The organism is Acinetobacter venetianus RAG-1 = CIP 110063 (assembly GCF_000368585.1).
Taxonomy (GTDB): Bacteria; Pseudomonadota; Gammaproteobacteria; order Pseudomonadales; family Moraxellaceae; genus Acinetobacter; species Acinetobacter venetianus.
Genome location: NZ_KB849557.1, coordinates 150,500 through 341,966, shown reverse-complemented (window position 1 = coordinate 341,966; position 191,467 = coordinate 150,500). Strand labels below are relative to the sequence as shown.

181 protein-coding genes, 3 tRNA genes, 1 rRNA gene, 1 riboswitch and 3 other annotated features are annotated in these 191,467 nt (G+C 39.4%); of the genes, 107 read left to right on the top strand and 78 right to left on the bottom strand.

What is annotated here, in order from left to right; translation table 11 throughout:
* Positions 1 to 304, top strand: a sequence feature (23S ribosomal RNA rRNA prediction is too short).
* Between the two features lie 4 nt (positions 305 to 308).
* Positions 309 to 670 (top strand) — a sequence feature (23S ribosomal RNA rRNA prediction is too short).
* Positions 671 to 679: 9 nt separating this feature from the next.
* Positions 680 to 1,551, top strand: a sequence feature (23S ribosomal RNA rRNA prediction is too short).
* Positions 1,552 to 1,721: 170 nt separating this feature from the next.
* The 5 genes from rrf (at position 1,722) to F959_RS03095 (ending at position 5,205) form a co-directional block, all read left to right on the top strand.
* Positions 1,722 to 1,836, top strand: a 5S ribosomal RNA gene (gene rrf, locus F959_RS03115).
* Between the two features lie 124 nt (positions 1,837 to 1,960).
* Entirely contained in the window at positions 1,961 to 2,461 is a 501-nt protein-coding gene (locus F959_RS03110; RefSeq protein ID WP_004877474.1) for a hypothetical protein, read from the top strand.
* A gap of 176 nt (positions 2,462 to 2,637) precedes the next feature.
* Complete coding sequence (locus tag F959_RS03105) at positions 2,638 to 3,033, top strand: putative signal transducing protein (protein WP_004877471.1); 396 nt, start codon at positions 2,638 to 2,640, stop codon at positions 3,031 to 3,033.
* Positions 3,034 to 3,327: 294 nt separating this feature from the next.
* Complete coding sequence (locus F959_RS03100; RefSeq protein ID WP_004877469.1) at positions 3,328 to 3,894, top strand: DUF4256 domain-containing protein; 567 nt, start codon at positions 3,328 to 3,330, stop codon at positions 3,892 to 3,894.
* A 147-nt stretch (positions 3,895 to 4,041) separates the two neighbouring features.
* Positions 4,042 to 5,205, top strand: coding sequence for an acyl-CoA dehydrogenase family protein (locus F959_RS03095; protein ID WP_004877467.1), 1,164 nt, complete (start codon positions 4,042 to 4,044; stop codon positions 5,203 to 5,205).
* Between the two features lie 58 nt (positions 5,206 to 5,263).
* On the opposite strand, the gene F959_RS03090 is transcribed toward F959_RS03095, so the two are convergent.
* From F959_RS03090 to F959_RS03075, 4 genes are all read right to left on the bottom strand, one after another.
* Complete coding sequence (locus F959_RS03090) at positions 5,264 to 6,001, bottom strand: hypothetical protein (RefSeq protein WP_004877465.1); 738 nt, start codon at positions 5,999 to 6,001, stop codon at positions 5,264 to 5,266.
* Positions 6,002 to 6,018: 17 nt separating this feature from the next.
* Positions 6,019 to 6,636: a DUF6915 family protein gene (locus F959_RS03085; protein ID WP_004877463.1), complete on the bottom strand. Its 618-nt coding sequence runs from the start codon at positions 6,634 to 6,636 to the stop codon at positions 6,019 to 6,021.
* Between the two features lie 115 nt (positions 6,637 to 6,751).
* Positions 6,752 to 7,261 carry a GNAT family N-acetyltransferase gene (locus tag F959_RS03080; protein ID WP_004877462.1) on the bottom strand — a complete coding sequence of 170 codons (510 nt, stop codon included), beginning with the start codon at positions 7,259 to 7,261 and terminating at the stop codon, positions 6,752 to 6,754.
* Positions 7,258 to 7,857, bottom strand: coding sequence for a TetR/AcrR family transcriptional regulator (locus F959_RS03075; protein WP_017196745.1), 600 nt, complete (start codon positions 7,855 to 7,857; stop codon positions 7,258 to 7,260). Before F959_RS03075 ends, F959_RS03080 begins: the two co-directional genes overlap by 4 nt.
* A gap of 195 nt (positions 7,858 to 8,052) precedes the next feature.
* Between F959_RS03075 and F959_RS03070 the strand changes: the two genes are divergently transcribed.
* From F959_RS03070 to F959_RS03045, 6 genes are all read left to right on the top strand, one after another.
* Positions 8,053 to 9,858 carry an acyclic terpene utilization AtuA family protein gene (locus F959_RS03070; RefSeq protein ID WP_004877459.1) on the top strand — a complete coding sequence of 602 codons (1,806 nt, stop codon included), beginning with the start codon at positions 8,053 to 8,055 and terminating at the stop codon, positions 9,856 to 9,858.
* An 18-nt stretch (positions 9,859 to 9,876) separates the two neighbouring features.
* Positions 9,877 to 10,758, top strand: coding sequence for an SDR family oxidoreductase (locus F959_RS03065; RefSeq protein ID WP_004877456.1), 882 nt, complete (start codon positions 9,877 to 9,879; stop codon positions 10,756 to 10,758).
* Positions 10,755 to 12,368, top strand: coding sequence for an acyl-CoA carboxylase subunit beta (locus F959_RS03060; RefSeq protein WP_004877454.1), 1,614 nt, complete (start codon positions 10,755 to 10,757; stop codon positions 12,366 to 12,368). The genes F959_RS03065 and F959_RS03060 overlap by 4 nt, the downstream gene beginning before the upstream one ends.
* 98 nt (positions 12,369 to 12,466) lie before the next feature.
* Positions 12,467 to 13,624, top strand: a complete 1,158-nt coding sequence (locus F959_RS03055) for an acyl-CoA dehydrogenase family protein (protein WP_004877452.1) — start codon at positions 12,467 to 12,469, stop codon at positions 13,622 to 13,624.
* Positions 13,625 to 13,639: 15 nt separating this feature from the next.
* Complete coding sequence (locus F959_RS03050) at positions 13,640 to 14,473, top strand: enoyl-CoA hydratase/isomerase family protein (protein ID WP_004877451.1); 834 nt, start codon at positions 13,640 to 13,642, stop codon at positions 14,471 to 14,473.
* Positions 14,473 to 16,431, top strand: coding sequence for an acetyl/propionyl/methylcrotonyl-CoA carboxylase subunit alpha (locus F959_RS03045; RefSeq protein WP_004877449.1), 1,959 nt, complete (start codon positions 14,473 to 14,475; stop codon positions 16,429 to 16,431). Before F959_RS03050 ends, F959_RS03045 begins: the two co-directional genes overlap by 1 nt.
* A 29-nt stretch (positions 16,432 to 16,460) precedes the next feature.
* Here F959_RS03045 and F959_RS03040 read toward each other — a convergent pair whose 3' ends face one another.
* The 10 genes from F959_RS03040 to F959_RS02995 form a co-directional block, all read right to left on the bottom strand.
* On the bottom strand, positions 16,461 to 16,928 hold the full coding sequence (locus F959_RS03040; protein WP_004877448.1) for a hypothetical protein: 468 nt from the start codon (positions 16,926 to 16,928) through the stop codon (positions 16,461 to 16,463).
* A gap of 122 nt (positions 16,929 to 17,050) precedes the next feature.
* Positions 17,051 to 17,980 (bottom strand): lipase secretion chaperone, encoded by a 930-nt coding sequence (locus tag F959_RS03035; RefSeq protein ID WP_004877446.1) that lies wholly within the window; start codon positions 17,978 to 17,980, stop codon positions 17,051 to 17,053.
* A gap of 15 nt (positions 17,981 to 17,995) precedes the next feature.
* Positions 17,996 to 19,342, bottom strand: a complete 1,347-nt coding sequence (locus F959_RS03030; RefSeq protein WP_004877444.1) for a sphingomyelin phosphodiesterase — start codon at positions 19,340 to 19,342, stop codon at positions 17,996 to 17,998.
* Between the two features lie 409 nt (positions 19,343 to 19,751).
* The gene (locus F959_RS03025; protein ID WP_004877442.1) at positions 19,752 to 20,171 is read right to left on the bottom strand and encodes a roadblock/LC7 domain-containing protein; all 420 of its coding nucleotides are present in this window, start codon (positions 20,169 to 20,171) and stop codon (positions 19,752 to 19,754) included.
* 23 nt (positions 20,172 to 20,194) lie between these two features.
* A complete protein-coding gene (locus F959_RS03020; protein WP_004877440.1) occupies positions 20,195 to 20,737 on the bottom strand; it encodes a GTP-binding protein in 543 nt (180 codons plus the stop codon).
* A gap of 8 nt (positions 20,738 to 20,745) precedes the next feature.
* Positions 20,746 to 21,717, bottom strand: coding sequence for a hypothetical protein (locus tag F959_RS03015; RefSeq protein ID WP_004877438.1), 972 nt, complete (start codon positions 21,715 to 21,717; stop codon positions 20,746 to 20,748).
* A gap of 166 nt (positions 21,718 to 21,883) precedes the next feature.
* Positions 21,884 to 22,243, bottom strand: coding sequence for a roadblock/LC7 domain-containing protein (locus F959_RS03010; RefSeq protein ID WP_004877436.1), 360 nt, complete (start codon positions 22,241 to 22,243; stop codon positions 21,884 to 21,886).
* Positions 22,244 to 22,629: 386 nt separating this feature from the next.
* Positions 22,630 to 23,289, bottom strand: a complete 660-nt coding sequence (locus F959_RS03005) for a hypothetical protein (RefSeq protein ID WP_004877434.1) — start codon at positions 23,287 to 23,289, stop codon at positions 22,630 to 22,632.
* Between the two features lie 21 nt (positions 23,290 to 23,310).
* A complete protein-coding gene (locus tag F959_RS03000) occupies positions 23,311 to 23,736 on the bottom strand; it encodes a ClpXP protease specificity-enhancing factor (protein ID WP_004877433.1) in 426 nt (141 codons plus the stop codon).
* Between the two features lie 14 nt (positions 23,737 to 23,750).
* Positions 23,751 to 24,410 (bottom strand): glutathione S-transferase N-terminal domain-containing protein, encoded by a 660-nt coding sequence (locus tag F959_RS02995; protein ID WP_004877431.1) that lies wholly within the window; start codon positions 24,408 to 24,410, stop codon positions 23,751 to 23,753.
* Between the two features lie 125 nt (positions 24,411 to 24,535).
* Between F959_RS02995 and F959_RS02990 the strand changes: the two genes are divergently transcribed.
* Positions 24,536 to 24,937 (top strand): hypothetical protein, encoded by a 402-nt coding sequence (locus tag F959_RS02990; RefSeq protein ID WP_004877430.1) that lies wholly within the window; start codon positions 24,536 to 24,538, stop codon positions 24,935 to 24,937.
* A gap of 58 nt (positions 24,938 to 24,995) precedes the next feature.
* Here the strand turns inward: F959_RS02990 and rpsI are convergent, their stop codons facing one another.
* The gene (gene rpsI, locus F959_RS02985; protein ID WP_004877427.1) at positions 24,996 to 25,382 is read right to left on the bottom strand and encodes a 30S ribosomal protein S9; all 387 of its coding nucleotides are present in this window, start codon (positions 25,380 to 25,382) and stop codon (positions 24,996 to 24,998) included.
* A 12-nt stretch (positions 25,383 to 25,394) separates the two neighbouring features.
* Positions 25,395 to 25,823 (bottom strand): 50S ribosomal protein L13, encoded by a 429-nt coding sequence (gene rplM / locus F959_RS02980; RefSeq protein ID WP_004877426.1) that lies wholly within the window; start codon positions 25,821 to 25,823, stop codon positions 25,395 to 25,397.
* Positions 25,824 to 26,083: 260 nt separating this feature from the next.
* On the opposite strand from rplM, the gene F959_RS02975 reads away from it, so the two are divergent.
* The 36 genes from F959_RS02975 (at position 26,084) to F959_RS02800 (ending at position 58,864) form a co-directional block, all read left to right on the top strand.
* A complete protein-coding gene (locus tag F959_RS02975; RefSeq protein ID WP_004877424.1) occupies positions 26,084 to 26,734 on the top strand; it encodes a hypothetical protein in 651 nt (216 codons plus the stop codon).
* 83 nt (positions 26,735 to 26,817) lie between these two features.
* Complete coding sequence (gene pdxA / locus F959_RS02970) at positions 26,818 to 27,804, top strand: 4-hydroxythreonine-4-phosphate dehydrogenase PdxA (protein ID WP_004877423.1); 987 nt, start codon at positions 26,818 to 26,820, stop codon at positions 27,802 to 27,804.
* A 40-nt stretch (positions 27,805 to 27,844) separates the two neighbouring features.
* The gene (gene rsmA / locus F959_RS02965; RefSeq protein ID WP_004877421.1) at positions 27,845 to 28,657 is read left to right on the top strand and encodes a 16S rRNA (adenine(1518)-N(6)/adenine(1519)-N(6))-dimethyltransferase RsmA; all 813 of its coding nucleotides are present in this window, start codon (positions 27,845 to 27,847) and stop codon (positions 28,655 to 28,657) included.
* Positions 28,657 to 29,496, top strand: coding sequence for a symmetrical bis(5'-nucleosyl)-tetraphosphatase (locus F959_RS02960; RefSeq protein WP_004877420.1), 840 nt, complete (start codon positions 28,657 to 28,659; stop codon positions 29,494 to 29,496). The genes rsmA and F959_RS02960 overlap by 1 nt, the downstream gene beginning before the upstream one ends.
* A gap of 127 nt (positions 29,497 to 29,623) precedes the next feature.
* Positions 29,624 to 30,940, top strand: a complete 1,317-nt coding sequence (locus tag F959_RS02955) for a glycosyltransferase family 4 protein (RefSeq protein WP_017196673.1) — start codon at positions 29,624 to 29,626, stop codon at positions 30,938 to 30,940.
* Between the two features lie 25 nt (positions 30,941 to 30,965).
* On the top strand, positions 30,966 to 31,517 hold the full coding sequence (locus F959_RS02950; protein ID WP_004877418.1) for a phosphatase PAP2 family protein: 552 nt from the start codon (positions 30,966 to 30,968) through the stop codon (positions 31,515 to 31,517).
* Positions 31,518 to 31,613: 96 nt separating this feature from the next.
* On the top strand, positions 31,614 to 31,814 hold the full coding sequence (gene iscX, locus F959_RS02945) for a Fe-S cluster assembly protein IscX (RefSeq protein ID WP_004877416.1): 201 nt from the start codon (positions 31,614 to 31,616) through the stop codon (positions 31,812 to 31,814).
* Between the two features lie 108 nt (positions 31,815 to 31,922).
* Positions 31,923 to 32,354 (top strand): nucleoside-diphosphate kinase, encoded by a 432-nt coding sequence (ndk, locus tag F959_RS02940; RefSeq protein ID WP_003654870.1) that lies wholly within the window; start codon positions 31,923 to 31,925, stop codon positions 32,352 to 32,354.
* Between the two features lie 120 nt (positions 32,355 to 32,474).
* Positions 32,475 to 33,710 (top strand): dual-specificity RNA methyltransferase RlmN, encoded by a 1,236-nt coding sequence (gene rlmN, locus F959_RS02935; protein WP_004877414.1) that lies wholly within the window; start codon positions 32,475 to 32,477, stop codon positions 33,708 to 33,710.
* A gap of 16 nt (positions 33,711 to 33,726) precedes the next feature.
* Positions 33,727 to 34,527 (top strand): type IV pilus biogenesis/stability protein PilW, encoded by an 801-nt coding sequence (gene pilW, locus F959_RS02930; RefSeq protein WP_004877407.1) that lies wholly within the window; start codon positions 33,727 to 33,729, stop codon positions 34,525 to 34,527.
* Positions 34,518 to 35,309, top strand: a complete 792-nt coding sequence (locus F959_RS02925) for a helix-turn-helix domain-containing protein (RefSeq protein WP_004877405.1) — start codon at positions 34,518 to 34,520, stop codon at positions 35,307 to 35,309. Before pilW ends, F959_RS02925 begins: the two co-directional genes overlap by 10 nt.
* A 22-nt stretch (positions 35,310 to 35,331) precedes the next feature.
* Positions 35,332 to 36,447 carry a flavodoxin-dependent (E)-4-hydroxy-3-methylbut-2-enyl-diphosphate synthase gene (gene ispG / locus F959_RS02920; RefSeq protein ID WP_004877403.1) on the top strand — a complete coding sequence of 372 codons (1,116 nt, stop codon included), beginning with the start codon at positions 35,332 to 35,334 and terminating at the stop codon, positions 36,445 to 36,447.
* Entirely contained in the window at positions 36,444 to 37,736 is a 1,293-nt protein-coding gene (hisS, locus tag F959_RS02915; RefSeq protein WP_004877401.1) for a histidine--tRNA ligase, read from the top strand. The genes ispG and hisS overlap by 4 nt, the downstream gene beginning before the upstream one ends.
* Positions 37,737 to 37,767: 31 nt before the next feature.
* Positions 37,768 to 38,466 (top strand): YfgM family protein, encoded by a 699-nt coding sequence (locus F959_RS02910; protein ID WP_004877396.1) that lies wholly within the window; start codon positions 37,768 to 37,770, stop codon positions 38,464 to 38,466.
* Entirely contained in the window at positions 38,466 to 39,608 is a 1,143-nt protein-coding gene (bamB, locus tag F959_RS02905; protein WP_004877394.1) for an outer membrane protein assembly factor BamB, read from the top strand. The genes F959_RS02910 and bamB overlap by 1 nt, the downstream gene beginning before the upstream one ends.
* Positions 39,609 to 39,783: 175 nt before the next feature.
* Positions 39,784 to 41,193 (top strand): ribosome biogenesis GTPase Der, encoded by a 1,410-nt coding sequence (gene der, locus F959_RS02900; RefSeq protein ID WP_004877392.1) that lies wholly within the window; start codon positions 39,784 to 39,786, stop codon positions 41,191 to 41,193.
* Positions 41,194 to 41,458: 265 nt separating this feature from the next.
* Positions 41,459 to 42,073 carry a beta-ketoacyl synthase chain length factor gene (locus tag F959_RS02895; protein ID WP_004877390.1) on the top strand — a complete coding sequence of 205 codons (615 nt, stop codon included), beginning with the start codon at positions 41,459 to 41,461 and terminating at the stop codon, positions 42,071 to 42,073.
* Positions 42,058 to 42,879, top strand: a complete 822-nt coding sequence (locus F959_RS02890; protein WP_017196675.1) for a lysophospholipid acyltransferase family protein — start codon at positions 42,058 to 42,060, stop codon at positions 42,877 to 42,879. The genes F959_RS02895 and F959_RS02890 overlap by 16 nt, the downstream gene beginning before the upstream one ends.
* On the top strand, positions 42,863 to 43,123 hold the full coding sequence (locus tag F959_RS02885) for a phosphopantetheine-binding protein (RefSeq protein WP_004877386.1): 261 nt from the start codon (positions 42,863 to 42,865) through the stop codon (positions 43,121 to 43,123). The genes F959_RS02890 and F959_RS02885 overlap by 17 nt, the downstream gene beginning before the upstream one ends.
* An 11-nt stretch (positions 43,124 to 43,134) precedes the next feature.
* Entirely contained in the window at positions 43,135 to 43,383 is a 249-nt protein-coding gene (locus F959_RS02880) for an acyl carrier protein (RefSeq protein WP_004877385.1), read from the top strand.
* Positions 43,380 to 43,931 carry a COG4648 family protein gene (locus F959_RS02875; protein WP_004877384.1) on the top strand — a complete coding sequence of 184 codons (552 nt, stop codon included), beginning with the start codon at positions 43,380 to 43,382 and terminating at the stop codon, positions 43,929 to 43,931. The genes F959_RS02880 and F959_RS02875 overlap by 4 nt, the downstream gene beginning before the upstream one ends.
* Before the next feature lie 13 nt (positions 43,932 to 43,944).
* Positions 43,945 to 45,621 carry an ApeI family dehydratase gene (locus tag F959_RS02870; protein ID WP_004877382.1) on the top strand — a complete coding sequence of 559 codons (1,677 nt, stop codon included), beginning with the start codon at positions 43,945 to 43,947 and terminating at the stop codon, positions 45,619 to 45,621.
* Between the two features lie 10 nt (positions 45,622 to 45,631).
* Positions 45,632 to 46,375 carry a glycosyltransferase family 2 protein gene (locus tag F959_RS02865; RefSeq protein WP_004877381.1) on the top strand — a complete coding sequence of 248 codons (744 nt, stop codon included), beginning with the start codon at positions 45,632 to 45,634 and terminating at the stop codon, positions 46,373 to 46,375.
* The gene (locus tag F959_RS02860) at positions 46,372 to 47,307 is read left to right on the top strand and encodes an LpxL/LpxP family acyltransferase (protein ID WP_004877379.1); all 936 of its coding nucleotides are present in this window, start codon (positions 46,372 to 46,374) and stop codon (positions 47,305 to 47,307) included. The genes F959_RS02865 and F959_RS02860 overlap by 4 nt, the downstream gene beginning before the upstream one ends.
* A 25-nt stretch (positions 47,308 to 47,332) precedes the next feature.
* The gene (locus tag F959_RS02855; RefSeq protein ID WP_035311835.1) at positions 47,333 to 48,874 is read left to right on the top strand and encodes an HAL/PAL/TAL family ammonia-lyase; all 1,542 of its coding nucleotides are present in this window, start codon (positions 47,333 to 47,335) and stop codon (positions 48,872 to 48,874) included.
* A 9-nt stretch (positions 48,875 to 48,883) separates the two neighbouring features.
* Positions 48,884 to 49,312: an acyl-CoA thioesterase gene (locus F959_RS02850; RefSeq protein WP_004877375.1), complete on the top strand. Its 429-nt coding sequence runs from the start codon at positions 48,884 to 48,886 to the stop codon at positions 49,310 to 49,312.
* Positions 49,305 to 49,979, top strand: a complete 675-nt coding sequence (locus tag F959_RS02845; RefSeq protein WP_004877373.1) for a LolA family protein — start codon at positions 49,305 to 49,307, stop codon at positions 49,977 to 49,979. The genes F959_RS02850 and F959_RS02845 overlap by 8 nt, the downstream gene beginning before the upstream one ends.
* Positions 49,954 to 52,269, top strand: coding sequence for an MMPL family transporter (locus tag F959_RS02840; RefSeq protein ID WP_004877372.1), 2,316 nt, complete (start codon positions 49,954 to 49,956; stop codon positions 52,267 to 52,269). Before F959_RS02845 ends, F959_RS02840 begins: the two co-directional genes overlap by 26 nt.
* 26 nt (positions 52,270 to 52,295) lie before the next feature.
* On the top strand, positions 52,296 to 53,591 hold the full coding sequence (locus F959_RS02835; RefSeq protein WP_004877370.1) for an NAD(P)/FAD-dependent oxidoreductase: 1,296 nt from the start codon (positions 52,296 to 52,298) through the stop codon (positions 53,589 to 53,591).
* Between the two features lies 1 nt (position 53,592).
* Positions 53,593 to 54,147, top strand: coding sequence for a DUF3261 domain-containing protein (locus F959_RS02830; RefSeq protein WP_004877369.1), 555 nt, complete (start codon positions 53,593 to 53,595; stop codon positions 54,145 to 54,147).
* On the top strand, positions 54,144 to 55,346 hold the full coding sequence (locus F959_RS02825; RefSeq protein WP_004877366.1) for a beta-ketoacyl-[acyl-carrier-protein] synthase family protein: 1,203 nt from the start codon (positions 54,144 to 54,146) through the stop codon (positions 55,344 to 55,346). The genes F959_RS02830 and F959_RS02825 overlap by 4 nt, the downstream gene beginning before the upstream one ends.
* Positions 55,347 to 55,778 carry a hotdog family protein gene (locus F959_RS02820; RefSeq protein ID WP_004877365.1) on the top strand — a complete coding sequence of 144 codons (432 nt, stop codon included), beginning with the start codon at positions 55,347 to 55,349 and terminating at the stop codon, positions 55,776 to 55,778.
* A 14-nt stretch (positions 55,779 to 55,792) separates the two neighbouring features.
* Positions 55,793 to 56,518 (top strand): 3-ketoacyl-ACP reductase FabG2, encoded by a 726-nt coding sequence (locus F959_RS02815; RefSeq protein WP_004877363.1) that lies wholly within the window; start codon positions 55,793 to 55,795, stop codon positions 56,516 to 56,518.
* On the top strand, positions 56,518 to 57,741 hold the full coding sequence (locus F959_RS02810) for a beta-ketoacyl-ACP synthase (RefSeq protein ID WP_004877361.1): 1,224 nt from the start codon (positions 56,518 to 56,520) through the stop codon (positions 57,739 to 57,741). The genes F959_RS02815 and F959_RS02810 overlap by 1 nt, the downstream gene beginning before the upstream one ends.
* Positions 57,742 to 57,755: 14 nt before the next feature.
* Complete coding sequence (locus tag F959_RS02805) at positions 57,756 to 58,190, top strand: hypothetical protein (RefSeq protein WP_004877358.1); 435 nt, start codon at positions 57,756 to 57,758, stop codon at positions 58,188 to 58,190.
* A gap of 20 nt (positions 58,191 to 58,210) precedes the next feature.
* Positions 58,211 to 58,864: a 4'-phosphopantetheinyl transferase family protein gene (locus tag F959_RS02800; RefSeq protein ID WP_004877357.1), complete on the top strand. Its 654-nt coding sequence runs from the start codon at positions 58,211 to 58,213 to the stop codon at positions 58,862 to 58,864.
* A gap of 57 nt (positions 58,865 to 58,921) precedes the next feature.
* Here the strand turns inward: F959_RS02800 and F959_RS02795 are convergent, their stop codons facing one another.
* Positions 58,922 to 60,352 (bottom strand): NCS1 family nucleobase:cation symporter-1, encoded by a 1,431-nt coding sequence (locus F959_RS02795; protein WP_004877355.1) that lies wholly within the window; start codon positions 60,350 to 60,352, stop codon positions 58,922 to 58,924.
* Between the two features lie 191 nt (positions 60,353 to 60,543).
* Here F959_RS02795 and F959_RS02790 point away from each other — a divergent pair, with 191 nt between their 5' ends.
* The gene (locus tag F959_RS02790) at positions 60,544 to 61,257 is read left to right on the top strand and encodes an aspartate/glutamate racemase family protein (RefSeq protein WP_004877353.1); all 714 of its coding nucleotides are present in this window, start codon (positions 60,544 to 60,546) and stop codon (positions 61,255 to 61,257) included.
* Between the two features lie 105 nt (positions 61,258 to 61,362).
* On the opposite strand, the gene secF is transcribed toward F959_RS02790, so the two are convergent.
* From secF to F959_RS02750, 8 genes are all read right to left on the bottom strand, one after another.
* On the bottom strand, positions 61,363 to 62,331 hold the full coding sequence (gene secF / locus F959_RS02785; protein WP_004877351.1) for a protein translocase subunit SecF: 969 nt from the start codon (positions 62,329 to 62,331) through the stop codon (positions 61,363 to 61,365).
* Between the two features lie 10 nt (positions 62,332 to 62,341).
* Positions 62,342 to 64,243, bottom strand: coding sequence for a protein translocase subunit SecD (gene secD / locus F959_RS02780; RefSeq protein ID WP_004877349.1), 1,902 nt, complete (start codon positions 64,241 to 64,243; stop codon positions 62,342 to 62,344).
* 51 nt (positions 64,244 to 64,294) lie between these two features.
* Positions 64,295 to 64,624, bottom strand: a complete 330-nt coding sequence (yajC, locus tag F959_RS02775; RefSeq protein WP_004877347.1) for a preprotein translocase subunit YajC — start codon at positions 64,622 to 64,624, stop codon at positions 64,295 to 64,297.
* 99 nt (positions 64,625 to 64,723) lie between these two features.
* Positions 64,724 to 65,854, bottom strand: coding sequence for a tRNA guanosine(34) transglycosylase Tgt (gene tgt, locus F959_RS02770; protein WP_004877345.1), 1,131 nt, complete (start codon positions 65,852 to 65,854; stop codon positions 64,724 to 64,726).
* Between the two features lie 162 nt (positions 65,855 to 66,016).
* On the bottom strand, positions 66,017 to 66,586 hold the full coding sequence (locus F959_RS02765) for a LemA family protein (RefSeq protein ID WP_017196677.1): 570 nt from the start codon (positions 66,584 to 66,586) through the stop codon (positions 66,017 to 66,019).
* Between the two features lie 79 nt (positions 66,587 to 66,665).
* Positions 66,666 to 67,694 carry a hypothetical protein gene (locus F959_RS02760; protein WP_004877340.1) on the bottom strand — a complete coding sequence of 343 codons (1,029 nt, stop codon included), beginning with the start codon at positions 67,692 to 67,694 and terminating at the stop codon, positions 66,666 to 66,668.
* 299 nt (positions 67,695 to 67,993) lie between these two features.
* Positions 67,994 to 69,031: a tRNA preQ1(34) S-adenosylmethionine ribosyltransferase-isomerase QueA gene (gene queA / locus F959_RS02755; RefSeq protein ID WP_004877339.1), complete on the bottom strand. Its 1,038-nt coding sequence runs from the start codon at positions 69,029 to 69,031 to the stop codon at positions 67,994 to 67,996.
* Between the two features lie 64 nt (positions 69,032 to 69,095).
* Positions 69,096 to 69,182 (bottom strand) — tRNA-Leu (locus F959_RS02750).
* A 302-nt stretch (positions 69,183 to 69,484) separates the two neighbouring features.
* Between F959_RS02750 and F959_RS02745 the strand changes: the two genes are divergently transcribed.
* From F959_RS02745 to F959_RS02710, 8 genes are all read left to right on the top strand, one after another.
* Positions 69,485 to 70,756 carry a sensor histidine kinase gene (locus F959_RS02745; protein WP_004877337.1) on the top strand — a complete coding sequence of 424 codons (1,272 nt, stop codon included), beginning with the start codon at positions 69,485 to 69,487 and terminating at the stop codon, positions 70,754 to 70,756.
* Positions 70,757 to 70,828: 72 nt separating this feature from the next.
* Positions 70,829 to 73,579, top strand: a complete 2,751-nt coding sequence (gene glnE, locus F959_RS02740) for a bifunctional [glutamate--ammonia ligase]-adenylyl-L-tyrosine phosphorylase/[glutamate--ammonia-ligase] adenylyltransferase (RefSeq protein ID WP_004877336.1) — start codon at positions 70,829 to 70,831, stop codon at positions 73,577 to 73,579.
* A gap of 29 nt (positions 73,580 to 73,608) precedes the next feature.
* Positions 73,609 to 74,535, top strand: a complete 927-nt coding sequence (locus tag F959_RS02735) for a branched-chain amino acid transaminase (RefSeq protein WP_004877335.1) — start codon at positions 73,609 to 73,611, stop codon at positions 74,533 to 74,535.
* A gap of 141 nt (positions 74,536 to 74,676) precedes the next feature.
* Positions 74,677 to 75,837, top strand: a complete 1,161-nt coding sequence (locus F959_RS02730; protein ID WP_004877333.1) for a nucleotide sugar dehydrogenase — start codon at positions 74,677 to 74,679, stop codon at positions 75,835 to 75,837.
* Positions 75,838 to 76,036: 199 nt separating this feature from the next.
* Entirely contained in the window at positions 76,037 to 76,792 is a 756-nt protein-coding gene (locus F959_RS02725; RefSeq protein ID WP_004877331.1) for a hypothetical protein, read from the top strand.
* A gap of 35 nt (positions 76,793 to 76,827) precedes the next feature.
* Positions 76,828 to 77,823, top strand: coding sequence for a Stealth CR1 domain-containing protein (locus tag F959_RS02720; protein WP_004877330.1), 996 nt, complete (start codon positions 76,828 to 76,830; stop codon positions 77,821 to 77,823).
* Positions 77,824 to 77,838: 15 nt separating this feature from the next.
* The gene (locus tag F959_RS02715) at positions 77,839 to 78,597 is read left to right on the top strand and encodes a glycosyltransferase family 25 protein (protein ID WP_004877328.1); all 759 of its coding nucleotides are present in this window, start codon (positions 77,839 to 77,841) and stop codon (positions 78,595 to 78,597) included.
* 24 nt (positions 78,598 to 78,621) lie between these two features.
* A complete protein-coding gene (locus F959_RS02710) occupies positions 78,622 to 79,533 on the top strand; it encodes a glycosyltransferase family 32 protein (protein ID WP_004877326.1) in 912 nt (303 codons plus the stop codon).
* An 11-nt stretch (positions 79,534 to 79,544) separates the two neighbouring features.
* On the opposite strand, the gene F959_RS02705 is transcribed toward F959_RS02710, so the two are convergent.
* The 3 genes from F959_RS02705 to F959_RS02695 form a co-directional block, all read right to left on the bottom strand.
* On the bottom strand, positions 79,545 to 81,482 hold the full coding sequence (locus tag F959_RS02705; RefSeq protein ID WP_004877325.1) for an acyltransferase family protein: 1,938 nt from the start codon (positions 81,480 to 81,482) through the stop codon (positions 79,545 to 79,547).
* A 94-nt stretch (positions 81,483 to 81,576) separates the two neighbouring features.
* Complete coding sequence (locus F959_RS02700) at positions 81,577 to 82,473, bottom strand: hypothetical protein (RefSeq protein ID WP_004877322.1); 897 nt, start codon at positions 82,471 to 82,473, stop codon at positions 81,577 to 81,579.
* A gap of 111 nt (positions 82,474 to 82,584) precedes the next feature.
* Complete coding sequence (locus F959_RS02695) at positions 82,585 to 83,490, bottom strand: hypothetical protein (RefSeq protein WP_004877321.1); 906 nt, start codon at positions 83,488 to 83,490, stop codon at positions 82,585 to 82,587.
* A 386-nt stretch (positions 83,491 to 83,876) separates the two neighbouring features.
* On the opposite strand from F959_RS02695, the gene F959_RS02690 reads away from it, so the two are divergent.
* Together F959_RS02690 and F959_RS02685 are read left to right on the top strand one after the other, a co-directional pair.
* The gene (locus F959_RS02690) at positions 83,877 to 84,671 is read left to right on the top strand and encodes a glycosyltransferase family 25 protein (RefSeq protein ID WP_004877319.1); all 795 of its coding nucleotides are present in this window, start codon (positions 83,877 to 83,879) and stop codon (positions 84,669 to 84,671) included.
* A 113-nt stretch (positions 84,672 to 84,784) separates the two neighbouring features.
* The gene (locus F959_RS02685; protein WP_004877317.1) at positions 84,785 to 85,504 is read left to right on the top strand and encodes a putative nucleotide-diphospho-sugar transferase; all 720 of its coding nucleotides are present in this window, start codon (positions 84,785 to 84,787) and stop codon (positions 85,502 to 85,504) included.
* Positions 85,505 to 85,549: 45 nt separating this feature from the next.
* Here F959_RS02685 and F959_RS02680 read toward each other — a convergent pair whose 3' ends face one another.
* The 5 genes from F959_RS02680 to F959_RS02660 all read right to left on the bottom strand — a co-directional run bounded on the left by F959_RS02680 (position 85,550) and on the right by F959_RS02660 (position 90,337).
* Complete coding sequence (locus F959_RS02680; RefSeq protein ID WP_004877316.1) at positions 85,550 to 86,332, bottom strand: glycosyltransferase family 32 protein; 783 nt, start codon at positions 86,330 to 86,332, stop codon at positions 85,550 to 85,552.
* Between the two features lie 102 nt (positions 86,333 to 86,434).
* Positions 86,435 to 87,304, bottom strand: a complete 870-nt coding sequence (locus F959_RS02675) for a lysophospholipid acyltransferase family protein (protein WP_004877313.1) — start codon at positions 87,302 to 87,304, stop codon at positions 86,435 to 86,437.
* Between the two features lie 5 nt (positions 87,305 to 87,309).
* Positions 87,310 to 87,531 (bottom strand): hypothetical protein, encoded by a 222-nt coding sequence (locus F959_RS02670; RefSeq protein WP_004877311.1) that lies wholly within the window; start codon positions 87,529 to 87,531, stop codon positions 87,310 to 87,312.
* Positions 87,532 to 87,651: 120 nt separating this feature from the next.
* The gene (aspS, locus tag F959_RS02665; RefSeq protein WP_004877310.1) at positions 87,652 to 89,433 is read right to left on the bottom strand and encodes an aspartate--tRNA ligase; all 1,782 of its coding nucleotides are present in this window, start codon (positions 89,431 to 89,433) and stop codon (positions 87,652 to 87,654) included.
* Between the two features lie 139 nt (positions 89,434 to 89,572).
* On the bottom strand, positions 89,573 to 90,337 hold the full coding sequence (locus F959_RS02660) for a DUF4184 family protein (RefSeq protein WP_004877308.1): 765 nt from the start codon (positions 90,335 to 90,337) through the stop codon (positions 89,573 to 89,575).
* 137 nt (positions 90,338 to 90,474) lie between these two features.
* Between F959_RS02660 and znuD the strand changes: the two genes are divergently transcribed.
* From znuD to F959_RS02645, 3 genes are all read left to right on the top strand, one after another.
* Complete coding sequence (znuD, locus tag F959_RS02655; protein ID WP_004877307.1) at positions 90,475 to 92,526, top strand: zinc piracy TonB-dependent receptor ZnuD; 2,052 nt, start codon at positions 90,475 to 90,477, stop codon at positions 92,524 to 92,526.
* A 79-nt stretch (positions 92,527 to 92,605) separates the two neighbouring features.
* Positions 92,606 to 94,069 (top strand): phospholipase D family protein, encoded by a 1,464-nt coding sequence (locus tag F959_RS02650; protein ID WP_029424843.1) that lies wholly within the window; start codon positions 92,606 to 92,608, stop codon positions 94,067 to 94,069.
* A 101-nt stretch (positions 94,070 to 94,170) separates the two neighbouring features.
* Positions 94,171 to 95,535 (top strand): TFIIS N-terminal domain-containing protein, encoded by a 1,365-nt coding sequence (locus F959_RS02645; RefSeq protein ID WP_004877303.1) that lies wholly within the window; start codon positions 94,171 to 94,173, stop codon positions 95,533 to 95,535.
* A 63-nt stretch (positions 95,536 to 95,598) separates the two neighbouring features.
* Here F959_RS02645 and F959_RS02640 read toward each other — a convergent pair whose 3' ends face one another.
* Positions 95,599 to 96,045 (bottom strand): hypothetical protein, encoded by a 447-nt coding sequence (locus tag F959_RS02640; RefSeq protein WP_004877301.1) that lies wholly within the window; start codon positions 96,043 to 96,045, stop codon positions 95,599 to 95,601.
* A gap of 171 nt (positions 96,046 to 96,216) precedes the next feature.
* On the opposite strand from F959_RS02640, the gene F959_RS02635 reads away from it, so the two are divergent.
* A complete protein-coding gene (locus tag F959_RS02635; RefSeq protein ID WP_004877299.1) occupies positions 96,217 to 96,702 on the top strand; it encodes an RcnB family protein in 486 nt (161 codons plus the stop codon).
* A gap of 151 nt (positions 96,703 to 96,853) precedes the next feature.
* Positions 96,854 to 97,219 carry an RcnB family protein gene (locus F959_RS02630; RefSeq protein WP_004877296.1) on the top strand — a complete coding sequence of 122 codons (366 nt, stop codon included), beginning with the start codon at positions 96,854 to 96,856 and terminating at the stop codon, positions 97,217 to 97,219.
* Between the two features lie 41 nt (positions 97,220 to 97,260).
* Here F959_RS02630 and F959_RS02625 read toward each other — a convergent pair whose 3' ends face one another.
* From F959_RS02625 to F959_RS02610, 4 genes are all read right to left on the bottom strand, one after another.
* Complete coding sequence (locus F959_RS02625) at positions 97,261 to 97,758, bottom strand: phosphate-starvation-inducible protein PsiE (protein WP_004877295.1); 498 nt, start codon at positions 97,756 to 97,758, stop codon at positions 97,261 to 97,263.
* A gap of 124 nt (positions 97,759 to 97,882) precedes the next feature.
* On the bottom strand, positions 97,883 to 99,664 hold the full coding sequence (locus F959_RS02620) for an acyl-CoA dehydrogenase C-terminal domain-containing protein (RefSeq protein ID WP_004877291.1): 1,782 nt from the start codon (positions 99,662 to 99,664) through the stop codon (positions 97,883 to 97,885).
* A gap of 160 nt (positions 99,665 to 99,824) precedes the next feature.
* Positions 99,825 to 101,627, bottom strand: a complete 1,803-nt coding sequence (locus tag F959_RS02615) for an acyl-CoA dehydrogenase C-terminal domain-containing protein (RefSeq protein ID WP_004877288.1) — start codon at positions 101,625 to 101,627, stop codon at positions 99,825 to 99,827.
* Positions 101,628 to 101,915: 288 nt separating this feature from the next.
* The gene (locus F959_RS02610; protein ID WP_004877287.1) at positions 101,916 to 102,290 is read right to left on the bottom strand and encodes a hypothetical protein; all 375 of its coding nucleotides are present in this window, start codon (positions 102,288 to 102,290) and stop codon (positions 101,916 to 101,918) included.
* A 131-nt stretch (positions 102,291 to 102,421) separates the two neighbouring features.
* Between F959_RS02610 and baeS the strand changes: the two genes are divergently transcribed.
* Together baeS and F959_RS02600 are read left to right on the top strand one after the other, a co-directional pair.
* Positions 102,422 to 104,092 (top strand): sensor histidine kinase efflux regulator BaeS, encoded by a 1,671-nt coding sequence (gene baeS / locus F959_RS02605; protein WP_004877285.1) that lies wholly within the window; start codon positions 102,422 to 102,424, stop codon positions 104,090 to 104,092.
* Between the two features lie 48 nt (positions 104,093 to 104,140).
* The gene (locus F959_RS02600) at positions 104,141 to 104,827 is read left to right on the top strand and encodes a response regulator (RefSeq protein ID WP_004877282.1); all 687 of its coding nucleotides are present in this window, start codon (positions 104,141 to 104,143) and stop codon (positions 104,825 to 104,827) included.
* Positions 104,828 to 105,101: 274 nt separating this feature from the next.
* Here the strand turns inward: F959_RS02600 and F959_RS02595 are convergent, their stop codons facing one another.
* The 3 genes from F959_RS02595 to F959_RS02585 all read right to left on the bottom strand — a co-directional run bounded on the left by F959_RS02595 (position 105,102) and on the right by F959_RS02585 (position 108,449).
* Entirely contained in the window at positions 105,102 to 105,683 is a 582-nt protein-coding gene (locus F959_RS02595; protein WP_004877280.1) for a L,D-transpeptidase family protein, read from the bottom strand.
* 15 nt (positions 105,684 to 105,698) lie between these two features.
* Complete coding sequence (locus tag F959_RS02590) at positions 105,699 to 107,141, bottom strand: protein adenylyltransferase SelO (protein WP_017196695.1); 1,443 nt, start codon at positions 107,139 to 107,141, stop codon at positions 105,699 to 105,701.
* Between the two features lie 138 nt (positions 107,142 to 107,279).
* Positions 107,280 to 108,449, bottom strand: coding sequence for an acyl-CoA desaturase (locus tag F959_RS02585; RefSeq protein WP_004877277.1), 1,170 nt, complete (start codon positions 108,447 to 108,449; stop codon positions 107,280 to 107,282).
* A 211-nt stretch (positions 108,450 to 108,660) separates the two neighbouring features.
* Between F959_RS02585 and F959_RS02580 the strand changes: the two genes are divergently transcribed.
* A complete protein-coding gene (locus F959_RS02580; RefSeq protein WP_004877275.1) occupies positions 108,661 to 109,188 on the top strand; it encodes an META domain-containing protein in 528 nt (175 codons plus the stop codon).
* Between the two features lie 29 nt (positions 109,189 to 109,217).
* Here F959_RS02580 and F959_RS02575 read toward each other — a convergent pair whose 3' ends face one another.
* The 3 genes from F959_RS02575 to F959_RS02565 all read right to left on the bottom strand — a co-directional run bounded on the left by F959_RS02575 (position 109,218) and on the right by F959_RS02565 (position 112,518).
* Positions 109,218 to 109,937 carry a glycerophosphodiester phosphodiesterase gene (locus F959_RS02575; RefSeq protein WP_004877273.1) on the bottom strand — a complete coding sequence of 240 codons (720 nt, stop codon included), beginning with the start codon at positions 109,935 to 109,937 and terminating at the stop codon, positions 109,218 to 109,220.
* A 19-nt stretch (positions 109,938 to 109,956) separates the two neighbouring features.
* Positions 109,957 to 110,544 (bottom strand): cob(I)yrinic acid a,c-diamide adenosyltransferase, encoded by a 588-nt coding sequence (locus tag F959_RS02570; protein WP_004877271.1) that lies wholly within the window; start codon positions 110,542 to 110,544, stop codon positions 109,957 to 109,959.
* A 93-nt stretch (positions 110,545 to 110,637) separates the two neighbouring features.
* Positions 110,638 to 112,518: a TonB-dependent receptor plug domain-containing protein gene (locus F959_RS02565; protein WP_004877269.1), complete on the bottom strand. Its 1,881-nt coding sequence runs from the start codon at positions 112,516 to 112,518 to the stop codon at positions 110,638 to 110,640.
* 37 nt (positions 112,519 to 112,555) lie between these two features.
* A riboswitch (cobalamin riboswitch) is annotated at positions 112,556 to 112,767 on the bottom strand.
* A gap of 118 nt (positions 112,768 to 112,885) precedes the next feature.
* On the opposite strand from F959_RS02565, the gene F959_RS02560 reads away from it, so the two are divergent.
* Genes F959_RS02560 through F959_RS02550 form a run of 3 tightly spaced genes read left to right on the top strand, consistent with a single transcriptional unit; the run spans position 112,886 to position 115,277 of the window.
* Positions 112,886 to 113,542, top strand: a complete 657-nt coding sequence (locus tag F959_RS02560) for a phosphoribosylanthranilate isomerase (protein WP_004877268.1) — start codon at positions 112,886 to 112,888, stop codon at positions 113,540 to 113,542.
* Positions 113,526 to 114,755, top strand: a complete 1,230-nt coding sequence (trpB, locus tag F959_RS02555; RefSeq protein ID WP_004877265.1) for a tryptophan synthase subunit beta — start codon at positions 113,526 to 113,528, stop codon at positions 114,753 to 114,755. The genes F959_RS02560 and trpB overlap by 17 nt, the downstream gene beginning before the upstream one ends.
* A 9-nt stretch (positions 114,756 to 114,764) precedes the next feature.
* Entirely contained in the window at positions 114,765 to 115,277 is a 513-nt protein-coding gene (locus tag F959_RS02550; RefSeq protein ID WP_004877263.1) for a DUF1543 domain-containing protein, read from the top strand.
* A gap of 50 nt (positions 115,278 to 115,327) precedes the next feature.
* On the opposite strand, the gene F959_RS02545 is transcribed toward F959_RS02550, so the two are convergent.
* A complete protein-coding gene (locus F959_RS02545) occupies positions 115,328 to 117,112 on the bottom strand; it encodes a bifunctional metallophosphatase/5'-nucleotidase (RefSeq protein ID WP_004877262.1) in 1,785 nt (594 codons plus the stop codon).
* 217 nt (positions 117,113 to 117,329) lie between these two features.
* On the opposite strand from F959_RS02545, the gene F959_RS02540 reads away from it, so the two are divergent.
* Positions 117,330 to 118,325 (top strand): DUF2804 domain-containing protein, encoded by a 996-nt coding sequence (locus F959_RS02540; protein WP_004877259.1) that lies wholly within the window; start codon positions 117,330 to 117,332, stop codon positions 118,323 to 118,325.
* A 116-nt stretch (positions 118,326 to 118,441) separates the two neighbouring features.
* Here the strand turns inward: F959_RS02540 and F959_RS02535 are convergent, their stop codons facing one another.
* On the bottom strand, positions 118,442 to 119,317 hold the full coding sequence (locus F959_RS02535; RefSeq protein ID WP_004877257.1) for a metal-dependent hydrolase: 876 nt from the start codon (positions 119,315 to 119,317) through the stop codon (positions 118,442 to 118,444).
* A gap of 116 nt (positions 119,318 to 119,433) precedes the next feature.
* Between F959_RS02535 and F959_RS02530 the strand changes: the two genes are divergently transcribed.
* Positions 119,434 to 120,456, top strand: a complete 1,023-nt coding sequence (locus F959_RS02530) for an AraC family transcriptional regulator (protein ID WP_004877256.1) — start codon at positions 119,434 to 119,436, stop codon at positions 120,454 to 120,456.
* A 293-nt stretch (positions 120,457 to 120,749) separates the two neighbouring features.
* Here F959_RS02530 and F959_RS02525 read toward each other — a convergent pair whose 3' ends face one another.
* Positions 120,750 to 122,081 carry a Na+/H+ antiporter NhaC family protein gene (locus F959_RS02525; RefSeq protein ID WP_004877254.1) on the bottom strand — a complete coding sequence of 444 codons (1,332 nt, stop codon included), beginning with the start codon at positions 122,079 to 122,081 and terminating at the stop codon, positions 120,750 to 120,752.
* Between the two features lie 276 nt (positions 122,082 to 122,357).
* On the opposite strand from F959_RS02525, the gene trpA reads away from it, so the two are divergent.
* The 4 genes from trpA to F959_RS02505 are packed head-to-tail and all read left to right on the top strand — an operon-like array spanning position 122,358 to position 126,398.
* Complete coding sequence (trpA, locus tag F959_RS02520) at positions 122,358 to 123,161, top strand: tryptophan synthase subunit alpha (RefSeq protein ID WP_004877253.1); 804 nt, start codon at positions 122,358 to 122,360, stop codon at positions 123,159 to 123,161.
* On the top strand, positions 123,158 to 124,054 hold the full coding sequence (gene accD / locus F959_RS02515; protein WP_004877252.1) for an acetyl-CoA carboxylase, carboxyltransferase subunit beta: 897 nt from the start codon (positions 123,158 to 123,160) through the stop codon (positions 124,052 to 124,054). The genes trpA and accD overlap by 4 nt, the downstream gene beginning before the upstream one ends.
* On the top strand, positions 124,051 to 125,337 hold the full coding sequence (gene folC, locus F959_RS02510; RefSeq protein WP_004877251.1) for a bifunctional tetrahydrofolate synthase/dihydrofolate synthase: 1,287 nt from the start codon (positions 124,051 to 124,053) through the stop codon (positions 125,335 to 125,337). The genes accD and folC overlap by 4 nt, the downstream gene beginning before the upstream one ends.
* On the top strand, positions 125,328 to 126,398 hold the full coding sequence (locus F959_RS02505) for an SPOR domain-containing protein (RefSeq protein ID WP_004877249.1): 1,071 nt from the start codon (positions 125,328 to 125,330) through the stop codon (positions 126,396 to 126,398). Before folC ends, F959_RS02505 begins: the two co-directional genes overlap by 10 nt.
* A gap of 25 nt (positions 126,399 to 126,423) precedes the next feature.
* On the opposite strand, the gene F959_RS02500 is transcribed toward F959_RS02505, so the two are convergent.
* From F959_RS02500 to F959_RS02490, 3 genes are all read right to left on the bottom strand, one after another.
* Positions 126,424 to 127,005 carry a dual specificity protein phosphatase family protein gene (locus F959_RS02500; RefSeq protein ID WP_007482537.1) on the bottom strand — a complete coding sequence of 194 codons (582 nt, stop codon included), beginning with the start codon at positions 127,003 to 127,005 and terminating at the stop codon, positions 126,424 to 126,426.
* 1 nt (position 127,006) lies between these two features.
* Positions 127,007 to 127,816, bottom strand: coding sequence for an MBL fold metallo-hydrolase (locus F959_RS02495; protein ID WP_004877245.1), 810 nt, complete (start codon positions 127,814 to 127,816; stop codon positions 127,007 to 127,009).
* Between the two features lie 246 nt (positions 127,817 to 128,062).
* The gene (locus tag F959_RS02490) at positions 128,063 to 128,698 is read right to left on the bottom strand and encodes a peroxiredoxin (RefSeq protein ID WP_004877243.1); all 636 of its coding nucleotides are present in this window, start codon (positions 128,696 to 128,698) and stop codon (positions 128,063 to 128,065) included.
* Between the two features lie 376 nt (positions 128,699 to 129,074).
* Here F959_RS02490 and secA point away from each other — a divergent pair, with 376 nt between their 5' ends.
* Together secA and F959_RS02480 are read left to right on the top strand one after the other, a co-directional pair.
* Positions 129,075 to 131,807, top strand: coding sequence for a preprotein translocase subunit SecA (gene secA, locus F959_RS02485; protein WP_004877241.1), 2,733 nt, complete (start codon positions 129,075 to 129,077; stop codon positions 131,805 to 131,807).
* A gap of 141 nt (positions 131,808 to 131,948) precedes the next feature.
* Positions 131,949 to 132,356 carry a hypothetical protein gene (locus tag F959_RS02480; RefSeq protein WP_004877239.1) on the top strand — a complete coding sequence of 136 codons (408 nt, stop codon included), beginning with the start codon at positions 131,949 to 131,951 and terminating at the stop codon, positions 132,354 to 132,356.
* Positions 132,357 to 132,416: 60 nt separating this feature from the next.
* Here F959_RS02480 and lpxO read toward each other — a convergent pair whose 3' ends face one another.
* The 3 genes from lpxO to trhA form a co-directional block, all read right to left on the bottom strand.
* Positions 132,417 to 133,322: a lipid A hydroxylase LpxO gene (gene lpxO, locus F959_RS02475; RefSeq protein ID WP_004877237.1), complete on the bottom strand. Its 906-nt coding sequence runs from the start codon at positions 133,320 to 133,322 to the stop codon at positions 132,417 to 132,419.
* A 224-nt stretch (positions 133,323 to 133,546) separates the two neighbouring features.
* Positions 133,547 to 134,857, bottom strand: a complete 1,311-nt coding sequence (locus F959_RS02470) for an MFS transporter (RefSeq protein WP_004877235.1) — start codon at positions 134,855 to 134,857, stop codon at positions 133,547 to 133,549.
* 120 nt (positions 134,858 to 134,977) lie between these two features.
* Complete coding sequence (trhA, locus tag F959_RS02465) at positions 134,978 to 135,619, bottom strand: PAQR family membrane homeostasis protein TrhA (RefSeq protein WP_004877233.1); 642 nt, start codon at positions 135,617 to 135,619, stop codon at positions 134,978 to 134,980.
* 101 nt (positions 135,620 to 135,720) lie between these two features.
* On the opposite strand from trhA, the gene F959_RS02460 reads away from it, so the two are divergent.
* Entirely contained in the window at positions 135,721 to 136,935 is a 1,215-nt protein-coding gene (locus tag F959_RS02460) for a class I SAM-dependent methyltransferase (protein ID WP_004877232.1), read from the top strand.
* Positions 136,936 to 136,944: 9 nt separating this feature from the next.
* Positions 136,945 to 137,376 carry a GNAT family N-acetyltransferase gene (locus F959_RS02455; protein ID WP_004877230.1) on the top strand — a complete coding sequence of 144 codons (432 nt, stop codon included), beginning with the start codon at positions 136,945 to 136,947 and terminating at the stop codon, positions 137,374 to 137,376.
* An 18-nt stretch (positions 137,377 to 137,394) separates the two neighbouring features.
* On the opposite strand, the gene F959_RS02450 is transcribed toward F959_RS02455, so the two are convergent.
* From F959_RS02450 to F959_RS02425, 6 genes are all read right to left on the bottom strand, one after another.
* Positions 137,395 to 137,625, bottom strand: coding sequence for a hypothetical protein (locus F959_RS02450; protein ID WP_004877228.1), 231 nt, complete (start codon positions 137,623 to 137,625; stop codon positions 137,395 to 137,397).
* Positions 137,626 to 137,872: 247 nt separating this feature from the next.
* Positions 137,873 to 138,727, bottom strand: a complete 855-nt coding sequence (locus tag F959_RS02445; protein WP_004877226.1) for a patatin-like phospholipase family protein — start codon at positions 138,725 to 138,727, stop codon at positions 137,873 to 137,875.
* A gap of 66 nt (positions 138,728 to 138,793) precedes the next feature.
* The gene (locus F959_RS02440; protein ID WP_004877224.1) at positions 138,794 to 139,018 is read right to left on the bottom strand and encodes a hypothetical protein; all 225 of its coding nucleotides are present in this window, start codon (positions 139,016 to 139,018) and stop codon (positions 138,794 to 138,796) included.
* A gap of 166 nt (positions 139,019 to 139,184) precedes the next feature.
* Entirely contained in the window at positions 139,185 to 141,320 is a 2,136-nt protein-coding gene (locus tag F959_RS02435) for a 3-hydroxyacyl-CoA dehydrogenase NAD-binding domain-containing protein (RefSeq protein ID WP_004877222.1), read from the bottom strand.
* Positions 141,321 to 141,330: 10 nt separating this feature from the next.
* The gene (locus F959_RS02430; RefSeq protein WP_004877220.1) at positions 141,331 to 142,536 is read right to left on the bottom strand and encodes an acetyl-CoA C-acetyltransferase; all 1,206 of its coding nucleotides are present in this window, start codon (positions 142,534 to 142,536) and stop codon (positions 141,331 to 141,333) included.
* A gap of 286 nt (positions 142,537 to 142,822) precedes the next feature.
* Positions 142,823 to 143,443 (bottom strand): hypothetical protein, encoded by a 621-nt coding sequence (locus F959_RS02425; RefSeq protein WP_004877218.1) that lies wholly within the window; start codon positions 143,441 to 143,443, stop codon positions 142,823 to 142,825.
* 249 nt (positions 143,444 to 143,692) lie between these two features.
* Here F959_RS02425 and F959_RS02420 point away from each other — a divergent pair, with 249 nt between their 5' ends.
* On the top strand, positions 143,693 to 144,124 hold the full coding sequence (locus tag F959_RS02420; RefSeq protein ID WP_017196700.1) for an NUDIX hydrolase: 432 nt from the start codon (positions 143,693 to 143,695) through the stop codon (positions 144,122 to 144,124).
* A 77-nt stretch (positions 144,125 to 144,201) separates the two neighbouring features.
* On the opposite strand, the gene F959_RS02415 is transcribed toward F959_RS02420, so the two are convergent.
* The gene (locus tag F959_RS02415; protein WP_004877216.1) at positions 144,202 to 145,215 is read right to left on the bottom strand and encodes an AraC family transcriptional regulator; all 1,014 of its coding nucleotides are present in this window, start codon (positions 145,213 to 145,215) and stop codon (positions 144,202 to 144,204) included.
* A gap of 213 nt (positions 145,216 to 145,428) precedes the next feature.
* On the opposite strand from F959_RS02415, the gene F959_RS02410 reads away from it, so the two are divergent.
* The 6 genes from F959_RS02410 to F959_RS02380 all read left to right on the top strand — a co-directional run bounded on the left by F959_RS02410 (position 145,429) and on the right by F959_RS02380 (position 154,122).
* On the top strand, positions 145,429 to 146,547 hold the full coding sequence (locus tag F959_RS02410) for a CaiB/BaiF CoA transferase family protein (RefSeq protein ID WP_004877214.1): 1,119 nt from the start codon (positions 145,429 to 145,431) through the stop codon (positions 146,545 to 146,547).
* Positions 146,548 to 146,691: 144 nt separating this feature from the next.
* A complete protein-coding gene (locus tag F959_RS02405) occupies positions 146,692 to 147,912 on the top strand; it encodes a carbohydrate porin (RefSeq protein ID WP_171056570.1) in 1,221 nt (406 codons plus the stop codon).
* A gap of 137 nt (positions 147,913 to 148,049) precedes the next feature.
* A complete protein-coding gene (locus F959_RS02400) occupies positions 148,050 to 150,446 on the top strand; it encodes a glucose/quinate/shikimate family membrane-bound PQQ-dependent dehydrogenase (RefSeq protein ID WP_004877210.1) in 2,397 nt (798 codons plus the stop codon).
* A gap of 222 nt (positions 150,447 to 150,668) precedes the next feature.
* Positions 150,669 to 152,312, top strand: a complete 1,644-nt coding sequence (locus tag F959_RS02390; RefSeq protein WP_004877208.1) for a nitrite/sulfite reductase — start codon at positions 150,669 to 150,671, stop codon at positions 152,310 to 152,312.
* A complete protein-coding gene (locus tag F959_RS02385; protein WP_004877206.1) occupies positions 152,305 to 152,790 on the top strand; it encodes a DUF934 domain-containing protein in 486 nt (161 codons plus the stop codon). The genes F959_RS02390 and F959_RS02385 overlap by 8 nt, the downstream gene beginning before the upstream one ends.
* A 105-nt stretch (positions 152,791 to 152,895) precedes the next feature.
* Complete coding sequence (locus tag F959_RS02380; RefSeq protein ID WP_004877204.1) at positions 152,896 to 154,122, top strand: hypothetical protein; 1,227 nt, start codon at positions 152,896 to 152,898, stop codon at positions 154,120 to 154,122.
* Positions 154,123 to 154,184: 62 nt separating this feature from the next.
* Here F959_RS02380 and F959_RS02375 read toward each other — a convergent pair whose 3' ends face one another.
* The 3 genes from F959_RS02375 to F959_RS02365 all read right to left on the bottom strand — a co-directional run bounded on the left by F959_RS02375 (position 154,185) and on the right by F959_RS02365 (position 156,547).
* Complete coding sequence (locus F959_RS02375) at positions 154,185 to 154,625, bottom strand: VOC family protein (protein WP_004877203.1); 441 nt, start codon at positions 154,623 to 154,625, stop codon at positions 154,185 to 154,187.
* Positions 154,626 to 154,757: 132 nt separating this feature from the next.
* Positions 154,758 to 155,933 (bottom strand): thiolase family protein, encoded by a 1,176-nt coding sequence (locus tag F959_RS02370; protein WP_004877202.1) that lies wholly within the window; start codon positions 155,931 to 155,933, stop codon positions 154,758 to 154,760.
* A 101-nt stretch (positions 155,934 to 156,034) separates the two neighbouring features.
* On the bottom strand, positions 156,035 to 156,547 hold the full coding sequence (locus F959_RS02365) for a GspH/FimT family protein (protein WP_004877201.1): 513 nt from the start codon (positions 156,545 to 156,547) through the stop codon (positions 156,035 to 156,037).
* Positions 156,548 to 156,934: 387 nt separating this feature from the next.
* On the opposite strand from F959_RS02365, the gene omp38 reads away from it, so the two are divergent.
* A complete protein-coding gene (gene omp38 / locus F959_RS02360) occupies positions 156,935 to 157,984 on the top strand; it encodes an outer membrane protein Omp38 (protein WP_004877200.1) in 1,050 nt (349 codons plus the stop codon).
* 140 nt (positions 157,985 to 158,124) lie between these two features.
* On the opposite strand, the gene F959_RS16675 is transcribed toward omp38, so the two are convergent.
* The 5 genes from F959_RS16675 to F959_RS02340 form a co-directional block, all read right to left on the bottom strand.
* Positions 158,125 to 158,283 (bottom strand): hypothetical protein, encoded by a 159-nt coding sequence (locus F959_RS16675; RefSeq protein WP_004877198.1) that lies wholly within the window; start codon positions 158,281 to 158,283, stop codon positions 158,125 to 158,127.
* A gap of 4 nt (positions 158,284 to 158,287) precedes the next feature.
* Positions 158,288 to 159,493, bottom strand: a complete 1,206-nt coding sequence (locus F959_RS02355; RefSeq protein ID WP_004877197.1) for an RtcB family protein — start codon at positions 159,491 to 159,493, stop codon at positions 158,288 to 158,290.
* Positions 159,494 to 159,767: 274 nt separating this feature from the next.
* Positions 159,768 to 161,225 carry an amino acid permease gene (locus tag F959_RS02350; protein ID WP_004877196.1) on the bottom strand — a complete coding sequence of 486 codons (1,458 nt, stop codon included), beginning with the start codon at positions 161,223 to 161,225 and terminating at the stop codon, positions 159,768 to 159,770.
* Between the two features lie 76 nt (positions 161,226 to 161,301).
* Positions 161,302 to 162,318: a methyltransferase gene (locus F959_RS02345; protein WP_004877195.1), complete on the bottom strand. Its 1,017-nt coding sequence runs from the start codon at positions 162,316 to 162,318 to the stop codon at positions 161,302 to 161,304.
* 64 nt (positions 162,319 to 162,382) lie between these two features.
* Positions 162,383 to 163,741 carry a uracil-xanthine permease family protein gene (locus F959_RS02340; RefSeq protein WP_004877194.1) on the bottom strand — a complete coding sequence of 453 codons (1,359 nt, stop codon included), beginning with the start codon at positions 163,739 to 163,741 and terminating at the stop codon, positions 162,383 to 162,385.
* Between the two features lie 175 nt (positions 163,742 to 163,916).
* Here F959_RS02340 and typA point away from each other — a divergent pair, with 175 nt between their 5' ends.
* The 3 genes from typA (at position 163,917) to F959_RS02325 (ending at position 166,925) form a co-directional block, all read left to right on the top strand.
* Positions 163,917 to 165,752: a translational GTPase TypA gene (typA, locus tag F959_RS02335; RefSeq protein ID WP_004877193.1), complete on the top strand. Its 1,836-nt coding sequence runs from the start codon at positions 163,917 to 163,919 to the stop codon at positions 165,750 to 165,752.
* Between the two features lie 246 nt (positions 165,753 to 165,998).
* Positions 165,999 to 166,433 (top strand): large conductance mechanosensitive channel protein MscL, encoded by a 435-nt coding sequence (mscL, locus tag F959_RS02330; protein ID WP_004877192.1) that lies wholly within the window; start codon positions 165,999 to 166,001, stop codon positions 166,431 to 166,433.
* Between the two features lie 156 nt (positions 166,434 to 166,589).
* Positions 166,590 to 166,925: a gamma-glutamylcyclotransferase family protein gene (locus F959_RS02325; RefSeq protein ID WP_017196704.1), complete on the top strand. Its 336-nt coding sequence runs from the start codon at positions 166,590 to 166,592 to the stop codon at positions 166,923 to 166,925.
* 55 nt (positions 166,926 to 166,980) lie between these two features.
* Here the strand turns inward: F959_RS02325 and F959_RS02320 are convergent, their stop codons facing one another.
* Both F959_RS02320 and mutM read right to left on the bottom strand, forming a co-directional pair.
* Positions 166,981 to 167,271: a peptidylprolyl isomerase gene (locus tag F959_RS02320; RefSeq protein ID WP_004877189.1), complete on the bottom strand. Its 291-nt coding sequence runs from the start codon at positions 167,269 to 167,271 to the stop codon at positions 166,981 to 166,983.
* A 31-nt stretch (positions 167,272 to 167,302) separates the two neighbouring features.
* The gene (gene mutM / locus F959_RS02315; RefSeq protein WP_004877187.1) at positions 167,303 to 168,124 is read right to left on the bottom strand and encodes a bifunctional DNA-formamidopyrimidine glycosylase/DNA-(apurinic or apyrimidinic site) lyase; all 822 of its coding nucleotides are present in this window, start codon (positions 168,122 to 168,124) and stop codon (positions 167,303 to 167,305) included.
* A gap of 206 nt (positions 168,125 to 168,330) precedes the next feature.
* On the opposite strand from mutM, the gene F959_RS02310 reads away from it, so the two are divergent.
* Complete coding sequence (locus F959_RS02310) at positions 168,331 to 170,463, top strand: TonB-dependent receptor (RefSeq protein WP_004877186.1); 2,133 nt, start codon at positions 168,331 to 168,333, stop codon at positions 170,461 to 170,463.
* A gap of 32 nt (positions 170,464 to 170,495) precedes the next feature.
* On the opposite strand, the gene F959_RS02305 is transcribed toward F959_RS02310, so the two are convergent.
* From F959_RS02305 to ygfZ, 3 genes are all read right to left on the bottom strand, one after another.
* Positions 170,496 to 171,296, bottom strand: a complete 801-nt coding sequence (locus tag F959_RS02305) for a tetratricopeptide repeat protein (protein WP_004877184.1) — start codon at positions 171,294 to 171,296, stop codon at positions 170,496 to 170,498.
* Positions 171,297 to 171,523: 227 nt separating this feature from the next.
* Positions 171,524 to 172,249, bottom strand: coding sequence for a DsbC family protein (locus F959_RS02300; RefSeq protein WP_017196705.1), 726 nt, complete (start codon positions 172,247 to 172,249; stop codon positions 171,524 to 171,526).
* A 227-nt stretch (positions 172,250 to 172,476) separates the two neighbouring features.
* The gene (ygfZ, locus tag F959_RS02295) at positions 172,477 to 173,199 is read right to left on the bottom strand and encodes a CAF17-like 4Fe-4S cluster assembly/insertion protein YgfZ (RefSeq protein WP_004877181.1); all 723 of its coding nucleotides are present in this window, start codon (positions 173,197 to 173,199) and stop codon (positions 172,477 to 172,479) included.
* A gap of 187 nt (positions 173,200 to 173,386) precedes the next feature.
* Here ygfZ and F959_RS02290 point away from each other — a divergent pair, with 187 nt between their 5' ends.
* From F959_RS02290 to F959_RS02270, 5 genes are all read left to right on the top strand, one after another.
* Positions 173,387 to 173,833: an SRPBCC family protein gene (locus F959_RS02290; protein WP_004877179.1), complete on the top strand. Its 447-nt coding sequence runs from the start codon at positions 173,387 to 173,389 to the stop codon at positions 173,831 to 173,833.
* A 59-nt stretch (positions 173,834 to 173,892) separates the two neighbouring features.
* A complete protein-coding gene (locus F959_RS02285) occupies positions 173,893 to 174,231 on the top strand; it encodes a DUF2004 domain-containing protein (RefSeq protein WP_004877177.1) in 339 nt (112 codons plus the stop codon).
* Between the two features lie 23 nt (positions 174,232 to 174,254).
* A complete protein-coding gene (locus F959_RS02280; protein WP_004877175.1) occupies positions 174,255 to 174,611 on the top strand; it encodes a DUF488 domain-containing protein in 357 nt (118 codons plus the stop codon).
* A gap of 51 nt (positions 174,612 to 174,662) precedes the next feature.
* Positions 174,663 to 175,007 (top strand): zinc ribbon domain-containing protein YjdM, encoded by a 345-nt coding sequence (locus tag F959_RS02275; RefSeq protein WP_004877174.1) that lies wholly within the window; start codon positions 174,663 to 174,665, stop codon positions 175,005 to 175,007.
* Between the two features lie 155 nt (positions 175,008 to 175,162).
* The gene (locus F959_RS02270) at positions 175,163 to 175,498 is read left to right on the top strand and encodes a YegP family protein (RefSeq protein WP_004877172.1); all 336 of its coding nucleotides are present in this window, start codon (positions 175,163 to 175,165) and stop codon (positions 175,496 to 175,498) included.
* A gap of 55 nt (positions 175,499 to 175,553) precedes the next feature.
* Here F959_RS02270 and F959_RS02265 read toward each other — a convergent pair whose 3' ends face one another.
* Together F959_RS02265 and F959_RS02260 are read right to left on the bottom strand one after the other, a co-directional pair.
* Complete coding sequence (locus F959_RS02265) at positions 175,554 to 177,269, bottom strand: proline--tRNA ligase (RefSeq protein ID WP_004877170.1); 1,716 nt, start codon at positions 177,267 to 177,269, stop codon at positions 175,554 to 175,556.
* 178 nt (positions 177,270 to 177,447) lie between these two features.
* Positions 177,448 to 178,116: a hypothetical protein gene (locus tag F959_RS02260; protein WP_004877168.1), complete on the bottom strand. Its 669-nt coding sequence runs from the start codon at positions 178,114 to 178,116 to the stop codon at positions 177,448 to 177,450.
* Positions 178,117 to 178,396: 280 nt separating this feature from the next.
* Here F959_RS02260 and pilG point away from each other — a divergent pair, with 280 nt between their 5' ends.
* From pilG to F959_RS02230, 6 genes are all read left to right on the top strand, one after another.
* The gene (gene pilG, locus F959_RS02255; protein ID WP_004877165.1) at positions 178,397 to 178,780 is read left to right on the top strand and encodes a twitching motility response regulator PilG; all 384 of its coding nucleotides are present in this window, start codon (positions 178,397 to 178,399) and stop codon (positions 178,778 to 178,780) included.
* Positions 178,781 to 178,799: 19 nt separating this feature from the next.
* Complete coding sequence (locus F959_RS02250; RefSeq protein WP_004877164.1) at positions 178,800 to 179,162, top strand: response regulator; 363 nt, start codon at positions 178,800 to 178,802, stop codon at positions 179,160 to 179,162.
* Positions 179,163 to 179,201: 39 nt separating this feature from the next.
* Entirely contained in the window at positions 179,202 to 179,738 is a 537-nt protein-coding gene (locus F959_RS02245) for a chemotaxis protein CheW (protein ID WP_004877162.1), read from the top strand.
* Between the two features lie 47 nt (positions 179,739 to 179,785).
* Complete coding sequence (locus F959_RS02240) at positions 179,786 to 181,873, top strand: methyl-accepting chemotaxis protein (RefSeq protein ID WP_004877160.1); 2,088 nt, start codon at positions 179,786 to 179,788, stop codon at positions 181,871 to 181,873.
* A 152-nt stretch (positions 181,874 to 182,025) separates the two neighbouring features.
* The gene (locus tag F959_RS02235; RefSeq protein WP_004877159.1) at positions 182,026 to 187,110 is read left to right on the top strand and encodes a hybrid sensor histidine kinase/response regulator; all 5,085 of its coding nucleotides are present in this window, start codon (positions 182,026 to 182,028) and stop codon (positions 187,108 to 187,110) included.
* A gap of 13 nt (positions 187,111 to 187,123) precedes the next feature.
* Complete coding sequence (locus tag F959_RS02230) at positions 187,124 to 187,579, top strand: hypothetical protein (RefSeq protein ID WP_004877156.1); 456 nt, start codon at positions 187,124 to 187,126, stop codon at positions 187,577 to 187,579.
* A 39-nt stretch (positions 187,580 to 187,618) separates the two neighbouring features.
* Here F959_RS02230 and dapE read toward each other — a convergent pair whose 3' ends face one another.
* The 3 genes from dapE to F959_RS02215 all read right to left on the bottom strand — a co-directional run bounded on the left by dapE (position 187,619) and on the right by F959_RS02215 (position 190,005).
* Positions 187,619 to 188,758 carry a succinyl-diaminopimelate desuccinylase gene (gene dapE / locus F959_RS02225; protein ID WP_004877155.1) on the bottom strand — a complete coding sequence of 380 codons (1,140 nt, stop codon included), beginning with the start codon at positions 188,756 to 188,758 and terminating at the stop codon, positions 187,619 to 187,621.
* A gap of 124 nt (positions 188,759 to 188,882) precedes the next feature.
* Positions 188,883 to 189,026 carry an entericidin A/B family lipoprotein gene (locus tag F959_RS02220; protein ID WP_017196706.1) on the bottom strand — a complete coding sequence of 48 codons (144 nt, stop codon included), beginning with the start codon at positions 189,024 to 189,026 and terminating at the stop codon, positions 188,883 to 188,885.
* Between the two features lie 118 nt (positions 189,027 to 189,144).
* The gene (locus F959_RS02215) at positions 189,145 to 190,005 is read right to left on the bottom strand and encodes a DUF1853 family protein (protein ID WP_017196707.1); all 861 of its coding nucleotides are present in this window, start codon (positions 190,003 to 190,005) and stop codon (positions 189,145 to 189,147) included.
* A 101-nt stretch (positions 190,006 to 190,106) separates the two neighbouring features.
* On the opposite strand from F959_RS02215, the gene F959_RS02210 reads away from it, so the two are divergent.
* From F959_RS02210 to F959_RS02195, 4 genes are all read left to right on the top strand, one after another.
* Positions 190,107 to 190,484 carry a YbaN family protein gene (locus tag F959_RS02210; RefSeq protein WP_004877153.1) on the top strand — a complete coding sequence of 126 codons (378 nt, stop codon included), beginning with the start codon at positions 190,107 to 190,109 and terminating at the stop codon, positions 190,482 to 190,484.
* Between the two features lie 129 nt (positions 190,485 to 190,613).
* A complete protein-coding gene (gene elsL, locus F959_RS02205) occupies positions 190,614 to 191,135 on the top strand; it encodes a cell wall-recycling L,D-carboxypeptidase ElsL (RefSeq protein WP_004877151.1) in 522 nt (173 codons plus the stop codon).
* A gap of 151 nt (positions 191,136 to 191,286) precedes the next feature.
* A tRNA-Val gene (locus F959_RS02200) sits at positions 191,287 to 191,362 on the top strand.
* Positions 191,363 to 191,385: 23 nt separating this feature from the next.
* A tRNA-Asp gene (locus F959_RS02195) sits at positions 191,386 to 191,462 on the top strand.
* The last annotated feature ends 5 nt before the right edge of the window (positions 191,463 to 191,467 follow it).

Genomic DNA, 191,467 nt, shown 5'->3' with positions numbered 1-191,467 from the left:
GAGTCGACCCCTAAGGCGAGGCCGAGAGGCGTAGTCGATGGGAAATTGGTTAATATTCCAATACTTCTGTGTAATGCGATGAGAGGACGGAGAAGGTTAAGTCAGCCTGGCGTTGGTTGTCCAGGTGGAAGACAGTAGGCATGCATCTTAGGCAAATCCGGGGTGCTCTATGCTGAGAGTCGATAGCAAGCTGTACTTGTACAGTGAAGTGGCTGATACCATGCTTCCAGGAAAAGTCTCTAAGCTTCAGTTACACAGGAATCGTACCCGAAACCGACACAGGTGGTCAGGTCGAGTAGACCAAAGCGCTTGAGAGAACTCTGCTGAAGGAACTAGGCAAAATGGTACCGTAACTTCGGGAGAAGGTACGCTGCTGACGGTGATGGGACTTGCTCCCTGAGCGGTTGGCAGCCGCAGAAACCAGGCCGCTGCAACTGTTTATTAAAAACATAGCACTCTGCAAACACGAAAGTGGACGTATAGGGTGTGATGCCTGCCCGGTGCTGGAAGGTTAATTGATGGGGTTAGCGTAAGCGAAGCTCTTGATCGAAGCCCCAGTAAACGGCGGCCGTAACTATAACGGTCCTAAGGTAGCGAAATTCCTTGTCGGGTAAGTTCCGACCTGCACGAATGGCATAATGATGGCGGCGCTGTCTCCAGCAGAGGCTCAGTGAAATCGAAATCGCTGTGAAGATGCAGTGTACCCGCGGCTAGACGGAAAGACCCCGTGAACCTTTACTGCAGCTTGACATTGAACTTTGACCTTACTTGTGTAGGATAGGTGGGAGGCTTTGAAGTTGGAACGCTAGTTCCAATGGAGCCGTCCTTGAAATACCACCCTGGTAATGTTGAGGTTCTAACTCTGCCCCGTAATCCGGGGCGAGGACCATGTCTGGTGGGTAGTTTGACTGGGGCGGTCTCCTCCTAAAGAGTAACGGAGGAGTACGAAGGTGCGCTCAGCGTGGTCGGAAATCACGCGTAGAGTATAAAGGCAAAAGCGCGCTTAACTGCGAGACCCACAAGTCGAGCAGGTACGAAAGTAGGTCTTAGTGATCCGGTGGTTCTGTATGGAAGGGCCATCGCTCAACGGATAAAAGGTACTCTGGGGATAACAGGCTGATACCGCCCAAGAGTTCATATCGACGGCGGTGTTTGGCACCTCGATGTCGGCTCATCTCATCCTGGGGCTGAAGCAGGTCCCAAGGGTATGGCTGTTCGCCATTTAAAGAGGTACGCGAGCTGGGTTTAGAACGTCGTGAGACAGTTCGGTCCCTATCTACCGTGGGCGCTGGAAATTTGAGAGGATCTGCTCCTAGTACGAGAGGACCAGAGTGGACGAACCTCTGGTGTACCGGTTGTGACGCCAGTCGCATCGCCGGGTAGCTATGTTCGGAAGGGATAACCGCTGAAAGCATCTAAGCGGGAAGCCTACCTCAAGATAAGATTTCCCTAGGAATTTATTCCTCTAAAGAGCCGTTCGAGACTAGGACGTTGATAGGTTGGGTGTGGAAGTACGGTGACGTATGAAGCTGACCAATACTAATTGCTCGTGAGGCTTGACTATACAACACCCAAACAGTTGTTGTATTCAAGATAAATTCAATACATAACTTGATTTAGTGAAGAAACTAGTTACAATACAGACCAATTTAACTAATCCGTTAATAACTCTTTCGGTACTAAGTGGCAAAACGTAAGACCACCGAAAGCCAAAACAGTTTGCTGGCGACAATAGCAAGAGTGAACCACCTGATCCCTTCCCGAACTCAGAAGTGAAACCTCTTAGCGCTGATGGTAGTGTGGCACTTGCCATGTGAGAGTAAGTCATCGCCAGCTTTTAAATACTAAACACCCCCATTCGTATGAGTGGGGGTGTTTTTTATTGCATAGTTAAAAATATTGCACATAGTTGTAGTATATTTCGCTCATATATAAAACAAATACTATTTAAAGAGCAAATATGGTTTATAAGTTAAGTGATCAGTTAGATCATATTGGTAACCCCCAATATATTTTTGAGGCTTATAAGGAATACTTAAACACAAATCGAAATAAATTCCCAACGAGCGTATTAGATATTCTTGCTTCTGAACGTTGGTTTGGAGGGAGTGGTTCAGCAGCACCATATTATTGTGAGTTACATACTGTTGAAGTGATTGATTTTGGAAAAGAAACAGCTCATCTTATACTTACATTAATAAAAAAAGATCATCGAGATTATGGAGAAAAACCTTTTCAGCTTAGATTGATTTATCAGGGTTTGCTAGAACTCGATATTCCTTATCAAAAGGATATTTCAATTAATCCCTTTATGTGGCGTTATGATGAGTTTTTATTTTTTGATCCATGGAATAGTTATGGACATAATGAGAAAATGTTCACGCATCATATTGAATGGGTGGGGAAACATGTTTGGTCTATTACTGCGAAACAGATTGTTGCTACATGGGAAGATCTATAAAAGAGTATTAATTTTTTAAATTTAAAGAATGACTATGTCAATAAAATTGTAAAATAGACAATATAATTTTAATTCATTTATTAATCAGGGATATAGATGAATTGAATAAGTTTATACAACATATCTTTTTACTCATTGAGCTTAAAATTTAGTTATTGTTGATATTAGATATTTGTATGCATTGGGTCGTCGCTGAAACCTATTCTTTTCCTTATGAAGCTCAAATCGCAAGAACTCAGCTCGAGGCGATGGCGATTCCTGCACGTATTGAAAATGAACATACAATCAATATGGATTGGTTATATTCTAACGCACTTGGCGGTGTTCGTTTACTTGTACCTCAAGAGTATCTAAGTCTAGCTCAAAGTATTCTTGCTCAAGATTTTAGTCAAGATGTAGATCAAATTCTTGGTTCTGAACAGATAAGTTGCCCTCAATGTGGCAGTACGGAAGTAGAGCCTTATACACAAGGAAAAAAGCCGGCGTATTTAGTTTTTCTGTTGATTGGCTTTCCATTGTTTTTCTATAAGAATGGAATGAAGTGTAAGAAATGCCAGTACTTTTGGAACTAACTTATTTTAAGCATAGAGTTTTCACAATAATCTTATATGATTTGCCAATTTGAATCAAAATCAAAAGACTAGCCTTAATTGAGGTAGAGAAAAACACGCAATCGATTGATTGGGTGAGTAGCTTCACTGTGATACATATTGTTGGATAGGGACGATCTTCGTTGGTGCTGTGAACATAGAACAGTATTTTTAACGAAAATATCTTTTATTTGAGTGATATTTAATTCATGCTGCGTATGCTTGATTCAAGTAAATGTATACAAAGTGCTATAAAAAACAAAAAAGAGAGAAAAGATGAGCAAGAAAAAACAGTTAGATAGTGTACAAACAGCAGCATTGTTGGAAATATTGAAAAATCGTTTTGAACAGAATATGCAAAGACATCCGGGTTTAGTTTGGTCTGATGTTGAAAATCAATTAAAATATCAGCCAGAAAAATTATGGTCACTGGATCAAATGGAAGTTACAGGTGGAGAGCCTGATGTCGTTGTGATTGAAGCTGATTCATCTGAAATTATATTTTATGACTGTTCCATTGAAACGCCGAAAGGACGTAGAAGCCTTTGCTATGATCGTGCTGCTTTGGATGCGCGTAAGGAACATAAACCTAAAAATAATGCGATTGATGTCGTTGAGACAATGGGTGTTGAACTTTTAACTGAAGCGCAATATAGACAGTTTCAAGAAATTGAAAATTTTGACTTGAAAACTTCTAGTTGGGTAAAAACACCAGAAGATGTTCGTACCTTAGGTGGTGCAATTTTCTGTGATAGCCGTTATGGTCGTGTATTTACTTATCATAATGGTGCGCAGTCTTATTATGCGACACGAGGTTTCCGCTGTCGTTTAAAAATAAAATAAGCTCTGAAACTCCATATTAAATGATAAGAAATAAGGTCTTTTTAGGTATGATCTTTGCCAAGCGCTTGCTTGGTTTGTTGTGTTTTGCTACCTTAGTGATCACTAAATATTCTAAAACAATGATCGATACTCGCTAGGAAGCAGAAAATGCAATTAAATCCAATGTATTACAATGAACAACATCAAGCTTTTGCTGACAATGTCCGTCGTTTTGTACAAAAAGAAATGACGCCATTTGTGAATGAATGGGATGAAGCTGAAACATTTCCTAGAGAACTCTATAAGAAAGCGGCTGAAATTGGTTTGTTGGGCTTAGGTTTTGGAGAAGAATATGGTGGAATTCCTGATGCTGATCCATTTTATTCTCTATTAGCTGGTGTTGAAATGGCGAAGGCAGGATCTGGTGGCGTACATATTTCTTTGATGGTTCATACTATTGGAGCACCGCCGATTCAGCATTTTGGTAGTGAAGAATTAAAAGCCAAAGTATTGCCAGATATTATTTCAGGTGAAAAAATTTCAGCATTGGCGATTACTGAGCCTGGCGGTGGTTCAGATGTAGCAGCATTGCAAACCAAAGCCGTTCGTGATGGCGGTTATTATATTGTATCAGGTGAGAAAACCTTTATTACATCAGGTATTCGTGCGGACTATTACACGGTTGCCGTTCGAACTGATCTAACCAAAACAGGTGCAGAAGGTATTTCGATGTTACTTATCGATGCACATAGTGACGGTATTACCAAAACACCATTAAAGAAAATGGGATGGTGGGCCTCTGATACTGCGCATTTACATTTTGATCAAGTTCGAGTGCCAGTGTCCAACTTGTTAGGTCGAGAGAATGCAGGTTTTAAAGTGATTATGAATAACTTTAATATGGAGCGGTTTTTCTTGGGAGTGGTGGCTTATGGTTACGCACAAGTGTGCTATGAAGAGGCTTTAGATTGGGCTCAACAACGTAGGACTTTTGGTAAGCGTTTAGTTGATCATCAAGTCGTTCGTCATAAATTAGTAGATATGGCAACTCAATTGACAATCACACGAGCTTTGCTTGAAGAAACAGCTTGGAAAATGACGCAGCCTCAATTGCAGGGTGCTGATCTCGTTGCTCAGATTTCTATGCTTAAGAATGTTGCGACTCGTACTATGCAGTTTTGTGCGGATGCAGCCGTTCAAACACTGGGTGGTATGGGCTTTATGCGTGGAACGAAGTCTGAACGTATTTATCGTGAAGTGAAGGTCAACATGATTGGCGGTGGTGCGGAAGAAATCATGAAAGATTTGATTAGTAAGCAGTTGGGTTATTGAACCTATTCGATACATCATTGAAAGTGCGGTTAACACACCGCACTTTTTTATTTAACGTTTATTCTAGTTCAGCGAGTTCTTCTAAAGAGATCTGACGGATTTCAAAGATGGGTTGTTTCAAAAATGAATTCAGCGTTTTGATATCAATAAACTTTATGTTATCTAGTGCAATACCTTCAATACTGTCTTTTTCCGCATCGTAATGAATATCTGGAGTTTGTTCGATGAATTGTTTGAATAACAGTGGACTATCGCTTAACTCTGCAAGTGGTTTGTCCATCAAAGCTTCAAATTCATAGTCCATCGCATAAATATTGGCTTCCCACGACACATCACTAAAGTTCTCATCTTGACTTGAAATAATGCTACCAGTTTCATAACCTGTGAAATAGTCTTCTTCAGAGTTGATCCAGAGTACATAGCAAGGTTGTGTCGCATCGATTTCTAAGAGTTGATACCAGACAATACCTGAAATTTTGGCAAACTCGAAAGCATCATCTTCATTGAGTTTTGGAATTTCTCCATCATCAATATTAAATTTTTTGCCTGTTTTTTCTAATACAAAAGCTTCAAGTTTTTCATAGATTTCATCATCTACTTCGCCATTACCGATGTCATAATTACATAGTTCATCATAATATAAGCCTTCGATAACCAAAGCTTTGTATGCCTTTTCCGCTTCTGCTTTATCCGTATAAATCTGTTTAATTGACCCAGTTGAAACGCAATTGGTCAGATGCCATTCATCGTTGTAAGCAAAATCATTTTGACGAATCACGTATTGGATATTACTCATTTTTATTTCCCCTTAAGTTAAGCGATTTTCATTTTTAATTCTTGCAATTTGACTGCACTCGGTGGTGCGGCCATCCCATTATCCATCCACAGTTCAAAACGCATTGGATTGAAAAAGAAGTCTGGACTGATATCAAAATCAATCAACTTGGCTTCGCTTTTTCCCATCATTGGTAAAATAGTATTGATAAACCAACTATTGTGCGTAATCAGTAAGGACTTTAATTGACCGGTCACTGATAATGGAGAGAGTAATGTAGCTGACAGCTTTGGGTCATCAATAACATCAGCGTGGAATTTCTCTAGGCGTTTCGCTAGTCCATCTGAGGGGATATCCTGCATTGCTGCAACAAAGTCTCCGATCGTTGGAATAAAACGATGGTGGAAATCGACCAGCAAATGATCTTTTTCGCATAAGTCTTTGACTTCGATACTTTGGCCTGCACTATTTTCAAAGTGGTGTCCAAAAATCGGAATAATCACTTCTTGCACGCCCCAAAAAGTATGCAAGATACGATGGCGATTGTCAGTGCATAGCATTTTGGTGCTGTCGATTAAAGCGTGAATATCAATATAATCTTCAAGCTCGCCCCCACGACGTTTCACCGAAATATTGGCATGTTGGACTGGATTCATTTTTGCATTTTTATAATCATTGATGTTTCTGAAAAATAGCAGTTTTTTAGGCAAACGCAAATAGAATGAATGGGCTAAACGTTAAGTTATGTCGTGATTAAAATGTAAGTAGTTTTTAGAAGGCTTGATATTTTTGATCTGTCCAATCTGTATTTAAAATTGCCCAACGCTCATGGTCTTTCCATGCTTTTCCACCGACTCGAAGATATTGGCGAGAGAAGCCTTCTTTCACAAAACCTGCATTTGCGGCAAGGCGAATAGAGGACAGATTGTCTGGTTGAATATTGGCTTCTAGTCGATGTAGATTCAGTGTTTGAAATGCTTCTTTTAGAACCAGTTGAAGCCCATGTCGCATATAGCCTTGTCCTGTATAAGGATAAAAGGCTTCATAACCTAAATAGGCAGAATGAAAATAACCTCGAATAATATTTGAGATATTAAAAGTGCCTACAATGGCATTATTTTCTATTAAACAGACAAAATAACGATGTTCTTGAGTGAGATACTGTTCAAAGTCGGTTGGTGGGTAAGTCCAAGGTTGATGAAGTTGAATACTATTTTGATAGGCGAGTTTAATTTCTGCTAAATCATTTGGTTGAGGTTTGCGTAAATAGATAGCACTCATTTAATCGCCATTTCCCAAACCATTTCAGTCAACTCATCAATTTTGACTTTACCTTCTGGTCGATACCAAGTCACAGTCCAAGAAATAGAACCACCAACTAAACGACGCCAGATAAAAGCATCATGTTTAACTTTACCGAGTGCGCGTAATTTATCAATGACATCGAGCCAAACTTGCTCATATTCATTGCGCATTTTTAAAAGATAATCTTGTTTTTCTTTAGAAAGGGCAAACCATTCATGCACAAGTACCGCCATAGCTGCGCCAGTATCACCTGCAATCGAAAGTAATTCAGCTTTAATTAAATGACGTAATTGCTGTTCTGGATCATTTGAGCGTTCAGCTGCTTCTTTTAAACGGGCAAAATTATAAATAATGGTTTGTTCCATTACGGTCGCAAGAATTTCATCTTTACTTTTAAAATGATGAAATAGGCTGCCAGATTGGATACCAATAAATTCACCGAGTTGGCGTACGGTGGTTTTGTCATAACCTTGTTTATAAAACAGATAGGCAGCACCTTGCAATAAACGCCCGCGTGGAGTGTCATCAAAACAAACAATTTTGGGTATTTGCTCAATTGAAGTTGCGATCATGCCGATTTTTCTATCCCGTCTCATCTAAAGTGTATTGTAACAAAATTCATTTCATGAATTGTCTTATCTTTTTATAACAAGCATTTGCCTGTATTTGTCTCATTTTGCCAATACAGCATATCATTATGCACTTTACAAACCAAGCACTTGCTTGGTAATGTTAAGTAGTTTTTAGCAATAACAATGAGAAAGCGCATGACAAGTGTCAAACAGGATGAGCAGAGGGTAATCAAAATAGGCTGTGCATCAGGATTTTGGGGGGATACCAATACTGCTGCATTTCAACTCGTGCATTTGAGTGACATCGATTATCTAGTCTTTGATTATTTGTCAGAAATCACCATGTCGATTATGGCAAAAGCGATGATGACTGATCCAAATCATGGTTATGCACTAGACTTTGTTAGCCGCGTCATGTCGCCGCTGCTCAATAAAATTGCTGAGAAAAAAATAAAAGTAATCAGCAATGCAGGTGGGGTGAATCCACTGGCTTGTCGTGATGCGTTACAGAAAATTATTGATGAAAAAGGTTTAGATTTAAAAGTTGCTGTGGTTCTAGGTGACAATGTATTACCTAAGCACACTGAATTACTCAAGCAAAATGTGCAAGAAATGTTTAATGGAGGCGCTTTACCAGCACATGTTGCTAGTAGTAATGCGTATCTCGGTGCAGTTGCGATTCGTGATGCACTAGATTTAGGTGCTGATATTGTGATTACTGGGCGTGTGGTTGATTCGGCGGTTGTGCTTGCCCCATTATTGCATGAATACAAATGGTCACTTGATGATTATGACAAGTTGGCACAAGGTTCATTGGCAGGACATGTCATTGAATGCGGCGCTCAATGTACAGGTGGGAATTTCACCGATTGGCGTTTAGTGCAAGGCTTCGACAATATGGGCTTTCCAATTGTCGAAGTCAGTGAAGATGCTTCATTTATTGTGACGAAACCACAAGGCACAGGTGGACTGGTTTCAAATGCAACGGTGGCAGAACAAATTGTCTATGAAATTGGCAATCCGCAGGCTTATTTACTTCCTGATGTGACGGCTGATTTTAGCCAAGTGCATTTAGAACAAATTGATGAAGATCGAGTCAAGGTGACTGGTGCAACAGGTCGAGCACCAACACAACAATATAAAGTTAGTGCCACTTATGCCGATGGTTATCGTGTGTTAGTGAGTTTTTTGATTGCTGGGCGTGAAGCACCTGAAAAAGCACAGACTATCGCTGATGCCATTATCAACAAATGTGAACGCGTTTTGGCTTTACGTTCTGTGCCACCTTTTAGTGAAAAATCTATCGAAATTTTGGGTATCGAAAGTACCTATGGATCTCATTCTCGAATTCAAGAAAGCCGTGAAGTTGTGGTCAAAATTGCGGTCAAACACATGTTTAAAGAAGCCTGTATGTTCTTTGCTTCAGAAATTGCACAGGCATCAACAGGGATGGCTCCTGCATTGGCTGGGATTGTCGGTGGGCGTCCTAAAGCTTCGGCAGTGGTGAAGTTGTTCTCTTTCTTAATTGATAAAGATCAAATTAAGGTTGAAGTTGATTTTGCAGGGCAACGTCATCCAGTGCAGATTCCAACAGGTTCTGCCGATCAAGCATTTACTCAACATCCTGTGGGTGAGGTCGCAGTTTATCAGGGTGATGAAATTGAGGTGGCTTTAGTTGAAGTTGCACATGCGCGTAGTGGTGATAAAGGCAATCATAGCAACATTGGCGTAATCGCCCGCAAAGCAGAATATTTGCCGTGGATTCGTGCTGCTTTGACTGAGCAGGCTGTGGCAGATTATATGCAGCATGTACTTGATCCAGATAAGTCAAAAGTGATTCGTTATGAACTGCCTGCCATGAATGCATTAAATTTCATGTTGGAAAATGCCTTAGGTGGTGGTGGTATCGCTAGTTTACGTATTGATCCACAAGGCAAGGCATTTGCTCAGCAATTGTTAGATATGCCAGTAAAAGTACCAGCGAAATTGTTAGAAAAATAAGTAAGGAATGTAAATCAAATGGGTTATCAATCAATTTTCAGGACAGATGCATTTGCTGACAAAGTGGTGATCGTCACAGGTGGTGGATCTGGTATTGGCCGTTGTACTGCACATGAGCTGGCATCTCTGGGTGCTCAAGTTGTGATTACAGGTCGAAAAATCGAAAAGTTAGAAAAAGTCAGCCAAGAAATTATTGAAGATGGTGGCAAAGTCCATTTCATCGTCTGTGATAATCGTGATGAAGAACAAGTCAAAAACATGATTGCTGAAGTGATTGAAAAGTTTGGCAAGTTAGATGGTTTGGTGAATAACGCGGGTGGTCAGTTTCCTTCTGCATTAGAGAATATTTCTGCCAATGGATTTGATGCTGTCGTACGTAATAACTTGCATTCAACTTTTTACCTGATGTGTGAAGCTTATAACCAGTGGATGGCAAAACATGGTGGCAGTATCGTCAACATGACCGCAGATATGTGGGGTGGGATGCCGGGAATGGGGCATTCGGGTGCAGCACGTTCAGGTGTCGATAACCTAACCAAAACTGCTTCTGTAGAATGGGGGAAATCAGGTGTACGTGTCAATGCGGTTGCACCGGGATGGATTATTTCATCTGGGATGGATAACTACAGTGGTGATTTTGCCAAAGTAATCATTCCAAGTTTAGCTGGCAATGTTCCATTAAAACGCATGGGAACAGAATCAGAGATTTCATCTGCCATTTGTTATTTGCTTTCCGATGCAGCGGCTTTTGTTTCAGGTGTGACTTTACGTATTGATGGTGCTGCTTCGCAAGGGACACGCATGTATCCATTGGCAGATGCAACAAATAATGAAGCCTTTAATGGCTTCCATCGCGCATTTATACCAGACATATTTAAAACAGATGGAGAAGAAAAATGAGCATTCTCCAATCTGAAATTGCGGTGGGTAGCGAACAATATGAACAAAATCGAGAGGCTTTATTAGCACAACTTGCTGAGGTCCGTGCGGTTCAGCAAAAAAGTATTGATAAATCTTATGCGGCAAAGCCGAAATTTGATAAGAAAGGCAAAATTCTACCGCATGAACGAGTGCGCTTACTGCTTGATGCAGACTCTCCATTTGTTGAGCTTTGTAGTCTTGTCGGCTACAACATGCATGATGATAAAGATGGCTCAGAAGCGGGTGGTGGCATCATTGCAGGAATCGGATTTGTCAGTGGTGTTCGTGCTTTAGTGACTGCCAGTAATAGTGCAATCAAAGGCGGTACGATGTCGCCAATGGGCGTACAAAAAACCTTACGTTTACAAAAGATTGCCCTTGAACAAAAATTGCCGATCGTCACACTGACTGAAAGTGGTGGCGCGAACCTCAACTATGCTGCTGAAGTATTTACTTATGGTGGCATGACCTTTGCTAATCAGGCACGCATGTCTGCGGCCGGGATTCCGCAAATATCAGTTGTTCATGGTAATGCTACTGCAGGTGGCGCGTATCAACCCGGTTTATCGGACTATGTGATTGCAGTTCGCAAACAAACTGAAATGTTGTTGGCAGGTCCGCCATTGTTGTTGGCGGCAACAGGTGAAGTTGCAACGGCTGAGGAACTCGGTGGTGCAGAAATGCATACCCAAGTATCAGGTGTTGCTGAGTATTTAGCTGAAAATGATGCCGACGGTATTCGACTTGCTCGCGAGATTTTTGAGCATTTAAACTGGAAAGAGCAGACCTCAACGCTGAATCATAATTATAAAGAACCGCGTTTCGCACCTGAAGAATTGCTTGGCATCATTCCTAAAGATCCAAAACAGCCTTTCGACATGAAAGAGATCGTGGCTCGTATTATTGATGATTCAGATTTCCTTGAGTTTAAACAGGAATACGATGCTTTAACAATCTGTGGTTGGGCGAAAATGGGTGGGATACATATTGGCATTATTACCAATAATGGTCCAATTACGCCGCAAGGTGCGGTAAAGGCTGCGCAGTTCATTCACCTCTGTGAACAGACGCAACGTCCGCTGTTATTTTTGCATAACACCACTGGTTTTATGGTTGGAACGGATGCTGAGCAAAATGGAATTATCAAACATGGCTCTAAATTGATTCAGGCAGTTGCCAACGCCACCGTGCCGAAAATTTCTATTGTCATCGCTGGTTCTTATGGCGCAGGCAACTATGCCATGTGTGGGCGTAGTTTATCGCCTGATTTTATCTTTGCTTGGCCGAACTCACATGTTGCTGTGATGGGTGCGGCGCAAGCGGGCAAGGTGTTAAGGATCGTTGCTGAGGGGAAACAAAAAGCTTCAGGGATGGAACCAAATCCACAAATGTTGGATTTCCTTGAGCAAAGTACCTCGATGAAACTAGAACAACAGTCGACTGCTTTATTCAACACAGCAATGTTGCATGACGATGGGATTATCGATCCAAGAGATACCCGTAAAGTATTGATCTTTTTGCTACAAACGATTTATGAAGCACAGCAACGTGAGTTAAATCCAACACGTTTTGGTGTGTCGAGATTTTAAGAAATCTCCCCTAACCCCTCTTTTTAAAGAGGGGGACTCCTCCCTTTTGAAAAGGGAGTCTGAGAGGGATTTATGAAATTAAATTTAAGGAAAAAACAATGAAATTTACCGCAGAGCATGATGCATTACGCCGTACAGCACGTCAGTTTGTAGAAAATGAACTGAATCCATTTATTCCTGAATGGGAGGAAGCAGGGCGTTTTCCAATTCATGACGTCTTTAAAAAAATGGGCGATTTAGGTTTATTAGGTATTTGTAAGCCTGAGGAAAATGGCGGTTTAGGTCTCGATTATTCTTATAACCTTGTGGTCGCAGAAGAGTTAGGGCGTGCTGCATGTGGTGGGGTGCCATTGGCCATTGGGGTGCAAACCGATATGGCAACGCCTGCACTGGCTCGTTTTGGCAATCAGGAATTACGAGATGAGTTTTTAAATCCTGCAATTCGTGGTGAATATGTGGCATCGATTGCCGTGTCAGAAGTTCATGCTGGTTCTGATGTTGCAGCAGTAAAAACGACAGCAAAAAAAGATGGAGATGATTACATCATTAATGGCAGTAAGATGTGGATCACTAATTCACTACAAGCAGATTTCTTTTGTTTACTTGCCAATACCTCAGATGACAAACCGCATGTTAATAAATCGATGATTATTGTTCCAGCAAAAACGGCAGGGATTAGTTTTTCAGAACCGCTCAATAAATTGGGTATGCGTTCAACCACAACAGCTCAAGTCTATTTCGACAATGTTCGTGTACCGCAGCGCAATCTTGTGGGTGCTGAGGGCATGGGCTTTATGATGCAAATGATGCAGTTCCAAGAAGAACGGATGTGGGCGTGTGCCAATGCCATTGGTGGTTTGGAAAATGTGATTAAACAAACCATTGATTACACAAAAGATCGTACTACTTTTGGTCAGCCGCTCATTAACAATCAGTATGTGCATTTCCGTTTTGCTGAGTTGATGACCGAGGTCGAAGCACTCAAAGCACTCACTTATCAAGCTTGTGAGCAACACATCGCAGGCGAGAATGTCACCATGTTGGCGTCGATGGCGAAACTCAAAGCAGGACGTTTAACTCGTGAAGTTGCTGATAGTTGCTTACAGTACTGGGGTGGAAATGGTTTTATGTGGGATAACCCAGCGTCACAACTTTATCGTGATGGTCGTTTAGGCTCGATTGGTGGTGGTGCAGATGAAATCATGCTCGGAATCATCTGTAAATTGATGGATATTTTGCCGAAGAAACAGAAATAAAATAGGAGAAGAAAAATGACACTTTCAACTTCTCTTACTGATCTACAGGTTGATGACAGCATCCAACTTGAACAACACGGTAGCATTTTAACACTTTGGCTCAATCGACCTGAAAGTCGTAATGCCATGAGTGTAAATATGGTCAATGCCATTCAACAGGTATTTACCCATATTGAGAATGATACCTCGATTCGCGCTGTCATTTTACGTGGTCAAGGTGGTCATTTTTGTGCTGGTGGTGACATTAAAGATATGGCGGCATTGCGTCTCGAAGCAGCCAATGTCGGCAGTTTAAAGCCTTATGTGGATTTCAATCGTCGCTTTGGTGCCATGATTGAACAAGTTGATCAAGCTCCGCAAACGGTTGTTGCAATTTTAGAAGGGGCAGTGCTCGGCGGTGGCTTTGGTCTAGCATGTGTCTCTGATATAGCGATTAGTCGTGATAATGCTCAGTTTGGTTTGCCCGAGACTGGTTTAGGTGTTTTGCCAGCGCAAATCGCACCGTTTGTGGTGAAACGAATTGGACTGACTCAAGCACGTCGTTTGGCATTGTTAGGTTTACGCTTTAATGGTGAAACTGCACAGAAACTAGGGGTTGTGCATGATGTGGTGCATGATGAAACTGAACTTGAGCAGTTACTCAGTGAGGCCATACAACAGATCAAACGTGCTGCACCTTTAGCCTCCCGAAATACCAAAGCACTGTTACATCGTACTTTGAACGAACCTTTAGAGTCTTTACTTGATGACGCTGCACAGCAATTTGCGCAAGCAGTCGGTGGGGCAGAGGGGCAAGAAGGTACGATGGCATTTATTCAAAAACGTTTACCAACTTGGACTGAAAAATAATGAAATTTTCAAAAGTTTTAGTCGCAAATCGTGGTGAGATTGCTGTTCGTGTGATGCAAACCGCAAAAGCGATGGGTTATCAAACAGTCGCTGTGTATTCAGATGCCGATGCCAATGCTCGTCATGTTCAGGTTGCTGATGAAGCGGTTTATATTGGTGAATCTAAAGTTTCAGCATCTTATTTATCGATTGCCAATATTATTGATGCTTGTAAAAAAACAGGCGCAGATGCCGTACATCCGGGTTATGGTTTCTTATCTGAAAATACCGATTTTGCTCAGGCTTGCAGCGACAATGGCATAACTTTTATTGGGCCAAATGCTGCTGCAATTCATCTGATGGGAAGTAAACGCTTATCTAAAATTGCCATGATTGAAGCAGGTGTTCCTTGTGTTCCGGGTTATGAGGGAGATCAGCAAGAGATTGAATACTTGGCTGAGCAGGCTGAAAAAGTTGGTTTTCCTTTGATGGTTAAGGCCTCAGCGGGTGGTGGTGGTCGCGGTATGCGACTGGTTCATCAATCTGCTGATTTACTAGAGGCATTAAAAACAGCACGTTCAGAAGCAGAAAATGCCTTTGGTTCTGGTGAGCTGATTATTGAAAAAGCCGTGATTTCGCCGCGTCATGTGGAAATCCAAGTCTTTGGTGATATGCATAGCAATTATGTCTATCTATTTGAACGAGATTGTTCGATTCAACGCCGTCATCAAAAGGTTGTTGAAGAAGCACCTTGTCCAGTAATGACGCCTGAATTACGTCAAAAAATGGGTGAAGCAGCTGTTGCTGCCGCGAAAGCTTGTGATTATATCGGCGCGGGAACGGTTGAATTTTTGTTGGATCAATCTGGCGAATTTTATTTCTTGGAAATGAATACGCGTTTACAGGTTGAACATCCTGTCACTGAGATGATTACGGGATTGGATTTGGTAGAATGGCAACTCCGTGTTGCCAATGGTGAAACTTTACCACTGCAACAACATGAACTGACTTTAAATGGACATGCCATCGAAGTGCGTTTATATGCAGAAGATCCGCGTCAGGACTTTTTGCCGCAAACAGGCAAAGTATTACGTTGGCAACCTGCTGGCTCTGATGGAATGCTACCGAATGTTCGTATTGATCATGGTATGTTAGAGGCGGGCGAAATCAGTCCGTTTTATGATCCAATGGTGGCGAAGGTGATTGCCTATGGTAAAACCCGTCAAGATGCGATTCGTTTATTAGCGCGTGCAGTAGATGATTGCGTGCTACTTGGTGTAAATAGCAATAAACAATTTTTAGTGAATTTATTACGTCACCCTATTATTGTGGCAGGCGATACCAATACAGCATTTATTCAACAGCATTTTCAGGATGATGTGAGCTTGCATCAACAAGTTCCAAGCATTGAAAGTCTAGCTATTGCAGCAACATTATTTGCACGACACAAGGCTTTAAAAACGGCATGGCAAACAGGTATTGCAACGCCGTTACCATTAAAGTTGAAATGTGCAGATCAACAATTGTCACTACAAGTCGAGATGGATCAGCAGCAAGTCACCGTGCGATTATGTGATCAACACTGTACGATTCAGGTTGTAGAAATAACGGATAATCAGATCATCTATAACGTAGATGGTGTGCGCCGTAAATTGAGTTATGTACTTGATCAAAATCAACTCTATTTAGATGCGGCAAACGGTAATTTAGTGATTGAAAATATCACCTATGCCGCGCCTGAAGCTGCTGAAGTGGCGGGTGATGGTAAAATTCGTGCACCGATGGATGGAGCAATTGTGAATCTATTGGTCAATGCTGGAGACACGGTTGTTAAGGGGCAAACCTTATTGATTTTGGAAGCCATGAAAATCCAGCAACAAATCAAGTCGGATGTGGATGGGGTTGTGGATGAGTTGATCGGGCAAATTGGGCAGCAAGTGAAAAAACGACAATTGTTGTTGAATGTCTCAATTACATAAAACCGAATAATTAAAAAGCTAGGCTAGACCTAGCTTTTTAATAGCTTTTCTACTGCTTTTAAGGAGTTGCTGGAGTTACCTTTTAATTCTTGAGTTGCAAACTCTGCTAGAGCTTGCTCATGCGCTAGTAAATATTGAAGAAACACTTGAGTTTGAGTATCCGCATGTTGATTCATTCGCTCAAAAGTTTGCATAAAAGGTTTTGTACCCTGTTTAAGCAAATGCATTGCAACTTTCCAAGGAAGTTTTGCCATCGCAATACCAGAGGCCTTGGCTTGTAATCTAATATGTGGTCGGATTTTTGCTGTTTGATTATTTTGAATCAGAAATTGCTGTAATTTGTATAAGGTTTGAGTTTCTAATTGGGCCAAAACTTGCCACCTATGTTGTTGCTCCTTATCACGACAATGTTTTGCTGCATTAATAAAAATCAATTCACCTAAGATTTCTGATTCTAATGCGATATTTAAGTCATGTTGAAATTTGGGGTAATTCATTCCATTGATTTCCAAAAAGAGGTGATGGGATATCACAAGCTAATTTTTCAAATGTTAGCAGTATAGGAAAAAATGGAATATGGTGAAATAGTCGCCACCCAAGTCGCTGGATGGCGCGAAAGCTAAGGAAACATTTTCAGTCTTAAATTTTCTAATCGTGTTTCATATTGCTGTTGCCATTCAGTGCTTGAAAGCTGAGTCTTTAATGGCTCCATATCTTGCTGTAATTGTTTTAATGCTTGTTGATATTGATCAACTTTTTGCTGCTGTTGACCTTCACGTTGTTCTTTAAGTTGCATATCAACCTGTTCTTGTTTGGTTAAATAACGCTCTTGTAAAGTCTGCTTTAATCGTTCTGTTTCAGCAGGATTACTTGAGTTTTGATGGAGCAAACGTAACGCTTGTTCATATATGCCAATTTTACTTTCCTGTTGAACTGCATCTGGATATTGTTGCTGTAATTCATCAAAGGCTTTAAGACGTTGTTCCGTGCTAAGGCTCGAATTATTTACCAAGTCATTGTAAGCAAATCGGTAATCTGCATATTGACGTTCTTGTCCAAAACCAAGTTTGGCTTCGGCTTGTCCTAAGGTTTGTTCTCTTAGTTTCCAGATCTGATTAAAGCGTTCCTTAGGCGATAAGCTTGTTGAGAGAACTGTACTTTGCATTTGCTGTTCATATTGCGGCATACGCTGTAATAAATTTTCAACTAAATGCGCAAATTTTTGATCAGGATAATTGGCTAAAGCTTTGGCAAGCGCAGCATTGCAATCCTGAACTTTACAGCTTGCTTGAAAATCAGTTAAGAACTGAGTGATATTTCCTGGTTGTTGCTGCAACAGATGTAATTGTTTTGATAAAGATTCTTGAAGAAGCTCATCCTGAGTTTTATTTTGCATCGTCTCATTCATTGAATGTTGTGATGAATCTGTAGAAGCTATTGTGGATTTGGTTTGCTGGATTGCAGCGGAAGAGGCGGTGCTCTTCCAAACTACAACCCCGACCAAGACCACTAAAACAATAATTATTGTCAGTAATAGTCTTTTGTTCATACCGTTTTCCGAAGTTTAAGGACTGTAATTAAATTGTCCCATTACAGGGAAGTGGTCTGATAAATCCCAAGTCATATAAAGTGGATCAGCAGTCGTACGTAAAATACGAACATCATTGCGTGATTGGATCGGTTGACGATGTGTATTTGAAGCAACGATATAATCGAGGTATTCGACAGCTGTACCACCTGAACCTGCTGCACCAGCCAATTTATTGACACGAGGATCAAAAGTTGATGCCGTATAACCTGTGCTTGGAGCTGCGGTTGCATTGAGGTTCATCAACATATTTTGATAGTCTTGAGGCCATAACAATTTATTGACGTTGAAGTCACCACCCATCAATACAGCGTCAAAACTTGGAACATTTTGCTGATTTACAAGTTGGCGAATTTGCTGGAATTGAACTTGACGTAGCGCACGAGCTTCATCCGTATCAAACGATGCGGTATGCGTTGAAGTCACATGGTACGCCTTACCATTTTTAATGATTTCAGCATATAGCACGCCTTTGTCTGCAAAACAGTCTGTTCCAGTACAATCTGGGTAAATAAATTGTGCTGTTTTCACAATAGGATATCGGCTCACGATAACTAAACCGCTATCAAATAGGTTATAGCCTGAACCTACAGGGATATGTGTTTGATATGGATACTGTTGTGCAAGTTGATTTAACATACCCGTACGAGAAGAGGCAAATGCTTCTTGCATCATAATCACATCATAACCACTTAGATGATTTGGAAGCTCTGCTAAACGCTCACTAATTTTACTCGCAACCATTGGTAAAGCGTAAATGTTATACGTCAATACCTTTAATTCATCTGCACTCGCAGAGACTGGTTCTTGTACAGTATTTTGGTGGATCGTGTAATGGAAATCATCATAACCACCTGTGTATTCAGCCTTTACAGCAGCTTGAGCTGATAAGCCAGCATAGTTGGTATTGATACGATGTACATCACGATCAGAATACCAAGGAGAAGTTGTAGATGCTGTTTGGATGCCATGTTTAATTGAGCTGCCAGACCAAGTGCCAGTCATGGTTTGTTTTAGTGTCACTTGTGAATTACCACTTGTGACTACAGTATCAAAATTATAAGTTTTACCTGACTTTAAACCTGTATAACGGTTCATACGAAGAACACGTTTAGTCTCATAAGGTGCAATTTGAGTGGCTTCTTGAGCCCATTCATTTCCCTGTTCTAAAATGTCGGTCCCTGTATGGTTTACTTGTATTGATACAGTTTGTGGTGTGGTATTTGTGACAAAAACATAAGAATCAGCGAGCGCATCTTGCATTGCAAAACCACTCACCATTAACGCTACCCCTGCGCCTAGTTTTAAGCTCTTCAGCTTCATTTTTCTCTCTCCATAGTGCATAAAGTCTACGAACAAAGAACAATCAAAGTTATAAAATATTCATTATTGAAAAAATGATGATTGTTATTTGTTCGAAATTTATATTAGTGAAAATTTGTTTCTGATTCATGTAAATTTTTGACCACTCATCTGAACTAATTGCTTAATAATTATTGTTTTTTACTATTATTGTGATTTATTTTGCTTTTGTATCTTTTTTAAAGAAAAAAAATACTCAATAATTTTCTTAAATGAAAATTACTGGGGTGTGAGTTTATCAATCTTTTGTTTTAAATTTTATGAAAAGTAGTGTTATTACAGAAAATTGAAAAGAACTTTTATAACGAGCAAGAATGAAAAAACCGACAGCCTTGACCACTGTCGGTTCTTAATAATAAAGAAAAAAGTGTTATGTTTGATCAGCAGCGACAATTGCAGCACTTGCTTGCTTTAAGCTGTAAAGTAATTGACCGAGTAAAACATCTTTATTGCTGAGTGTTACCATTACCATTGGATGATGTGGGGCGGGGATGGATGTTAAAATTGCTTTTCCATTCTCAGCATCTAACGTAATGCTCTGGCAGCCAGTCAGCTGGATTTCATTTAAAAACGCGCTTACCATCGCCAAAATAGAGCTACTTACCGCAGCGAGTTTAGTACTATTGTATGGATTCTTCTTATAGATAGAAGTCAGCTCAAATCCATCGGTCGAGCAGAGCATAATATAATCAATCCCACGGATATTGGTGATGACCTCATTGGCTTGAGCTTTAGCCAATTGAATAAGTTCAGTTGGCGCTGTACGTTGTTGACTCGGAATGCTGAACATAATTTTTCTCTTTTATAAAGTAATTAATTTGTTGCTCTGAGATTCACTTCAAGTGCTGCAATAAGTGATTCAACCATCAGCAAAATGTGTTCTTGTTTTCTAGCATCAATAAAAAATAAAGGGTATTGGTAGTCGTTTTGGATCAACCAATCTCGATAAATTGAAATAGGTTGCCCTTTGTTCTCATCTACATGAGTGATACCAATCGAGATATTTTTTGTATAGTCTTTAAATGTATCTAAATATCCTTCGAGTTCTTCGAGAGGAACTGTACTGTTATGATCAACTAGAATAATTGCACCGAGTGCTCCTTGGCAAATTACTGGCCAAATAAAGTCGAAACGCGCTTGTCCAGGCGTGCCATACAATCCTATTTTTGCACCATCGTCTAATGTAATTTCACCATAATCAATGCCGACTGTAGTTTGCATTTTATTATGAGCCTGACTATCTGTATTGAATGCTTCGGTCGCAAGTACAGGAATTTCAGAGAGAGATTTAATTGCTTCAGTTTTACCTGCACCCATGCTTCCTGCAAATACGATTTTATATTGTTGGAGAATCATAGAATTCCTTAAAGCCCAAATCGGCGTCTGATTTTGCCGAAAAATTTATTTAAAAAGCCGTTTTGTTCAGCGGATTGTTCATCTGTTTCTGATTTTAAATAATGGCTGTCTGATGCTGAAATAATACCGCCGTTATTGGATGCAATACAGGCAGCAATAAATTGTTGAACCGTTTGAATAGGAAGTTTTAATTGAGTTGCGACTTGAGAGAGTTGAGCTCCTTGTATAAAACATGCTGCGAGTAAAAGTGTTGTTTTGCGATCAGCACTTTGAGCGGGCTGTGGCCAATATTCGATTTTAAAGCATTCATTTTCGCTAGGAGCGAGTTGCTGAAACTCCAAAGAATGCCAAAAAAGATTCCATAACCAATCTTGTAGGTCGTACTCAACCTTACGAGACACTTTGGTAAAGTCAGAGGTCGTTGCAAAGCTGTAATTGAAGCTATGATTGGTTTGAGTTTGTGTTCTCGTCGGCTCCAACCAAGCAATTTGGCTGCGTGTATCAATAATTGCTAGCGTGCCATGATCATCAAAAAGATGTAGCCGAGCATTCTCAGGATTTAACATGTCGTTAAGAAATTTCTCATTTACAACATGATGTGTCGAAACCTCTTCTTTTACTTTAGGTTGTTGTGATTGTTGATGTGACAAATAGCTAAGCAGTCGAAGATGAATCCAGTTTTTTAAAGCATCGGTTTGTTGGAATGGCAAATAAAGTGTGTTGTTTTCCTCAATGTTGCAAGCACCTTGAGCTTTAGAAACTTTTAAGCATGGTAATTTTTTTTCTTCGATAATACGTTGGATACCTTCGGTATCAAAAAAATTTTCGTTTATTAATAATAAGTCTATATTTGGATCGGCAATATTAATCCAGTTAATTCCAAATTCATTCGGTATTGTTTTTCTAAGTTCTATTTTTAATTCATCTGAAACTTTTAAACTTATACCTGAAATTGCGATATTAATGCAATGTCCATTCATAGTATCACTTTAATATTTTATAAAACATTGGACTGCACAACTTTAGTCTTAATACTAAAGACTAATAATAGACTGCTTGTATTATTTTAAATTTACTTACTGGTCAAATAAATAAAATTAAAATATATACAAGAAGTCTAATATATTAAAGATTCTGCAAAATTAATTAAGCAAAGTCTAATTCTTTCTCGAAAGTTTTAAGTTCGTGGCGAGCCATCGCTAGGTTAGATTTAGTACGGTCTAAAACGAGGTAGAGAAACAGATTGCCATTGCTTTCTAATGGACGGATTAAGTGATATGCCTTACCAAGTGTAATCAGGATATCTTCGATGTCATCGTTGAGTTTCAATGAGTTGGCAACACGGCGTTTTGCTCGAATAACCTCGGTATTACCTGCAGCTGCTAATTCTAAGTCGATTGCACCCCCACCTTGTGTTGCCAGCGCCAAACCGCTTTCTGTGTCTACTAACGCTGCTGCAACGAAACCATCAATATTTGTCAAGCTTTCTAATGAAATTTTAGCCATGATATTATCTCTACTAATACATCTTGTTTATGAATTTATATTCCCTACTTTTGTTTTAGATTATTCTTCAAAAGCAGTTAATTTCATTATAGGAAACTCTTTTATTAAATCAATCATGTTTGAAAATAATTAAAATCACAGCAGTGCTATTAATTGACAATTTTTGTCAATAAAACGTTTTAAAGTGGAAAGTGGGGATATTATTTTTAATTTTCTGTGATTTTATTCACAGTAATATTTTATTTTAAGTAGGGTTTTTGATTGTAAATAAATGTAAAATATTTTTTGTTAAAATGTTTTGAACTAATATTTAAATAAATTTAAAAATATTATAAGTGTATGATAGAAAAAGCATTTGTACTTTTCCTATCATCGTCTTTAATAAATTAATGCCCGATTAATTGACTATATGAGCAATAGAGTGACAGCAAAATGACCAATGCAACGATTGGGGAAAGCAGGTAAGACCAGCCTGGGATACTTGGTTGTTCAACGTCAAGTTCTTCTGCGTGATGAACGTTAGGCTGTGCTTGATTAACCATTTGATTGAACTCCTGCATGGTTGCTTCTAAAGAGATTTCTTCTTGTTCGATTGGTTTGGAACCGATGAGCTCAGTGAGCTGATTGGTCGACCAAACCCAATCTTCTGCTTGGCCAGAAAGATGTTCAACTTGTCCTAATAACAACTCTGCTAAGCCTGTTTGACCAAAGTTACCTGTCTGATCCAACTGATTTAATTCATTGAACTGTAAGCTCACAATCTCAGAAATACTGGATTCTTGCTCTGATGCAGTTAATTTCGATTGGTTCTTTGCAGAGGTTGTTAGATGGCGTGCAATTTCTTGAATATAAAGCGGATCAGTCGCTTTAATTTCTTGATATAGCTTTTGTGGATTTTGTTTCCAAAGACTAATTAACTGACCTAATGTCAGCGCATTGACTTCATCAACAAATGCACACTTCTCTTTGGGCGAGTGTGTGCTAAAAAGTTGCGGTTTTTGAATTTTAATTTGTTCAGAAAAATACTGAACTAAGTCAAATGCCATCTCGGACGTCCTCTTTTATTTTTAATCTAAGATTCTTAAAGACGGCTTCTTCTTGCTCGGTTCCGCCTCTTGTTTAGTTTCATCTGTTTGCGTAATTGGTTGCTCTTGAATATCTTCATATTCACTTGGATCGAAAAATAATCCTTGACCATTTTCACGTGCATAAATACCGAGAACTGCTCGAATTGGCACATAAATTTCTTTGGCTACACCACCAAAACGCGCTGAAAAAGTAATTGCATCATTACTCATGTGTAATTGATGAATTGCATGAGGAGCTAAATTTAAAACGATTTGACCATCTTTCACAAATTGTTGAGGAACTTCAGTATTCGGCTGAGTCGCGTCAACTAATAAATATGGTGTTAGTTGGTTATCGCAAATCCATTCATAAATGGCACGAGCAAGATACGGGCGTGTTGGAGAAAAAGTGATTTGCTCAGACATAATTTATAAACTTGTTAAATCGTTGAAATGAATTCATTGTAGCTGTTTTTTTCTTGAGCTGTCATTGATTTAATGAAAGAAGGTCGGCTAAAGATACGATGACAATACAAGAAAATAGGTCGACAGTGTTGTTGTGGTAACTCGATTCCCATGCTTTTTAAGCGCAAGAAGATCGGGGCTAACATACAGTCCAAAATTGAAAAGGTTTCAGACATAAAAAAGGGAAAGTGTTGAAATAGTGGAGTCAATGAAATCAGCGTATCTCTTAATTCTTTTTGCGCTTTTTGCTTTTGAGTTAAATCTAATGTATCTGCATGTCGAAGCATACTGTCTGCAAGCTTGAACCAGTCTTGTTCAAAACGCCAAATATACTGTCTTTGTTCTGCTCTTGCCATAGGAGCATCGGCATAAAGTTTATTCTGGCGATAGCGGTCATCTAAGTATTCTGCAATCACATTCGGAGAAAATAGCTTTAGATTTTGCTCAATTAACATTGGCAACTGATTGTATGGATTGAGATCAGCCAAATCCTCATCTTCATGGTCTGTGAGAATCAGATGGTATTTGATTTGTTTTTCAGCAAGCAAAAAACGAATCCAGTGCGAACGGAAATCATCGGCATGACTATACAATGTGATGCCTTGAACAGGGCTTGGGGGATTTTCTAAAGACATAAATCCGAAAAATTATGATTGACTGTTTAGAATACTAAAATTAACGTTGGAAATCACTTAAAGCTTAAGAATATGATGATTCAAATAAATCTAATATTCAATAAATTCAAAGAGAGAAAAATTAAATGAAATATTATGGCTTGATGATCTTGTCGAGTATGTTATTGCTGAGCAGTTGTGCAAGTGTGTCTAATCAAGGATCAGCAGTTGATGTTCGATCTGAAAATGATGTGCAAATCTCAATTGCGGCGGATTCTTGTGATGATCAGAGTGCTGATGCTTGTAATGAGGTGCAAGATTACGGTGGTATCAAAAGTGAGTACGTGGTCAAGGGATGTAAAGTGACGATTTATAATGATGGGCCGATCAAAATGGTAAATGAAAAGACTGATCAGCCATGTAATGCACCAATCCCAGAAGACTATCCGTTTTCGACACGCGAAACTAAGACTTATATGCAAGATGGTTGTCTTGTGACAGAGTATTCTACAGGTGATGCTGTTATGGATTGTTCTAAGAAGAAATAATCGGCAAATAAAAAAACCTCGGAAATATCCGAGGTTTTTTGTCCAATTCGTAAAGCGATTAACGTTTAGAGAATTGAGGACGTTTACGAGCTTTACGTAAACCAAGTTTCTTACGTTCAACTTCACGAGCGTCACGAGTAACGAAACCAGCTTGACGAAGAGCAGGTTTTAAAGTTTCGTCAGCAGCGATCAATGCACGAGTAATACCGTGACGGATAGCGCCAGCTTGACCACCCATACCACCACCTTTAACAGTGATGTAAAGGTCATATTTTTCAGTTGCTTCTAAAAGCTCTAAAGGCTGACGCACAACCATACGAGCAGTTTCACGACCGAAATATTGCTCTAAAGTACGATTGTTAATTACGAGTTTGCCTGTACCAGCTGATAAGAAAACACGTGCAGTTGCGGTCTTACGGCGACCTGTACCATAGTTAGTAGCCATGTGCTGTATCCCTTAGATGTCCAAAACTTGTGGCTGTTGAGCAGTATGAGGATGCTCGCTACCAGCGTACACTTTCATCTTCTTGATCATCGCATAACCAAGAGGACCTTTTGGCAACATACCTTTTACAGCACGTTGGAAGATTTCTTCTGGTTTGTGCTCAACTAATTTTTCAAAATTAGTTTCGCGAATACCACCAGGGAAACCAGTGTGGCGATAGTATTTTTTATCAAGTGATTTGTTACCAGTCACTTGAACTTGTTCAGCATTGATCACAACGATGTAGTCACCAGTGTCAACGTGAGGAGTATAAGATGTTTTGTGCTTACCGCGTAAACGACGAGCGATTTCAGTCGCAAGACGACCTAAAGTTTTGCCTGAAGCATCAACAACGTACCAGTCGTGTTGAACTTCAGCAGGCTTAGCGCTGAGAGTTTTCATTAACCACTACCTATTATAGTTGGTTTGAGCAAGGAATCGCCCAAACAAAAGGAGACCGAATTCTATATGAATTTATAAAAGGGCACAAGAACAATTCCATCAAGATGTCATATTTTGCTGCAATGTGACTGATTTTGTAAACAACAAGCGTGGATGGAAATCATGATTATTTATCTTGTGAGTGTATAGGATTTACCCTATTATTTTTATACCAAGTAATTAAAAAATAGAATTATTTATTTGTTTTTATGGGGAATTTGATGGAGTTGTCGTTTTCTACAAAAATTGTTGTAGTTGCACTATTAGTCGGTGTTTGTTCAGCACAGACAAATGCTCGACGACTTTATAAATGGGTAGATCAAACCAGTGTTACGAACTACTCTGAATTCCAGCCAAAAGAAGGTACCAGCCGAAAGCTTGAAGTTATCGAAAGTCGTGGGGATGAACATATCGACCCGATGATGGCTGTTACGAATGAAATGAAAGCGATTGAAATCCCTGTGGATCCGATGAATCTTCAAGACACATCAAGTGGCACAGCATCTCAAGCACCGAAACCAACGACGCAAACAATTGTTAAGCAAGGTGTCCTTGCTGCTCAACCTTATGTGAGTCCTGCAAGTGGTGTGGTTGCTTCATCGCCAGTTGAAAAGAAAGAGCAACCAATTGCTGTTGTTGAGAAAAAGGAAACAGTCGTAAATCCAATCGCTGAAAAAGTGAGTAGTAGTGTTGTGGTTATCGATAGACCTAGTAGTAGTGTCGTTGTCGTAGAGAAAAAAGATGAGTCTGCAACTGTTGCTCGTCCTGAGCATAAAAAGACACAGCAAAAGATTAATCCTTGGTCAAGATCACCAAATTTTGTACCTTCCAACTTAGTGCCTGAAAATTTACCGAAGTCTACAATGCCGTAGCGAAGATGTTTTTCAAAGGAATACTATAGCTACATTTAGATTTTCGCTACACTATATTGAAATCTAGATGATTGGCTGTTTCTATGCTTCCTTTATATGTGACTTCAGGTGAACCTACGGGAATTGGTCCAGATATCTGTCTGAGTTTGGCGGATCGTGTAGATGAACGCCCAGTAGTTATTCTCGCTGATATAAAAATGCTAGAGCAGCGTATTAATCAGTTGAATTTAAATGTTGAGATTGTCCCATATGGTGGGCAAGTGCAATCGAGTTTAAAAGGGCAACTATTTGTAGAACATGTACCTTTGAAAAACTCAGTTGTTCTAGGTCAATTGGATTCGGCTAATTCGGCTTATGTATTAGAACAATTACGACGTTCTGCTGATTATGCGATGACTGGAAAGAGTGTTGGGGTTGCGACAGCACCTGTGCAAAAGTCAATTATCAATGATGCTGGTATTCGCTTTAGTGGTCATACTGAATATTACCAAGAGTTTGCTGGTGTTGATCGTGTGGTGATGATGTTGGCAACTAAAACTTTACGTGTTGCATTAGTGACGACTCATTTGCCTTTACGCGATGTACCAGATGCAATTACCAAAGAGCGCCTAAAGCAAGTGATTGATATTTTAATTCATGATCTAAAAACAAAATTTAAAATAGCCGCACCTCGTATTTTAGTCTGTGGTTTGAATCCACATGCGGGTGAAGATGGCTATTTAGGGCGTGAAGAAATTGATGTGATCAATCCAGCTTTGGAAACTTATCGCGATCAAGGTATTGAAATGAGTCTGAGCTTACCCGCAGATACTCTATTTACGCCAGAAAATCTGAAAGATGCGGACGCTGTTTTAGCGATGTATCACGATCAAGGTTTACCTGTGTTAAAATCACAAGGCTTTGGTGAAGCAGTCAACATTACCTTAGGCTTACCATTTATTCGTACATCTGTCGATCACGGTACAGCACTTTCTCTTGCAGGCACTGGACAAGCAAAAGCATCGAGTTTGCATGTGGCAGTAGATTTAGCACTTGATTTAGCTCGAATCTCCCCAAATCCCTCTGCGTAAAAGAGGGGAGAGTTAAATCTGAAATTTTGAGTATAAATATATGTATCAAATTAATGCCCTAAACCCTAAAGATGAAGGGCATCAGGCTCGAAAACGTTTTGGTCAAAACTTTTTACATGACCAACGTGTGATTGCCAAAATTGTACGCTCAGTGAATCCGCGTGCCGGCGAAAATATTGTAGAAATTGGTCCAGGTTTGGCTGCGTTAACATCGCCTTTAATTGGTGAGTGTGATGCATTGACTGTTGTTGAGCTGGATCGCGATTTAGCAGCTGGTTTACCGGGGCGTGTACCTCATCCTGAACGTTTGACGATTGTTGAAGCAGATGCTTTGAAATATGACTTTACTCAACTTTTTCAAGAGGGTCGTCCGCTTCGCGTCGTTGGGAATTTGCCATATAACATTTCAACTCCGTTATTGTTTCACCTCTTGGAGTTTGGAGACAAAGTGAAAGATATGCACTTCATGTTGCAAAAAGAAGTGGTTGATCGTATTACTGCAACGCCAAACACTAAAGAATATGGCCGCTTATCAGTGATGATCCAATACTTCTGTAAGCCAACGTTCTTATTCGAAGTGCCGCCCGGTTCATTTAACCCTCCGCCGAAAGTAACATCTGCTGTGTTCCGTTTAGAACCTTATGAAACTAAGCCAATCGTTGCAAAAGATGAAAAAGCATTGGCACGGTTAGTGGGGCATGTATTTACCCAACGTCGTAAAACCTTACGTAATAGTTTAAAGGGAATGTTGGCGGAAGATGGTTTTGAAAAAGCTGGTGTCGATCCAATGGCTCGCCCTGAAACCTTGAGTTTAGCCGATTTTGTCGCATTGTCGGATCAAATGGTGGCTTAATGTCTAAACGCTATAATTATGTTATTGGCGATGTGCAAGGCTGTTTTGAAGCACTGAAAGCATTGCTAAAAGAAATCCGTTTTGATCCTGATCAAGATTTTTTGTGGTTCGCTGGTGATTTGGTTGCGCGTGGAGAGAATTCTGTAGGTGCTTTACGCTTTGTAAAAAAGTTAGCTGATCGTGGTGCTGCCTCAACCGTATTGGGTAATCATGACCTAACCTTGATTGCATGTGCGCGTGGTTTTAAAAAAGCAAAAGAGAAAGATGGTACGCAAGATATTATTGATGCTATAGATGGTGATGAACTGATTGATTGGTTACGTAAACAACCTTTAAGTTTAAGTCCAAATGCTAAAATGCTAATTACACACGCGGGTGTTCCATGTATTTGGGATGCTGAGCAAACAATTCAGTTGGCAAGCGAAGTACAGCAGATTGTTGGGCATGACGATCTAACTGTTTTGGATACTTTTCTTGCTGAAATGTACGGTGAACAACCTGATCTTTGGTCAGATCAACTGACAGGAATGGCACGATTGCGTTGTATTACCAACTATTTAACCCGTATGCGTTTAACTGATGCTAAAGGGCGTTTGGAGTTTGGTTTTAAAGATGCGCTTGATGCACCGATGCCAGTAGGTTTCCAGCCTTGGTTTGAGTTTGAAAGTCTGGCAGCACATACCCATCAATTAATTTTTGGGCATTGGGCTGCTTTACAGGGCAAGACTATTAATTCTCAAATTCAAAATGTTGATGGTGGCTGTGTTTGGGGGCAGCAATTGATGGCGTTCCGTTTGGAAGATCAACACATGTTTGCGGTGGATAATCCTTTGAGTTGATTATCTGACGATATGGTTTGAATGTCTAATTTCATGGTGAGGTTGGGCATTTTTTATTTTAAGACTGTCAAAAAACTGTCATACACTGATCATTAAAGTGTCAAAAATTATTTATAAGCTGTAAAGCATGAAAATAACGACACAAATGGATGGCGATATGCAAAGTACATACGCGACATCTTTATTAAAGCAAGATCAGTTTCCAGATAGTTTTAAATTCTACTTCAAAAGGAAACAGCTTAAAAATAAGCAAAATGAGTTTTCTGAGCTTGAAGAACTCGTACGTCCCCGTTTAAAAATTGCAATTGTGACTGAAACATGGCCGCCTGAAATAAATGGTGTTGCCTTATCAATGATGCAGCTTTGCCAAGGGTTACAACGCCTTGGACATAAAATCTTATTAGTCCGTCCAATTCAAAAAGCAGCATGTACTGAATTTCATCCTGATCAGGAATGTTTGGTCATGTCACAGCCAATCCCTAAGTATCCGAGTGTGCAGTTTGGCTGGCCGCAGTACATTAAAGTATCTAAAGCTTTTGAACGCTTTTCACCAGATGTTGTGCATATTGTGACAGAAGGGCCATTGGGTCTGACGGCACTCCAAGCGGCGAAGTCAAAGAAAATTGCAGTCTCAAGCGGATTCCATTCAGCATTCCATGATTTTAGTCGTTTCTTTGATTTGGCTTTTTTGGTAAAACCGATTCAGCGCTATTTAACATGGTTTCATAACAGTACGGATGTAACTTGTGTTCCAAGTCAATATACGGAACAAGCCTTACGTGGTTTTGGTGTGACTTGTCCTTTAGTCATTGTTGGGCGTGGGGTAGATACCAATAAGTTTTCTCCGCAACATCGCTCGCAAACGCTAAGACAACAGTGGGGTGCCGACACTGATACCCGTGTCATGCTATATGTGGGGCGATTATCTCCTGAAAAAGAAGTGGATGTATTGATTAAGAGTTTTCATGCGCTGCAAGCACAACAGGGTGAAAATGTTAAATTTGTGATTGTTGGTGAAGGGCCAGATCGAGTCCGTTTAGGAAAGTTAACAAGCTCGAAAGACGTTATTTTCACTGGTAGTTTGAGTGGGCAAGCGCTTTCTGAAGCATATGCGAGTGCAGATGTATTTACCTTTGCAAGTCAGGCTGACACTTTTGGAAATGTCGTTTTAGAAGCAATAGCGAGTGGTCTGCCTGTCGTGGCATATGATTATGTTTGTGCGCATCAATATGTAAAACAAGAAGTAACAGGATGGTTGAGTCCGCTTGGACATACATCCGATTTAATCCAATCCATTTGTCATTTACCAGCACTTCCAAAACTAAGACAAATGGGATTGCTGGCGAGCGAAACCGTACAAGAAAATAGCTGGCAGTTGCCCGTACAACAATTAGAACAAGCACTTTATCAGGTAGCAAAGGAGTCTCCCATGACCTCTACCTAAAGTATCCTCAGAAAGGAGAAAAAATATGAATCTTCAAAATGCAAAAATAAAAATACTAGATTTAGATTTAAAAGGGTGTGTATACCTTAACCATCTCTCACATTCTCAACGTATCGCCTTATTTTTTAAAACGATTAGTCGTTTGGGCGATGGGCCATTTTGGTATGTCATGTTGTTGTCCGTTTGGGCTTTACAAGGCTTGGCATATGGTCTTCAAATCTTATATCTAATTGTCGCAGGGTCGGTTGGTACGCTGATATACAAATATCTAAAACACAAAACAACACGACCAAGACCTTATCAAGTTCATCAAGTGATAGTCCTAGGTGAGCGACCTTTGGATCATTTTAGCTTTCCGTCAGGTCACACTTTGCACGCAGTTATGGTGACAATTACTTTAGGTTATATACAGCCAATTTTGCTGATATTGATGTTGCCATTTACAGTGTTGGTTGCATTATCAAGAATGGTATTAGGACTTCACTACCCAAGTGATGTGATCGTCGGTGCGACAATCGGTGCGACAGTTGCAAGTAGTATTATTCTCTTAGCACCAAGCTTTAACATTGTTTTGTGAGTAATCGGGTTGTGAATTTCTCAACAGAAAACTATTTTTTCAAGCGTATGTTTTGTTAAAGTAGCTCCAATCTCAAATATTTATTCAGGTTGTCATATGGGCTTACGTTGGACTGATACGATTGATATTGCAATTGAACTCGTAGAAGCACATCCAGATGTTGATCCACAGTGGATTCGTTTCACAGATTTACACGCATGGGTTTGTGCTTTACCTGAATTTAATGATGATCCTAATAAGTCAACTGAAGGTTTGCTAGAAGCAATCCAAATGGCATGGCTGGATGAAGTTCGATAAAAATTCATCAGAAATCGCTGAACTTTTACAGATTCAAGCTGATTATTGGCGATGACATCGGTATAATGCGGCAAATTTTTTTAGTTTACACCATAATAGGAGTCAATCATGGCGATTGAACGTACTTTATCTATCGTTAAACCTGATGCAGTTTCTAAAAACCACATCGGTGATATTTTTGCTCGTTTTGAAAAAGCTGGCTTAAAAATCGTTGCAACTAAAATGAAACACCTTTCTCAAGCTGATGCTGAAGGTTTCTATGCAGAGCACAAAGAACGTGGTTTCTTTGGTGATTTAGTTGCTTTCATGACTTCAGGTCCAGTTGTTGTATCTGTTCTTGAAGGTGAAAATGCAGTTCTTGCTCACCGCGAAATCTTAGGTGCTACTAACCCTAAAGAAGCTGCTCCAGGTACAATCCGCGCTGACTTCGCTGTAAGCATCGACGAAAATGCTGCTCACGGTTCTGACTCAGTTGCTTCAGCTGAGCGTGAAATCGCTTACTTCTTTGCTGATAACGAGATCTGCCCACGCACTCGTTAATCCAAAGCATTCGAACCAGATAAGTGGTATACTGCTTATCTGGTTTTTTGTTTTCTATAGATTGAGTTGTGTAAGTAATGCACAGCATTTCTAGCGTTGATATGGTTTAGGTAAATATTCATGAGTTCTGCAGTGGTCGTTTCATCAGAAAATTTAGATGAAAAACAACAGTCTGTTTCTACGCCTGTCGTTCATGCTGCCGACAAAAAAGTGAATCTACTAGGCATGTCACGTGCAGAGTTAGAAAAGTTTTTTGAAGATTTAGGTGAGAAGAAGTTTCGTGCTGGTCAGGTTATGAAATGGATTCACCAATTTTTTGTGACTGATTTTGCTGAGATGACCAATATCTCAGGTAAGTTAAGAGAAAAACTAGAAAAGATTTGCGAAATTAAAGCCCCTGAAGTGGTGCATCGTAATTATTCTAAAGATGGAACACGTAAATGGGTGTTTCGTGTAGGTGATGGTGAAGGCTCTTTAGTTGAAACTGTTTTGATTCCTGCTGAAGATAAAACGGGTGCAAGAAAGACACTTTGTATTTCTTCACAAGTGGGCTGCGCACTTGACTGTTCATTTTGTTCGACAGGAAAACAAGGTTTCCAACGTGATTTAACACCAGCTGAAATTATTGGTCAGTTGTGGATGGCGAACTATTCCTATATGGAAGAAGTGCCTGTTGCAGAGCGTGAACGTACTGTGACCAATGTGGTGATGATGGGTATGGGTGAGCCATTACTCAACTATGATGCTGTACTCAGTTCAATGCAATTGATGCTAGATGATTTCGCGTACGGAATGTCAAAGCGTCGTGTGACTTTATCGACCTCAGGTGTTGTACCTAAAATTGATCAATTGGCGCAAGATATTGATGTCGCTTTGGCGATTTCTTTACATGCACCAAATGATGAGTTACGTAATGAACTTGTTCCAATTAATAAGAAGTATCCACTGGAACAATTGATTGCTGCATGTCAGCGTTATTTAGCGAAAGATGGTAATGAAAGTGCTCGCCGTCACGTAACGATTGAATATGTAATGTTAGATGGCGTAAATGACCAACCAGAGCACGCACAACAATTATTAAAATTATTGAAAAACTTACCGAGTAAGATCAACTTAATTCCATTTAACCCGTTTCCACATGCGCCTTATGGTCGCTCAAGCCGTAATCGTATTATCGCATTTCAAAAAACTTTGTCTGATGCGGGATTTGTGTGTACGATTCGTCAGACACGTGGTGATGATATTGATGCTGCGTGTGGTCAATTAGTGGGACAGGTTGCTGATCGCACGCGTCGTGCTGAACAGTGGAAAAAGAAAGTGGCGCAACGGCAAGAAATTTTGCGCACACAAGGATAAAACTTGGGGAAAAGCGTTGAATACAACTCGATCAAAAACGATTATAGCAACTACTATTTTGTTCACTGTATTGGGTCTAACCGCCTGCCAATCGACAAAGACAACAAAAGATCCTGAAAAAGCTGTGCAAGTCCGAACACAACTTGCAGCAGAATATATTCGAACGCGTGACTTAGACTCGGCTAAACGATCATTAGATCAAGCCCTGAGAATAGATTCGCGAGATGCAAATGCCAATATGATGATGGGAATTTTGCTACAACAAGAAGGTAGCAAAACCAATATGGAAAAAGCAGAGTCTTATTTTAAGCGTGCAATTTCTTCTGAACCTGATAATGCCCAAGCTCGTAATAATTACGGTACATATTTGTATCAAATGGAGCGTTATAATGAGGCGATTGAGCAGTTTACGATTGCAGGTGCAACCCTAGGTTATGATCAACGTTTTCAATCGTTGGAAAATCTTGGGCGAATCTATTTAAAATTGGGCGATGTTGCGAATGCTGAAAAAGCATTCAAACAAGCGCTACAAGCAAATCGAAATGCGACAATATCAATGTTAGAGTTGTCGGAAATTTTCTATTTGCAACAAAACAATAGAGATGCATCGCAACTCTACGAACAATATGTTCGTAATGTGGGGCAGAAAAACCAAGGTGCTCGTGCGCTTTGGATAGGTTTACGCATTGCTCGAGCGAATGCGGATCAGTTAGGAATGCAAGTGTTAGTCAATCAGTTGCGTGCTTTATTTCCTGATAGTCCAGAATATCAACGTTATTTGCAATTACAGTACAGTACTGAGGCCGTATGGAAATAAATCCAAATTCACATCAGCCAACTGGCTCAAACTCACCGTCGCCTACGTTAGGAAATATTCAACGACCTGGTGAGTATTTGCGTCAAATTCGTATTGCACAAAAGAAAGAACTTGAAGAGATTGCAAACGTATTGAATATGCCAGTCAAAACATTGACGGCATTAGAGCAAGATGATTATAAATCTTTGCCAGAAGCAACCTTTATCAAAGGATATTATCGTGCATACGCAAAATGTTTAAATGCTGATGCGAGTGCGATCATTCAACGTTTCGATGAAATTTATGCGAATGATACAGGTCTTAAAGCAAGTCATGCTTTGAGTAACTCACCGATTAAAACCATGGGTAAGTTAACTGGTTCAAAAAGTGTACGTAACCGTCAGTGGTTAAAGCGTATTGTGATTTTGGCTGTCGTGCTATTGTTGGCATGGTTAGCTGTGATGGCCGTGCAAAACTGGACTTCAAGTCACAAAGATGATGCAGATGTACCAAAGATTAAGAACTCTGAAGTTGAGATTCTTCCAATGGGGAATGCAGTCGCTACTTCTGGAGATCAGCTTGTCTTGAACTTTAGCCGACCAACATCTGTGCATATTGTTGATGCTACAGGTAAAGTACTGGCAACAGGTCGTCAAGCATCAACTTTGAATTTGAGTGGTGAGTCACCGTTCCAAATTCGCTTAGATGATGCGACAGCTGTAGCATTGACTTTAAATCAGGAACAAATTTCATTGTCTCCTTATACTGTCAATGGAAAAGCAGAATTCCGTTTGTCTCGTTAATGCCAAAGAGTAGAGCTATACGATGATTGTGAACCCCATTAAACGCCGTCCAACACGTAAAATTCGTGTTGGTTCTGTGTATGTCGGTGGTGATGCGCCGATTAGTGTTCAAAGTATGACAAATACTGAGACTTGTGATGTTGATGCAACTGTTGCTCAAATCCAACGTTGCGTAGATGCTGGTGCAGACATCATGCGTGTTTCAGTTCCATCAATGGAAGCAGCTGAAGCATTTGGTGCGATTCGTAAACGCGTTTCTGTGCCTTTAGTTGCTGATATTCACTTTGATCATCGTATTGCATTGGCAGTTGCTGATTACGGTGCAGATTGTTTGCGGATTAACCCAGGTAATATTGGATCGGATCAAAAAGTTCGAGAGGTTGTTGCTGCTGCTAAACACCATGGTATTTCAATCCGTATTGGTGTGAATGCCGGCTCTTTGGAAAAAGATTTGCAAGTCAAATACGGTGAGCCAACGGGTCAAGCTTTGCTTGAATCTGCAATGCGCCATATTGATATTTTGGATCGTTTAGATTTCCATGAGTTTAAAGTCAGTGTAAAAGCATCGAATGTGTTTTTGACCATGGATGCTTATCGTTTACTTTCTCAGCAAATTGACAATCCATTGCATTTGGGTGTGACTGAGGCGGGGATTTATCGTACAGGTACAGTGAAGTCAGCAATCGCCTTGGGTGGTCTGTTGATGGAAGGTATTGGCGATACCATGCGTATTTCGCTTGCAGCTGAGCCTGAAGATGAAATTAAAATCGGTTTCGATATTTTAAAATCTTTGGGTTTGCGTTCAAATGGCATTAACTTTATTGCTTGTCCAAGTTGCTCACGTCAGGAATTCAATGTAATTCAGGTGATGCAGGCTTTAGAAGAGCGTTTAGAAGATGTGCGTACACCAATGGATGTGTCTGTCATTGGTTGTAAAGTGAATGGCCCGGGTGAAGCAAAAGAAGCGGATATCGGGGTGGTGGGTGCTGCTCCACGTTCACTTGTGTATCGTAATGGCGAGAAAAGTCATTTAATTGATACAAATCAGTTGGTTGATGAAATTGAAACAATGGTTCGTCAACGTGTTCAAGAGCTTGAAGAAGCAAAATCTAAAGAAATTATTCGTAGTTCATCATGAGTTCAATCGTCGCTATCAAAGGTTTTAATGACATCCTTCCATCGCAAACTGCGGCTTGGAGAAGTCTGGAACAACAACTTGCATCATTGATGGATGCTTACGGTTATCAACAAATCCGTTTGCCAATTGTTGAGCAAACTGGATTATTCAAGCGTGCTATTGGCGATGCAACCGATATTGTTGAAAAAGAAATGTATACCTTTTTTGACAAAGGGACACCGCCTGAATCACTGACTTTGCGTCCTGAAGGAACTGCGGGTTGTGTACGTGCGATGTTGGAACATAACTTATTACGCGGTGCAACACCGCGTGTTTGGTATGTTGGGCCAATGTTCCGCTATGAAAAGCCTCAAAAAGGTCGTTATCGTCAATTCCACCAGTTTGGTGTGGAAACCTTTGGTGTGGCAACGCCTGATATTGATGCTGAAATCATTCTGATGACCGCTCGTTTGTGGAAACGTATGGGTGTTGCAGCGAATGTTCGTCTTGAACTGAATACTCTGGGTGAAACAGAGGAGCGTGCAGAATATCGTGCTGCATTAGTCGAGTTCTTAAATCAGCACAAAGATGCATTAGATGAAGATTCTCAACGCCGTTTAACCACCAATCCTTTGCGTATTTTGGATTCTAAAAGTGAGTCTACGCAAAAGATTTTGGAAAATGCGCCGAAATTGCACGATTTCTTAAAAGAAGATTCTCTCAACCACTTCCAACAACTACAGCAGTATTTAACCGATGCAGGTGTAGAGTTCGTGATTAATCAAAAACTTGTTCGCGGGCTTGATTATTACAATAAAACGGTATTTGAATGGACCACAACCATGTTGGGTTCACAAGGTACTGTTTGTGCTGGCGGTCGATATGATGGCTTAGTTGGTCAGCTTAAAGGTAAAGCAGATCAATCAGTTCCAGCGGTTGGTTTTGCGATGGGGATGGAGCGTTTATTGCTTCTACTTGAGCAAGTTGAACAGGCAAAAGTTGTTCGTGATTGTGAAGTTTTCTTAGTGGCTGAACCTGCTTATCAATCAAAAGCTTTGGTATTAGCTGAACAAATTCGTGATCAGCTTGAAGCAGTGAATAGTTCGATTCGATTCAAAACGGGTTCACAGGGCAGTATGAAAAGCCAAATGAAAAAGGCTGATCAATCTGGTGCGGTTTTCGCTGTGATCTTGGGTGAGCGTGAGTGGGAATCTCAACAGCTATTGGTAAAAGAGCTTGCAACAGCAGAACAGTCTCAAGTGGCATTGAATGAGCTGACAGCATTTTTTATCGAAAAATTTAAACAATAAATTGCACAATATCTAGGAAAAGGACAATCACATGAGTTTAAGTGATGAAGAACAACTCGACCAGTTAAAGTCGTTTGCCAAAAAATATGGTTCTGCAATTATTAGCGGAATTCTCATTGCCCTGATTGCCTTTTTCGGATGGGAATATTGGCAAAAGAAGAATCTTACTGAAGCTCAAAGTCAAACGGCCAAAGTGCAAAAGTTAATGGACGAAGCAAAAGCTGCCTCAAGTCAGCCGAACGCTTTTGCAACATTATCTGAAGCCGCAGATAAAATTGTGAAAGAAGATCCTGATTCAGTTCAAGCGATCCAAACACAATTTATTTTGGCTAAAGTTGCGTATGATAAGCAAGATTATGCTGCTGCTGAGAAAGCATTAAAAAAAGTTGAAAACTCAAAAATTAAAGATGCTGGTCTGTTACAGATTGTCAAACTTCGTTTGGCTGATGCTCAGTTAGCACAAAAGAAATATGATGATGCTTTAAAAACTTTGACAGCGGTGACTGAGCCATCATTCAAAGCAACAGCCGATGAACTTCGTGGTGATATTTATGTTGCTAAGAAAGACAATGAATCTGCTCGTAAAGCGTATCAAAGTGCATGGGATGATCTCGTTAAACGTAAACAGGAACGTCAGCTTTTACAAATTAAACTCGAAAGTGTCGGCGTTTTAGTAGATGATCCTGAAATCGATAGCCCAATTGTAGATACCAAAGTGGATGAGTCTTAATGCAGAATAAACTAAAACTACCTTTGGCGATTGCAATTGCTTCAGCTTTATTGGTTGGATGTTCGAGCAATAAAGTAAAAGAAGCAAAACCAAATCCATTGCCAAAAATCACGCAACAACAAAATTTAAACCTCGTATTTTCTCAAAGCGTTTCCTCAACGAACGCTGCTGAAGCTTTACGCTTACAGCTAGATACGGATAACGGTGTGATTTTTGCTATTGATCCAGATGGTCAGGTTTCTGCGTATCAGGGTAAACAGCGTCTTTGGAAAAGTAAAATCACGAAACAAGAACTGACGGCTGGTGTTGAAGCTGGTGAAGGTGTTGTTGTTATCGGTAACCGTAAAGGGCAGCTTTTTGCTTTAGATCAAGCCACTGGTGAACAAAAGTGGACGACACAGCTATCAGGTGCGATTTTATCACCTTCATTGATTGAGTCAGGTCGTGTTATCACACTTGCTAATGACGGTACTGTATTTGCGCATGACGTGGTCACTGGACAGCAAGTTTGGGCATATAAGCTTCCAAATGTTCAGTTTAGCTTACGTGGACAGCCAGCACCCGTTGCGTTAGATGAACGTACAGTGTTAGTCGCTTCTGCAAATGCTTATATCTATGCTTTGGATATCATCAGCGGTGTACCTCGCTTCCAACGCCGTGTTGCAATTAGTGATGGCCGTTCTGATATTCAGCGATTGATTGATATCGTGGGTGATCCTGTTGTTGCTGGTCAGTTCTTGGTGACAACAAGCTTCCAAGGTCAAGTAACAGTAACCGATTTGGCTTCACAACGTGTGGTGTGGAGTGAAGATGCAAGCAGTACAAATCGTCCTGAAGTTGCGGATGACAAAGTATTTGTATCAACAGTTGATGGTAAGTTGAATGCCTATAACCTCACTACGGGTGAACTGGTATGGCAAAATGAAGAGTTATTAAACCGTAAGTTAAGCAATCCAGTCATGCTTGGTCAAAACCTTGTAGTAGGCGATTTGGATGGAGTGATTCACCTTATTGATCCGACAACAGGTAAGTTAGTTGGTCGTGCAAAAACTAGCGGTGAAGTGCAAACCTTGCGTGTGATTGACAATCAACTTTATGTGTCGACTCGAAAAGGTGCATTAAGCATTTGGCAGAATCGTTAATTTTACCTTCTGTTGTGGTAAAATATTCGATTAGCTATGGCTAACAAAAGAATGATCGGGGTATTTGTTTAGACAAAACCCCGAATTTTTATTGTGATCTGTGATCACCAAAATCTTCCATACTATTTCTGATACGATGTCATCTAGCGTGGCTCGTCTGAATTAAGGTTAATTTATGAAACCCGTTATTGCGCTCATTGGTCGTCCAAACGTCGGAAAATCAACGCTATTTAACCAAATCACAAAAAGTCGTGATGCTTTGGTTGCTGACTTCGCTGGTTTAACTCGTGACCGCAAATATGGTGACGCGGTTTATCAAAATAAATCTTTTATCGTTGTTGACACTGGTGGTATCGGTGAGAGCGAAGGCGGTATTGATTCGTACATGGCTGAGCAGTCAAAAACAGCGATTCATGAAGCAGATATTATCGTTTTTGTTGTCGATGCACGCGCAGGTTTATTGGCTTCAGATGAGCAAATTGCACGTGAACTTCGTACATTAGGCAAGAAAGTATATTTAGTTGCAAACAAAGTAGATGGTGTTCACGCTGAAGCTGCCTTAGTCGAGTTCTATAAACTTGGTATGGGTGAGCCAATGCAGGTTGCTGCGAGCCACGGGCGTGGTGTACAGCAGATGCTTGAAGAAGTATTGGCTGAGGTTCCAGAAGATGAAAACCCAGATGAACATAATAAAAATACAGGTTTACGCTTAGCGATTATTGGTCGTCCTAACGTAGGTAAATCAACCTTAGTCAACCGTTTACTCGGTGAAGAACGTGTGGTTGCATTTGACCAACCTGGTACAACCCGTGACTCAATTTATATTCCTTATGAGCGTGATGGTCGTCAATATACATTGATTGATACTGCGGGTGTCCGTCGTAAAGGTAAGGTCGATGAAATGATCGAGAAATTCTCGATCGTTAAAACACTACAAGCAATGAAAGATGCGCATGTCGTTGTGGTAGTGGTTGACGCTCGTGAAGGTATTGTTGAGCAAGATTTACATTTGATTGGCTACGCGCTTGAAGCAGGGCGTGCCATGGTGATTGCGATCAACAAATGGGACAACATGACCGAGTATGATCGTAAGCAATGTAAACTTGATGTGGAACGTCGTTTTGACTTTATTCCATGGGCGAAAATCCATTTGATTTCGGCATTACATGGTACGGGTGTGGGCGAGCTTTATCCATCGATTCACCGTGCTTATGAATCTGCAAATCTAAAAGTTTCTCCTGCGAAACTGACTCAGATTTTAAGTGATGCGACAGAGGCTCACCAGCCACCAATGATCAGTGGCCGTCGTATTAAAATGCGTTATGCGCATATGGGCGGACAAAATCCACCAACCATCGTAATTCACGGCAACAAGGTCGATAAGACTCCAGCGGATTATCGTCGTTATTTAGAAAATGTATTCCGTAAAGTGTATAAGCTTGAGGGCACACCAGTCCGTATTGACTTTAAAACGTCAGAAAACCCATTTGAAGGACGTAAGTCACAAGTGGATGAACGCGTTGCTGCACGTAAACGTCGTTATGTCCAAAAGTTTAAAAAAGCGGAAAAGAAATACAAGCGTTAAGCTAATCTTGAAGCAAAAAGCCCAAGCTCTGCTTTGGGCTTTTTAATTGCGCTTTTTTAGATGAATAGTATTAATTAATAATGCATTTATTTGTTAAGTTTAATTTCATAATTTATATCAACATTGTGGTTTTTTAATACATTGTTGATTTAAGTATTTGATATATATGTAAAATAATTTTTTGTTAAATTTCGTACTAATGCTATAATGCCACGCTCAAAATCCTTGTTTTAATGTTTTTTAATATATTTGGATTCAAAATTGAATGTTTAAGTTACATCTAACGGAACCGACATTGACTTATGCACAGCAAGATTATGCTGCGCTTAGTGCTGTTCCTGCAATGCAACGTCGACGTTTATCTCCATTGGCGAAAATAGCTTTAAATAGTGCTTTGAATGCTTTAGATGACTGTCGGGTAGACTATATTGTTTGGGCTTCAAAATATGGTGATGAACAAAAAACATTGGATATTCTACAAGATGTATTACAAGGTCAAACGCCATCACCAACACAATTTTCAACTTCTGTCCATAATGCTATTGCAGGCTTATATTCTATTTTATGCCAAGATGATACACCTTCAACAAGTTTGAGTTGTGAATGGACAGAAGCCTTAATAGAAGCCTATGCCGTGTTGAAATCATCACCTGAAATACAGCGTGTTTTAGTCGTGTCCTATGATCAAGCTTTACCCAGTGTTTATCGTGATGCCTATGATTTTCCTGCATATGCTTTAGCATGCGTAGTCAGCCTTGAGACTCCCAATTTAGAAATCATTGACTTATCTAATCCTGATTTAATAGAGAGTTTAGCGTTTTACAAATTTTGGCAATATGAAAATATTCCACAGTCTACAGTGAGATGGAAAAAATGCTAAAAGCCAATAAAATCAATAAAAAAGCTAATTATGCGTGGCGTGTTGCTGCAACAGGTTTCAGTTTTGCAAGTTTTGGTGCAGGCGGACTAGGGATCGCAACAGTTGTTGCTCCACTTGTTAATTTAACAAGTCGTAATTCAGAGACTCGCCAACAGCGTGCTCAGCAGGTGATTCGATATAGTTTTAAAGGCTTCACTGAAATGATGGTCAAATTAGGAATTATGACCTATTCAATTGAGGGCTTAGAAAAGCTAGAAAATAGTCGTCAAGAATTAGTTATTGCAAATCATCCGACATTAATTGATGTGGTTGTAATGATCGGATTGATGCAGCAGGCCAATTGTGTTGTTAAACAGTCTTTGTGGTCTAATCCGTTTACTCGAGGTGCTGTACGTAGTGCTGGTTACATTCTAAATGCGGGGTCACAGCAGTTCATTGAAGATTGTGTCGAGCGTTTAAAAGAAGAAAATGCAGCATCATTATTGATCTTTCCTGAAGGAACTAGGACTGAAAAAGGTGAGTGTTTGAATGAGTTTCAACGCGGCGCAGCAAATATTGCAATTCGAGCCAATGTGCCGATTCGCCCTGTTTTGATAAGTTGTACTCCATCTACCTTAACTAAAAATGAAAAATGGTATCATGTGCCGTCACAGCCTTTTCATATTGAAATTAAGGTGCTGGATGCAATTGAAGTTAAAGATATTTTAGTTGATTCAGAAATTTCACCTAAGCAGGTGCGCCAGTTGAATCAGAGTTTTTATCAAATTTTTAAAGATGAGTTGTCGAAAAATGAGCAATCTTGCTGATGAATTAAAACAAATGATTATTGATGTTCTCGTACTTGAGGATATCAGCATCAGTGATATTGAAACCGATGCACCACTTTTCGGAGAAGGCTTAGGTTTAGACTCTATTGATGCCTTGGAGTTAGGTCTTGCATTGAAAAAGCGTTATAACATTCATCTGAATGCAGAATCAGACGAAACTAAACAACATTTTAAATCAATTCAAAGCTTGGTTGCTTTGGTTGAAGCACAGCAAGCAGTTTAAGGAGTAGATCAATGTTAACCCAAGAACATGTGCTGGCTAAATTAAGAGAATGGATGCAGGATCTATTTGAAATTGAACCTGATGACATTCAACTTGATTCAAATTTATATGAAGATTTGGATGTTGATAGTATTGATGCAGTTGATTTAGTGGTAAAAATTAAAGAGTTGACTGGCAAACAAGTTAAACCAGAAGACTTTAAAGCTGTTAGAACAGTGCAAGATGTTGTCGTTGTTATCCAGAATATGACTGCTGAATGAAACATCTTTTTAGAGGGATACTGATCACATTTTTTGTGCTGTATCCCTTTATTGTTGGTTGGAGCTTGTCTCACGGACAATTTGTTTGGGTGAGTGGGTTATTGGTCATCTTAGGTATCGTCCGATTTATTAGCGCAAAAAAAGATTTAATGTTACCGCTCACAGGCTTAGCGATTATCTGCGGTGGGCTAAGTCTAATTTTACAAAATCATGCTTGGTTAAAGCTTTACCCTGTTGGGATGAGTTTAGGCGCACTACTTATCTTTGCTTTAACATTATATAAGCCACCTTCGATGATCGAACGCTTTGCGCGGTTAGTTGAGCCAGATTTACCCTCATCAGGGATAGAGTGGACGCGTAAAGTGACAATCGTTTGGTGCATATTTTTTATTTTTAATGCGTCAATTGCTTTGGCGACGGTATTTGCCCCAACACAAATTTGGGTCATTTATAATGGCTTTGTTTCTTATGTTTTGATGGGACTTTTGTTTCTCGGTGAGTTCATTTTACGGAAACGCCATCAACGTTTAAATCAGACAAATTCTTAAATGGTTCTGGGTAATGATTGCACCTATTTATTTTTATAATGATTTTAATTTAGCTAAAACTTTTTGTATTACATCTGAGTTGCAAGATATTTCCTATGCAGTTTTTTGGCAAGATGTTGTTAAGCAATCAACCGAAATTAAACGTTTAGAGCAACAGACGTGGGCACTATGGGAACAAGATAGTTACGAGTTTATTGTGCTTTTATTTGCGGGCTTACTCGCAAATAAAACAATACTCTTACCTCCAAATCGTGTGAGAGATTTGGAACAAAAGTTTGAGCAAGACAATATTTATTTTTTATCAAGACAAACTTTATCCACATCTGAACATTTGGTAGATCATTCAAGCTTATTTGAGCTATGTAATGAAGCATTTTTAAATCGCACAAAAATGATTTTTTACACGTCGGGTTCTACTGGTGAGCCAAAAATGATCGAACGAACTTTAATGCAGCTGTTAAATGAAGTTAGGGGCTTAGCTGAAAGTTTCGAGCTTGATGAACAATGTGTGGCGATAGCGACAGTGAGTCATCAACACATTTATGGGTTACTGTTTAAATTATTACTGCCATTAGCGACACAGCGTTGTTTCTACAATCCACAATTGGCTTTCCCTGAAGATGTGATTCACGCCCAAGATTGTTTGGCTCAGCGAGCGTTGGCGAATTATGTAATTTCTAGCCCAGCTTTGCTCAAACGTTGGACCAAAGATCTGCTATTAAAACAATCTGAAGTGATCTTTAGTTCTGGCGGCAAGCTTGATGCAGGTCTCCGAAATCATCTCAATGTATCAATTGTTGAAGTTTTAGGCAGTTCTGAGACAGGCGGAATCGCTCATCGTTGCGAAGATCATGCTGTTTGGACTGCTTTTAATAATGTCGAGATTCAGATCTCAGCACAAAGCCAATTAATGGTGATGAGTAATCATGCGGGTGAACAAGGATTGATTGTTACAGGGGATGCTGCTGAATGGAGTGACGTGTCTCAGAAGCAGTTTAATTTATTAGGGCGTTTGGATCGCATTATAAAGCTTGAAGAAAAACGTTTAAGTTTGGACGCGATTGAACAAAGTATTAATCTGTTGAGTGAAGTTGAGCAAAATCATACGTTATTACTCGATCATCATAATCGTCAGATGCTAGGTTGTATTGTGGTTTTGAGCGTAGAAGCACAACAACAGTTGCGCGATATGGATAAAGCTGCTTTTATAAAACAGCTCAAACAACAACTTCAGTTTCAACTTGAGTCAATTGCAATTCCTCGACAGTGGCGTTTTTTAAGTCAGATTCCACAAAATGCTCAATCGAAAATTAATAAAAATTATCTGAAAGCATTATTCTCAGTGATGTTAGAACCCGTTATTTTGTCTCAGTGGCAAGAGCAAGACAGTGAATATTTGAGTCTAGAGTTTCCTCCTGAGCTTGAATGCTTTAAAGGGCACTTCCCAAATCAACCCATTTACCCTGGAGTAGGGCAAATCAGTTTTATTCAAAAGTTTGCAAAAGATATTTGGCCAGACTTAATTTGGTGTCAGGGTGTTGAGCAATTAAAGTTTCAGAATTTGATTCGACCCTATACGGTCGTAAAGCTCAAATTAAGCCGCAAAGAGCATAAAGTAAGTTTTGAGATGACAACAGAACAAGCGACACTTGCATCTGGACGTCTGCTGTTTGCTGTTGATGGGCTATAGGATTTCAGGCATGTTGAAATATAGTATTGTTATTCCAGTATTTAATCATCCACATTATTTAGCTGATTTGGTGCATCATCTCGAACAGTTTCAGTATCCGATTATTCTTGTAAATGATGGTAGTAATGCTGAATGTACGTTGATTTTACGTCAATTAGAACAACAAAATGAGTTGGTTTACTTAGTTGAACATAAGGTGAATCAGGGCAAAGGCCAAGCGGTGATTACGGGTCTACGCTATGCTGCCCAGATTGGAATGACACATGCTTTGCAACTTGATGCAGATGGTCAACATAATTGGGATGATGTGGCGAAGTTTTTCCAAATATCACAGCAACAACCTCAAGCAATGGTCATTGGTCAGCCGATTTTTGATGCTTCTGTTCCTAAGAAACGCTTATACGGACGATATGCAACCCATGTTTGGGTCTGGCTAAATAGCCTATCTTTTGAAATTAAAGATAGCATGTGTGGTTTTAGAATTTATCCGCTAAACAAAACTCTTACGATTTTGGATAAAGCAAAGTTCCAACCGAGAATGGGCTTTGATAGTGAGATTCTAGTGCGTTTAAAGTGGGATAACACACCGTTCATTAATGTTCCTACACCTGTGATTTATCCTGAACATGGCGTCTCACATTTTGATGTATGGCGCGATAATATCGGGTTAAGTAAAGCACATGCGACGCTCTTTGCTGGGATGCTCATTCGATTTCCTAAACTCATTTGGCAAAAAGTTAAGGCTGACCAATGACGGATTCTCAGCAAAACGCTGGTGACACTTGGCACGACATCAAAGAACGTGGTGGACTGTTGCCACTGATGTTAATGCTAGGGTTTTATCGTTGTGGTGGGCGCTGGTTATGTCGGATTGTGCTGTACTTTATTATCATGTGGTATTGGTTATTCGCTGTAACTGCTCGTCAGGCATCATTACAATATTTACAGCGTTTACATCGCTTTGCAGGCACTCAGTCGCCATTTCAGACACAGCCTACATGGACTAACAGTTATACGCATTTCATGCAATTTGGCGAGTGTATTCTCGATAAAATTGAGGGTTGGCTAGGGCATATTCCTGAACAAAGATTACAATTGTTTGGTCATGAATATTTTCAGCAGCACTATCAAAAAGGGACGATTATTATCGTTTCACACTTTGGTAATATTGAGTTGTTACGTGCCTTGAAGTCCGAGCATCCGCAGAAGATTAATGTTTTGGTTTATCAAAAACATGCTTCGCAATTTAATCAGTTTTTAAAAAAAATTAATGATAAAGCGGATGTAAATTTAATCTCTGTGGATGAGTTAGGGATCGAAACAGCAATCCTGTTACAAGAAAAAATGCAGCAGGGCGAATGGGTGATCGTGGCGGCAGATCGAGTTCCTGTACAGTCAGATCGTGTACAGAACGTTGAATTCTTGGGTGAGACAGCGACTTTGCCACAAGGGGCATGGATCTTGGCCAATCTATTAAAAGTGCCAGTCTTGGCTGTATTTTGCTATCGTGTGCAGCAAAATTTCCAAGTACATATTCATCATATTTCTGATCAGGTTGATTTACCGAGAAAAAATCGTTTGAGTGGTATGCAGCAAGTGACACAACTATATATTGCCTGTTTAGAGCAACATTGCCTACGTGCGCCGTACCAATGGTTTAATTTTTATCAGTTTTGGACAAAATAACGTGAATGCAAGTCAAATTGAAGCAATGGTCAAACCGACGCTTGTTGTCGGTGAACAGGCACTGAGTATTGAAGATGTTGTTGCTGTGGCTCGACAAGAATATCAAGTGGCATTGCCTGAAAGTACAGCATGGCGTGATTTGATTCAGCGTGGTGCGGACTTTTTAGATCAGTTGTTACTAGATGAAGGTGTGATTTATGGCGTGACCACGGGCTATGGAGATTCCTGTCTGGTAGAAATCCCAATGCATCAAGTCAATGAGCTACCATTACATTTATCGCGTTTCCACGGCTGTGGTTTAGGTGAGAATCTTGACTTGATTACTGCTCGTGCGGTTGTGCTGACACGATTGTGTTCGTTGGCGCGTGGCTACTCGGGTGTTTCATTGGCATTGTTAGAACGTTTGGTCTGGATGCTGAATGAAAATATCATTCCTGTGATTCCATCTGAGGGGTCTGTTGGTGCAAGTGGTGATTTGACCCCTCTATCCTATATTGCTGGTGCATTGGTTGGCGAGCGTGATGTCTACGCTCAGGGGCAGATTGTACCGATTGCGCAGGTTTATGCAGAAAAAGCATTACAGCCAATCACGTTACGCCCTAAAGAGGGTTTGGCATTGATGAATGGTACAGCAGTCATGACGGCTATTGCATGTTTAAACTATAAAAAAGCGGAACAAATTGCACTGGCCAGTACTTTGGTGACAGCTTTAAATGTGTTGGCATTAGAGGGTAATCCGAGTCATTTTGATGAAGTTTTATTTGCTCAGAAACCACATCAAGGGCAACAGCAAATTGCACAGCACTTGCGTGAATGGTTGAATAGTGAAGTTCAAACTGCACACCAAAGTCCGCGTTTACAAGATCGTTATTCTTTACGTTGTGCTCCTCATATTGTTGGGGTATTTGAAGATTCTAAAACATGGCTGCGTCAATTCATTGAGAATGAATTGAATTCAAGTAATGACAATCCGTTGATTGACCCTGTGAATCTACGTGTATTACATGGTGGGCATTTTTATGGTGGGCATATTGCTCAAGCTATGGATAGCTTAAAGATTATGATCGCCAATATTGCTGATCTAATGGATCGCCAAATTGCTCAGTTAGTTGACCATAAAATGAATCATGGATTAGCGCGTAACCTAACTGGTGCAACTCCAGAGCGTTTACCTCTGAATCATGGTTTTAAAGCGGTTCAAATTGGTGTTTCGGCTTGGACTGCTGAAGCTTTGAAGCAAACCTTGGCCGCCTCAATTTTCTCTCGCTCAACCGAATGTCATAACCAAGATAAAGTCAGTATGGGAACGATTGCAGCACGTGATGCGACACGTGTGATTACCTTGACGCAACAAGTGCTTGCTGCTTTGTGTTGTGCCAGTGTACAAGCCATTCATTTAAAAGGGATGGTCACAGAGCTTAGCCCGACGTTAACAGCTTTTGTGGAGTGGACGTTACAAAGTTTTGCCTTGCTCGAAGAGGATCGACCGTTGCAAACTGAATTGCAACAAATCATTGATCGTTTCGACAACTTTGAACTGTTAAATCAGTTCCAAGTAAATGCTTAGGAGACGGGCATGCAGGCAGATGTAATCATTGAAATTCCATTCCATGATGTCGATACCATGAATGTGGTTTGGCATGGGCACTATTTGAAGTATTTCGAAATCGCACGTTGTAAGTTATTGGAGCAATTTGGATATAACTACAATCAAATGCGTGCATCGGGATATGCATGGCCTGTGATCGAAAGCCATGTTCGTTATGTACAAGGAATTGAATTTGAACAAAAGATCTGTGTGCGTGCCATCCTAAAAGAATGGGAAAACCGCTTAAAGATTGAATATTTGATCCTTGATGCGACGACAGGACGACGTTTAACCAAAGGTTATACCACTCAAGTTGCTGTGAATATGGAAACACGAGAGATGTGTTTTCAGTCGCCACAGGTTTTATTTGATTGTTTAAATGCGTGGGATCAGTTTCAGGAGCGTGGCAATGCTTAAGATTTCGATTTTAAATCTCTTGACCTCGCTACGAAATAAAACCCAGCGAGTCATCCTACAAACACTATTATTCATATCTATACTGGGTCTCAGTGTTGTTGCTTCAGCCAATAATGAGCAAGTTTCGACGATTTTTAAGCAGTTATCCAAAAGCAATATTGTTCGTGCTGATTTTGAGCAACAAAAGAAGCTTGCCAGTTTAAATAAAACCTTTGTGTCTAATGGTTCACTGAGCTTTGTAAAAGCAAATGGTGTGCTTTGGCAAATCAAGCGACCTGTTCAGGCCGATTTGATCGTGACTCAAAAAAAATTGGTTCAAAAAACCCAACGAACTTATAGTCAGATTCAAATTGATCAATCACCTTATAGTTCAGTAGCGACTTTGTTTTTGCAGCTCATGTCGGGCGATGAAAAAGCTTTATCAAAGAATTTTAATGTCGTGTCAGCCAATTATAGCCCGTCAGGTTGGAACATTGCGCTTACACCAAAGTCATCATTATTTAAAAAGTTATTTGTACGTATTGATGCTCAAGGACAACAATATGTCGATAAGATTGTGATTCAAGAACAAGCCAAAAACAGCACAACAATTTTATTCCGAAATCAAACGATTCAACCCCATCAACTGACGGCTACTGAAGATGCACTTTTCCAATTGGCAAAATAAGTGTACTGCCATTTGGTTAGTGTTATTAACCGTTGTTGCACTGACACTAGCGATTGCATGGCTGAAAAAAGATATTCATATCCAAACCAATATCTTTGCGCTTTTACCAGAAACGCAGCAGAATCCAGAACTCGCGAAAACTCAGCAATATATGAGCGATCAGCTCAATCAAAAAGTATTTGTTGTCTTAGAAAGTAAGAATCAGCAGAGTTTAGAGCAAGCAACGCAGTTATTTGAAAAACAATTACAACAGAATGAATTGTGGCAACCTTTAAAGCCACAATTGGATCTAGAACAGTTTTCTAAACAGTTATATCTTCATCGTGCTGGTTTACTCAGTCAGCAAGATCGTGAGTATTTACAGCAACAAGATTATCAGGCATTGACTGAACAAAGTTTGATGCAGTTGATGAGTGTAGGTATGCCGATCACTGCGGAATCCTTGCAACAAGATCCTTTGATGTTGTTTCCTCGCTATATGTTGAATGTGGCAACGCAACAAGCGTCAGACAATATTGAACTTGAACATGGTTTTGCCACGATTCATGATGATCAGCAGATTTCGCGTTTATTGGTACTAGAGCTAAAACAGAGCCCTTATAATATTGATTATCAAGAGCAAGTGACCGCATGGACCGAGCAAATACAGCAACAGCTTGCTACCTTGCAAGTAAGATCACACTGGACGGGGACGATTCTCTTTTCTAACTTTGGAACACAGTCCGCGAAACAAGAAATCTCAACGATTGGTTTTGGTTCAACAATAGGTCTGATTTTATTGGTTTGGTTTGGCTTTCATTCATTCAGACCCTTGCTCACAGAGTTTATTGCAGTCTCAACTGGAAGTTTACTGGCATTTGCCGTGACACATTTGGTTTTTGGTGAAATCCATTTAATGACTTTAGTCTTTGGGGCGAGTCTGATAGGGGTTTGTGTCGACTTCTCTTTTTATTTTATGGCGATGCAATCACAGCATCGTCAGATGAATGGATTCCGAATCCTTAGACCATTGTTACCCAGTTTATTTATGGGTTTAATGACAACTGTCGTGGCCTATATTTTTCTAAGCTTTACTCCATTTCCTGCTTTTAGACAGATTGCAGTTTTCTCGATTATTGGTTTAGTTGCAGCATGGGTGACAAGCGTGTTGTTGTTGCCAAGGTTGCCTGCACTCAATGCACAACCTGCGATTCGTCATTTAGCTTGGATTGGGCAAGCGAGAGAATGGTTTCAGCAACATCATAAAGTACGCTATGGCTTAATTTTTGGTGTAATTGTGCTGGGTGGCTTGAGCTTATTGTTTTTACAGTCCAATGACGACATTCGTAACTTGCAAAGTATGGATGCCAAACTAAAACAGCAAGACCAATACATTCGCTCACGCTTTGCTCAGCAGCAAAGTAGTGATTATTTTGTAGTTCATGGCAAAACCAGTGCTGAGCTTGAACAACATGAAGCGAAGTTGATTCATCAGTTACAAGCTTTAAAAAATCAGTCAAAACTGGAAAGCTTTCAGGCTTTAGGTCAATGGATTCCACCTTTAGCACAACAACAACACAATGTGCAGTTACTCCAACAGATTCCTGAAACGGCGCTGAGATCATATGCGACGAGTTTAGGTTTAAACTTATCGGATATATTACTTTGGCAGCAGCAGCTAAAGCAGCAACCATTATTGAATGAACAAATTTTTCAGCAGCATCCATTAGCATTTCTGCAAGTCAGTCCGACAGAGCGGTTGGTGATGTTGAATGGGGTACAAGACAATACCGATTTACTTGCGCTGCAAAATGATGATGTCACCCTTCAGCAACCCGTCAGTGAATTATCTGCATTATTCAAACAGCATCGTATACAGGCGGAATCGTTATTGATCTATGCCTTGTTGGGCCTAGCAATTATATTGGGATTGGTATACGGCAAGCGTTCAGTCATGCCGTTAGTTTTACCTGTGAGTTTGGCTTTGTTGAGCACCTTTGCTGTTCAGGCATGGATGGGAGTAGAAATTAATTTATTTAGCATCATGGGAACATTCTTAATCATTGGAATTGGCGTGGATTATGCGATTTTCTATCGACATGGGCATGATCATCCTCAAGTAGTTGGCATGGCATTATTTTTGTGTATGATGTCGACCCTATTGGGTTTTGGTTTGTTATCGTTGAGTCAAACCTATGCGATTCATTGCTTTGGGATTACGGTTTTACTGGGTGTAATTTTTTCATTTATTTATGCAACTTTATTAACACCATCTGATCAAGAACATATTGTGAATTTACAAGAGCATTAAAAGATTTTAATTTTTTAGGGGTAATGATGAATAAAATAGAACAAGTTGATGTGGTCATTATTGGTGCTGGTCCATCAGGAAGTTCAGCTGCAGCTTTGCTTAGAAAAAAAGGCTATGTAGTCACCATTATTGAAAAGCAATATTTTCCACGTTTTTCAATAGGCGAGTCTTTATTACCTCAGTGCATGGTATTTTTGGAAGAAGCGGGCTTATTGGATGCAGTTCGTGAACATGTGCAAGCATATGCTTTCCAATTTAAAAATGGTGCAGCTTTTCTCTGTGGGCATAAGCGTAGTCATTATAATTTTACTGAAAAATTTACTGAAGGTCCTGGCACCACATGGCAAGTTCGTCGTGCTGACTTTGATAACTTGTTAGCTCAGCAAGCGCAGGCATATGGTGCTGATATTCGCTTTGGGCATGAAGTGATTGCTGTCAATGTGGATGTACAGCAGCCGTTGTTAACCGTGTTAGATGAGCATCAACAGCAATATCAGATTCAAGCTAAATTTTTATTAGATGCGAGTGGCTTTGGTCGAATTTTACCAAAGCTTTTAGATTTAGAAAGTCCTTCAGATTTTCCAGTTCGTCGAGCGCTCTTTACACATATTGAAGATGGAATTAATGATCAGGCCGATTTTGACCGTGAAAAGATTTTAATTACGGTACATGAAAAAGACCGCCGTGCATGGTATTGGTTAATTCCGTTTGCAGATGGACGTGCATCTTTTGGTGTTGTCGCTGAACAAGATTTCTTTGATCATTATCATGTCCAAGATGCAACACAAAATGAGCCTGAAGCCTTACTCAAACGAATCTTGGCTGATGATCCAAGTCTATCTAAGCTATTAGCCCAAGCCAAATTTGATACGCCTGTTAGAACATTGGTTGGTTACTCAGCAAATGTAAAGCATTTGGCAGGTTCTAATTATGCATTATTGGGTAATGCAGGGGAGTTTCTTGATCCTGTATTTTCTTCTGGTGTGACGATTGCATTAAAGTCTTCTAGTCTGGCAGTTCCGCTACTTGATCGTGTGTTGCAAGGCGGACACGTGGATTGGATGCAGGCGTATGAAATGCCATTACGCAAAGGGATTAACGTGTTCCGTGCTTATGTGGAGTCTTGGTATGAAGGGGAGTTTCAAGATGTGGTATTTTCAAGCAATCAAAATGAAAGTATACGTCGAATGATCTCTTCTTTATTGGCTGGTTATGCATGGGATGATCAGAATCCAATCCATAAAAATGCGAAACGACGTTTAGGGACTTTAGCTGAATATTGCCGTGAAGGCTTAGCACAAGAGCAAGCTTTAGAGATTTAATATGCAACGAATATGGATCGCTTTATTGTGTTGTAGCGTTTTAGGGGTAAGTGGTTGCCAGCTGACACCTCATGCACAGGGCTTGCAAAGCAGTCAGTGGGGCGCTCAACACTATCAAAGACAAGACCAAGTTGAAGTGCAATGGAAAGATAAGAGTTTTAGCTTTTTATTGTATCAACAACAGCAAGGACAGCAGCTTAGTTTTGTTGCGTTAGCTTTGACGGGCCAGCCCTTATTTCAACTCCAATTTGATGGTCAAATGGTTACGGTACAACAGCGAATTCCACAAATGCGTTTATTGCCGTTTGAGTTTGTCGTGCGCGACCTGCTATTTGCAACTTATCCAAGGTTTGATCAGCTGGGTCAACAGAACGTGAAAGTACAGTCCATAGAAAATCAACAGCAAGTTTTCATCGATGGAAAATCGATATTAAAGATTCAGAAGCAAGCAAATACGATTGAGTTAGATAATCTTCAAGTCCCTTATCGTATGACGTTAAGCCCAATTGAAAATACATTAAATACCGAGCAATCAGAATCAGCGGTGCAGCCATGAGTCAGACTATATCGAAAAAATCTCAATTCCAAGCGGTTGGTATTCCTGTGAGTGTCGGTCTTTCTGCATTAGGTTCTACTTCTATACACGTTCGCGACCGACTGATTCAATCCGAAAATACCTTAAATTTAGAAACAGGCTTTTTAGCTGATCGCCCAGTTTGGGTGGGTCGCTATACTGAATCTTTGATCGAAAATATTCCTGATAATTTAAAAGCTTTTGATTCTAGAAATTTACGCTTTACTTTGACTGCTTTACAGAAAATTGAAACAGCGCTTCAGCTTGCTGTAGCAGAAATCAGCCCAAAACGATTGAGTATTGTGGTTGGAACATCAACGTCAGGAATTTCTGATAGTGAAACGTTACTTAAGCGATATTTCGAAGAAAATACAGCACTAGATATTTCGCACGTACCACAAGAAATGGGATGTTTGAGCAAAGCATTACAATCTTATTTGGGTTGGCAAGGCGCTGCTTATACAATTTCAACAGCGTGTTCTTCAAGTGCAAAGGCTTTTGCAGCAGGACAACGCCTGATTCAAGCGGATTTAGCCGATGCTGTGCTTGTTGGAGGCGTTGATACCTTATGTCAACTCACATTAAATGGCTTTAATAGTTTGGAAAGTCTCTCTGCTGACATCTGCCAGCCGTGTGGCGTAGATCGAGATGGAATTAATATCGGTGAAGCCGCAGCCTTATTTTTATTAACTAAAGATCAAGCACCGATCATGCTTTATGGTGTTGGTGAGTCGATGGACGCATGGCATATCTCAGCACCGCATCCAGAAGGTATAGGTGCTGAAAAAGCAATGCAAATCGCGTTGGATACAGCAGATGTTTCATCCCAGCAAATTGGATATGTCAATTTGCATGGCACAGCAACACCTCAAAATGATGCAATGGAAATCAAAGCTATTCGACGTGTTTTCAAAGATTCGCATGTACCTTTAAGTAGTACTAAGCATAAAACGGGTCATTGTTTAGGTGCTGCTGGTGCGATCGAAGCATTCATTTGTATCCAAATACTCAAAGATCAGGACTGGTTGCCATCTCATCAAGATACAAAAATTGATCCAGCGTTAGCAGATCAAAATTATGTGCAGCAACAGCAATCCTCGACTACGATTCAATATGCTATGAGTAATTCATTTGCCTTTGGTGGTAGCAATATCAGTTTATTATTTGGTGTAGGAAAATAAATGAAACTTGATGCAATTCAATATACTCCACATGAGCAGCCGATGGTGTTCATTGACCATATTGTGGAAGCAAATGAGGGCTATGCGGTTGCTGAGTTGACCATTACACCAGAGTTAATGTTTTGTGAAACTGATGGATTACCAACTTGGGCCAGTATTGAGATTATGGCGCAAACCATTAGTGCTTACTCTGGATGGAGAGGACAGCAATTACAGCAGGAACCTAAAGTTGGTTTCCTACTAGGGACTCGTAAATTACAGTTGCCTTTTGCATATTTTAAAATCGGTCAACTTTTGAAGATTCGGGTTGAACAACAGTATTTACACGAAGGTTTAGGACAATTTTCTTGTGAAATTCACTGTGATGAGCATGTGATAAGTGCCATGTTAAGTGTGTATGAACCAACAGATCAATCGACATTAGCGTTATAAATTTGGGAATAACAATGAGTAGAAGAATATTGGTAACGGGTTCAAGCCGTGGCATTGGTAAAGCAATTGCATTGCAATTAGCTCAGGTGGGGTTTGATGTCACGATTCATGCACGTTCTCGTGAGACTGAAGCAGCACAGGTGGTTGAACAAATTCAGCAACTAGGACGAAGCAGCCATTATTTACTTTTTGATGTGAATGCACGTGAATCGGTCAAAGCGATATTAGAACAAGATGTGGAACAGCATGGTGCTTTTTATGGCGTTGTTTTGAATGCAGGTTTAACGCATGACGGGGCATTTCCAGCATTAACTGACAATGATTGGGATGAGGTGATTTCAACGTCATTGGATGGTTTCTATAACGTACTCAAACCTTTGATTATGCCAATGATTCATTTGCGCAAAGGTGGACGCATTGTGACGTTATCCTCTGTTTCGGGAGTCATCGGGAATCGTGGTCAAGTGAATTACAGCGCTGCAAAAGCAGGTTTGATTGGTGCAACCAAAGCTTTGGCTTTAGAACTTGCCAAACGAAAAATCACCGTAAACTGTGTTGCTCCAGGTTTAATTGAAACAGAGATGGTGACAGAAGAAGTAAAACAACACGCCTTAAAAATGATTCCAATGCAACGCATGGGGCATGTGGATGAAGTGGCAAATGTCGTGAAATTCTTATGTTCTGATGATGCTTCTTATATTACTCGTCAGGTGATTTCTGTAAATGGGGGCTTAATTTAATGAAGCGTGTTGTTGTTACAGGAATGGCTGGGATTACCTCATTAGGTGAAACAGCGGATGAAATTTTTCTGAAGTTTCATGAAGGAAAAAGTGGTATTTGCTACATGCCTGACTGGGAACAGTATCCAGACCTCAGAACCAAACTTGCTGGTCCAGTGATTAATTTTCAGATCGCTAAACATTTTAATCGTAAAGTCACCCGTGGTATGGGGCGTGTTGCATTGATGTCGGTGATTAGTGCTGAAAATGCTTTGCAAGATGCTGGATTACTTGGCAATGACGTTTTACAAAATGGGGAGACTGGCGTTGCGTATGGCTCGTCTGCTGGGAGTGTTGATGCCGTTCGTGAGTTTGGCAATATGTTGATTGATCAGGATATGAGTAAGATCAATGCAACAACGTATATCCGCATGATGTCACATACTAGTGCGGTGAATATGACAGTTTACTTTGGTTTAAAAGGCTTAACCTTACCAACCTCAAGTGCATGTACATCAGGATCAATGGCAATAGGGCAGGCTTATGAAGCCATTAAATATGGCAAACAAACGGTAATGATTGCTGGTGGAGCAGAGGAGTTGAGTGCTGCTGGTGCTGCAGTTTTTGATGTTCTATTAGCAACCAGTGGGATGAATGATCAACCTGAAAAATCACCGCGTCCATTTGACAGTCAGCGAGATGGATTAGTGATTGGAGAAGGTGCTGGCTGTTTGATTCTTGAAGAATATGAGCATGCCAAACAACGCGGCGCCAAAATTTATGCTGAGATTTTAGGCTATGCCAGTAATACCGATGGACAACATGTAACCAAGCCCGATACAGAAAGAATGGGGCAATGTATGCAAATGGCACTTAAAGATGCTGCTTTAGATGCAAGTCAGATCGACTATGTGAATGCACATGGAACTTCAACTGATCAAGGTGACATTGCCGAAAGCCAAGCGACGGCTCGTATATTAGGCCGTAAACCTATCAGCTCACTCAAAAGCTACTTTGGTCATACTTTAGGTGCCTGTGGTGCAATTGAAGCATGGTTAGGAATCGAAATGATGCACCGTGGAGAATTAATTCCAACTTTGAATTTGGATGAAGTTGACCCACAATGTGGTGATTTAGATTATATTACTCAGCAAGTTAGAGTGAGCGATATCAATATTATGATGAGCAATAACTTTGCTTTTGGGGGAATCAATACCTCACTTATTTTTAAACGTGGAACATAATAAGGGGCATAAGAATGTCAATTAAACAAATATTTTTAGCAGCAGTTTTAACAACAGGTTTTACAGCATCAGTTCATGCTGCGGATGCTGTACATCATTTTGATTTTAAATCAGCAGTTGATCGAGCTGTGGCTGATGGTACGTTAGATGGTTCCGTGAAGTTCTATTTGAAAGGGAATAAATCTGGCGGACGAGTTCTCGAAAAAGAAATTGTGACTAATCAAAAGACCAACGGTTTCGGAAAATCAGCTGAAAAAGCTTGTGACTGGGTGCTTCGTTCGGCACTTATTCAGTTGGATAAGGCTGCAAAAGCACGTGGTGCAAATGCTGTAACAAATATCGTAAGTTATTATAAAAAGAATGAAAATCAAAGCTCTACTACCTATGAATGTCATAAGGGCATGGCTGTGGCTGGCGTTGCTTTAAAAGGTGATATTGTTAAGTTCTAATTTTTGATTGAGTTGAGCCAATGATGAAACGTGAGATTCAGTTGCATATACATGCTTTGGCTCAACTTTTAACTCAAACTAAATCAGACTTTCCTAGCTTTCGTGATTTTAATGTTTATAAAAAAGAACAGATTCAGGCGTATCGTAATCAGCTTTTAGCAAAGCAATTGAATTGTGATAAGAACACACTCATATTTTCTAAGCATGAGCATGGTAAACCTTTTTTATCATCTCACCATCTTCACTTTAATCACTCTCACAGTCATGAATATTATGCTTTGATCATGAGTCAACAGGTGAAAGATATTGGTGTAGATGTTGAAGAATTAGGGCGGAAAATAAGATTTGATGCCTTTGCACAACATGCCTTTCATATAGATGAATATAAAACTTGGCAACAGCAAGGACAAGACAGGGAATATTGGTTTAAGGTCTGGACAACCAAGGAAGCGATATTAAAAGCGTCTGGTTTGGGTATTCGTTTGGATTTAAATAGTTTGAATACAAACGTTCATCCAGAACAAAATGGAGGAATGTGTACTCATCCGATGATTGGAACATTTGCATATCAAAATTTTATTTTAAATCAGAATATTGTGGTAACAGTGGCTTGGCGTGCAGAGCCATCATGTCGAGGATTTCAGTTTCCACAAATTAAAATCAAACAAGATTAGAAACTAGAACCATTAATTCGAAAACTAATGGCTTATCCATTTCTTTAGCCTTGCGTATTAAGCAAACTTTTTCACTTTAGCATTTACCTTTTCTCGAGAAATTGTATAGTAAAAAGTCCCACCAAACAGTACGCCAATAAACCAATTAAATGGTGCCAAGAATTGTAAACTCGGGACAAGAACCAACATCAGACCAATACTGACAGATGTTATCAATGCAATGACTGCTTTTCTATTAATCCCTTTTTGGTAGTAATAATGACCTGTCGGCTTATCGTTAAATAGGTCATCGACAACTACATTTTGTTTGTGAATAAAATAGAAGTCAGTCAGCAAGATGCCAAAAAGAGGGCCGATAAAAGCAGCAAGCGTATCAAGTGTGTAGTGGATTAGTTCAGGTGAATTAAATAAATTCCAAGGCGTGATGAAGATGGAACCCACCGCTGCAATCATGCCTGCTCTACGAAAGTTGAGATAACGGGGGGCAAGATTTGAAAAGTCAAAACCCGCTGAAACAAAATTGGCAACGATATTGATTCCAATTGTTGCAGTTAATACAGTCAATAAGCCTAATACAATGACAACACCACTATCCATCATTGCGACGGTCTCCAATGGATCATGTACCATTTTACCGAAAACACTAAATGTTCCTGAAACGATCATTACCACAATAATAGCGAAGAAAATGAAGTTGAACGGAAGTCCCCAAAAGTTCCCTTGTTTGACCTGTTTCATGTCTTTGCCATAACGAGAAAAATCACCAAAATTTAATAATGGCCCTGAAAAATAGGAGACAACTAGGGCAATCGCGACAATAGTTTGCATTATCTGTTGGTTTAAAGTGAGTTGTTTATCACTGAGGTTAAAGGAAATATTATGCCAACCAGCTTTCCAGACGAGCCATAAAGCGAGTGCCAACATTACGACATAGACCATTGGTCCAGCCCAGTCGATGAATACTTTGATGGTTTCCATTCCTTTCCAGAAAACCAAGGCTTGTAAAATCCACATGAAAGCAAAGCAAATCCATCCAATTGTGCTTAAACCAGCAAACTCGGTCAATGCGAATGGATGTAAGGAAGGGTAAAACTTCAATAGAACCATCACGAGAGCATTAGAGGCTAACCAAGTTTGAATACCGTACCATGAAACTGCGATCAAACCTCGAATGAGGGCTGGGATGTTCGCACCGTAAATTCCGAAAGCTTGACGTGAAATCACAGCATAAGGCACACCTGAGATTTGACTCGGTTTTGCAACGAGATTCGCCGTAATTTGAACGATCATAATACCAACAAGCAATGCGAGTAGAACTTGCCAGCTAGCAAGACCTAGTGAAAATAAACTCGCCGCAACAACGTAGCCTCCCATACTGTGTACATCAGACATCCAGAAGGAGAAAATATTATACCAAGTCCAGTTTTGCTTAGCTGGTACGAGATCTTCATTAGAAAGTTTAGGACTATAGTTTGCATTATAGTTCATAGCTGGTCTTCAAAAATAAACAACAGTTCAGACCAGTTATGCGAAAATTGAGCCAAAATTATTTTTTTATAGATTTTAATTTTTAATTCATTGATAAATATTGCTTTATAAATTTTATTAACTTTTATCTGTTCAGACCAGTTGTATTGAAATATGATCGAATTTATTTTGTGGCTTAAAAATGTGCATAAATGGGAAAATCAACCCGAATCCAAATTATTAATCCGAATACCAGTATCAAAATGACACAGGCGATTGGTGAAGCTGCTTGTCAGGTCGCATTTGCTGATAGCGAAATTATTGCTCAATCTCCAGAGGAGGGTGTTCCTTCGATTGAGGGACATTATGACGAAGCAATATCGGCAATCGGTATATTGGAGCTAATCAAGCAAGGAAAAGAGCAGCAAGTCGATGGGCATATTATTGCTTGTTTTGGTGATCCAGCTTTACATGCGGCTAGAGAATTGGCGCATGCGCCTGTGATTGGAATCGCTGAAGCTGCATTTCATATGGCGAGTTTGATTGCAACAAAATTTTCGATAGTGACAACTTTACCTCGAACAAAAATTATTGCTGAGCATTTACTGCATCAGTATGGATTTGAAAGGAAATGTGAAAAGATTCGTTGTATTGATTTACCTGTATTGGCGTTGGAAAATGATAAGCAAATTGCTTATGAAAAATTATTAGAAAGTTGTCAACAAGCTAAAATGAATGATGATATTGGTGCAATTGTTTTAGGCTGTGGAGGAATGGCGGAAATGGCAGATCAGGTCAGTGCAGAGTTGGAAATTCCAATTATTGACGGTGTACGTGCTGCCGTAAAATTGATTGAAAGCTTACATCACTTAGGCATTAAAACGAGTAAATGGGGAGATTATGATTATCCTTTGGAAAAGTTATAAGTTAAGCCGTTTTCCAAAAGTCTCATTATAAAAAATTTAGCTAAGCTAAAATACAAAAACGCCAGCATTAAGCTGGCACTTTTTGAATCATCATAAAGTTTAGATTTAAGGAATCTCTTCTTCATCAAATTCAGGTTTAACTTGTACAATGAAGTCTTGACGGTTCAAGCCACGCCATAAAGCAAATGCAGTACCGATATAAATCGAAGAATAAGTACCGACAAATACCCCGATAATCATAGCTAAAGAGAACCAGTGTAGACCATCACCACCAATGAAGAACATTGCAAGTACGACGAGTAATAATGTCATAGAGGTGTGAATCGTACGGCGTAAAGTCTCAGTTAACGCAATATCCACAATTTCAGTTGGTGTAGCACCACGGATCTTACGGAAGTTCTCACGAATACGGTCAGATACGACGATGTTATCGTTAAGTGAGAAGCCTATAATTGCTAAAACTGCAGCAAGTACGGTTAAGTCAAATGACCATTGGAATAAAGCAAATGCACCAAGGATAAGGATGATATCGTGGAATAACGACATCACAGCGCCCATCGCAAGTTTAAACTCAAAGCGAATAGTGACGTAAACCAGCATTAAAAGTAATGCTAGTGCAACTGCACCCGCTGAACGAACATAAAGCTCGTTACCGACTGCACCACCCACCGCATCGACTTTATGTACTTCAACGGTATTGTTTGGTAGTTGGACAGCTGTAGTGATTGCATTACTCAAGTCTTCAACTTGCAGGTCTTCTTGAACAGGCATACGAACGATCAGGTCAGTGTTACTTCCTAGCGTTTGTACAACCGCATCTTTAAAGCCTGCTTTATCTAAGGCTTGAACAATTTGACTTGGTTGAACTGCTTGTTTGTAGTTCAATTCAGCAGAGATACCACCAGTAAAGTCCAAACCTAAGTTCAAACCTTTCGTTACGATAAAGAAGATACTAGCAATCGTCAGTAAGATCGAGAAGATTGCAGCTGGTTTAGCAATCTTCATGAAAGGGATGATTTTTAAATCATCTGGACGACCGTATTGTTTTGAGTCTTGTTGAGTCAGATTCGTCATATCAATCTCCTTAAATGCTCAACTTCTTCAAATCACGACGTTTGCCATAAATGATTTGTACAATTGCACGAGTCACCGTAATCGCTGTAAACATTGAACAGACGATACCGATCATGAGGGTCACAGCGAAGCCTTTAATTGGGCCAGTACCGATTGCAAACAAGATGAATGCAACAAGGAATGTGGTTAAGTTCGAGTCAAAAATAGTGTTATAGGCTCGATCATAACCCGCGACAATCGCCTGTTTAGGCGAGGCGCCCCATAGAATCTCTTCTCGTATCCGCTCACAGATCAATACGTTTGCATCGACGGCCATACCAATGGTAATCACGATACCCGCAATACCCGGAAGGGTGAGGGAAGAGCCAATCCACGACATTACTGTAAGAATCATTGCAAGGTTAAATACCAATGCAAAGTTTGCGATCAAACCAAATACACGGAAGAACACAACCATCCAGATCGCAACCAGTAAGAAACCGATTTGCGTTGAAAGAACACCCTTATCAATGTTTTCTTGACCTAGACTAGGGCCAACTACGCGCTCTTCAACGAAGTACATTGGTGCAGCTAAAGCACCCGCACGTAACATTAATGCTAGTTCTGCTGCTTCTTGAGGTGAATCAAGACCCGTGATTCGGAATTGTGAACCCAATACTGCTTGAATCGTTGCGGCATTAATCACGACAGATTCTGTATAGGGTGTACGAACTTCAGTTTGAGTACCAGTTTGTGGATCATTCACATAGCTAATTTTTTGTTTATTCTCGATAAACAATACAGCCATGCGTTTACCAACTGCATTACGTGTTGCATCCGCCATCAGCTTACCGCCAGCGCTGTCTAAGGTAATATTTACCTCAGCACCACCAGAGTCTTGGCTAAAGCCAGAGCTTGCATTTTGGACGCGCTCACCCGTTAAGATACGGTTACGATTTAAAAGCAGTTGGCGACCACTGTCTAAAGATTCATAAGCAAAAACTTCAGTACCCGGAGGGAGTGGTTGACCATTATATTTTCCAGAATATGGATCAATATATTGATCATTACTATCAGAAACTAAACGGAACTCTAAGTTTGCAGTACGACCTAAGACACGTTTTGCTTCAGCAGTATCTTGAACACCAGGTAGTTCAACCACAATACGGTTATTACCTTGAGTTTGGACTAAAGCTTCTGCAACACCGAGTTCATTAATACGGTTACGTAAAGTCGTTAAGTTTTGGTTGACTGCATAAGACTGAATTTCCTGACGACGTGCATCAGAGTAAGTGAGTCTTAATGTTGCACCATTAGCCGTTGCAACTGATTGCTGAGTAAACTCATTACCGTTACGACGTAAGAAGTCTGCGGCAGCATCACGATCAGCACTATCCGCGAATTGAACCGTAATGGTGTTATTGTTTAAAGCAAGATTGTTAAATTTGATTTTGTTATCACGAAATTGACGACGCAGATCAGTCGCAGACGTTTCTAAACGTTGACTAATCGCTTTATCCATGTCGACTTCGAGCAAGAAATGTACACCACCACGTAAGTCCAAACCGAGTTTCATCGGCTTAGCCCCAATCTTTTGCAGCCATTCAGGTGTGGTTGGCGCAAGGTTGAGAGCAACCACGTAGTCATCACCTAAATCACGGCGTAACACTTCTTTCGCTTTTAACTGTGACTCAGTTGTGTCCAAACGTAATAAAGCCGCATTATTGGTGAAGCTATTATCATGACTGCTAATGTTGGCAGTTTTTAAAATCTGCTCAGCTTTTTGCACCACAGTTTGATCAATCTGAGTCCCTGCTTTTGCCCCTGAAATTTGGACAGCAGGTTCATCTGGATACAAACTAGGAAGTGCATATAACGTACTGACCACAAGAACAACAAGGATCAGTAAATATTTCCATGCAGGGTAACGCATTCGTTTTCTTCTTAAATGAAAAAGTCGTGCTAAGGCACGACTATTTTATGATTAAAGGTTATTTAGAGTGCCTTCAGGAAGTACTGAAATAACACTTGCACGTTGGATTTTTACATCAACACCACGGCTGAGTTCAACAACAGCGAAATCACCATCAATTTTAGTGATTCTACCCATTAAACCACCAGCAAAAACGATTTCACTGCCTACGCCTAAACTTTCAACTAGAGAGCGGTGTTCTTTAGCGCGTTTCGCTTGAGGTCTCCAGATCAAGAAGTAGAAGATTGCAACGAAAACAGCAATCATCAATATGTTAGCCATTAAGCTTGGACCTTGTGCAGCTGCAGGAGCGGCGTGAGCGGTAGAAATGAAAAAGCTCATTTTAATTTCCTAATCAAATAAAAGCGAAAAAATTAACAATAAATTCCAATTCGTTTTGCAATGTACCTTGTCTTGCGTTTAGGCGCAAATCTTGATGCATCAATCTTCAGGGCAAGGTGGAACTTCTAATCCACGACGAGTATAAAAGTCCTGAACATATTCATCAAAAGTGCCATTGTCCAATGCATCACGCATACCTTGTGTAAGGCGTTGGTAATAACGCAAGTTGTGGATTGTGCCGAGCATAGATGCCAGCATCTCACCGCACTTCTCTAAATGATATAAATAGGCACGCGTAAAGTTTTTACAAGTGTAGCAATCACAATGTGGGTCTAAAGGCCCTTTATCATGGCGATATTTACTATTACGAATTCTTACCAGACCATCGGTGACAAAATAATGACCATTACGTGCGTTACGAGTTGGCATCACACAGTCGAACATATCGACGCCACGACGTACTGCTTCTACGATATCTTCGGGCTTACCAACACCCATCAAATAACGTGGTTTGTCATGTGGCATTTTATTCGGTAAATAATCAAGCACCTTGATCATTTCATCTTTTGGTTCACCAACAGATAAGCCACCAATCGCATAGCCATCAAAACCGACCTCTAAAAGACCTTTGAGCGACTCATCGCGTAAATCTTCATACATCCCACCTTGGATAATGCCAAATAACGCATTTTTGTTGTTCAGCTCATCATGGTGATGTGTTTTACAGCGTTTCGCCCAACGTAAAGAAAGCTGCAATGATTTTTGTGCTTCTTCATGGGTGGCGGGATAAGGTGTACATTCATCAAAAATCATCACGATGTCTGAATTGAGTACGTGTTGGATCTCCATTGATATTTCTGGAGATAAGAACACTTTTGAACCATCGATAGGAGAGCGGAAAGTTACACCTTCTTCTTTGATTTTACGCATAGCGCCTAAGCTGAATACTTGGAAGCCGCCTGAGTCAGTCAGAATCGGTTTATCCCATTTGATAAACTCGTGCAGACCGCCGTGCTCTTTGATGACTTCTAAGCCAGGGCGTAAATACAAATGGAAAGTGTTACCCAAAATAATTTGTGCTTGAATCTCTTCAATATCACGAGGCAACATGCCTTTTACAGTACCGTAAGTACCAACGGGCATAAATACTGGTGTTTCAACAACACCATGTTCTAAAGTGAGTCGACCACGACGGGCGCGCCCCGACTGACCTAATTTTTCAAATTGCATGACACCAATCCATCAAGGCGAAAAAACAGTTCGCTGATCAAAAACGGCTATTTTCCTTGATTATGATGTCTAGTTCTACTACTAAATGTAGCCATAACCAAAAAATAAAAAAGCCAATTCAAGTGGAGACTTAAATTGGCTTTAAAATGATTGGGCTTGAGTTTAAAAATTTGGTTTATAGTCAAAATTCTCAGTCGCAAGATTATCCCGAAATGGGCGAATTTCTTTCTTCGATAATGTCAGTGTATTGATCAGGTTATTTGGGAAAACTTGGATGTGGTTGTTGAATAACTCAACATTACGGTTAAAGATTGTAATCGCAGCACCAACATTTTCGTTTTGCTCTTGAATGTCATCCATCATTTTGCTGTAAAGCGCATCAGCCTTTAACTCTGGATAATTTTCTACAACGACGTTGAGGCTACGGATGAGTTCTTTACTCATTTTTTCGATGCTTTGTAGTTGAGAAATATCCGTATCATTGACATTCAAGTTCAAGATTTGCTGACGAAGCTCTGTAACTTTTTCTAAGGTTGATTTTTCAAACTGAGTGTATTGCGCCAAGGTTGCTTCCAAAGCCTCTAAAGTTTTTACTTTTTGGCGTTCAAAGTTGGCGACTTCTGACCAAGCTCGTTTAGTGGCATTGAAGTAACGCACAATCGTATTGCGAATATTGATGCTCCACACAATCAATATAACAAAAATCCCCAAGAAAATGAGCAAGCCCATCATTGTCGTTCTCCTTATTGTTATTGCTACAAATCCGCTCTTTTGAAAAGAGACCAACTGTACTGAAAACAGTGGAATAGATTTAGCGAATTAAGTTAAGCATGTGTTGCTGAAATTTTTGATATTGGGGCATGGTCATAGTGCGTAAATGACCGCGCAACGCTGGAATATCATTAATCTCATCTCGTTTGCTTGTGGTTTGAAAGAGGTCTTGTTCACCCACATAGCAAAGAATTTGCTCTTGATGATGATAAATTAAATCACCACTAAAATGTTGAAAAAAATCATTTAACTTTAACGTCATACTTGGACTAACTTCTCTTGCGAGTTGATGTTGGTCGCATCCAAAAATATTAATTTTTCGATTAATTAAAATATCACTACTTTGCCAAGAACGCGTATACGGTTCAAAGAATCGCGAGCGTTGATTGCTTACAGCAATACCGAGTGCTGGCATTTGAAAGATGAATGCACCCCATAAGTCCTTTTCAATTTCTTTTACGATTTTTTTATCAGTATTGCCATCCTGAAAAATAGGCATTTCACTGACGTATTGATATTTAAATACCAAGACTTGATGTTCAATTTCACCATCATTCCATGTTGTAGAGGCGTAATAGGTGATTTCATTTGATTTATCCCCACGATTGAAAAGTGGAAAGTATTGCTTTAATCGACTGATAACCAATATCGGTTGTGCTTGGATTGGAAGATATGCTGGAAGTTGTTGAAACTTTAATCCATAGCGTAAATCAATCATTCGTTGTTCAAGATAATGAATCACTTGTCTGAGTGGTTGTTGCGATTCATAAAGCAGATAGGCTAAAAATCCTGTGAAGAATGCACCTAAAAAGCTCCATATAAATTGGATATGTGGATGGAGAAAAAAGCCAAAAATTAAAGTGCTAATACTAGTCATGGCTAATAAATAGGGGAGTACATTAAAAAAACGGAGACTATGATCTTCTCGCCAAGGATGTAATTTATCTAATAACTCTTGATCACTATGAGACGTTTGCCCAGCTTCCCAAAGTCGAGCAATATTTCGAAAAACCTGTGCATTTTTTTTACGTCTGATATGTAAGGCTTCTTGTACTGTGTCGATCGGCATGGGATTAGTCGGTTCATTATAATAAATCTGTATGATTTAGATTATGCTTTAAATTTCAGAAACTAAGAAGTGTCTTAATCGTGCTTTTTATACTTGGCGAATCCATCAGAGTATATGGAGTTGTTTTTATTGTTCAGCTAAGTTGATCTATAAAACTCATCGTATTTATTCCGAAATAACATAATTATTTCACTAGACTTATCTAGCTCCCAATCTTAGAAAGCTAGATAAGATGTGAATTTTATGAAATTTATTTTTGCAAATTTATAATTAGTTTTTTATTACTAAAGCAGAACTTCTTAAAATTTTGCTTGGTCAACCAACATCGCATCGCCATAACTAAAGAAACGATAACGTTGCTCAACAGCATGTTTATAAGCCGCTAGAATATTGTCGCGATTCGACAAAGCTGAAACCAACATCAATAAGGTCGATTCTGGTAAATGGAAGTTGGTAATCAAACGATCCACGATACAGAATTGATAGCCTGGGTAAATAAAAATTTGCGTATCGCCTGTCCAAGCGGCAATTTGTCCTTGATTTGCTTGTGCCGCACTTTCTAGGGCACGAGTTGCTGTTGTGCCTACTGCAATTACTTTATTTCCACGAGCTTTGGTTTCTAAAATCAAATCAATCGTTGCTTGTGGTACATCGCACCATTCACTATGCATAATGTGATTGGTAATGTCAGTCGTGCGCACAGGCATAAATGTACCTGCGCCAACATGTAAAGTCACAAATGTTTTTTGCACGCCTTTTGCAGCTAGTTTTTCCAATAAATCTTGGTCAAAGTGCAAACTTGCTGTTGGTGCTGCAACACTAGCAATTTTTTCAGGATCGTGAAAAACCGTTTGATAGCGTTCAGTATCAATGTCTTCAGCTTCACGATTGAAATATGGTGGAATCGGTAACTGTCCATATTGATCAAGTACAGATAAAATAGGTTGCGAAAACTTAACTACAAATAAGTTTTCATGGCGACCTTGTACGGTTACAGGAACAGCATCTTCACCAATATAAAGTTCTGCACCGGCTTTCGGTGAATTACTCGATTTAATATGGCAATGCGCTGTATGCGTATCCAACATACGTTCAACGAGGACTTCGATCGCGCCACCTGTAGCACGCTTTCCTTTTAATCGTGCTTTCATGACCTTTGTATCATTGAGTACGAGTAAGTCCCCATCTTTCAATAGATCTAAAATATCGGTAAACGCGTGGTCGTGAAACTGACCGTTTGCATCGATATGGAGTAGGCGTGATGCACTACGGCTATCTAGAGGATAGCGAGCAATAAGTTCATCTGGAAGATCAAAAGAAAAGTCGGAGAGTTGCATATTTTTCTTTACCACATATGAAAAAACCCCAAACTTTTAGTGCTAGTTTGGGGTTTTGAAATTCTGGTCCCGAGGGTCGGACTCGAACCGACACGTCATCTCTGACAGCGGATTTTGAGTCCGCCGCGTCTACCAATTTCACCACCTCGGGAAGAGTGCGATGCTTTGTGTTGCGTATATTACCTTGTTTAAATGTCTTGTCAATAATGTAAAGCTCGTAGTTGTTGAATTTTAGATCAATTGTTTCAGTTGGTATTGAAGAGTTTAAGTGATACCTATTTTCCGTTCTTTGTTTTAGAGAGATATTTTTAATGAAATTTCACGTTTTGTTGAGAATTGATTGATTCTACAATTGCGTTTTTTGTTAAAGTTTGTTAATACTAAGTGATAGTTTTCTCATTTTTTTAAATAAAACGTAAACAACGGTATAACGATAATATTCGAGAGGCATGCATGGCTATTCAATTATTAGAATTACAGCAAGCCGAAAAGCTAAGTGCTTGTAAACTATCTCTTTCTATGGGTCTTAACTCAGACCAAAACACGCTTGAACAATTCTTACAATTTAACCGCAAGTTGATGCAGACTGGTACAGCTTTACTCGCCTTTCACCAAGAACCTTATTTATGGCATCGCTGTTCAGAAAAATTAAAAGCAATTGATACCGCGAAAATCACAAAAAGTTTAAATACGTTATTTGTCAACGATGATCTGATTGACCATTCACATTCACAATATCCAACATTGATTGGTTTTCTCAATGCGTTGAAATGCAAGGCAGAATCAGCTATCGCAGTACATTTGCGACATTCCGACCAAACATCTTTAGGTTATCTCATTCTACTCGATACAAAAGTATTGGAATTTACTGAGACGCAAAAACAGCTTCTTCAAGAACATTGCAAAAACTTTATGCAACAGCTTGAGTTAAAACTAAATCATGATGAATTAAAAGAATTATATGAACAAGAATCTGCATTAAATTTTAGTAAAACTAAGTTTTTCTCGATCATTTCCCATGACTTACGTGCACCATTTCATGGTCTCTTGGGCTTCTCTGAAATTTTAGCCAAAGAACGCGAAACTTTGGATGAGTCTAGTATTCAAAATATTGCTGACTACCTCTATGACACATCACAGTCCACTTACAACTTATTGGAAAGTTTGTTGAATTGGGCGATGGCTGAAGGTGGGCGTTTTGTTTATCACCCAATTAATTTTAAATTACGGCAGATCACAGATATTGTGACGGATATTTTAAAAACCTTAGCTTTGAAGAAAAATATTCAACTGATTAATCAAGTAGATGAAAACCTAAAAGTCTATGCCGATATGAATATGATCACTTCTTTGATTCAAAATCTTGTGTCAAATGCGTTGAAATTTACGGATATTGATGGTTCTGGAAAAGTTTACATCCAAGCCCAAAATAAAGGTGAAATGGTCGAGATTAGCGTAAAAGATTCTGGTTTGGGCATGACCGATGAGCAAATACAAAATCTATTTCAACCACGTATCACCATGAGTTTCAAAGGTACAGCTGGCGAGAAAGGTGCTGGTTTAGGTTTGTCTTTGTGTAAGCGTTTTGTAGAACTCAATCATGGTGAGATTCATGTGGTTTCTAAGGATGGTGAAGGGACAACATTTAAAGTGACATTGCCTGCAGAGCGTGAACACGTTGATTTATGTACAGATCAACATAAAAGTAAAGCAAAATTAGCCTAAAGAGATTTTAAACATAAGCTTGTAACTGATATAACTAAATACGATGAGATGACATCGGTCGAGCCTTTTTATATGAATGCGGAACAGCTACAAAAAACCTTAGTTGCAAGTCAGTATGCAGAACAAGTTTTAAACCTATACCAGTCACAACTAGAACAAGATTATTCAGAAGATCAATTTCTTTGCTCGTTGTCTACACAAAGCATCCATCAAAAAGTCCAAGAAACTGTTGCAGAGATCAAGGATGAACAGGTATGGATGAAAGCGCTACGTATCCTAAGAGCGCGTTTGATGTTTCGTTGGATTTGGCAGGATGCGAACCAGCTTACCGATGTGGTGACCTTAACCCGTGAATTATCTGATTTTGCCGATGCGAGCATTTGTGCCGCAAAAGCATTTGCACGTATCCCACTTGTTGCCAAGCATGGAGAACCAATCAGTTATGAGGGGCAAGTTCAAGACCTGATTGTTATCGGGATGGGGAAATTAGGTGCACAAGAACTTAATCTTTCAAGTGATATTGATCTTATTTTTGCCTTCGATGAACAAGGCGAGACCAATGGTCGAAAATGCATAGATGTACAACAGTTCTGTATTTTATGGGGGCAGAAACTGATCTATTTACTCGACCATATTACCGCAGATGGTTTTGTATTCCGTGTAGATATGCGCTTGCGCCCTTGGGGTGATGGCTCTGCGCTCGCGATTAGCTATATGGGTTTAGAAAAATATTTGAGCCAGCACGGACGTGAATGGGAACGCTATGCTTGGATTAAGGCAAGGGTTATCACTGGCGGTAAAGCAGGTGCTGACTTGATGGAAATGGCACGTCCGTTTGTGTTTCGCCGTTATGTAGATTATTCAGCATTTGCTGCGATGCGTGAAATGAAAGCCATGATCGAACGTGAGGTCATGCGTCGTAATATTGAGGATGATATTAAACTCGGTGCAGGCGGCATTCGCGAAATTGAGTTTATTGTACAGGTCTTCCAATTGATTTACGGTGGTTCAAAACGTGAATTACAAGATCGTCAATGTTTAGTGAATTTGCATCATTTAGGTGAAGCGGAACTTTTAGATCAACAATCCGTTGATGATTTGGAAGATGCTTATCTGTTTTTAAGACGTGTTGAGCATGCAATTCAAGCCCTGAATGATCAGCAAACACAATCATTACCAACTGAGCCCGAGTTAAGGCAACGTATGTTGGATACGCTTGGTTTTGCGGATTGGACTGCTTTCATTAACGTGTTGAATCAGAAGCGAGATAAAGTCAAAGTACAGTTCAAGCAATTAATTCAAGAAAAAGAATTTTCAGAACCGATTGATGATTTTGTAAAACTTGAGCAGAAATTAGATGCTGTACTAGATGATGATGCAAAGAACCTCATTCAAAACTTTTGGCATGGGCAAGCATTAAGGAAAATTCCTGCCAGTGCTTTAGAGCGATTGAAAAAGTTTTGGCCGCATTTGATTGAAGCGATTTTACAGTCAGATCAACCGCAAATGGCGCTGTTAAGATTGATGCCATTAGTTGAATCAGTGCTGCGTCGAACGGTATATCTAGTCATGCTGATGGAAAGCCGAGGTGCTTTACAGCGTCTAGTGAAAATGGCAACAGTCAGTCCTTGGATTTGTGAGGAATTAGCTCAATATCCTGTGTTGCTGGATGAGTTTCTATCTATGGATTTCGGATTACCTCAACGGCAGGATTTAGAAGATTCTTTACGTCAGCAATTACTTCGCATTGAGATTGATCAAGTCGAAGATCAGATGCGTGTACTCCGCTTATTTAAGAAGAGTAATGTGCTGACTGTTGCGGCGAGCGATGTACTTGCAGAAAGCCCATTGATGAAAGTGTCTGATGCACTTACAGATATTGCTGAAGTGAGTGTGCAGGCGACTTTAAATTTAGCCTATGAATCAGTCGCACAGCGACATGGCTATCCTGTGAGTACGACAGGAGCACGTTGTAGCTTGGATGCGAAAGGCTTTGCTGTGATTGGCTATGGCAAGCTCGGTGGAATTGAATTGGGTTATGGCTCAGATTTGGATTTAGTCTTCATTCATGCTTTTGAAGAACAAGCTGAAACGGATGGTCGAAAGAGCATCAGTAGTGCTGAGTTTGCGATCCGTGTTGCACAGAAATTTATGTCACTCATGACAACCCAAACCTTAGATGGTCGTGTCTACGAAATTGATACACGTTTAAGACCGTCAGGAGAGGCGGGAATGTTGGTGACTAGTCTAAAAGCATATGAGCAGTATCAACAAAAAAGTGCTTGGTTATGGGAGCATCAAGCCCTTGTCCGAGCGCGCTCAATCGCAGGTGAGGCAACGCTTTGCCAGCAGTTTGAAGAAGTTCGTTGTCAGATCCTGACACAAGTCCGTGATGAAAATGAAGTTCGTGAAGAAGTATTAAAAATGCGCCAGAAAATGAAAGATCATTTGGGTTCATCTTCTGAACAAAAAAAACATGGGATTTTTCATTTAAAACAGGACTCAGGTGGTATCGTTGACATTGAATTTATGGCACAGTATGCAGTGCTTGCATGGAGTGGGACGAATCCTGATCTCGCCCATTTTTCCGACAATGTAAGAATTTTAGAAGATGCTGCTCAAGCAGGCTGCTTATCAAGTGAAGATGCCTCAGCATTGATACATGCTTATCTCCGTGAACGAGCTGAGAGCCACCGTTTAGCACTTGCAAATCAATCCATGCAAGTTAATGCTGCGGACTGGCACGATACCCGCGAGATCGTTTGCAAGTTATGGCAAAGGTTAATTGATCCAAGCGCAACAATTGCATTGGATAGTGAATGATTGTGTAGTAAAAGTTTGGAGTATGCGCCGTGAATTTGGCTGATCGTGATGGTTTTATTTGGCAAGATGGAAAAATGGTTGATTGGCGTGATGCAAAAATTCACGTCTTAACACATACTCTGCATTACAGTATGGGTGTTTTTGAAGGCGTCCGTGCTTATGAAACCCCAAATGGAACAGCAATCTTCCGCTTACAAGATCATACTAAGCGCTTATTAAATTCTGCAAAAATTTATCAAATGAATGTTCCATTTGATCAAGCGACTTTAGAACAAGCACAAATTGATGTCGTGCGTGAAAATAAGTTAGCTTCTTGCTACCTACGTCCATTGATTTGGATCGGTTCTGAAAAATTAGGTATCGCTGCAACTGAAAATACTGTTCATGCTGCTGTTGCTGCATGGGGCTGGGGTGCTTACCTTGGTGAAGAAGCGATGGCTCGTGGCATTCGCGTTAAAACATCTTCGTTTACGCACCACCACCCGAACGTGACGATGTGTAAAGCAAAAGCATGTGGTAACTATACAGTATCGATCTTGGCTCACCAAGAAGTTGCTCGTGCGGGTTATGATGAAGCGATGTTGCTTGATCCACAAGGTTTTGTCTGCCAAGGTGCTGGCGAAAACGTATTCTTGATCAAAGATGGCGTATTACATACTCCAGATTTGGCAGGTGGTGCACTTGAGGGGATTACCCGCCAAACAGTGATTACGATTGCCAAAGATCTTGGTTATGAAGTCGTTGAGCGTCGTATTACGCGTGACGAATTCTATATTGCTGATGAAGCATTCTTTACAGGTACGGCTGCTGAAGTTACGCCTATCCGTGAATATGATGACCGTGAAATTGGTTGCGGTTCTCGTGGTCCGATTACAACAGTAATTCAAAAAACATTCTTTGATGCTGTTCAAGGTCGTAATGATAAATATGCAGATTGGTTGACTTATATCAAATAAGTGACTTAAATCTTAAAAAAAGCGAAGCCTAGGCTTCGCTTTTTTATTGCTGGTTTGTCAAAAGATTGCAATTAAACCATCATCAATCTTTCATTTTAGTTGATTACGGTGTCTCTAAGTCGAATAAAAAATAGAGATCGAATGAAAATTACTGTCGTTGGTGCGGGTTATGTAGGTCTATCGAATGCCTTATTATTTTCCAAACAACATGATGTGATTGTACTAGATATAGATAAAACACGGGTAAAGAGCATTAACCAAAAAGTGTCACCTATCAGTGATACTTGTATTCAAAACTACTTAACTGAAGCCAGCATTGAGGCTACATGTGATAAAGAATTTGCTTATCAAAATGCAAAACTCATTATCATCGCAACACCTACTAACTATAATCCTGAAACCAATTATTTTGATACCTCTAGTATTGAAGCGGTCATTGATAATATCCAAAAAATAAATCCAAAGGCGTTGATGATTATCAAATCGACGGTGCCCGTTGGTTATACCAAAGAGATTTCTAAAAAGTTAAAGCTTAAAAACCTCATTTTCTCCCCAGAATTTTTAAGGGAAGGGCAAGCCTTACAAGACAACTTATATCCTTCTCGAATTATTGTGGGTGAAAAGTCAAAACGCGCTGAAAAGATTGCCAAGTTATATTTGAAAGCGACGGTAGAAAAGAACGCCGTGTTATTGTGTGTGGATTCTACCGAAGCTGAAGCAATTAAGCTTTTCTCCAATACTTATTTGGCCATGCGTGTCGCTTTCTTTAATGAACTTGATACGTACTGTATGAAAAACAAATTAAGTGCTTTGGATATTACTACAGGGGTTGGTTTAGATCCTCGGATTGGTGATCATTACAATAATCCATCCTTTGGTTATGGTGGCTATTGCTTGCCCAAAGATACTAAGCAGTTGTTGGCAAATTATCATGATACACCACAGGAGTTAATCTCCGCGATCATTCGCTCAAATCAGACCCGTAAACAAGCGATTATTGCGGATATTTTAAGCCGAAAAGTCTCTTGCGTTGGAATCTATCGACTGACGATGAAAGCTGATTCTGATAATTTTAGAGAGTCTGCTGTGCATGATGTGCTACAAGGTTTAGCCGATGAGGGAATCCGCGTTGTGATTTATGAGCCAACCTTGGATGTAAAAGAGTATCTAGGTCATCCTGTTATTTCGAGCTTACAAAAATTTAAAGCGATGTCAGATTTGATTATCGTAAATCGAATGGTACCGATGTTCAGTGATGTGATGGAAAAAATTTATACCAGAGATTTATTTGGCATTAATTAAGCTTTCTCAATTTTGATTAAGTTTTTATTTGTATAGTCTGTTGGTGAAATACCGACAGACTATAAGGGTTTGACGAATTAATAATAAAAAATAATATAAGGTCTATGCTAAGATAGCCTCACATTCAGTGCATATTATTTTTTCGCTTTGGCTACCAAATGCTTGAGCAAAATAATATCTAAGGCATTAAGGTTAGCAGATGGTAGACATTCAACAAAATTCGGCAACTCATGAAGACAATGTTATTTTGTGCATGAAATGGGGAACCAAGTATGGCGCAGAATATGTCAATCGTTTATACAACATGGTTAAACGTCATCTTACTTTGCCTTTTAAAATGGTTTGTCTAACAGACCGCACTGAAGGAATTGATCCTAATATCCAATGTTTTCCGATTCCATCACTTGATCTGCCTGAGGGTAGCCCTGAGCGTGGTTGGAATAAACTTTCAACTTTTGAACCTGACCTTTATGGCTTAAAAGGTAATGCGCTTTTTCTAGACTTGGATGTGGTGATTGTCGATAACATCGATTGTTTTTTCCAAGAAAAAGGTGAGTTTTTGGTGATTCATGACTGGAAAAGACCTTGGCGTATTACTGGAAACAGTTCAGTTTACCGTTTTAAACTAGGCGCTTTTCCTGAAATTCTGCCGTATTTCCGTGAACACTTTGATGAGGTTCGACAAAAATTCCGTAATGAACAAGAGTACCTCTCTTGGTTTGTACATAAAGAAGGTAAGCTGAGTTATTGGAACAAAGACTGGTGTAAAAGTTATAAATATCACTGCTTACAAAAGATTCCATTGGCTTATTTCAAACCACCTGTAAAACCTCAAAATGCCAAAATTATTATTTTCCATGGTGAAATTAATCCGCCTGATGCAGTCAGTGGTGGCGGTGGTAAGTGGTATCGCTATGTACTGCCATCGGACTGGATTAAAGATGCTTGGCAATAAGCCTTAATCATATTGGAAAAGGTCGAGTTTGATTTATGAAAAATAGCGTGCAAGCGATTGATATTGTTATTGCTTGGGTGGATGGTAATGACAGCAATTTAAAAAACAAACGCCGAAAGTTCATGAATCAAGCTGAGCCTTCTAATGCTTTAGAAGATACCCGCTTTGCCAGTAATGATGAAATTTATTTTTGTATTGCCTCAATTCTAAAGTTTGTTCCTTATAGCGGAACAATTTATGTGGTCACTGATCAACAGCAACCGAAATGGTTGGATCAGTTTGAACAGCAAGGGCTTTGTGAAGCTGGAAAGATTAAGATTATTGACCATCGTGAAGTTTTTAATGGCTATGAGTCAGCTTTGCCGACGTTTAATTCATTAAGTATCGAAAGTATGTTGTGGAATATTCCTGGTATTTCTGATTACTTTATTTATCTCAATGATGATTTCTTTTTTAATCAAGCGTCACGTCAGCAAGACTTTTTAGTTGATGATCAGATGGTTATTTACGGTCATTGGCAGAGTAATTTCATAAAAAAAGTTAAATACCTACTGCGAAAATTTGTACAGAATAAGTTTGGGAAAATTGCCCAGCCTAAATACTCTATGGCTCAAATGCTCAGTGCAGACTGTGTTGGACTCAGTCGTTATTATGAAATTCATCATCGTCCGCATATTTTAAGTAAAGCGCTTTTAGCGAATTATTTTGGACAACATCCCTTGTTCTTACAGCAGCAAATTCGCTTTAAATTTAGAAATATTGATCAGATTTTACCTGTAGGGCTATCTAATCATTTGGCTATACAAAATAATCAAGCGATCTTGAAAGATGATGTTGAGATTGCCTATTTGAAAGATGGGCGAGACTTAGAGCCTTGTATTCAAGCTTTATCTAACGAACATATTAAATTTGGTTGTATTCAAAGTTTAGATCAATTAGAACAGCGTGATGAGCTGCGTATTCGTCATGCACTTGTTGATAAATTTAGAGAAGTTTTGCCTAGTCAAATCCAACCGACTATTGCAGGATAAGCGAAGGAAAATTAAATGAAAGTCGTTACTTATCTTATAAATCTAGACGGTAGTGATCAACGTTTAGCAAGTGCAACTGAGCAATTGCAACAAGCAAATTGGGAGTTTACTCGTTTTCCTGCTTATGATGGACGTGGTAAAGCATTATCCGAGTTTAAAAATTATGATGATGCAAAGGCTCAGGAAATTTTAGGGCGTAGCTTAATTAGTTCAGAGTTGGGTTGTTATCTGAGTCATTATGGCTGTGCTGAAAAATTCTTGCAGACCGATGCAGATTATCTTGTTGTTCTCGAAGATGATATTCAAGTCTTGCCTGATTTTAAACAGAAAGTAGAGGCATTATTAAATTACCTTGATGAGCATAAGGCACTTGATTGGTATGTGGTTAACATTGCAGCTAAAAAGAAAAAACTAGCGAAAGATATTTTACAGCTAGACAGTTTTAACTTGTGGCATGCTTATTATTTTCCGATCCGTGGTGTAGGTTTGATTTGGTCTAGACGTGGTGCTGAAGAATTTGTACGCTTAGGTAAAACAATGCAGGTTCCAGTCGATATCTTTTTCCAAAGCTGGTTAAGTAAAAATGGTAAAGGCCTAGGCGTGTGGCAGCCATTTGTTCAACCAGCAGGATTAGATAGTGATATTTTAGGCACAGTTGCGGCGCAAGGCATTAAACGAAAAGAGCTAGAAAATCGTAGCTTTTCGCATGGACTCAAAAAGCAAAAACGCATGTGGCGAGATCGTTATTATGCTTTTAAACATTTGATCTCTTAATACTGTTCGAAACTGAGCAATTTTATGAAAGTCTTTAAAAAATTATTCTATCTCTTAAAGTTTTATACGATGTATGCGAATAAAAAACGGGATATGAATGATGCCATAGACAATTATGCAGATATTATTGTTCTGAATCCGACAGAGAAAAATGCCATTATTCCTAAAATCATTTGGATGTACTGGGAGGGTGTATTACCACAGTTTGTAGAGAAATGTGTCGAAAATATTAGAACAAAAAATCCTGACCATGTTGTGAACTTTTTAACGCCTGATAATGTTAAAGAATTTTGCGACATCGACTATCGCCGCTTAGCACATGCGACACCTCAGCAAAAGGCTGATCTCATCCGTTTTGACCTCATTTATCAATACGGTGGAATTTGGTTGGATGCAAGCACCATTGTTTATGAAAATCTTGATTGGATACAACAGCTTGTTACTGAGAACCAAACCAATAGTTTTGCATACTACCGTAAAAAAAATACGACTTGCCCAAATTTCCCAGTTTTAGAAAATTGGTTATTGGCGAGTTCGGCAAAGAATGTCTTTTTTAAGTATTGGTTTGATGAGTTGTCTAAGGCGATTGAAATTACACCAAAGCTGTATATTCAAAAAATTAAAGAAAATGATGCAGATTATCAGGATTTGTTCCAAGAAATCGGTCGTTTGGAATATCTTGTGGCATATGTTGCCTGCCAAAAAGTCATGCGAAACTATCTTCCAAGTATGACATTGATCAACTGTGATCGAAATGCTTTCTTCTATCAAGTGAAAAATAAGTGGGTGAAAGAAAAAGTATTGATTGATTTTGCAATCAATTATCCGCCTGCTGATATGCCGAAGCTGATCAAATTGGCTGGTAAAGAAAGAGGAATCTTGAGCCGTTATTATGCGAAAGCAATGTATTTTAACGACTCATTCATCGATATTTAAATTAATTAGTTTTAGGGTGTTAAGGGTTGCTCCAAGAACTGTTTTAACACGTCATACTTTGGTTGTTTTTCGAAATATTTCGCTGACTCAAGTGAACCAATAATCGACATATGACGACCATCTAGGGAGTAGGGGGTATTGCCATTTGCCATTTGATTTCGTCTGAATAAATCATCACGCGTCAGCAATAGTGTATTGCTATGTTTGTACACCATATTGTTGATTACCTCTGTAGCGTATCGCTGTTGAGTTGCTCTATCACTCTTCATGTAATTATTAAGATTAAAGTCTCTATGTAACCACATTGCTCTTTTGAACAATAAGCTAATATTCTTCTTAAATGCATATGGCTCTGACATTACAATCACTTTTTTATGGTGCTGCTCTGTGATATCTAACAGATTAGCAAAACCACTTTGTTGGCTTTTTCCAACAATATCTGACCAACGCCCTGCAAAAATCAATACATCATATTTATCCATATTCTTAGCAAGATAATCACGGTTGATTAGACACTGCTCGTAGGCATCAGATGGCTGATCTCCAGTAAAGGCATCGTTAAGACTTGGGTAACACCAGTTTGTCGAAACAACTTGGATCTGTAAGTTAAGCTTTTTACCAATTTGATCCCAAAAAGGATTGTTATGGCCAGCAAAAGAATCGCCGAACAGTAAGGCTTTTTTCGCAGTAGGTTGTTTTGATGCAATAGAGCAAGTTAAACCTTGAGTTCCTACATTAAGATTATCGTCACCTTTAATATTATAAAAGCACCAACCATTTGCGACTGCAGGCATCTGAATTTGTTCTATGCTGGATAGATATTTAGAGCTTGCTCTATCCTTTACACCATCTTTGCTGATGAACTTATAAATAGGATATGACGCAATTAGAACAGCAAAGAATAAAACATAAATATATTGAGGTTTGAGCTTTTGCAGAAGATTACGACTACTTTCTATGTATTTATAACTTAACCAACCTAAAAATAGTGAAAGCGTAATTGCAAGGCTTAGATTAAGAAAATTATGTGGAACAAAGAAATAATTTAGTAGGAAAAATACAGGCCAATGCCATAAATAGATTGAATAGGATGCGCTACCAATACTTTGCACGATGGGTGTTTGAGTGAGAAAAGAGTCTTGGCGGTTTGCGATTAGAATCAGCATTGTACCTACAACGGGTAACAATGCAGCATAACCTGGCCAAGGCGTACTTTGCTTTAATACAATTAAACTGGCAACGATAAGCATAAAGCCGATTGCTTCTGTTAATTTTTTGAGATATGTCTTTAACTGTGTATTTCTAAAATAATAATAGACAAGACCACCAGCAATCAGTTCCCATGCTCGTGTAGTGAGTTTGAAAAAGGCATACATGGAATCTTTAGGGGTGATATAAATTGAATAACTCAGTGAGGCAATAAATAAGATGCTGAGAAAGATTCCAATGTGTTTTAGCCCTTTGGTTAATTTCCAATAAATCACCAAAAGGATGGGGAACAATAGATAAAATTGCCATTCAACAGCAAGTGACCATGTATGTAACAGTGCTTTCTCATGTGCATCTACTGCAAAGTAATCTCCAGCTTGTCGGTAATAGAGATTATTTGAGAGAAACGTAAGGCTATAACGTGCATCTTTAGCAAATCTTTGAAAATCTTCAGGAATAAAGATAAACCAGCCAAGTATTGTGAGACATACAACGAGAACGAGTAATGCTGGGAAGATTCGGGTGATGCGGGATAAATAAAAGTCACTAAAGGAAAACCGATTTTTCTCTAGTCTTTCAATAATGATCTTTGTCATTAGATAGCCTGAAATGACGAAGAAAATATCGACACCGAGGTATCCTGCTGAAAAGCCTAATATTTGGAAGTGAAAAAGAACGACAAAAATTACAGCGTAAGCTCTTAGTCCATTAATGTCAGTCCGAAAGTTATTGACGCTCATGCAATAATATTTAGCTAAAACTCTAATTGTATGAGCGAATGATTAATTCATGATTAATTTGATTGTGTATTTTTATTAAAGGCTTTTTCTACACTTATTGTATAACTTCAAAGGATCGCTTTTCGAAGGATTCAACGGCACTGTTTGGAGAAAGATTGTAAACGTTAATTTGATGTTCTTTAAAAAATAATGCAGCAGCATCAAATGCACGTAATACAGTCTCGCTATGTATGTCGAGTAACGTTGGCTGCTTATCATCAGTTGTTTCATAGAAGCGTGGTTTAGAAAAATTGCTCATATCTAAGCCAGCAATAAAAATTTCTGTGTAGTTGAGCGAGTTAACAATTTGTAGGGCGACATAGGCAACGGTAAAGTAATCAAATATGCCGTTAAAAATATCTTTTGAGAAACCAAAATCATCGTGAATGAAAAAGTGTTCTGCCGTTTTATTCACGAGCATTTCTTCATCAAGAAACACTTCCATGAGGTCTCTAGTGATTGTTTCGATAGTTTTGATACTACATTGAATATCTGTAAATTTAATTCGTCTAAGAATCATATCTAGACAACGAGGTGTGGTGTAAAAAGTACAATTGCTTTGCAGTACTTTCTCGACCAAATCAAAGCGAGCATCCACAAAATTATGGTCAATGATGATATAGCTGTTGTAATGGATATTTTCCAAAGCAATCGCACCATTCACGCCGATATAGTCTATATCTGTTTTCTGAAAAACTTCATTTGGAAGCTGCTGAATAGAAGGCCCTGTCGCAATCAACATGCACTTTGAATTTTTTGCTGGTTGGATCATCAAATTATCTGAAACAAGCTGCTTCTTAAAATAAACTTTTTCTAAACGACCATGTTCATTACGTTGTACACGATAAAGCGGCCAGAAACGACGATTGTGTTTATATGTTTTTGGGTAAAAAATCTTATAAATGAATTTATAAATGTTTCGTAATAAAGTATCTGAAAGAGATGGAAGCATTTAAAAACTCAGCAATGATTAAGCTAAAAATCTGTTTATTATCGTAAAAACAGTCAGGACTAGAAAAGTATGGAGAGGGAGATTGTGCTATGACAATCTCCCTAATATCTATTAATCATCAAGAGAGAAGCTTTTCTTCTTTAACTTTGATTTAAGACTATCGATAGAGCGAGTGAACCAGCTCTTCTCATCTTCTGGACGAGTCACTTTATTGCCATGATAATTGATTTGTGTCGCTTTAGAAAAGTCCCCAAAAGGTTCTACTTTATAATTCTCTGGGCGATAACCTGCTGCTAAAGCTTCGTTGTAATACTGATCAAATAGCTCCGTGAGATCTTGTCTTGGATGTGGCATGATTTTTCCATCAAACCAATGTTTTTGTCCTGATGCCTCTAAGCGTGGCAGGGAATATTTGTGACTAAACTGTGTACCCATGTCTGAATAGTGCAGAATTTTAATCTGCTCAGCAGCGAGACCTTCACCATCAATATTATTATAAGAGTCTTGGTAAGGTTGAACTAGCTCAGGCTTATCTTTCAAAAGTTGCATTAACTTTTTGTGGCCATCAGGATTAGCTTGAATGTCTTTTAAAGCAGGTAAATATTGCTTAGCTTTCTCGCAGTCCCAAACGCATGTACATAGACGAGCTGAATTTTTGCCTCCTTTGGCAATCACGATCGCATCTTCAGCTTTTGGATGCGCCCACAACTCCGCGATATCACATAAAACCACGACATCGGCATCCATATAGATTGCGCGCCCTTGAAAGTTACATGATTCTGGAATCGCCCAACGAAAACCTGAAAAAGGTGTTGCCCATTTTTCTGTATGCCATCCTTCGCCAGTTGCTTGATTGGTATACCACGGGCTTTCGGGATCATGGCTGAGTTGCATCCATATAATTTCAACTGGGTGTTGCGTGTGTTTACGAACGCTATAATCTAATACCATCATCTGTTCAAGATCACAGTTGTTAGGGTCGCAACCCACAAAAATTTTAATTGCTTCGCTATTCATATTTACACACTTTTCATAAATTATAAGAATCAATACAACAAAAAAAGAGATCCCGTTACTTAGAGAACGGTACAGCAACGACTCTACTCCCTATTGTAATAATTGCCTCCTAAATTTTCTAGTGCTGATGCTTTCAAGCTTATATATAACATCTAAATAAAATCAAAAGCTTAAATCAATGACTGCCAAAAAAGACAAAAATTAACGTTTTAACTTTAAGTACTACAAAAAGACGTAAAAATATACAGATTTTTATTTAAATGGAAAAATATTTATATTTAATTATTTTTAAAATGTAATAATATTCAACATATATTTTATACATAACGGTAAAATAATTTTTAAGCTCTTTCTCTATTTAAGAGAAACTATCTTTAGATGAAATTATGAAAAATTTTGTTATTAGTCTTGCTAATGCTCAAGAGCGTCGCAAACATATCGTATCGGAGTTTGGAAAACATCAGGTTGCATTTGATTTCTTTGATGCAATTACGCCTGACCGAATTAACCAAGTTGCTGCAGATTTATTATTAGATATTAAAACAACAGATTTAAGACCTGGGGAAATTGCTTGTTTATTAAGCCATGTGGTTTTGTGGAAAACAGTCGTTGATCAGAATTTAGATTTCATTGGTATTTTTGAAGATGATATTTATTTGGGCGAACAAGCAGCGAAGGTTCTTTCGAGAACTGAGTGGATTCCTGAAGATGGACATATTATAAAAGTTGAAGCATTTTATCCAAAGGTAACAACCTCAATAAAGCTAAAACAAATTAAATGTATCAATCGTAAGTTGATGCCACTTAAGTCAAAACATATGGGGACTGGAGGGTATATTTTATCAAATCAGGGGGCTAAAGCGTTATTGGCATTTATTCAAAGCTATAAGAAATTGATTCCTATTGACCACATTATGTTTAAAGATTATTTGCGACAGGGTAAATATGATGTTTATCAGATGTCTCCTGCTGTTTGTATTCAAGACTTTATTTTGATGCGAGATAAGACAAATTTCCCGAGTTATTTATCTCACGACCGTAAGTTACGAAAAGGGGATAATATTCGAGTAAATCATAAATTGATGTTTAAAGACAAAATTACGAGAGAGTTTGTCCGACTGTCTGCTCAATTGATTCGCTTTGTAAAAGCAGAGTCAATTGTTAAGATTAAATTTAAGTAATTTACTGTTTGATTTATATAGGCTTTATTTGATCTTAAAGACTGGTGATGTTGACTAAGGCACTGTGAGAAATTAAGATTATCTTTTATTTTTTCATAGTGCATAGGGCTTTTATGCTAACAATTTTTGGCTTTCATACCGATGACAAATTATATAGAAAGCATGCCCAAATTTTGCAACGTTCAGCTGAAAAATTTGATATCAATGTTCAGTTCAGTGAGTTTTCAAAAGATGACTGGCAAAAGATCATCGCCTTTAAACCAACATTCATTGCAGGTATGAGACGAGACCTAAAAGGTCCTATTCTATTTGTAGATGCTGACGCTATTATTCTTAAGGATATTCGTCCTTTTTTTGAATCGCTTCAAGAAGATATCGCAGTGCACTATATCAATGGTACACGTTTGATTAGTAGTACAGTATTTATTAATGATACACCAAATGCTCGTCTATTAATGGATGAGTGGGAGCGTAGACAGTTAAATCAACCAGATCGTTGGGATCAAGTGGTACTACAAGAGCTTGTTGATGAGTGGGTGGAAGAGAAACGAATCACACTGAATAAATTACCACCAAATTATACCTTTATTTTCGATACATCACGACGTACCTATGGTGATAGCGTTGAGCCAATCATTGAACAACTTCAAGCAAGTCGTGACAAGCGTTGGATTGATAAGTACCAGCGTAGAAATAGTTTCCATCAATGGTTGATGCGAATCCCTTATTTATTAAAAAGTACCAGAAAGATTGTTGGACGCCATAATGTTGTCAATAATCGAGCAGAAAGTCTTGGTATTGATATTCGCTTGACCATTGATGATTTGATTTAAATGTGTCAATGAGTAAAAAGGCTCTATATTTATAGAGCCTTTTTATTACTTATCTTTTTTAATAATAGATCGTACAAAATATCGAATAATGAGAAAAAGCTGAGAAAAATTGATTTTTTTAGCTAAGTCTTTTAGCTGTCTTTTCTCTAATAAAAAATCATCTTCTAATTTTGATAGGTAATATTTATTATGTAATTGTTGTTTGTAAGGTTTCTTTCCATTTCTGTCTTCTAACCATGAGCCAATAAAATGATGGGTAGCATAATTAACCGGAAGATCTAAACAAAAATAATGTGATGCATAGATATGTAATGTGTGATGTCCATCAGAACCACTTTGATTGATGTCTTTAGTTCTATCAATTTTAAATTTTTCGGAAATAATATCAGAAATAAAAGAGGTATTTGGCGGTTCTTGATCTGAGTAAGTTTTATTGTGGTAATAGGAGAGAATCTCCTTGCTTAAGCTGTGGTATGGAATAGCTCCCCACACCGCAGTAAAGGGAAGATTAATTGACTCAAATCCACTAAAGGCTTCACATGCTAGAAAATCGTCAAGAGGATGCTTAAGTTCTACATCTGTATCTAGATAGACACCACCAAACTCATGTAATGCCCAAGCACGAACATAATCAGATACGAAAGCATATTTACGTTGTTGGTATGCAGTTTGAGTGAAAATATGCTGATCGACATCAAAGCTTTCTTCATTCCAAAGTTTTATTTCCCAGTCTGGACATTTTTGACTCCAATCACTGATATATTTTTGTAGATGGTCTGGTATCGGTTTTCCACCAAACCAACAATAATGAATAATCTTAGGAATCATAATAAATAAAAGTTTTGAAAATTAATGAAATATAGCACTTTATGAGGACCAGTTTGAATATAAATACTATTTAAAAATAAGGGTATGCATGAAAAATAAAGTTTATTTATAATAATCTTTATTTTCTAAATCACCTCTGAACCTTTTATAGCCCCACATATATTCAGTAGGAAAGCGATTAATCATTTGCTCAACGGTTCTATTCAATGCTGTTGTTGCGATTTCAATATCGCGATCATAAAGTTCAGGATCATTGAGATCATCACAGTAGACATCAAAACCTTCACCATCCTCACGACGGAAACAGCTTAATCCGACTAGACGACATTGAGTTTTTTGCGCCATTTTACTGGCAAGTGTACTGGTGAGGCAGGGGATTCTGAAAAAGGGCACCACGACACCGCCAGAAGGATCGGGAACATGGTCAGGCAGAATCACACTGAAACCACCTTGTTTTAGATTCTTAAATAGCGCTTTGACACCCGAAGCATCTGTAGGTACTAAGGTGGCATTCAGCCGTTGTCGAGCATGTAAAGCAAATGCATTAAAACCACTATCTTTCATTGGTTTATACATGATCGTGGGAGTACCATATTGATTCACCCATGCATTCATCATTTCCCAAGTGCCTAGATGGGGGGTGATGATCAGTGCACCACGAGGGTCGCTAAGAGCATTTGTCAGTACTTCCAAGTGATGCACGGTATGAATCTGTTGGATGCTCCATTCAGGAGGCATTGCCCAACATTTACCTGACTCGATATAACTCAGACACTGTTTAGTCACGCTTTCACGTGCAAGCTGTTCTTTTTTTTCTAGGCTTAATTCTGGATAAGCTAAGCCAAGATTGATTCTGGTCTTGAACAGCATGCTTTTATCAGGATTTTGGTTGATAAAATAAGCTACCACTTTTGCGATACTACGCAAAAATGTTAAAGGTAAAATGCGAAGGAGAGTTACGTAAAAGGACATCGTGCCTAGTCTTGTTTATCTGCGTTGCCTTTGAGAACCATATAAATCAATGCGACAAAAATGAGTAGTGCACCGACAAGACTACTTACGCAGAAGTATAAGATACGTTGATTGGTGTCCATATTGAAAAGTTCATTTGCTAAGATATAGCGCATGAAAAACCACTGTGCCAAAGAAAACACAATAAGCACAATTGCGTGTCGACGCACATCAGAACGCATCGCCATAGGACCGACCTCTCAATAAAAAGCAGCTTATTATGCCACTAGCAAGCATGTTCGCAAAGTAAAACCATGTAATATAAAAAAAACCCTGCATAGCGCAGGGTTTTATACAAACTGAGAAAATTATTTTTCTTCAGCTTTTGGTTTTTCACGTAAACGAATACCTAAGTCACGCAATTGATTTGCTTCAACTGGAGCTGGGGCTTGAGTCAATGGACATTCAGCTGTCTTAGTTTTCGGGAATGCAATCACATCACGAATAGACGATGCACCTGTCATGAGCATGATCAAACGGTCAAGACCGAATGCCAAACCACCGTGTGGAGGCGCACCATAACGCAATGCGTTCAATAAGAAACTGAATTTCTCTTCGGCTTCTTCTTCGCCGATACCTAAAGCTTCAAAAATCGCTTTTTGCATTTCTAAAGTATAGATACGCAGTGAACCACCACCGATTTCAGTACCGTTAAGTACCATGTCGTAGGCTACAGAAAGTGCTTCACCTGGATTGTTCTTAACTTCTTCAACACTTGATTTTGGTAGTGTGAATGGATGGTGAACAGATGTCCATTTGCCATCATCAGTTTCTTCGAACATTGGGAAGTCGACTACCCAAAGAGGAGCCCATTCACAAGTTGAAAGATTCAAGTCATGACCGATTTTCACACGAAGTGCGCCCATCGCATCGTTTACAACTTTTGCTTTATCAGCACCGAAGAATACGATGTCGCCATTTTCAGCACCAACACGTTTTAATAAATCAAGTACGATTGGCTCGATGAATTTAACGATTGGAGATTGAAGACCTTCGATACCTTTTTCAAGTTCGTTGACTTTGATGTAAGCCAAACCTTTCGCACCATAGATGCCAACGAATTTAGTGTATTCATCGATTGCACTACGTGGCAGTGAACCTGCGCCAGGTACACGTAAAGCAACGATACGACCTTTAGGATCTTTTGCAGGACCAGCGAATACTTTGAATTCAACGTCTTGCATCAAATCTGCAACGTCAATTAATTTCAATGGAATACGCATATCTGGTTTGTCAGATGCATAGTCACGCATTGCGTCTGCATATGTCATACGTTCAAATTTATCGAATTTTACATTCAATAATTCATTGAACATTTTAACCGTTAAGCCTTCCATTAAATCCATGATGTCATCGTCACTCATGAACGATGTTTCAACGTCGATTTGGGTAAATTCAGGCTGACGATCCGCACGTAAATCTTCGTCACGGAAACATTTAGCGATTTGGTAATAACGATCAATACCACCCACCATTAACAACTGTTTGAACAACTGTGGTGATTGTGGAAGCGCATAGAAGCTACCATTTGAAACACGGCTTGGGACTAAGTAGTCACGCGCACCTTCTGGTGTCGCACGTGTTAAAATTGGTGTTTCAACGTCTAAGAAACCGTGATCTTCGAAATAGTTACGAATAAGATTAGTTACTTTAGAGCGGAAACGTAAACGCTCTAACATTTCAGGACGACGGATGTCCAAGAAACGATATTTCAAACGAATTTCTTCAGAAATATTGGTATTTTCGTCATTCAATGGGAATGGCGGAGTATCAGAAGCTGCAAGAACTTCGATCTCTTTACCTAAAACTTCAATTTGACCACTCACCATGTTGGCATTTTCAGTACCTTCATAACGGCGACGAACGCGACCTGTAATTTTCAAAACAAATTCAGAGCGTGCTTTATCAGCTGTTGCGAATGCTTCTGGGGTATCAGGATCGATAACGACTTGAACTAAACCATCACGGTCACGCATATCAAGGAAAATCACACCACCGTGGTCACGGCGACGGTGAACCCATCCGCATAAAGTTACTGTTTGATCGATTTGGGCTTCAGTAAGAGAGCCGCAGTAATGAGTGCGCATCATATTGAATTATATATCCAAACTATATTGGCTGTAGAAGGTGAATGCGTAAACAGCGCACCACCAATGAAGGGGAGATTATGCCTTGTTGAACGTATTGTCTCAAGTCTTAATATTTTCCAAACAATACAATGTTGGAAAACTAACCCAAACGGCTTCTACGATCAAAAAATAACAACAATAAACAAGCAATACTCATAAGAATAAGTCCGGTTTGAGAGAATTCATTTATAGATCTACCTATATAAAAATAGCGTTCACTGTTCCAAAGCTCAGCTGGAATTTGCAGGTGTAAATTCCATACAGCGCAAAGCCCTGTGGTTATAGATACGAGTAAACTTAATAGAAAAAATAATCTTAATTTAATTGGTACATGAATGTGCTGTTTGTGGCTTTGATAATAGTTAAGGCACATCCATAGCAAGATCGGTAAGGTCAAGATGGATGAGGCAATTTGCAAAATAAAATGCAAAGGGTAAGTAAAACTCCACAACGAAACCTCTTGGGCCAATGTTGTTTTAAATGCAAATGTACGGAAATCAAGATGGGTAAGCCCATCCCAAATCAAATGCGTCGCTGCACCGATCACAATTGAAATACAGCTCATCAAACTAAAGGCAACAAACTGATCAAAAGAATGAATATTGAGAGAATGCTGTATAGCTAAAACACGATAGATCACAGGACGGTAAAGCAGATACCACAATAAACAAAAAAATAATCCAATTGGCAGATTCGGAAATAACACACCTGACCATTGATGTGTAAGTGCAATCGTTTCAGTTGTGAAAAGGCGATATAAATCTGGCGCCATACAACCAATTGCGAGAGCAGCAATGGGGAGCTGACCTTTGCTAAATTTGGATAAAGGTGGTGCTAAAACGGCATGTGAAAGGGTAAATGGCATATCGTTTGAAAACGAGCCTTCATAAAATCGTGGAGAAGCAGTGTAGCAAATGTAATTTGCAACTATGTTTTTTATTGCAAAATAAATGAAATGTTATAATATAACAAAAATATCGATAAACTGATTCGAGACATGGTATGTCATTTCCACAGAATATTTTGACCTTATCTATTTTAGCTGTTGTCGCTTTACCGACTTTCGCTGCTGAAAATGAAGAAGTTCAAACTTTAGAAACAATACGAATTAAAGCGCACCCACTAGAGCAAACATCGAAAGATTTTGCAGTTGCAGATACTGTTGTGGATCAAAAGCGTCTTGCCCAAGGTGCTGTTACGATTGGTGAGGCACTCAGTGGTGAGACTGGAATTGCATCCAATCAGTTTGGTGCGGGTTCTAGTCGACCTGTGATTCGTGGTCAAGATGGACCACGCGTAAAAATCTTGCAGAATTCTTCTGAAAATATTGATGTTTCTACTTTATCACCTGACCATGCAGTTACGGTTGATCCAGCACTTGCAAAGCAAGTTGAAGTGATTCGTGGTCCATCGACATTATTGTTTGGTGCAGGCACTGTGGGTGGCTTGGTCAATGTCAATGACAGTAAACTCCCAACACAAATGCCTGAAAAAGGCTATGAAGGCAACGTTGGTCTACGTTACAACACTGGAAGCGATGAAAAATTAGCAACAGCTGGTGTTACTGTTGGTTTAGGTGATCAAGTTGCTTTACGTGTTGAAGGCTTAAAGCGTGAGGCAAATGATTATATTGCCCCAAATTATTTCCATGAAGGTGAAAAAGAGCGTCGTGTCGACAATACCTTTGCCGAAGGGCAAACAGTGAATGTTGGTTTGTCTTGGATTTATGATCGAGGCTTTACAGGCATTTCATATAGCAACCGTCAAGATAAATACGGTCTGCCAGGGCATAGTCATGAGTATGAGAGCTGTCATTTACATGGTCTAAGTCTACATTGTGGAGACCATGATCATGGTGATGAGGATGATCATGACCATGAAGAACATGCACATGATGCAGGGCCTTGGATTGATTTGAAGTCTGAACGTTATGATTTCCGTACCGAGCTAGATGATCCATTTGCGGGCTTTAAAAAGTTACGTGCTCAAGCAAGCTATACTGATTATCAACATGATGAAATCGAAGAAGATACCATTGCAACACGCTTTAAAAATAAGGGTTACGATGGTCGTTTAGAGTTAGTACACAATCCAATTGGGCCTTGGGAAGGGGTTATTGGTACGCAATATAATCAACAGAAATTAGAATTAACTGGCGAAGAAGCATTCTTAGCACCGAACACAACAAAAAAATGGAGTGTGTTTGGTTTAGAGCATGCGCAATTTAATGATGTACATGTTGAGTTAGCTGCACGTGCAGATCAGCAAAAAATTGATATTGAAGATTCGAGTAAAAAGAATTTCGACGGTTCAGCCTTTTCTGTTTCAGGTGCCGCAAATTGGGAGTTCGCACCAGACTATAAATTATCTTTTGTGGCATCTCATCAAGAACGTTTGCCATTGGCTCAAGAGCTTTATGCAGATGGTGGTCACTTCGCAACCAATACCTATGAATTAGGCAATGATCAACTTGGTAAAGAAAAGTCAAATAATGTGGAGCTTGGTTTCCATTTTGACAATGACAAATTTGATTATCATGTTCATGTCTATCATAACTGGTTTGATGATTATATCTATGCACAAACTTTAGATCGTTATAAAGACTTTCGCTTAGTTCAATATACCCAAGATAAAGCACGTTTCTATGGTGCTGAAGCAGAGGCGAATTATCAAGTTTCTTCAATCTATAAGCTTGGCGTATTTGGTGATTATGTTCGCGGTAAAATTGATAATGAAAATGCTCCTCGTGTCCCAGCTGGTCGTTTAGGTACGAAAGTCAATGCTGATTTTGGTGATGGCTTTAGTGGTTCTGCCGAGTACTATCATGTCTTCCAACAAGATAAGATTGCTGCTTATGAGACAGATACACAAAGCTATAATATGCTTAATCTTGGTGTAGCGTATTCTGGGCAATACAGCAATGTTGGAGATTATCGCGTGTTCCTAAATGTGAACAATCTGTTAGATGACCAAGTTTATCAACATGCTTCGTTCCTTTCGACCATTCCACAAGTGGGACGTAACTTTACCGTCGGTGTTAATTTTAGCTTCTAATTTTTCACTTAAATCTTATTGAAAAATCAAAGTATAAGCTCTAGCCTTAAACCATTAGGCTAGGGCTTTTTTTGTTTATATGCGTATCTTCCAACGAATCCATCGAAAATTAAACTGGTCAGGTCGACGTTACATGGCAGTCATATTGAGTATTTTTGCGATTGGGTACATTGCTTCGGCGATTTATCACACTGTAAAACCACTCCCGAAAGGCTTGGATTTTACGGGGCAACTACGTCATGCCAATGTAAAGTTCTTGGCTGATCAGACTTATATGGATGCGCAAGGTCAGCAACAAGTTGATCAACATATATTTAAAGAAGTGTTTCAGTTAATTGATCAAGCACAAACAACTATCGTCTTAGATATGTTTTTGTTCAATCAAGAGGTTGGGGACTCGAAAGTTAAACAATTTCCATTAATGCAAGAGCTGACTGATGCGTTGATTGTGAAACGCAAGTTAAATCCTGCGATTGAAATTGTGGTCATCACTGACCCAATCAATTCTGTCTATGGTGGGATGACACCTAAGCATTATGCTCAGTTACGTCAAGCGGGTGTTGATGTCATTGAAACTGATTTAAAACCATTACGTGCTTCAAATCCACTTTGGTCAGGTCTTTGGTATATCTGTTGCCAAAACTTGGGGAATAATCCTGAGGGGGGATGGTTAAGCAATCCTTTTGGTAATGAAAAGATTACTTTACGCAGTTATTTAGAATTATTTAACTTCAAGGCGAATCATCGGAAAACGTTGGTTGTGGATACTGCCCAAGGTTGGAAAAGTTTAGTCACTTCTGCTAACCCGCATGATGGTAGTTCTCATCATAGTAATGTGGCTTTAGTTGTTGATGGTGCAACCGCGATTGATGTCCTGCAAACTGAACAAACTGTTGCCAATATGTCGAAAGGTTCAAGTCCTTTTGTGATTATGGGTGGATTAACAGAAGATAAAAGTTTACCTCAAGTTCAAGTCCTGACTGAGAAAGCGATTTATGATGCTGTTTTAAAAATGATTGAGACAGCGAAAAGTAAAGAGCATATCGATATGGCAATGTTCTATTTATCTGAACGTCATATTATTGATGCTTTAAAGCAGGCCCAGCAACGTGGTGTGAACATCCGAGTCCTGCTTGATCCGAATAAAGATGCATTTGGTCGCCAAAAAAATGGTATTCCAAATCGCCAAGTCGCTTCTGAGCTACATGCCGCAGGCATCCCAATTCGCTGGTGTGATACACATGGCGAACAGTGCCACAGCAAAATGCTGGTGAAATATAATGCTCAACAAGTCGAGTTGATTTTGGGTTCAGCGAACCTCACTGCACGTAACCTGAAAAATTATAATCTTGAAACAGATTTTCGCGTGCTTGGCGCAGCACAAGCGCCAGTGTTTAAAGATGCTGGGCAGTATTTTGATGCAGCATGGACAAATGCCAATGGTCGTCAGGTGACGGTTGATTATTCAAAATATGCAGATGAATCGAAAACCAAATACTGGATCTATCGTTTTATGGAATGGTCGGGATTGTCGACCTTCTAATTGGCTCTACATTTAAGCTGATAGAAAACTTCTGAATACATTCATATGCTGAATATAAATGTATTCAATAGCTAGATAAGATAAAAACAGGATAACAATAAATGACTGCAACATTAGAACAGGCCTTGGCATTCAGTTACGGTAATCAAGAGGTTTTGATTGATACCGTTCAGGCCATTGAATTATTCAAAGTGTTAGCTGAGCAGGAACAACCGCACGCATTCTTTGAACTCGCTCTGTTTTATGATCATGATCGAGGTGATTGTATGTTAGCTCCTAATATGTATTATCGGGATCAATATCTGCTGCGCGCTGCCCGTTTAGGTCATACGCAAGCGATTATCATGCTTTTTTCCTTGATGCGAGGGCAAAGGTTAATTTTTAATACCACGTATTATGATGCAGATGATATTAATCAACTCTATGACGAATTACAGCAGATCACGGATCAATTAATTGCTCAGGGAAATATTCAGGCACTATTGATCAAAGGTAAACATGGGGTTTCTTATTCAGATCTCGAGACTATACCTTATCTGTATCGGGCGTGGCAGCAAGGAGAAAAACTGAGTGCCAGTTTGTATCTGTCACAATGTGATGATGAGGAGTTGCAGCAACTGGGGCTGTATGATGCGGAGACATGGAGCACTCATTTCGAGCGTGCACAGCACGATCTGATGCGGGAACTGGAGCAAGCACTACAACAAGGCCAGATCCAGAAAATTGTTGAATTTCTCCGCAGTGATGAATCTGATTATATTTCGGAACAAAATAGGGAGCAATTGTGGCAATGGCGACAGGTTTTTTATCGACAACAGGCTGACCGGGGAGCTGCGGATGCATGGCTGCAATTATCGAGAATGACTGAAACTTATATTGGCTACCTAAAAACGGCAGCAGAATTGAAGCATCCAGTTGCACTATATGCCTATGCTTATGAGCTGGATCGAAAAACCGATCTCAGTGATGCTGAGTTTGAAGAAATTCAGCACTATTTTACTTTGGCCGCTAAACATAAACATGCACAGGCCTTATATGAAAAAGGACGCTATTACACAGAAGATGAACCTGAAAAGGCAAAACATTATTTTAAACAAGCGGCTGAATTAGGATGCCTTGAAGCCATTGAATGGCTGGTGGCTTTAACGGAACAGCATGAACAGGCGCAGTGGGCTGAATTGGCACTTCAATATGGCAGTATTGATCATAAAGTAAAACAGGTTTTGATCGTGGCTTTACGGGGAGGTTTGGGGATACTGGAGAATCAGCAACTGGCCGATGAGTTACAATTAAGCTTGGAGTTAAGCAGTCAATGGGATCGGATTTTTTCTCTGTCTCTCCCTGCTGCAGCGCAACACTATGAAGAACAAGTACAGCCGCAAATAGTAGCTCTTTTTGATGAAAATGCGGAACAGCCAAAATTAAGAGAGTGTTTGATCTCTGGCATAAAAAAATGGCTTAAATAAACTTCTCTTTAACTTTTACAAGGCATTACATTTAGTTAAAGAGAAGAGCACTCTTGAAAATGTTTAAGGACTCGGTGGAATAAGTTCATCCAAATCTTTATCAGCCATCTGATCCAGTTCACTTAAATCAGTTTTAATTTTCCACTGACTTTCATCTTCAACTGGGGTGGGGAGACGTGCCTCTAACCAGTCACAAACAACATCTGGATTAAATTCAGGATGATTACACTGGATCACCCATGCCAAGAAGTCTTTGGCTTCACCATTCATATAAGGTGGTGGAGATACTGGAAAAAATAGTGTCGGTAAACGTTCGTTTGTAGATAAGTAATTCAGCACATGCCCAAGCTCTTGAACTGTTTGCCATGCCAATGGATGTTCGACATCAATATTGAATTTGAACCACCACGCATGTTGACCATCTGCACCATGTGCCACAATTCGGGATTCTTGCACACTCGGAACTTTACAGAAAAATTGATAGAGACGATCAAAATTCATTTCAGACACAGACATTGCCTCAAAACCAAAAAAATGATCTTAACATATCTCGATCTCTGATGAAGCCAGTACAGCTAATCCATTGAATAGGGCACTTAATCTGAAAAAATATTATTACAACAGATATGCTGATTTTTTATTCTAAAATAAAAGGATACTCTGATTTTTAGGGATATGCAGATGAAACAATCTAAATTTCATATCTATAGTTTGGTTGGTATCTTGAGTTATCTTCCTATTTTAGCTTATGCAAATAATTGGGGAGGATACACTGGTTCAGAACGACGTTCGTACCCTCAAACACCAACGTATCAGCAACCTGCACAAGATCCGTTTGCATTTTCAAATCAGCGCTATACACCCACTGCACCACCGAAAGGCTACTATTATCAGCCTAATCAAAATAATTATTATCCCTATCCGCATCAACGACCTGGTGTTCGGATTGAATATTATCCAGATACGCAATATGAGCACAGCTATCGTAGAGAGTCTTTTGTTGTTGGTAATGAATTACCGAGCGAGTTTCGTAGTGAGCGATATGTGATTCGGGATTGGGATAGCTATTCTTTGCGTGAACCGCCAAGAGGTCGCCATTGGGTGATGATTGACGGTCGTTATCTTTTGGTGACTGATGATAATTTTAGAATTGAAATTATTCGCTGATTTTCAGGTAATTTTCATTTCTTGGTTGAAAATAGGTTCTCCATATTTTCTTGGATTTTATTACAAAGCTTTGCAATGTCATTGGTTTTATTCATGGTTTCTCCTTGAGTTTCTCTTAATCTGATTTCAGATCAAAACTGAGGATCAAACAATGAAAAAGGCAGTCGTTTTACTCGTATCAACTTTAATGTTAGGTGTGTCAGCATCTGCTATGGCGGATTCAAATCGTTGGGATAATCACCATGATTACAAGCACCGCTATGATCAACGTTATGATCGATACGAGCATCGAGATCAACCACGTTGGTCAAATGGTGATCGTGGTAATCATTATGGTCAACGTATTAATTTTAAACGTGGAGAGCGTTTACCGTCAGAATATCGCAACAAACGTTTTATCGTGTCGAATTACCGTTATCACCGCTTATACACGCCACCTCGTGGATATAACTGGATGCAAGTTCAAGGTAAATATGTATTGGTGGATTCGAAATATCGTGTCTATCGCGTTGCATAATACGCATAATCAAAAGCAGGCATTCAAGCCTGCTTTTTTATTTAGGCCAATTCATCATCTTGAGGCTGTGGTGTTTTATTCGCAGGAAGTTGCTGTTCATGCTTTTTACCACGAATCACCGAAGGGTAGTGCCATGAAGCAAAACGAACAACAAGAATTGCCAAAGCCAAAATTAAGATTGATCCTGTAATAATGACCAAGTCCATCGAAGCTTTGTGATTGTGCTGAATATCTGCAATTAATAAACGAGTAAGTGCTGTAATTGCAACATAAATCAAGAAACGAACGGGCATATGATTGGTTTTAAAATAAATCCCGACCATTGCACCGAGTTCAAGATAGATAAATAACAATAAGATGTCATCAATCGTTGCGTACTGTTTAATGGTTAGAATCTCGATGACAGTATGAACGGCTGACCATGCAATCATACAGCCAATGATAAACAGCGCGAGATAATGAAAAGCTTCAACGGCATAGTGACCAAAGCGATCCAATAAACGCTCTAAATTTTCAAGTTTTTCTTTCGAGTTCGACATAAAGATTAGGCTACTCAATATAGGTATATGAGTTTGTTATGCAAATTTTATGCTGAATTTGTTGCAGTAATAAAAAACGGCCTAAATCGTTTGATTTAGACCGTTTTCAATTCAGAGCTTAGATTTAAGCTTGATTTGTAAAGTAGTCTTCGCTGAAGTTCATGATGAGGTCAGAACCAGCTTCAACTTTCTTAATGCGGGCTTCTAATTCTGGCAAGATACGAGTAACGAAGTACTGTGCCAATGCAAGTTTGTTTTGATAGAAGTCACCAGATTTGTCTTTCGCAGCAGCAGCAATTTTTGCGAACATATAGCTAAAGCTGAGTAAACCAACTGCATGTAAATAATCAACAGCAGCCGAGTTCGGGAACTCAATATTTTCAGCCGCTTGTTCAATAATGAATTGAGTAACAGCTTCAACTTCAGTAGCTGCATCTAAAGTCGCATCTTTGATGAAGTTCAAATCAGCATCTAATGTGTTTGCAAAGTCACGAATTTCAGCGATGTATTCAGCGATGAATGCACCACCATTTTTAATCACTTTACGACCAATTAAGTCTTGTGATTGAACACCGTTCGTTCCTTCATAGATTTGAGCAATACGAAGATCACGGATACATTGTTCCATACCCCATTCACGAATATAACCGTGACCACCAAATACCATCTGAGCATCTAGAGTTGCTTGGAATGCTGTATCAGTAAGGTACGCTTTTGCAATTGGTGTTAATAGCGCAACGCGGTCATTGGCTTTCTTCACAGCTTCAGCATCAGTTGAGAACTTCGTGATGTCGAGCTGTTGACCAACATACACCGCAAATGCACGAGATGCTTCATTGTTCGCACGGACATTAAGCAACATACGACGTACATCACCATGGACTAAGATGCTATCTGCTGGTTTATTTGGCGATTGAACACCAGAAGCACTACGACCTTGTAAACGATCAGTCGCATATTGTGCTGCATTTTGATAAGCAAACTCAGAAGCACCAAGACCTTGGATACCCATTGATAAACGCTCGTAGTTCATCATCACGAACATCGCAGCAAGACCTTCGTTTTCTTTACCAACGAGATAGCCTTTTGCACCGTCAAAGTTCATTACGCAAGTTGCAGATGCTTTGATCCCCATTTTGTGTTCAATTGAACCAGGGCCAACAGGATTGCGCTCACCTAAAGAACCATCTTCATTTACAAGGTACTTAGGTACGATGAATAAAGAAATACCACGAGAACCCGCAGGTGCATCAGGTGTTTTTGCCAATACGAGGTGAATGATATTTTCAGCTAAATCATTGTCGCCACCAGTGATGAAGATTTTAGTACCAGTGATGTTATAAGTACCATCTTCATTACGTTCAGCTTTAGTTTTAATAATACCTAGATCAGTACCCGCATGAGGTTCTGTTAAGCACATCGTACCTGACCATTCGCCAGAGTAGATTTTAGGTAAATAAGTTTCTTTTTGCTCTTGTGATGCATAGCTATTTAAAGCCATACCAGCACCAACTGAAAGAAGCGGGTAGAGCATGAATGATGGGTTTGTCGCGAATAACATTTCGTCAGAAAGTACCGTCAGCATTTTTGGCATTTCTTGACCGCCCCATTCTGCATCAGCACCTAAGCCGATCCAGCCGCCTTCAGCATATTGACGGAAAGCTTCTTTGAAACCAGCAGGAGTGAATACTTCACCATTTTCCCAACGTGCGCCTTCTTCATCACCCGTACGGTTTAACGGGTGCGTCACGTTTTGAGCGAATTTCGCCATTTCTTCTAAAATAGCTTCAGCAGTTGCAGCATCTACATGAGCAAGTTTCTCATTAGACTGCCAAAATTGTTCTGCTTTAAATACATCATTTAAGATGAATTTCATGTCTGCTAAAGGAGCATTGTAAATTGGCATAATCGTTCCCTTCTACGCACATGTCATGTGCAAAGTGATCAAATAAAACGAACAAATAAATGAATAGTGTAAATTTAGCATTGATTAAACAAAAAAAGGACGGTCAAAACTGACCAGTCCTTTTTCTGTGATGAACGTTGCATCTCATTCTAAACTATGTTTAGAAAGCGAAGTGTTCCGCATCAAGTTCAAACAATGGCGCTACGCCAGTTGAAAGTACGTCTACGTGAGAGCGAACACGTGGCAAGATCTTCTTGAAGTAGAAGCGAGCTGTTGTGATTTTCGCATTGTAGAAGTCAACTTCAGTTGAACCTTCAGCTAATTTTTCTTGAGCAACAAGTGCCATACGAGCCCATAGGTAAGCAAGCGTTACATAACCAGCGAAGTATAAGTAGTCAACAGCAGCTGCACCAACCTCATCAGGGTTTTGCATTGCACGCATACCGATTTGCATCGTGATGTCGCCCCATTCTTTGTTAGCAGCAGCCAATGGCGCGATGAACTCTTGCATAGCAGCATTGTCTTTGTTTGCTTCAACAAATTTATGGATGATCTTGGTAAAGTCTTTCAGCATCGCACCTTGAGTTTGCAATACTTTACGACCTAACAAGTCAAGTGCTTGGATTTCAGTTGTACCTTCGTATAAGCAAGCAATACGTGTATCACGTACGATTTGCTCCATACCGTGTTCAGAAATAAAGCCGTGACCACCAAATACTTGAACACCGTGTTTTGCAGATTCAGAACCAGTTTCAGTTAAGAATGCTTTCGCAATTGGTGTTAACAATGACAAGATGTTGTCTGCAAACTTACGCTCTTCTTCAGTTTCGCCTTTTTCAACGATATCTGCATATTGAGCAAGTAAGTAAACTAGTGCACGACCACCTTCAGCAAATGACTTTTGAGTTAAAAGCATGTTGCGAACAGCTGGGTGAACAATAATTGGATCTGCTTCTTTTTCAGGTGCTTTAGGACCAGAAAGTGAACGCATCGCTAAACGGTCTTTTGCATACGCTAACGCGCCTTGGAAAGAACCTTCAGATGCAGCAAGACCTTGTACAGCCGTACCAATACGTGCAGTGTTCATGAATGTGAACATGCAGTTTAAGCCACGGTTTTCAGGTCCAATTAAGTAACCTTTTGCTTGGTCAAAGTTGATCACGCAAGTTGCATTACCGTGGATACCCATTTTGTGTTCGATAGAACCACAACGTACTGAGTTGCGCTCGCCAACAGAACCGTCAGCATTTACATGGAACTTAGGTACGATGAAAAGAGAAATACCTTTAGTGCCTTTAGGTGCACCTGGTAAACGTGCAAGAACGATATGGATGATATTGTCAGCCATGTCATGCTCACCAGCAGAGATAAAGATTTTCTCGCCAGAGATTGCATAACTACCATCAGCATTTGGTTCAGCTTTAGTACGGATAATACCAAGGTCAGAACCAGCGTGAGATTCTGTTAAACACATCGTACCTGTCCAAACACCTGAAACAAGATTTGGAAGATAAGTTGCTTTTTGCTCATCAGAACCGTGATGTTCAAGCGTACGAACAGCACCGTGAGAAAGACCAGGGTACATACCCCATGACCAGTTTGCAGTACCAACCATTTCAGAGATCGTGATCCCTAAAGAGTTCGGTAATGCTTGACCGCCAAACTCTTCATCAGCAGAAAGAGAAGGGAAGCCTAGTTCGATATATTTTTGATACGCTTCTTTGAAACCTGTAGGCGTAGTTACAACACCGTCATTCCAAGTACAACCTTCACGGTCACCCACTTGGTTTAAAGGAGAAAGTTCATTCTCACAGAAATCTGCCGCTGCTTCTAAATATTGATCAACCAATTCACGGCTTACGGTGCCTTGAAATGCAGGAAGTTTTGCGTAATGTGCTTCAGCATTTAATAATTCGTGCAATACGAACTGCATATCACGTAAGGGTGCTTTGTATTGTGGCATAGCGGGTTCCTCAATACTGGTGAAACCAGAGTTAAAATCTTAGTCAATGATAAATGTGCCCAATTGGCACCATTTTGTACCGCTAATCGTGCAACAAGTTATAGTTCGGTACAAGCTTTTGCAGGTCATTTCTTAGTGACTGCGAAGTCAAAGTTTGTGATTTAACCTGTTTAAGCTCCTAGATTGTAGGTGTTTTTTTTCGAATTTACTTAAACAGCTTGTTGAAAATCGTAAGCAGCTGTGTAAATAAAAAAAGGCGCTAAAAAGCGCCTGTGAGGAAGATGAATATTAGGTTGTAGCGTTTGGCTGACGTTTAAATTGCGATTTATCTGGCGTAAAATGAACTTCACATGTACCTTCGATTACACGATTATTCCACTGAACATTCACACGTTCACCAATGCGTTTACCCTGACAAGCCTTTTCGATCTGTGCGCGTTGGGCTTGATGTTCTTGACGCATTTGTTCGCGTTGCTCTAATCGTTGTTCACGTTTTTCTTGCCACTCAGCACGTTGCTCTGGTGTAAGCGGTGCACGTTGCATATTATGGCGGTGATGATCGCGATTCATTGACTGTTCTGCTTGTGTTGTCGATTGACAAGCAGCTAAACCTAGAGCAGAACCGAGTAGAGTGGTCATTAATACAAGTTTTGTCTTATTCATTGTTTTATCCAGCGTGATCAGTTGTGATTCGATGGTTAAAGATTAGATAATAAAGATGAAGAAACAATGGAGAGTTTTTTTCGACCATGTTGGTTACAATCCATAAATAGAACAATATTGAGACTCCGCTTTTGAATGTTCGTCGTGTCCCTATCGCCCTACGCTTATTTTTAACGGTACTGCTGACAACTTTGCTGATCGCAACGATTAGCTTAGGTATCTTGCATTGGACGATGCAAAAGAACTTTGCTCGTTATGTTGCAGATGTGGAAATGCAGAAGTTAGACCGTTTAATTGCAAATTTAGGCAATGTTTACTCTGTTTATCATGACTGGGGCAATGCGATTCAGGCACAGATTTTACAAATTGAAGGAACTGCGGCGGCAGATGACTATGACCGCTTGTCTCAGTGGTGGTTACGCCGACAGTATGATATTGCATTACAACAACGTTATTTTAATGATCATACCTTACTCAGCTTATCTCCAACATTAGCGCAAAACAGTACAGAAATAAAAAGCCGTCAGATTTTTAATGAAGAAGAACTCAGAATTCTCAAGCAAAATTTGCCTTCGGAATATCAACCTTTTGAAGGCTTGCGCTTTCCTTTAAGTCAGAGCCAATTTCGTTTAAAGAAAGATACAAAAGAGAATAACAAACAAACGAATCAACTCAATCAGAATAATGAACACGGGAAAAAGCAGTTTGTCGCTATTCCTGATCGATTGGGTTTAAGCTCGCGTCTTTCTTTATATGATAATAGACATCAGTTTATCGTGGGGGAGCCTACAACCGATCAAATTTCTTATCGACCTATTATGGTTGGTCAAGAAATTGTGGGCTACTTAGGCTTGAAGCCTGTGCTTGATCAGGAAGATGCATCCAGTATTAATTTCTTTAGTAATCAAAAGCGCTATTTATTGCTTGTGTATGCCTTAACTGTACTTTCAAGTTTGGTTGCAGCTTTGCTGATGGCAACTTATTTCAAAAAGCCGATTCAGCGTCTCCTCAAAGCAACTTTGGAATTAACTCGAGGTAACTATCAACATCAAGTTGTGATTAAACGGAATGATGAACTCGGTGATTTATCAAATCAATTGAATCATTTAGCTGATATTCTACATCAGCATGAAGAGTCTCGCCGTCAGTGGGTGGCGGATACTTCACATGAGTTAAAAACACCATTGGCAGTGCTGCAAGCTCAGATTGAGGCGATGCAAGATGGGATTCGTAAAGCGACACCTGAGCATTTGGATGCAATGATGCGTCAAGTAAGCAGTTTGAAGAAGTTGACACAAGACCTTGCTGATTTGGCGCAAGCAGATGCTCAACAATTGAAGTGTTATTTCTCAGAAGTTGACCCGTGGGATGTCGTTGTACAAGAGGTTGAAAACTTTAGATCAACCTTTGAACAGCACCAATTAGAGGTTTCTTTATCAGGTGAGGGTGCCAAACTTTCATTAGATCGAGATCGTTTGAAGCAGATTATTGTCAATTTGTTAGGTAACTGTGTTCGTTACACTGAGCAAGGTGGAAAAATACAGATTCACACTCAACAAAATGATCAACAATGGATACTGTATGTTGATGATAGTCCATATGGTCTGAGTGATGAGCAACTGACACGTTTAGGTGAACGTTTCTATCGTGTCGATGATTCTCGTACACGTAGCACAGGCGGTACAGGTTTAGGTTTAGCATTGTCATGTAAATTAGCGCAAGCCTTAGGTGGTTCACTGAGCTTTGATCATTCACCACTGGGTGGATTGCGTTGTGTATTGACTTTTCCAAAAGCAAATTAAATATTGATAGATCCTCTAGTGTTGAGGATGATAAATAGGAAGAACACCATGAAACATATTATGTTGGTTGAAGATGAAGTTGAACTGGCACAGTTGGTTCGTGATTATTTAGAAGCGGCTGGTTTTGAAGTCAGTATGTTTCATGATGGGCAAGATGCGTATACCCAATTTCAGCAACGCAAACCAAGTTTAATGATTCTGGACTTGATGGTGCCTCGTATGGATGGCTTGACCATTTGCCGTAAAGTACGAGAGCAGTCTGATCTACCGATCATTATGGTGACTGCACGTACTGAAGAAATTGATCGTGTTTTAGGTCTAAATATGGGAGCCGATGACTATATCTGTAAACCATTTAGCCCTAAAGAGTTGGTTGCTCGAGTGCAAGCCGTTTTACGCCGTTTAGAGCGTAAAGCTGAACCTGAGCAAAATGACTTATTCCGTATTGATAAAGCGCAACAACGTATTTGGTATCAACAAAAAGCACTGACATTGACGCCAACAGAATTTCGCATTCTAGAATTGTTCTTAGAGCATTTGGGACAAGTGTATTCGCGTGCACAGTTACTCGACCATATTAATCCTGACAGTTTTGATGTTGCGGATCGCGTGATTGATAGTCATATCAAAAACCTTCGTCGTAAGATCTCTGAAGCGGCAGATACGGGTAACCGTCATGAGTGGATTCAGGCGGTTTATGGTGTGGGTTATCGCTTTGAATATCCTGATGAGTAAGTAACTTTGTTTTATCCTGTGGATAACCACAGTGTTATCCACAGAAAATGTGGATAGTTTCTTAAAACTTTTGTAGAAATTATCTACTTTTATGCTCTTTAGTTAAAAACAGCAGTTATCGATTTTTAAATATTACATTACTTTACAAAAGCTTATGGTAAGTGAAAAGGGCTGTTGAAGACATCTACATACCTTGGAAGTTATCCTCTGCATAAGCCTTATACGGTTTAATAAAGCGGTTCATCCCCAGTAGACAGATATTAGTTCTTTAGGATTATGGATGAATGATGATAGGCGTATTGTTCTTAACGAGTTGCCAAATTTCATCCATATCCGAATTTGTAACAGCAATACAGCCTAATGTCCAATCCTTGCGCGGCATATATGAAGCGCTACTTGGAAATGAGGTTGCTCGCTTTGGGACAGTGCCATGAATCATCACATCGCCACCTGCAGATTGATTATGTTGTTTGGCATAAGCCGCATCATTTGCGTTGGGGTAGGAGATATGCAGTGACTTGTAGAAAGCACTTTCTGAGTTACGCCAATCGATCGTATACGTTCCTTCAGGTGTTTTACCATCACCTTCAAATTGTTTGTGCCCAATTGGATCAAAGCCTAAGCGAATAGGATAGCTTCGGATAACTTCTTGCTGATGTTTCAGTTGTAATAATCTTTGATCTTTAAACACCTCAATCGTGGTGACTGGTTTGTTTTTGTTTAAGCTTTCTATTTCTTGGGCTGAAAGGGCTTGATGTTTTGATACAAAAGTTGGAATAAACTTTTCATACTTATAAAAAGTAAATCCGCTTAAGATGACAATGATGATAGTTGCAACAAAAAGCCCTAATTTCATATTGATCCTCGTAACTTAGGATGAGCAACTTACAGAAATTTCAGGTACATCACTTGGTAATGGTGCAGTGTCCTGTTCAGTTTCCAACTCTAGTTGTCGGGTATAGGGTTGATTAAGCAACTGGAATAAACGTTCAACCTCACTGAAATCTCCACGTTCGGCTTGTTCAATTGCTTTTTGCGCCATGTGATTACGTAAAATATAGTGTGGATTGGCTTGTTGCATGGCTTGGTCTAATGCGAGCGTATCTTGATGTTCACGAATCTGTTGATATTGATGAATAAACCCATCAAATTGACGTAAATCTAAGCAATCATCACGAAGTGCTTTATATTCTTGGTTTTGTAAACGAAGAAAGCTCTGAGTGTAGTCGAGTTGTTCTGTTTGTAAGATTCGTAAAAATGAAAAACTACAATCTAAGCTATCCTTATGAAAATGAGGAAGCCCCATCTTTTGACATAAACCTTGTCCATAATGTTCTAAAAAAATAGGTTCGAACTGTTCTAAACATTTAGCCAAATCAAGTTTGAATTGCTCTTTTTGTTCAGCTTCAGCCAAAGGAATGAGATTGTTTAACCAAGTCCACAGATTCCAGTGGCCAATACTTGGCTGATTTTGATAGGTATAACGACCTTGGTAATCTGAATGATTGTTGATCCAATTAGGGCGGAAACGTTCCATAAAACCATAAGGACCAAAATCTAAAGTAGAACCTGTAATATTTAAGTTATCTGTATTCATCACACCATGTGCAAAACCGACCAATTGCCATTTGGCAATCATAATCGCAGTCCGTTCAATTACAGCTTGAGCAAAAGCAAGCACTGGATTTTCAGCTTCTAAACATGCTGGATAATGCCATTCGATGCATTTCTGAGTAAATTCAGCCAATAGTTCAGGTGCATATTGGTTAATCCATTCAAAATGACCTAAGCGAATATGACAATCCGAAGTACGTAATAGCATGGCACCGAGTTCTAAGGTTTCACGTTGGACACCTTGGCTTGAGGTTATAAAACCAACGGCATGACTTGATGCAACACCAAGTGCATTGAGTGCATGACCTGCCAGATATTCTCGGATCACTGAGCGCAGTACTGCACGCCCATCTCCCATACGTGAGTAGGGAGTAGAACCCGCACCTTTAAGATGAAGATCAATCGTTTGACCTTGCGTATTGAGGATTTGTCCAATCAATAGACCGCGACCATCGCCCAGTTGTCCTGCCCATTGCCCAAATTGATGCCCTGCATAAACCATCGCTAAAGGTGGAAATTCAGCAAAGGTTTTTTGGCCACTACAAATTTCAACCCAGTTCGCTTTGTCTTCTTCACTCCATTGCAATTCATCTGCTAAAGCTTCATTGAAATGACCTGCTTTTGCACCATACAAAGGGCTGGGTTGCTGTAGATGATAGAGCTTTGGATTCAGAGCGTTGTAGCGAGGATTGAATTGCATAACTGAAATATCTTGGGAGGGGAATGTGTTGACTATAACAAATTTTAAGCTGAGCAGCGATGAAGTCAGGAACTGCAAAGAGGCATCAGTAGGCGTAAAAAAAGGCCTCATTGTGAGACCATTTTTTAACTATTGAGTTTATTCAGAAACAGGTGCTTTTTTAATATTACGCATCAATGTTTCTAAGCATTCACGATGATGAGCAAGTCTGTGTTCAAGCAATTGGAAATCAACTTTCAGTTTATGATCCATTTGATGAATTTTCTCAGCTACAGCTGCTTTTTTCGCTTGAATTTCTTGCTCTTTCAATTTAGCCCAATCATTTAAGGTATGGGTAAATGCTTCATATTCTTGCGCAATACGTTGCTTCATTTGAACGATGTCAGTATTTACATCGTGCCCATAAATTGCCAAATCTTGTTCAGCATATTTAAACTTCATCGCAAGTTCGGCTTTTTTAATATTAAAGCTTGGAATACGACGTAAGTTTTTAGCTAGACCGAGCTTAGAACTCGTCCAAATCAACCATTTTGTTGGGTCATATTGCCACCATTTTACCCCATTACGATAGTCGTATTGGAAAATGTGGTGGTAATTATGATAACCCTCGCCCCAAGTGAGGATGGCGAGAATAAAGTTATCACGCGCCGTATTTTCATCTGTATATGGACGTTTGCCCCACATGTGGCAAAGCGAGTTGATGAAAAAAGTCACATGATGGCTGATGAATAAGCGAACCAAACCACCTAGAAGTAATACGCCCCAGATATCGCCTACAAGCCAACCAATAGGTAATAAAATACCTGCATGGACAGCGATGACGAGTGGAACGTAATATTTATCTTGGAACATCACTAACTTGTCATTTAACAAGTCTGGTGCATTTTTATAGTTTGGTTCAGCGGCTGGATAGTTACGTAACATCCAACCCATATGCGCGTACCAAAAACCGTTATTAATTGAATAAGGATCTTGGTCGACATCATCAACATGACGGTGATGTGTACGGTGACCAGAAGCCCAAAACAGAATGCTGTTCTGAACTGCAAATGTACCTGCGATCATCAATAAGATTTTAAGAGGTAAAGCTGCTTCATAAGCACGATGTGCCCATAAGCGGTGATAGCCTGCAGTAATACCTAAACTGCTTATACCCAGTAAGACAAACATGCTAATCCATGCGCCCATACTGAAGTCATGATGATAGGTATAGATTGGAATAGAAATTAGTGCAACAATTGGTAGAAATACCAAGGCAAAAATCGCAATCCAATTAATGGGTGCTTTCTTGAGTGGGGCGGAATTCATATCCGGCAGCGCTCCTAATAACCTTGTTTGCACAAGATAATAAAACTAAACGAGATAGCAAAACCAATCATGACGATATATTGCTATGTTATCACTGATATTAGCATGCCCAGATTCATTAGCACTAGTATTATTGTACAGTTGTATCGAAAGAACAGTAACAGAATTCATTTGTTAGCTTGATCAATGAATTAAAAGGTGAAATAAATCAATGTCTGAGCAATTTACCGTGAAAAATCCTATTTTCTCCAAGAAGGCATTTTTTAACAAAACTTTCATATTATCTACTGTTGTGATGCTTGCGGCTTGTCAAAGCCAGCCATCAAAAGTGCAAAAAAATACCTTACAGCCCAAACGAGTAACTCAGTTACCGAGTATGCAAGTACGTAAAAGTACTGATGGCGTTCAAGATGTCGATTGGCAAATTACCATGATTCAAAACAAGCGGGCTTTGTTCTTTAATCAGTATCCAAGCTTTTCTCTGAACTCGGTATCAAAATTGGTTTCTGGGCATACGGGATGTAATAACCTTTATGGACGTTACACCTATGACTTTGCTCAAAGAAAGCTTGATTTTGATGTCATGGCGGGGCATTACAGTTGTAATAAGGCTTTAGCTCAAGAGGCGGATCTTATGGATGCAATACAACGTGTTACACGCTTCCAATTTGATGGAACAAATTTATATTTGTTAGATGCTAAAGGGCAGAGATTAATACAAGCACAGCGTAAAAAGTAAAAAGAAAGGCAGAATTTGTTCTGCCTTTCTTATAACTGAAGGTGTTGTAACATCGTTGTCGGAACATCTGTAATTAAACCTTGGATACCGAGTTGTTGGAGATGTTTGGCTCGATCAACATCATTCACAGTCCATACGCTGATTTCTAAATTAGCTTGCTGAGTTTGGCGAATGATGTCATCTGTAGCAAGTTGATCTTTCCATCCAATTCGACAACAGCCATATTGATGTGCAAGTTCAATTGCATATTCTCCGACTGGTATTTCGATCAGCAAGCCTCGTTTAAAATGGCTTTGCTGTTGGGTGAGAGCAGCTAAAATTTTGATATCAAAACTGGTAATTGTTGCTGTTTTTTCAAAGCCTTTGAGGTCTTGTTGTAATTGGTGAATTAAGCGTTTGGCAGCAGCCTCATCCGAGACAGCTTTCACTTCAACTTCGATATGCTCAAAGTCAGTTAAGCAATCTAAAACGTGGGGAAGATTAGGGGTGTATTCTTCAAATGCCCACGCATGCCATTGATGGCGATGATCGAATTGTTGTGCTTCAAGTAAATTACAGTTTTCAACATGTTGTGATCTGCCCGTGGTACGAACAAAATCATCATCATGAATCACAACCAATTGGTCATCTTTGAGTTGGCGTACATCAAACTCAACTGCACGTATGCCTAAATCATGCAGGTAACGAAAGCCACCTAACGTATTTTCGGGAGCCTCACCCCGTGCACCACGATGACCAATAATTTGCATTCGTTATCTGCCTTTTAGCTTATTGTACGTCAATGCTGTCATTAATATTTTTTTGCCACAGAACTTCACTACCACCTTCGGCACGTTGTAAAGCACGCGAAGCAACAAATAACCAGTCTGATAAACGATTCAATAATTGTAATGCGGTTGCTTGAATATTTTGGTCTCGATTCTGTACAGACATTAATGCGCGTTCGGCGCGGCGGCATACGGCACGTGCTTGATGAGCATAACTACAAGCCAAGCTTCCTGACGGTAATATAAATTCTTTGAGCATTGGCAAAGATTCATTCATTTGATCGATTTCTTTTTCAAGAAACTCGATACAGACAGGTTGGAGCAGGTGATAGTTTGGAATACACACTTCACCACCAAGATCAAATAACCAATGTTGAATTAGGCTTAGACTTTTATCCCAATCGGCTTTATTTTTAATTTGAGATGCGCTGATTTGTGCTCTTAATACGCCAATAGTTGCATTGAGTTCATCAACGTCACCCAAGGCGGTAATACGCAAATCATCTTTGGCTACACGAGAACCATCTCCAAGACCAGTCGTGCCAGAATCACCAGTACGTGTATAGATTTTGCTTAAACGATGTCCCATTGGGTTTCCTAAAAATAAAAAGGGGATAATGTCGGTCAAAACATTACCCCGAAAATGGAGTTAAGAAAATATTTTTGTTATTTGTTTGCGCGATTAATAACGGAAAGTTACGCCAGCAGAAGCTTGACGACCACCGTTGATGTAATACACACCATTACCGTTATAGGCTGTTTTGTAATTTACATCCCCAATGTTTTCAATATTTGCAAACAGCTTGATCATCGGAATCGGCTGCCAATAAATATTTACATTTGTTGAGACATAACCTGGTGTAATTGTTTGTGGAGCATTTGCAGTATCCGCAAAATCTTTTGAATCTGATTTAGCAACTACTGAAGCTGAAACACCATATTCTCCATCATCCCATCCAGTTGTTAGGGTTAGGCTTTGACGAGGTCGACGGGTTAAATCTTTTTTGGTTTCATCATCTTTTGCTTGTACATAGGCATAGGTTGTACTTAAAAATAATTCATTTTGCTGCCATTTGAATGATGCTTCACCACCAGTAAAGGTTGCTTTCTTAATATTTTCAAGTTTTCCAGCTTTGGAACTAATTAAATTGTCAACTTGATTGCGGTAAATAGATAAACCAAGATTAATATTGTAGTTTAACTTTTGATCTAAACCAATTTCATAAGAAAAACTTTCTTCTGGTTTTAAGTTTGGATTAGCGCCCCATGGTGTTGCATATAAGTCATTGGTTGTTGGTGCACGGAATGCAGAACCAATATTCGCGTAAACGCTTGTTAGAGGTAATATTTGATAACGAATAGCCCCTTGACCAACAGTATGAGTACCAAACTTATCATTATCTTCTAGACGAATACCAACTTGTGTATCTAAACCATTACCTTGGTATTGATGTTGGACAAAATAGCCAGTGGAGTTAACCTTTTCATCGTAAAGAACGTCGACTCCTGGATAAAATACACCCTCCCATTCATAACCTTGTCCTTTAGAAAAAACATTTCCTTTAATATCTTTGTATGTTGAACCCACTAAAATATTTTGAGCAGGTGTCATTTGCCATTTCGTATAAAGTTCAGCTTCTTGTGTAGTACTGTAAACATAGTCTGGTGAGTTATTTTGATTCAAATCATCTTTGAACTGAGATAAGCGAGCGTGAATAGCTACATTATCAAGAATATTTACACGACCTTTTACATTAATGACTTCATTTTTGAAGTCTTGAGAAACTAAGTTGCCATAGTTGTCATAGTCACTATAGCCTTCGTTTTCACTATAATCGACAGAAGCTGCAAATAGCTCTTTTTCAACACCGATTTTTGCGCTATAGCCTTTTTGATCAAAACTCGCTTTTTTATTGTCTTTTGCATCAGTGACTGGTGTACCGTCAGTTTCTAAGCGTTGTCCACGAATTTGAGCATAAAAACCATTTTCAGCGAGATCTGCGCCAACAACTGACTTATACGTTTTATTTTCGCCAATTTCCCCAGTTATGAATGCTGAAGTTTTTTCTGGAGTTTTTGAGATAAGCTGTACTACACCACCAATTGCATCTGCACCATATAGAACTGATGCTGGGCCTTTTAAGACTTCAATTTGTTTAATATCAGTTGTATCAATAAATGGTAATGATGCTGCACCAGATGTATTTGAGTTAAGACGAACACCATCTCTTAACAGCAATGTATGGTTAGAGTTAGTTCCGCGTAAAAAAATAGAAGCTGATTGACCATAACCGCCGCTTTGTACCATGTTGATTGAAGCATCGGTTTCTAATAGTTGTGGTAAAGAAGCAATTGGCGATTGTTCGAGAATCTTTGGTTCAATAATATTGATACGCGCTGGAACTTCGCTGATTTTCTGTTCACTACGAGATGCTGTCACAACAATCGTATCAAGCGTTGCTGTTTTTTCTGTTGATTGATCTTGAGCAAAAGCTGGTGAAGAAAACCCCATCGCAATAGCGATAGCACCAACTAAACGAGTTGGTTGAAAAACTGTAGACATGATGTCGCTCCAGACATTCACCCATCGTGAATGTTAATGTGGAAATGAACAACAAGCAGGTCTCCGGACTTCACTATATCATCACAATGGTGATGCTATTAATCATCTTCCCACATCGATCCGACGCAGTGATTTGGCGTTGAGCTTGATTAATAATTCGGTGTTACCGTTGCGAGGGCAGTGTTGGATTCTCACCAACTTCCCTATAAGCAAAAGAATTTGCTTTAGACTTGTTGCGATATTGCGCGCAGTATAAAGTGTTAACGTTTTTTAAACAATCGCATTTCGAAATGAACTTTGCCCCAAGTGAGTCAAATTGCATTACAATGCGATGGTTTCAAAATATTCATTTTAAATTGGACACATCATGCGCCAATCTCAAATGCGAACTCGCGCCAAGATTTGTGGAATAACTCGAGCACAAGATATTCAAGCTGTGGTGCAGGCAGGCGCAGATGCAATCGGTTTTGTATTTTTCCCGCCTAGTCCTCGCCATGTCACTGTTGGGCAAGCGCAATCGTTGGCAAAACATATTCCGCCTTATGTGCAATTGGTGGGATTGTTTGTAAATGCTAGTGCTGAAGAAATAAAAACGGTGCTTGATTCAGTTCCGTTGGATGTATTACAACTACATGGTGATGAAACACCTGAACAATGTCAGCAGATCGCAGAATCATGTAAACGTCGTTGGTATAAAGCAATTCAAGTGAAATCTGATTTAGATGTAGTGGCAGAAGTTCAACGCTATCAATCGGCTGGTGCCAGTGCGGTATTGTTAGATGCATGGCATCCTGAGTTAAAGGGTGGAACAGGGCATCGCTTTGATTGGAACAAATTTCCTAAACTTGAAATTCCACTAATTTTGGCAGGTGGCTTAACACCTGAAAATGTGAGTGAAGCTATTGATACTACAGCAGCTTTTGCTGTGGATGTCAGCGGAGGCGTAGAGTCCGCAAAAGGTATAAAAGACCAACAACTCATTGAAAAATTTATGCAAGGAGTCCAACGTGGATCAGCAAAATAACGTGATTGACTACACCCAGTTTCCAGATGCTCAAGGGCATTTCGGTATTCATGGTGGACGTTTTGTGTCAGAAACGCTAATGGCTGCACTTGAAGATTTAGAAAATCTTTATGGTCGTATGAAAAATGATGCTCAGTTTTTGGCAGAGTTTGATCGTGATCTTGCGTTCTATGTTGGTCGTCCTAGTCCACTTTATTATGCTGAACGATGGTCTCAGCACCTCGGCGGTGCGCAAATTTACCTGAAACGTGAAGACTTGAATCACACGGGTTCACACAAAGTGAATAACACGATTGGTCAGGCATTATTGGCAAAGCTATCAGGTAAGAAGCGTATCATTGCTGAAACAGGTGCAGGTCAGCATGGTGTGGCGACGGCAACCATTGCAGCACGTTTGGGTATGGAGTGCGTGGTGTACATGGGCGCTGAAGACGTAAAACGTCAAGCGATGAATGTATATCGTATGCGTTTGCTTGGTGCGACAGTTGTTCCTGTACAAAGTGGTTCAAAAACATTGAAAGATGCCATGAACGAAGCAATGCGTGACTGGGTCACCAATGTTGATAGCACTTATTATGTGATTGGTACTGTTGCTGGGCCACATCCATATCCTCAGCTTGTTCGTGATTTCCAATCAATTATTGGCCGTGAAGCACGCCGTCAAATTCAGGAGCAAGCAGGTCGTTTACCTGACGCATTGGTTGCTTGTGTTGGTGGTGGTTCAAATGCGATGGGCTTGTTCTATCCATTCTTGAATGATCAAGATGTGAAAATGTATGGTGTTGAAGCAGCGGGTTACGGCATTGAAACTGGTAAACACTCTGCGCCATTAAATGCAGGTCATGTCGGCGTATTACATGGTAACCGTACCTACTTGATGTCAGATGAGCAAGGCCAGATCATTGAAACACATAGTATTTCGGCAGGTCTAGACTATCCGGGTGTTGGTCCCGAACATAGTTTCTTAAAAGATATGAAACGTGTTGAATATGTGCCAATCAATGATGACGAAGCGCTACAAGGTTTCCGTGATCTCACTAAGATTGAAGGGATTATTCCTGCACTTGAAAGCTCACATGCCATGGCTTATGTCACTAAACTTGCGCCAACCATGTCTAAAGATCAAATCATCATTGCAACCGTTTCAGGTCGTGGTGATAAAGACTTAATGACGGTTGCGCGTATTGATGGCGTTGAAATGGTTGAGATGTAAGTTTTCACAATGCCAAGTTTGTTTATGGTGATGTTGGGTGGCCGACATGCAAAAGCCAATACTGAAGTTCATGATGTAGTAATGGCAATAGGTGAAACACTACCTGAAATCATGCCACAGTTAAAACAAGCTTGGTTTGGTGAGTTGAAAGGATTGCATATTGATGCTTGGGCACAGTTTACAGGTGTGCAATCGCAAGGTGTGAAGTATCAAATACATTTTTCTGATGCAGCGCCGTCAGTTTCGGATGAAAAATTGTATTTGATCAATTTGGGTGGATATGTCCCGAATATTTTCGGTGAGTTACATAGCTATCATCTTGTCGTGGCTACAGATTCAACAAATGCAAAACAGCTCGGTAAGCAATATATCGAGCAACACTGGCATAAACCGCATACAGACCGTGTCGTTGATGTAGATGATTGTATTGCTATCGATCATGTAGCAGGTCGTTATATCCAGTTGGTTCAAGGTGAGTTTAACCCGACCATTTGGGAAAATACTTATCTCACCATAGGTTAAAAGCTCAATAAAAAAGGGAAGCAAAAGCTTCCCTTTTTTTACTCACTATTTTATTGAACTAACTTGATTCGATTGGTATTTGGTACCGTAAGCGGAGAGTTTTGAGTAACATATTTTTCCAATGCATCAATATCTTGACCGCCACCAATTGGGTTCTTACCATCTTTTAGAACAGTAAAGTTATCACCGCCATCTGCAAGGAAGCTATTTACGGTCACACGATAAACTTTTGTATCAACAAGTGGTTGTCCTGCGACCATGACAAGACTTGCACGCGGTGATACTGAACCATCTTTGTTGTATGAATAACTAAACTCTTTCGATGGTTGCAAGATGCGGACAGTTGCTGCATTTGCGCCAGACCATTGTTGCTCTAATACATCACGAATTTGTTTACCGGTAAGGCTTAAAGTCACTAAGGAATTACCAAATGGTTGTACCGTAAATACGTCGCCGAATGTGATTTGATTATTAGTGTTAATGAGTAGATCAGCACGTACACCGCCTGGATTCATTAAGGTGAAATCAGAACCTTGATCACTTGCAGCTAACGCAGCGGCTTGTTGTGCATCCGCAATCAGATTTCCTAATGCACTTTCGCCACTTTCAGTTGCAGTACGGCTAATTACACTGTTCGCAGTACCGACAACGCGAGCAGAGATAGTCGTTACTGCTTGGCGATATTTATCAAGTATGGCTTCGATGCTCGGCGTTTTATTGAATTTTTCATAAAGATTAGTCAAATTTACCGTATTTGAACCAGAGGTATACGCTTCACTTTGAACAGGAACTTGAGAGGCATCTTTTTTGATCACATCACCTGTTTTTCCATCCAATTCCAGTTGAATATTGGTAATCGCCGTGCCGTATTGACCCGCTGAGGTGAGTAAAAATGGTTTTTGCGGATTTTTGGTTGCGTAATCGCAAATATAAGACTGATGTGTGTGACCAGACACAACAACATCTACAGCTGGATCTAAGCGATCTAAAATTCCCAACAGAGGCCCACTTAATCCATCACAGGTTTTGCTATTAAACTTGGTACTTGGCGCAACCCCTTCATGCACCACAACGACAATGGCTTCAATACCTTGTTTCTTTAACTCGGGAACTAAAGCATTGACTGTATCGGCTTCATCATGAAAATCAACATCTTTAATACCCGCAGCAGAAACGATGCTTGGGGTTGCTTTTAAGGTCATACCGATAAATGCAACTGGTATGCCACCATAGGTTTTGACTTTATATGCAGGAAATAATGTTTTACTTGGATCTGCTTTCATCGAAACGTTGGCAGCCAAAAAGTTGAATTTTGCACCCTCAAAGTGTGGGTTGATTTGACATGGTTTAGCACTGGTATATTGCTCACATCCACCATTTTGTAAACGACGTAATTCATCTGTACCACGGTCAAATTCATGATTCCCCACGGCATTAAAATCAATATGAATATCATTCATGGTTTCAATGGTTGGTTCGTCTAGGAATAGCGATGAGGTGAGCGGGGAAGCACTAATTAAATCACCAGCAGAAACGACAGCATTATTTGGATATTTAGCACGGAGTTTATTTATTGCATCGGCAAAATAACTTACCCCACCCACAGGGATTCGTACTGATTTACTGGTATCTGTTGGATCTTCTGCTTCAATATAGCGTTTCGGTGGTTCTAAGTTTCCATGAAAGTCATTGAATGCAATGATGTTAATACTTTGATTTTGGCGTTCAGCAACAGGTGGTTGATTGTTACTATCATCGTTATTGTCGTTGCATGCCGTTAAAGCTAAAAGCATTAAACATAATGCTTTTGTTTTGAATATTGTTTGAAGAGTCATATTTTTATCAACTGGTATAAGATTGTTTTTAAAAATAAAGTGTTCGTATGAATCTTTGATGAAAAAATGGACGACAGCTACTCGTGAATGCTGTCTGAAGAAATGGTGAATCACGCTCAAATTTTGTATAAATTTTATTCTTTTAATGGTGTTAATCTTCTGATTTACAGACTATTATTGGCAAAGATTTAAACAATCAGTCATGGAATGCTTTGAAATGGATTTGATACAAGTCAATGGTCAGCCTCGTTATGGGCGTTTTGACCACGTACCATCACGAATAAATCTAGATGACTATATTTATAAAACACCTTATGGTCAGATACTTAAAGGCTGGCGCAAACAACTTAAATATAAAAAATTTAAATTTTGTGGCTTACAACATGAGCATTTCAGTATTGGCATCGCGATTGTCGATCTATCATGGGCAGGGCATGGTTTTTTCTATGTCTATGACCATCTCGCTAAAAAAGTAATTGAATGGAATGCAATTCAACCGCTTGCTATGAAAACGCAACTGGATGAACAACCATTATTTAGTCAAAGTTATTTCAAAAAGTCAGCTTATCAATTCGATATGCAACATGCCAATGGCGTGCGATACATTCAAGTTACTAAGCATGGTGAAATTCAATTAAAAGCACGGATTTTTTGTGCGGGTACGGATGCCTTAAGTTTATGTAGCCCGACAGGTATTAATGGTTGGACTTATACTCAGAAGCAAACCACATTGGCTGTTGAGGGTTTTTTTATCAGCCCAGATCAACAACAGATTGAATTTAATGCTCATAGCCTTGCAGCACTGGATGATACTTGTGGTTTTCTTCGCCCTGAAACGGCTTGGTTTTGGTTGTCATGCCAATTTATAGATAAAAATGATCGCCGTATTGGTTTAAACCTTGCATCTGGCGTGAATGAAAGTTTTGGTAATGAAAATGCGCTGTGGGTCAATGGACGTTTGTATCCACTGACTGATGTTCTATTTGAACAACAAAGTGAAATGACATGGTCGATTCGTTCATTAGGCGGATGTTTAAACTTGATGGTGGAAACAGGGTGGTGTCGTTTTGAAAATATTAATTTACGGTTGATCGGCAGCCAGTTTAATCAATGGCAAGCCAAAGTCAGCGGTACGGTTGCGCATGAACAGGTGGAGTTAGTGACCTTAGATAATGAATATGGCTTATTAGAACAGCATTATGCGAAGTGGTGAGTAAACAAATAAAAATTTCCTATAGCCCCTCTTTAAAGAAGAGGGGAACCATTGAGGAACTAAAATGCTTAACTGAGTGGTATTACTGATATAGAGGGGATTTTATTTTAAGTAAGTTAAAGTCCTGCTTGCCAAAAAGCTTCACCCGCAGCAATTGGATCATTGGTCTTGGCTAAAGTATCAATCCAAACATCATATTGACGAATGACAGGATGTTGATTTGGATGGAAATCCTTTTTAAACCAATCGCTATATTGTGCTCTTTTTGCAGTCAAAATACCGTTACGACCAAAGAACCACGGCAAGCCTTTACGTGCCATATCAAAACGCTGTCTCAAGTTGAAACCATCGGTTTTGAGCATCACATCAGTACGATATAGAGTAAAACCAAACATCATCACTGTCGTGAAAACCAAAGCAAAGCGACGGGTTGCTTCAGGTACTTCACCGACTTCGCGCATTACATCAAAAGCCACATCGCGATGTTCCATTTCTTCAATCGCGTGCCAAGCGAATAGTGCTCTTACATAAGGATCAGCCTCAGCCAAAGTTTCTTTTTTACTATAAAAAGTATCTGCCATCAGTGCAGTTAAGTGTTCGGCTGCAGCGGTCATCGCAATATTGTATTGAGCTGAACGGTTTTTTAATTCAAATCTAAAAATCTTTTTCAAACGCGTGGTGAACTGATCAACAGGCATGCCTTGTTCTTTCATGATCTGATTCATTTTGTCATGGGCAATACCATGCTGTGCTTCCTGACGAATGAAGTCAGCGACACGTTCCTGTAACTCAGGATCATTAATTTTGTCGCGGAATAAACGCACGCACTCAATAAAATAGCGTTCGCCATCAGGAAAGGTGAGACTTAATGCATCAAACATACGTGTGCGGAAAGGATCACCGCCAAACCAAAAGCGAGGTGCTTGATCGAGGTGAAAATCTAATTTGGTTCTAACAATTGGATCAACTTGATAGGAAACATGTGCATTCATCTTTGCTATTCCTTGTCTTTTTCATGAACTCAGTATGAAAAAAGTTCAACAAAATGTTTTGACAGTTAAAGCCAAGTTTTATACAAATAACGACATATCAGGGATGAGATTGGCGTATGTCAGTTAAAATTATAATTGGATATTTGCGGCTATTTAATCGCGTTTTACAACAAGAACAAATTGATTTGTCAAAAGTTGTTTCGCCTGAGCTTTGGCATGCTTTCCAAAACTGTCTAGAAAACCCTGATGAACAAGACTTTGACGTTGAGCGTTATGCTTTATTGTTACAAGCCGCTCAACCACATTTCACACGACCGATTACGCTGGTTTTAGCTGAACATGCCAATTTGCAAGATTTAGGATTGATGGGCTATTTGGCATCGACTAGTTTTGATTTGCAGCAAGCTTTGCAATTGTTACAACGTTACTATTCTCTTGTTTTCAAACAAACCAATTTAGAGCAACTCAATGTTCAGCAACTACCTGAATATATTCAAATCGTTTGGAGTGCATCTTATCCTGACTATCGAGAAATGTATGAGCTTAATTTGGCGTTGATCTTTAAAATTGCTCAGTCGATTGTGTTAGATCATTTAGCGCCACCACAAATGATTCAGTTTGGATATGCACCGCATACATCGCTATATCATTTCGAGCGTTTTTATGGCTGTTCTATTCAAGTTCAAGCTGGACAATATGCGATACGATTTTCCAACCAGATTTTAAAGGCCAAAAGTATTGCGGCGGATCAGCAGTTGAATCAGGTGTTGTCGACACAAGCGCAGCAGTCATTGAGTCGGATTAGCTCGATTGAGATTCAGCAACAACAATTCAAACAAAAGATTTTGACTTATATTGAGCAAGGTTTAGTACAACAAGAAGAAGTGTTACAGAGTTATGTGGCTAAGCGATTGTATTGTTCTGAAAGAACTTTACAACGACAACTCAAGGTGTATCAGCTTAATTTTCAGGATATTCTGGATCAATATCGTTTGGAGCAAAGTAAGCTGTATTTACAACAAGGAAAATCACTTTCTGAAATTGCGGAACTTTTGAATTATGCGGATCAAAGTGCTTTTGGTCGAGCATTTAAGCGTTGGACAGGGTATACGCCGAAACAGTTTTTAAAATCTCTTTAGATTTGAAATCAGACTGCTAATCAAACTTTTAATTCATAAGTGAGTTTAACTAAGGTCGTTCAATTGATGAATAATCAGATGGGTTAGATTTTTCCTTATTTTTCAAGGATGAAAAGGAACAAAAACCCTCTGTTGGACTAGCGGTTCGTCCTGAGCAAATTTTAAAGCACTGCTTTAAAATGCAGCGTAAGGCAAGTCCAACGGGTGACATCCATGTCGCCCGTCACGATAGTAGATTGTTGTCTAAATTAAAGCGTTATTAAGAGTAGAATTTGATCAGTAATTCAAATTTTCTATTGGTTTTTTAAACGTGGATAATTAAATGCGATTGCGAAAATTGCAAAGATAGCCAAAATCCAACAATAGTAAATATGTCCAATGAGTTCAACAGGTGAGAGTTTAGCAATTGAACAAGCAAGTAGAAGTTGAGCGCCGTATGGGATCATTCCTTGCACCACACACGAGAAAATATCAAGCAATGCTGCACTACGTTTAGGATCAACGCCATATTCTTTAGCAACTTCTCGTGCCATGTCACCTGAAAGAATGATCGCAACGGTATTGTTGGCAACAAATAGGTTAGAGAAGACCACGAGGAAGCTGATTCCAAACTCGCCAGCACGTTGTTTGCCAAATTTAAATAACCGTGTAATCGCATAAATACGTTGAATCAGCCACTCTAATCCGCCTTCTTTTTGCATCAGTGCTGAAAGCCCGCCAAGTAGCATAGAAAGTAATGCAACTTCGAACATGCCAACAAAACCGTCATAGATACTGCTATTGAGTTTTGCAAGATTAAATTCAGGCAGACTCACTAAACCAATCGCACCAGACAAGACGACACCAACCATTAAAACGGCTAAGACATGCAGACGAGTAAATGCCAGAAAAAATACAGCGAGATAAGGCAAAATCAACCAAATATCAAAAGGTTTAGATTCAATCGGATTGGCTTGATGACTCAGTGCAATATAAACCCCGAGTGTGATAATCGCCGCTGGCAATGCGATCCAAACATTGACTTTAAATTTATCTCTTAATTCAACATTTTGACTGCGTGTTGCTGCAATAGTCGTGTCTGAAATCATCGATAAGTTATCACCAAACATTGCACCACCAACCACAGCACCGATTGCATAGAGTGGGGTAATATCTGTTGCTTGTGAGAAACCAAAGGCGATGGGCGCACAGGCTGCAATTGTTCCCATTGATGTTCCCATTGCGGTTGCAATGAAAGCGGCAATGATAAATAGCATCGGTAAGACATATTCGGCTGAAATCAAAGACAGCCCAAGCTGAACCGTGGCATCTACACTACCAATCGCGCCTGATACGCTTGCAAATGCACCTGCCAGCATAAACACCATAAACATCAATATGAGATTAGGGTGACTCGCACCTTGTAGAAACTCTTCAATTGCCGCATTTAACTTATGTTTATACAGCAGTAATGCCAAAATGACAGCGGGTATCGCCGCTACAGGAGCTTTGACTTGATAAAACGCAAATTCAGTCCCTATCATTGAATGATATAGACCACTCCCGAGAAAGATGATCAAAAATACCAATAGCGGCAACAAAGCAAGCGCATTGCTTTGCACTTTTTCCTGAGAGTGGGCAGACATAAAAATAAAAAGAAAACTTAGAAATTGCGCGTAGTATAAAGGAGCTTTGCTAATTTCTAAAATGCCGAGATATTCGCTCAAAATTAGGAAGCTTTGATCATTGAGAAAAAATTGAAAATATAGATAAATGTGCAAGTGGGATTGGAAGTCGTCATATTCACTGTTGCAATCACGTCAAACTCTGTTCAATGAACAAAAAATAGCGTTACAATGCAGTGTTTTTGTATGACTACAAACAACTCCTCAATTTATATAAATCAAGGAAAGCATAATCCTATGTCACGTCTTGCCACTCGTTTTGAACAGCTTAAATCTCAGCAACGTAAAGCGCTTGTTTCTTATGTAATGGCAGGTGACCCGCATCCACAAGTAACAGTTCCTTTGCTTCATCAAATGGTTGAAGCAGGTGTTGATGTGATTGAGCTTGGTCTACCATTTTCAGATCCAATGGCTGATGGTCCTGTGATTGCTTTAGCTGCTGAGCGTGCTTTGGCAGGCGGAACCAATACTTTAGATGCTTTGGATATGGTTAAAGCCTTTCGTGAAAAAGATCAAACGACACCCGTTGTTTTGATGGGATATTTAAATCCTGTTGAAGTGATTGGTTATGAAAAGTTTGTCGCTTATGCGAAAGACTGTGGTGTTGATGGTGTTCTTTTGGTGGATTTACCACCTGAAGAGTCGAAGCAGTTTGGTGAAGTCTTGAAACAAAATGAGATGGATCAAATCTTCTTGCTTGCACCGACATCAACCGACAATCGTATTCAACACGTGGTTGATCAAGCCAGCGGTTTTGTTTACTACGTGTCACTAAAAGGTGTGACAGGTGCAGCAACATTAGATACCTCAGAAGCTGCGGCGCGTATTGCAAAAATTAAATCGAAAACCAATGTTCCTGTAGGTGTTGGTTTTGGGATTAGTGATGCAGCGTCTGCTAAAGCAATGGGTCAAGTTGCTGACGCGGTGATTGTAGGAAGTGCTTTCGTTAAATCTTTTGCAGCATTGCCAGCAGATGAAGCTGTGCAACAGACGGTGAATAAAGTGAAGGAGCTTCGAGCTGCGCTCGATGAGTTAGTATGAGTCAAGAATTAACAGCAGGGAAGGTTCTTAGCCCTTCAACACCTTGGACTGATCGTCAAGTTCCAGGTATTCAAGTTGCTGATGAACAACAGACATTCAAAGCGACGTTTACAGAACCTACAATTGAATGCCCTGAATGTCATGCACTTGTGACACGTACCGCAATGTCATTTAACGCATACGTTTGCCCTCAGTGTGATGAGCATTTACGTATGCGTGCTCGTGATCGTTTGAACTGGTTCTTTGATCAAGTCAATGGTGAGCTTGGTCAAGAGTTTAGTGCAAAAGATCCATTACAGTTTGTGGATAGCCGCCCTTACCCAGATCGTATGCGAGAGGCTCAAGATAAAACGGGTGAAACTGAAGCATTGATTGTCATGCAAGGTTCACTTAAAGGTTTAGATTTGATTGCATGTGCATTTGACTTCGACTTTATGGGTGGGTCAATGGGCACAGTGGTAGGTGATCGTTTTGTACAAGCGGCAGAGCGTGCGATTGCATTACATCAACCATTAATCTGTTTCGCAGCTTCTGGTGGCGCACGTATGCAAGAAGGCATGTTGTCTTTGATGCAAATGGCGCGTACTGCAGCTGCAATCCAAAAAATGAAAGAAGCACGTGTACCTTATTTAGTGGTACTCACTCACCCAGTTTATGGTGGTGTAACAGCATCATTGGCCATGTTAGGCGATGTACATATTGCTGAACCGAAGGCTATGATTGGCTTTGCTGGTAAGCGAGTGATTGAACAAACTGTACGTGAAAAATTGGAAGAACCATTCCAGCGTGCAGAATATTTGCTTGATCATGGTGTGGTCGATCAAATTGTTCATCGTCATGCATTACGTGATACTGTATACAGACTTGTAGCTAAACTGATGAACTTACCTTGAGACAGCACGCACCACATTCTACAGATACATTAACAACATGGCTCGATTATTGGAGCCATGTTCATGTTACAGGGATTGATTTAGGTTTAGAACGTGTTATTCCTGTCGCTGAAAAGCTAGGTGTAATGCGACCTAAAGCAAAAGTTTTTACGGTTGCTGGAACCAATGGCAAAGGTTCAACCACAACAACTTTAGCTGCAATTTTAAATGCGCAAGGTTATAAAGTTGGGCTGTATCAATCCCCGCACATTTATCGTTTTAATGAGCGAGTTAAACTTGCTGGAATCGAAGTTGATGATCAGCATTTGATTGATGCTTTTGTTTTAGTTGATCAAGCACGCCGTGAATGTGAGCTGAGCTTATCTTTCTTTGAAGCAACCACTTTGGCTGCTTTTGTTATTTTTAAGCAACAGCAATGTGATGTGTGGGTACTTGAAGTTGGTTTAGGTGGTCGTCTTGATGTCGTCAATGTGATCGATCCTGATATTGCGGTTATTACCAATATTGGATTGGATCATACGGATTGGTTAGGCGATAGCATTGAAAAGATTGCTTTTGAAAAAGCAGGCATTATTCGTCCCAACATTCCTGTCATTTTTGCTGGTCAACAACAGCTCCCTCAAGCGATTCAAGATAAAGTCACTGACACTCAAGCACAGTTGTATACGCTGAATCGAGATTATTTTTATCAATTAAATGAAGATGGTGAGACATGGTCTTTTGCTTCTTCTGGTACAACCCTAAAATTACCTGTTGGTCAATTAGCGTTAGATAATATTTCGACAGCAGTCGCAGCGATATTGGTGAGCGGCGTTGAAGTGACACAAGTTGCAATCGCAAGCGGAATTTTAAATGCTCGATTGCAAGGTCGTTTTGAAATTCGTCAAATTAAAGATAAAACGGTGATCTTTGATGCGGGCCATAACCCACATGGCGTCGAATTTTTATTGAATCAGTTGCGAAAATTCTTAAAATACAATAAACAGTACACAGAAGTTGTGGCTGTATTTTCCATGTTGGCAGATAAAGATATTGCTTCTGTCACCGATTTACTAAAAACAACAGTAAAAAATTGGTTTATTGCTACTTTAGATGTGCCTAGAGCCGCGCCTATGCCGCAGTTAACAGATGCGCTGCGTGGTGAACAGGTCGATGAGTTTGGCAGCATTCAGCAAGCGTTTGAAACTGCACTGAAGCAAAGCAATAACAATCAATTGATTTTAGTCTGTGGTTCGTTTCATACCTTGGAAGCGGTCTGGGAGTATTTAGAAGAATGTCAATGAATAACAAACAACGTTGGATGGGTGGCGTTGTTTTACTCGGTGGTGGTGTTTTATTGGCAGCATTACTTCTGAAAGGTAATGAAGAAATAGAGCAAGACAAAGCGCAAGCTGAGATTACTCATCCTATTCCCAAAACAGACTCAACTCCAAAAACTGCACAGCCTGCACAAGACAGTGACATGGTTTCATTACAACCTTTAGCGGTTGATGTTGAAACAGAGAAACGTTTACTTGAGGAGCAACGTAGATCTCGTGAAAAAGCAGTTGCTGAACAAGAAGCAAGAGCCGCCGAGTTTTTGAAGATGCAACAAGAGGCAGAAGCGGCAGCAGCACGTAAAGCAGCTGAAGAATATGCAGCGTTAAATGCACGCCGAGCAGCTGAGCAAGAAAGTTCAGACAATATTCCACCAGAAGTTGCTGAAGATGATAAAGCTAAAGCACAACGTCTGGCAGAAGAGAAACGTAAGCAAGACGAAAAGAAAAAGGCTGAACAACAAAAAGTAGATCAGCAAAAAGCTGATGCTGACAAGAAAGCGACGGAAGAGAAACGTAAAGCAGAAGCTGAGAAAAAGGCTGCTGAAGATAAGCGTAAAGCAGAAGCTGAGAAGAAGGCTACTGAAGATAAGCGTAAAGCTGATGCTGAGAAAAAGGCTGCTGAAGATAAGCGTAAAGCTGATGCTGAGAAGAAGGCTGCCGAAGAAAAACGTAAAGCAGAAGCAGATAAAAAAGCTGCTGATGAGAAAAAGCGTAAGGCTGAGGAAGCTAAGAAGAAAGCTGAAGCGGATAAAGCGCGTGAGATCATGGAAAGTGGCGATAAGAACTGGATGGTTCAGGTTGCTTTGGCTGCGAATCAAGCTAATGCGGATGCTGTTGTATCAAAGCTACGTGCTAAAGGCTATAAAGTGACAACAAGCCCAACGTCTAAAGGTATCCGTATTATGGTCGGTCCTGCCAAAGACCGTGATGTTGCAGATGCGACGCGTAAGAAGATTACCAGCGATGATAGTTTAAATATGAAGTCAGCATGGGTGATTGATTGGGTTCCACTTGATCAACGTTAAATGAAACCCTTGTCTAAACTTTGATTTAAGATGGATTCGACAGTTGCTGTTGAATCCATTTTACATTCTGAGGTGTAAATAAATGATCAATGTTTTTCCAAATCACATGATAACCATAGCCGCCTTCTTTCATTTCTTTGACGGCATCATCAATTGACCAATTTTCAAAAATAATTCGATACATGGCAATCGTTGCTCCAGTACGGTCAGAACCGTGATAACAATGTACTAAAATTTTATGATTATTCTGTTTTGCTGTTTGAATCGCTTTCATTGCTTTCAACAAATCAGAACGATTAATTGCCCACGTATAAATTGGAATATGTACCAAATTAAAATTCTGATCTTTTAAAACGATGGCATCTTCATTGCGAGCTCTCAAATTGATGATGGTATCAATTTTTTCAGATTTCAATGTTTGGGCTAACTCAGCATTTGGCTGCTCGCTTCGAAATACATCCTGACTCACTTGATAGAAATTGTGCGAATTTGAGATGAGTGTTCCCCAGTTTTGGGGGCGTTGCTCGTCATCTAAACTCGGGTGCTTCATACATCCGCTGACACTCAGTGTCGTAACTAAAATCGTGGCAATAAGAGTTCTTTTCATATTACTGATAACGGTTAAATTCAACTGGATCGTGCGCACAAATTAACTCAATACTTGATTCGTGTTGAGCGAGATATTGTAACTGCTTGAGGTTATGTATTCGTTGCTGGTTATTTTCTGCAAATAACCGTTCAGTGATACCAAGTGCACGTAGTTTATTGTTCGGATCTAACTCTAAATGTGAATAATAAGCATCACCACAGAAAAGTAACCAACCATCCGATTTTTTAATTGCAATCCCACAGTGACCAGCCGTATGTCCTAGCAGGGGAATCATCAAGATTTCATCTTGAAATAAAGGTAATCCTCTGACTTTTTGAAGATTAAACCATTCTTCGCCATCATTATGTTCAGCGAAGCTCCAATAGCGATGTTGTTTAAATTGGTCTGTTTTATAACGAAGTTTATTTTTAATAGATAAGGATTGTGTTGCATTGAACTCCGCTGCAAGTACATGAACTGTTGCATTTGGAAAATCTGAAATGCCGCCTGCATGATCAAAATCGAGATGAGTGACAAAGATATGTTTCACGTCATTTTGGCTAAAACCGAGTTGTTGAATTTGTTGAATGGCACTTAATTTTAAATTTGATTCGATATGCCCAACTTTTTTAACTAAAGTACCAAGGCGCTTTTCCATATTTAAATAATCTTGTAAGCCCAATCCCGTATCAATCAGCACTAAGCCTCGATCAGTTTCAATTAAGAGGCAATGGCAGACCAGATGTGCTTTCCAACCTTTCTGTCCAAATAATGGCGCGCATACAGGGCAAAAGCTTCCACAATGTAAATGATGGATGTTATAGATCATGAGCGTTTTTATTGTGTAATGAGCTGACTTATTCTTATAGCCTATTGATGCGTGCATACCCAAATATTTATTTCAAAAAAATGCCTATCGAGTAGATAGGCGATGGAGTTTTAATTTTTTATATTGCAAAATTTTGTGTATTTTTCGCTTTAATTGAAGCCTTTAAAAGTTAATTACCAGCATAGCTATTTATCTTTCTTGCAGAGCTTTGTTGATTCTCAGGAACGAGCGTTGCTCGTTTGATCCTTACTCAGGCTGTGGTGTCAATCTTAAGTAAGGTTTGATAGCCTTATAACCCTTTGGAAAACGTTGTTTGATTTCATCTTCATCTTTTAATGATGGAACAATCACAACGTCCTCACCTTGTTGCCAATTCGCAGGCGTTGCAACTTTATGATGATCCGTTAATTGCAATGAATCGATCACACGAAGTATTTCATTAAAATTACGACCTGTGGACGCAGGGTAGGTAATAATCAGACGAACTTTTTTATTTGGATCAATAATAATGAGTGAGCGAACAGTTAGTGTTTCACTGGCGTTTGGATGAATAAATCCGTACAGCTCAGACACTTTACGGTCTTTATCCGCAATAATCGGAAAATTAACGGTCGTATTTTGAGTTTCGTTAATGTCTTGAATCCAATTTTTATGAGACTCAACATCATCAACTGAAAGAGCAATCGCTTTAACACCACGTTTGTTAAACTCCTCTGAGAGCTTTGCCGTAAAGCCTAATTCAGTTGTACAAACAGGGGTAAAGTCGGCTGGATGTGAAAATAAGACACCCCAATGACCATCCAAGAATGAATAAAAATCAATGTGACCTACACTTGATTCTTGTTGGAAATTTGGAGCGATATCGCCTAATCGTAATGTCATAATAAATCCTAAAAATATTGTGTAATGGTCTTGTATGAACTCAATATGCAGCATTCAATTTATAAAGAAAATTATTGTTTTTTGATGTTGTTATCCATTTTTAAGATATAAGCAAAAAAGCGGTGTTAAAATATTGATCAGAATTTCACATTCAAGTCGATGTAACTTAAATGCAAATTTGCTACATTAACCGTCTTTAGTTGATTGATGTCAGAATCGCCTAGCAGATTTTTTTACCTGTTTGGATGCAAAGCCCTTGTAGTTCTTATTTCTGACACCATAATAAGGCTTATTCAGCTTTCTTTGATGAAAGCTTTAAGCTCGAAAGCTAAGAAAAAATTACCTATTTAAACAAACAGGATTAGAGAGTTTATTCATGTTGGCAAGTCTGATCGGAGGTATCTTCGGTACTAAAAATGAGCGTGAACTCAAACGCATGCGTAAAATTGTTGAGCAAATCAATGCGCTTGAACCGACGATATCTGCACTAAACGATGCAGACCTTTCTGCAAAAACTCCAGAATTCAAACAACGATTTAACAACGGTGAAAGCTTAGATAAATTATTGCCAGAAGCGTTTGCTGTTTGTCGTGAAGCTGCAAAACGTGTGATGGGTATGCGTCATTATGACGTTCAGCTTATCGGTGGTATTACACTTCATGAAGGTAAAATTGCCGAGATGCGTACTGGTGAGGGTAAAACTCTCATGGGTACATTGGCATGTTATCTCAATGCATTAAGTGGTCAAGGTGTTCACGTGATTACCGTGAATGATTACTTAGCACAGCGTGATGCTGAGTTGAACCGTCCATTATTCGAATTTTTAGGTTTGAGCATCGGTGTGATTTATTCGATGCAAATGCCTAATGAGAAAGCTCAAGCTTATCTTTCTGATATTACTTACGGTACGAACAACGAGTTTGGTTTCGATTATCTTCGAGACAACATGGTGTTTTCTCTACAAGAGAAAAAACAACGTGGTTTAAGCTATGCGATTATTGATGAGGTCGATTCGATCTTAATTGATGAAGCGCGAACACCATTGATCATTTCTGGTCAAAGCGAAGATTCATCTCAGCTCTATCAGTTAATCAACAGTATTCCACCAAAACTACATCCACAAAAAGAAGAGAAAGTGGCTGATGGCGGTCATTTCTGGGTGGACGAGAAACAACGTTCGGTTGAAATGACTGAAGTGGGTTATGAAACTGTTGAACAAGAATTGATTCGTATGGGCTTGTTAGCTGAAGGTGAAAGCCTTTATTCAGCAACGAACTTAAACTTGGTTCACCATGTAACCGCAGCGATTCGTGCGCATTATTTATATCAAAAGAATGTGCACTACATCATTGGTATTAATCCACAAACACAGAAAGAAGAAGTGATTATTGTGGATGAAAGCACTGGTCGTACCATGCCTGGTCGTCGTTGGTCAGAAGGTTTGCACCAAGCGGTTGAAGCTAAAGAGAACATGGAAATTCAGCCTGAAAACCAGACTTTAGCAACAACGACATTCCAGAACTATTTCCGTCTTTATAAAAAGCTTTCAGGTATGACAGGTACTGCTGATACTGAAGCAGCGGAAATGAAAGAAATTTATGGCTTAGATGTTGTGATTATCCCAACGCACCGTCCAATGGTTCGTCAAGATCACAACGACTTAATCTATCTAAATCGTAATGGTAAATACAACGCTATCATCGAAGAAATTACCAATATTCGTACTCAAGGTGTTGCACCGATTTTGATTGGTACAGCAACGATTGAAGCGAGTGAGATTTTATCTGCAAAACTATTGCAAGCAGGTATTCATCACGAGGTTTTGAACGCGAAACAGCATGAACGTGAAGCAGATATTATTGCGCAAGCGGGTAGCCCAAATGCAGTAACGATTGCAACTAACATGGCTGGTCGTGGTACCGATATCTTGCTTGGTGGTAACTGGAAAGCCAAACTTGCAAAAATTGAGAATCATACTGCTGAAGATGAAGCTCGTTTACAAGCACAGTGGGAAAAAGATCACGAAGATGTTTTAAGTTCAGGTGGTTTACATATTATCGGTTCTGAACGTCACGAATCACGTCGTATCGATAACCAGCTACGTGGTCGTGCGGGCCGTCAAGGTGATCCAGGTGTGTCACGTTTCTATCTATCTCTTGAAGATGATTTGATGCGTATCTTCGCGGGTGATCGTGTTGTTGCGATGATGCGTGCGATGGGTTTACAAGAGAACGAAGCTATTGAACACAAAATGGTGAGCCGTTCAATCGAGAATGCACAACGTAAAGTAGAAGCGCGTAACTTTGATATTCGTAAGAACTTATTGAAGTACGATGACGTGAATAACGAACAGCGTAAGATTATTTACTCTCAACGTGATGAAATCCTCGCTGAAAGTACATTGCAAGATTACATCGAAGAAATGCACCATGAGGTGATGAAGGGTGTTATTGCAAACTTTATTCCACCTGAGTCAATTCACGATCAGTGGGATATTGAAGGTTTAGAAAATGCATTACGTGCGGATTTAGGGGTTGATCTTCCTATTCAACAATGGTTAGAACAAGATCGCCGCTTAGATGAAGAAGGTCTAGTTGCACGTATCTCTGATGAGGTTGTAGCACGTTATCGTCAACGTCGTGAACAAATGGGTGCTGAATCAGCTTCAATGCTTGAACGTCACTTCATGTTGAATTCGCTAGATCGTCACTGGAAAGATCATTTAGCGGCTATGGATTACCTACGCCAAGGGATTCACTTACGTGGCTATGCACAGAAAAATCCTGAGCAAGAATACAAAAAAGAAGCATTTAACTTATTTGTGAATATGCTCGGTATTATTAAGTCAGATGTGGTGACTGATCTTTCTCGTGTACATGTACCGACAGCTGAGGAGCTAGCAGAGTTAGAAGCTCAACAGCAACGTCAAGCTGAGTCTATGCGTCTTTCATTTGAGCATGATGAGGTTGATGGTCTAACTGGTGAAGTGACCGTTTCAGAGGAAACTGAAGGTGATTTGAACCAAGCATTCCCTGTACCAGAAAGCCGTAATGCGCCATGTCCATGTGGATCTGGCCTTAAATATAAGCAATGTCACGGTAAAATCTAAACGATTTAGATCAGATGATATAAAAAGCAGAGCATAGGTCTCTGCTTTTTTACGAGAAGTAACTTGAGTCAAAACTGGCTTTGTAGTTTCATAAATAGACTTAAAGATCTTGATTGAATTCGCATTAAAAGCGGGAAGACAATGAAAAAAGCATTACAACTTTTAGTTTTAGCGAGTACAGCACTAACAGGTTTGGCATTTGCAAATGAGGCGACGCAAACGACGACTGTTGATAAAGTGATGGCTGCAAAAGGTTCAACTACAGCAGAAGCGCAAGTGAAACGCGAAGTGACGACAGTTGTCAGTCCTCGTACAGGAATTCGCTATACGCTCGGTGATACGGGTAATCGCCCAATCGTATTGCAAACTGCGGCAATTGCGCCTGCAAACTCTGCAAACATCAATCGTATTGTTGCGTCTAATCCAGCACTATCTGCAAAAAGCCAAGAAAAAGCCAAGATTGCTTTAATTGGTGAAGCGGCTGTACAAGCTGCTGATGCTGCGGCAGCTCAAACTGCAAGTGCTCAGACACAGCAAGCTGCTCAATAATATTGAGTAGGCAATAAAAAAGAGATGCTTTCGCATCTCTTTTTTATTGATGAATCAGGATTATAGAATACTTGGTAGTAGGATTAAGCCAATAATAATGGCAAACAATAACCACTTTGAAGCATAGTAAAGTGGACGGTTACGAGCTTTTAAACCACGTCCATAGTGATGAACTGCATACCCATATTTGAAAATACGGTTGATAAAACCTGTTTTATCTTGATCATCATTAGGCGAACTTGCTGCTGACATGACATTACGACCAAACCAATGGTTGAACTTTTGCGCCCAGCCCCATTTCATTGGGCGCTCAATATCACAGAACAAGATGATACGGGTTTCATCAGTTTTGTTTTCAGCCCAATGCACAAAGGTTTCATCAAAAACCGTTGCCTCACCATCTCTCCAGCTATAACGCTCTTGATCGACTTCAATAAAGCAATCATCACTATTTGGTGTTACGAGACCTAAGTGATAGCGTACTGAGCCAGCATAAGGGTCACGATGTTTACCTAAATAACTACCAGAAGGCAGTTCTGTAAACATGGCAGCTTTCACAGAAGGAATACTTTCAAGCAAGGCAACTGTTTTAGGGCAAAGTTGTTGTGCAGATGGATGGCTGTCTTGATACCATTTCAAATAGAAACGCTTCCAACCACGTTTAAAAAAGGTGTTAAAACCTGCATCATTATTTTTTTCAGCTGCTTTAATTTGATTTTGTAGCTGAATGGCTTCTTCTCGAATCACCTGCCAATTGTCTTGTAATGGTTTTAGCTCTGGAAATTGAGCAACATCAAAGAATGGCTGATTAGGTAATTTAGAAAAACCAGTCATAAACATGTTGACTGGTGCTAAGAATGTAGAATGGTCGAATAATTGTCGAGATGCTTTTAATCGTTCCTTACCACGGTAAAAAGTGTATAAAAAACTGACTAAAAATACGGCAACGATAATCACTGCGTACATAAGTACAATCGTCTAAAAAATAGGAGGCGGCTATTCTAGCATAAAAAATATTGTCGAGAATGTGTGGCGTTGATCAATATAATGCGACGAACTGTGCTGTCTGATGAGTGGTTGTTCGATAGAAGATGAATGATGATAGTAAGGGCAGAATGGATGTAATTAACTTATAAGATCATTATTGGATAGGCTGAGCATCAGAGTAATGCTCAGCCTAATATAAAACACTAAATTTGATTATTTACATCATCGTTTTTGGTTTCACGAATCAGTAAAAATGCAATTAAAGATAAGATTGACGCAACGCTGAGATATAAACCAACAGCGCCTAAGCCATAGCTTTCAGCAAGTTTTGTCGCAATATAGGGTGCAAATGAAGCGCCAAAAATACCTGCTAAGTTAAAGGTCAATGCTGAACCTGTATAGCGTACTGAGATTGGGAAAATTTCAGACAGCACCGTGCCGATTGGGCCATAGGTCAATCCCATGATCGAAAGCCCCATACATAAGAACAAGAATACGAGAATTGGGCTACCTGAGCCAAGTAAAGGGGCAAAGCACAAACCAAATAAAGCAGATAATACACATACGGCAATCGATGTATTTTTACGACCAAACTTCTCAGCAAAAATTGCAGACAAAGGAATAAATCCTGCAAAACATAAGGTAGCAACCAGTTGTAATTCTAAGAATTCACTGCGCGTATATCCCAACTGTGTTGTTCCCCATGTTAAGGCGAAAACGGTAGTGAGATAGAACACTACGAAGGTACAGATTGCAGCAATTGTACCAAGCACTAACATCGGGAAATGTTTTGTCATCACCTCTTTGAAAGGAACATTGACCTCTTTCTGTTTGTTCAGAACTTTTTGGAATGCAGGTGTTTCATGCAGTGTTAAACGGATATAGAGTCCCACTAACACTAAAATTGAACTTGCGACAAACGGAATACGCCATCCCCAAGTCATAAATGCTTGCTCAGACATAAATGCAGTAAGTAATAGGAAGGAACCTGTTGCCAAGATAAAGCCAATCGGTGCACCTAGTTGAGGAAACATTCCATACCAAGCACGTTTACCTTCAGGGGCATTTTCAGTTGCAAGTAGGACGGCACCACTCCATTCACCACCTAAACCAAGCCCTTGACCTAAACGACACAAGGCCAATAATAAAGGTGCAACGATTCCAATTTGAGCATAAGTGGGGAGGAGACCAATACATACGGTTGAAATCCCCATGGTCAACAGTGCTGCTACAAGGGTTGCCTTACGTCCAATCCGATCCCCTAAGTGTCCAAAAATGGCAGCACCGATCGGGCGTGCAATAAATGCGATCGCAAATGTCGCTAATGACTGCAAAATAGCTGCACTGCCACTGCTTTCAGGGAAAAATAGATGAGGGAAGATCAGGACTGCTGCGGTGGCGTAGATGTAAAAGTCAAAAAACTCAATCGTTGTGCCGACCAGACTGGCGAATAATACCCTTACTTTTGAATTGGTTGCCACTTCTGTGGTGACAGTCGTAGAACTTGACGACATACAAGACCTTCATTTTTTGTGTTCAAGAAGCAGAAATGAAACTGTCTTGAAATTCCTTTTTGAATGCGGGATTTACTCAGAAAACTGAAAGTTAAGATTTAAGTTGTTGAGTGACCAAGCTTAAAGTACATAACAATAGATTGCTAGAAAGTGTAAACCTGCCCCTATTAGCACAAAAACATGCCAAATTGCGTGGGTATATCTTACCTTTTTTAAAGCATAAAACAACGTACCGACGGTATAGGCAACACCGCCAGCGATGAGTAATTGAATTGCACCCTGTGAGAGATACTTTTGCATATCATCCATGACCAAAACAGCTAACCATCCCATAACAAGATAAGCTGCTAAAGAGACCTTTTGGAAACGATGAATAAAAACTAATTTAAACAGTGTGCCAATCAAAGCAATCACCCAAAGTGCAATCAGTAAGTAATGCGCTTTGGCTGTTGGGATTGCGATACTGAGGAAGGGAGTATAGGTTCCTGCAATTAAATAATAAATCGCGGTGTGATCCAGTTTTTTATACCAATAACGTTTACGTTCATCTTGCGCAAAATGATAGATCATTGAACTAAACAGTAATAAGACAAGGCTGAAGCCGTAGACCCATAGACTAATCCATTGTCCGAGTGGCAATGTATGTCCTTTAATAATCAAGCATACAGATGCAATGAGTGCGAGTGCAGCACCTATACCGTGACTATATGCATTAAGTAGTTCTTCTTTCGGGTCATAGTCCAACAATGTTTTTGTGTTCATCTAGCAATTAGGCTGCATAAAAATACAACTGTATCGTAATGCAATTTCCCTTTTAAAGTAAGACGCTTTAAAATTTAGTTTCTATTTGTCAGGTTTTCATTATGTTTGCGCCGAATTTTTCATTTGAACAAGAACAGCAGTTTTTCTTGGATATCCAGCAATCGATTGAAAATCAAAGCTTTGATCGTCTGATCTTGAGTCAGTATAAAGGTGAGTTGGCACAATTAGAGAAAATGACATTCCGTCAAATTGAGTTACAAGGTCAAGCCACTTTATCTTGTCTATATCATTATCCGACACAAGACATTACCAAAAACTATTCTATTGATGAAGGTTTAGAAAAAATTGCTGAACTTTTATCGCAATCCAAACAAGCCAATCTATTTACTTTGCATGAAGATGTTCAACTTAAGAAAAATAAAAAGAAAGCGATGCTAAGTCGACAAAAAAAACAAGCAGAAGCAACTAAAATCGAGCAACAGCATAATCGTGAAAAACATCGTTATGTACAACAGCAGAGTCCATTTTTAAAGCATCTTGGTATTACTGATGAAAAGGGACAAGTAATTCCAAGCATGGCACGTAAATGGAAACAGATTAATAAGTTTATTGAAATCTTTTCAAATGCCTATGAACAAATCGATGCATCCCAACAAGCGTTGAATATTGTAGATTTTGGTTCAGGTAAAGGTTATTTAACTTTTGCTTTATATGATTATTTACAGGCTCAAAATAAAACGCCGTTGATTACAGGTGTTGAATTACGTTCTAACTTAGTTGAGTTCTGTCAGCAGGTCGCAGATGAGGTTGGATTTAATCATCTTGATTTTTTTGAAGGTGATGTGCGTAGTTATCAACCAGCAAAATTAGATGTGATGATTGCACTACATGCCTGCGACATTGCAACTGACTTTGCGATTCATACAGGTATTCGTTTAAATGCTTCAATGATTATGTGTGCGCCATGTTGTCATAAAGAACTACGTCCGCAGTTGAAAAGCCCAGAGGTATTACAACCGATGCTGCAATTTGGTATCCATGCGGGGCAGCAAGCAGAGATGCTGACGGATACGTTGAGAGCGTTATTGTTGAAAGCTTATGGCTATGAAACCAAAGTTTTTGAGTTTGTTTCTTTAGAACACACCAGTAAGAATAAAATGATTTTAGCAACCAAACGTAAAGATATTCAGCAGCCTGATGAAAAAATTATGCAGCAGATTCAAGCATTAAAAGAAATGTATGGCATTCAAAAGCAAAGCTTAGAACTATTGTTGCAAGATCAAATGCCAATCGAGAATATCGGCTGCAAATGCTAAGAGAGAAATATGTTCAGCGTTAAACAGGGTTCGTGGGATCAATTACAGCAGGATGCAAAACTCATTCGGGAATTGGTTTTTATTTCTGAACAAAACATTCCTGAGCAAGATGAGTGGGATGATCAAGATGCAATTTCTCAGCACTTTGTCGTTTATGAACAAAAACAACCGATTGCGACGGCTCGGCTATTAGTAAACAATAGTGTAGGACGTGTTGCTGTGCTCAAAACTTATCGTGGTCAGGGCATAGGTCGATTGATTATGCTGGAGATTATTGCTTACGCTCAGGCTCAAAAACGACCAAGCTTACAGCTATCGTCACAAGTTCATGCAATTTCATTTTATGAAAAGCTTGGCTTTAGCATACAAGGCGATGAATATGATGAGTGTGGCATCCCCCATATTGAAATGGTGATGCCGATTGGTCTTCACAGTTTATAAGTGAATCATTCGATCAACTTATTTTTGCTGATTTTGCTCAACAACTTCTGATGCAGCAGATGCATGTTGAGCCAGTTCTTTTTCTTGTTGTGCTTTACGTTGCGCGCCCGGCATATAGTCAGGTTCTTGCGTCATTGCTAAATAGAAAAAGCTTAAAAAAATGGTGCTGAGTACACCAACGATGATGACAAATTTCCAGCCTAAAACAGTTTCGTTAGAATCTTTGTGAGAATTTGAGCGATCACTCATAAAAAATATCCAAAAATAAAAAATTAAATTTTGCATTGTAATAACAAAAATAAAGAACTGAGCAATGCTCAGAAAACCATAAATATTATATGGTTTTATCCTGTGTTTGAGTGCATTTTCATGATTTATATTTTTGATTGAGTTGAAGCGATTGATTTGAAAATATTGAAGTGATTGGTTATGAATGTTTGTGTAATTTGAATGAGAAGCCGTCAACATTGCTGAGATTGACGGCTTGATTATTTGATTAAAGCAGCTTCCACTGCTCAATTGCTTTAAACCCTGTTTCTATTCCAACATCGTAGCTATAACGGATTTTGGCTTTGTTCTTTGAGAGACGTCCCGCCATATTTTTGAGATCAGGAGGACATACTTCTAATATTTTCTGTTGTGATGACGAACGTACAAATTCTACCGAGTCATTATAACGTTGAGTCCGTGCTAATAGGCTCTGAGCAAATCCTCGTTGTTGCTTAAACATATATTTTGCTAAGAATTGATCACCTTTGCTGCTTGCTTTGAAGTAGCTTTTTGGTCGTGTACGTAACACCATAAGCTTTGAAACATTGTTTTGTTGAGCAGCCCAGTGGATGGGAAGGGCATCTGCTACACCACCATCAAAATAAGGCTCACCAAAGACTTCAACAGCTTGACGAGTCAATACAGGAATGGAACTTGATGCTCTTAAACCTTCTAAGATATTGTCTTTTGACGCTTTGATATAGGTGGCTTCGCCTGAAATAGCATGAGTAAGCACCATATAGAATTCAGGATGATTGGCAAATAAATGACTTTGATTTAGCGGATGCTCTTTTTCAACGACATCCCACATCCATTTTAAATCCAATAAATCACCACCTTTAAAAAAGCGACCGTATTGGATAAATTCGGAACGAAGTGAGTGATCTAAATAGATTTGTAGCGTGCGACCTTGTTGTGCAGCTAAGTAATTGGCGAGATTGGTTGAACCAGAAGAAACACCGACACATAGATCGAAGGGGTTAAACTGTTGCTGCAAAAATGCATCTAAGACACCGCTGGTAAATGCACCACGCATTCCACCGCCTTCAACGACCAGTGCCTGACGATTTTGTTGAAGCATTGAAAATCTCGAATAACATGATAAATCCCTGTTTAACACGGATTTATCATGTTCGACAATAACACTTTAGTGATTGTGTTGATGTCCTTCAGCGTTGTCCATTTTCATTGGCATAGAGGATTGTGACATTTCAGCTGGAGTTACGGCTTTCTTTTGGTTCATCGGCATGTAATCTGGCTCATTGTTGATCGCCAAATAGAAAATCACCATAAATAAAAAGCTTAAAACACAAGTGATGATGAGTGCTTTCCAGCCCCAAGGAGATGTTTCAGGACAGAGTTTTTCAGACATAAGAAATTTCCAAAAGATGCGAAAAAATAAAGCTTAATTGGGTAAAGTTATAGCATAAATTGTGATGTATTACTCAGATGTTTTGCTGTGATTTTGTCGAGAGAATAAAAAGCCCGTACAGACAAGGAGTTCCATACGGGCCTTAACGGGCTTTAGTGAATCAAGATTATTGAATCACAGTTTTTTGCTGTGCTTTCTCTTTCAATAAATTTGGTGGATTGAAACGTTCACCAAATTTAGCAGCAAGCTCTTCTGAGCGTTGAAGTGATTGCTCAATACCATTTTGATTGAGGAACTGAATCGCTCCACCTGTCCACGGTGCAAAACCGATCCCAAAAATAGAACCAACATTGGCATCAATCACTGACTCTAAAACACCTTCTTCATAGCAGCGTAAAGTATCGAGTGCTTGAACAAACAAGAAACGGTCAATCATATCTTGTTCAGAGATGTCATTTTCTTTACTCCAACGGCTTAGACCATCCCATAAATGTTTTTTACCATTTTCAGGATAATCATAGAAACCAGCACCTGCGGCTTTACCTTTACGATTCAGCTCATGAATCATGGTGTGAACCACTTCATCCACAGGTGTTTTTGGTAAATCTTTACCTTCTGCTTGAAGTGCTTTTCGTGTTTCTCCTGCAACATGCTCGGTCAATGTTAAAGAGACTTCATCTTGAATTGCCAATGGCCCTACTGGCATACCTGCTTTGAGTGCAGCCATTTCAATTTTTGCTGGATGCACACCTTCAGCAAGTAAGCGCATACCTTCTTGAATGAATGTTCCGAATACGCGACTGGTGAAGAAGCCACGGCTGTCATTGACTACGATTGGCGTTTTAGCAATTTGCTGTACAAAGTCATAGGCTTTAGCCAATGTTTCGGCAGAAGTCTCTTTACCTTTGATAATTTCGACCAATTGCATTTTGTCAACTGGGCTAAAGAAATGCAGGCCAATAAAGTTCTGTGCATCTTTACTTGCTGTCGCTAAACCCGTAATTGGCAGAGTAGAGGTGTTCGATGCAAAGATTCCACCCTCAGCTAAATACTGTTCAGCTTCTTGTGTCACTTTGGCTTTTAATTCCTGATTCTCAAATACTGCTTCAATGATTAAGTCACAGCCCTGTAGGTCAGCCGCATCTGCGGTTGCAGTAATTAGTGCTAAGACTTGATCACGCTTTTCAGCAGACATTCGACCTTGCGAAACGCGTTTATCAAGGAGCTTTTGTGAATACGCTTTACCTTTCTCTGCATTTTCAACTGAGACATCTTTCAGAACAACAGGAATGCCTTTGATTGCGGTTGAGTAGGCAATACCTGCACCCATCATCCCAGCACCCAACACACCGACTTTCTTCGCTTGCCATTTTGCAACATCAGTAGGGCGACTCGCACCTGATTTAATTGCATTTAGACCATGCCAGAAGGTACCGATCATGTTCTTCGATACTTGCCCCACAGTCAGTTGAGTGAAGTAGCGTGACTCGATACGTAAAGCGGTATCCACATCGACTTGCGCACCTTCAACCGCGGCAGCCATGATCGCTTCAGGAGCAGGATAGCAACCTTTGGTTTTGTCACGTAGCATCGCTGGTGCAATTGCTAATACTTGAGCCACCGCAGGCGTTTTAGGGTCGCCACCTGGAATTTTGTAACCTTTGACATCAAATGGTTGTTGTGATTTCGGATTGGCTTTCACCCAAGCAATCGCTTTATCTAAAAGCTCTTGTTCATTTTCAGCCGTGTCATGTACTAAACCAAGCGATTTTGCTTTATCGACACCAAATTGCTTTCCTTCCATCAAGAAGGGAAATGCATTTTGTAGACCAAGCAAACGTACCATACGCACGATACCACCACCGCCTGGAAGCAAGCCTAAAGTTACTTCAGGTAAACCAAATTTGGTTTTCGGATCATTGATGGCAATACGATAATGACAACCTAAAGCGATTTCCCAGCCACCGCCAAGCGCAGTACCGTTTAAAGCTGCTACAACTGGAACTCCTAAAGTTTCAATCGTACGTAAGTCACCTTTGAGCTTTTCAATCATTTTGAAGAACTCAGTCGCATGTTCAGGTTGCACTTGAATCAGTTCATCCAAGTCACCGCCTGCAAAAAAGGTTTTCTTGGCAGAACAGAAAATAATACCTTTCAGTTCAGTTTCAGCCTTTAATTTTTGACTGACTCCATCGAGTGAATCACGGAACTCTGCATTCATGGTATTTGCAGATTGACCAGATGAATCAAGGGTAAGAATTACAATATTGTCAGCGTTTTTTTCGTATTTAATAGCGCTCATGTTGTGCTCCTTACACCAACTCGATAATGGTAGCGATGCCCATACCACCACCGACACATAATGTTGCTAGACCGCGTTTTTTACCTTGACGTTCTAACTCATCAAGTAAAGTTCCTAAAATCATGGCACCAGTTGCACCTAATGGATGACCCATTGCAATCGCGCCACCATTCACATTGACTTTTTCGGCAGGGACTTTAAGTTCATTGATGAAACGCATGACTACAGCAGCAAATGCTTCATTTACTTCAAAAAGATCAATATCATCAATTGTTAAACCAGCTTTAGCCAATGCCTTGCGTGCAGCAGGAGCAGGGCCTGTCAGCATGATGGTTGGGTCTGTACCGACCAATGCTGTAGCGAGTACTTTGGCGCGTGGTTTTAGGCCTTGTTCTTTGACCGCTTTTTCAGAAGCAAGTAGTACAACCGCCGCACCATCCACGATACCTGACGAGTTACCCGCATGATGCACATGATTGATTTTTTGAGCTTCAGGGTACTTCTGTAATGCAACTGCATCAAAGCCCATTTGTCCCATCATTTCAAAGCTCGCATTTAGCTTTGCTAAGCCTTCAACAGTGGTATTGCCTTTAATAAATTCATCTTTTTCTAAAATCATGACACCTGAGTGATCTTTTACAGGCACAACTGATTTATCGAAATAACCATTTGCTTGAGCAGCAGCGGCTTTTTGTTGTGAGCCGACAGCAAATGCATCGACATCTGCACGGCTATAGCCATCCAACGTTGCAATAAGATCTGCGCCAACGCCTTGTGGAACAAATGAAGATTTTAAATTGGTTTCAGGGTCAAGTGCCCAAGGACCGCCATCTGAACCCATTGGAATACGTGACATTGACTCTACGCCACCAGCAACGACAACGTCTTCCCAACCTGAACGTACTTTTTGTGCTGCCAAGTTCACCGCTTCTAAGCCAGATGCGCAGAATCGATTGATTTGTACCCCTGCAACATCATCATTCCAACCCGCGGCAATTGCTGCAGTTTTTGCAATATCACCACCTTGGTCTGCAACAGGTGTTACACAGCCTAATACGATGTCATCAACTTTCGATGTGTCGAGTTGATGGCGTTGTTGTAATTCATTCAGTAATGAAGTCAGTAAAGTAATTGGTTTTACTTCATGAAGTGAGCCGTCTTTTTTTCCTTTTCCGCGTGGCGTGCGAATGGCATCAATAATGTAGGCCTCGCTCATAGGTTTTCCTTGTATCACCTTAAAATTGTTGTTTATCGAGTGTACTCAATTTAAGTGCTAGTGCAATGATGATAAACGTTGGCAAGTTTGATGTTTTTCGCCAATTGTTCAGATTGTTCTTTAGCTGCAAGATGAAAGAAATAAAAAGCTCGAATCAACTACTCTGATTTTAGTGAAGATGTTTTATCTCATTAGAAATCAATCTAATAAAATGATATTAATTGGGGATTTTAGAGTCTTAGTTGATGATCTTAATTAATCAGCTAAGACTCTAAATTTAATTGTATTAGCTTTCAGCTTTATAGTCTTTTAACGGAATGCACCATTGGTTCGGATCATCTTGCCAACCAAGACCGAGTGAACCGATTTCGAGTACATTGGTGTAGAGATCGCCGCCACTATTTTTATTTTTCTCAAATGTGGCATTTACGGTGTAGTCACCACGATCAGCGAACATATAAACATCTGCTCCGAATACAAGACACGCATTAGAAAAAGTTCTTCCTGTATGTTGGATATCATCACCTAATACGACAGTACGACCATCGAATACCATGTTGACGTTGTCTTTTTTATAACGGTCCAGAGGTTTGTCCCAGTCGATACCTTGGACACGATATTGATCAACCACTTTGCCATCTTCACTATAAACATGTATGGCGTATCTTTCATCTTGAGTTGCATATACATAGTGGAACATATCACCATAATCTGCTGTGGATACAGGTTTTCCAAATCGCTTGGTGACACTATTAATGGTATCTTTGACGCGAAGTTGTTGACCTGAAATGTTGATTACAGGAGGAATGACTGATTGCTTTGCTTTCTCAGCAGATATCGTTTTTGCTTGTGATGAATATGTACATACTGCTAATAATAAGGCAGTCAACACCATAGAATATTTCATACGATTTCCCCATAAATATTTAAAATTAAAGCTAAATTGGATTTTTTGGAGCTAGTTTTGATTTTAGATATATTAGATTGCTTAGAATGAATCTACAAATAAGATATCGGAAAGTCTTTAGGGAAATTAAGATTTTAGATTAAATAAAAAGAGATGATTGTGTCTATAGCTTATCGAATTTAAGATTTTTTATTATAAAGCATTGTAATAATTGCTATTTTATAATTTATGTTTAGCGAAGACGAAATAATGAATCAGATCAAAACCAAGGCACTTTGTATTTTCCGTTATAAGGAGAAGGTCTTACTTTCAAAAGGATATGATCCTAGTAAAAATGAAAATTATTTAAGACCGATTGGGGGCGGGATTGAATATGGTGAATTGTCTGAACGGGCTGTATGCCGTGAAGTAATGGAGGAAATTGATAAGCAAATTATTTATCCAAAGCTCTTAGGCGTGTTAGAAAACTTATTCACTTTTGATGGTCAGCAAGGGCATGAAGTTGTTTTTATTTATTGCGCTGATTTTGTTGATGAGTCGATGTATTTAACTCATCAAATAACGGGACATGAAACGAACGGATCAACTTATTTGGCGCAGTGGTTTACAAAAGAAGATATAGAAAATAATCATTATGCTGTGTATCCCACAGGTGTTGATCAGTGGTTGTTTACAACATAAAAATTAAACTTATTAATGCTATTTATTACAAGAAGCAGTGTTCAACTCTTAAAAGTTGAACACTTGTATAGAACACATTAATTATGGTGTCCGTGCAACTGACGATACAAACCAGGAGTTACACCTGTCCATTTTTTAAATGCACGGTGGAAAGTACTGGTTTCACTAAATCCAACCTGTTGAGCAACATCTTCAAGCGTAAGATTCGGTGTAAGTAATAAGTGAATTGCTGCGTCACGACGCAAGGCATCTTTGACACCTTGATAGCTTTTACCTTCTGCTGCTAAGCGACGACGTAAAGTCTGTGGTGAAAGATAAAGCATGGATGCAACATCATTAAGTGTTGGCATTTCTTCGCCAATTTGACTTTTCAATACATCACGAATACGCGATGTTAATGAATTGGTATTTTTGAATTTCACTAACAATTGCGCTGGTGCAGCTTTGAGAAACTCTTCTAAAGTGTTTTCATCTTGTCGAATTGGTAAGTCGAGATAATCTGCAGCAAAGGTAATTTCTGTACGTGGTGCATCAAATTGCATTACTGGCGCAAAGAACAGTGCATCATATTCATCGGCGTGGTTTGGGCGTTCATAGCCAAAATGAACGCGTTCTAAAGGTAATCGACGCTCAATTAACCATGAAGCAAGACCATGCCAAATCATCAGCATACTTTCAGTAATGAAATGATCTGGATCGAGTGCTTTTGGAATATGAGGAACCAAACGAGCTTCATGCTTATCGCGCTCTAAACTGACAGACCATTCGTCTCCAAACAATTTGTAGAATTGAGATGAAAGCTCAAGTGCTTGTCCAAGTGTCTTGGAATGAATAATCAACTGACACATGATTGCGAACGTACCTAGACGACGCGGTTGGACATCAAAGCCAACGTGCTCATCTTGAGTGACCATCCATAACATTTTTACAAAGCGAGTGTATTGCTCAGGGGAGATTCGAGCTTTAGGTTGGCGCAGTAATTCTGCTTCTATACCGACATGTGAAAGTAATGTTTCAACGTCCATGCCTAGGCGCTTAACACCTGTTAAAGCCGCATTCACGAAGTGGATGCTGATCGTATCACGGCTCATATTGAATCCTTCAGTTTCTTTACTGTTCACGATAATTGACCTAAATAACCGTCTAAAATATCAAATTGGGCAATTGACAAGAAAAATAATTGCTCATTCTGTACATGTTAAATTGCCGAAACTATCAAGGTAAATGGCTGAACATGACATTGTTTTTGTGTTTATCCAAACCTAGTATAAAAGAAAATTTGAACAAATTGAGTAAAAATTATTATGCCATCTGCTTTAAAGGGATTGAAAGTCCTAGATTTTTCAACTTTATTACCTGGTCCATTTGCGAGTATGTATCTAGCAGACATGGGTGCAGAAGTTATCCATATTGAGTCACCGACTCGCCCTGACTTAGTAAGGATTATGCCACCCTATGCGAATGGTCAGGCCACTGCACATAGTTATTTAAACAGAAATAAACAGTCGATTGCATTAGATCTTAAAGATGCAGCCAATATTGAGTTGCTGAAAAATAAAATCTCTGAATTTGATATTGTGGTTGAGCAATTCCGACCAGATGTGATGCGCCGTTTAGGTTTGGATTATGAAACTTTAGCTGAGATTAATCCGAGATTAATTTATTGCTCGATTACGGGTTATGGTCAAACAGGGGCATACAAAGATCGAGCAGGGCATGACATTAATTATCTTGCGCTTGCTGGTGTCTCAGGGCATAGCGGTCGTCAGGATAGTGGACCACCCCCATTAGGGATTCAAATTGCAGATGTTGCAGGAGGTTCTTTACATGCCGTGATTGGGATTTTGGCAGCAGTTGTAGAGCGTCAACGTAGTGGTATGGGGCAATACATTGATATTTCGATGACAGATTGTGTGGCGAGCTTAAATAGCATGGCTGCTTCAGCAAGTCTTGCTGGGCAGACACCTCAGGCTCCAGAACAAGGTATGCTGAATGGTGCGAGTTTCTATGATTATTATGAAACCAAAGACAGTCGCTATTTTTCAGTAGGCAGTTTAGAGCCGCAATTTATGGCGGGTTTAGCAGCAGCATTAGACTTACCGATTCTGCTGGCAAAAGGTGCATCCTTTGATCCTGAAGATCGTCAAGCCGTTAAGCAGGCATTGCAGGAGAAATTTAAGACCCAAGATTTTGCAGCATGGCAACAGCTATTCCAAAATCTCGACATTTGTGTTGAGCCTGTACTCAGCCTTGACGAGGCCTTAGTATCGCCAATTGCTGATCAACGTGGCTGGGTGGTCGATGTTCCATTGTCTGAAAATGCAGAGCAAACTGAACCGCAGCTTGCATGTCCAATCAAGTTTTCTCGTTCGAAAATGAACTATGCATTTATAGGGCAAGGCTTGGGCGAAGGTAAATGGTAGAAAATATGTGCATTCAATCACTGATTGTTAACATATTGTACAGATCATTAACATTTTGAATAAATTGTAATTTCAAAATCGGAGTAACCTTTTATATACAAAAACATAAAAGGTTACGTAAACATGACAATCTCTAAACCATTGATTGTTTCTTGTTTATCCGTTCTATCATTGAGTCTTTTCGCACAACAAACTCAAGCAGCCGAAGCTTTTGACCCAAATGGTCAATGGCTGTTTGGGGATTGGAACGGTCAACGCACTGCGTTGCAAGAACAGGGTTATAACTTTTCTGCGGATTACACGGGTGAGTTTGCAGGGGTTTTAGATTCTAAACAGCATTCAAGTCATGGTAGTGAATATACTGGACAATTGGCTTTAGGTACACATCTTGATCTAAACAAAATTTTAGGTTGGCAAGATACAGAAGCTCAGATCACGATTACCTATCGTGATGGCCAGTCGCTTTCTCAAAAAGCAGATGGTCTGCAAGGACATCTGAGTTCAGTGCAAGAAGTTTGGGGACGTGGTCAAACTTGGCGCCTTACTGATCTCTGGATCAAAAAGAAATTTTTAGATCAAGCCTTAGATATTAAAGTTGGTCGTTTTGGTGAAGGTGAAGACTTTAATAGTTTTGACTGTGATTTCCAAAACTTAGCTTTATGTGGTTCTCAAGTCGGGAACTGGGTTGGTGATCAATGGTATAACTGGCCTGTCAGTCAGTGGGCATTACGTGTTAAGTACAACCTCCAACCTGATCTTTATGCACAAATCGGGGCTTATGAATACAACCCTGAAAATTTACAGCGTGGTAAAGGTTTTAATCTGAGTACTGATGGTTCTCGTGGGGCAATTATTCCTGCTGAAGTTGTATGGACTCCAAAACTAGGCGCGCTTTCTCTCCCAGGTGAATATCGTTTTGGCTATTACTACAGTACGGCTGATGCAACTGAAATCGAAAATCCAAGTAAGACAGGACACAAACAAGGTGGCTGGTTCTCAGCCAAGCAACAGTTAACTCAACATAATGGTCAATCTGATCGTGGTTTAACTGGTTTTGTAAATGTCACAGTACATGATTCAAAAACCAATGCTGTTAAAGACATGCAAAATGTTGGTTTGGTCTACAAAGGCTTACTTGATCAACGCCCGCAAGATGAACTTGCTCTAGGTGTGGCTCGTATTCATGCCAATGATAAAAACAACAATCTTTTGGATGAAGAATATAACACTGAGTTGTATTACGGCGTCCATGCAACCAACTGGCTGACGATTCGTCCAAATATTCAATATATCCATCATGTTGGTGCATTGAAAAATGGCGATAAAACGTGGGTTGGTGGGATTAAGTTTCAAACTATTTTCTAACTAAAAGTTGAGAAACTTTGCACATTTAGTCAATGCATAAGATTACATCTGCAAAGTTTCCTTGATGAATTGAATTCGACCATTGAAAGGTTTTGTCCTTTTCATGGATCTAAAATCAAAAGATGCAAGGTGATCTTATGAATCAATCTGCTTCAAAATCTGGGCTTAGAACATTGACGGTCATTATTATTGGCCTGATTGCATTGTTCTTGCTCATTGGCGGTGTCTGGCTCGCGACAATTGGCGGGTCTTATTATTATGTAATTGCTGGTGTGTTGCTACTGATTGTAGCAGTACAACTTTATAAGCGCGCATCTGGCCCATTATGGGTCTATGCCGCGTTAATGTTAGGTAGTGTGATTTGGGGTGTTTGGGAAGTTGGAACGGACTTCTGGGCACTTGCTCCACGCCTTGATGTTTTAGGTGTTTTGGGCTTGTGGTTATTAGTACCTGCTGTAACGCGTGGTATTGATAGGCTAGGCTCAAGTAAAGTTGCACTATCATCTACGTTAGCAATTGCGATCGTTGTGATGGTGTATTCAATCTTTAATGATCCACAAGAAATTAATGGTGTAATCGAAACACCTCAACCTGAACAAGCAAAAGCAGTCGATGGCGTTGCGCCTGAAGATTGGCCTGCTTATGGTCGTAGCCAAGGTGGAGAGCGTTATTCTCCATTGACTCAAATTAATGACAAAAATGTCAAAGACTTGAAAGTGGCTTGGACATTCCGTACAGGTGATTTCCGAACTGAAAATGATTCAGGCGAAACAACCAATCAAGTGACACCGATCAAAATCGGCAACAATATGTATATGTGTACCCCACACCAACATTTGATTGCACTTGATCCTGCGACAGGTAAAGAAAAATGGCGTTTTGATCCAAAACTTAAAACGGATAAAACCTTCCAGCATTTAACTTGTCGTGGCGTGATGTACTACGATGCAGCGAATACCACTGAATTTGCTACCAGTTTACAAGCGAAAAAGTCTAGCTCTGCTGAATGTCCACGCAAAGTATTCGTTCCTGTAAATGATGGTCGTTTAGTTGCGGTCAATGCTGATACAGGTAAAGCATGTTCTGACTTTGGGCAAAATGGTGAAGTGAATTTACAAGAATTCATGCCATACGCTTATCCGGGTGGCTATAACCCAACTTCGCCGGGCGTTGTATCAGGTACTACAGTGGTCATAGCAGGTTCGGTTACTGATAACCATTCGAATAAAGAGCCATCGGGTGTGATTCGTGGTTATGACGTGAACACAGGTAAATTGCTATGGGTATTCGATACTGGTGCAGCTGATCCAAATGCAATGCCGGGTCAAGACACGACTTTTGTACATAACTCACCAAATGCATGGGCGCCACTTGCCTATGATTCAAAACTAGATATCGTTTATGTTCCAACAGGTGTCGGTACGCCTGATATTTGGGGTGGAGATCGTACTGAGTTAAAAGAACGTTATGCCAACTCAATGCTAGCGATCAATGCAACGACTGGTAAGCTTGTTTGGCATTTCCAAACCACACATCATGATTTGTGGGATATGGATGTACCATCACAACCTTCATTAGCAGATGTCCAAGATAAATCAGGTCAAACTGTTCCAGCGATTTATGTCTTAACCAAAACGGGTAATGCTTTTGTATTAGACCGTCGTAATGGCCAGCCAATTGTTCCGATTACTGAGAAGCCAGTTCCACAAACTGTAAAATGGGGTCCGCAGACTAAAGGTGAGTTCTATTCAAAAACTCAACCATTCTCTGATTTTAACTTAGCGCCTAAAGATAAATTGACAGATAAAGACATGTGGGGTGCCACAATGTTTGATCAGTTGATGTGTCGTGTGAAGTTTAAACGTCTCAACTATGATGGCATTTATACGCCGCCTTCTGAAAATGGCACTCTCGTATTCCCTGGCAACTTAGGTGTGTTCGAGTGGGGCGGTATGTCTGTGAATGCTGATCGTCAGGTCGCAGTTATGAATCCGATTGGCTTACCTTTCGTGAGTCGTTTGATTCCTGCTGATCCAAACCGTGAGCCAGTTGCACGTGGTGCAGGTACTGAACAGGGCATGCAACCAATGTATGGTACACCTTATGGTGTTGATATTAGTCCATTCCTTTCACCATTCGGCTTACCATGTAAACAACCTGGATGGGGCTTTGTTGCTGGTGTGGACTTAAAAACGCATGAAGTGGTCTGGAAAAAACGTATTGGTACGATTCGTGACAGCTTACCGCAATTGTTCCAATTACCACCTGTAAAAATTGGTGTGCCAGGTCTTGGTGGATCGATTTCAACTGCGGGTAATGTGATGTTCGTGGGTGCAACCCAAGATAACTACATTCGTGCATTTAATGTTTCAAATGGCGATAAGTTATGGGAAGCACGTTTACCTGCAGGTGGACAAGCAACACCAATGACTTATGAAGCCAATGGTAAACAATATGTCGTGATCATGGCAGGTGGGCATGGCTCATTCGGTACTAAGATGGGTGACTATCTCGTCGCTTATGCTTTACCTTAAATCCCTCCCAACCTCCCTTTATGAAAGGGAGGTGTTCCCCCTCTTTTATAAAGAGGGGTTAGGGGAGATTAAAAGTCCAGATTTGTCTGGGCTTTTTCTTTTTATCGCCTTTAATAAGCTTATCAATAAAACCGTTATTAAATATGCAAAAAAAGCATTTTATTGATGAATAAAAGCTCGCTATGCTAGCCCTCTTTATAATGAATTTACTAGCCATACGCCATGTATTTATATACTGACTTCGATCAGCAGCTGATCAACCAACGTGTTGCTCAGTTTCGCGATCAAACAGAACGCTATTTAGCAGGAAAATTGACCGAAGACGAATATCGTCCATTACGTTTGCAAAATGGTTTATACGTGCAACGTTACGCGCCGATGCTTCGTATCGCTGTGCCGTATGGCTTAATGAATACAAAACAACTCAGAAAAATTGCTGAGATTGCGACTGAATATGATCGCGGTTATGCGCACGTTTCAACACGCCAAAATATTCAGTTGAACTGGCCAGCATTAGAAAATGTACCTGATATTCTTGCTGAATTGGCAACGGTTCAAATGCACGCTGTACAGACGTCTGGTAACTGTATCCGTAATACAACCACTGACCAGTTTGCAGGTGTGGTTGCAGGTGAAATTGCTGATCCACGTCCAACATGTGAGCTGATTCGTCAGTGGAGTACATTCCACCCTGAATTTGCCTTCTTACCACGTAAGTTCAAAATCGCGGTTTCTGCTTTAGAAGAAAAAGATCGTGCCGCGACAGCATTCCATGATATTGGTGTTTATATTGTGCGTAATGATGCAGGTGAAATCGGTTATAAAATCATGGCTGGTGGTGGATTGGGTCGTACCCCAATTATTGGTAGTGTAATTCGTGAATTTTTACCACGCGAAGATTTAATTGCTTATTTAGAAGCAACTTTACGTGTCTATAATTTACATGGTCGCCGTGACAATAAATACAAAGCGCGTATCAAGATTTTAGTCAAAGCACTTACTCCTGAAGTATTTGCTCAAAAAGTTGAAGCTGAATTTGAACACACACGTGAAGCATTGAAAATTCAACCAGAAATCTTGAAAAAATTAGATGAAGAATTTACGCCATTTGATTATCAAGATTTAGAAGATCAAGATTTCACGACTTTGTTTGCTGAACATCCTAAATTCAAACAATGGTTTAATGTGAATACCAATGCACATAAAGTTAAAGGTTATCGTATTGTGACGATTTCTTTGAAACGTGCAGGTGTTGCGCCAGGGGATATGACTACTGAGGAAATGAATTTAATTGCTGACTTAGCAGATAAATACACCTTTGGTGAGTTCCGTACTACGCATGAACAAAATATTTCATTAGTGGATGTTCCACAAAAAGATTTATTTGAATTGTGGCAAACGCTTGAACATCACAATATGGCGCGTGCGCATATTGGTTTTATTACCGATATTATTTGCTGTCCGGGCGGTGATTTCTGTTCATTGGCAAATGCGAAATCAATTCCAATTTCAGAAGCGATTAGTCGTCGTTTTGATGATTTAGACACGATCTATAATCTTGGCGAGCTCGACCTGAATATTTCAGGCTGTATGAATGCTTGTGGTCATCACCATGTAGGGAATATTGGTATTCTTGGTGTTGATAAAAAAGGTGCAGAATTCTATCAAATTACCTTAGGTGGACATGCGGATCATGATGCGTCTTTAGGTGATATTTTAGGCCCATCTTTTGCTGCTGATGCCGTGCCAGATGTAATCGAAGAAATTTTAAATACTTACCTTGATTTGCGTACTGAAGGTGAGCGTTTTATTGATACCTATCGCCGTGTTGGCATTCAGCCATTTAAGGAGCGTGCTTATGCTTAATACAACGCTACAAGTGCTTTTTAAAGATGGCACAATTGCAGATAATACCTATCAAGTGATTGCTGAAGATGGTGTTGTTCCAGCAGGTGATGTGGTTTTAACAACAGCACAGCTTGATCAATTACCAAACGTGCAAGGTAAAAAAGCGCTCTATATTACAGTCAATGATTCACCTGAGACCCATCAGTTTCAATTAGATGCATTCGATGCAATTTTTATCGAATTTGCTGGTTTTAATGATGGTCGAGGATATTCATTTGCAGCATTGTTACGTCGTCAAGGCTACCAAGGCGAGTTGCGTGCAGTCGGTGATATCTTTAAGGACGTTCTAAATTATTTAAAACGCTCTGGCTTTGATACTTTTGTGGTGAAAGAGGGTAAGAATATTCAAGAGGCTGCTGCTGGGCTTCAGGACTTTACCAATCCTTATCAAGCTTCTACCGCTGTACCGCAAGCAAGTTATCAGACCGGGGCCTGATCTTTTATTCATTGTTTTAAAAAAGCCAAACTCAAGTTTGGCTTTTTTAATGTAAGTTAATAGTTTATATTATATAGAGGTTTTTTTATTTCATGAGCTTTATATATGAATTATTTATCTCCTGATAAATTAATTACTGAAACTATAGGTGAAGAATTAGAACACCTTTCAGAAAATCAATTGATTGATTTAATTACTAAATATAAAAATGGAAATAATGTAGAAAATCTATTAAAAGAGTTTAATATTAATGTTAGATCTACAATGCTGGTTCGATCTTTTCCTTTAGTTAGGGTTGGTAAATGTCCAAATTGTCCAGCTGATTTAGGATGCTCGATTGCTAATAAAACATCGAAAGAGCTTTTGAATCAGAGAAAAGAAGAGTGCTGGAATTGTGGACATAAATCTTATATATCTAATTGTCAGTGTTCAACTTGCTTGTTTGATAAGGAGCAAGAAAGGATTCAAGCAGAAACGAATATGCAAGCTGAACTAAAAAGAAAAAAAGAAGCCATAAATAGAGAGTTTTGTATAGAAAATTATAATAAGGTTGATGAGCATAGTTTAACTTTAAAAGAGAAAATCAGCATTTGTACAATTTTAAGATGCTGTTTATCTGAAGATGGTAAATACATAAAACCAATTAAGACAAGTATTGAGCCTGTTACTTCACATCAAGATTTAACTACACAGATGATTAAACATTTAATAGCAAGAGAAATTCTTATTCCATCTGTCGAATCTGATATAAATGCTTTTGTATTTGATGAAACTAATATACTAAGTAGCTATTATACTTATGAAGTTAAGTATATACTGAATATTCAGCCTACAGATAAATTTAGCTTACTTATAGAACGCTTATTATATTTAGCAATAGATATCGATCAGGGGGTTGAAGTATTGTTAAGTATATGGAAAGATCTAGCCTTTTATGAAGTTTTAAGTTATTTTTTATATCAAATGAATGATGTGGGTTATCAGCCTAATATTGGTGAAGTAACTAAATCAACTTTTATTAAATTGCTTGAAAATTTTTCAGTTGGACAAGTATTTAATATAGTCTTAAGGGCTGTTTCAAATAGTACAAGAGCTTATCAGTCAGGTGAATATACAAAAAAGCATGCTATGAATATGGTAGTTGCTTCTTGTCGTAATCAAGGGGAAAAAGCGATTGCTGAAAATTGGGATTTGAAAGCTTACAATAGAATTAAACAGTTACCTGAAAGTGAACTGTCAAAGTTATTATTTACAGCTATTCTTAAAAAACCTTATATGGCTTTTAATATGGCTCCAACTTTTGATAATTTATTAAATTTAAATGCTAAATAGTTTTTATTAAAACGAAATAAAAAAAGCTGAACTCTAGGTCAGCTTTTTCGATTTTCTCAAGCTTATTCATCTAATTGACAATTCACCATCCATTTGATGCCAAATTGATCTGTAAATGCACCGTATAGCGCCCCCCAAAATGTTTTTTCTAATTGCATTTCAATATGTCCGCCCACAGATAATTGATTGAATAGGCGGCGTGCTTCCATTTCATCATCTTCAATATTAATTGAAATATAGTGATTATTTCCTTGAATAAAGCTGCTATTTGGAGCACAGAATTGATCAGTTACGTCAGAGCCCATTAGTACGGTATATTCATTAATGGGTAAAGATACATGTAAAATTAAACTTTTATCGGCTTCTGATAAAGTGACACCTTCTGTTGGCGGCATATCTGCGTAACGAGTGAGCATCGCAAATTCACCACCAAAAACGGATTGATAAAAAATAAAAGCTTGTTCTGTTTGACCTTTAAAGTTTAGATAGTGATTAAGTTGCATTTTAAAGCTCCTTGTTGTTTTTTTATACAGTGCATAACGTAGCTCTATTTGAGCAATAGGTGAATTATTTTTTGTAATTATTAAGCACAAAAAATCCTGCACGGGGCAGGATTTTTCATAAAGCAATAAATCTTAGATCAATTCAATTGCAACAGCAGTCGCTTCACCACCGCCGATACAAAGCGCAGCAACACCTTTCTTACCACCTGTACGTTTAAGTGCATGGATCAGTGTTAAAATAATGCGTGAACCCGTTGATCCGACAGGGTGACCTAATGCACAAGCCCCGCCATTGATATTCACTTTTTCAGCATCTAATTTGAAATCATCGATCGGGCACATTGTAACCATTGCAAATGCTTCATTGATTTCCCATAGATCAACCTCTTGGGCATCCCAACCTGCTTTCTTCAATACTTTCTCAATCGCACCAACAGGAGCAATTGTGAATTCAGAAGGGTGTTGAGAGTTAGAAGCCGTAGCGATGATTTTTGCTAAAGGTTGTAAGCCACGTGCAGAAGCAACATCTGCTGAAGTAAGTACAAGTGCAGAAGCACCATCAGAAATGGAGCTTGCATTTGCAGCGGTAATTGTACCGTCTTTTGCGAAAGCAGGCTTTAATGATGGAATTTTATCAATTTTTGCATTTAAAGGTTGTTCGTCCTGATCAACAACAACATCACCTTTACGTGTCGATAGTGTGACTGGAACGATTTCATCTTTAAAGTAGCCTTCAGTAATTGCTTTTTGAGCACGTTGCAAAGAGCGAATAGCAAAATCATCCATTTGCTCACGTGTATAGCTACGTTTATTTGCCATATCTTGTGCAAATGAACCCATCAAACGACCTGTTTCTGCATCTTCAAGGCCATCCAAGAACATATGATCTTTAATTTCACCATGACCCATGCGATAGCCAGCACGCGCTTTAGGCAAAACGTAAGGAGCATTAGTCATTGATTCCATGCCGCCTGCAACAACAATTTCAGCACTACCTGCTTTGATCATGTCTGACGCTTGCATAACAGCTTTCATACCTGAACCACAAAGCTTGTTAATTGTTACAGCACCTGTTGAATCTGGTAAGCCAGCTTTACGCATTGCTTGACGTGCTGGACCTTGCTTTAAACCTGCTGGTAACACACAACCCATGATCACTTCTTCAACGTCAGTTGGTTGTAGGCCAGCACGTGCAATTGCTTCTTTAATTGTGATCGCCCCAAGTTCAGGTGCTGTTGCACTTGATAAAGCGCCTTGGAAGCCGCCCATTGCAGTACGAGCACCATTAACAATTACGATATCAGTCATTATGTGTCTCCAGATTTATAATTTGTAGAGAATGTTCAAAACCTATGCAGTATAGTCAAAAATACGAGTTTTGGTTTTTTTCTGGTTGGACTGTAGAGTTTTTAGCAGGTCGTTACCATTTCACTGCGGATCTGTCCCATATTGCTTAAAATAACTTTTAAATGATTATTTGAGTTATTCATACAATAGAAAAAGCTACCATTTGAACCTCTTGGTAAACCCGTATCTCCTTGAAAGGTGACTGAGTTAACCCTTAGTGTTCCTCTCCAGTCTAATGTTCCATATTTTGATGGTATTGTGTTGGCATATAAAATTTGTTCTGAACGTTCTCGTGTCCGATTTCGGTTCTCATCAAAAAATCCAATAAAACCTCGACTCCAATCATTACTGCATGTTATGAGATCTGTACTTGCACACAAAGTCATATTTTTATGATGAATTTGAGCATCAGATTTAGCTTTTTGTATGTAAATTGTGAGAATTTTCTTGATCTGATTTACTTCATTTGAGATGAGCATATTGTTAAAGTAGGGTATTCCAATTGCTGCGATTATAGAAATAATGGCAATAGTGATGATGGCTTCACTCATTGTGAAACCTAAATTTTTAAACATAATATGACCTATATGTATTTCTGTAATTTTTTTATTAACAAAGTGTTAAGTAATTACTGTATTTATTAAATTAAGTTTAGTATTAGAAAAACTAACGATTACTTCATGTAAAAAATGCTGCTAAACTTGAAGTGAGCGAACAATAAGCTATTCAAATTTTCATTGCGAATCAAAATTTACTGAACTACAACGGAAATTGTAAGAAATTTTGTCAATAATTTACGAGGTTAAAGTTATCAAGCACTTGGAAAATTCATCAAGTGTTTGTATGATTCAAAGTGAAGTGAATAGCTTAAAAATAATACTGTGAACACTTCTGTGTTTATGGGGCCAAAAATCATAGGCTAAGCTTGAACAACAAACAATTGTTATCTCTGGAGGATATCCATGAAATTGAGTCGTATTGCACTTGCTATGCTTGTTGCTGCTCCTTTAGCTGCTGCTAATGCGGGTGTTACAGTAACACCATTAATGCTTGGTTACACATTTCAAGATTCTAAGCACAATAACAGTACCGAAAATTTAACACACGGTCCTGAGATTCAAGACGATTTATTCGTTGGTGCTGCTCTTGGTGTTGAATTAACGCCGTGGTTAGGTTTCGAAGCGGAATATAACCAAGTTAAAGGTGATGTTGACAGTGCTGTTCCAAACTCTGAATACAAGCAACAACAGATCAATGGTAACTTCTATGTTACTTCTGATTTAATCACTAAAAACTATGACAGCAAAATCAAGCCATATGTATTGTTAGGTGCTGGTCACTACAAATATACATTTGATAATGCTACTGATGCTCAATTAGGTCGTGCTGGTCGTGGCTTGAAAGAAGAAGGTACTTTAGGTAATGCTGGTTTTGGTGCTTTCTGGCGCTTAAATGATGCTTTATCTCTTCGTACTGAAGCTCGTGGTACTTATAACATCGATGAAGACTTCTGGAACTACACAGCTCTTGCTGGTTTAAACGTAGTTCTTGGTGGTCATTTGAAGCCTGCTGCTCCAGTAGTAGAAGTTGCTCCAGTTGAACCAACTCCAGTTGCTCCACAACCACAAGAGTTAACTGAAGACCTTAACATGGAACTTCGTGTATTCTTTGATACTAACAAGTCAGACATCAAACCACAGTACAAGTCTGAAATTGCTAAAGTAGCTGAGAAATTATCTGAGTACCCGAATGCGACTGCTCGTATCGAAGGTCATACAGATAACACTGGTCCACGTAAGTTAAACGAACGTTTATCATTAGCTCGTGCTAACTCTGTTAAATCAGCTCTTGTAAACGAATACAACGTTGATGCTTCTCGTTTGTCTACTCAAGGTTTCGCTTGGGATCAACCGATTGCTGACAACAAAACTAAAGAAGGTCGTGCTATGAACCGTCGCGTATTCGCTGCGATCACTGGTAGCCGTACTGTTCTTGTACAACCTGGTCAATAAGCTCAATAATTTGAGTTTTAAATGACATAAAAAAGCGACTCAATTGAGTCGCTTTTTTTATTGCTATATTGTTGGTTTGACAAGATATATTCATTTGCTTTCTCCTTAATTTAATTGATGTATTTAAGGTAATATTTTAATTACCAAATACCTTTGTTGAGTTGTTGTTTTGCCTGTTGTCGATCTCTACGATGCTGTGCTCGTGGTTTTTCACTTTCATGTATTCCACCTTTTTTTAACAAAGGGGATACTGCAACAGGGTTGCGAGCTTTGATTTTTGGCATCTCTTTAAGTTTCATATCATTAACCTTTAATGCATAAAATTTGTTTAAGGGTGTGCAAGATTTCGACTAAATCTGATTGGTTTGCCATGACTTGATCAATATCTTTATATGCACTTGGGATTTCATCAATAACACCACTATCTTTACGGCATTCAATGCCTTGAGTCTGATGAATCAAATCATCTTGGCTAAAGAGTAATTTGGCTTTACTACGACTCATTTTTCTTCCTGCACCATGTGAACATGAGCAAAAAGACTCTGGATTTGCTTTGCCCTTCACAATATAAGAGCGAGCTCCCATGGAACCAGGAATAATTCCTAACTCATCTCTCCCTGCACGAATTGCTCCTTTTCGTGTGATCAGCAAGTCTTCACCAAAATGATGTTCACGACTGACATAATTATGATGGCAGTTAATTGCTTCTTTGGTCATTTGAAATGGCGGCAGGAGTGGTCGAATCGCTTCTAAAATGAGGCGCATCATTTCACGTCGATTTTCAAAAGCATATTCTTGCGCCCATTCCACTGCCTCAACATAATCATCAAAGCTATTTGAACCTTCAGCAAAGTAGCTCAGATCTTTGTCTGGAACATGTCCAAACCGATGCTGCGCTTCTTTCTTTGCAAGTTCGATAAAATAAGTCCCAATCACATTCCCTAAACCACGACTACCAGAATGCAGCATGATCCAGACATCTTGGTTTTCATCCAGACAGAGTTCGATAAAGTGATTACCGCCTCCTAAAGTACCCAGTTGTTTTTGCCATGTAGCATCAAATTTTCTGAGCATTCTAACAAGTCCAGGATGCTTTTTAATGATTGGTTGCAATCGCTTTTCCAGTGGAATAACACTTGAGGCTTTTGCCTTGATTTGTTTGTGCAACTCAAAGCCTACAGGCACTTTGCGCTCAATTGCATACCTTAAAGGCGCTAAATTATCTGGAAGTTGCGAGGCTTTTAAATTCAGCCGAATTGCGTTCATCCCACAGCCAATATCTACACCCACAGCGGCAGGGATAATCGCATGCTTGGTCGGAATGACACTACCAACAGTCGCACCTTTGCCGACATGTACATCTGGCATTACTGCGATATGTGAATGTACAAACTGTAGCTGCGCCATTTTTTTGAGTTGTTCAATGCTTTCTTGATCAATGTCATTGGTGAATATTTTTACTGGTACACCATATTGTGCATTCGCATTGAGTATTTTTTGTATGCCCATTTTCTTATCTCGGTCATTTTAATTCTTCCGTCCGAATAGGCATAAAAAAACCTAGCGAATGCTAGGCTTAAGTAGGCATTCGGACAAGTGATCCTAAGATTTGTCACTTGTCCGTGAGATGACAGTGCCAAATCTAAAGTGTGTTTTCCTGTAGTAATAGCATCGTGTCATCCTCCTGTTTTCTTAAATACTTATACAATGTATAAGTCTGCCGTTGAAATATGAGCGTGAATTTTACGCATATTTCAAATTAGGTCAAGTTTTTACCTGATTTTTATTCGCCTTCTTTAACATTCATGTCTTTGTAGGCAATCAGTTTGGTTTTATGTTTCCATTTATACCCTAGCCATATCACCAAGAATAATGGAATGCTGATATAGGTTGAAAGTAAGCCTATCCAATCCACTTTTCCACCTAGAACAGCTTCATAATTTTGACCTAAGATAATGATAGAACACAGAATAAATGCGAACCATGGTGCAAAAGGAAAGAACTTTGCGCGATAGGCGAGGTCATCAAGTTTGTGACCCTGAGCAAGATAACCTTTACGGAAACGGTAGTGTGAAATCGCAATACCAAGCCAAACGATAAATCCACACATACCTGACATGTTCAGCAACCAGTTAAATACTTGTTGCTCACCAATAAAAGTGGTTAAAAAGCAGAGTGCAGCGACAGCCGTTGTTGCGTAAAGTGCATTCATTGGTACACCACGACGATCAAGCTGTGAGAACCATTTTGGTGCTCGGCCTTCTTTTGCCATGTCAAATAACATACGTGTTGATGAGTACATGCCTGAATTACCCGCGGATAAGATTGCACTTAGAATCACGGCATTCATTAGGCCAGCAGCAAATGCAAATCCAGCTTTCTCATAAAGTAATGTGAAAGGTGAAAGTGCGATATTTTCACTTTCTGCAGCATGTAACAACAGTGGGTTGTCATAGCTAATCAAGGTGCCAATGATGAAGATACACAGGATGTAGAATAATAAAATACGCCAGAAAATTTGTTTAATCGCAAGCGGAATCGTTTTCTTCGGATCTTTTGATTCACCTGCTGCAACCCCAACCATTTCTGTACCTTGGAATGAGAATCCAGCAATCATGGCAACACCGATCATGGCCTGTAAACCACCAACAAATGGTGCATCACCTTTAGTCCAATTCGTAAATACAGAAGCATCTGGTGTTAACATGATTTTTGCGATCATGGCGATCCCGATAATAATGAAGACAATAATCGCGATTACTTTAATCATCGAGAACCAGAATTCACTTTCACCAAAACCTTTAACTGTCATCGCATTGATGCCGAAAATTACAGCGAGGAACAGCGCACTCCAATAAAAGCCAGAAATTTCTGGAAACCAGAATTTCATGATGAATTGAACCGCAACTAATTCAAATGCAACGGTAATTGCCCAGTTGTACCAGTAATTCCATCCTAAGGCGAAGCCAAAGCCTTCTTCAACATACCGGCTACCATAGGTAAAGAATGCACCAGAACTTGGGTTATGTGTTGCAAGTTCACCCAAGCTAGTCATCAAGAAATAAATCATGATACCAATTAGTGCATAGGCGAGTAATGCACCGCCAGGACCTGCAGTCGCAATAGTTGAACCTGATGCAAGGAATAAACCTGTACCGATCGATCCACCAATCGCAATCATATTGAGGTGGCGAGCCCCGAGCTTGCGCTGAAGGTGTTGGGGAGCAGATGTATCGCTCATAAAAATTCCTTAAACTTTATAAGGGTCTATTGACACTTCTCATAGGTTGTAGGGTAGACGAACATGTCAATTGACCCTATTTAGCACTCGCGAAGAGTACCTTAAATCCTTGTTGATCGGTTTTTATCATACATTGACCAAAACTTTGCTCAATGAGAGGCGGGTAGTTTAAAAAACGGTTCGCCACGATCCATAACTCACCTGAGCTTTTCAGGTGGGATTTTGCAAGCTGACAGAGTTCTTCACTTGCATCGTAATTGGTATGAATCCCTTGATGAAATGGTGGATTGCTCACAATCGCATCCAATTCTTTAGGTGCATCTTTTAAACCTGTGACAGCTTGTAGATGTAACTGAGCTAAATCCAAGCCATTTCGTTGGAAGGTCATCTCAGTTGACCGTAATGCAAATGCATCAACATCAAGTGCAAAAATATGTTGCTCTGGATTTAATTTGGCTAAAAAGCTGCTGATAACACCAGCGCCGCAACCAAAGTCGGCAATCTTACCTGATTTTACTTGTGATAGGTAAGGAAGTAATACGGCTGTTCCGACATCTAAATGCGCTTGACTAAATACACCAGGTAGTGCACAGATTTCTAGCTGGTCTTGGTTTACTTGAACTGTATATGCTTTTAACCATTGTTCAAGTGGCTTAAGTTGCTCAGCTTTTTCTATTTTTAATTGCCATAATTGACAGTGACGTGCGCTATCTAACTTTAGTGTTTTCCCATAGGGTTGCAGTTGTTTTGCTGCGCGTTCCACCCCCCCTTTTTTCTCACCGACAAGAAAAATATTTTGACCAATGGTTAAATGGCTCACCACAACATGCAAAATATAGCTGAGGAGTTCTTTTGATTTTGGAACGAAAATAACGACTTGATCAAAGTTAGATTGAGGGAATTCCACTGAAAAGCTTGAATCAATTCCTGAGCTTAAAAAGCTTTGGTGATCAGCATAATTCCAAGTCCAAACAGATGCTTGTACTTGAGTTGGTAAATTTTTGGCGAGTTGATCATTTGGGGCATTGATCAGTAAAACTTGCCCGTTTAAATAATCTTGTTGTCTCAAGACAACTTCACTACGTGGATCCATTATTGATCTCTCATCAAAAACAAAGCCCAGTTGCTAAACTGGGCAATGATCATTTATTAGATGACTATTTGTGTGTTTCAGGTAAAACAATATTCAAAATCAAAGCTGCAATACCGCCTGTTGCGACACCCGAGCTAAAAATATTTTTGAATAATTCAGGTAAATGCTCAAGGATCTGAGGAACCTGTGCAACACCTAAGCCAAGTGCAAGTGAAATTGCAATAATCAGCAAGGCACGACGATCTAGGTGGATACTTGAAAGGATATTAATACCTGATGCAGCAACTGCGCCAAACATCACCATCACTGCACCACCTAATACTGCTTGTGGTACGGCTTGAATCACAGCAGCAACAGCAGGGAATAAGCCTAAAATCACCAATAGCACGGCGATCCAAATACCGACATAACGACTTGCTACACCTGTGAGTTGAATCACACCATTATTCTGTGCAAACACTGAGCTTGGGAAAGTGTTAAAAATACCAGCAAGGAATGAGTTGGCACCATTAACTAAAACACCACCTTTAATACGTTGCATCCAAATAGGACCATCAACGGGTTGGTTTGAAATTTTACTGGTTGCAGTCACATCACCGATCGCTTCCAAAGAGGTAACGAGATAGATGAATGCCATTGGAATAAACAAACTCCAAGAGAAGCTTAAACCAAAATGCATAGGCGTTGGGATTTGAATTAAAGGAGCCTCACTCAAGACTGAAAAGTTCAAATGTCCCATAAACCCAGCGAGGATATAGCCAATCACTAAAGCAATTAAAATTGCTGAACTTTTCACCCAAGTAATACGAATACGATTGAGTAGAATGATGATCCCAAGAACCGTACATGACATGATCAGGTTGTCAGCATTAGCAAAAGTATTGTCTTGCATTGCGGTATAACCACCGCCCATGCTAATCAAGCCTTCTTTAATCAAAGTTAAACCGATGAGCAGAACGACTATTCCTGTGACTAACGGAGTAATCAGCTTTTTTACCCAAGGCAAAATGCGAGAAACACCCATTTCAATGAATGAACCTGCAATCACAACGCCAAAAATAGCGGCCATGACTTGTTCTACTGGCGTTCCAGCAGCAACCATTGCACTTCCGATACCAATGATCGGGCCAATAAAGTTGAAGCTTGTACCTTGAACAATCAGTAAACCTGCTCCAAAAGGACCGACTTTCTTGCACTGTAAAAACGTTGCAATCCCTGAAATGATTAAAGACATTGAAAGGATCATATTGGTATCTTCACGAGAGACACCAAGTGCTAAACAGATTAGTAATCCTGGGGTAACGATTGGCACTAAAATCGCGAGGAGATGTTGAAGTGCAGCTAAAAATGCAACAAAAGGTTTCGGTCGATCATTCAGTCCGTAAACTAAGTCGAGCTGTTGCTGAGGTTGGGAATTTGACATGGGAGTTTGAAAAAGCGATAAGCATTAGTGGAATATTCTAATAGAGTTAGTCTACTTTACCAACGATTCTGTAACGTTTCGTCAGAAAAAAAGTCACATGTCAATAAACTGTCACTACTAAAGTGTAGTGTTTTTCTGTATAATCTGCCCTCAAATTTTAAGCGTATCGAATTCTATGTCTGATATTAAGAATCTCCGCAATATCGCAATTATTGCGCACGTCGACCACGGTAAAACCACGCTTGTCGATAAATTACTTCAACAATCTGGTGCTTTGGGTGACCGTGCAGGCGAGATTGAGCGTGTCATGGACTCGAATGCGCTTGAAAGTGAACGTGGTATTACCATTCTTGCAAAAAACACGGCAATTAAATGGTTAGATAAACGTACTGATACTGAATACCGTATCAACATCGTCGACACCCCAGGACACGCCGACTTCGGTGGTGAAGTGGAACGTGTGATGTCGATGGTTGACTGTGTATTACTTCTTGTTGACTCACAAGAAGGTCCAATGCCACAAACTCGCTTTGTAACTCAAAAAGCATTTGCTCGTGGTTTGAAGCCTATCGTGATTATCAACAAAGTTGATAAACCAAGCGCGCGTTGTGACTGGGTAATCGATCAAGTATTTGACTTGTTTGACAACCTTGGCGCGACTGACGAACAGTTAGACTTCCCAATCGTTTATGCTTCTGGCTTACGTGGTGTTGCTGGTCCAGCTCCTGAAGAGTTGGCAGAAGACATGACACCGTTGTTTGAAACGATCGTTGATATCGTTGAACCACCAGCGGTAGACGTTGATGGTCCATTCCAAATGCAGATTTCATCACTTGACTATAACAGCTTCGTGGGTGTTATCGGTGTTGGTCGTATTCAACGCGGTTCAGTAAAATTAAATACTCCTGTTACTGTAATTGACAAAGATGGCAATACACGTAATGGCCGTATCTTAAAAATCATGGGTTACCATGGTTTAGAGCGTGTAGATGTTGAATCAGCATCTGCTGGTGATATCGTATGTATTACAGGTATCGATGCACTTAACATTTCTGACACAGTTTGTGATCCGAAAAATGTTGAAGCTTTACCAGCATTGTCTGTAGATGAACCAACTGTATCTATGACATTCCAAGTAAACAACTCTCCGTTTGCTGGTAAAGAAGGTAAGTTCGTAACTTCACGTAATATTCGTGAACGTCTTGACCGTGAATTGATTCACAACGTAGCACTTCGTGTTGAAGATACTGATAGTCCAGACCGTTTCAAAGTTTCTGGTCGTGGTGAACTTCACCTTTCAGTATTGATTGAAAACATGCGTCGTGAAGGCTTCGAAATGGGCGTATCTCGTCCACAAGTAATCATCAAAGAAATTGATGGTGAAAAACAAGAGCCTTACGAAAACGTAACGTTTGACGTTGAAGAGCAGCACCAAGGTTCTGTAATGGAACAAATGGGTCACCGTAAAGGCGAAATGACCAATATGGAAGTTGACGGTAAAGGCCGTATCCGTATTGAAGCAACTGTTCCTTCTCGTGGCTTAATTGGTTTCCGTTCAGAATTCTTAACTATGACTTCTGGTACAGGCATCATGACATCAAGCTTCTCTCACTACGGCCCTGTGAAACAAGGTTCAGTAGCGAAGCGTCAAAATGGTGTGTTGATTTCTATGGTTCAAGGTACATGCTTGGGCTATGCACTATTCAGCTTGCAAGACCGTGGTCGTTTATTTGCTAAACCACAGTTAGAAGTTTACGAAGGTATGATCGTGGGTATTAACTCTCGTTCAGACGATATGGTGGTAAACCCAACTAAAGCGAAGCAGTTAACTAACGTTCGTGCGTCTGGTACTGATGATGCGTTGACTTTAACACCTGCAATTGAATACACGCTTGAGCAAGCACTTGAATTCATTGAAGATGATGAATTAGTTGAAGTAACACCTAAATCGATTCGTATTCGTAAGCGTTACTTAACTGAAAACGAACGTAAACGTAATCGTGATAAATAATTTTTCTGAATTGAAAAATGAAGAAAACCGCTAAATTTATTTGGCGGTTTTTTTATTGAGTAAAACAAGTGTCTATTTCATGCATAAGTTCATATTTTTATTAAAATAAAATATGTTGTTAAAGTGTGAAATAACTTTCTTTTTTTGAGAAAAATATTAAATTATTTACATACAACTAAATGCCTATCATTTGTAATTTAAGTACAAAAACAAATGTAATTCGATTCATTTTCTGGAGTGTCAACAATGAGTATTATTCAAGAATTTAAAGAGTTTGCTGTAAAAGGCAATATGATGGATTTGGCGATTGGTGTAATCATCGGTGGCGCTTTTGGTAAGATCATTGATTCATTAGTGAAAGATGTTCTGATGCCTGTCATCAACTTTATTATTGGTGGGGAAGTGAATTTCACCAATAAGTTTGTTGTGCTCGGTTCAAGTCCTGAAAACATCACAACTTTAGCTCAAGCTCAGGAGGCGGGGCTTACAGTTCTTGCTTATGGTAACTTTATTACGATCTTGATCAACTTCCTGATTTTAGCGTGGGTGGTGTTCTTAATGGTGAAAGTCATGAACCGCATGCGTAAAAAAGAAGAAGAAGCGCCAGCAGCACCTGCACCAACACCAGAAGATATTCAATTGTTGCGTGAAATTCGTGATGAGTTGAAAAAGCAAGCTTAATTGCTTTAAATAAAAAAACGGCATAAATTATGCCGTTTTTTTATTGTAGTTGTTTAATTGGTATTTGCTATTTCTTTGAGATAATGAGTTTTGATGAATATGGTCTCTGACTCAATTTCATTCTAAGATGTTAAATAATTGAAATGGAATAACATGATGAACCGATTGTTTGTATATGGCACATTGTGTCCGAATAGAGAAAATGCTCATATTTTGGGAGCTATTGAAGGGGATTGGCAAGTTGCAAAGGTACATGGAACCATCCATATATTGGATTGGGGGCCCGACAAAGGACTGCCTGCAATTGTATTGAATCAACATGATCTGCTAGTTGAGGGTTATTTATTTAGTACCGATAAATTAGAACAAAACTGGCCAATGTTAGATGGGTTTGAAGGATTCCAATATGAACGAGTTATTGCTGAAGTTGTTTTGGAGTCTGGTGAAAAAATAGATGCATGGACTTATGTCATGAAGCTTCAGCAAGATTAGCTCATTCATGCATGGAGGAAATGAGCTTATGGATACATTTAAGCTCATTGTTTATCTATCGTAGACCATCCATGCGGAATTTAATTTCTAAAAGATGGAAGCCAAACTGACTTTTAATTGGGCCGTGTAAAATTCGTTCTGCAGCTGTGAACACCAATTTATCAATTACAGGTACAAGCTGCCCTTTTTTTACTTCACCTAAATCGCCACCGCGTTTAGCAGAGTTACAAGTCGAATACTGCTTCGCAATTTTTGCAAAGTCTGCGCCAGACTGAATTCTTTTCTTAAGCTGTTCCGCTAAGTCTTTGTCTTTCACTAGAATATGCCGAACAATTGCAGTTTGCATAATGTTGCTCCTTCAATTACCTTGTATTTGCTTAAGCTTTCTTCAGCTTCAATGGCTGGCATTGTGGGCAAAATACACTGGCTCGTTGTCCTAACTTTAGGTTTTCAAGCGTTGTTTCACAGTTCACACACATTTCACCAGCACGGCCATATGCCAATAGTGTTTGCTGAAAATAACCATTTTCACCCATCGCATTACTATAGTTACGTAATGTTGAACCACCTAAATCAATTGCTTGTTTTAAGATGCGTTTAACCTCAATAACCAGCTTCTCAATTTGTACTTTCGTTAACGTTGAAGCAGGTTGTGCGGGATGGATGCCAACATTAAATAGACTTTCTGTCGCATAAATATTACCTACGCCAACAACGATATGATTATCCATTAAAGCAATTTTGATGCCGACATTTTTTTTATTTAGCTTTTCATGTAAATAGGCTGCATTAAAATCTTCGCTCAGAGGTTCAGGGCCGAGCGTATCAATCAGTTTAGTCTGGTTGTTTTGATCAAGCCAAAGAATGCACCCGAATCGACGTGGATCATGGTAGCGTAATTGCTGATCTTCAAAATCAATAATTAGATGATCATGTTTGCGTAGTTCATCTTTGGCTTCACATAAACGGAAGCTTCCAGACATACCTAAATGCCAAAGCATTTGGTCTTGCTCAAACTCAGCAAGAATATATTTAGAACGGCGCTTGAGTTGCATTAAACGCTGTCCAACCAGCTTTTTAATATCATTCGGTATAGGCCAACGCAAGCTTGGGTTCAAAACGCGAATGGCTTGAACACGTTGTTCTAATAAAGGCAGTAAGCTGGTTTTTGTGGTTTCAACTTCAGGAAGTTCAGGCATAGTTAACTCAAGTTGTTTCAACAACAATACAATGAGGGCAAATGTTTCACTTACAATTATGCGGGTATTTAATTTTATTTGCTAATCATGCTGATTAATCAGTTTAATTGTTTTCACTTAAGTTAAATACCTAAGATAAACATAAAATAATCATATTCTTAGCTTTAGCTGTTGTCGTTTAAAATTTCGAGAAATAAGGAATCTTCATGCCTTCGATGAAAATTAATCTTCTATACGGTTACATTGCCATGTTTATGGCATTGGGTAATACCTCAGTATGGGCAATTGAGGTTGATCACGATCAGCCAGCACAACTCCCAACAATCAAAGTTGAAGCGACACGTACAGATACTTCTTACATGGAGACGCCTGCTTCAATTTTTAGGGTGGATATGCCTGAAAGTAGCCAGTCGGCGCAGGTTAATTTGACGGAAATCGTGAAAGGTGTCCCAAGTATTCAGCTTAGGAATAGAGAAAATTACGCGCAAGACCTGCAACTTTCTATGCGTGGTTTTGGTGCGCGGTCTACATTTGGCGTTCGTGGTATTCGATTGTATGTTGATGGAATTCCTGCAACCATGCCTGATGGACAAGGGCAAACCTCAAATGTTGATTTGAGTAGCTTAAGTCATCTTGAGGTTTTAACGGGGCCATTTTCTTCACTGTATGGTAACTCGTCAGGTGGTGCGATTTTAGCAACCACCAGAGAAGGTACAGGAAAAGACTCGATTGAGATGAGTTATGCTGGTGGGAGTCACAATAAAAATCGTGCTGGTTTAATTTTACAGGGCGGTTCAGATCACCAATATAAACCAAGTTATATCATTAGTTCATCTTATTTTGATACTGATGGATTTCGAAATCATAGTGGCGCAAATAAAGTATTGAATAATGCAAAACTAACGTGGAATCTTGATGATGGCAGTAAAATTAACTGGATCACCAATTACGTCAAGATTAATGCTGATGATCCGCAGGGATTGAATAGGCAGCAATGGCAGAATAATCCACGTCAAGTGAATGATACAAACAATACTTACAATGTTCGAAAAGATATTGATCAAACACAAACAGGGATCACGTGGTCAAAACCGCTTAATGATCAGCATGAATTGTATGGCATGGCATATTTTGGTAATCGCCAAGTGACCCAGTATCAATCTATTCCTCGCTCTGCACAATTAAATCCTAATCACGCAGGTGGAGTAATAGATTTTGAACGTAATTATTATGGTGCTGATTTCCGTTGGACGGGTAAAGAGTTATTGCCAAATACTCGCTTTAGTATAGGTGTTGCCGTCGATAAGATGGATGAAGATCGACAAGGTTTTGAAAACTTTAATATTGTTGCTGGTGAACCATCATACGGCGTTAAAGGCACGTTACGCCGTGATGAAGACAATAGCTTATGGAATATCGATCCATATCTACAAGCATCTTGGCAGTTTTTACCGACTTGGCGTTTAGATACGGGTGTACGTTATAGCAATGTGCATTACAAATCTAAAGATCACTATTTGAGTAATGGGAATGACAGTGATAAAACAGAGTATGACAAGATTTTGCCTTCAGCCGCGTTAAGCTGGCAAATTCTGCCTGAATTATTGCCTTATGTGAGTTATGCAAAAGGTTTTGAAACACCGACTTTTACTGAAATGGCTTATCAAGCTGATAGTAACAAGTCGGGCTTTAATTTTGATTTAAAGCCATCGACTAGTGATAACTATGAATTGGGTTTAAAGTCGCAAAATCAGTTGGGTGATTTTACTGTAGCCGTTTTCCAGAGCAAAACTCAAAATGATATTGTTTCAGCGGGTTCTTCAAATGGTCGTTCGACTTTCCGTAATGCAGATCGTACTTTAAGAAAAGGTGCTGAATTTACGTGGAATAAGCAAGTTTGGAAAGATCTTACTGTAAATGCGAGTTATGCTTACCTAGATGCAACTTTTGATTCAAATGTTCCAGCACTTGGAAAAATTGCTGAGATTCCTAAAGGTAATGCAATTCCTGGCATCGCTAAGAATCAAGCATTTATTGGGCTAGCATGGAAACCAGATCAAGGTTTTTATGCAGGACTTGATACGCAGTATATGGACAAAATCTATGTCGATGACAGTAATAGTGATGCTGCTGCTAGCTATACAATTGCATCGATCTACACAGGATATGCTTGGAAATATGCAGATTGGGGCTTTAATAGCTTTGCACGTGTAGATAACTTATTTGATAAAAATTATGCAGGTTCAGTTATTGTTAATGATGGTAATAGTCGTTTCTTTGAACCAGCGGATGGGCGTAATTGGAGTGCTGGAATCAGTGTAAGTAAGCATTTTAAATGATAAAAAGCGCCTAAGATCAGGCGCTTTTTTTGTTATTTTTTAGGCTGAGGATTGGATTTTTTTGCAGCAATTGCTTTTTCAACTTCTACGAGAGATTCTTTTGCACCAGGATAATTGCCTGCTGCTAGGCGAGAAAAAATATCTTTGGCTTGTTCTAAGTTCTGGTCAACGATAGCACCATTTGCAAGCATATTTGCTAAAACCATTAGAGAGGGTGGATAACCTTTCTTAGCTAGAGACTCTAAGCTTTCTATCGCTTGTTTTTGCATAAGAGGATTCTTGTTTTTGACTCCCAAGCTTAAGTCATATATTGCTTTCAAGTGAACTGCAGGTCGATAGTCTTTACGTAATAAAGGTAATAGTTTTTGAACTGCCAATTGATCATATTCAGGTTTTCCTTGTTCAAAAAGTAATTTTGCACTTTCTACAATAGCAGTTTCGGAGCCTTGATTCGAAGCTTTATCTAAGAATTCTTTATATTTTTGACTATTTTTAGTGACACCTAAAGTACCATTTCGATAAACCTGAGCTAAGGTGTAACTTGCTTGCCCAAAACCCTTATTGGATGCGTCTTGATAGTATTGCAGGGCTTTCTCCTCATCTCTTGTGGTACCTTGCCCAACTTGATGCATATAGCCCAAATTGTAAATAGCTTGAGCATTTCCTGTATTTGCAATACGTTGCATTTCTTGGAATGCACCTGAAAAATCCTTAGCTTCATAAAGTTGGGTTGCTTTTGCAAACACATCATTTTTAGCAGTTGTTTTCTTATCAGCTGCAAATGTTGAGTGAGATGCAGCTAGGATTAAACTAGCAATGAGCAACTTTTTCATATTTTTTTCCTTATACCGAAACCTGCTTTCATCCTTTATGTAGCAGAGTGCAATATGCAATATGGAATACACATCATAAAAAATTGGCGTAAATTGTAAATGATGGTTTTGTATATATCTTGATTAAGATGGGTCAAAGAACTTAAATCAAAATTAAAACAGTAGTCCATTTGTTTAATGGGCTACTGGTTTTAACAGGTTTAAGAGCTTCTTAAAGGTTACGAGTTCTATTTACTAGCTTCCTGCAATAGTAATTCAATCTGTTCAGCATCTTGTGGAATGCCTGAAACTCGCATGCCATTTGCAAAGAATATTGTTGGAGTTCCATTGATTTCAAGTGATTGACCAAGGGCTATATTTTTCTGAATAGGCGTGTCACATTGGCCTGAATTTTTACTCAGTTTGCGGTGAAGCATATAATCCTCCCAAGCTTCATATTGATTTTTAGCACACCAAATTTTATTTGCCGCTATTTCAGCTTGAGGATGGAGTTTCTTAAGTGGGAATAAAAAAATGTAGACCGTTACATTGTCGATGGAAGTCATATATTGTTCTAATTTTTGACAATATGGGCAGTCTGGATCAGTGAACACATATAGCGTACGTTCTCCATTTCCTTTCACATATTTAATAGCTTGGTTTAGAGGTAGCTGTTTAACATCACTTTTTCCTAACTCTATCAAACGTTCCTCGGTAAGATTGGTTTTATTTTTCACATCCAATAAATTTCCAAAAAATAAATATTTTGCAGTTTCATCCGTATAAATAATTTTTCCTGCGACATAGACTTCATAGATACCCGTTAAAGGGGAAGGAGAAATTGATTTGATTGGAAGATCTGGATAATTACGCTTGAAATTTTGTTCTAGTGTTTTACTTTCAGCATGGAGGCTTTGTAAGCTCAAAAAGCTTAAAGTAATTGCAGATAACCAAGCTTTGATCATTATTTGCATGAGGAGTTGATTCTATAGGTAATTGTTGAACAATAACGTCGATTGGGATTTCCGACAAGAATTGTAGTTCAAATTTATTTCAATTTTAGCCTTATTATTTTTGAGCATTTTTGCGAGTTCGAGATTTAAATGGTTACTAATTAAGAAATATTTAAATCAAAAAAAACTCATGAGATAACCCATGAGTTTTTAAAATCAAAAAATTAAAGCATGATTTTTATAAGGACTTAGTTTGGACGAGCTACATCACCATTGAGTGCGTCTGGTAAATCTAAAACATTTACATTGAGCTCTGCTAATGCTGTAGGTTTGGCAATTACAAGCGCAAGATAGCCATCTTCAAATGCAACACTGTTTACAACTTCTATATCTTTACTGAGTTGGGTTGCTGGCATTGGAAGATCACCTTTGGCTTGGATCAAATGTAACCAGTGTTTTGGTTTTGCTTTAAACCAAAGACGAGCAACAATTTCCTGACCAAGATAACAACCTTTGTCAAAATGAACGCCATCACGTTGATGTAAGCGTAACTCTTGCGGTTGGAAAAGATGCTCAGTTTTTTGAGTAATCCAAGCTTGACCCGATTGAATCGCCTGAATTTGCCAAGCGTTAATATCAGTTTCAGTTTGAGAAAATTCAGTTTGCTTGCCATTTGTTGTTGGAAAAACAGTTCCAACTTCTTCCAATTTCATTTTAGAAAAAGCACCAAATTTTTTAATGTGCTTTGCAAACTCTTCTGCTTGATCCTGTGTTGTCACAAGTTTAAAACTTTCAGGATTAAGTTTTTTAATCCATAAACCAAAATGAATACGTCCTTTTAAATCGCAAATAGCAGTGTAGCGACTTTCGTTTTCAGGTAAGCGCTCTGTATGAACGGTCACTTGTCCTTGAAGGAATTTTTGTGCATCTACACCATTTAAGCTAAAAGCCGTGAAAGCAAGTTGACTCATAGATCAATCCTAAAGCTATATTCTGATCACGAAAATATGGACTGTTATTTTGCGCCATTTTTCACAAAAAATCAGCTTTAGATTCTCGATATTCGAGCTGAAATGAGGGATCAGCAACACCACAGTTCTACTAGAAATTGTTATGATAAAGTTGTAGCTTAAAAAAACAGCAAAATGGAGAATGATAATGTCTGGTACAGTAAAACTACATCGCGTCTTTACCGCTCCTCCAGCACTTGTTTTTAAAGCGTTTCTAGATCCAGATGCATTAGTGAAATGGATGCCACCACATGGTTTTACCGCAAAAGTCCATCATTTTGATCCACAAGTGGGCGGCAAATATAAAATGTCATTTACTAACTTTTCAACAGGTCATATTCATGCTTTTAGCGGTACTTATATTGAAATCGTCGAGAATGAACGATTACGTTATACAGATCAATTCGAGGATCCTAACTTACCAGGAGAGATTAATGTGACAGTTGAATTGAAACCTGTGATTGTGGGGACGGAAGTTCATATTACACAGCAAGGAATTCCAGATGTTATGCCTGTAGAGGCTTGTTACTTAGGTTGGCAAGAGTCTCTAAGCTTATTTGCTTTGCTTGTAGAAGCAGATATTCCTAATCAATAATTGAAGTGTTGAAATATAAATAAAAACTAATAATAAATTTGATATTTTGAGGTGGGGAAATGAAAGAGTTATCCATTTTACAGCAACGTGAAAAACTAGCACGAGCTGCCATGCAATTGGCCTTAGAAGATCAACAAGCTGAAGATAGCGTTGATTTATATATACAACATCATTTGGAAGAAATTGAACCTGAATATTGGGTTAAACATTTTGGGACATCCTCACCGACACCCTTACAGGTTTTAGATGCTTTGGTCCTCCAGCATGAAGGAGATGATGAGGAAATAGAAGCCTATGAAATGCTTGATTTTAGCTTGCCTGATCAAGTGACCAATTATGTGATTTGCGTTAGTTTTGATTCACATGGACAAGTCATTGATATCTCAATGGAGAGTTAGTTTTAAACAATCTGGAGGAAGTGATGCAAATTGAAATTAAGCGTATTTATGATCCAGTTGATGAGTCAGATGGCATGCGTGTGCTTGTAGATCGTTTATGGCCAAGAGGTATTTCAAAAGAACAGGCACATTTGGATTTGTGGTTAAAGGAAATTGCACCTTCCAATGCATTACGGAAACAGTTTTGTCATCAGGCTGAACATTGGCAAAGTTTTCAAAAAGGCTATTACCAAGAGTTAGGGGAGAATCCTCATGTCGATGAACTAAAACAAATTGCAACGGAACAACCATTAACATTAATTTATGCAGCAAAAGACCCTGAGTTAAATCATGCGTTGGTACTCAAAAATTATTTGTATGGAAAAGAGATTCAGTCCTGAAATTTTGAAAAATGGTCTCTATCCATCATAATAGGATTTTTGAGATTTTTTATGTCTTTGCCAAATTGCCCAAAATGCCAATCAGAATATACATACCAAGATGGTGATCTTCTTATTTGTCCAGAGTGTTCATATGAATGGAAAGAAGGAGAAGTACAAGCTTCTGAAGCAGAAGAAATAATTAAAGATGCAAATGGTAACGTTCTAGCTGATGGCGATAGTGTTACTGTGGTTAAAGATCTTAAGATTAAAGGTTCATCTTCCGTTGTTAAAGTAGGTACGAAAGTAAAAAGTATTCGTTTAGTGCCAGATGCAAGTGATGGTCACAATATCGATTGCAAGATTGATGGCGTCGGTGCTATGAAACTAAAATCAGAATTTGTTAAAAAAGTTTAATTTGATTTGTGGTGAGAGGGGGCGCGTGCTCCCTTTTTTATTTTATAAGTGAAGTAAATTACTAAAAGTGAACAAAATACAATCTTTTTAATTGCGGTTGGCTGATCTATATTGGGTGAACAACAAATAATCAACCTGAATAAATAGAGGTCTTTATGGCTGGATGGTTCGAGGTAACTCAAGCGAGTGATGGGCAATATCGTTTTGTATTAAAAGCGGGTAATGCTGAAACTATTTTAAATAGCGAATTATATAAGACTAAAGCTGCTGCATTGAATGGAATTGCATCAGTGCAAAAAAATAGCCCCGATGATGTTCGATATGAGAGACTGACTTCTAAGAATGAGAAGCCTTATTTCAATTTAAAAGCTGCAAATCATCAAGTAATTGGTACAAGTCAACTATACGCCAGTGAACAGTCTCGTGAGAAAGGGATTGAGTCGGTTAAAAAGAATGGACCTTCAGAAACGATTAAAGATTTAACTGTATAACTGAGCAATAAAAAAAGCCGTTCTAAAACGGCTTTTTTATACGCGAAATTTTTAATTAACGAGTGAGTTGAGCCATCAGCTCATCTTTGCTTAAGTTACTCGCTTCCGCATCTCGGCGACCTTTGTATTCAAAAGTACCAGCATCTAAACCTTTTTCACCGATTACGATACGATGTGGAATTCCCATCAATTCTAGATCAGAGAATTTAACACCTGGACGCTCGTTACGATCATCAAGTAATACATCGTAACCTTGCGCTTGTAATTCAGCGTATAGAGTTTCAGCAGCTTCAAGTGTGCGAGGTGATTTATGTGCATTCATTGGAACAATTGCGACTTCAAAAGGTGCAATCGCTTTTGGCCAAATAATACCTTTATCATCAAAGTTTTGTTCAATTGCAGCAGCAACTACGCGTGTTACGCCTATGCCATAACAACCCATAGTCACTGTGAATGGTTTACCATCTTCACCGAGAACCTTACAACCCAATGCCTCAGAGTACTTCGTACCAAGCTGGAAGATGTGGCCAACTTCAATACCACGTTTAATTTGAATCGTGCCTTTGCCATCAGGAGATGGATCACCTTCAACAACATTACGCAGATCAAATACTTCTGTGAATTTTGCGTCACGATCCCAGTTTACGCCAGTTGCATGTTTATCAACTTCATTTGCACCAGCGACAAAGTCAGATAGAACAGACGCAGCGCGATCAATGATAACCGTTAAGCCTTTTTCAACGAGACCTTGCGGGCCACAGAAACCTGCTGTTAATCCATGTTGCTGTAATTGTTCTTCAGTTGCAAAAGTTAAAGGTGCAGCGATTAAGGGATGCTTTTCGGCTTTAATATCATTCAGTTCGTGATCGCCACGTAAGAACAGGGCAACCACTGGTGTATGACCTTTCTCATCGCTTGGGCCTTGTACTAATAGCGCTTTAACGGATTGTTTAGCATCACTGTTTAAGAACTGGCAGACATCAGCAATGGTTTTTTGATTCGGCGTATCAACAAGCGTATAAGCTTGTGTTGCAGATGCACGCTCACCAACTAAAACAGCTTCAGCCATTTCAACATTAGCAGCAAAGTCTGATTCAGTTGAGAAGGCGATATCATCTTCGCCACTCGCAGCAAGCACATGGAACTCATGAGAAGCTGAACCACCAATTGAACCTGTATCTGCTTGAACTGGACGGAAGTCTAAGCCGAGACGTGTAAAGATGCGACTATAAGTGTCATACATTACGTCGTAAGTTTCTTGGAGAGAAGCTTGGTCAGCATGAAATGAATAAGCATCTTTCATGATAAATTCACGAGAGCGCATCACACCAAAACGTGGGCGAATTTCATCACGAAATTTAGTTTGAATTTGATAAAAATTCAAAGGTAACTGCTTATAACTTTTTAATTCGTTACGTGCTAAATCAGTAATCACTTCTTCATGTGTTGGACCAAGTACAAATGGATTATCGTGGCGATCTTTAAAGCGTAACAATTCTGGACCGTATTGTTCATAACGGCCAGATTCTCCCCAAAGCGCAGCGGGTTGGGTAACTGGCATGAATACTTCTAAAGCACCAGAACGATTCATTTCTTCACGAACAATCGCATCAACTTTCTTTAAAACACGCGTTCCCATGGGCAACCAAGAGTATAAGCCAGAAGCTAATTTACGAATCATCCCCGCACGTAACATGAGCTGGTGTGAAATGACTTCAGCATCATTTGGGGTTTCTCTTAACGTTGCAAATAAAAAGCGGCTTGCGCGCATGGAAACTATCCTAAAGTTAAGTGTTATTTAAAGAAGATAACAAAAATGATAGATAAACAGATCAATTTTGAAGAGTAGGCATTATGCCATGAAATCATTGATTTCGGAAAAACTAAACAGTGGCATTTCTTCCAAGTGATGCGAGTGTGTAGAGATTATGATTTAAGCAATGGTTAAGCTAGCGCGTTCGATTCGCATCATTTTGCTCTAATATACGTAAGCGATTGATAATATCTTCATAGTCAGATTCGGTTTTATGATAAGCATTACGTAAACTTTCAACTGTTCTTTTGACATTATCAATGTTTCTGTTGTTGTTTTCTAAATTGTTTTTGAGTTGTGTTGGGATTGCCTGTCCTTTGCGATGATATTCCATTTCTTGGCGCTTAAATGCAATTTTATCTTGCTGTAATTGTTGAAGCTGATCTTGTTGATAATTTAATTGCTTCTTCAATGTTGCTAAAATTTGATCTCGTTTTGAGGCAGCAATTTTTGTATTGCCATAGGCGCGTTTAAGTCGTAAATCTTGCTCTCTCTGTCGAGCGATAGACTCTCTACGTGCAGATTGTTGAATATCTTGGGCGGCATTATAAGGACGATTTTTTTTGATCACTTGCATATTGCGATCAAGTGCTTCATAGCCATAACGAATATGTTCGGGACTCACTGATGTGCTTACATTTGCCACACCATTTTTATCATAATAACGATACCAAACTGCTTTAGGTTGCTCGATTGCTGCAAAGCTAGAAGAGCAAAAAACGCATAAAAAAACAGCGCAAATGTAATTACGAGCAATCGTTGTAAAGTCGCTAATACGGAAACCGAACTTTAACGAACCAGTCATTACATTCCCCGATAAAAGTTAATTAAATCACTTATTTTTAAATAATAATCAGTTGTATATTAGTAGCTATTTATACAATTAAAAATACTTAGTATGCAAAAAAAATAGTTATTTGATGAAAAGTGTGACCTAATTATTATTGTTGTGGGAAACTGATATGTTGGTTCAAAAAACTTCATTGATAATGCAAGTAGAGATATGTTAAAAATATCAACTAATCTGTATAAAACAAATTAAACCAACCATAATTTGTATTGAGTGAATGGGGCAGGACAATTAAATGGAAGATAAATTTCAAAATTTAAAGGTAATGGTGATTGACGATTCAAAAACAATTCGACGTACGGCTGAAACTTTACTCCAGCGAGAAGGTTGTGAAGTTGTGACAGCGGTTGATGGTTTTGAAGCCTTATCGAAAATTGCCGAAGCAAATCCTGATATCGTTTTTGTTGATATTATGATGCCGCGCTTAGACGGCTATCAGACCTGTGCCCTAATCAAGAATTCATTAAACTATCAAAATATTCCAGTGATTATGTTGTCAAGCAAAGACGGTTTGTTTGATCAGGCAAAAGGGCGCGTTGTGGGGTCTGATGAATATTTAACAAAGCCATTCAGTAAAGATGAGCTGTTAAATGCGATTCGTAACCATGTTAGCGCATAAAATTTAAATTGAGGAAAAAATGGCTCGTATACTTATAGTAGATGATTCTCCTACTGAAACTTTTCGTTTTAGAGAAATTTTAACAAAACACGGTTATGAAGTAATTGAAGCAACCAATGGTGCTGACGGTGTAACAATGGCACAAGCTGAGTTGCCTGATTTAGTTCTTATGGATGTGGTGATGCCTGGGATGAATGGCTTCCAAGCGACTCGTCAAATTAGTAAAGGCAAAGACACTCAACATATTCCAGTAGTGATTGTAAGTACCAAAGATCAGGCGACAGATCGTGTATGGGGTAAGCGTCAAGGGGCATGTGATTATCTGACCAAGCCAATTGATGAGCAACAGCTTATTGATGTAATTAAACAATTATTAAGTTAATTCATACGAGCCTTTTCATTACTCATTACGGGATAGGTTATGGCAGCAAATGGATTTATCGAATTGCTTCGCTTATCCAAGCGAGGCAATAAACAATACGCTTCAACTCAAAATGAAGTCAGCCGATGGTCTGGTATCGCATTTGAGATGTTAGGGCAATATTTTGTTGCGCCATTGGGGGAAATTTCTGAGGTGATTTATCCACCGAAATATACCCCAGTTCCAAATACTCAGGCATGGGTGCGTGGTTTGGCGAATATTCGAGGGCGATTGCTTTCAGTTTCTGATTTAACTCATTTTATTTCAGGACAGCGAAGCCAGTTTTCTCCAACACAAAAAGTAATTTGTATTAGTCATCAAGATCAATATGTTGGCTTGGTTGTTGACCAAGTTTTGGGGATTCAGCACTTTAATAAAAAGAGTTTCTTTTCTCAAAGTACTGAGTTAGACGATAAGTTGCAAGACTATTGTCAAGGGTATTTCCATCAACATAATCAACAATGGCATGTATTTTTACTGAGTCGGTTGTTGAAAAACCCTCAATACATGAATGCATCAATAAAATTTATAAACTAATTTAATGCGCTACGGAAGATAAACGCGTATTCAGGGGAGAAGCTGATATGGGCTTTAAACTTAAAAAGAAAAATGCTAGTGGTAGCGATAGTACTGGCTCAAAAAGTGGTGGTGCGTTTCTAGAAAAGATTCGTACGCAACTCGATCAGTTTTCTCGAATCTTCGGTGAAACTGAAAAATCAAAGCCTATTCTTTATCGTGCTTTAATTGCTTTGGCTCTAGCAGTTATTCTCTTGATTTATCTTTTCGTTAGTGTGCCTCGTTCGAATCAGTTGACTCGTAGCTTGGGTGAATTGCGTTTATTGTCGCAAATGATTTCTCGTCAAGCGACTGAAGCAACTGCATCTGGTACACCAGAGGCAATGAAAAGCCTAGTTGAATCAGAAAAACGTTTTGCTTCGAATCTTGAAACAGTTGAAAGTATTTATGGAACTGGTTCAGAAGAGTACAAAAAAGTTGATGCTCTTTGGGGTGACGTATCTAAAAATATTGAATTAATTGCTTCACAACAAAAAGTCATTAATCAATTATACGATACCAATATTTCGATCAGTGAAACGATTCCTGAGATTCAGGCAGAATACAACTTGATGGTCGATCAGATGGTACGTGAGAACATGCCAAGTAGCCAGGTAATCATCACGAAAAACCAAGTGTTTATCGCAGAGCGTATTTTACGTTCTATTAACTCGGTTCTTGTTGGTACTGATAATTCTAATGTTTCTGCAAATGACTTTGGTGCGGACATTGATACCTTTGGTGTTTATTTAAATGCTCAACTGAATGGTAGTGCCGAGTTAGGCGTAGATCGTATTACATCACCGGATTTACGTGAGTCAGTCGATAGTATCAAATCAGATTATGATGCAGTCCTAAAGTCAGCAGCTGAAACAGTTTTAAAGAATGCGAACCAAATCGTTCGTGTACGTCAAGCTTCGTCACAAATTTTCTCGCAATCAGATACTTTGCTTGGTTCTTTAAATACGTTATCTGATAAGGCTGAAGGTGGTTGGGCTAATGTAATTGCTGGTATTGTATTAATTGGTGCTTTGGGATTACTTGTTTTTTCAGCACTACAATTACTTGCATTGCGTAGTAATACGGATAAAGAGCGTGTTACACGCTTACAAGATGAGTATGACCGTAACCAGAACGCGATTTTACGTTTACTCGATGAAATTGCCGATCTTGCAGATGGTGACTTACGTTCATATGCAACAGTATCTGAAGACTTTACAGGGGCAATTGCTGACTCGATTAACTTTGCGATTGATCAATTACGTGATCTTGTATCTCGTATTACGGATACTTCGCAAGAGGTTGCTCGATATACACAAGATACGCAGAACATTACCAATCAGTTAGCAGAGGCATCTGAGCATCAGGCGCAAGAAATTGCAGGTGCATCAGCGGCGATGAACGAAATGGCATTGTCTATTGACCAAGTATCTGCAAATGCTTCTGAATCAGCAGATGTAGCACAACGTTCGGTACAAATTGCATCGAATGGTGCGCAAGTTGTAAACCGTTCGATCGAAGGTATGGATCATATTCGTGAACAGATTCAAGAAACATCAAAACGTATTAAGCGTTTGGGTGAATCTTCACAAGAGATTGGTAACATCGTCTCTCTGATTAACGATATTGCCGACCAAACGAACATCTTGGCATTAAACGCTGCTATTCAGGCGTCTATGGCAGGTGAAGCGGGTCGTGGTTTCGCCGTTGTTGCGGATGAGGTACAGCGTCTAGCAGAACGTTCTGCTTCTGCAACAAAGCAGATTGAGAGTCTGGTAAAAACGATTCAAACAGATACTAACGAAGCTGTTATTTCCATGGAACAAACGACTTCAGAAGTTGTTCGTGGTGCGAACTTAGCAAAAGATGCGGGTATTGCACTAGACGAAATTCAAACGGTATCGGGCGATTTGGCGAAGTTAATTGCAAGCATTTCTGATGCTGCAAAACTTCAGTCTGCATCAGCAGGTCATATTGCTACAACGATGAATGTCGTACAGGAAATTACATCTCAAACTACGACTGCAACTTTTGATACAGCTCGCTCAGTTTCTGAATTGGCAAATATGGCTGAATCATTACGTGAATCGGTAACGGACTTTAAGTTACCTGAATAAGTCAAGAAAGGAGGGTAGATGGGGTATCTGCCTTCCTTTTGTATAGATATAGACTATCTCGGCAAGATGAGGATTCGACGGAAAGACATCTTGTGCGTTAGATAAACGTATTTTTTAGCCACAATTCGTGGATAAAAACGAAAGAAGCCGCTATGAAAGAAATATTAAAAACGTTAGTTGAAACGATGACGCTTCCTGAAGATAGTTATCTTGAACAAGACTCAGAAATTCTCGAAATTTTTATCGAAGAGTTAGAAGAGATTTTTGTTGAGTTAGAACCTTTATTGGCTCAATGGATCGAGCAACCGAATCAGCCAGATGTGTTGACAGATGTCCGTCGTCACTTCCATACGCTAAAAGGCTCTGGTCGCATGGTGGGTGCGAAGTCTTCTGGTGAATTGGCTTGGACGGTTGAAGATACTCTTAATAGAGTACTTGCTGGCACACTTCCATTAAACAGCGAAATTCAGCAATATGTCCAAGCGATTTTCAATGTGTATCATTTTAAACTTTTCCAAGATTTTAAATCGGTTCAAAAGCATCAAATTAATCTAAAGCCATTGGTTCTTTTAGGACAACAATTACAACAACAGCATAGCCCTGAACCAGCGTTAGCTGAATTATTACAATTAGCAAATACACTGAATAGTGAAACAGTCTCAACAGATCTTGAAGATGTTTTTGCAGAAGATATTACTGCCGAAGTTGAGCACGTAGAGGCTGCTGACTTTGATAGCGAAGATCAGGTGGATGATGTTCTCATTAAAGAAACTCTTGCTATTTTCTTGGAGGAAGCAGAGGACCATTTAGCTACAATTGATCAGTTCTTGATAAATGAGCGTCCAACCAACGACAACTATAATACTTTGATTCGTGCGTTACATACATTGCGTGGTAGTTCAGCTATGGCGCATGTTGATCAAGTATTTGAAGCAAGTTCCAAAGTAGAAAACTTATTTAAAACCTTGTTGCAAGATGATCTGGATTCTAGTTCTGACGAAACAGCGCTTCTTACAAATTATGCTCAGTTTGTTCGTGACTATTTACATACCTTGAAGCAAGAAGGTGTCCAAGAGCAGCTTGATCAAATTTATAATACTTTTAATGCTGCATGGGATAGTTACGACTTCCAATTGGAAGAAAAACTTGGAGATGCTGTTCGTCCGCAGGGACTTGTCTCTCAGTTATTAGAATTGAATATCAATGATTTATTAGATGTTGAGTTTGATTTTGAAAAACGTGCTCGTAATGAATTTCCTCAATACATTCAGTCTTTAAGTCAGCAAACAGAGCTTTTGCTACAGCATACCCATCATCATGCGACGATTGGGATGTATCAATACACGAGTTTAATGCGATCAAGCTATCAAGATTTATTGTTCAAGCCAAACTTGTTGAATCTTGATTATGCATTTGATTTATATCATCAAGTACATCAGTACTTTATTCAGTTGTTTGATACGCTAGCTGCTGGCCAACGTGTCACTTTAACTAAAGCTCATGAACTTTTGTTAAATGAGTTAAGTTCATTTACCCAGCAAAATGTTGAAACCTTAGAAGCTGAAAAAATTACAGAACCATTGCATCTAGCTCAGAGTGCAGATGTAGTTGAGGACGCTGTTTCTCAAAATGTGAATACAGTTGAATCAAATGATATCTCTGCTCAATTAAGACGAGATAAACAGTTACTTGATTCTGCTGAATCTAACAAAGATTTTGATCCTGACTTATTAGATATTTTCCTTGAAGAAGCCGATGAATTGTTGTCTGGTATTGATGATGATTTGAATAGTTGGACAGCCGATCATCAAAATCTTAATGCACTTAAGAACTTGATGCGTTATTTGCACACCTTAAAAGGTGGTTCAAATATGATTCAGGCACGTCACATCGGTTTAATCGCGCATGAGTTAGAGACCATTTATGAGAAGTTAATCAATCAACAAATACAAGCTTCTCCTGATTTAATTCGTGTGATTCGTGCAGTACAAGATGATATTGCTGATCGGATTCAAACCATACGAGATCAAAAAGTTGATTATCCATCAACACATATTCTGACTGTCTTAACAGGTTTAGGTAAATCTACAGGCGTTGCTTCGGAAACTCCTGTTGATGTACAAACTACTTCTGAAGCATTCGTTGAAGAAGAAACAGCTATTGATGAACTCAGTATTGGAAACGAGCTAGAATTTACTGCTTCTAATCTGAATACTACGGTGGGTGATGAGCTGCCGACTTTAGAGTTATCATTATCCCAAACCTCTGCTTTTGATACAGCAGATCAAGCATCTCAATTGGCTTTAGATAAGCAATTATTAAATTCAAGCGAATCTAATCGTGAGTTTGATCCTGATTTACTGGATATTTTCCTTGATGAAGCAGATGAATTGTTGGCTGGTATTGATTCAGACCTCAATTTATGGACCGCGAATTATCAAAATACGGATGCATTAAAGAATTTGATGCGTTATTTGCATACCTTAAAGGGTGGTGCAAATATGATTCAGGCACGTCATATTGGCTTAATCGCGCATGAACTTGAAACGATTTACGAGAAGTTGATTAACCAACAGTTGCAGCCTTCACCGCAGTTAATTGGTTTAATTCGTTTAGTTCAGGATGATATCGCTGATCGTATTCAAATCATTCGAGACCAGCAGGTTGACTATCCGTCAACACATGTCTTGGAATTGATCCAACAACCGAGCAGACCTGTTACTCATGCTGATGTGGTAGAGGGTGAGGCAGAGGAAATTGAACTTGTTGAGCCGCAGGCGGAGATAATTGAGCCGCCATCAGAGCAAACTACGTTTGAAGTCGTAGAACCAATCGAACAGCCTGAAATAGAAGAAAGTTCTATATCGGTAGATACGACTCAAGAAACGGAATCTCTACATGCTGATGATGAAGTTCGCTCTCTAGTTGAAGAGACTTTCTTAGAAGAAGCTGCTGAGTTACTTGAACAAGCTCAGAGCTTATTAAAACAATGGTTTGATCAACGTAGTAATCGTAGTTTGTTATTACAACTTCAGCGTAATGCCCACAGTTTAAAAGGTGGCGCACGAATGGCTGAGTTGGATGCAATTGCGATCATTGCATATCATTTAGAAAATGCATTCGAGCAGTTTGGTGTGCACCATTTCAATTCGAATGTTTACGATAATTTATTAAACACAGCCTTTGCTTGGTTAAGCGATGCAATCTTTAAACGCCAATATGCAAACTTTGATGGATTAAAACAAAGTTTGGAGAAGATGGAGTTTGTGGATGTTTCTGCGCAATTACCACAAAAACTATCAGCCAAAGATATCTTTACGCCTGAATATACTATGGAGTTTGTTCAGGGAGATGGTACAGAGCCACCTTCAATGTTGGGTGAGTGGGAAAGCTCTGAGCGGGTTGAGCAAAACAATGAGATGATTCGTGTCTCAGCTGATGTCATTGAAAAGATGATTGACTTATCAGGTGAGAATGCAATTAACCGTTCACGTATCGAAATGGACTTAGGTCAGCTGGGCGGCACGTTAACGGAAATGGAGCTTGCGATTAAACGTTTGGCTGATCAGTTGCGCCGTATGGAAGGCGAATTGGAAAGTCAGATTATTGCACGTCATGGCGGTGAAAACTCGCGCTATGAAGACTTTGACCCATTAGAAATGGATCAATATTCTTCTTTAAATCAGTTGTCGAAATCGTTAGCTGAATCAGCATCGGATTTGGTCGACTTTAAAACAACCTTATCTGAAAAGATTCGTGATACCGAAGGCTTGTTATTACAACAGTCGCGTATTCAGGCTGAAATTCAAGAAAGTTTAATGCGTACTCGCTTGGTCCCATTCTCTAGATTGTTACCTCGTTTACAGCGTATCGTACGCCAAACGGCATCAACGTTGAATCGACCAACGGACTTAATTGTTAATAATACTGAAGGCGAGTTGGATCGTAGTATTCTTGAAAAATTGGTTGCACCATTCGAACACATGCTGCGTAATGCGATTGACCATGGTATTGAAGATCGTGAAAATCGTTTGAAAGCCAATAAGCCAGAAACGGGTAGTATTGTTTTAAATATTGGTCGTCAAGGTACTGATGTTGTTGTGACATTCAGTGATGATGGTAAAGGGATTGATGTTAGCCGAATCAAGCAGAAAGCAATTCAAACTGGTCTTATGACTAAAGATCAAAAGCTTGATCAAGAAGAAATTCTACAATTTATTTTCCATCCAGGCTTTAGTACCGCGGCTCAAGTAACCCAAATTTCAGGGCGTGGTGTTGGTCTTGATGTGGTTCAAAGTGATATTAAGGCGCTAGGTGGTCACGTCAGTGTTGACTCAAAATTAGGTAAAGGTACAACATTTACTATTCGAGTTCCAACTACGGTAGCAGTAAGTGATGCCTTGATGGTAAAAGCTGGCGATCAACAATTTGCATTCCCATTGGCGCAAATTGACCGTATTGTCCGTATTTCACCTGCTGCACTAGAGCAATATTTTGAGAGTAAAGAAGACTATTTCAAAATCGATCAGGAAAATTACCGTTTACGTTACTTGTCTGAATTCGTTGCGGGACAGCCAATTCCTCGTTTGAGTGGTATCGTGCATTCATTGCCAGTTCTGTTGGTTAAAGGTGCTCAAGGGCAAACGACCGCGCTGTTGGTTGATCAATTAATTGGTTCACGTGGACAAATTGTAGTGAAACCAATCGGCCAACAATTCTCAAGCATTGGTGTAATTGCAGGTGCAACGATTCTTGGTGATGGTCAAGTATGTTTGATCTTGGATGGTCAAAATATTGCACGTCAAGCGCAGTCAACTCATCGTAGCAAACAAGCTGATGAGACCTATACTAAACATCGTTATGATGAGCGTCGCTTGATTATGATCGTCGATGACTCAGTAACGGTACGTAAAGTTACATCTCGCTTGTTGGAACGACAAGGTTATGATGTGGTTACTGCTAAAGATGGTGTGGATGCGATGGAGCAACTCGAAACCATTAAACCAGATTTGATGTTGCTTGATATTGAAATGCCACGAATGGATGGTTTCGAGGTTACAAACCTTGTTCGACATCATGAGTTACATCGAGACTTGCCAATTATCATGATTACCTCACGTACAGGTGAGAAACATCGTGAGCGAGCATTGTCATTAGGTGTAAGTCAGTACATGGGTAAACCATTCCAAGAAGAAGCTCTCTTGGAAAATATTGAAAGTTTACTGGCAGTGCGCTAAGAGGTGAATAATAATGGCTAAAAAGAGCGCTAACTCAACATTAGGTCAAATTGACCAGCAAGAGTTGCAGCATTTAATTACAGTTTCTACTGGATTTATTGATGCTTATATTATTGAGTGTCATCAAAATGTGCCAATGTTACTGCCACAGAATATTGTTTTGTCCGCAATGGATACTCAAACCGATGCGGACTATATCGAGTGGCATGATTTAAAGCTTCCTGTTTTTTCTGTGAATGATCCGAGTGAGCAGCAAGGGGTTGCATTAGTTATTGAGGGCGATGACGTTTCAGAACGCTTTGCTTTAGTTTGTAATGAAATGCCTGAATCGATTCGATTGCGTATTTCTGAGATTGTAGATGAAGAGCGGGATATTGCTGATCAGAATGTCTTTAAATATGTGAAAATGGGGGATAAACAGTTTTATGTCCCAGATTTGCAAAATATACAAAAAAAGCTTGGTTTATAGTAAAAAAGGAACTCATTTGAGTTCCTTTTTTACTTAATTTTATTTTAATGCGAGCAATTCAATAAGGATTTGTTCGTAGATTTCAGCTAACGGATCTAGATCGTCTACATTCACATGCTCATTAATTTGGTGAATTGTTGCGTTTAAAACACCTAACTCTAGCACTTGAGCACCTGTTGGCGCGATAAAGCGACCATCTGAAGTACCGCCACTGGTTGAGAGTTCTGCATCAACATTAACGACATTTTTGATTGCCGTGGTTGCGGCATTTACAAGTTCACCGACTGGGGTTAGGAATGGTAATCCTGACAACGTCCAGTTGATGTCATACGATAGATTGTATTTGTCCAGTATCGCTAAAACGCGTTGTTTTAATTCATCTGCGGTGACTTCTGTTGAGTAACGGAAGTTGAACGTCACTTTAAGTGTACCTGGAACAACATTTGTTGCACCTGTTCCAGCTTGAATGTTTGAAATCTGGAATGATGTTGCAGGGAAATATTCATTTCCATGATCCCATACAGTTTCACATAAATCATTGATTGCTTTAGATGCTAAATGGATTGGGTTCTGAGCAAGGTGAGGATAAGCAACATGCCCTTGTTTGCCATGTACCGTGAGTACTGCATTGAGTGAACCACGACGACCATTCTTAATAATGTCACCAAGTGTATTGGTACTAGATGGCTCGCCAACTAAACACCACGTCATTTTCTCATTGCGCGCTTCTAAAGTTTCTACAACTTTAACCGTACCATTGATTGATGGACCTTCTTCATCAGAAGTAATTAGGAAAGCAATAGAACCCTTGTGATCTGGATGTTTAGCAACAAAACGTTCTGATGCTACAACCATTGCGGCTAATGCTGTTTTCATATCCGCTGAACCGCGACCATATAACTTACCATCACGGATACTTGGTAAAAATGGATCTGAATTCCAAGCATCTAAGTGACCAGTAGGGACCACATCCGTATGACCAGCAAAACAAAACACTGGGTGTTCAGTTCCACGACGCGCCCATAAGTTGTCAACGTCGTCAAAGCGCATATTTTCGATTTTAAAACCAACCTTTTCTAAACGCTCAGCCATGATTTTTTGGCAATCATGATCGACTGGAGTGACAGAGGGTTGACGAAGGAGTTGTAGGCTAAGTTCTAAAGTATCGGAATGGTTCATGCGAGATGTGGCTAAATCTGGTGAAATCTGAACCGATATAATAGGGGAATATCACTGAGAAAGGTATGTCAAATTAAACCTTATCTATGTCTAGATAAGGTTTTGTGGAGGTTGTTCTAAAAAATTACATTTTATCCTGAGTTTTTTCAGCAGTTTGAGTAACTTTATCACCTGCTTTAGACACATCCTGCCCAAAACCCTTAAAGGTATTACAACCAGTCAATACAAAAGCGGTCATGATCGAAGCAACTAAGATTTTTTTCATCATCTTCTCCGTTTAAATGTAATTATGATGTTCTTAGAGACTAAAAAAAGTACTAGAAAATGAACATGATGGTTTATTGGTAGATGTGTTATGAATTGTTACTTCACAAACAAATCTTCATTTAAGCTGAATTTAATGACGTAAGTCTTGAGGTTCGAAACATATAATATTGAGACTCATTCATAGGGGCGTAGTACAGACCATCAGTCCACCATTTTGCTGATTCAGAACTCAAATTTTGATTCGGACATAACCATTCAGGGCGTTGCAAACGATGATAATCTGTTTGAGGGAGGTGAGTTCCCCAACGACCTAAGCGTCGTTCTGAATTTATCCATTCCGGAAGGTGCGCTCTTGCAATGTTATATCTAGTAGGTAAATAAAGTTGACCTTTCATCACAGCAAATTTTCGTTGAATGATGTGGTTATTTGCTTCTGAAAATTGAAACTGACGTTCAGTGAAATGTTTTAGCTTTCTGTTGAGAGTGTCTTCACGGTTGAGGCCATACCATTCTGCTAAATTTAATTTACATTCCCCCAAATAATATTTTAAAGCAACTTCCCAATGCTCAATTTGTTGAGTCTTTTGATTTAATACCAAAAAATCCAGCTCTCCTAGTGTTATCGCGCCAGAAATGATCTGAATACTATGTCCAAGTAATTGATAATGGTGGTAATCACTATCAAGCAACCAAAACCATAATAAATTTTCAAAACGTAAGCCCAAACGAGTACTTTTAAGTCTAGCGAGAAAGTCAATCAAAGGCTGGGGGGAAAGATCAAGTTCGAATAAGCGAGGTTCATACTTTTGATAAAGTGATTGCCAGTGCGTAGAATTATGCAGCTCAAAAGCATTTTTTATTATTAATTCTTGTGGGAGCTTTGCCAAAATGCTCGGACTGGCGATACTAAAAGCGAGTTGTCTAACGATAGGGGTTTTAAACTGTAACCAAGGTTCAAAATAAGCAACAGCTTTAGTCATCATTTAACCCAATCACAGAAATAAGCAAGCTAAGTTTAAGAAAGCAGATAAAAAACACTTTATACTAGCATGCTTGTGTTGACGTATTGGTTAATTGCTAAATGAAAACTTTGTTTTGGCGGAGTCTAGTTGTAATTTTTATTACGCTAGGAATTATTGGCGCGATATTGCCAGGAATGCCAACAACAGTCTTTCTTATTTTAGCCGCATGGGCCGCATCTAAGGGATGGCCTCAAATGGATGCTTGGTTATTGAATCATCCTAAATACGGACCGACATTGCGTAACTGGCGTGAAAATGGGACTGTTCCACGTAAAGCTAAGTGGATTGCAAGTATTATGATGCTGTTGAGCGGCATTTTAATGCTGTTTACCAATGCTCCATTTCTTGTCAAAATCTTTACTGATGTCACTATGTTTATAGTTGCTGTCTGGCTATGGATGCGTCCTGAACCACGTCAGGAAAAGGACATTTACTGATTATTTAGGCATATAGTAAACGCTGTCTATTTGAATATTTTAAGTAGAAAACAAAAACTACTGAAAAATACAAGAAATAGAGAATACGCTATGATCAAATAATAGGATTCATCTAATACCGAGATAAAAATGGCGTATACACTTGAGCAAGCAGATGTTGTTATTGATTTAGCACAACAAACTTTAAGTTTACCTAAACATAATAAGTTTTATGTGATCTCATCTGGCAAAAATGGTATTGGAGAACAAGAAAATAGTGGGAAAACCCCACGCGGATGGCATCGAGTTGCTCAGAAAGTTGGTGAAAATGCTCCACAAAACTCAGTATTCATTGCACGTCAGCCGACAGGCGAAGTTTATGACCAGCAACTTGCTCAACAATTCCCTCAAAGAGATTGGATTTTATCTCGTATTTTATGGCTAGATGGTTTAGAGCAGGGTTTCAATCACGGAGAGGGATGCGATACATTTAAACGATATATCTATATTCATGGTACTCCTGATACTGAACCAATGGGAATTCCAATGTCGCATGGTTGTATCAGAATGAAGAATGACGAAATTATCGAGTTGTTTGATCTCATTTCTGAAGATGCCTTGGTCTATATTTCTGAACATTCGTTAGAAAAGGAAGTTCTAAAATGGAAATAAGTGCTTAAATAAAATACGGAAATATCGGTTTTTTCAAAGAATTACTTATTTTTTAATCATTCGTACGCTTTTTTAGGAAAAGATTGGGAAAAGCGTTTGACAGGCTGTAAAGATTCTCTATAATGCACCTCACAAACGATGAAGACGTTAAGGGCGCTTAGCTCAGTTGGTAGAGCGTCTGCCTTACAAGCAGAATGTCGGCGGTTCGATCCCGTCAGCGCCCACCAAGCCTTTACGTTAAGACTCAAGTGCAGCGGTAGTTCAGTTGGTTAGAATACCGGCCTGTCACGCCGGGGGTCGCGGGTTCGAGCCCCGTCCGCTGCGCCACTTAA

Coding starts and splice junctions, on each gene's coding strand:
- rpsI (WP_004877427.1), bottom strand. CDS start 25,382: ATGGCTACTAACTATGGTACAGGTCGCCGTAAGACCGCAACTGCACGT.
- F959_RS02960 (WP_004877420.1), top strand. CDS start 28,657: ATGTCTAAACGCTATAATTATGTTATTGGCGATGTGCAAGGCTGTTTT.
- F959_RS03105 (WP_004877471.1), top strand. CDS start 2,638: ATGCATTGGGTCGTCGCTGAAACCTATTCTTTTCCTTATGAAGCTCAA.
- F959_RS02565 (WP_004877269.1), bottom strand. CDS start 112,518: ATGTCTACAGTTTTTCAACCAACTCGTTTAGTTGGTGCTATCGCTATT.
- F959_RS03110 (WP_004877474.1), top strand. CDS start 1,961: ATGGTTTATAAGTTAAGTGATCAGTTAGATCATATTGGTAACCCCCAA.
- F959_RS02975 (WP_004877424.1), top strand. CDS start 26,084: ATGGAGTTGTCGTTTTCTACAAAAATTGTTGTAGTTGCACTATTAGTC.
- F959_RS02560 (WP_004877268.1), top strand. CDS start 112,886: ATGCGCCAATCTCAAATGCGAACTCGCGCCAAGATTTGTGGAATAACT.
- F959_RS02270 (WP_004877172.1), top strand. CDS start 175,163: ATGGCTGGATGGTTCGAGGTAACTCAAGCGAGTGATGGGCAATATCGT.
- iscX (WP_004877416.1), top strand. CDS start 31,614: ATGGGCTTACGTTGGACTGATACGATTGATATTGCAATTGAACTCGTA.
- F959_RS02300 (WP_017196705.1), bottom strand. CDS start 172,249: ATGCAAATAATGATCAAAGCTTGGTTATCTGCAATTACTTTAAGCTTT.
- F959_RS02795 (WP_004877355.1), bottom strand. CDS start 60,352: ATGAACTATAATGCAAACTATAGTCCTAAACTTTCTAATGAAGATCTC.
- yajC (WP_004877347.1), bottom strand. CDS start 64,624: ATGAGCTTTTTCATTTCTACCGCTCACGCCGCTCCTGCAGCTGCACAA.
- F959_RS02635 (WP_004877299.1), top strand. CDS start 96,217: ATGAAACAATCTAAATTTCATATCTATAGTTTGGTTGGTATCTTGAGT.
- F959_RS02620 (WP_004877291.1), bottom strand. CDS start 99,664: ATGCCAATTTACAATGCTCCTTTAGCAGACATGAAATTCATCTTAAAT.
- F959_RS02290 (WP_004877179.1), top strand. CDS start 173,387: ATGTCTGGTACAGTAAAACTACATCGCGTCTTTACCGCTCCTCCAGCA.
- F959_RS03035 (WP_004877446.1), bottom strand. CDS start 17,980: ATGAACAAAAGACTATTACTGACAATAATTATTGTTTTAGTGGTCTTG.
- F959_RS02630 (WP_004877296.1), top strand. CDS start 96,854: ATGAAAAAGGCAGTCGTTTTACTCGTATCAACTTTAATGTTAGGTGTG.
- mscL (WP_004877192.1), top strand. CDS start 165,999: ATGAGTATTATTCAAGAATTTAAAGAGTTTGCTGTAAAAGGCAATATG.
- F959_RS02870 (WP_004877382.1), top strand. CDS start 43,945: ATGATTGCACCTATTTATTTTTATAATGATTTTAATTTAGCTAAAACT.
- omp38 (WP_004877200.1), top strand. CDS start 156,935: ATGAAATTGAGTCGTATTGCACTTGCTATGCTTGTTGCTGCTCCTTTA.
- F959_RS02835 (WP_004877370.1), top strand. CDS start 52,296: ATGAATAAAATAGAACAAGTTGATGTGGTCATTATTGGTGCTGGTCCA.
- F959_RS02705 (WP_004877325.1), bottom strand. CDS start 81,482: ATGAGCGTCAATAACTTTCGGACTGACATTAATGGACTAAGAGCTTAC.
- F959_RS02715 (WP_004877328.1), top strand. CDS start 77,839: ATGAAAGTCGTTACTTATCTTATAAATCTAGACGGTAGTGATCAACGT.
- F959_RS02660 (WP_004877308.1), bottom strand. CDS start 90,337: ATGCCATTTACCCTTTCACATGCCGTTTTAGCACCACCTTTATCCAAA.
- F959_RS02845 (WP_004877373.1), top strand. CDS start 49,305: ATGCTTAAGATTTCGATTTTAAATCTCTTGACCTCGCTACGAAATAAA.
- F959_RS02995 (WP_004877431.1), bottom strand. CDS start 24,410: ATGTCTTTAGAAAATCCCCCAAGCCCTGTTCAAGGCATCACATTGTAT.
- F959_RS03055 (WP_004877452.1), top strand. CDS start 12,467: ATGAAATTTACCGCAGAGCATGATGCATTACGCCGTACAGCACGTCAG.
- F959_RS02800 (WP_004877357.1), top strand. CDS start 58,211: ATGATGAAACGTGAGATTCAGTTGCATATACATGCTTTGGCTCAACTT.
- F959_RS02325 (WP_017196704.1), top strand. CDS start 166,590: ATGAACCGATTGTTTGTATATGGCACATTGTGTCCGAATAGAGAAAAT.
- F959_RS02615 (WP_004877288.1), bottom strand. CDS start 101,627: ATGCCACAATACAAAGCACCCTTACGTGATATGCAGTTCGTATTGCAC.
- F959_RS02590 (WP_017196695.1), bottom strand. CDS start 107,141: ATGCAATTCAATCCTCGCTACAACGCTCTGAATCCAAAGCTCTATCAT.
- glnE (WP_004877336.1), top strand. CDS start 70,829: ATGAATGCGGAACAGCTACAAAAAACCTTAGTTGCAAGTCAGTATGCA.
- F959_RS02365 (WP_004877201.1), bottom strand. CDS start 156,547: ATGTTTAAAAATTTAGGTTTCACAATGAGTGAAGCCATCATCACTATT.
- F959_RS02535 (WP_004877257.1), bottom strand. CDS start 119,317: ATGAATGCACATGTTTCCTATCAAGTTGATCCAATTGTTAGAACCAAA.
- trpA (WP_004877253.1), top strand. CDS start 122,358: ATGTCACGTCTTGCCACTCGTTTTGAACAGCTTAAATCTCAGCAACGT.
- F959_RS02415 (WP_004877216.1), bottom strand. CDS start 145,215: ATGAGCCGTGATACGATCAGCATCCACTTCGTGAATGCGGCTTTAACA.
- F959_RS02695 (WP_004877321.1), bottom strand. CDS start 83,490: ATGAATAGCGAAGCAATTAAAATTTTTGTGGGTTGCGACCCTAACAAC.
- F959_RS03020 (WP_004877440.1), bottom strand. CDS start 20,737: ATGATTCTCCAACAATATAAAATCGTATTTGCAGGAAGCATGGGTGCA.
- tgt (WP_004877345.1), bottom strand. CDS start 65,854: ATGCAATTTGAAAAATTAGGTCAGTCGGGGCGCGCCCGTCGTGGTCGA.
- F959_RS02525 (WP_004877254.1), bottom strand. CDS start 122,081: ATGTCTGCCCACTCTCAGGAAAAAGTGCAAAGCAATGCGCTTGCTTTG.
- F959_RS02625 (WP_004877295.1), bottom strand. CDS start 97,758: ATGTCGAACTCGAAAGAAAAACTTGAAAATTTAGAGCGTTTATTGGAT.
- dapE (WP_004877155.1), bottom strand. CDS start 188,758: ATGAACCATTCCGATACTTTAGAACTTAGCCTACAACTCCTTCGTCAA.
- elsL (WP_004877151.1), top strand. CDS start 190,614: ATGGCGTATACACTTGAGCAAGCAGATGTTGTTATTGATTTAGCACAA.
- F959_RS02250 (WP_004877164.1), top strand. CDS start 178,800: ATGGCTCGTATACTTATAGTAGATGATTCTCCTACTGAAACTTTTCGT.
- F959_RS02230 (WP_004877156.1), top strand. CDS start 187,124: ATGGCTAAAAAGAGCGCTAACTCAACATTAGGTCAAATTGACCAGCAA.
- F959_RS02990 (WP_004877430.1), top strand. CDS start 24,536: ATGAAATATTATGGCTTGATGATCTTGTCGAGTATGTTATTGCTGAGC.
- rplM (WP_004877426.1), bottom strand. CDS start 25,823: ATGAAAACTCTCAGCGCTAAGCCTGCTGAAGTTCAACACGACTGGTAC.
- F959_RS02215 (WP_017196707.1), bottom strand. CDS start 190,005: ATGACTAAAGCTGTTGCTTATTTTGAACCTTGGTTACAGTTTAAAACC.
- F959_RS02745 (WP_004877337.1), top strand. CDS start 69,485: ATGGCTATTCAATTATTAGAATTACAGCAAGCCGAAAAGCTAAGTGCT.
- F959_RS02400 (WP_004877210.1), top strand. CDS start 148,050: ATGAATCAATCTGCTTCAAAATCTGGGCTTAGAACATTGACGGTCATT.
- F959_RS02305 (WP_004877184.1), bottom strand. CDS start 171,296: ATGAAAAAGTTGCTCATTGCTAGTTTAATCCTAGCTGCATCTCACTCA.
- F959_RS02320 (WP_004877189.1), bottom strand. CDS start 167,271: ATGCAAACTGCAATTGTTCGGCATATTCTAGTGAAAGACAAAGACTTA.
- F959_RS02420 (WP_017196700.1), top strand. CDS start 143,693: ATGAATCAGATCAAAACCAAGGCACTTTGTATTTTCCGTTATAAGGAG.
- F959_RS02340 (WP_004877194.1), bottom strand. CDS start 163,741: ATGTCAAATTCCCAACCTCAGCAACAGCTCGACTTAGTTTACGGACTG.
- F959_RS02760 (WP_004877340.1), bottom strand. CDS start 67,694: ATGCCGATCGACACAGTACAAGAAGCCTTACATATCAGACGTAAAAAA.
- F959_RS02850 (WP_004877375.1), top strand. CDS start 48,884: ATGCAGGCAGATGTAATCATTGAAATTCCATTCCATGATGTCGATACC.
- F959_RS02505 (WP_004877249.1), top strand. CDS start 125,328: ATGTCAATGAATAACAAACAACGTTGGATGGGTGGCGTTGTTTTACTC.
- F959_RS03030 (WP_004877444.1), bottom strand. CDS start 19,342: ATGAAGCTGAAGAGCTTAAAACTAGGCGCAGGGGTAGCGTTAATGGTG.
- lpxO (WP_004877237.1), bottom strand. CDS start 133,322: ATGTACGCAGTGATTATCGTTGCCGTATTTTTAGTCAGTTTTTTATAC.
- F959_RS02280 (WP_004877175.1), top strand. CDS start 174,255: ATGCAAATTGAAATTAAGCGTATTTATGATCCAGTTGATGAGTCAGAT.
- queA (WP_004877339.1), bottom strand. CDS start 69,031: ATGCAACTCTCCGACTTTTCTTTTGATCTTCCAGATGAACTTATTGCT.
- der (WP_004877392.1), top strand. CDS start 39,784: ATGAAACCCGTTATTGCGCTCATTGGTCGTCCAAACGTCGGAAAATCA.
- znuD (WP_004877307.1), top strand. CDS start 90,475: ATGTCATTTCCACAGAATATTTTGACCTTATCTATTTTAGCTGTTGTC.
- F959_RS02790 (WP_004877353.1), top strand. CDS start 60,544: ATGGGAAAATCAACCCGAATCCAAATTATTAATCCGAATACCAGTATC.
- F959_RS02575 (WP_004877273.1), bottom strand. CDS start 109,937: ATGCAAATTATTGGTCATCGTGGTGCACGGGGTGAGGCTCCCGAAAAT.
- F959_RS03050 (WP_004877451.1), top strand. CDS start 13,640: ATGACACTTTCAACTTCTCTTACTGATCTACAGGTTGATGACAGCATC.
- mutM (WP_004877187.1), bottom strand. CDS start 168,124: ATGCCTGAACTTCCTGAAGTTGAAACCACAAAAACCAGCTTACTGCCT.
- F959_RS02885 (WP_004877386.1), top strand. CDS start 42,863: ATGAGCAATCTTGCTGATGAATTAAAACAAATGATTATTGATGTTCTC.
- F959_RS02890 (WP_017196675.1), top strand. CDS start 42,058: ATGGAAAAAATGCTAAAAGCCAATAAAATCAATAAAAAAGCTAATTAT.
- F959_RS03070 (WP_004877459.1), top strand. CDS start 8,053: ATGACAAGTGTCAAACAGGATGAGCAGAGGGTAATCAAAATAGGCTGT.
- F959_RS02815 (WP_004877363.1), top strand. CDS start 55,793: ATGAGTAGAAGAATATTGGTAACGGGTTCAAGCCGTGGCATTGGTAAA.
- F959_RS02245 (WP_004877162.1), top strand. CDS start 179,202: ATGGCAGCAAATGGATTTATCGAATTGCTTCGCTTATCCAAGCGAGGC.
- F959_RS02955 (WP_017196673.1), top strand. CDS start 29,624: ATGAAAATAACGACACAAATGGATGGCGATATGCAAAGTACATACGCG.
- pdxA (WP_004877423.1), top strand. CDS start 26,818: ATGCTTCCTTTATATGTGACTTCAGGTGAACCTACGGGAATTGGTCCA.
- F959_RS02385 (WP_004877206.1), top strand. CDS start 152,305: ATGCTTAATACAACGCTACAAGTGCTTTTTAAAGATGGCACAATTGCA.
- F959_RS02675 (WP_004877313.1), bottom strand. CDS start 87,304: ATGTCCTTTTACGTAACTCTCCTTCGCATTTTACCTTTAACATTTTTG.
- secA (WP_004877241.1), top strand. CDS start 129,075: ATGTTGGCAAGTCTGATCGGAGGTATCTTCGGTACTAAAAATGAGCGT.
- F959_RS02910 (WP_004877396.1), top strand. CDS start 37,768: ATGAGTTTAAGTGATGAAGAACAACTCGACCAGTTAAAGTCGTTTGCC.
- F959_RS03025 (WP_004877442.1), bottom strand. CDS start 20,171: ATGTTCAGCATTCCGAGTCAACAACGTACAGCGCCAACTGAACTTATT.
- F959_RS02500 (WP_007482537.1), bottom strand. CDS start 127,005: ATGAAAAGAACTCTTATTGCCACGATTTTAGTTACGACACTGAGTGTC.
- F959_RS03005 (WP_004877434.1), bottom strand. CDS start 23,289: ATGGCATTTGACTTAGTTCAGTATTTTTCTGAACAAATTAAAATTCAA.
- F959_RS02390 (WP_004877208.1), top strand. CDS start 150,669: ATGTATTTATATACTGACTTCGATCAGCAGCTGATCAACCAACGTGTT.
- F959_RS02530 (WP_004877256.1), top strand. CDS start 119,434: ATGTCAGTTAAAATTATAATTGGATATTTGCGGCTATTTAATCGCGTT.
- F959_RS02585 (WP_004877277.1), bottom strand. CDS start 108,449: ATGAATTCCGCCCCACTCAAGAAAGCACCCATTAATTGGATTGCGATT.
- F959_RS02430 (WP_004877220.1), bottom strand. CDS start 142,536: ATGAGCGAGGCCTACATTATTGATGCCATTCGCACGCCACGCGGAAAA.
- F959_RS02450 (WP_004877228.1), bottom strand. CDS start 137,625: ATGAGTGATCGCTCAAATTCTCACAAAGATTCTAACGAAACTGTTTTA.
- F959_RS03000 (WP_004877433.1), bottom strand. CDS start 23,736: ATGTCTGAGCAAATCACTTTTTCTCCAACACGCCCGTATCTTGCTCGT.
- F959_RS02495 (WP_004877245.1), bottom strand. CDS start 127,816: ATGATCTATAACATCCATCATTTACATTGTGGAAGCTTTTGCCCTGTA.
- F959_RS02700 (WP_004877322.1), bottom strand. CDS start 82,473: ATGCTTCCATCTCTTTCAGATACTTTATTACGAAACATTTATAAATTC.
- F959_RS02805 (WP_004877358.1), top strand. CDS start 57,756: ATGTCAATTAAACAAATATTTTTAGCAGCAGTTTTAACAACAGGTTTT.
- secF (WP_004877351.1), bottom strand. CDS start 62,331: ATGACGAATCTGACTCAACAAGACTCAAAACAATACGGTCGTCCAGAT.
- rsmA (WP_004877421.1), top strand. CDS start 27,845: ATGTATCAAATTAATGCCCTAAACCCTAAAGATGAAGGGCATCAGGCT.
- F959_RS02470 (WP_004877235.1), bottom strand. CDS start 134,857: ATGTCGTCAAGTTCTACGACTGTCACCACAGAAGTGGCAACCAATTCA.
- F959_RS02425 (WP_004877218.1), bottom strand. CDS start 143,443: ATGAAATATTCTATGGTGTTGACTGCCTTATTATTAGCAGTATGTACA.
- F959_RS02645 (WP_004877303.1), top strand. CDS start 94,171: ATGACTGCAACATTAGAACAGGCCTTGGCATTCAGTTACGGTAATCAA.
- bamB (WP_004877394.1), top strand. CDS start 38,466: ATGCAGAATAAACTAAAACTACCTTTGGCGATTGCAATTGCTTCAGCT.
- F959_RS02865 (WP_004877381.1), top strand. CDS start 45,632: ATGTTGAAATATAGTATTGTTATTCCAGTATTTAATCATCCACATTAT.
- F959_RS02370 (WP_004877202.1), bottom strand. CDS start 155,933: ATGACTGATATCGTAATTGTTAATGGTGCTCGTACTGCAATGGGCGGC.
- F959_RS02730 (WP_004877333.1), top strand. CDS start 74,677: ATGAAAATTACTGTCGTTGGTGCGGGTTATGTAGGTCTATCGAATGCC.
- F959_RS02880 (WP_004877385.1), top strand. CDS start 43,135: ATGTTAACCCAAGAACATGTGCTGGCTAAATTAAGAGAATGGATGCAG.
- F959_RS02260 (WP_004877168.1), bottom strand. CDS start 178,116: ATGACTGGTTCGTTAAAGTTCGGTTTCCGTATTAGCGACTTTACAACG.
- F959_RS02610 (WP_004877287.1), bottom strand. CDS start 102,290: ATGAATAAGACAAAACTTGTATTAATGACCACTCTACTCGGTTCTGCT.
- F959_RS02435 (WP_004877222.1), bottom strand. CDS start 141,320: ATGAGCGCTATTAAATACGAAAAAAACGCTGACAATATTGTAATTCTT.
- ndk (WP_003654870.1), top strand. CDS start 31,923: ATGGCGATTGAACGTACTTTATCTATCGTTAAACCTGATGCAGTTTCT.
- F959_RS02950 (WP_004877418.1), top strand. CDS start 30,966: ATGAATCTTCAAAATGCAAAAATAAAAATACTAGATTTAGATTTAAAA.
- F959_RS02220 (WP_017196706.1), bottom strand. CDS start 189,026: ATGATGAAAAAAATCTTAGTTGCTTCGATCATGACCGCTTTTGTATTG.
- F959_RS02680 (WP_004877316.1), bottom strand. CDS start 86,332: ATGATTCCTAAGATTATTCATTATTGTTGGTTTGGTGGAAAACCGATA.
- F959_RS02570 (WP_004877271.1), bottom strand. CDS start 110,544: ATGGGACATCGTTTAAGCAAAATCTATACACGTACTGGTGATTCTGGC.
- hisS (WP_004877401.1), top strand. CDS start 36,444: ATGAGTTCAATCGTCGCTATCAAAGGTTTTAATGACATCCTTCCATCG.
- F959_RS02265 (WP_004877170.1), bottom strand. CDS start 177,269: ATGCGCGCAAGCCGCTTTTTATTTGCAACGTTAAGAGAAACCCCAAAT.
- F959_RS02710 (WP_004877326.1), top strand. CDS start 78,622: ATGAAAGTCTTTAAAAAATTATTCTATCTCTTAAAGTTTTATACGATG.
- F959_RS03075 (WP_017196745.1), bottom strand. CDS start 7,857: ATGATCGCAACTTCAATTGAGCAAATACCCAAAATTGTTTGTTTTGAT.
- F959_RS02235 (WP_004877159.1), top strand. CDS start 182,026: ATGAAAGAAATATTAAAAACGTTAGTTGAAACGATGACGCTTCCTGAA.
- F959_RS03095 (WP_004877467.1), top strand. CDS start 4,042: ATGCAATTAAATCCAATGTATTACAATGAACAACATCAAGCTTTTGCT.
- F959_RS02685 (WP_004877317.1), top strand. CDS start 84,785: ATGCTAACAATTTTTGGCTTTCATACCGATGACAAATTATATAGAAAG.
- F959_RS02375 (WP_004877203.1), bottom strand. CDS start 154,625: ATGCAACTTAATCACTATCTAAACTTTAAAGGTCAAACAGAACAAGCT.
- F959_RS02410 (WP_004877214.1), top strand. CDS start 145,429: ATGCCATCTGCTTTAAAGGGATTGAAAGTCCTAGATTTTTCAACTTTA.
- F959_RS02480 (WP_004877239.1), top strand. CDS start 131,949: ATGAAAAAAGCATTACAACTTTTAGTTTTAGCGAGTACAGCACTAACA.
- F959_RS02350 (WP_004877196.1), bottom strand. CDS start 161,225: ATGAGCGATACATCTGCTCCCCAACACCTTCAGCGCAAGCTCGGGGCT.
- aspS (WP_004877310.1), bottom strand. CDS start 89,433: ATGATGCGCACTCATTACTGCGGCTCTCTTACTGAAGCCCAAATCGAT.
- F959_RS02455 (WP_004877230.1), top strand. CDS start 136,945: ATGTTCAGCGTTAAACAGGGTTCGTGGGATCAATTACAGCAGGATGCA.
- F959_RS03040 (WP_004877448.1), bottom strand. CDS start 16,928: ATGAATTACCCCAAATTTCAACATGACTTAAATATCGCATTAGAATCA.
- F959_RS02765 (WP_017196677.1), bottom strand. CDS start 66,586: ATGATGGGCTTGCTCATTTTCTTGGGGATTTTTGTTATATTGATTGTG.
- F959_RS02310 (WP_004877186.1), top strand. CDS start 168,331: ATGCCTTCGATGAAAATTAATCTTCTATACGGTTACATTGCCATGTTT.
- F959_RS02445 (WP_004877226.1), bottom strand. CDS start 138,727: ATGCTTCAACAAAATCGTCAGGCACTGGTCGTTGAAGGCGGTGGAATG.
- F959_RS02595 (WP_004877280.1), bottom strand. CDS start 105,683: ATGAAATTAGGGCTTTTTGTTGCAACTATCATCATTGTCATCTTAAGC.
- F959_RS02830 (WP_004877369.1), top strand. CDS start 53,593: ATGCAACGAATATGGATCGCTTTATTGTGTTGTAGCGTTTTAGGGGTA.
- F959_RS02720 (WP_004877330.1), top strand. CDS start 76,828: ATGAAAAATAGCGTGCAAGCGATTGATATTGTTATTGCTTGGGTGGAT.
- F959_RS02855 (WP_035311835.1), top strand. CDS start 47,333: ATGGTCAAACCGACGCTTGTTGTCGGTGAACAGGCACTGAGTATTGAA.
- pilG (WP_004877165.1), top strand. CDS start 178,397: ATGGAAGATAAATTTCAAAATTTAAAGGTAATGGTGATTGACGATTCA.
- F959_RS02545 (WP_004877262.1), bottom strand. CDS start 117,112: ATGACTCTTCAAACAATATTCAAAACAAAAGCATTATGTTTAATGCTT.
- F959_RS02240 (WP_004877160.1), top strand. CDS start 179,786: ATGGGCTTTAAACTTAAAAAGAAAAATGCTAGTGGTAGCGATAGTACT.
- ygfZ (WP_004877181.1), bottom strand. CDS start 173,199: ATGAGTCAACTTGCTTTCACGGCTTTTAGCTTAAATGGTGTAGATGCA.
- F959_RS02860 (WP_004877379.1), top strand. CDS start 46,372: ATGACGGATTCTCAGCAAAACGCTGGTGACACTTGGCACGACATCAAA.
- F959_RS03010 (WP_004877436.1), bottom strand. CDS start 22,243: ATGGCTAAAATTTCATTAGAAAGCTTGACAAATATTGATGGTTTCGTT.
- accD (WP_004877252.1), top strand. CDS start 123,158: ATGAGTCAAGAATTAACAGCAGGGAAGGTTCTTAGCCCTTCAACACCT.
- rlmN (WP_004877414.1), top strand. CDS start 32,475: ATGAGTTCTGCAGTGGTCGTTTCATCAGAAAATTTAGATGAAAAACAA.
- F959_RS02810 (WP_004877361.1), top strand. CDS start 56,518: ATGAAGCGTGTTGTTGTTACAGGAATGGCTGGGATTACCTCATTAGGT.
- F959_RS02380 (WP_004877204.1), top strand. CDS start 152,896: ATGAATTATTTATCTCCTGATAAATTAATTACTGAAACTATAGGTGAA.
- F959_RS02550 (WP_004877263.1), top strand. CDS start 114,765: ATGCCAAGTTTGTTTATGGTGATGTTGGGTGGCCGACATGCAAAAGCC.
- F959_RS02440 (WP_004877224.1), bottom strand. CDS start 139,018: ATGTCTGAAAAACTCTGTCCTGAAACATCTCCTTGGGGCTGGAAAGCA.
- F959_RS02925 (WP_004877405.1), top strand. CDS start 34,518: ATGGAAATAAATCCAAATTCACATCAGCCAACTGGCTCAAACTCACCG.
- F959_RS03015 (WP_004877438.1), bottom strand. CDS start 21,717: ATGAATGGACATTGCATTAATATCGCAATTTCAGGTATAAGTTTAAAA.
- F959_RS03060 (WP_004877454.1), top strand. CDS start 10,755: ATGAGCATTCTCCAATCTGAAATTGCGGTGGGTAGCGAACAATATGAA.
- F959_RS02820 (WP_004877365.1), top strand. CDS start 55,347: ATGAAACTTGATGCAATTCAATATACTCCACATGAGCAGCCGATGGTG.
- F959_RS03085 (WP_004877463.1), bottom strand. CDS start 6,636: ATGAATCCAGTCCAACATGCCAATATTTCGGTGAAACGTCGTGGGGGC.
- F959_RS02490 (WP_004877243.1), bottom strand. CDS start 128,698: ATGACATTACGATTAGGCGATATCGCTCCAAATTTCCAACAAGAATCA.
- F959_RS02840 (WP_004877372.1), top strand. CDS start 49,954: ATGCACTTTTCCAATTGGCAAAATAAGTGTACTGCCATTTGGTTAGTG.
- F959_RS02600 (WP_004877282.1), top strand. CDS start 104,141: ATGAAACATATTATGTTGGTTGAAGATGAAGTTGAACTGGCACAGTTG.
- F959_RS02825 (WP_004877366.1), top strand. CDS start 54,144: ATGAGTCAGACTATATCGAAAAAATCTCAATTCCAAGCGGTTGGTATT.
- typA (WP_004877193.1), top strand. CDS start 163,917: ATGTCTGATATTAAGAATCTCCGCAATATCGCAATTATTGCGCACGTC.
- F959_RS02285 (WP_004877177.1), top strand. CDS start 173,893: ATGAAAGAGTTATCCATTTTACAGCAACGTGAAAAACTAGCACGAGCT.
- F959_RS02650 (WP_029424843.1), top strand. CDS start 92,606: ATGCGTATCTTCCAACGAATCCATCGAAAATTAAACTGGTCAGGTCGA.
- F959_RS03065 (WP_004877456.1), top strand. CDS start 9,877: ATGGGTTATCAATCAATTTTCAGGACAGATGCATTTGCTGACAAAGTG.
- F959_RS02690 (WP_004877319.1), top strand. CDS start 83,877: ATGAAAAATTTTGTTATTAGTCTTGCTAATGCTCAAGAGCGTCGCAAA.
- F959_RS02210 (WP_004877153.1), top strand. CDS start 190,107: ATGAAAACTTTGTTTTGGCGGAGTCTAGTTGTAATTTTTATTACGCTA.
- F959_RS02670 (WP_004877311.1), bottom strand. CDS start 87,531: ATGGCGATGCGTTCTGATGTGCGTCGACACGCAATTGTGCTTATTGTG.
- F959_RS02895 (WP_004877390.1), top strand. CDS start 41,459: ATGTTTAAGTTACATCTAACGGAACCGACATTGACTTATGCACAGCAA.
- secD (WP_004877349.1), bottom strand. CDS start 64,243: ATGCGTTACCCTGCATGGAAATATTTACTGATCCTTGTTGTTCTTGTG.
- F959_RS02355 (WP_004877197.1), bottom strand. CDS start 159,493: ATGGGCATACAAAAAATACTCAATGCGAATGCACAATATGGTGTACCA.
- F959_RS03090 (WP_004877465.1), bottom strand. CDS start 6,001: ATGAGTAATATCCAATACGTGATTCGTCAAAATGATTTTGCTTACAAC.
- F959_RS02275 (WP_004877174.1), top strand. CDS start 174,663: ATGTCTTTGCCAAATTGCCCAAAATGCCAATCAGAATATACATACCAA.
- F959_RS16675 (WP_004877198.1), bottom strand. CDS start 158,283: ATGAAACTTAAAGAGATGCCAAAAATCAAAGCTCGCAACCCTGTTGCA.
- F959_RS03080 (WP_004877462.1), bottom strand. CDS start 7,261: ATGAGTGCTATCTATTTACGCAAACCTCAACCAAATGATTTAGCAGAA.
- F959_RS02725 (WP_004877331.1), top strand. CDS start 76,037: ATGGTAGACATTCAACAAAATTCGGCAACTCATGAAGACAATGTTATT.
- trhA (WP_004877233.1), bottom strand. CDS start 135,619: ATGAACACAAAAACATTGTTGGACTATGACCCGAAAGAAGAACTACTT.
- F959_RS03100 (WP_004877469.1), top strand. CDS start 3,328: ATGAGCAAGAAAAAACAGTTAGATAGTGTACAAACAGCAGCATTGTTG.
- F959_RS02875 (WP_004877384.1), top strand. CDS start 43,380: ATGAAACATCTTTTTAGAGGGATACTGATCACATTTTTTGTGCTGTAT.
- F959_RS02540 (WP_004877259.1), top strand. CDS start 117,330: ATGGATTTGATACAAGTCAATGGTCAGCCTCGTTATGGGCGTTTTGAC.
- F959_RS03045 (WP_004877449.1), top strand. CDS start 14,473: ATGAAATTTTCAAAAGTTTTAGTCGCAAATCGTGGTGAGATTGCTGTT.
- F959_RS02460 (WP_004877232.1), top strand. CDS start 135,721: ATGTTTGCGCCGAATTTTTCATTTGAACAAGAACAGCAGTTTTTCTTG.
- F959_RS02345 (WP_004877195.1), bottom strand. CDS start 162,318: ATGGATCCACGTAGTGAAGTTGTCTTGAGACAACAAGATTATTTAAAC.
- F959_RS02580 (WP_004877275.1), top strand. CDS start 108,661: ATGTCTGAGCAATTTACCGTGAAAAATCCTATTTTCTCCAAGAAGGCA.
- ispG (WP_004877403.1), top strand. CDS start 35,332: ATGATTGTGAACCCCATTAAACGCCGTCCAACACGTAAAATTCGTGTT.